The sequence below is a fragment of the Noviherbaspirillum sp. L7-7A genome, from assembly GCF_019052805.1.
Taxonomy (GTDB): Bacteria; Pseudomonadota; Gammaproteobacteria; order Burkholderiales; family Burkholderiaceae_D; genus Noviherbaspirillum_A.
Window position 1 is genome coordinate 111,142 of record NZ_JAHQRJ010000003.1, and the last position, 230,686, is coordinate 341,827.

At 61.0% G+C, this 230,686-nt stretch carries 188 protein-coding genes, 8 pseudogenes and 1 riboswitch (1 of these 197 cut by a window edge); of the genes and pseudogenes, 89 read left to right on the forward strand and 107 right to left on the reverse strand.

Features of this window, described 5'->3' with window-relative positions:
* Positions 1 to 1,055 carry the 3' portion of a formyl-CoA transferase gene (gene frc / locus KTQ42_RS22060; RefSeq protein WP_217347770.1) on the forward strand. The gene continues 214 nt to the left of window position 1, outside the view, so only the last 1,055 of its 1,269 coding nucleotides appear in the window; its start codon lies off the left edge, out of view; its stop codon occupies positions 1,053 to 1,055.
* Positions 1,056 to 1,144: 89 nt separating this feature from the next.
* The gene (locus KTQ42_RS22065; protein ID WP_217347771.1) at positions 1,145 to 1,582 is read left to right on the forward strand and encodes a PAS domain-containing protein; all 438 of its coding nucleotides are present in this window, start codon (positions 1,145 to 1,147) and stop codon (positions 1,580 to 1,582) included.
* 60 nt (positions 1,583 to 1,642) lie between these two features.
* Here the strand turns inward: KTQ42_RS22065 and KTQ42_RS22070 are convergent, their stop codons facing one another.
* From KTQ42_RS22070 to frc (KTQ42_RS22095), 6 genes are all read right to left on the reverse strand, one after another.
* Positions 1,643 to 2,845, reverse strand: a complete 1,203-nt coding sequence (locus KTQ42_RS22070; protein WP_217347772.1) for an HPP family protein — start codon at positions 2,843 to 2,845, stop codon at positions 1,643 to 1,645.
* Between the two features lie 757 nt (positions 2,846 to 3,602).
* Positions 3,603 to 4,538, reverse strand: a complete 936-nt coding sequence (locus KTQ42_RS22075; RefSeq protein ID WP_217347773.1) for a histone deacetylase family protein — start codon at positions 4,536 to 4,538, stop codon at positions 3,603 to 3,605.
* Positions 4,539 to 4,658: 120 nt separating this feature from the next.
* Positions 4,659 to 5,504: a formate dehydrogenase accessory sulfurtransferase FdhD gene (locus tag KTQ42_RS22080; protein WP_217347774.1), complete on the reverse strand. Its 846-nt coding sequence runs from the start codon at positions 5,502 to 5,504 to the stop codon at positions 4,659 to 4,661.
* The gene (gene fdhF, locus KTQ42_RS22085; RefSeq protein WP_217347775.1) at positions 5,501 to 8,395 is read right to left on the reverse strand and encodes a formate dehydrogenase subunit alpha; all 2,895 of its coding nucleotides are present in this window, start codon (positions 8,393 to 8,395) and stop codon (positions 5,501 to 5,503) included. Before fdhF ends, KTQ42_RS22080 begins: the two co-directional genes overlap by 4 nt.
* A gap of 2 nt (positions 8,396 to 8,397) precedes the next feature.
* Positions 8,398 to 10,104: an NAD(P)H-dependent oxidoreductase subunit E gene (locus KTQ42_RS22090; RefSeq protein ID WP_217347776.1), complete on the reverse strand. Its 1,707-nt coding sequence runs from the start codon at positions 10,102 to 10,104 to the stop codon at positions 8,398 to 8,400.
* 194 nt (positions 10,105 to 10,298) lie between these two features.
* Complete coding sequence (frc, locus tag KTQ42_RS22095; protein ID WP_217347777.1) at positions 10,299 to 11,549, reverse strand: formyl-CoA transferase; 1,251 nt, start codon at positions 11,547 to 11,549, stop codon at positions 10,299 to 10,301.
* 403 nt (positions 11,550 to 11,952) lie between these two features.
* Between frc (KTQ42_RS22095) and KTQ42_RS22100 the strand changes: the two genes are divergently transcribed.
* Positions 11,953 to 12,561 carry a Crp/Fnr family transcriptional regulator gene (locus KTQ42_RS22100; protein ID WP_217347778.1) on the forward strand — a complete coding sequence of 203 codons (609 nt, stop codon included), beginning with the start codon at positions 11,953 to 11,955 and terminating at the stop codon, positions 12,559 to 12,561.
* Positions 12,562 to 12,664: 103 nt separating this feature from the next.
* On the opposite strand, the gene KTQ42_RS22105 is transcribed toward KTQ42_RS22100, so the two are convergent.
* Positions 12,665 to 12,871: a hypothetical protein gene (locus KTQ42_RS22105; protein WP_217347779.1), complete on the reverse strand. Its 207-nt coding sequence runs from the start codon at positions 12,869 to 12,871 to the stop codon at positions 12,665 to 12,667.
* 106 nt (positions 12,872 to 12,977) lie between these two features.
* On the opposite strand from KTQ42_RS22105, the gene KTQ42_RS22110 reads away from it, so the two are divergent.
* Positions 12,978 to 13,982 (forward strand): DUF2272 domain-containing protein, encoded by a 1,005-nt coding sequence (locus tag KTQ42_RS22110; protein ID WP_217347780.1) that lies wholly within the window; start codon positions 12,978 to 12,980, stop codon positions 13,980 to 13,982.
* 259 nt (positions 13,983 to 14,241) lie between these two features.
* Here the strand turns inward: KTQ42_RS22110 and KTQ42_RS22115 are convergent, their stop codons facing one another.
* Both KTQ42_RS22115 and KTQ42_RS22120 read right to left on the reverse strand, forming a co-directional pair.
* Positions 14,242 to 15,174, reverse strand: coding sequence for a ParB/RepB/Spo0J family partition protein (locus KTQ42_RS22115; RefSeq protein ID WP_217347781.1), 933 nt, complete (start codon positions 15,172 to 15,174; stop codon positions 14,242 to 14,244).
* Positions 15,174 to 16,328 carry a ParA family protein gene (locus KTQ42_RS22120; protein ID WP_217347782.1) on the reverse strand — a complete coding sequence of 385 codons (1,155 nt, stop codon included), beginning with the start codon at positions 16,326 to 16,328 and terminating at the stop codon, positions 15,174 to 15,176. Before KTQ42_RS22120 ends, KTQ42_RS22115 begins: the two co-directional genes overlap by 1 nt.
* Before the next feature lie 1,647 nt (positions 16,329 to 17,975).
* On the opposite strand from KTQ42_RS22120, the gene KTQ42_RS22125 reads away from it, so the two are divergent.
* Positions 17,976 to 19,322, forward strand: a complete 1,347-nt coding sequence (locus KTQ42_RS22125) for a replication initiation protein (RefSeq protein WP_217347783.1) — start codon at positions 17,976 to 17,978, stop codon at positions 19,320 to 19,322.
* Between the two features lie 51 nt (positions 19,323 to 19,373).
* On the opposite strand, the gene KTQ42_RS22130 is transcribed toward KTQ42_RS22125, so the two are convergent.
* The 4 genes and pseudogenes from KTQ42_RS22130 to KTQ42_RS22145 all read right to left on the reverse strand — a co-directional run.
* A complete protein-coding gene (locus KTQ42_RS22130; protein ID WP_217347784.1) occupies positions 19,374 to 19,901 on the reverse strand; it encodes a hypothetical protein in 528 nt (175 codons plus the stop codon).
* Between the two features lie 300 nt (positions 19,902 to 20,201).
* The gene (locus tag KTQ42_RS22135; RefSeq protein ID WP_217347785.1) at positions 20,202 to 21,644 is read right to left on the reverse strand and encodes a UvrD-helicase domain-containing protein; all 1,443 of its coding nucleotides are present in this window, start codon (positions 21,642 to 21,644) and stop codon (positions 20,202 to 20,204) included.
* 40 nt (positions 21,645 to 21,684) lie between these two features.
* On the reverse strand, positions 21,685 to 22,923 hold the full coding sequence (locus KTQ42_RS22140) for an ArgE/DapE family deacylase (protein WP_217347786.1): 1,239 nt from the start codon (positions 22,921 to 22,923) through the stop codon (positions 21,685 to 21,687).
* 298 nt (positions 22,924 to 23,221) lie between these two features.
* Positions 23,222 to 23,647: pseudogene (locus tag KTQ42_RS22145) on the reverse strand (hypothetical protein); the annotation flags it as partial.
* A 64-nt stretch (positions 23,648 to 23,711) separates the two neighbouring features.
* Between KTQ42_RS22145 and KTQ42_RS22150 the strand changes: the two are divergent.
* The 3 genes from KTQ42_RS22150 to KTQ42_RS22160 all read left to right on the forward strand — a co-directional run bounded on the left by KTQ42_RS22150 (position 23,712) and on the right by KTQ42_RS22160 (position 25,938).
* Positions 23,712 to 23,891 carry a hypothetical protein gene (locus KTQ42_RS22150; protein ID WP_217347788.1) on the forward strand — a complete coding sequence of 60 codons (180 nt, stop codon included), beginning with the start codon at positions 23,712 to 23,714 and terminating at the stop codon, positions 23,889 to 23,891.
* 184 nt (positions 23,892 to 24,075) lie between these two features.
* Complete coding sequence (locus tag KTQ42_RS22155; protein WP_217347789.1) at positions 24,076 to 24,795, forward strand: PEP-CTERM sorting domain-containing protein; 720 nt, start codon at positions 24,076 to 24,078, stop codon at positions 24,793 to 24,795.
* 213 nt (positions 24,796 to 25,008) lie between these two features.
* Entirely contained in the window at positions 25,009 to 25,938 is a 930-nt protein-coding gene (locus KTQ42_RS22160; protein WP_217347790.1) for a DedA family protein/thiosulfate sulfurtransferase GlpE, read from the forward strand.
* Between the two features lie 78 nt (positions 25,939 to 26,016).
* On the opposite strand, the gene KTQ42_RS22165 is transcribed toward KTQ42_RS22160, so the two are convergent.
* The 3 genes from KTQ42_RS22165 to KTQ42_RS22175 all read right to left on the reverse strand — a co-directional run bounded on the left by KTQ42_RS22165 (position 26,017) and on the right by KTQ42_RS22175 (position 29,227).
* A complete protein-coding gene (locus KTQ42_RS22165; RefSeq protein ID WP_217347791.1) occupies positions 26,017 to 26,169 on the reverse strand; it encodes a CBS domain-containing protein in 153 nt (50 codons plus the stop codon).
* Positions 26,170 to 26,256: 87 nt separating this feature from the next.
* A complete protein-coding gene (locus KTQ42_RS22170; protein WP_349292184.1) occupies positions 26,257 to 27,705 on the reverse strand; it encodes a putative PEP-binding protein in 1,449 nt (482 codons plus the stop codon).
* A 109-nt stretch (positions 27,706 to 27,814) separates the two neighbouring features.
* Complete coding sequence (locus tag KTQ42_RS22175; RefSeq protein WP_217347792.1) at positions 27,815 to 29,227, reverse strand: M20/M25/M40 family metallo-hydrolase; 1,413 nt, start codon at positions 29,225 to 29,227, stop codon at positions 27,815 to 27,817.
* A gap of 287 nt (positions 29,228 to 29,514) precedes the next feature.
* Here KTQ42_RS22175 and KTQ42_RS22180 point away from each other — a divergent pair, with 287 nt between their 5' ends.
* On the forward strand, positions 29,515 to 30,714 hold the full coding sequence (locus KTQ42_RS22180; RefSeq protein WP_249223085.1) for an ABC transporter substrate-binding protein: 1,200 nt from the start codon (positions 29,515 to 29,517) through the stop codon (positions 30,712 to 30,714).
* 158 nt (positions 30,715 to 30,872) lie between these two features.
* Here KTQ42_RS22180 and KTQ42_RS22185 read toward each other — a convergent pair whose 3' ends face one another.
* From KTQ42_RS22185 to KTQ42_RS22195, 3 genes are read right to left on the reverse strand one after another with little or no spacing between them, the layout of a single operon-like run.
* A complete protein-coding gene (locus KTQ42_RS22185; RefSeq protein ID WP_217347794.1) occupies positions 30,873 to 32,315 on the reverse strand; it encodes an efflux transporter outer membrane subunit in 1,443 nt (480 codons plus the stop codon).
* On the reverse strand, positions 32,312 to 33,556 hold the full coding sequence (locus KTQ42_RS22190) for an efflux RND transporter periplasmic adaptor subunit (protein WP_217347795.1): 1,245 nt from the start codon (positions 33,554 to 33,556) through the stop codon (positions 32,312 to 32,314). The genes KTQ42_RS22185 and KTQ42_RS22190 overlap by 4 nt, the downstream gene beginning before the upstream one ends.
* Before the next feature lie 22 nt (positions 33,557 to 33,578).
* Positions 33,579 to 36,758, reverse strand: a complete 3,180-nt coding sequence (locus tag KTQ42_RS22195) for an efflux RND transporter permease subunit (protein ID WP_217347796.1) — start codon at positions 36,756 to 36,758, stop codon at positions 33,579 to 33,581.
* 261 nt (positions 36,759 to 37,019) lie between these two features.
* Here KTQ42_RS22195 and KTQ42_RS22200 point away from each other — a divergent pair, with 261 nt between their 5' ends.
* From KTQ42_RS22200 to KTQ42_RS22210, 3 genes are all read left to right on the forward strand, one after another.
* On the forward strand, positions 37,020 to 39,707 hold the full coding sequence (locus tag KTQ42_RS22200; RefSeq protein WP_217347797.1) for an EAL domain-containing protein: 2,688 nt from the start codon (positions 37,020 to 37,022) through the stop codon (positions 39,705 to 39,707).
* Between the two features lie 385 nt (positions 39,708 to 40,092).
* Positions 40,093 to 41,052, forward strand: coding sequence for a TAXI family TRAP transporter solute-binding subunit (locus tag KTQ42_RS22205; protein WP_217347798.1), 960 nt, complete (start codon positions 40,093 to 40,095; stop codon positions 41,050 to 41,052).
* An 88-nt stretch (positions 41,053 to 41,140) separates the two neighbouring features.
* Positions 41,141 to 43,186 carry a TRAP transporter fused permease subunit gene (locus KTQ42_RS22210; protein WP_217347799.1) on the forward strand — a complete coding sequence of 682 codons (2,046 nt, stop codon included), beginning with the start codon at positions 41,141 to 41,143 and terminating at the stop codon, positions 43,184 to 43,186.
* A gap of 314 nt (positions 43,187 to 43,500) precedes the next feature.
* Here the strand turns inward: KTQ42_RS22210 and KTQ42_RS22215 are convergent, their stop codons facing one another.
* Positions 43,501 to 45,048, reverse strand: coding sequence for an altronate dehydratase (locus KTQ42_RS22215; protein WP_217347800.1), 1,548 nt, complete (start codon positions 45,046 to 45,048; stop codon positions 43,501 to 43,503).
* Positions 45,049 to 45,190: 142 nt separating this feature from the next.
* Here KTQ42_RS22215 and KTQ42_RS22220 point away from each other — a divergent pair, with 142 nt between their 5' ends.
* Positions 45,191 to 46,063 (forward strand): LysR family transcriptional regulator, encoded by an 873-nt coding sequence (locus KTQ42_RS22220; protein ID WP_217347801.1) that lies wholly within the window; start codon positions 45,191 to 45,193, stop codon positions 46,061 to 46,063.
* 30 nt (positions 46,064 to 46,093) lie between these two features.
* Here the strand turns inward: KTQ42_RS22220 and KTQ42_RS22225 are convergent, their stop codons facing one another.
* The gene (locus KTQ42_RS22225) at positions 46,094 to 46,321 is read right to left on the reverse strand and encodes a hypothetical protein (protein WP_217347802.1); all 228 of its coding nucleotides are present in this window, start codon (positions 46,319 to 46,321) and stop codon (positions 46,094 to 46,096) included.
* Between the two features lie 224 nt (positions 46,322 to 46,545).
* Here KTQ42_RS22225 and KTQ42_RS22230 point away from each other — a divergent pair, with 224 nt between their 5' ends.
* The 3 genes from KTQ42_RS22230 to KTQ42_RS22240 all read left to right on the forward strand — a co-directional run bounded on the left by KTQ42_RS22230 (position 46,546) and on the right by KTQ42_RS22240 (position 47,617).
* Positions 46,546 to 46,824, forward strand: coding sequence for an SWIB/MDM2 domain-containing protein (locus KTQ42_RS22230; protein ID WP_194714736.1), 279 nt, complete (start codon positions 46,546 to 46,548; stop codon positions 46,822 to 46,824).
* A gap of 62 nt (positions 46,825 to 46,886) precedes the next feature.
* Positions 46,887 to 47,210 carry a hypothetical protein gene (locus tag KTQ42_RS24115; protein WP_249223060.1) on the forward strand — a complete coding sequence of 108 codons (324 nt, stop codon included), beginning with the start codon at positions 46,887 to 46,889 and terminating at the stop codon, positions 47,208 to 47,210.
* A gap of 5 nt (positions 47,211 to 47,215) precedes the next feature.
* Positions 47,216 to 47,617, forward strand: coding sequence for a DUF2784 domain-containing protein (locus tag KTQ42_RS22240; RefSeq protein ID WP_217347803.1), 402 nt, complete (start codon positions 47,216 to 47,218; stop codon positions 47,615 to 47,617).
* Here KTQ42_RS22240 and KTQ42_RS22245 read toward each other — a convergent pair.
* The 6 genes from KTQ42_RS22245 to putA form a co-directional block, all read right to left on the reverse strand.
* Positions 47,614 to 47,988, reverse strand: coding sequence for a response regulator (locus KTQ42_RS22245; protein ID WP_217347804.1), 375 nt, complete (start codon positions 47,986 to 47,988; stop codon positions 47,614 to 47,616). The two genes, KTQ42_RS22240 and KTQ42_RS22245, sit on opposite strands and share 4 nt — an antisense overlap.
* A gap of 13 nt (positions 47,989 to 48,001) precedes the next feature.
* Positions 48,002 to 50,485 (reverse strand): ATP-binding protein, encoded by a 2,484-nt coding sequence (locus tag KTQ42_RS22250; protein ID WP_217347805.1) that lies wholly within the window; start codon positions 50,483 to 50,485, stop codon positions 48,002 to 48,004.
* A gap of 220 nt (positions 50,486 to 50,705) precedes the next feature.
* A complete protein-coding gene (locus KTQ42_RS22255; RefSeq protein WP_217347806.1) occupies positions 50,706 to 52,931 on the reverse strand; it encodes a malate synthase G in 2,226 nt (741 codons plus the stop codon).
* A gap of 43 nt (positions 52,932 to 52,974) precedes the next feature.
* Positions 52,975 to 53,670, reverse strand: a complete 696-nt coding sequence (locus KTQ42_RS22260) for a haloacid dehalogenase type II (protein ID WP_217347807.1) — start codon at positions 53,668 to 53,670, stop codon at positions 52,975 to 52,977.
* A 189-nt stretch (positions 53,671 to 53,859) separates the two neighbouring features.
* Positions 53,860 to 54,282 carry a hypothetical protein gene (locus tag KTQ42_RS22265; RefSeq protein WP_217347808.1) on the reverse strand — a complete coding sequence of 141 codons (423 nt, stop codon included), beginning with the start codon at positions 54,280 to 54,282 and terminating at the stop codon, positions 53,860 to 53,862.
* Between the two features lie 151 nt (positions 54,283 to 54,433).
* A complete protein-coding gene (putA, locus tag KTQ42_RS22270) occupies positions 54,434 to 58,135 on the reverse strand; it encodes a bifunctional proline dehydrogenase/L-glutamate gamma-semialdehyde dehydrogenase PutA (RefSeq protein ID WP_217347809.1) in 3,702 nt (1,233 codons plus the stop codon).
* A 154-nt stretch (positions 58,136 to 58,289) separates the two neighbouring features.
* On the opposite strand from putA, the gene KTQ42_RS22275 reads away from it, so the two are divergent.
* Entirely contained in the window at positions 58,290 to 58,754 is a 465-nt protein-coding gene (locus KTQ42_RS22275) for an Lrp/AsnC ligand binding domain-containing protein (protein WP_217347810.1), read from the forward strand.
* Between the two features lie 314 nt (positions 58,755 to 59,068).
* On the opposite strand, the gene KTQ42_RS22280 is transcribed toward KTQ42_RS22275, so the two are convergent.
* A complete protein-coding gene (locus KTQ42_RS22280; RefSeq protein WP_217347811.1) occupies positions 59,069 to 59,260 on the reverse strand; it encodes a hypothetical protein in 192 nt (63 codons plus the stop codon).
* Here KTQ42_RS22280 and KTQ42_RS22285 point away from each other — a divergent pair.
* The 3 genes from KTQ42_RS22285 (at position 59,259) to KTQ42_RS22295 (ending at position 61,358) form a co-directional block, all read left to right on the forward strand.
* On the forward strand, positions 59,259 to 59,411 hold the full coding sequence (locus KTQ42_RS22285; RefSeq protein WP_217347812.1) for a hypothetical protein: 153 nt from the start codon (positions 59,259 to 59,261) through the stop codon (positions 59,409 to 59,411). The genes KTQ42_RS22280 and KTQ42_RS22285 overlap by 2 nt on opposite strands.
* Before the next feature lie 295 nt (positions 59,412 to 59,706).
* The gene (locus tag KTQ42_RS22290) at positions 59,707 to 60,042 is read left to right on the forward strand and encodes a hypothetical protein (RefSeq protein ID WP_217347813.1); all 336 of its coding nucleotides are present in this window, start codon (positions 59,707 to 59,709) and stop codon (positions 60,040 to 60,042) included.
* Positions 60,043 to 61,199: 1,157 nt separating this feature from the next.
* Entirely contained in the window at positions 61,200 to 61,358 is a 159-nt protein-coding gene (locus KTQ42_RS22295; protein WP_217347814.1) for a hypothetical protein, read from the forward strand.
* A 110-nt stretch (positions 61,359 to 61,468) separates the two neighbouring features.
* Here KTQ42_RS22295 and KTQ42_RS22300 read toward each other — a convergent pair whose 3' ends face one another.
* Positions 61,469 to 62,632 (reverse strand): acyl-CoA dehydrogenase family protein, encoded by a 1,164-nt coding sequence (locus KTQ42_RS22300; protein ID WP_217347815.1) that lies wholly within the window; start codon positions 62,630 to 62,632, stop codon positions 61,469 to 61,471.
* A gap of 98 nt (positions 62,633 to 62,730) precedes the next feature.
* Between KTQ42_RS22300 and KTQ42_RS22305 the strand changes: the two genes are divergently transcribed.
* Positions 62,731 to 63,624 carry a LysR family transcriptional regulator gene (locus KTQ42_RS22305; RefSeq protein ID WP_217347816.1) on the forward strand — a complete coding sequence of 298 codons (894 nt, stop codon included), beginning with the start codon at positions 62,731 to 62,733 and terminating at the stop codon, positions 63,622 to 63,624.
* Positions 63,625 to 63,637: 13 nt separating this feature from the next.
* Here KTQ42_RS22305 and KTQ42_RS22310 read toward each other — a convergent pair whose 3' ends face one another.
* Both KTQ42_RS22310 and KTQ42_RS22315 read right to left on the reverse strand, forming a co-directional pair.
* Positions 63,638 to 64,492 carry a DUF6544 family protein gene (locus KTQ42_RS22310; protein WP_217347817.1) on the reverse strand — a complete coding sequence of 285 codons (855 nt, stop codon included), beginning with the start codon at positions 64,490 to 64,492 and terminating at the stop codon, positions 63,638 to 63,640.
* A 28-nt stretch (positions 64,493 to 64,520) separates the two neighbouring features.
* Positions 64,521 to 65,498: a tripartite tricarboxylate transporter substrate binding protein gene (locus KTQ42_RS22315; RefSeq protein WP_217347818.1), complete on the reverse strand. Its 978-nt coding sequence runs from the start codon at positions 65,496 to 65,498 to the stop codon at positions 64,521 to 64,523.
* A 217-nt stretch (positions 65,499 to 65,715) separates the two neighbouring features.
* Between KTQ42_RS22315 and KTQ42_RS22320 the strand changes: the two genes are divergently transcribed.
* Entirely contained in the window at positions 65,716 to 67,272 is a 1,557-nt protein-coding gene (locus tag KTQ42_RS22320) for an AMP-binding protein (protein ID WP_217347819.1), read from the forward strand.
* A gap of 17 nt (positions 67,273 to 67,289) precedes the next feature.
* On the opposite strand, the gene KTQ42_RS22325 is transcribed toward KTQ42_RS22320, so the two are convergent.
* Positions 67,290 to 68,276: a MerR family transcriptional regulator gene (locus KTQ42_RS22325; RefSeq protein ID WP_249223061.1), complete on the reverse strand. Its 987-nt coding sequence runs from the start codon at positions 68,274 to 68,276 to the stop codon at positions 67,290 to 67,292.
* Positions 68,277 to 68,534: 258 nt separating this feature from the next.
* Here KTQ42_RS22325 and KTQ42_RS22330 point away from each other — a divergent pair, with 258 nt between their 5' ends.
* Complete coding sequence (locus KTQ42_RS22330; protein ID WP_217347820.1) at positions 68,535 to 68,990, forward strand: fasciclin domain-containing protein; 456 nt, start codon at positions 68,535 to 68,537, stop codon at positions 68,988 to 68,990.
* A 216-nt stretch (positions 68,991 to 69,206) separates the two neighbouring features.
* Here KTQ42_RS22330 and KTQ42_RS22335 read toward each other — a convergent pair whose 3' ends face one another.
* From KTQ42_RS22335 to KTQ42_RS22350, 4 genes are all read right to left on the reverse strand, one after another.
* Entirely contained in the window at positions 69,207 to 69,986 is a 780-nt protein-coding gene (locus tag KTQ42_RS22335; RefSeq protein ID WP_217347821.1) for a hypothetical protein, read from the reverse strand.
* A 39-nt stretch (positions 69,987 to 70,025) separates the two neighbouring features.
* The gene (locus tag KTQ42_RS22340; RefSeq protein ID WP_217347822.1) at positions 70,026 to 71,330 is read right to left on the reverse strand and encodes a TRAP transporter large permease subunit; all 1,305 of its coding nucleotides are present in this window, start codon (positions 71,328 to 71,330) and stop codon (positions 70,026 to 70,028) included.
* Positions 71,331 to 71,360: 30 nt separating this feature from the next.
* Positions 71,361 to 71,870, reverse strand: coding sequence for a TRAP transporter small permease subunit (locus KTQ42_RS22345; protein ID WP_217347823.1), 510 nt, complete (start codon positions 71,868 to 71,870; stop codon positions 71,361 to 71,363).
* 100 nt (positions 71,871 to 71,970) lie between these two features.
* On the reverse strand, positions 71,971 to 72,942 hold the full coding sequence (locus KTQ42_RS22350) for a TRAP transporter substrate-binding protein (protein ID WP_217347824.1): 972 nt from the start codon (positions 72,940 to 72,942) through the stop codon (positions 71,971 to 71,973).
* A gap of 206 nt (positions 72,943 to 73,148) precedes the next feature.
* Here KTQ42_RS22350 and KTQ42_RS22355 point away from each other — a divergent pair, with 206 nt between their 5' ends.
* Positions 73,149 to 76,751, forward strand: a complete 3,603-nt coding sequence (locus tag KTQ42_RS22355; protein WP_217347825.1) for a hydantoinase B/oxoprolinase family protein — start codon at positions 73,149 to 73,151, stop codon at positions 76,749 to 76,751.
* 37 nt (positions 76,752 to 76,788) lie between these two features.
* Here KTQ42_RS22355 and KTQ42_RS24120 read toward each other — a convergent pair whose 3' ends face one another.
* The 6 genes from KTQ42_RS24120 to KTQ42_RS22370 form a co-directional block, all read right to left on the reverse strand.
* The gene (locus tag KTQ42_RS24120) at positions 76,789 to 76,977 is read right to left on the reverse strand and encodes a cation:proton antiporter (protein ID WP_349292185.1); all 189 of its coding nucleotides are present in this window, start codon (positions 76,975 to 76,977) and stop codon (positions 76,789 to 76,791) included.
* Positions 76,971 to 77,213, reverse strand: coding sequence for a hypothetical protein (locus KTQ42_RS24125; RefSeq protein ID WP_249223062.1), 243 nt, complete (start codon positions 77,211 to 77,213; stop codon positions 76,971 to 76,973). Before KTQ42_RS24125 ends, KTQ42_RS24120 begins: the two co-directional genes overlap by 7 nt.
* Positions 77,161 to 77,703: a cation:proton antiporter gene (locus tag KTQ42_RS24130; RefSeq protein WP_349292186.1), complete on the reverse strand. Its 543-nt coding sequence runs from the start codon at positions 77,701 to 77,703 to the stop codon at positions 77,161 to 77,163. Before KTQ42_RS24130 ends, KTQ42_RS24125 begins: the two co-directional genes overlap by 53 nt.
* Before the next feature lie 54 nt (positions 77,704 to 77,757).
* On the reverse strand, positions 77,758 to 78,039 hold the full coding sequence (locus KTQ42_RS24135; protein WP_249223063.1) for a hypothetical protein: 282 nt from the start codon (positions 78,037 to 78,039) through the stop codon (positions 77,758 to 77,760).
* A 72-nt stretch (positions 78,040 to 78,111) separates the two neighbouring features.
* Positions 78,112 to 78,597: an HPP family protein gene (locus KTQ42_RS22365; protein ID WP_217347826.1), complete on the reverse strand. Its 486-nt coding sequence runs from the start codon at positions 78,595 to 78,597 to the stop codon at positions 78,112 to 78,114.
* Positions 78,594 to 79,043 (reverse strand): DUF1622 domain-containing protein, encoded by a 450-nt coding sequence (locus KTQ42_RS22370; RefSeq protein WP_249223064.1) that lies wholly within the window; start codon positions 79,041 to 79,043, stop codon positions 78,594 to 78,596. Before KTQ42_RS22370 ends, KTQ42_RS22365 begins: the two co-directional genes overlap by 4 nt.
* A gap of 285 nt (positions 79,044 to 79,328) precedes the next feature.
* On the opposite strand from KTQ42_RS22370, the gene KTQ42_RS22375 reads away from it, so the two are divergent.
* Positions 79,329 to 79,964, forward strand: coding sequence for a pyridoxamine 5'-phosphate oxidase family protein (locus KTQ42_RS22375; protein ID WP_217347827.1), 636 nt, complete (start codon positions 79,329 to 79,331; stop codon positions 79,962 to 79,964).
* 32 nt (positions 79,965 to 79,996) lie between these two features.
* On the opposite strand, the gene KTQ42_RS22380 is transcribed toward KTQ42_RS22375, so the two are convergent.
* The 5 genes from KTQ42_RS22380 to KTQ42_RS24140 form a co-directional block, all read right to left on the reverse strand.
* Positions 79,997 to 80,314 carry an NIPSNAP family protein gene (locus KTQ42_RS22380; protein ID WP_217347828.1) on the reverse strand — a complete coding sequence of 106 codons (318 nt, stop codon included), beginning with the start codon at positions 80,312 to 80,314 and terminating at the stop codon, positions 79,997 to 79,999.
* Positions 80,315 to 80,345: 31 nt separating this feature from the next.
* On the reverse strand, positions 80,346 to 81,341 hold the full coding sequence (locus tag KTQ42_RS22385) for a tripartite tricarboxylate transporter substrate binding protein (RefSeq protein WP_217347829.1): 996 nt from the start codon (positions 81,339 to 81,341) through the stop codon (positions 80,346 to 80,348).
* Between the two features lie 171 nt (positions 81,342 to 81,512).
* Positions 81,513 to 82,394, reverse strand: a complete 882-nt coding sequence (locus tag KTQ42_RS22390; protein ID WP_217347830.1) for a helix-turn-helix domain-containing protein — start codon at positions 82,392 to 82,394, stop codon at positions 81,513 to 81,515.
* 72 nt (positions 82,395 to 82,466) lie between these two features.
* Positions 82,467 to 83,267: a substrate-binding domain-containing protein gene (locus KTQ42_RS22395; RefSeq protein WP_217347831.1), complete on the reverse strand. Its 801-nt coding sequence runs from the start codon at positions 83,265 to 83,267 to the stop codon at positions 82,467 to 82,469.
* 334 nt (positions 83,268 to 83,601) lie between these two features.
* A complete protein-coding gene (locus KTQ42_RS24140; RefSeq protein WP_249223065.1) occupies positions 83,602 to 83,772 on the reverse strand; it encodes a hypothetical protein in 171 nt (56 codons plus the stop codon).
* Between the two features lie 23 nt (positions 83,773 to 83,795).
* Between KTQ42_RS24140 and KTQ42_RS24145 the strand changes: the two are divergent.
* Positions 83,796 to 85,151, forward strand: a pseudogene (locus tag KTQ42_RS24145) (HipA domain-containing protein).
* A gap of 256 nt (positions 85,152 to 85,407) precedes the next feature.
* On the opposite strand, the gene KTQ42_RS22415 reads toward KTQ42_RS24145, so the two are convergent.
* From KTQ42_RS22415 to KTQ42_RS22435, 5 genes are all read right to left on the reverse strand, one after another.
* Positions 85,408 to 86,070: a TetR/AcrR family transcriptional regulator gene (locus KTQ42_RS22415; RefSeq protein ID WP_217347835.1), complete on the reverse strand. Its 663-nt coding sequence runs from the start codon at positions 86,068 to 86,070 to the stop codon at positions 85,408 to 85,410.
* Between the two features lie 122 nt (positions 86,071 to 86,192).
* Positions 86,193 to 87,059 (reverse strand): sugar phosphate isomerase/epimerase family protein, encoded by an 867-nt coding sequence (locus KTQ42_RS22420; protein WP_217347836.1) that lies wholly within the window; start codon positions 87,057 to 87,059, stop codon positions 86,193 to 86,195.
* A gap of 1 nt (position 87,060) precedes the next feature.
* Positions 87,061 to 88,248 carry a dihydrodipicolinate synthase family protein gene (locus KTQ42_RS22425; protein WP_217347837.1) on the reverse strand — a complete coding sequence of 396 codons (1,188 nt, stop codon included), beginning with the start codon at positions 88,246 to 88,248 and terminating at the stop codon, positions 87,061 to 87,063.
* 8 nt (positions 88,249 to 88,256) lie between these two features.
* Positions 88,257 to 89,420, reverse strand: a complete 1,164-nt coding sequence (locus KTQ42_RS22430) for a Gfo/Idh/MocA family oxidoreductase (RefSeq protein WP_217347838.1) — start codon at positions 89,418 to 89,420, stop codon at positions 88,257 to 88,259.
* 62 nt (positions 89,421 to 89,482) lie between these two features.
* The gene (locus KTQ42_RS22435) at positions 89,483 to 90,454 is read right to left on the reverse strand and encodes a tripartite tricarboxylate transporter substrate binding protein (protein WP_217347839.1); all 972 of its coding nucleotides are present in this window, start codon (positions 90,452 to 90,454) and stop codon (positions 89,483 to 89,485) included.
* Between the two features lie 590 nt (positions 90,455 to 91,044).
* On the opposite strand from KTQ42_RS22435, the gene KTQ42_RS22440 reads away from it, so the two are divergent.
* Positions 91,045 to 92,280, forward strand: a complete 1,236-nt coding sequence (locus tag KTQ42_RS22440) for a methyl-accepting chemotaxis protein (protein WP_217347840.1) — start codon at positions 91,045 to 91,047, stop codon at positions 92,278 to 92,280.
* Positions 92,281 to 92,297: 17 nt separating this feature from the next.
* Here KTQ42_RS22440 and KTQ42_RS22445 read toward each other — a convergent pair whose 3' ends face one another.
* From KTQ42_RS22445 to KTQ42_RS22455, 3 genes are all read right to left on the reverse strand, one after another.
* A complete protein-coding gene (locus tag KTQ42_RS22445; protein ID WP_217347841.1) occupies positions 92,298 to 92,621 on the reverse strand; it encodes a hypothetical protein in 324 nt (107 codons plus the stop codon).
* An 81-nt stretch (positions 92,622 to 92,702) separates the two neighbouring features.
* A complete protein-coding gene (locus tag KTQ42_RS22450) occupies positions 92,703 to 93,206 on the reverse strand; it encodes a hypothetical protein (RefSeq protein ID WP_217347842.1) in 504 nt (167 codons plus the stop codon).
* Between the two features lie 159 nt (positions 93,207 to 93,365).
* Complete coding sequence (locus tag KTQ42_RS22455) at positions 93,366 to 94,292, reverse strand: LysR family transcriptional regulator (protein WP_249223066.1); 927 nt, start codon at positions 94,290 to 94,292, stop codon at positions 93,366 to 93,368.
* Between the two features lie 172 nt (positions 94,293 to 94,464).
* On the opposite strand from KTQ42_RS22455, the gene KTQ42_RS22460 reads away from it, so the two are divergent.
* Complete coding sequence (locus KTQ42_RS22460; protein WP_217347844.1) at positions 94,465 to 95,448, forward strand: tripartite tricarboxylate transporter substrate binding protein; 984 nt, start codon at positions 94,465 to 94,467, stop codon at positions 95,446 to 95,448.
* Between the two features lie 43 nt (positions 95,449 to 95,491).
* Here the strand turns inward: KTQ42_RS22460 and KTQ42_RS22465 are convergent, their stop codons facing one another.
* Complete coding sequence (locus KTQ42_RS22465; protein ID WP_217347845.1) at positions 95,492 to 96,352, reverse strand: alpha/beta hydrolase; 861 nt, start codon at positions 96,350 to 96,352, stop codon at positions 95,492 to 95,494.
* Positions 96,353 to 96,397: 45 nt separating this feature from the next.
* Here KTQ42_RS22465 and KTQ42_RS24305 point away from each other — a divergent pair, with 45 nt between their 5' ends.
* The 16 genes from KTQ42_RS24305 (at position 96,398) to KTQ42_RS22540 (ending at position 111,417) form a co-directional block, all read left to right on the forward strand.
* Entirely contained in the window at positions 96,398 to 96,520 is a 123-nt protein-coding gene (locus tag KTQ42_RS24305; protein ID WP_283093320.1) for a hypothetical protein, read from the forward strand.
* A gap of 13 nt (positions 96,521 to 96,533) precedes the next feature.
* Positions 96,534 to 97,184 carry a hypothetical protein gene (locus KTQ42_RS22470; RefSeq protein WP_217347846.1) on the forward strand — a complete coding sequence of 217 codons (651 nt, stop codon included), beginning with the start codon at positions 96,534 to 96,536 and terminating at the stop codon, positions 97,182 to 97,184.
* 52 nt (positions 97,185 to 97,236) lie between these two features.
* Positions 97,237 to 98,277 carry a nicotinate-nucleotide--dimethylbenzimidazole phosphoribosyltransferase gene (gene cobT, locus KTQ42_RS22475; protein ID WP_217347847.1) on the forward strand — a complete coding sequence of 347 codons (1,041 nt, stop codon included), beginning with the start codon at positions 97,237 to 97,239 and terminating at the stop codon, positions 98,275 to 98,277.
* Positions 98,274 to 99,074 (forward strand): adenosylcobinamide-GDP ribazoletransferase, encoded by an 801-nt coding sequence (locus tag KTQ42_RS22480; protein ID WP_217347848.1) that lies wholly within the window; start codon positions 98,274 to 98,276, stop codon positions 99,072 to 99,074. The genes cobT and KTQ42_RS22480 overlap by 4 nt, the downstream gene beginning before the upstream one ends.
* A 4-nt stretch (positions 99,075 to 99,078) precedes the next feature.
* A complete protein-coding gene (locus KTQ42_RS22485) occupies positions 99,079 to 99,639 on the forward strand; it encodes a histidine phosphatase family protein (protein ID WP_217347849.1) in 561 nt (186 codons plus the stop codon).
* 68 nt (positions 99,640 to 99,707) lie between these two features.
* Positions 99,708 to 99,948: riboswitch (cobalamin riboswitch) on the forward strand.
* 77 nt (positions 99,949 to 100,025) lie between these two features.
* Positions 100,026 to 101,960, forward strand: a complete 1,935-nt coding sequence (locus KTQ42_RS22490; RefSeq protein WP_217347850.1) for a TonB-dependent receptor — start codon at positions 100,026 to 100,028, stop codon at positions 101,958 to 101,960.
* Positions 101,961 to 101,981: 21 nt separating this feature from the next.
* Entirely contained in the window at positions 101,982 to 103,028 is a 1,047-nt protein-coding gene (locus tag KTQ42_RS22495; protein ID WP_217347851.1) for an iron ABC transporter permease, read from the forward strand.
* Complete coding sequence (locus KTQ42_RS22500; RefSeq protein ID WP_217347852.1) at positions 103,028 to 103,813, forward strand: ABC transporter ATP-binding protein; 786 nt, start codon at positions 103,028 to 103,030, stop codon at positions 103,811 to 103,813. Before KTQ42_RS22495 ends, KTQ42_RS22500 begins: the two co-directional genes overlap by 1 nt.
* Positions 103,806 to 104,426 carry a cob(I)yrinic acid a,c-diamide adenosyltransferase gene (cobO, locus tag KTQ42_RS22505; protein ID WP_217347853.1) on the forward strand — a complete coding sequence of 207 codons (621 nt, stop codon included), beginning with the start codon at positions 103,806 to 103,808 and terminating at the stop codon, positions 104,424 to 104,426. The genes KTQ42_RS22500 and cobO overlap by 8 nt, the downstream gene beginning before the upstream one ends.
* On the forward strand, positions 104,420 to 105,727 hold the full coding sequence (locus KTQ42_RS22510; RefSeq protein ID WP_217347854.1) for a cobyrinate a,c-diamide synthase: 1,308 nt from the start codon (positions 104,420 to 104,422) through the stop codon (positions 105,725 to 105,727). The genes cobO and KTQ42_RS22510 overlap by 7 nt, the downstream gene beginning before the upstream one ends.
* Complete coding sequence (cobU, locus tag KTQ42_RS22515) at positions 105,724 to 106,281, forward strand: bifunctional adenosylcobinamide kinase/adenosylcobinamide-phosphate guanylyltransferase (RefSeq protein WP_217347855.1); 558 nt, start codon at positions 105,724 to 105,726, stop codon at positions 106,279 to 106,281. The genes KTQ42_RS22510 and cobU overlap by 4 nt, the downstream gene beginning before the upstream one ends.
* A complete protein-coding gene (gene cbiB / locus KTQ42_RS22520) occupies positions 106,275 to 107,219 on the forward strand; it encodes an adenosylcobinamide-phosphate synthase CbiB (RefSeq protein WP_217347856.1) in 945 nt (314 codons plus the stop codon). The genes cobU and cbiB overlap by 7 nt, the downstream gene beginning before the upstream one ends.
* Positions 107,212 to 108,198 carry a threonine-phosphate decarboxylase CobD gene (cobD, locus tag KTQ42_RS22525; RefSeq protein ID WP_217347857.1) on the forward strand — a complete coding sequence of 329 codons (987 nt, stop codon included), beginning with the start codon at positions 107,212 to 107,214 and terminating at the stop codon, positions 108,196 to 108,198. Before cbiB ends, cobD begins: the two co-directional genes overlap by 8 nt.
* Entirely contained in the window at positions 108,195 to 109,091 is an 897-nt protein-coding gene (locus KTQ42_RS22530; RefSeq protein ID WP_349292187.1) for a cobalamin-binding protein, read from the forward strand. The genes cobD and KTQ42_RS22530 overlap by 4 nt, the downstream gene beginning before the upstream one ends.
* Complete coding sequence (locus KTQ42_RS22535; RefSeq protein ID WP_217347858.1) at positions 109,088 to 109,894, forward strand: ABC transporter substrate-binding protein; 807 nt, start codon at positions 109,088 to 109,090, stop codon at positions 109,892 to 109,894. The genes KTQ42_RS22530 and KTQ42_RS22535 overlap by 4 nt, the downstream gene beginning before the upstream one ends.
* Entirely contained in the window at positions 109,891 to 111,417 is a 1,527-nt protein-coding gene (locus KTQ42_RS22540) for a cobyric acid synthase (protein ID WP_217347859.1), read from the forward strand. Before KTQ42_RS22535 ends, KTQ42_RS22540 begins: the two co-directional genes overlap by 4 nt.
* On the opposite strand, the gene KTQ42_RS22545 is transcribed toward KTQ42_RS22540, so the two are convergent.
* The gene (locus KTQ42_RS22545; protein ID WP_249223067.1) at positions 111,362 to 112,009 is read right to left on the reverse strand and encodes an NAD(P)H-dependent oxidoreductase; all 648 of its coding nucleotides are present in this window, start codon (positions 112,007 to 112,009) and stop codon (positions 111,362 to 111,364) included. The genes KTQ42_RS22540 and KTQ42_RS22545 overlap by 56 nt on opposite strands.
* A 273-nt stretch (positions 112,010 to 112,282) precedes the next feature.
* Between KTQ42_RS22545 and opgC the strand changes: the two genes are divergently transcribed.
* Together opgC and KTQ42_RS22555 are read left to right on the forward strand one after the other, a co-directional pair.
* Entirely contained in the window at positions 112,283 to 113,539 is a 1,257-nt protein-coding gene (gene opgC / locus KTQ42_RS22550; RefSeq protein WP_217347861.1) for an OpgC domain-containing protein, read from the forward strand.
* A 181-nt stretch (positions 113,540 to 113,720) separates the two neighbouring features.
* Positions 113,721 to 114,446, forward strand: a complete 726-nt coding sequence (locus KTQ42_RS22555) for a family 16 glycosylhydrolase (protein WP_217347862.1) — start codon at positions 113,721 to 113,723, stop codon at positions 114,444 to 114,446.
* Between the two features lie 30 nt (positions 114,447 to 114,476).
* On the opposite strand, the gene KTQ42_RS22560 is transcribed toward KTQ42_RS22555, so the two are convergent.
* The 10 genes from KTQ42_RS22560 to KTQ42_RS22605 all read right to left on the reverse strand — a co-directional run bounded on the left by KTQ42_RS22560 (position 114,477) and on the right by KTQ42_RS22605 (position 125,530).
* Positions 114,477 to 114,818, reverse strand: a complete 342-nt coding sequence (locus KTQ42_RS22560) for an STAS domain-containing protein (RefSeq protein ID WP_217347863.1) — start codon at positions 114,816 to 114,818, stop codon at positions 114,477 to 114,479.
* A gap of 51 nt (positions 114,819 to 114,869) precedes the next feature.
* Positions 114,870 to 115,817 carry a hypothetical protein gene (locus KTQ42_RS22565; protein WP_217347864.1) on the reverse strand — a complete coding sequence of 316 codons (948 nt, stop codon included), beginning with the start codon at positions 115,815 to 115,817 and terminating at the stop codon, positions 114,870 to 114,872.
* A 37-nt stretch (positions 115,818 to 115,854) separates the two neighbouring features.
* A complete protein-coding gene (locus KTQ42_RS22570; RefSeq protein WP_217347865.1) occupies positions 115,855 to 117,300 on the reverse strand; it encodes a DUF3131 domain-containing protein in 1,446 nt (481 codons plus the stop codon).
* Complete coding sequence (locus KTQ42_RS22575) at positions 117,294 to 118,718, reverse strand: DUF3131 domain-containing protein (RefSeq protein WP_217347866.1); 1,425 nt, start codon at positions 118,716 to 118,718, stop codon at positions 117,294 to 117,296. Before KTQ42_RS22575 ends, KTQ42_RS22570 begins: the two co-directional genes overlap by 7 nt.
* On the reverse strand, positions 118,715 to 120,061 hold the full coding sequence (locus tag KTQ42_RS22580) for a DUF3131 domain-containing protein (protein WP_217347867.1): 1,347 nt from the start codon (positions 120,059 to 120,061) through the stop codon (positions 118,715 to 118,717). The genes KTQ42_RS22575 and KTQ42_RS22580 overlap by 4 nt, the downstream gene beginning before the upstream one ends.
* Positions 120,058 to 121,899, reverse strand: a complete 1,842-nt coding sequence (locus tag KTQ42_RS22585; RefSeq protein ID WP_217347868.1) for a glycosyltransferase — start codon at positions 121,897 to 121,899, stop codon at positions 120,058 to 120,060. Before KTQ42_RS22585 ends, KTQ42_RS22580 begins: the two co-directional genes overlap by 4 nt.
* A gap of 228 nt (positions 121,900 to 122,127) precedes the next feature.
* The gene (locus tag KTQ42_RS22590; RefSeq protein WP_217347869.1) at positions 122,128 to 122,622 is read right to left on the reverse strand and encodes an ATP-binding protein; all 495 of its coding nucleotides are present in this window, start codon (positions 122,620 to 122,622) and stop codon (positions 122,128 to 122,130) included.
* Between the two features lie 5 nt (positions 122,623 to 122,627).
* Positions 122,628 to 124,409, reverse strand: coding sequence for a GAF domain-containing SpoIIE family protein phosphatase (locus tag KTQ42_RS22595; RefSeq protein WP_217347870.1), 1,782 nt, complete (start codon positions 124,407 to 124,409; stop codon positions 122,628 to 122,630).
* Positions 124,410 to 124,677: 268 nt separating this feature from the next.
* Positions 124,678 to 125,160, reverse strand: a complete 483-nt coding sequence (locus KTQ42_RS22600; protein WP_217347871.1) for a VOC family protein — start codon at positions 125,158 to 125,160, stop codon at positions 124,678 to 124,680.
* A 142-nt stretch (positions 125,161 to 125,302) separates the two neighbouring features.
* Positions 125,303 to 125,530, reverse strand: a complete 228-nt coding sequence (locus KTQ42_RS22605) for a DUF1330 domain-containing protein (RefSeq protein ID WP_217347872.1) — start codon at positions 125,528 to 125,530, stop codon at positions 125,303 to 125,305.
* An 881-nt stretch (positions 125,531 to 126,411) separates the two neighbouring features.
* Between KTQ42_RS22605 and KTQ42_RS22610 the strand changes: the two genes are divergently transcribed.
* The 4 genes and pseudogenes from KTQ42_RS22610 to KTQ42_RS22625 form a co-directional block, all read left to right on the forward strand.
* Complete coding sequence (locus KTQ42_RS22610) at positions 126,412 to 127,350, forward strand: vWA domain-containing protein (protein ID WP_217347873.1); 939 nt, start codon at positions 126,412 to 126,414, stop codon at positions 127,348 to 127,350.
* 40 nt (positions 127,351 to 127,390) lie between these two features.
* Positions 127,391 to 128,752: a protein kinase gene (locus tag KTQ42_RS22615; protein ID WP_217347874.1), complete on the forward strand. Its 1,362-nt coding sequence runs from the start codon at positions 127,391 to 127,393 to the stop codon at positions 128,750 to 128,752.
* A gap of 20 nt (positions 128,753 to 128,772) precedes the next feature.
* Positions 128,773 to 130,065 carry a metallophosphoesterase gene (locus tag KTQ42_RS22620; protein WP_217347875.1) on the forward strand — a complete coding sequence of 431 codons (1,293 nt, stop codon included), beginning with the start codon at positions 128,773 to 128,775 and terminating at the stop codon, positions 130,063 to 130,065.
* A gap of 1,010 nt (positions 130,066 to 131,075) precedes the next feature.
* Positions 131,076 to 131,672, forward strand: a pseudogene (locus KTQ42_RS22625) (tyrosine-type recombinase/integrase); the annotation flags it as partial.
* 133 nt (positions 131,673 to 131,805) lie between these two features.
* Here KTQ42_RS22625 and KTQ42_RS22630 read toward each other — a convergent pair.
* Positions 131,806 to 132,834: an alpha/beta fold hydrolase gene (locus KTQ42_RS22630; protein ID WP_217347876.1), complete on the reverse strand. Its 1,029-nt coding sequence runs from the start codon at positions 132,832 to 132,834 to the stop codon at positions 131,806 to 131,808.
* Between the two features lie 463 nt (positions 132,835 to 133,297).
* On the opposite strand from KTQ42_RS22630, the gene KTQ42_RS22635 reads away from it, so the two are divergent.
* The 8 genes from KTQ42_RS22635 (at position 133,298) to KTQ42_RS22665 (ending at position 140,919) form a co-directional block, all read left to right on the forward strand.
* The gene (locus tag KTQ42_RS22635; protein ID WP_217347877.1) at positions 133,298 to 133,876 is read left to right on the forward strand and encodes a TetR/AcrR family transcriptional regulator; all 579 of its coding nucleotides are present in this window, start codon (positions 133,298 to 133,300) and stop codon (positions 133,874 to 133,876) included.
* A 112-nt stretch (positions 133,877 to 133,988) separates the two neighbouring features.
* Positions 133,989 to 134,258 (forward strand): hypothetical protein, encoded by a 270-nt coding sequence (locus KTQ42_RS22640; protein WP_217347878.1) that lies wholly within the window; start codon positions 133,989 to 133,991, stop codon positions 134,256 to 134,258.
* A 17-nt stretch (positions 134,259 to 134,275) separates the two neighbouring features.
* Positions 134,276 to 135,685 (forward strand): MFS transporter, encoded by a 1,410-nt coding sequence (locus KTQ42_RS22645; protein WP_217347879.1) that lies wholly within the window; start codon positions 134,276 to 134,278, stop codon positions 135,683 to 135,685.
* A 768-nt stretch (positions 135,686 to 136,453) separates the two neighbouring features.
* The gene (locus tag KTQ42_RS24310) at positions 136,454 to 137,248 is read left to right on the forward strand and encodes a HipA domain-containing protein (protein ID WP_283093321.1); all 795 of its coding nucleotides are present in this window, start codon (positions 136,454 to 136,456) and stop codon (positions 137,246 to 137,248) included.
* The gene (locus KTQ42_RS24315; protein ID WP_349292188.1) at positions 137,245 to 137,679 is read left to right on the forward strand and encodes a HipA domain-containing protein; all 435 of its coding nucleotides are present in this window, start codon (positions 137,245 to 137,247) and stop codon (positions 137,677 to 137,679) included. The genes KTQ42_RS24310 and KTQ42_RS24315 overlap by 4 nt, the downstream gene beginning before the upstream one ends.
* Positions 137,680 to 137,799: 120 nt before the next feature.
* Positions 137,800 to 138,831, forward strand: coding sequence for an HlyD family efflux transporter periplasmic adaptor subunit (locus KTQ42_RS22655; protein ID WP_217347880.1), 1,032 nt, complete (start codon positions 137,800 to 137,802; stop codon positions 138,829 to 138,831).
* A gap of 1 nt (position 138,832) precedes the next feature.
* Positions 138,833 to 139,777, forward strand: coding sequence for an ABC transporter ATP-binding protein (locus KTQ42_RS22660; RefSeq protein WP_217347881.1), 945 nt, complete (start codon positions 138,833 to 138,835; stop codon positions 139,775 to 139,777).
* The gene (locus KTQ42_RS22665; protein WP_217347882.1) at positions 139,777 to 140,919 is read left to right on the forward strand and encodes an ABC transporter permease; all 1,143 of its coding nucleotides are present in this window, start codon (positions 139,777 to 139,779) and stop codon (positions 140,917 to 140,919) included. The genes KTQ42_RS22660 and KTQ42_RS22665 overlap by 1 nt, the downstream gene beginning before the upstream one ends.
* 68 nt (positions 140,920 to 140,987) lie before the next feature.
* On the opposite strand, the gene KTQ42_RS24385 is transcribed toward KTQ42_RS22665, so the two are convergent.
* Positions 140,988 to 141,194: a PEP-CTERM sorting domain-containing protein gene (locus KTQ42_RS24385; RefSeq protein WP_349292189.1), complete on the reverse strand. Its 207-nt coding sequence runs from the start codon at positions 141,192 to 141,194 to the stop codon at positions 140,988 to 140,990.
* 508 nt (positions 141,195 to 141,702) lie between these two features.
* The gene (locus tag KTQ42_RS22675) at positions 141,703 to 142,950 is read right to left on the reverse strand and encodes a hypothetical protein (protein WP_217347883.1); all 1,248 of its coding nucleotides are present in this window, start codon (positions 142,948 to 142,950) and stop codon (positions 141,703 to 141,705) included.
* Between KTQ42_RS22675 and KTQ42_RS22680 the strand changes: the two genes are divergently transcribed.
* Positions 142,949 to 144,232: an FAD-dependent oxidoreductase gene (locus tag KTQ42_RS22680; RefSeq protein ID WP_217347884.1), complete on the forward strand. Its 1,284-nt coding sequence runs from the start codon at positions 142,949 to 142,951 to the stop codon at positions 144,230 to 144,232. The two genes, KTQ42_RS22675 and KTQ42_RS22680, sit on opposite strands and share 2 nt — an antisense overlap.
* Positions 144,233 to 144,242: 10 nt before the next feature.
* Here the strand turns inward: KTQ42_RS22680 and KTQ42_RS22685 are convergent.
* From KTQ42_RS22685 to pdhA, 3 genes and pseudogenes are all read right to left on the reverse strand, one after another.
* Positions 144,243 to 145,357, reverse strand: a pseudogene (locus KTQ42_RS22685) (dihydrolipoamide acetyltransferase family protein).
* Positions 145,354 to 146,334, reverse strand: coding sequence for an alpha-ketoacid dehydrogenase subunit beta (locus KTQ42_RS22690; protein ID WP_217347885.1), 981 nt, complete (start codon positions 146,332 to 146,334; stop codon positions 145,354 to 145,356). Before KTQ42_RS22690 ends, KTQ42_RS22685 begins: the two are co-directional and overlap by 4 nt.
* On the reverse strand, positions 146,327 to 147,421 hold the full coding sequence (pdhA, locus tag KTQ42_RS22695) for a pyruvate dehydrogenase (acetyl-transferring) E1 component subunit alpha (RefSeq protein ID WP_217347887.1): 1,095 nt from the start codon (positions 147,419 to 147,421) through the stop codon (positions 146,327 to 146,329). Before pdhA ends, KTQ42_RS22690 begins: the two co-directional genes overlap by 8 nt.
* Positions 147,422 to 147,635: 214 nt before the next feature.
* Between pdhA and KTQ42_RS22700 the strand changes: the two genes are divergently transcribed.
* The 3 genes from KTQ42_RS22700 (at position 147,636) to KTQ42_RS22710 (ending at position 152,562) form a co-directional block, all read left to right on the forward strand.
* Positions 147,636 to 148,019 (forward strand): DUF6394 family protein, encoded by a 384-nt coding sequence (locus tag KTQ42_RS22700; protein ID WP_217347888.1) that lies wholly within the window; start codon positions 147,636 to 147,638, stop codon positions 148,017 to 148,019.
* A gap of 73 nt (positions 148,020 to 148,092) precedes the next feature.
* Positions 148,093 to 149,772 carry an NAD-binding protein gene (locus KTQ42_RS22705; RefSeq protein WP_217347889.1) on the forward strand — a complete coding sequence of 560 codons (1,680 nt, stop codon included), beginning with the start codon at positions 148,093 to 148,095 and terminating at the stop codon, positions 149,770 to 149,772.
* A 204-nt stretch (positions 149,773 to 149,976) separates the two neighbouring features.
* Positions 149,977 to 152,562, forward strand: coding sequence for a bifunctional aconitate hydratase 2/2-methylisocitrate dehydratase (locus KTQ42_RS22710; protein WP_217347890.1), 2,586 nt, complete (start codon positions 149,977 to 149,979; stop codon positions 152,560 to 152,562).
* A gap of 277 nt (positions 152,563 to 152,839) precedes the next feature.
* Here KTQ42_RS22710 and rarD read toward each other — a convergent pair whose 3' ends face one another.
* Both rarD and KTQ42_RS22720 read right to left on the reverse strand, forming a co-directional pair.
* Entirely contained in the window at positions 152,840 to 153,733 is an 894-nt protein-coding gene (gene rarD / locus KTQ42_RS22715) for an EamA family transporter RarD (protein ID WP_349292190.1), read from the reverse strand.
* Between the two features lie 150 nt (positions 153,734 to 153,883).
* Positions 153,884 to 154,660 (reverse strand): SDR family oxidoreductase, encoded by a 777-nt coding sequence (locus KTQ42_RS22720; RefSeq protein WP_217347891.1) that lies wholly within the window; start codon positions 154,658 to 154,660, stop codon positions 153,884 to 153,886.
* 1,420 nt (positions 154,661 to 156,080) lie between these two features.
* Here KTQ42_RS22720 and KTQ42_RS22725 point away from each other — a divergent pair.
* Both KTQ42_RS22725 and KTQ42_RS22730 read left to right on the forward strand, forming a co-directional pair.
* A complete protein-coding gene (locus KTQ42_RS22725) occupies positions 156,081 to 156,359 on the forward strand; it encodes a hypothetical protein (RefSeq protein ID WP_217347892.1) in 279 nt (92 codons plus the stop codon).
* 41 nt (positions 156,360 to 156,400) lie between these two features.
* Positions 156,401 to 158,578 (forward strand): alpha/beta hydrolase domain-containing protein, encoded by a 2,178-nt coding sequence (locus KTQ42_RS22730; RefSeq protein ID WP_217347893.1) that lies wholly within the window; start codon positions 156,401 to 156,403, stop codon positions 158,576 to 158,578.
* A 465-nt stretch (positions 158,579 to 159,043) separates the two neighbouring features.
* Here KTQ42_RS22730 and KTQ42_RS22735 read toward each other — a convergent pair whose 3' ends face one another.
* On the reverse strand, positions 159,044 to 159,247 hold the full coding sequence (locus tag KTQ42_RS22735) for a hypothetical protein (RefSeq protein ID WP_217347894.1): 204 nt from the start codon (positions 159,245 to 159,247) through the stop codon (positions 159,044 to 159,046).
* Between the two features lie 928 nt (positions 159,248 to 160,175).
* Between KTQ42_RS22735 and KTQ42_RS22740 the strand changes: the two genes are divergently transcribed.
* From KTQ42_RS22740 to KTQ42_RS22755, 4 genes are read left to right on the forward strand one after another with little or no spacing between them, the layout of a single operon-like run.
* Entirely contained in the window at positions 160,176 to 164,039 is a 3,864-nt protein-coding gene (locus tag KTQ42_RS22740; protein WP_217347895.1) for an ATP-binding protein, read from the forward strand.
* Positions 164,011 to 164,640 carry a hypothetical protein gene (locus KTQ42_RS22745; RefSeq protein ID WP_217347896.1) on the forward strand — a complete coding sequence of 210 codons (630 nt, stop codon included), beginning with the start codon at positions 164,011 to 164,013 and terminating at the stop codon, positions 164,638 to 164,640. Before KTQ42_RS22740 ends, KTQ42_RS22745 begins: the two co-directional genes overlap by 29 nt.
* Before the next feature lie 3 nt (positions 164,641 to 164,643).
* A complete protein-coding gene (locus KTQ42_RS22750) occupies positions 164,644 to 165,903 on the forward strand; it encodes a hypothetical protein (protein ID WP_217347897.1) in 1,260 nt (419 codons plus the stop codon).
* Complete coding sequence (locus KTQ42_RS22755; protein WP_217347898.1) at positions 165,896 to 166,762, forward strand: hypothetical protein; 867 nt, start codon at positions 165,896 to 165,898, stop codon at positions 166,760 to 166,762. Before KTQ42_RS22750 ends, KTQ42_RS22755 begins: the two co-directional genes overlap by 8 nt.
* 125 nt (positions 166,763 to 166,887) lie before the next feature.
* Here the strand turns inward: KTQ42_RS22755 and KTQ42_RS22760 are convergent, their stop codons facing one another.
* Genes KTQ42_RS22760 through KTQ42_RS22770 form a run of 3 tightly spaced genes read right to left on the reverse strand, consistent with a single transcriptional unit; the run spans position 166,888 to position 174,738 of the window.
* Positions 166,888 to 170,085: an RNaseH domain-containing protein gene (locus KTQ42_RS22760; protein WP_217347899.1), complete on the reverse strand. Its 3,198-nt coding sequence runs from the start codon at positions 170,083 to 170,085 to the stop codon at positions 166,888 to 166,890.
* Positions 170,082 to 173,510, reverse strand: a complete 3,429-nt coding sequence (locus tag KTQ42_RS22765; protein WP_217347900.1) for a hypothetical protein — start codon at positions 173,508 to 173,510, stop codon at positions 170,082 to 170,084. Before KTQ42_RS22765 ends, KTQ42_RS22760 begins: the two co-directional genes overlap by 4 nt.
* Entirely contained in the window at positions 173,503 to 174,738 is a 1,236-nt protein-coding gene (locus tag KTQ42_RS22770) for a hypothetical protein (RefSeq protein ID WP_217347901.1), read from the reverse strand. The genes KTQ42_RS22765 and KTQ42_RS22770 overlap by 8 nt, the downstream gene beginning before the upstream one ends.
* A gap of 331 nt (positions 174,739 to 175,069) precedes the next feature.
* Here KTQ42_RS22770 and KTQ42_RS22775 point away from each other — a divergent pair.
* The 4 genes and pseudogenes from KTQ42_RS22775 to KTQ42_RS22790 form a co-directional block, all read left to right on the forward strand.
* Positions 175,070 to 175,486 (forward strand): annotated as a pseudogene (locus tag KTQ42_RS22775) (alpha/beta fold hydrolase); the annotation flags it as partial.
* Positions 175,487 to 175,564: 78 nt separating this feature from the next.
* A complete protein-coding gene (locus tag KTQ42_RS22780; RefSeq protein ID WP_217347903.1) occupies positions 175,565 to 175,744 on the forward strand; it encodes a hypothetical protein in 180 nt (59 codons plus the stop codon).
* 1,020 nt (positions 175,745 to 176,764) lie between these two features.
* Positions 176,765 to 177,154, forward strand: coding sequence for a hypothetical protein (locus KTQ42_RS22785; RefSeq protein ID WP_217347904.1), 390 nt, complete (start codon positions 176,765 to 176,767; stop codon positions 177,152 to 177,154).
* Positions 177,155 to 177,574: 420 nt separating this feature from the next.
* Positions 177,575 to 178,286, forward strand: a pseudogene (locus KTQ42_RS22790) (IS6 family transposase).
* A gap of 343 nt (positions 178,287 to 178,629) precedes the next feature.
* Here KTQ42_RS22790 and KTQ42_RS22795 read toward each other — a convergent pair.
* Positions 178,630 to 181,122, reverse strand: coding sequence for an EAL domain-containing protein (locus KTQ42_RS22795; RefSeq protein ID WP_217347905.1), 2,493 nt, complete (start codon positions 181,120 to 181,122; stop codon positions 178,630 to 178,632).
* A gap of 702 nt (positions 181,123 to 181,824) precedes the next feature.
* Between KTQ42_RS22795 and KTQ42_RS22800 the strand changes: the two genes are divergently transcribed.
* Both KTQ42_RS22800 and KTQ42_RS24155 read left to right on the forward strand, forming a co-directional pair.
* Positions 181,825 to 182,178 carry a transposase family protein gene (locus KTQ42_RS22800; protein WP_283093332.1) on the forward strand — a complete coding sequence of 118 codons (354 nt, stop codon included), beginning with the start codon at positions 181,825 to 181,827 and terminating at the stop codon, positions 182,176 to 182,178.
* Between the two features lie 62 nt (positions 182,179 to 182,240).
* Positions 182,241 to 182,516: pseudogene (locus KTQ42_RS24155) on the forward strand (IS30 family transposase); the annotation flags it as partial.
* A 63-nt stretch (positions 182,517 to 182,579) separates the two neighbouring features.
* Here the strand turns inward: KTQ42_RS24155 and KTQ42_RS22805 are convergent.
* Both KTQ42_RS22805 and KTQ42_RS22810 read right to left on the reverse strand, forming a co-directional pair.
* Positions 182,580 to 183,596: a LysR substrate-binding domain-containing protein gene (locus tag KTQ42_RS22805; protein ID WP_217347907.1), complete on the reverse strand. Its 1,017-nt coding sequence runs from the start codon at positions 183,594 to 183,596 to the stop codon at positions 182,580 to 182,582.
* Between the two features lie 347 nt (positions 183,597 to 183,943).
* On the reverse strand, positions 183,944 to 184,321 hold the full coding sequence (locus tag KTQ42_RS22810; protein WP_217347908.1) for a hypothetical protein: 378 nt from the start codon (positions 184,319 to 184,321) through the stop codon (positions 183,944 to 183,946).
* Here KTQ42_RS22810 and KTQ42_RS22815 point away from each other — a divergent pair.
* The 7 genes from KTQ42_RS22815 to KTQ42_RS22845 all read left to right on the forward strand — a co-directional run bounded on the left by KTQ42_RS22815 (position 184,320) and on the right by KTQ42_RS22845 (position 189,689).
* Complete coding sequence (locus KTQ42_RS22815) at positions 184,320 to 184,505, forward strand: hypothetical protein (protein ID WP_217347909.1); 186 nt, start codon at positions 184,320 to 184,322, stop codon at positions 184,503 to 184,505. The two genes, KTQ42_RS22810 and KTQ42_RS22815, sit on opposite strands and share 2 nt — an antisense overlap.
* Positions 184,506 to 184,769: 264 nt before the next feature.
* Complete coding sequence (locus KTQ42_RS22820; protein ID WP_217347910.1) at positions 184,770 to 185,150, forward strand: tautomerase family protein; 381 nt, start codon at positions 184,770 to 184,772, stop codon at positions 185,148 to 185,150.
* Positions 185,151 to 185,243: 93 nt separating this feature from the next.
* The gene (locus KTQ42_RS24160; RefSeq protein ID WP_249223068.1) at positions 185,244 to 185,636 is read left to right on the forward strand and encodes a hypothetical protein; all 393 of its coding nucleotides are present in this window, start codon (positions 185,244 to 185,246) and stop codon (positions 185,634 to 185,636) included.
* A gap of 276 nt (positions 185,637 to 185,912) precedes the next feature.
* Positions 185,913 to 186,752 (forward strand): FadR/GntR family transcriptional regulator, encoded by an 840-nt coding sequence (locus KTQ42_RS22830; protein ID WP_249223069.1) that lies wholly within the window; start codon positions 185,913 to 185,915, stop codon positions 186,750 to 186,752.
* A 70-nt stretch (positions 186,753 to 186,822) separates the two neighbouring features.
* Complete coding sequence (locus KTQ42_RS22835; RefSeq protein ID WP_349292195.1) at positions 186,823 to 187,797, forward strand: TRAP transporter substrate-binding protein; 975 nt, start codon at positions 186,823 to 186,825, stop codon at positions 187,795 to 187,797.
* Positions 187,798 to 187,862: 65 nt separating this feature from the next.
* Positions 187,863 to 188,375: a TRAP transporter small permease gene (locus KTQ42_RS22840; protein ID WP_217347912.1), complete on the forward strand. Its 513-nt coding sequence runs from the start codon at positions 187,863 to 187,865 to the stop codon at positions 188,373 to 188,375.
* A 27-nt stretch (positions 188,376 to 188,402) separates the two neighbouring features.
* Positions 188,403 to 189,689 carry a TRAP transporter large permease gene (locus KTQ42_RS22845; RefSeq protein WP_217347913.1) on the forward strand — a complete coding sequence of 429 codons (1,287 nt, stop codon included), beginning with the start codon at positions 188,403 to 188,405 and terminating at the stop codon, positions 189,687 to 189,689.
* 446 nt (positions 189,690 to 190,135) lie between these two features.
* On the opposite strand, the gene KTQ42_RS22850 is transcribed toward KTQ42_RS22845, so the two are convergent.
* From KTQ42_RS22850 to KTQ42_RS22875, 5 genes are all read right to left on the reverse strand, one after another.
* Positions 190,136 to 190,411: a hypothetical protein gene (locus KTQ42_RS22850; protein WP_217347914.1), complete on the reverse strand. Its 276-nt coding sequence runs from the start codon at positions 190,409 to 190,411 to the stop codon at positions 190,136 to 190,138.
* Positions 190,412 to 191,157: 746 nt separating this feature from the next.
* Positions 191,158 to 191,889 carry a GntR family transcriptional regulator gene (locus KTQ42_RS22860; protein ID WP_217347916.1) on the reverse strand — a complete coding sequence of 244 codons (732 nt, stop codon included), beginning with the start codon at positions 191,887 to 191,889 and terminating at the stop codon, positions 191,158 to 191,160.
* Positions 191,886 to 193,112 (reverse strand): amidase, encoded by a 1,227-nt coding sequence (locus KTQ42_RS22865; RefSeq protein ID WP_217347917.1) that lies wholly within the window; start codon positions 193,110 to 193,112, stop codon positions 191,886 to 191,888. The genes KTQ42_RS22860 and KTQ42_RS22865 overlap by 4 nt, the downstream gene beginning before the upstream one ends.
* The gene (locus tag KTQ42_RS22870) at positions 193,109 to 194,056 is read right to left on the reverse strand and encodes a polysaccharide deacetylase family protein (protein WP_217347918.1); all 948 of its coding nucleotides are present in this window, start codon (positions 194,054 to 194,056) and stop codon (positions 193,109 to 193,111) included. Before KTQ42_RS22870 ends, KTQ42_RS22865 begins: the two co-directional genes overlap by 4 nt.
* Positions 194,057 to 194,070: 14 nt before the next feature.
* Positions 194,071 to 194,511, reverse strand: a complete 441-nt coding sequence (locus KTQ42_RS22875; RefSeq protein ID WP_249223070.1) for a nuclear transport factor 2 family protein — start codon at positions 194,509 to 194,511, stop codon at positions 194,071 to 194,073.
* 194 nt (positions 194,512 to 194,705) lie between these two features.
* Here KTQ42_RS22875 and KTQ42_RS22880 point away from each other — a divergent pair, with 194 nt between their 5' ends.
* From KTQ42_RS22880 to KTQ42_RS22890, 3 genes are read left to right on the forward strand one after another with little or no spacing between them, the layout of a single operon-like run.
* Positions 194,706 to 195,890: an ABC transporter substrate-binding protein gene (locus KTQ42_RS22880; protein WP_217347919.1), complete on the forward strand. Its 1,185-nt coding sequence runs from the start codon at positions 194,706 to 194,708 to the stop codon at positions 195,888 to 195,890.
* Between the two features lie 50 nt (positions 195,891 to 195,940).
* A complete protein-coding gene (locus KTQ42_RS22885) occupies positions 195,941 to 196,816 on the forward strand; it encodes a branched-chain amino acid ABC transporter permease (RefSeq protein ID WP_217347920.1) in 876 nt (291 codons plus the stop codon).
* Positions 196,813 to 199,359, forward strand: a complete 2,547-nt coding sequence (locus tag KTQ42_RS22890) for a branched-chain amino acid ABC transporter ATP-binding protein/permease (RefSeq protein ID WP_217347921.1) — start codon at positions 196,813 to 196,815, stop codon at positions 199,357 to 199,359. Before KTQ42_RS22885 ends, KTQ42_RS22890 begins: the two co-directional genes overlap by 4 nt.
* Positions 199,360 to 199,496: 137 nt before the next feature.
* Here the strand turns inward: KTQ42_RS22890 and KTQ42_RS22895 are convergent.
* The 3 genes and pseudogenes from KTQ42_RS22895 to KTQ42_RS22905 form a co-directional block, all read right to left on the reverse strand.
* Positions 199,497 to 200,009 (reverse strand): annotated as a pseudogene (locus tag KTQ42_RS22895) (sulfurtransferase); the annotation flags it as partial.
* Between the two features lie 169 nt (positions 200,010 to 200,178).
* Positions 200,179 to 200,529 carry a hypothetical protein gene (locus KTQ42_RS22900; protein WP_217347923.1) on the reverse strand — a complete coding sequence of 117 codons (351 nt, stop codon included), beginning with the start codon at positions 200,527 to 200,529 and terminating at the stop codon, positions 200,179 to 200,181.
* Between the two features lie 376 nt (positions 200,530 to 200,905).
* The gene (locus tag KTQ42_RS22905) at positions 200,906 to 201,298 is read right to left on the reverse strand and encodes a hypothetical protein (protein WP_217347924.1); all 393 of its coding nucleotides are present in this window, start codon (positions 201,296 to 201,298) and stop codon (positions 200,906 to 200,908) included.
* A gap of 76 nt (positions 201,299 to 201,374) precedes the next feature.
* Here KTQ42_RS22905 and KTQ42_RS22910 point away from each other — a divergent pair, with 76 nt between their 5' ends.
* Entirely contained in the window at positions 201,375 to 201,671 is a 297-nt protein-coding gene (locus tag KTQ42_RS22910; protein ID WP_217347925.1) for a hypothetical protein, read from the forward strand.
* On the forward strand, positions 201,658 to 202,287 hold the full coding sequence (locus KTQ42_RS22915) for a YiiX/YebB-like N1pC/P60 family cysteine hydrolase (protein ID WP_217347926.1): 630 nt from the start codon (positions 201,658 to 201,660) through the stop codon (positions 202,285 to 202,287). The genes KTQ42_RS22910 and KTQ42_RS22915 overlap by 14 nt, the downstream gene beginning before the upstream one ends.
* An 895-nt stretch (positions 202,288 to 203,182) precedes the next feature.
* Here the strand turns inward: KTQ42_RS22915 and KTQ42_RS22920 are convergent.
* The 7 genes from KTQ42_RS22920 to KTQ42_RS22950 all read right to left on the reverse strand — a co-directional run bounded on the left by KTQ42_RS22920 (position 203,183) and on the right by KTQ42_RS22950 (position 214,513).
* Entirely contained in the window at positions 203,183 to 203,824 is a 642-nt protein-coding gene (locus KTQ42_RS22920) for a hypothetical protein (protein ID WP_217347927.1), read from the reverse strand.
* Between the two features lie 222 nt (positions 203,825 to 204,046).
* On the reverse strand, positions 204,047 to 206,524 hold the full coding sequence (locus KTQ42_RS22925) for an AAA family ATPase (protein ID WP_217347928.1): 2,478 nt from the start codon (positions 206,522 to 206,524) through the stop codon (positions 204,047 to 204,049).
* A 292-nt stretch (positions 206,525 to 206,816) separates the two neighbouring features.
* A complete protein-coding gene (locus KTQ42_RS22930) occupies positions 206,817 to 208,871 on the reverse strand; it encodes a hypothetical protein (protein WP_217347929.1) in 2,055 nt (684 codons plus the stop codon).
* Between the two features lie 1,237 nt (positions 208,872 to 210,108).
* The gene (locus tag KTQ42_RS22935; RefSeq protein WP_217347930.1) at positions 210,109 to 210,705 is read right to left on the reverse strand and encodes a hypothetical protein; all 597 of its coding nucleotides are present in this window, start codon (positions 210,703 to 210,705) and stop codon (positions 210,109 to 210,111) included.
* A gap of 162 nt (positions 210,706 to 210,867) precedes the next feature.
* Entirely contained in the window at positions 210,868 to 211,707 is an 840-nt protein-coding gene (locus KTQ42_RS22940) for a hypothetical protein (RefSeq protein WP_217347931.1), read from the reverse strand.
* A gap of 737 nt (positions 211,708 to 212,444) precedes the next feature.
* Entirely contained in the window at positions 212,445 to 213,110 is a 666-nt protein-coding gene (locus KTQ42_RS22945) for a hypothetical protein (RefSeq protein ID WP_217347932.1), read from the reverse strand.
* A gap of 47 nt (positions 213,111 to 213,157) precedes the next feature.
* Positions 213,158 to 214,513 (reverse strand): hypothetical protein, encoded by a 1,356-nt coding sequence (locus KTQ42_RS22950; RefSeq protein ID WP_217347933.1) that lies wholly within the window; start codon positions 214,511 to 214,513, stop codon positions 213,158 to 213,160.
* Positions 214,514 to 214,945: 432 nt separating this feature from the next.
* Here KTQ42_RS22950 and KTQ42_RS22955 point away from each other — a divergent pair, with 432 nt between their 5' ends.
* On the forward strand, positions 214,946 to 215,929 hold the full coding sequence (locus tag KTQ42_RS22955) for a DUF4157 domain-containing protein (protein ID WP_217347934.1): 984 nt from the start codon (positions 214,946 to 214,948) through the stop codon (positions 215,927 to 215,929).
* A gap of 622 nt (positions 215,930 to 216,551) precedes the next feature.
* On the opposite strand, the gene KTQ42_RS22960 is transcribed toward KTQ42_RS22955, so the two are convergent.
* The 9 genes from KTQ42_RS22960 to KTQ42_RS23000 form a co-directional block, all read right to left on the reverse strand.
* Positions 216,552 to 218,153, reverse strand: coding sequence for a rhodanese-like domain-containing protein (locus KTQ42_RS22960; RefSeq protein ID WP_217347935.1), 1,602 nt, complete (start codon positions 218,151 to 218,153; stop codon positions 216,552 to 216,554).
* Positions 218,150 to 220,384: a rhodanese-like domain-containing protein gene (locus tag KTQ42_RS22965; RefSeq protein ID WP_217347936.1), complete on the reverse strand. Its 2,235-nt coding sequence runs from the start codon at positions 220,382 to 220,384 to the stop codon at positions 218,150 to 218,152. Before KTQ42_RS22965 ends, KTQ42_RS22960 begins: the two co-directional genes overlap by 4 nt.
* 52 nt (positions 220,385 to 220,436) lie before the next feature.
* Entirely contained in the window at positions 220,437 to 221,618 is a 1,182-nt protein-coding gene (metC, locus tag KTQ42_RS22970) for a cystathionine beta-lyase (RefSeq protein ID WP_217347937.1), read from the reverse strand.
* Between the two features lie 12 nt (positions 221,619 to 221,630).
* Entirely contained in the window at positions 221,631 to 222,491 is an 861-nt protein-coding gene (locus tag KTQ42_RS22975) for an amino acid ABC transporter ATP-binding protein (protein ID WP_217347938.1), read from the reverse strand.
* Positions 222,478 to 223,266, reverse strand: a complete 789-nt coding sequence (locus KTQ42_RS22980) for an amino acid ABC transporter permease (RefSeq protein ID WP_217347939.1) — start codon at positions 223,264 to 223,266, stop codon at positions 222,478 to 222,480. The genes KTQ42_RS22975 and KTQ42_RS22980 overlap by 14 nt, the downstream gene beginning before the upstream one ends.
* A complete protein-coding gene (locus tag KTQ42_RS22985; RefSeq protein ID WP_217347940.1) occupies positions 223,256 to 223,999 on the reverse strand; it encodes an amino acid ABC transporter permease in 744 nt (247 codons plus the stop codon). The genes KTQ42_RS22980 and KTQ42_RS22985 overlap by 11 nt, the downstream gene beginning before the upstream one ends.
* On the reverse strand, positions 223,996 to 225,129 hold the full coding sequence (locus tag KTQ42_RS22990; RefSeq protein WP_249223071.1) for an aminotransferase class I/II-fold pyridoxal phosphate-dependent enzyme: 1,134 nt from the start codon (positions 225,127 to 225,129) through the stop codon (positions 223,996 to 223,998). Before KTQ42_RS22990 ends, KTQ42_RS22985 begins: the two co-directional genes overlap by 4 nt.
* Before the next feature lie 125 nt (positions 225,130 to 225,254).
* The gene (locus KTQ42_RS22995) at positions 225,255 to 226,667 is read right to left on the reverse strand and encodes an FAD-binding oxidoreductase (RefSeq protein WP_217347942.1); all 1,413 of its coding nucleotides are present in this window, start codon (positions 226,665 to 226,667) and stop codon (positions 225,255 to 225,257) included.
* Positions 226,664 to 227,491 carry a transporter substrate-binding domain-containing protein gene (locus tag KTQ42_RS23000; protein WP_217347943.1) on the reverse strand — a complete coding sequence of 276 codons (828 nt, stop codon included), beginning with the start codon at positions 227,489 to 227,491 and terminating at the stop codon, positions 226,664 to 226,666. Before KTQ42_RS23000 ends, KTQ42_RS22995 begins: the two co-directional genes overlap by 4 nt.
* 248 nt (positions 227,492 to 227,739) lie before the next feature.
* Here KTQ42_RS23000 and KTQ42_RS23005 point away from each other — a divergent pair, with 248 nt between their 5' ends.
* The gene (locus KTQ42_RS23005; RefSeq protein WP_217347944.1) at positions 227,740 to 228,405 is read left to right on the forward strand and encodes a glutathione binding-like protein; all 666 of its coding nucleotides are present in this window, start codon (positions 227,740 to 227,742) and stop codon (positions 228,403 to 228,405) included.
* Positions 228,406 to 228,455: 50 nt separating this feature from the next.
* Here the strand turns inward: KTQ42_RS23005 and KTQ42_RS23010 are convergent, their stop codons facing one another.
* Entirely contained in the window at positions 228,456 to 229,325 is an 870-nt protein-coding gene (locus tag KTQ42_RS23010) for a transporter substrate-binding domain-containing protein (protein WP_217347945.1), read from the reverse strand.
* 295 nt (positions 229,326 to 229,620) lie between these two features.
* Here KTQ42_RS23010 and KTQ42_RS23015 point away from each other — a divergent pair, with 295 nt between their 5' ends.
* Positions 229,621 to 230,619, forward strand: a complete 999-nt coding sequence (locus KTQ42_RS23015) for a tripartite tricarboxylate transporter substrate binding protein (RefSeq protein WP_217347946.1) — start codon at positions 229,621 to 229,623, stop codon at positions 230,617 to 230,619.
* Positions 230,620 to 230,686: the final 67 nt, after the last annotated feature.

The following is a 230,686-nucleotide window of genomic DNA, read 5'->3' on the forward strand; positions in this document are numbered from 1 at the left end:
TGGACACGAAGAAGCAAGAAGGCAAGGACGTGCTGGAGAAGCTGATCAAGGAGTCCGACGTGATGGTGGAGAACTTCGGTCCCGGCGCGCTGGACCGCATGGGCTTTACCTGGGAGCGCATCCAGGAACTGAACCCGAAGATGATCCTGGCTTCGGTCAAGGGCTTCTCCGAAGGCCATCACTATGAAGACCTGAAGGTCTACGAGAACGTGGCGCAGTGCGCCGGCGGCGCAGCCTCGACCACCGGCTGGTGGAAGGGCGAGAATTCCGAGCCGACGATTTCGTCGGCGGCGCTGGGCGACTCCAACACCGGCATGCACCTGGCCATCGGCATCCTGACGGCCTACATCGGCCGCCAGAAGACGGGCCGTGGCCAGAAAGTGGCGGTATCGATGCAGGACGCGGTGCTGAACCTGTGCCGGGTCAAGATGCGCGACCAGCAGCGGCTGGAGCGGGTGGGCTACCTGGAAGAGTATCCACAGTATCCGCACGAGATGGAAGCCTTTGCCGACAAGGTCACGCCGCGCGGCGGCAATGCCGGCGGCGGCGGCCAGCCGGGCTGGATCCTGAAGTGCAAGGGCTGGGAGACCGACCCGAACGCGTACATCTACTTCACGGTGCAGGGCCATGCCTGGGAGCCGATCTGCGACGCGCTGGGCAAGCCGGAATGGAAGACCGACCCGGCCTATACGACGCCGAAGGCTCGCCAGCCGCACATCAACGAGATCTTTGCCACGATCGAGGACTTCATCAAGGACAAGACCAAGTTTGAGGCGGTGAACGTGTTCCGCAAGTTCGACATCCCGTGCGCGCCGGTGCTGTCGATGAAGGAACTGCTGGTGGACGAGTCGCTGCGCAAGTCGGGCTCGATCGTGGAAGTGGAGCATCCGGTGCGCGGCTCGTACTTCACCATTGGCAGCCCGATCAAGTTCTCGGACCTGAAGCCGGAAGTGACGGCGTCACCGCTGCTGGGCCAGCACACCGACGAAGTGCTGGAAGAGCTGGGCTACAGCACGCAGCAGATCGCTGCGATGCATGAGGCCAAGGCGGTGTAAGCAGCACCCTGCCCTATCTCCAGAATCGCGTCCGGCTTCCAACCAGGGGCCGGACGTTTTTTTATGACTAAAACTACGGGAGGGACGCCATGGAAACATCCATCGACTTTGAGCAATTGCTCAAGGCCATAGGCGACGGCGTGGTCGTGGCTGACGCCAGGGGCAACATCATATTCTGGAATGCGGCGGCCGAGCGGATCTTCGGCTTCACCGAGCAGGAAGCCATCGGCAAATCGCTCGACCTGATCATCCCGGAACGGCAGCGACAGCGTCACTGGGATGGCTATCAAAAGACCATGGACACCGGGCAAACCCGCTATGGCCATGATTTGCTGCGGGTGCCTGCCCTGCACAAGGAAGGGCGGCCGCTATCGATTGCGTTCACGGTGGCGATGCTCTACACGCCGGATCATAAAGTGTCGGCCATCGTCGCTGTCGTGCGTGATGAGACTGCGCGCTGGACGGATGAGCGCGACATGCGCAAGCGCATCGCGGAGCTGGAAGCGAGTCAGAAGCAGGCCGTTTGAGGAAATTACCGTAATTAAAAAAGCCCGCAGCAAGCGGGCGTTTTTTCCGAAAGGCCAGGGTTAGACGCCTGAACCCGATACCGCAGCAAGCCTGGCGCTGCGCACCGGCCGGCCCAGGTTCTTCTCGTACAGGGTAGCAATCATGTCGGACTGGGTGACCATGCCCACCAGGCGGCGCTCCTCGTCCACAACAGGAATCGAATGCAGGCCGGCGTCGGACATCAGCGGCACCAGTTCAACCACAGGCTGTTTCTCATAGGCGGTGCGCACATCTGTGTGCATGATCTGTCCCACGACTTCAGGCTTGATCGAATGGGTATGGCGTATCGGCTGCAGCAGGCGCTGCAGGCCATGCCCGAGCCGCGCATATTTCCCGGCCTTGGCATGCGCGATGAAGTCCGCTTTGGTGATAATGCCTATGACGCGATTGCCACGGTCAACGACAGGCAATGCGGTCAGCCGGTGCTTGTGCAGCATGTCCCACGCCTCCTGCAACTCGCTGCCGAACATCACGCTGCGCACATCGCGCGACATCACATCGGCGCAGCGGGTAATGCCGAAGCGCCGCTGATAGGCCTGCATCTCGGTTTCGACCAGAATGGTCTGCAGATCTTCCCGGCTGATGTCGAGCACCTGGTTATAGCGCGCCAGCACGGCGTCCAGGTCTTCACTCGTGATGCCAAGGCGGGCGGTCGGGATCGGATCCCGGGTCTCATGCCGAGTGGCCGGGTCAGCTTGCACCCGATGGGGGTAGCGCCTGCCGGTGGCATTGTTGTAGAACAGTGCCGTACCCAGCAACAGCAGCGAATTCAGGGCAACCGGATAAAGGATGAACTGGTAGCCCATCGCATGGATCGCAGGGCCACCCAACACCGCGGTCAGCGCCACGGCGCCACTGGGAGGATGCAGGCAGCGCAGCATGAACATGGCGGCGATGGCAAGCGATGCGGCCAGCGCGGCGGCCAGCAGCGGCGTGCCGATCAGCTTGGCGCAGGTCACGCCGATCAAGGCGGCCACCAGATTGCCGCCGATGATGGACCATGGCTGCGCCAGCGGACTAGCTGGCACGGCGAACAGCAACACGGCGGATGCGCCCATCGGCGCTATCAGCAACATCGCATTGGCGGGATCGGGAAGGATGACATAGGTGCACAGGCCGGTAAGGATGAGGCCGAACAAGGCGCCCGCGCAGGCGCGCATCCGCTCGAAGCGGTCAGTGGTTCCGGGAGCGGGCAAGAGGCTGGACAGGAATTCGATTTTCATTCGTATTCTTTGAAAGACGTGGCTTCGAGGCTGGCGGACAGGCTGAAGATGTCATGCCGGCCGCCTGCAGCTTGTCGCCGAGGGAAACCCTGCACACGGCAAGCGGCGGAGCAGGTTTGTGGCCGTCGCAGCCCAGGACCTATGCGATTGCCATCCCTGACTGCAACGCCGGCGTCGGCCAGGGAGGCTGCGGCCGTTTCCTTCACTGGCGGAATTCATTGTATGAAATCAGGGCTGTTTGTCACATTGACCATGGTCAAGCATGAAAAAATTGGGCAGTGACCGCGGGCTTTCGGGCAGCGGCAAGTAAAAAGCCCACGCAGGCAAAGCGTGGGCTTGAACGTGCCCGGCGAGCGGGCACATGAATCTGTGGATCTTTTGCGGACAACGGGCTCGTCGGCCCACACCAGCAAACGCAACTGCAGAGGCTGCTGGTATAGGCCAAACGCCCGCTAGCAGTGAACCACGCCGGATCCGTCGCAACGGGAACAGGCTTCGGTGCCAACACCGTGGCAGGAAGGGCACCTGGCCGGCTCAGGGCTTTCGCCTGGCGCCATGTTAACGATCGCCTCGCTGTTTTCCTTTGCGACCTTTCCTGTTCCCTTGCATCTGTGACATTGAAGTATGCCGCTGCCATTGCACTTTGGACATGCCGCCATGATCGTCTCCTTAATCTAATGTTCGACTACCTACGTCTGATTGCATTCGATGCCGGCCCGTTCCCGGCCATCGCTCCCCATCCTGCATCCTGAACAGATCAGGCCGCAGCCATAAGCCGCCGCACATGCGCCGCCGTGCCATTGGCCAGGCCTTCCATGCTATATCCCCCTTCCAGTACTGACACGACGCGGCCCTTGCAAGTGGCATCGGCGATCCGCATCAGCTCATCGGTTATCCAGCGAAAATCATCGTCCTGCAATTCAAGCGACGCCAGCGGGTCCAGATGGTGGGCATCGAACCCGGCCGAAATGATGAGGAATTCAGGCGCGAAGTCGCGCAATGCCGGCAGGATCTCGGCCTCGCTCCTGGCCCTGAACTGGGCAGAGTCGCAGCCGCGCGCCAGCGGCAGGTTCACGATGTTATGGTCAACCCCGGTTTCATTGCGGCTTCCAGTGCCGGGATAGAAGGGCGACTGATGGCTCGACGCGTAGAACATGCCCGGCTTGTTGTAGAAGGCCGCCTGGGTGCCGTTTCCATGGTGAACATCGAAGTCCACCACGGCAACCCGCGTCAGGCCATGGCGCTCGGCCGCATAGGCCGCCGCAATCGCGGCCTGGTTGAAGACGCAAAAGCCCATTGCCCGGTCGGGCTCGGCATGGTGGCCGCATGGCCGGGTTGCGCAGAATACATTGTCGACTTCGCCGGCCATCACCGCGTCGACGCCGGCGCAGGCAGCGCCCACGCAGCGCATGACGGCTTCCAGCGAACCGGGCGACATCACGGTGTCGCCGCCGTCCAGCACCAGGTAACCCCGGCTCGGCGCGTTGTCCATGATTTGGTCGATGAAGTCGGCGTCGTGAATCAGCGCCACCTGGTCCCGCGTGCCCAGCGGCGCGTCCTGCCACTGCAGCGCTTCGAAGCCCGGCGCCTTCAGTGCCGCCAGCACGGCGCGCAGGCGCTCCGGCGACTCGGGATGCCCTGGCCCGGGCTTGTGTTCCATGCAGGCGGCATGGGTATAGATACGTGTGGTCATGGCGATGCATGCCGGCGCTTGCGCGACCGGCATTGCCTCCTTTCAGCTAACCGGTCCAGGGCATGGGGTGCCGGAGTGGCTAGTCCCATCGCTGGCCGGAGAAAACAGAAAATACGAAACTCAATGGGCATGCGCGGCCAGCTCTAGCAATTCGGGCTCGAACACCATTCTTTCCTTCCCGGTCAACAGCAGGAAGTGCTTGCCAGTGCAGCGGGTCAGCAGCGACATGCCCAGCTGCTGCGCCACCATGTGGCCCATCTGGGTCGTTCCCGAGCGCGACAGCAGGAAGGGAATTCCCATCTGCGCGCCCTTGATGACCATCTCGGAAGTCAGCCTGCCGGTGGTATAGAAGACCTTGTCATCGCCGTGCACGCCATCGAGCCACATCAGGCCCGAGATCGCATCGACCGCGTTATGGCGGCCCACGTCCTCGACGAAATAGATCAGTTCGCCTTTCGCCGAAAACAGCGCGCAGCCGTGCACCGAGCCAGCCTGCTTGTAGATCGATTGCTGCAAGCGGATGGTGTTGACGATGCTGTACAGCACAGACTGACGCAGCCGCGCATGGGGCGACAGCACGATGCGGTCGACCTCATCCATCAGCCCGCCGAACACCGAGCCTTGGCCGCAGCCGGTAGTGACCACCTTGCGGGCAGTGCGCTCCTCGATATCAGCGATGCCGTTGACCGTTGTGACGGCCACGGCATCGACGGACCAGTCGACCTGCACCGAGCGGATCTCTGAGATGTCCTTCACCAGGCGCTGGTTACGAAGGTAGCCCAGCACCAGCGCCTCGGGCGCGCCGCCCAGCGTCATCAGCGTGACCAGCTCGCGCTTGTCGACATACACCGTCAACGGCCGCTCGGCCGGTATTGCAATGGTGCTGGCCCTGCCCCGCTCGTCCAGCACGTCGATGTCGTGGGTCAGCGTGGCGGCGGCATTGGAAAGGAAGGGAAGATGCTTCATAGCAGCGAAAGCGGATCCGCTTCCCGGTTACGGACCAGTAGTCCTTCAAGAGGACGGCCTTGCCGGCTGGTTTCCACCGCTTCCAGGGCCTGGCCACCGCCATAACTGCTCTGGGCCGGCGCCTCGCCACCCGCCGTGATCCGGATCGCGCAGTACTTGAACTCCGGTATCTTGGCGAACGGGTCCAGCGCGGAATTGGTGAGCCGGTTGATTGCGGCCTCGTAATAGCAGAACGGCACGAACACGCCGCCGCGTGGCGAGCCTTCATCGGCACGGGCATACAAGGACACTTTGCCGCGGCGGGATTCGATCGTGATCAGGTCGCCGGGCAGGATATTCATCTGCGCCAGGTCCAGCGGATGCACCAGCGCCACCGGGTCCGGCTCGAGTGCGTCAAGCACCGTGGCGCGCCGGGTCATGCTGCCGGTATGCCAGTGCTCCAGCTGGCGGCCAGTGATCAGAACCATCGGGTAGTCATGGTCCGGCCGCTCGGCCGCCGGAATGATATCCGCCGGCACGAAGCGCGCCCTGCCCGATTCACGCGGGAAGCTGTCGACGAACACTACCGGGTCGCCCGCATCGCCTTCCTTGCGGCAGGGATAGGTCACCGCATTGTCGCGTTCCAGCCGCTCCCAGGTAATGCCGGCAATGCTGGGCATGGTGTGGCGCATCTCGTCGAAGACTTCCGACACATGGCCGTAATTCCAGTCGAGCCCGATGCGGCGCGCCAGTTCCTGGATAATCCACAGGTCGGGCTTGGCCTGGCCCGGCGGATCGATGGCCTGGCGTCCCATCTGCACAAGGCGGTCGGTGTTGGTGAAGGTGCCGGTCTTCTCCGAGAAGGCTGTGGCGGGCAGGATTACGTCAGCCAGGTAGGCAGTCTCGGTCAGAAAGATGTCCTGCACCACCAGGTGGTCGAGCGCGGCCAGCGCTTCGCGGGCATGGTTGGCATCGGGGTCGGACATTGCCGGGTTCTCGCCCATCACATACATGCCGCGGATATCGCCATGCTTGATCGCATGCATCACTTCCACCACAGTCAGGCCGGGCTTGCTGTCCAGCGTGCCCGCCGGCACCTTCCAGGCCTGCTCGAAACTGGACTGCACTGCTGGATCGGACACATGCTGGTAGTCCGGATACATCATCGGGATCAGGCCGGCATCGGACGCGCCCTGCACATTGTTCTGGCCGCGCAGCGGATGCAGGCCCGTGCCGGGACGGCCGATCTGGCCCGTCATCAAGGCCAGCGCAATCAGGCAGCGGGCATTATCGGTACCATGCACGTGCTGGGATACGCCCATGCCCCACAGGATCATCGACGACTTCGAGGTTGCATACAGCCGCGCCACGTAACGCAGCGTCTCGGCATCGATGCCGCAGATCGGCGCCATCTTCTCCGGGCTGTATTCCGCCACGTTGGCTTTCAGCTCCTCGTAGCCTATGGTGCGGCTTTCAATGAAAGCCTGGTCCACCAGGCCTTCTTCAACGATCACATGCATCATCGCGTTGAGCATGGCCACGTCAGTGTCGGCCTTGAACTGCATGTAGCGGTGAGCGAAGCGCGCCAGCTCCGAGCGGCGCGGGTCGCAGACGACGAGCTTGCTGCCATTGGCTACCGCATTCTTGATCCAGGTCGCCGCCACCGGATGGTTCACGGTCGGGTTGGCGCCGATGATTACGATGACCTCGGCCTTGGTCACATCCATCACCGGGTTCGATACCGCGCCCGAGCCGATGCCTTCGAGCAGCGCCACCACCGAGGAGGCATGGCACAGCCGGGTGCAGTGGTCGACGTTGTTGCTGCCAAAGCCGGTGCGCACCAGCTTCTGGAACAGGTAGGCTTCCTCGTTGCTGCCCTTGGCGGAACCGAAACCGGCCAGCGCGCCCTTGCCATGGGTATCGCGGATGTTGCGCAGGCGGCCGCCGGCGAAGTCCAGCGCTTCTTCCCAGGTCGCTTCGCGGAACACGTCCATCACCCGGTCCGGGTCCATGGTGAAGTCGCCGGTCTTGGGCACGCCTTCGCGCCGGATCAGCGGCATCGTCAGGCGATGCGGATGATGGGCATAGTCGAAACCATAGCGGCCCTTGACGCACAGCCGGCCATGGTTGGCCGGGCCGTCGCGGCCTTCGACATACAGGATCTTGTTGTCCTTGACGTTGTAGGTCAGCTGGCAACCCACGCCACAATACGGGCAGACCGAGTCGACCTGCTTGTCCGGCACCGACAGCGCGGCCTCGCGCGCGGGCATCAGTGCGCCGGTCGGGCAGGCCTGCACGCATTCGCCGCAGGCGACGCAGGTGGAGTTGCCCATCGGGTCGTCCATGTCGAAAACAATCTTTTCCGCCTGGCCGCGCAGCGCCAGGCCGATCACGTCATTCATCTGCTCGTCGCGGCAGGCGCGCACGCAGCGGGTGCACTGGATGCAGGCATCGAGATTGACGGAAATGGCCGGATGCGACAGGTCGGGCGCGACACGGGCCCGCGGCTCGAAGCGCGGCTTGCCGACCGCCAGTTCCTCGGCCCATTCATCGACTTCATTGTGCAGCGTGTAATCGGCTTCGGGCATGTCCGACTGCAGTAGCTCCAGCACCATGCGCTGGGAGTGTTGGGCGCGCTCGCTGTCGCTGCTGACCTGCATGCCCGGCGTTGGCCGGCGGCAGCAGGAAGGCGCCAGCGCCCGCTCGCCATTGATCTCCACCATGCAGGCGCGACAGTTGCCGGCCGGGTCCATGCCAGGCTTGTAGCACAGCCGCGGTATCGATACGCCTTCGCGGTCAGCCACTTCGATGATGGTGTCGGTTACGAAGGCAGTGACTGGCTGGCCATTCAGCGTGAACTCGACCACTGGCGCATCGAGCTGGGCAATTTCATTACGGGTAATGGCATTCATGTTCAGTTCCCGGTCAGTTCATGGGGAAAGTAGCGGACCACGCAGTCCACCGGATTCGGCGCGGCCTGGCCCAGGCCGCAGATCGAGGCGTCGCGCATGACCTGCGACAGCTCCGCCAGCAAGGGCACGTCCCATACCGGCTTCTCGATCAGGGTCAGCGCCTTGGCCGTGCCCACCCGGCACGGCGTGCACTGCCCGCACGACTCGTCCTTGAAGAAGCGCATCAGGTTGCGCGCCGCGCCCTTGGCGCTGTCGGCATCCGACAGCACCACCACCGCCGCCGAGCCGATGAAGCAGCCATGCGGCTGCAGCGTGTCGAAGTCCAGCGGGATGTCGTTCATCGTCGCCGGCAATATCCCGCCCGACGCGCCGCCCGGCAGGTAGGCATAGAAGGCATGGCCCTGCTGCATGCCGCCGCAGTATTCGTCGATCAGCTCCTGGATCGTGATGCCCGCCGGCGCCAGCTTCACGCCCGGGTTCTTCACCCGGCCCGACACCGAGTACGAGCGCAGCCCCTTCCTGCCATGCCGGCCATGCGAGGCAAACCAGTCCGCGCCCTTCTCCAGGATGTCGCGCACCCAGTACAGCGTCTCGAAGTTGTGCTCCAGCGTGGGCCGGCCGAACAGGCCGACCTGGGCCACATACGGCGGGCGCAGCCGCGGCATGCCGCGCTTGCCTTCGATGGACTCGATCATGGCCGACTCCTCGCCGCAGATATAGGCGCCGGCGCCGCGCCGCAGCACAATGCGCGGCATGCCGGGCATCGGCGCCTGGGCCTGCAGGGCCGCCAGCTCGCGCTGCAGCAGCGCGCGGCAGCCGTGGTACTCGTCGCGCAGGTAGATGTAGATGTCCTCGATGCCCACCGCCCAGGCGGCAATGAGCATGCCTTCGAGGAAGCGGTGCGGATCGGTTTCGAGGTAGACCCGGTCCTTGAAGGTGCCGGGCTCGCCCTCGTCGATGTTGACCGCCATCAGGCGCGGGCCGGCCTCGGCGCGCACGATGCGCCATTTGCGCCCGGCCGGAAAGCCGGCGCCGCCCAGGCCGCGCAGGCCGGACGATTCCATCGTGGCCAGCACGCTGTCGACATCGATCTCGCCCGAGATGCACTTTTGCAGCAGCTGGTAGCCGCCCTGCCCGACATAGCCGGCATGGTCGAGATAGCCGGGCGCGGGCACATCGGTGACCTCGCCTGCCTGGACGGCGGCCTGCACGGTCTCGCACTGCGCCTGGGCGATGGGCTTCTGGCCGACCACGGCCACCGGCGCCTGTTCGCAGCGGCCCACGCAGGGCGCGGCCAGCACGCGCACGTCGGCGCCGAGGATGGCGGGCAGGCGCTCGATCAGTTCAGCGGCGCCGGCCAGTTCGCAGGCGATGCCGTCGCAGACGCGCACGGTGAGCGCGGCCGGCGCATCCTCGCCTTCGCGCACGATATCGAAATGGTGATAGAAGCTGGCGACCTCGTAGACCTCGGTCTGGGCCATGCGCAGTTCCTGGGCCAGGGCGGCCAGATGCGGTGTCGACAGGCAGCGGTAGCGGTCCTGGATCAGGTGCAGGCACTCGATCAGCAGGTCGCGCCGGCGCGGCATGTCGCCCAAGAGCGCCTGCACTTCGGACAGGGCCTGCGGATCGACCCGCCGGCCCTTGGGTGCCTGGCGCTTGCGCTGTTTGCTTGCGCCTTGCACCGCGATCGGAATGATTATCTTGTTCATCGTTTTCCAGCCAGCTCAGGGTTTAATGAATTAAAGCCTTCTTCCATGCATTCAAAGGGCTGCAACGGGGGCACCCGCGGCATCAGGCGCAACAGGCATGCATTCAACGTTTGATCGATGAGGTGGTGGCGTCGAACCGGCCGGGAAGGGCCGACCGGCACCCGGTCCCTGCCCTACCCTATGCGCCTTCCGGTTCAGATCACGCGTTCTTCACGCAGGGCTGCGATCTGCTGTTCCGAATAACCCAGCTGCGTCAGCACTTCCTCGGTATGTTCCCCCAGCAGCGGCGAACGCGTCACTTCGGTTAGGCTGTCCGACAGCTTGATCGGATTGCCCACGGTCAGGTACTTGCCGCGCTTCGGGTGGTCCACCTCGACCACGGTGCCGGTCTTGCGCAGCGACGGCTCCTCGGCGATTTCCTTCATCGACAGGATGGGGCCGCAGGGAATGTCGTACTTGTTGAGTATGTCCATGGCCTCGAACTTGGTCATGGTCTTGGTCCACTCCTCGACCGTGGCGAAGATCGTCATCAGGCGCGGCAGGCGCGCGCGTGGCGTCGCATAGTCAGGGTCGGTAATCCATTCCTCGCGTCCGATGACCTGGCAAATCGATTTCCATACCGGCGCCTGAGCGATGAAATAGATATAGGCATTCGGATCGGTCTCCCAGCCCTTGCACTTCAGGATCCAGCCCGGCTGTCCGCCACCGGAAGCATTGCCGGCGCGGGGCACTGCGTCGCCGAATTTCCGACCGTCGGAGAACTGCGGATATTCCTCCATCACGCCGGCATGCTCAAGCCGCTGCTGGTCGCGCAGCTTGACGCGGCACAGGTTCAGCACCGCATCCTGCATGGCGGTCAGCACCTTTTGGCCACGTCCGGTGCTATTGCGCTGGTACAGCGCGGTGACGATGCCCAGCGCCAGGTGCAGGCCAGTGCCGCTGTCGCCGATCTGCGCGCCGGTGACCAGCGGCGGGCCGTCGTCGAAGCCGGTGGTGGACGCCGAGCCGCCCGCGCATTGCGCAACGTTCTCGTACACCTTGCAGTCTTCATACGGTCCTGGGCCAAAGCCCTTCACCGAGGCCACCACCATGCGGGGGTTGAGTTCCTGGATCCGTTCCCAAGTAAAGCCCATGCGGTCCAGCGCGCCAGGCGCGAAGTTTTCCACCAGCACGTCGCATTGCTTGATCAGGGTTTCCAGCACTTCCTTGCCGGCCTGCTTCTTGGTGTCCAGCGTGATCGAGCGCTTGTTATGGTTCAGCATCGTGAAGTAGAGGCTGTCGGCATCGGGTACGTCGCGCAACTGTCCACGGGTCGCGTCACCTTCACCGGCACGCTCGACCTTGATCACGTCTGCTCCGAACCATGCCAGCAACTGCGTACAGGTGGGCCCGGACTGGACATGAGTGAAGTCGAGAATGCGGACGCCGTCGAGGGCTTTACTCATTGAAGTCTCCTGATGATGTGTATATACCTGTCAGCATCGGCCGCCTCTGCGGGCTGGCTCGAAAGAATCTACTTGCTGCATCATGTTCCAGCCGGGCGGCATGTCGATGCCGCTTGCCTTGCTGGCTTACCGTCATTGAAGCACCCATGATGCTATTGCTTATTGACGGTATTTAATGCACTGCTACAGTAAATTCCACTGCTTAATCCTAATAAACTTTTCCGTTTAATGCGCTTGTAAAGTGATTTCATTTATCACATCATGCATGATAGCTTGCATGCGACTGGGCCCAAACACTGCGCGTCACGTTGAAGCCATCATAGCCAGCAGGCCTGCTTTTCCTCATTGACCGGGGTCAATTTTCGCCGCATAGTGCCCTACCGACCTGATAACGAAACAAGACATGTCATCTGTTGCAAGCCATCCAGAAAAAAACATTATTCGCGTCCAGCTCAAACAGAATAAAGTCCTGAAAAGCCTCAGGGAAAGCGAAATGGCTGCGCTTGAGCCCTACCTCACCGTGGTGGATTGCCAGAAGGGCGATGTGCTGCTGCATCAAGGCATCTACGAGATGGAGCAATATTTCATACTCGATGGCATTCTCAAACGGGCAGTGACCAACCAGAACGCCAAGGAAATGATCCTGCGCTTTGCTGCAGAGCGCGATATCGAAACAAGCTATGCCGCATGGCGGCTCAAGACGCCAACACCGTACAGTATCGTATCAGTGACCAAGGCGCGGGTTGCTAAGCTCTCTTTGCCGCAATGGGTGATGTTCATCGAAAGCCATTCGGAAGTGAAACAAACCTTCGAGTTCGAGGTGATGCAGCTGATGAGCGAAATCATGGCTCATACCATCACACTGCATCTGCTGAACGCGCCTGGACGAGTACACCGGTTCGTGCGCAAGCATGCCGACCTGTTTGAGCGCCTTCCGAAGAAGGAATTGGCTTCCTATCTGAATTTGTCACCGGAAACATTGAGCCGTCTGAAGAATCAGGGAAAGATTTAAGCCGCTTGATAGGCAACAGGAGATGGCGGGAGAACGCGCCAAACAAAATGCCGGCTCTGGAAGCCGGCATTTTGTTTTACAAACGCGTAGAACGTGTCAGGCGTCAGATACTGTTCGCCATCGCCCGCACTTTCGCCAGTTGACGTGGGCTGATGCGGCCGTTATCCGGAATGGCTTGCATCATGTTCATGCTTTGCTGCAGGAGACCAAGCAGGCGGCTGAATGGAAGCATCGGAGGGCGGCGGGTCGTCTTCACTGCTCTGGTAGCACGGGGCAGTGTTTCAGTGAAGTTCAGGGCGGAGGTAGTCATGAAAATTCCTTGAATTCAAAATTGCAAGATGGGTTTTCAAGAAATGTATTCTCTGGTGGAATCAATTTCCAATTTCGACTGGTGTTATCTGATATATGAAATTTGAATGAATGCCGTACGTGCTCTAGTGCTGGGTTGCGCCGGTCTATCCTTGCTTTTCAGTTCGATTGAAGCGGATGCGAACGAATGTGCTAAAACCCTCCCAGACAATGCAGTCGGCAGCCAAATAGTCAGGGCTGCAATAAAGGAATATGCAAGTTTCAACGGACATCGGATTGATACTGCTGGGCGTCTATGGAAATTTGGCTCGACTGAAACGGAGAATGAGTCATTGCTCAATGCCGTGACCGGCGAGCCCGACTCAAGCGATGCTCGCCATCTTGCATGGCGGCGGGTGTGGGAATACTGGCTTGTACTAGATCGGCATGTTCCCAGTGTTGCTCTGTCACGCAAGGTGATCGCACACCCGGGTGCGCTTGATGGCGATGCTGAGGACAGAACTGCAACTGAAAAGACGCTGCGTGAGCTTTTTGCGAGATTGGCCCTCGAGCCATCCGACGTGAATGAAAGCCTGCGCCAGGCTGCCCTACGCGCCGCGCTCAGCGATTCGCCGTGGTCGGCGGCATTTATCTCTTATGTGATGCATGAGGCAGGGCTTTCTGATGAACAGTTCCGGTACGCGGCCGCACACTGGCAATATGTGAAACAGGCGTTTGGTACTGACTCCCGCCGGATATATCGCGCTTGCGACCCTCGACATACTCCGCCGCGCGAAGGTGATTTACTTTGCTATTCGCGCGGGTCACGGGCGCCTGAAAACTTTGAGGAGTGGCTAATTGCGGTAACTCGCCCAGGGTTCACGGCAGCATCTCATTGCGAGATCGTGGTGCTCGTCGACCGGACGGCCAGCAAGATGGAGACCGTAGGCGGGAATGTCTTGCAGTCCATTGCGATGCGCCGATTGAAGTTGAACGGGAATGGCCTTCTTTCCGCGAGCCATTATACTGGAAACACGATCAGGCGTATGCCATCGGCTTGTGCTAAAGACAAAAGTTGCCGTGAGTGGGACTCCAACACGCAGCGATGGAGTGTCTTGCTAAAGCTGCGTTGAAGATTAAGCACCGTGATGTGCAGTGTTTGAGAGAAAAAGTGCATTATCAATATAGCGATTTAAGGACCGTTTGAGGCGGGAACAATCTCCACTTTCGTTCAATTTCCAATAAATTCTATTAAATTTCAATGACTTGGGATTGTTAACCGCTTGGGCAGTGGCAAGAGTTCTGTTTAGGTTGAAATTTTCACCGTGAAAAAATAGCCAAATTTTCACGGTGAAAATTTGGCCATGTACCGCACAGATTGTGCGCCACTATTTAGTCAGCTAGTTCCAAAAGTCGCGACAAAATTTCTTCCGGCGCATAACCATTTTTGCAGTTAATGATTAGCCGGCTTCCATCCACTACAACATCACCAAAATGTTGTCCTTTAATTTTCAAAGCGACAGCAGCTTGGGTGGTTTTGGATAAACGATTGACTTCACCCGTGGCCCAATTCACAGCACCTTGCTCAGATGCGCCATCGTGGCTTATCCGCCGGAGTGCCTGGATCACAATACGGCTGTGCCCCTTTTTCGCCAAAGTCACAAGACTTGCCGCATTTTTCGCGCCAATCAAATTCGGCTTTTCGTCAAGCATGGCGATCGCTTCCTGCGGCAAATCAAAGAACGCGAGACAGCGGCTAATAGTTGCGTCCGAAACGCCGATACGCCTAGCCAGTGTTCCCTGCGTCAATGGCTTTCCGGCTTCCGTCGACATTGTGAGGGTCCGTCTGTACGCCTTGCCGCGCTCATAGTCACATAAGGACCGCTTGGCTTCATTATCGGCAAGCGCACCTATTGCCGCATCTGTTACGGAAATGTTTTCCAGTACGAATGCCGGAATTTGTTGCTTGCCCAGAATCTGATGGGCACGCAAACGGCGTTCGCCGCCGATCAATTCGTAACGGCCATTCTCTTTGGTCTTGACGGTTATAGGCGACATCAAGCCAGATTCGCTGATCGAAGCGGCCAGTGCATCGATTGCTTCGGGATCGAAGATCAGTCGTGGTTGATGCGGACTTTTATCTATCAATGCGATAGGAATCTCTGCCGCTGACGCATGGCTATGGCCGGATAAAGAAGCTGGGTCAGGCATCGGTCGAGGTTCAGTTACAGCTTGCTCGTCCTGAAAAGACTTTGACACGGCTTCTGTCTGATCAAACGTTTTCAATGACGCCAAGGGCATCCGTGGTGCAAGTCGTTGCTTCATTATGCAGCCTCCATGTTCGTGCCTGCTGCCTGCTTCTTGGCCAGCTTCCCTGTTACCGACAGAACAAATTCTGTAAATAGACGATACTCCCCAACAGGTGCAGCCGTTGGTTGCTGCAGTGTGAGCGGCAGGTAGTTTTCTTGTGTTTTAGGGAAGAGTTCACTGGAAGAAATCACTGTCGGAGACAAATTGGTTTTATAAGCCTGGAGTTGCTGCTGCATCCGAGATACCCTAGTGATGTTAGTTGAGTAATGCGTCGGCAATATCATTAGTTGAGGACGCACTTCCGGCGAACGCTCGGCAAGCCCATTGATTTCCGAGACGAGTCTGGATAGGCCTTTTACTGCAAAGGAGTCCATGCGGATGGGCGCGATGACTAAGTCCGCAGCGGCTATTGCATTTGTGGAAGAGAAGGAAATCGACGGAGGACAATCGAATATGACGAAGTCAAATTCGGAAACATTAAGGCCCGGCACTTGTCCGGCAGCTGAGTCCTTGAAAAGATTGCGAAACACCAGCTCCCGATTACCTTTAGCGTAGGTAAAGGCCTGTTCAAGGTCCCCAAGGAAGGTATCCGATGCGACCAATGCAGGGCCATGTATTCCAAAGGGGCGCTTGATCAGACCGGCAACGTTCTCCATTCGTGTGCCACGACCGCTTTTGCTCTCCATATACTGAGTGCAGACAGTCGCAAATGTCCCAGTGACAATCCCATCTTCATTCAGGTCATGCTGTGCTGCCTCGTCCACTGTCAGGTCGCTTTCGTAACCCATCAGTTGCGTCAGGTTGGACTGGACATCGAGATCGATCATGAGGACCCGATACCCTAGTAAGGAGAGCTGGACGCCCAGCTCACCTGCTGTGGTTGACTTGCCAACCCCACCTTTAATGAGATCGACCGCAATCACAATAGGCGCGGAGGAAAGACGTTTTACCAGCTCCTGCTCCCGTCGCCACTGGGCCAGACGGAATATATCGGCAATGCTGAACAATCTGACTGCTGGCGATGCAGGATTTTTCTTGTTTGCCCTTTGTATTTCCAGACCGCTATCGCGCAAATGATTGCGTAGCGTGTTCTCCGAAATATTGAGCAATGCCGCCGCTGCTTTAAGTCGATAAACAACGTCATCCTGTAAGGCAAATGTCGATCTCATCCTTTCCCTCCCCTAGTTAACTACTAAAGCACGCATTGTCTGCACCACCTATGCGTGTGTCAACTCATTTGGTAGGTTTAACCTCGATTTGAGGAAAATAACCTACCAAAAGCACCAAAGCTTTTTTATGCAGGCAACATCAGAAAGCGGTGAGGAAACCGCAGAGCGCCGCAGCATTCTCAGACGTCCATACAAAGTCTAATAAGCCGCTAAAGGTGAGATCCAACGGGGACCTGTGTAGGTAGTCGGTCCTATAAGAGCCTCCCTGGTCGCCTTGGCGGGCTTCGGGCTACAAAACCCTTCAGGCTGTACAAACAAGATCAAACTCGCGCCTTTTTGGCCATATGGAACGGCTAGCTCGAGCCAATGGTGAGCTTCTACAGGTAAAGGCGGTTTGTCGCAGCTTCCTTTAATGAGTTATGGTGAGCTTTTGCAGGGATTGCTCCGTCCCAGTCGGATCACAGGGCTGGTTGACACGCGCTGGAGCGAATGCGAAAACTGGTAGTAGGAAACGCGAGGCAGGGAGGTTTGTAGAAATCCTGCTGGCCCACCACATGGTGCCGGTTGTTGCCTGCCGGCTTGGGCATAACGAACAGCGCCGCTCACTGAGCGATTGCAGTTTGACTTGCTTGAGCAAGACCGACGGGAACAATCCGGAATAAGACGCGGCGATGAGTTCTGGAGGGGATCGGGCGATTAGTCTTAACACGGTCGACGGGTCCACTGGGTGTTAACGACGGGGTGGGCATGCTGAAGCCGCTCTAAAGGTGAGACTCAGCAGGGATAACATTCGTGTCCAAAGGCAGTATGGTGAGGCTTTACAGGGACATGCCGCTTTGAATACCCGTAAAGCCTCACCATAAAGGTTGAAACAGGCTTTTTTGACGTCATGTTGAAGCAAGTTTTGCAAGCATTTTTTTATGGTGAGCCTTTACAGGGATCTCGGCTTAAGATCAGTCCCTGTTTATTATCACCATTGCGGCAGTTCAATCGTAGTTTGAGTAATAAGGTGAGTCTTTACAGGTAGCAGCCATGTCGAAATTATTTCAACAGCGCATCGCAAGCTGATCTTCCCAGTGAATGCGTGAAAAAGTCGGCGTTACAAAGGATATCCGCGAACTCATCCGTCGATTGGTAGCTTTTATGCCCGTCTATGGTGAGCTTTTACAGGCACCGGACCTTTCCTGCTGGGCGGTTTTGCGCGTATCAAACGTTTCGCGAGGAGCGAACGATCGTTGTTTTGTGGTTTGCGTGTTTGTGTATGAGTACGCCAGCCCGATGCCCTTGAGAGTTTGAATAAGTAAACACCTTAAAGCTTTGTAAACCTTAAAACCCGGGAAGGGCAATACCAGTAAGGCCAAGCGCGAATTGAGGTGAGGTTTTACAGGGATCTTGGTGAGGTCGGGCAGGGACCAAGGTGAGACTGCACAGGGTTTGAGCGGGATTTCGGTGAGCCACCACAGGGACCTCGGTGAGTGGAAACAGGGAAAGAATCCCTTAAAGGTGAGAGCCTACGGGGACCGTGATATCTAACTCCATCCTGGAGGGTGGAAATCATGCAACGACGGTGATTGCGTTCTTCTCACTTTTCGGGCACCATCCTCGCGGTGAGCCTGCCTGGTAGGCCGCTTCTCACCATATGACGCTATGACAGCAAAAAAGAAAGCAGGTAAAACCAGCAGCGGCGGAAGTACCGAGCTCAAGGAATTCCGCAAGACAAACGAGGCAATCGGCTTGCGGGTGTCGGAGGGAAGGTTGTCGTTGTTGTCGCGCAAAATATTCAATGTCATGGTGTACCACGCGCAGCGCATCCGCCACAAGGGCGAGAACGCGCCGATCGATACCGAGGCCGCCAAGAATTATTACTGGATTCCCCTGGCCGAACTCGCACGCGACGCCGCCTACGACAGTCGCGACACCGAGTTGTTTAAGGAACAGGTGCAGGAACTGCAGAACATCCGGATCTTTTCCGAGGACGCAATCCAGTGGACCAGCGAGCGCCTGGTGTCGTCGGTGAAGCTGGTCAATCCGCGCGGGCTGAAGAAGCAGGGCGGCATGCTCTGGTTTGGCTTTGCCTTTCCACCTGAGGTGGAGAGCATGGTGATGGCGCCGGGATCCTATACCAAGCTGTCGGTGTATTACCAGGCCCTGCTGCGCTCAGGCGCCAGCCTGGCGTTGTATGAAATCTGTAGGCGCTATGCCACCAATCCTTCCAAGCTCACCAATCGGGCCGAATGGTCATGGTGGTATGGCGCGCTCACGGGCAATCCGGTCAGCGACGCGATTCCGGAGTACAAGTACTTCAAGCGCGACGTGCTGAAATACGCCATTAGCGAAATCAACATGGTCACCGACATCAATGTCGAGCTCATCGAGCATAAGCAGGGCCGCAAGATCGTCAGCCTGCAGTTCAAGGTGGAGCCTGCCCAGCAGGAAGCGCTGGCCCTGTCGGCGCCGCCCATCATCGATGGCGACCTGGTGCAGCGCATGATGGCCCTGGGCCTGTCGCAGGAGGACGCCTGCAATACCCTGGCGACCACCGAAGACGGCAAGCTGCGCGCGACGCTGGAGCTTACCGAGAGCCGTGTCAGCAATCCCCGCGCCGGTGCAATCGGGTCGCCGGCAGGCTACTTCAAGCAGGCCTTGCGGGATGGTTATGCGTCGAATGTGGATATCGCGAGAAAGAATATCCAGAAGATGGAAAAGCCGCCCAGTGTGGAGGCGTCGATCAATGCGATCCGCGAGCGTTTTCTTGCCGACCGGGCCAGGGATGCGCTGGGCATGTACAACGAATTGCCTGCCAGCGATCAGAGCGACTGGCTGTTCCGTTTCAAGGAGAGTGCGGCCGCCAAGGGCTTGAACCTGTCGCGCGGCTTGTCCACGGCAAGCGCGCGCTCCGCATTCAGCATGTGGTTTGCCGAGACGCAGTGGGCCGAACCGACCGACACCGACCTTCTGGCCTTTGCCGCTGTCAGCAGCATGCAGAAGGGCTAAGCCGATAGCAGGGCGTTTTGCCAGCCGACAGAGGCTGGCAAAACGCCACCATCAGAAGTACTTTTTGACCACTTCCGCAAATGCTTCCTCGACCGGCTTGCCTTTCTTGAGCAACTGGTCGATCTCGCCGGAATATTCTGCGATGCGCGCCGGCAGCGTCGCCCGGTTGGTCTTGAAATAAGCATAGCGGGCGGCTGCAACCTGCTCGTCCAGTCGCGCGGCGGCCGTCTTGGTCGGACCGCTGGCGCTTTTCACGGCGCGGCCTGTGCGGCTGCCACCGCGGGCGCTGCCACCGTAACCTGATAGCGCCTTGTTGAGCTGCTCGGCATTCATCACCGGCGTTGCATTGGCGCCAGCGAACAGTTCCTCCTGACCCTGCAGCAGGTGGTGCTGACGGTCGAAGGCAATCGCCTTGCCCATGTCGTTAATGACCTGATAGCTGGGCTCGATGCCGCCGCTGGTCAGTGAAAATTGTACCCGGTCGCCATAGGCGGCCATTTTTTCAAGTACGCCCTTGGCGTAGTCGGCTGGCAGGGTGGCAATGTCGCCATTCCAGCGCTTGGTTCTGGTTGCACTCAATGTTCAGGTTCTCCGAGGGAATTAGCAGCAGGCTTAAAGGCTGGCATGATGCCAGCCGCCCGCCGTCGATCAATTTATGACACGGTCTTTGTCGCTTCGTTCTGATGCCGCTTCAAACCATTGAAGCAAGAAGGATTGCCGGCACACAGTTACGAGACTTGGCCAGGCTGCCTGCTTGTCGCATCAGAGATCCGGGCCACCGGCCCGGTATGGCAGATGGGATTGCCTTCATGGCAACCGTGTCAGGACGGTATTGTACCGCGTGACCCGGTCCGCCCCGAAAACAGCACCGGCATCCGATCAGGACGCCTGCAGCTTTCCAGTCTGCACCGCGTCCAGCACTGCCTGCAGCTGGGGGTTCAGTTCCACCGCATGCCGCGCACGCGTCAGGGCGACGTAGAGCAGGTTGACTTCCTGCTCGAACGCATGCGCATCCATTGCACCCCGATTGGGCTGGCCTTTCTTGTCGACCAGATCATGGAAGTCGTCGTCAAGCAGCACCTGGTCGAATTCTAGGCCCTTGGAGCGGTGCGCCGTCATCAGCAGCAGGCTGGCCTCGCCTGGCTGCGCGCAGGCGCTGGCGCTGACCTGGTCGATCAGGCGGGGCAGGGCGGCGCCGTACTCCTTGACCACGGAAACAACCGACAGGATGTCCTTGTCCGCGGTCTCGCGCCCATACAGGGCGAGTGCATCGAAATCCACGAAGGCACGGTAGAAACCGTCCTTGACGAGATCCGCGCGTCCGCTCCAGAGATGGTGCACATCGGTCAGCTTGCCCAGCAGGTAGTTTTGTACGCCACCGATGAAATGGATGCGGCTGCGGTCGATGGCCTGCACCGCCCGCGAGAACACCGAGGCATTGGTGCGGCAGATAATTGCATGGGGACGGGTGCGGTCGATACGGAAGGGCGATGCAGCCATTACGCCTCTGCCCTTGATCGACTGGCGTTCTCCCTTCAGCGCGTGCAGCAGCAGGCTTGCGACCCTAGCCACAGGCTCGCCGAAGCGCATCGAATGGGTCAGGTAATGCGCCTCGCCTTCGGGCAACCTGTCCATCGCATTGATGCTGCCCCGGAATCCGTAAATGGATTGATGGCGGTCGCCCACCAGCACTTTAGCGCAGCGCTGCGAAAAAACGATATCGGCGGTCACGGGATTGGTGTCCTGCGCTTCATCCAGCAGGACGATGTCATGCCGTCGCGTCAGCACCGGGCGCGACAGCTGGTAAAGCTTCAGATAACCGTCATGCGGCAGCGGGACGGCCTTGTCGGCATCCGTCATGTCGTTCCACAGCCGCCGGGCCGCCGCGGCAAACTGCTGGCGGTCCGACATGGCCAGCTCGAACGGCACATGCTCGATGCCGATTGCCACGTCGGCCGACACCATGAAGCTCTCCACGGTGCGCACCAGCAGATCGGCCATCGCGGCGGTGACGCCTTGGTAGAGCTGCATGATGTCGTTGGGACGCAGCGGCAACAGCTTGTGTCGGTAGCGGTGGCCCAGCGCTGTGTAGGCCAGCGAATGGATGGTGCGGCAGGTGGCGTTGGGCGGGAAGCTGAGCGCGGCTTCACTCGCGGTAGCCTTGTTGAATGCCAGATAAAGGATGCGCTGATCCGGGCGCGCCCGTGCGTATTCGCGCAGCGTGGTGGTCTTGCCGGTACCGGCATAGGCATTGACCACCAGGTTGGCGGCAGTGCTTTGCACCACCGCCGCCTGCTCTCCGGTCAGAACGATGTGATTCACGCTGCTTTGTACCTTCTCCTTTCTGCGTACCCTGCCGGCCTCAGGCGGTCAAGAAATCGAGCAGGGTCATGGCAACGACCTTGGTGGCGGCGCGCAAGTCTTCCAGCACCAGATGCTCATCGGCCTGCTTGGCGTTGGATTCGAGCACCGTACGCGGACCGGCGCCGTACAGCACGGCCGGTATGCCGTGCTCGCTGTAGAGCCGGGCATCCGTATAGAGTTGCGACCCGAGCACGGTGATCTCCTCGCCAAGCACTGCGCGCGCATTTCGGCGCAGGCTGCCGACCAGCTTTTCCTGGCCGGGCAAGGGTCGCAGCGCATGGGCCAGCAGCAGTCGCCGGATCTCGACCCGGATGCCCGGCACGCCCTGCACCGCTTCCTCGATCAGCCGTCGTACGCCGGCCTCGACCTGCGCCGGGTCTTCTTCGGGAATCATGCGCCGGTCCATCTTCAGAACCACCTTGCCGGGCACGACATTGGTATTGGTGCCGCCATCGATACGGCCGACAATCAGGGTAGGATGGCTGATGCCGGCAATCGCGGAACGGATGGACTTCAGCCGCGGCACTTCCGCATAGATCGCGTTCAGGACTTGGGTGGCGGCCTGCAATGCGTCATGCCCCGTTTCCGGAATCGAGCCATGGGTGGCCTTGCCATGCACCGTCACTTCGAACTGCAGGCAGGCATTGTGCGCATTGACCACGTTATAGCTGAACCCGGCGCCGATCAGGTAGTCGGGCCGGGTGAGGCCCTGCGCGAGCAGCCAGCCCGGGCCCAGATTGCCGCCGAACTCCTCGTCGTAGGTGAAATGCAGTTCCAGCGCGCCGCGCAGCGGCAGACCCAGCGCTTCGATCGCGCGCGCGGCAAAGAGGTAGGTCGCGAAATCGGACTTCGACACCGCAGTGGCGCGGCCAAACATCCGCCCGTCTTCGATTACGGCTCCATAGGGCGGCCTGGTCCAGCCTTCGCCCGGGGGCACCACGTCGCCATGCGCATTGAGCGCCAGCGTCGGTCCGCCGTCGGCATAGCGGCGGCGCACGATCAGGTTGGTGATGCTGGCCATGCCGTAATCATGCACCGCCTGCTGCGGCACCGGGTGCTGCTCGACCTGCCAGCCGAGCTGCCTGATCATGGCGGCCACCGCTTCGGCATGGGGCGCGTTGTTGCCGGGCGGGGTGTCGGTGGGAATGCGCACGATGTCAGCCAGAAAGCCGACTTCCTCATCGAAATGCGCATCGATCCAGGAAGCCAGTCTTGCATGGGGTGAGGATGAAGTCATGGGTCTTTCAGACATGCGATGGGCGGCAGTGCATGCCGGGAGTGAATGAAGGAGGGGCAAAGGCAACGGCCATTATATAAACTTTGCCGCGTACGGGTTGTGCAGAAGCGCTGGTGCGCTTTGTTAACGCAATGCAGTGCCTGGCGCTGGCCGGCGTTCGGAGCCTATCCTGTAAATACGCGGCTGCGAGGCAGTGCTTTGCCGGCAAGCATTGCTCGCCTTGCCGTGAAGACGCCTGCATTGTCATGCAGCCCGCCAGGGGCTACAGAAGCGGCCGCGCCGTGCGTGTGCGCGCATGTCCGAAGATTTCCTCGAAACGGTTGGCGGCGAGCTGGAACTGCCTGAGTGTCCCTTCGTAATCGGCATTGGCCACGCCATCCTGCCAGCGGGTATGGTCCCAGCAATGAATGCACGTCTCGGACCCTGCCGCTTCGGTCATGCGCATGGTGTCAGCAAGTGAGCGGCCGATATCCGGCCCCGGCAGCAGGGTGCCATACAGCAGCGTCTTCAGGCAATAGTGTTCCAGTACCGATGTGCGGGAAACCTTCTTCATGAAACCGGGGCGGAACACGCGCTTGAGCGCCCGGCCGGTATGGTCCGGGCCGAGGCTTAACAGGAAAGTCGCATTGACACCACGTGACTGAAAAAGCCGCAACAGTCGCGGGACGCCTTCCCTGGCGCCGCGGTAGGCAGCGACATCGACCTTCAAAACGATTGTTTTCATGTTGGATCAGGGAGTGGGAGCAGGGGACACAAGCCACTCCAGGCGGCCGGGTTTTGGCTACCTCATGCATAAGCACATCGAAGACGGAGCCGCGCATTCTAAAGCCGCCTGTGCATTTTTGTCATTTCCGTTGCGCAACCAGGAATTACCTGCACAGCGGGCTTCTGCCTTGCAGCTTGAGTATTTCTCCAGTGAGTATGCACAAGGAGTTAACATTCCTAAAAGAATTGTTAAAATTATATGACATTCGCGTCGGGATTTATTACACAATTCCTGATGGATACCGTTTCACACAGGATATAGCTTTTAAAAACAGTCACTTATAATCGTTGGCATGCTTCGTGCGATTGTCGGTCACATACAAGGGAGATTGTCATCAGAGGGGCTGCAGAACCCACTCGCTGACCCGTTATCTTATGAGGCTATTCATGACCAAACTGACTTTTCGCATGACGCGCACATTGGCTGCAATCGGGCTGGCAGTAGCCGCCTCGTCCAGCCATGCGCTTATCCTGGCAGGTCCAGGTGATTTTCAGGGCACTGGATTGGGAGCAGTCAACACCGTTCTTACCTTGACCAGCCCGGCCAATACCACAAGCGAGACCGGTAGCGTAACCTGGACCGGCACCACCGCTACGACCAGCGGTAATGCCCTTACTGGCGCATCGCAGTCGAATACGCCTACCCTGGGCAGCCTAGGTGTAACCAGCCCATCGTCGCTACGCATCGTGCTCAATGCAGCCGAGCCGGCCAATGCCACTTCCCTCACGGTAAGCAGTCTTGCGCTGAACATCTTCAGCCCGACCGGTACCAACGTGTTCACTTCTGACCCGTTCGCTGCGCGCACCCTGAATGCAGCCGACTTGGGCATCGGCAGTGCCGGCTTTGTATTTCAGTTGAGCGCTGCGGAAATCGCCCGTGCAAACGGCGCCTTCAGTGCGAACAACCGTATCGGCCTGTCCGCAACCATCAACGACGCGACCGGCGGACCGGAGACTTTCTTCGCGGTTAACTTCGCGGGCGCTGGCGGAGGCGGCACCGGAACCGGCGGTGGCGGCGGCAACGCCGTTCCGGAGCCGAGCACCGTGGCGATCTTTGGCCTCGGCCTGGCTGCGCTGGGCTTCATGCGGCGTCGTAACAAGGCTTAAGCTTAAGCCTGACAGCGCCTGACGGCGCTGGCTTTTCCTACCCGGACAGGGCTGGCGATTCAACGCCAGCCCTGTTTTTTTATCGCGTGCGCTTTTTCCGCTGCAGGAAAGCGCTGCGTAGGCATGACGCGCCGGGCGCGGATGGGCGCAAGCCGTTATGCTTGCGGTTTGGCGCGATCCGCGCCGCAACGCAGGCAATGCAAGGGAGGTGCCATGTCCTGGCTGCTGCAGATGATCGAGCAGTACGGTATCGTCGCTGTATTCGCCAATGTGCTGGTGGAACAGGCTGGCGCGCCGATACCGGCTTATCCGACGCTGGTGCTGACCGGCGCGCTTGCGGCTGACGGCAGATATGCTACGTCCACGCTGCTGCTGGTGGCAGTACTGGCTGCGCTGATTGCCGACACCGGCTGGTATCTCGCCGGCCGCCGTTATGGCCGCGGCATCTTGGCCCTGCTGTGCCGGCTTTCCCTGTCCGCCGATTCCTGCGTGCGCCAGACCGAAGGCGCATTCGTGCGCTGGGGCGCAGCCTCATTGATGGTTGCCAAATTCATTCCCGGCTTTGCATCGCTGGCCAGTGCGCTGGCTGGTGCTACCGGCACCGGCACGCTGGCTTTCCTGCTGTTCGACGCGATCGGCGCCACGATATGGGCTGGCTCGGCGCTTTACCTCGGCACGCTGTTCAGCTCGACCGTGGATGACCTGTTGCGGGTGCTGGAGCAACTCGGTCGTGGCGGCTTGGTGCTGCTGGCGCTGGGGCTGGCGGTGTTCGTTGCCGGCAAGTGGTGGCAGCGCTATCGCTTCATGCGCTCGCTGCGCATGGCAAGAATCTCTGTCGATGAGTTGTACGCGATGCTGCAGCAGGGCGAAAAGCCGCTGGTGGTGGACGTGCGCGCGCCCCAGTCGCAAGTGGAGGGACGCATTCCCGGCGCCATCACCGTCGGGCCCGACTTCAGCGAGTTCGTCGCGGGTGATATTCCGCTTGCTGACGAAGTCATCGTCTACTGCGCCTGTCCCAATGAGGCATCGGCGGCGCTGGTGGCCAGGGAGTTGCTCAAGCGCGGCTATACCCGAGTGCGTCCACTACAGGGCGGTATCGATGCCTGGCGGGAAGCGGGCTATGCCACTGATGGCACGCATTGATGGCATACAGGGAAAATTATTGTCCGTCGTCAAGTGCCTTGTCGACATTTTTTACAGGGCGCTCCGGCAACAGAATCTTTACGTAGGGTTTTGGGCGAGAAAGCGGTTGACGAAATCCAGCGCTGAAATCACGCCCAGCAGATCATGCTGGCGCATCACCACCACATGGTGTGCCTGCCGCTCCAGCATTTGTCGCGCCACTTCGGTGGCTGGCGTATCGGCATCGACCACGAGCGGCTTGTAGGCGCAGACCTGCCAGGCGTTCGGTATCCTGGCGCACCGCTTCCAGATGCAGGATGTCGGCCGCGCGCAGGACGCTCAGCGCCGTGCCGCCGGCTTTTCCGTCACCGGCATGAAGGACAGCCTGTGCTGATGCATCGTGGCAGCCACCGCGGCGACGGTCTGGTCGCCCTGCGCCGTGATCACCGGCGTGGTCATCAGGTCAGCGGCGTGAAGATTCATGGTGTTTCTCCTTGTGCATGCGAGCCCCGGTGGTCGCGGCTGGATGCCCAGCTGTTGCGCCACCTCCAGCAGTGTCCTGATCGTGGGGATCACCGAGTCCGGGTTCAGGCTGATGGAATCTTTGCCTTGCTTCACCAGAAAGGCTGACAGTATAGGATAGTCCGAAGGCGCCTGGCCGCAGATGCCGACATGGCGGCCGCAGCGCTTCTCGCCTTCAATGGCCAGCAGCAGCATTTCCAGCACGCCGGGATCGCGTTCGTCGAAGTCAAAGGAAACGATCTCCGAGTCGCGGTCCACGCCCAGTACCAGCTGGGTCAGGTCATTGGAGCCAATCGAAAAGCCGACGAACAGCGCGGCAAAGGCATCGATCTGGAGGACGTTGTTCGGTATCTCGCACATCGCATAGACTTCCAGCGCGTCCACGCCACGCGCCAGTCCCAGGCCCGCCATCGCGTCCAGCACCCGGCGCGCTTCGTTCACCCGTCGGCAGAACGCGATCATCAGCCGGACATTGTCCAGCCCCACGTCGGACCGTACCTTTTTCATTGCCCGGCATTCCAGCGCGAAACTATACGCATAGGCCGGGTGGATAGAACGCCCTGCGGCGCAAAAGCCTATTATCGGATTTGCTTCGACCGGCTCAAACCAGCGGCCGCCCGGCAGGCTGGCATATTCATTGGTCTTGAAGTCGAACATGCGCACAATCACTGCCTTGGGATCGAAAGCTGCGGCAATGGTACCCACGCCTTCCGACAGCCGGGTGACGAAATAGTCGGCCGGGCTGGGATAGGCGCTGGCCAGCCCGAGGATGCGCTTGCGTTCGGCCGGGTCGTCGACGCGCTCCGGATGCGCCAGCGCCATCGGATGCGCCCGGATATGCTCGGCGACGATGAATTCCACGCGCGCTAGGCCAACGCCGTCATTGGGCAAAAAGCTCAGCTGGAAGGCAAGGTCGGGATTGTCGACGTTGATCATCAGCCGCGTGCCGGGCATGGGCAGGTCGGAGAGGCCGGTGCTGGTCTTAAGGAAGGCAAGCGTGCCGCCTTCGGCGCAGAACACTGTGACTTCGTCGCCGCTGCGTATCTTCCCGGTGGCATCATCGCAGCCCAGTACGGCCGGAATGCCGAGTTCACGCGCGACGATGGCGGCATGGCAGGTGCGCCCGCCGTGATTGGTTAACACGGCCGCCGCTTGCTTCATCACGGTGCCCCAGTCGGGCATGGTGGTAGAGGGCACCAGTATCCCGCCGCGCTGGAAGCGGCCGAGTTCGGACATATCGGCAACCACATTGGCCCGACCGGACACGATGCCGTCGCCCACCGCGGCCGCTGGCGATGGCAGTGCCTCGTGCGGGCCAGCGGTGAATCAGGCAAGGGCCTGAACCCCGGCCGTGCCGGGCCCTTGTGCCGGGCCTTTATTGCGTTAGCGCCTTGACCATGCGGTACATGAACTCGCGGCCGTCGTACAGACGCGGTATCGCGACCCGCTCGTCCAGCCCGTGAGCGCGAGCATCGCTGGGCTCGCTGAAGATGCCGGAGACGCCGTACATTGGGATGTTGGCGTTGCGCATGAAGCGGCTGTCGGTGGCGCCGGTGCTCATTGCCGGTATCACCGGCACGCCGGGCCACATCTGCTCGGTCAGCTTCTCGATCACGCCGGTGATGTCAGGGCGCAGGGGTGATGCTGGGCTGCGCAGCGGCGGGTTGCTGGCGACCATGGTCAGGCGCTCGCCGCCCAGCACTTTCTTCAGGGTGGCATCCACCTCGGCCGGATCGTCATGCGGCAGGATGCGGCAGTTGACGACCGCCTTGGCCGATTGCGGCAATGCATTCTCGGCATGGCCGGCATTGACCTGGGTCACCACGCAGGTGGTGCGCAGCAACGCGTTGTACAGCGGCGTGGCGGACAGGCGGTCGATGGCGGCATCGCTGCCCTTGCCGGAGGCTACCTCGCGCATGTCGTCGGCGCGCTGGCCGGTCTCGAACTGCGCGCTGCGCTCGAAGTAGGTGCGGGTCACTTCCGACAGCTTGGCCGGGAAGCGGTAGGCGCCAAGCCGGTTCAGCGCGGCGCTCAGCTCGTACATCGGATTGGTGGCAGTGGGCAGCGAGCTGTGGCCGCCGACATCCCTGACCTCGATCTTGTAGGTGGTGTACATCTTCTCGGCCACCTGCACCCGGTGCAGGATGGGCTTGCCCTGGTTGAGCTGGCCGCCGCCGCCTTCATTGATGCCGAACTCCGCATGGATCGCGGAACGCTGGTTGTTGACCAGCCAGAAAGCGCCGTTGCTGGGCACATCGCCCAGTTCCTCGTCGGCCGTCAGCGCCAGAATGATGTCGCGTTCCGGCGTGAAGTTCTCGCGCTTCAACTGGGACAGGATGGAGACGAAGGAGGCCGCCATAGCCTTGTCGTCGGACGAGCCGCGGGCGGTGAAGTAGCCGTCGTCTTCCTTGAGCTTGAACGGGTCGGTCTTCCAATCCTCGCGCTTGGCCTCCACGACGTCGATATGGGCCAGCAACAGCACCGGCTTCTTGCTGCCGTTGCCGCGGTAGCGCACCACCAGATTGCCCTTGCGCGGGTACGGCTCGAACAGCTGGATATCTTCCGCCTTGAAGCCTGCCGCCAGCAGGTGCTTCTGCATGGCCTTTGCCGCTTCGGTATTGTCGCCAGTGGAGTTCGTGGTGTTAATCTCGACCAATTCCTTGTAGATGTCATGGAAACGCTGCTGTTCCGCGGTGAGGGGCGTGCCGTCGGGCAGGTTCTGGGCGCCGGCCCAGGCGCTGCCGGCCAGGGTGGCGGCAATGGCGGCGTTCATGATGGCTTTCTTCATTGATTCTTGTCTCCGTGCTGGATGGCTGATTACTGACAGGTATTGTCAGGGCGCGATATGCGCTTCGCGCCATACCTTAGCGGAAAGGCCAGTGCCGCGTCCAGAGCACGGACAAGAATGCATCAGGCGGCACGGCTCACATGGCCTGGCTTATCGCTGCATGACGCCCTTAGCGTTATCGGCAGGCGTGAGAGGCGTTTTGCCTGGCATGCCGCAGCGCTGTTTGTGTACCATAAAGCACCCATAACAACAGAGGAGACACCATGCGACGCAAGATGCTTGCGGCAATGATCGCGCTCGGCTTCGCGGCCGGCACACAGGCGCAGTCCCGGCCGGCTGACGCGATTTCCAACGACGTCGTCAGGATCGGCCTGCTGCTCGACATGAGCAGCCTCTATGCCGACATCACCGGCACCGGCAGCGTGGCCGCCGCGCAGATGGCGATCGAGGACTTTGGCGGCAAGGTGCTCGGCAAGCCGGTCGAGCTGGTCCATGCGGACCATCAGAACAAGGCCGACATCGCGGCTTCCAAGGCGCGCGAATGGTATGACCGCGACAAGGTCGATGCGATCCTGGATGTGGCCGCCTCTGGCCCGGCGCTGGCGGTGGTGCCGATCGCCAGGGAAAAGAACCGGATCGCCGTCTTCAGCGGCCCCGGCTCGGCGCGACTGACCAATGATGCCTGCACCGCCGTCACGGTCCACTATGCCTACGATACCTATGCGCTGGCCAATGCCACCGCGCGCGCCGTGGTCAAGAATGGTGGCGACACCTGGTTCTTCCTGACAGCCGACTATACCTTCGGCACCACGCTGGAAAAGGATGCCAGCGACGTGATCCGCGCCAATGGCGCCAGGGTGCTGGGCTCGGTGCGGCATCCGCTGAACGCGTCGGACTTTTCTTCCTTCCTGGTGCAGGCGCAGGGCTCGGGCGCGAAGGTGATCGGCCTGGCCAATGCGGGCGGCGACACTATCAGCGCAATCAAGGCGGCGCGGGAATTCGGACTCACCACCTCGGGCAAGCAGAGCCTGGCCGGCCTGCTGGTCTATATCAATGACGTGCATACGCTGGGCCTGGAAGCGGCGCAGGGCATGCTGCTGACGACCGGCTTCTACTGGGACCATGACGACGAGAGCCGCAAGTGGTCACGGCGCTTCTTCGAGAAGACGAAGAAGATGCCGAACATGAGCCAGGCGGGCCTCTATTCCTCTGTGATCCAATACCTGAAGGCGGTGAAGGCGGCCGGCACCGACGAGACCGGCGCGGTGATGCAGAAGATGCGGGAGATGCCGGTCAATGACATGTTCGCGAAGAATGGTCGCATTCGCGAGGATGGCCGCATGGTGCATGACATGTACCTGTACCAGGTCAAGAAACCGTCCGAGTCGAAGGCGCCCTGGGATTACTACAAGCTGGTGGCAACCATACCGGGAGAGCAGGCGTTTCAACCGCTGAGCGCGTCCGCCTGTCCGCTGGTGAAGAAGTAGCTGGCTAATACATCGGGGCGCTGCCTGCCGTTTCGATGCACCTGCTCGCTGGCGCCCATCAGGACGCGCCAGCGAGCAGGTGGTGTTGTCCAGCCTAGACCCGACGGCGACTATGCTTCCTCATTGCCGTGGGCACCGGCTAATCATCCTACTGTCATTCACCCGCCCTGTGCACCGCGCTGGAAGTCGCCGCCCAGGGCCTTGATCAAAAACACCGACGACAGCAGCCGCTGGCCGGCAAGCTGGGCCACCTGGCGCTGTGCAGTCAGCAGGTTCTGCTGCGCGCTAATCAGGTCGAGGTAACTGGCCACGCCGCCTTCGTAGCGCGCGGTGGCCAGGTCCAGCACCCGGGCCGCGCTGTCGTTGGCGCGCAGCGCCTGCGCATGCGCACGCTCCAGCGAGGCCATGCCGCTGATGCCATCCTCGACTTCCTGCATTGCTGTCAGCACCACGCGGCGATAGCCCGCCACTGTAGCTTCATAGCCGGCTTGGGCGCCGGCCTGGTTGGCGCGGATGCGGCCGGCATCGAACAGCGGCTGGGCCAGCGAGGCGCCGAGCGACCATAGCAGGCTGGGCGCATCGAACAGCATCGGCAGCGCGCGCGATTCCACGCCGCCGGCGGCGCTCAGTGAAATGCTCGGATAAAAGGCCGCATTCGCCACGCCGAGCTGGGCATTGGCCACTACCATCGCGCGTTCTGCCGCGGCGACGTCGGGTCGGCGCTCCAGTAAGTCTGACGGCAGTCCCAGCGGCACGGTAGGCACCAGCGGCGACTGCGCCGGCAGCACGCGTGCCGCCAGCGTGAAGCCGGGCGCGCCGGCGCCGGTGAGCGTGCCCAGCGCATGTTCGAACTGGGCTCGCTGGCGCTTGAGCAGGTCAACCTGGGTCAGTGTACTGTCGAGCAGCGCCTGCTGCTGCGCCACGTCCAGGCCCGATACCGCGCCGAGGTCATGGCGGTCGCTGGCAAGTTCCAGCGCGCGCCGCTGCAGCGCGACCGAGCGCGCCACCACGTCCAGTTCCGTGTCGACGGTGCGCAGGTTGAAGTAGGCGGTGGCCACGTCTGCGGTCAGCAGCAGCCGGGCATTCTCCAGATCGATCGCGGACTGCTCGGCCGACGCGGTGACGCCGGCGATATTGCTGGCGATGCGGCCGAACAGGTCGGCTTCATAGCTGACGCTGAGCTGGGCAACCGCGTCGTTCTGCACGGTGGAGAAGTTGGGCGATCTGTAATTGGTCAGAGGCCGGTTGGCCGAGATGCGCTGGCGCGCGCCGCGCAGGTTTAGGCCCAGTTGCGGATAGCGCGCAGCCAGCGCGGCATCGAGCGCAGCCTGGGCCTGGGCCAGGCGCGCTCCGGCCACGGCCAGCGTCGGGCTGTTGTCGAGCGCGCGCCGCTGCAGCACATCGAGCTCAACATCGCCAAAGCGCTGCCACCACGGGCCGCGCTCGGCGCCATCGTCGGGACGGGCTTCGCGCCATGGCGCTTCCAGGGTCCATGCGGCCGGCAGGTTGAGCACCGGCTTGCGCATCTCGGGTGGCGTGGCGCAGCCTGCCAGCAGGGCGGCGCCAGCCAGAAGGCCGGCCAGCCGGCGTGGCCGCCTCATGGCGCCGGCCGGGTCTGGCTGCCGTTGCCGGCCTTGGCGGCCGGCGCATCGGCCACCACCTCGACCAGGTCGTTCTCGGCCAGCGCATCGGGTGGATTCAACACCAGCCGGTCAGCCGCATCGACGCCTTCCAGCACTTCCACCGTCTGGCCGAAGTTGCGGCCGATGCGCACCGGCTTGATATGGACGCGCCCGGCCTGGTCCACCGCCGCCACCTTTGGCCCGGCGCTGCTGAAGATCAGCGCATTGGTCGACATCGTCAGCGCCGAACTCGTCACCGGCAGCGCCACCTGCACATAGGCGCCGGGCAGCAGCGCATTGTCGCGGTTGGGCAAGCCAATCTCGACCTGCATGGTGCGGGTCGCGCTGTCGATCGCGGCGGCAGTGCGTTCCACCTTGCCTTCGAAGTTGCGGCCGGCCAGTTCGGGCTGGCTGACCGTGACTTTCTGGCCAGCCTGCACAAGCTGCGAATAGGACTGCGGCACATTGACATAGATGCGCAGCGGATCGGTCTGGGTCAGCAGGAACAGCGCGCGGCTGGCGCCGCCGCCGGCATCGATCAGGTCGCCGACGTCGACGTTGCGGCGGGTGATCACGCCGGCGAAGGGCGCCGTTACCCGCTTGAAGGCTTCGAGCTGGCGCAGCCGCTCGATGTTGGCATCGACCGCGGCCAGGTTGGCGCGCGCCTGGGCATGGGCGCTGCGTTTCTCATCCAGGTCCTGCTGCGACACGGCGTCCTTCTTGCGCAGCGCTTCCCAGCGTTCCATCGTGCTTTGGGTCAGCATCAGGCTGGCCGCGGTCTGCGCCCGGGCGGCAACGGCCTGCGTCAGTTGCTGGTCGATTTCCGGAGTCTCGATCTCGGCCAGCAGTTCGCCCTTGGCGACACGGCTGCCGATATCCCTGGTCCAGCGTTTCAAGTAACCGCTGGCGCGTGCCGCCACCGGCGACTGGGTATAGCCCTGCAGCGTGCCCGGCAGCACCAGCGGCTGCCCGGCCGCGCCGGCCTTGGGCGAGGCCACCCGCACATGCAGCTTGCCGTTGCTGGCCGCCACCGCCTCCAGCGCATGCGCATTTGACATGCGGCTGACCATGGTGCGCGCCGCGCCCAAACCCAGCAGCACAAGCAGCACGGCCGCGCTGATCTTCGCGCGCCGCAGCAGCTGCCTGCGCTTGTGCATATCGGCGGCCTCATCCTCGTGCGGCAGATGCTGCGTCAGACCGGAATGGCGTTGCTCGGACATGGAATGCGTCTCCTCTTGCGTTTTAGTGAGCTGCCGGCTGCATGCCGGCGCGTGCCGCATGGCGCGCGGCCAGGCGCTGGTGAACGGCTGCGTAGACCACCGGCACGAAGAACAGCGTCGAGACCGTGGCGAACAGCAGGCCGCCGATCACGGCGCGTCCCAGTGGCGCATTCTGCTCGCCGCCTTCGCCAATGCCGAGCGCCATCGGGATCATGCCGATGATCATGGCCAGCGCCGTCATCAGCACCGGCCGGATGCGGGTTGCGCCGCCCTCCAGCGCAGCGGTGAGGATGGGTATGCCATCGGCGCGCCGCTGCCGCGCGAAGTCCACCAGCAAAATGCTGTTGGCGGTGGCCACGCCCACGGTCATGATGGCGCCGGTCAGCGCCGGCACGCTCAGCGTGGTGCCGGTGATGAACAGCATCCAGGCAATGCCGGCCAGCGCCGCCGGCAGCGCGGCAATGATGATGGCGGCGTCGATCCAGGACTGGAAATTCACCACAATCAGCAGGTACACCAGCACGATGGCCATGGCCAGGCCGGTGAGCAAGCCGGTGAACGACGACTGCATAGTTTCCACCTGGCCGCGCACTGCGATCTGGCTGCCGCGCGGCAGCTTGGGCCGTATCTTTTCCACCTCGGCACTGACCTGGCGCGCCACGCTGGCAAGGTCAGTGCCCTGCACGCTGACATACAAATCAATCACCGGCGTGATGTTGTAGCGCGAGACGATGGGCAGGCTCTGTCCCGGCCTAGCCTCGGCCAGGTTGCCCAGCAACTGCGGTGCCGCACCCGGTGCGCTGGCGCCGGCCGCCACCGGGATGTTGAGCAGCGCATCGAGCGAATCGACCCGGTACTGCGGCGCCTGCACCGCGACGTTGTAGACCACGCCGTTCTGCGGATTGAGCCAGAAGGCGGGCGCGGTCTGTGAGCTGCCCGACAGCGCGATCAGCAGGTTCTGGCCGACATTGGCCACGTTCAGCCCGAGCTGCTGCAGGCGCGCGCGGTCGACCTGCAGTTCCAGCGTCGGGTTGTCCAGCTTCTGGTGCACATGCACGTCGACTGCGCCCGGTATCTTGCGGATGGCCTTGGCCAGCTCGCCTGCCAGCGCGGCATTCTCGGCAATGTTATTGCCCGACAGTTGCACATCGATCGCGGCAGGCAGGCCGAAGTTCAGGATCTGGGTGATGATGTCGGCCGGCTGGAAGAAGAACTCCACGCCGGGAAAGCGGCGCGGCAGCTCGGTGCGCAGGCGGCTGATGTACTCCCCGGTCGGCCGGTGGCCTTCATGCAGCGACAGCAAGATCTCGCCATCCATCGCGCCGATGGTGCCGGCATTGCTGTAGGAGAGGTTGATGCCGCTGTTGGGCACGCCGAGGTTGTCGAGGATGGTGTCGAGCTGGTCGGCCGGAATCATCTCGCGTATCGCCACCTCGACCCGGTCGGCCAGCAGCGCGGTTTCTTCGATGCGGGTGCCGGTGGGCGCGCGCATGTGCAGCCGGATCTGCCCGGCATCCACGGTCGGGAAGAAGTCGCGGCCGAGGAAGGGAAAAAGCAGCGTGGAGAGCAGGCAGAAGCCCAAGAACAGCATCAGGAAACCGCGCCGGCGCGACAGCAGGGTCGAGAGGATCAGCATGTAGGCCCGCCGCACCTGTTCGAAGCGGCGGTCGAAGGCGCGGTACAGCCGCTGGAGCAGGCTGGGTTTGGCGCCATCATGTGCGCCATGGCCGCGCATGAACAGCATCACCAGCGTCGGCACCAGGGTGCGCGAGAGCAGATAGGAAGCCGCCATCGCGAACACCACCGCCTCTGCGAGCGGCACGAACAGGAAGCGCGCCACGCCGGAGAGGAAGAACATCGGCACGAACACGATGCAGATGCACAGCGTTGCCACCAGCACCGGGATGCCGATCTCGCCGGCGCCGGTCAGGATCGCGTCTTCCAGGCTGGCGCCGAGCTGCATGTGGCGCTCGATGTTCTCGATGGTGACGATGGCCTGGTCGACCAGAATGCCCACCGACAGCGCCAGCCCGCCCAGCGTCATCAAATTCAGGGTCTGACCCATCAGGTACAGCATCAGGATGGACGCCAGGATGGACAGTGGTATGGTGACGGCAATGATCAGCGTGCTGCGCCAGTTCCCGAGGAACAGCAGCACCATGGCCGCGGTCAGGCCGGCTGCGATCACCGCTTCTGCTACCACGCCCTTGATCGCGGCCTTGACGAACACCGACTGGTCAAACAGCGGCGTGACCTTGATCTCGGGCGACATCGTCTGCAGCGCCACTGGCAGCATCGCGCGCAGGTTGTCGACGATATCGAGCGTGGAAGCGCCGCCATTCTTCAGCACCGACAGCAGCACGCCGCGCTCGCCGTCGCGGCGCACTACATTGGTCTGGGGCGAGAAGCCGTCGCGCACCTGGGCCACGTCGCGCACGAAGGTGGTGGCGCCGGCGGCGGTACGCACCGGCATGTCGTTGAGCCCGGCAATGGCGTCAGGCGAGCTGTTCATGCGCACGTTGTATTCGGTTTCGCCAAACTTGGCGGTGCCGGATGGCAGGATCAGGTTCTGGGTATTGACGGCATTGACCACGTCGATCGGCGCCATGCCGCGCGACTGCAGCGCCTGCATGTCGAGGTCGACCGAGATCAGGCGGATCTTGCCGCCGTAGGGAAAGGGGATGGCCACGCCCGGTATTGTCACCAGCTGCGGCCGCAGCTGGTTGACGGCGGCATCGAATACGGTCTGCTCGGGCAGCGAGGTGGACGACAGCGCCAGCTGGATCACCGGGATGCTCGATGCCGAATACTTGATCACCAGCGGCGGCGTGATGCCCGGTGGTAGCTGCCGCACCTGGGTCTGCACCGAGGCCACCGTCTGCGCGATCGCGGTCTGGATGTTGGCGGTGGGCTGGAAGAAGATTTTGATGACGGTGACGCCCGACAGCGACTGCGACTCGATATGCTCGATGTCGCTGACGGTGGTAGTCAGCCCGCGCTCGGTCTGCGCCGCGACCCGCTGCCCCATCTCCTGCGCCGACAGGCCGTTGTAGTTCCAGATGATGCTGATGACCGGGATGTCGATCTCGGGGAAGATGTCGGTGGCCATCTTGCGCAGCACGAATGGCGTGGCAAGCAGGATCAGCAGCGCCATCACGATGAAGGTGTAGGGCCGGCGCAGTGCGAGTTGGACCATGGACATGATGACGGGGCGGGTTGAGCAAAAATGGCTTTGATTATACTGAGTAAGGGCTCTGTCCATCGTGGCCCCTTGTTTAAAGCCTGAAACGGCTGCGCCGGGCTCCCACTCGTTTTAACCAATGGTGGTAGGAGGTTATTAACTATGTGTGGGCAAAGACAGTTGAGCTCGCGCCGGCGACGCTCAACTGTCGTACAAAAAGTAAAACAAGTCCACTCGCAGCAGCTTACAATTGTCGCGCCCGTTTCCCATGCGCTGACGACATTGACTTCCACACAACCGCTGCCATTCAGTTCCGCCGAGAAGCTGCACTACCTCAGCAGCAACCTGCGCGCATTACTGGTCTGGCCAGTGGTGCTGGGCGCGCTGGCAACTGCCCTGTGGAGCGGCGCCTTCTGGATCATGGAAAACGAGAAGCGCGCCATCAGTCAGCGCGCCTTCGCCAATGCCTCGGCCCAGGCCAGGGCCTATGCCGAGCAGCTGGACCGCATCATCGGCCAGATCGACTACATCATGCTGAGCCTGAAATACCACTGGCAGAAAAGCGCTGGCGACGTACTGCTGGAAGAGCAGGTCAAGCAGGGCCTCGTGCCGGCCGCAGCCGGGCTGTCCATCACTATTGTCGATCGGCGAGGCATGCCGGTAACCAGCACCCTGGCGCTGGGCCGCAATGAGGCGTCTATTCGCGAGCGCGACTATTTCAAGTCGCATCGGGCAAAGGACCAGGGCCTGCTGTTTTCCAAGCCGATCGACGGCATGCGCACAAAACGTCCGGTGCTGATCCTCTCTCGCCGCCTCGATGATGCCCAGGGTGCCTTCGATGGCCTGATCGTGGTGGCCATCGAGCCGGCTTACCTGACCTCGATCGCTGATTACACCGGCCTGGGCAAGGGCGACTTCATGGGGGCGCGCCGCGCCGACGGCGTGTTTCTCGCCGCCCGGATGATAGGCGTCGAGCCCACTGCCGGCCCGGTGCTGATGGAGGATCCGGTCCTGCCGGCGCCGGCAGGCCTGGAAAAGATGGCCGGCAGCCGGTTCGTCGATGGCCGCACCCGCTATATCGGCTGGCATCATGCCCGCAACTATCCCATGGTCGGTCTGGTCGGCCTGGCGGAACAGAACCTGATGGCTGCCTATGAGGACCGGCAGCACGAGCTGCAGCTCATCGCGCTGGCCGGCAGCGTTCTGTTGCTGCTGGTGGCCGGCACAGGCATGGGCTATTCCGCGTTGCGTGTACTGCGCCGGGAATACGCCAGGGAGGTGGAAACGGCATACCGCCTTGCCACCGAAAGCGCGCGCGAAGGCTTTTACATGCTGCGCCCGCTGTACGACCGCCAGCGCCAGATCGTCGATTTGCTGATCGAAGACTGCAATGAGCGCGGCGCCTTCTACCGGGGCTTGCCGCGCGCCGAATTGTTGGGAAAGCGCCTGTCGGCCACCGCGCCCCTGCTGTTTCAGTCCCACATGTTACCCGCCTGCCGCGTGGCGATGGAAAAGGGATTTTATGAGGACGAGGTGCATGTGCCGTCGCATGAAAGCCGCCAGCCGCAATGGCTGCAGCGCCGCCTTGAGCGCTCGGGCATGGGCCTGGCCGTCACGCTGCGCGACATCACCGATGCCAAGCTGCAGCAGGAGGCCATGCATCGCCTGGCCAATGCCGACCCGGTGACCATGCTGCCCAACCGCCATTGGCTGATGAGCCATCTGCCGGCCACTCTGGAGCAGGCCCGTGGCGCCGGCACGCTGGTGGCAGTGCTGTTCGTCGATCTCGACGACTTCAAGAATGTCAACGACACGCTGGGCCATGCCGCAGGCGACGAGCTGCTGCGGGCGGCGGCGCTGCGCTTCAAGGCGCTGGTGCGTCCGGGCGACAGCATCGCCCGGCTGGGCGGCGACGAATTCACCATCGTCCTGGCTTCGGCCCACAGCGAGGAAGACGTACTGCATGTAGCCGGCCGCCTGATCGCCGCGCTGTGCGACCCCTTCACCATCGGCGGCGGCACCCGGCATACGGTGCAGGCATCGGTCGGCATCAGCCTGTTTCCGCGGGATGGCAATGACGGGCCAACCCTGTTGAAACATGCCGACATCGCGATGTATGCCGCCAAGACCGGCGGCAAGGGCAATTATTGCCTGTACCGTCGCAGCCTTTCCGACATCCTGCTGCAGCGGGTGACGCGGCAGGCCGAGTTGCGGCATGCGCTGGAAGCCGATCAGTTTGAACTCTACTACCAGCCGCGCGTCGATGTCGCCACGGGCGAAATGACGAGCATGGAAGCCCTGGTGCGTTGGCGCCATCCGCAGCGCGGCCTGATACCGCCGGACGATTTCATCAGTCTGGCCGAGGAGAACGGCCTGATCGTGCCGCTGGGCGAGCAGGTGATCGCCAAGGCCTGCGCCCAACTGGCGCTGTGGCGCGATGCGGGCCTGCCGGTGGTGCCGCTGTCGGTGAACGTGTCGGCGCGCCAGATCGACCGCGCCAGCGTCAGCGCCTGTCTTGGGGGCTGCATGGCGCGCCATGGCATTGACCCCAGCCAGATCGAGGTCGAGATCACCGAGTCGGCCACTGTGGCACAGGAAGGCACGGCAGGCGCCGAGCTTGCGGCCATCCGCGCACTCGGCGTGAAGCTGTATGTGGACGACTTCGGCACCGGCTATTCCTCGCTGTCGCAATTGAAGCGGTTGGACATGGATGGCCTGAAGGTGGATCAGTCCTTCACTGCGCAGATCGCCAATGGCCCTGAAGATCTGGCTTTCTTCACCGCCATCCTGGCGATGGCGCATGCGATCGGCATGCGGATAGTGGCCGAGGGCGTGGAAACAGCCGAGCAGTTGCACCTGCTGCAGCAACTGCAGTGCGACGAAGCCCAGGGCTACTATGTGTCCCCGCCGGTGCCAGCCGAGGAGCTCGCAGTCCTGCTGACCAGGCGCTTCCTGTTCCCTCGGACCTGATGGCCGTCGTGCCGGCATGGCGAGGTAAGCGCCGTGATGCCGCGCCGCGGTACGGATGAGCTTGTCCTTAACTGCAGTCTTGCCAAGGATGCGTAGCAGTTGACGGTTTGGTGGAAGCATGTTTCCATGTGACGACTTCGACAAGATCGGAGCACAAGCATCAAGGCTTGATGAGCACCGGGCCGACAGGACCCGGCGCCAATAAAAGGAGACAGCAATGCACCCCGATCACAGATGGCGTTGGCCCGCCGCAGGCATGGCCACGTCCTTGCGCGCCATTGCCACGGGCGCCAGAAACGTTTCGGCAAGGCACCGTGACGACGCCAGCCATTCCCGTCAAGAAGTACTCAAGTACTCGACAATGCATTTACCCAAGGAGACAAGCATGTTCAAGAAATTACTACGCCTTTGCGCGGCCACCCTGGTGATTGGTTTCGCAGGAGTGGCGGGCGCCCAGAATCTGTCCATCGCCACTGGCGGCACCGGGGGCGTGTATTACCCGCTCGGAGGCGGCTTGGCGGCAGTGCTGTCCAAGCATGTGCCCGGCCTTCAGGCCACGGCAGAAGTCACCGGCGGCTCGGTGGATAACCTGAAGCTGGTCGGCTCGGGCCAGCCCTATGTCGGCTTCACCATGTCCGACGCTGCCCAGGATGCCTACAAGGGCGAGGACAAGTTCAAGTCCAAGAAGGTGCCGGTGCGCACCATCGCCGTCCTCTATCCCAACCGCATGCACTTGGTAACGGTGGAAGGGCGCAACATCAGCAAGCTGGCAGATCTGAAGGGCAAGCATGTGTCGACCGGCTCACCGGGCAGCGCCACCGAGGTAATGGCCTTCCGCATTTTGGAGGCGGCTGGCCTGGACAAGGACAAGGATGTCAAGCGCGAGCGGCTGTCGGTGGCCGAGTCGGTGAATGCGATCAAAGACAACAAGATCGATGCTTTCTTCTGGGTTGGCGGCCTTCCGACCGCGGCCGTGACCGACCTGGCCAACACGCCTGGCACCAAGATCAAGATGATCGACCATGCCGAGACGGTGCCCATCATGAACAAGAAGTACGGCAACCTGTATGTGTCCGACACCATCCCGAAGTCCATGTACCACGGCATGACGGCAGACAACCAGCAGGCCACCGTGATGAACATCCTGGTGGCGAATGAGAACATGGACGACAAGACCGCTTATAACATCGCCAAGACCATCTTCGAAAAGCGCGACGAGCTGATCGCGGTGCACAAGGAAGCGGAGAACTTCAAGCTGGAAAACCAAAAGACCAGCGCCACGCCGGTGCCCTTCCACCCAGGCGCCGCCAAGTATTACGCTGAAAAAGGCATCAAGCTGAACTGAGTACTTTGATGCGAGCCTGATCCGGTCGCCCGCTGCTGCGCGCGGCCGGCGGACGGCAAGCCGCATGTTTAACAACACCGGACACCCTATGACTGAAAGTAGCAAGCCGGACCCGGCACTGGCCGCCGGCGTGGACGAAGAGGCGTTGAAAAAGGCGGAAGCCTATATTGAGGAAGAGGAAGGCGCGGCCAACCGCATGACTGGCTGGATTGCCGGCTTTTTGACCCTCACCGCCGTGGTGATGTCACTGTTCCACCTCTACAGCGCCTATGCGATCGTGCCTACGCAGGTGCTGCGTCCGGTGCACCTGGCCTTCGTACTGTTTCTGACCTTCCTGATGTTCCCGGTGGCGCGCCGCTTCCGCCATCGCATCATGTGGTGGGACTGGCTCGCGGCCCTTTTGTCGCTGGTGATTATTGCCTACGCCATCATGGGCGGCGACGACTTCAACGACCGCAACACCATGCCCGAAACCTGGGACATCGTGTTTGGCGCGCTGCTGATGATACTTGTGCTGGAAGCAATGCGCCGCACTGCCGGCTGGATCATGCCGGTGGTGACAATCGGCTTCGTACTCTACGCCCTGTACGGTAACTTCCTGCCGCAGCCCTGGACCCACAAGGGCTATACGCTGGGCCGGCTGGTAGGGCAGATGTACATGACGCTGGAAGGCATCTTCGGCGTGGCGCTGGATGTCTCTTCCTCGCTGATCATCCTGTTCACCATCTTCGGCGCCTTCCTGCAGTTCTCTAACGCAGGCAAGTTCTATATCGACTTTTCCTTCGCGGCCATGGGCGGCAAGCCAACCGGCGCCGGCCGCACTGTGGTGCTGGCGTCCTTCCTGCTGGGAGGCCCTTCCGGCTCGGGCGTGGCAACCACGGTCACGCTGGGTTCGGTGGCCTGGCCGATGCTGCAGAAGGTTGGCTATGAACGCAATGCCGCTGGCGGCCTCCTGGCCGCGGGCGGACTGGGCGCCATCATCTCGCCGCCGGTGCTGGGCGCGGCGGCTTTCCTGATCGCCGAGTTCCTGAAGATTTCCTATCTCGACGTGCTGCTGATGGCGGCCATTCCGACGGTGCTGTTCTACCTGGCGCTGTTCCTGATGGTGGAGATCGATGCGCGCAAATACGGCATGGGCAATACCGTGTTCGCCAAGGCCGACAGCTTGTGGAACCTGACGCGGCGTTACTGGTTCCATTTTGTGTCGCTGGTGTCGATCGTAGTGTTCATGCTGCTCGGCTATTCGCCGGTGCTGTCGGTGTTCTGGGCCACCATCGTCACCTTCTTCGTCAGCTTCCTCGACCGCGACTGCGCGCTGCTGTCCTATGACCTCTTCCGCGGTAAGGGCTCGGTATGGCGGCACATCGCCGACTCGCGGCTGGTCAAGGCATTGGAATCCGGCTCCGTCGGCATGCTCAACGTTGCCGCCACGTGCGCCGGCGCCGGCATCATCGTCGGCGTAGTGACGCTGACCGGCCTGGGCCTGAAGTTCAGTTCTATTGTGATTGCCTATGCCGGCGGCTCGCTGCTGCTGACCGCTGTCTACACGGCGCTGGTGGTATGGATCGTCGGGCTGGCAGTGCCGGTGACGGCGTCCTACATCATCTGCGCGGTGATTACCGCGCCGGCGCTGACCAAGCTGGGCGTGCCTGACTTCGCGGCTCACATGTTCATCTTCTATTACGCCGTGCTGTCGGAAGTCTCGCCGCCAACGGCCCTGTCGCCATTCGCCGCTTCGGCTATTACGGGTGGCGATCCGTACAAGACCACGATGCAGTGCTGGAAGTACACGGTGCCTGCCTTCCTGCTGCCTTTCATGTTCGTGCTCGACCCCAGCGGCCAGGGCCTGCTGCTAATGGGCTCGACCAAGGCGCTGGCCAGCGCGAACTGGTGGTCCATCGCCCAAGTCAGCCTGACCGCAGCGGCTGGCATTGCGGCACTGGCGGCGGGTTTCCAAGGCTGGATGTTCATCCGCACCAACTGGCTTGAGCGCACGCTGTTGCTTGTAGCAGGATTTGCGCTGGCTTATCCGGGGACGTTCTACGACTTGCTGGGATTTGGCTTGCTGATTGCTGCGGTGGTGATGCAGCAGTTGAGGGGAAGGGCCGTGGTGGCGGGATCGCGTGCCGGATAGGGGAGTGGACACGCAGCGGCAGCTGCCTTTGTAGGGTGCGATACCCAAGGACATTGCACCGCGTTCGCAAACCGGGATCGCATCGTCAGCGGACTTCCCCGATTAACCAATGCTGCAATGCCCCTGCAGGGTATTGCAGCCTACCGACGTCGCACCTTATCCGCTTCAGGCATGGGCGGCACGGCGCAATCAACAGGGGTCCACCGCAACTGCAACGATGTCGACTCAACCCACACCATGCCAGGCAAACCCAAGCTTGCACGGCAACGCGTGAAGGCAACGCCCCGCGTGGCGCCACGCCACACAAACCGACGTTAACTCATGATTCCGATCTGCCAGGGCACGAACTCATTGTCCCCCAATCCCAGCAGCTCGCTCTTGCTGGCCTCGCCAGAAGCCGTGCGCAGCATGAGTTCGAAAATGCGTTCCCCCATCGCATTGATCGACATCGAACCATCCAGGATCGCGCCGCAATTGATGTCCATGTCTTCCTCCAGCCGCTCAAACATCGGCGTATTGGTCGCCAGCTTGATCGACGGCACCGGCTTGGCGCCGAACATCGAGCCGCGACCGGTGGTGAAGGCAATCAGGTTGGCGCCGCCGGCGATCTGGCCTGTTGCCGATACCGGGTCATAGCCTGGCGTGTCCATGAAGACTAGGCCCTTGGCGGTCACCGGCTCTGCATAACGGTAGACCTCCATCAGCGGGCCGGTGCCGCCCTTCATCGACGATCCCAGCGACTTCTCGAAGATGTTGGCAAGCCCGCCGGCCTGGTTACCGGGGCTGACCTGGCCATTGATCTGCACGTCGCGTCCGACGGAATAGACATCCTTCCACCAACGGATGCGCTCAAGCAGCTTTTCGCCAACCTCGCGGCTGGCCGAACGCCGTGTCAGGGTGTGCTCCACGCCGTAGATCTCGGGCGTCTCGGACAGGATCGCGGTACCGCCGTGGCGGGCCAGTAGGTCCACCGCCGAACCCAGCGCCGGATTGGCAGTAATGGAGGAAAAGCCATCCGAGCCGCCGCACTGCAGGCCCACGCACAGATGGCTGGCTGAGACGGTCTGGCGTCGTACTTGGTTGGCCGCCGGCAACAGCTCCCGAACCGCCGCTACACCGGCTTCAATGGTCTTCCTGGTGCCGCCGGTTTCCTGCATCACGAAGGTGCGCAGCAGCGGGCCGGCTTCCAACTGCTCGTCATCCAACAAGCCCTTCAGCTGGTTACGCTCGCAGCCCAGGCCTACCACCAGCACCGCCGCCAGGTTGGCATGCCGCGCATAGCCGGCCATAGTCCGCCGCAGCAACGCCATCGGCTCACCCGTCATTTCCATGCCGCAACCTAGGGAATGGCTGAAGGCCACCACGCCATCGACATTCGGATACTCGGCCAGCCGCTCTGGCGTAAACCAGTCGGCAATGCGGCGCACTGCGGTGGCTGAGCAATTGACGGTAGACAGGATGCCGATGTAGTTGCGGGTGGCGACGCGGCCGTTAGTGCGCACGATGCCCTGGAAGGTCGCGCGCTGGCCTTCGGGAAGAAGGTCGATTGGCGCAAACTCGGAAGCATGCGCATAGTCGCGCTGGAATTCGCGGAACTCGGTATTGTGGCCATGAACCAGCGTGCCGGCCGGGATGTCGATGGCGGCAAAGCCCACCACCACGTTGTACTTGCGTATCGGCTCGTCCTTGCGGATCAGGCGCGATGCGATCTTGTAGCCGGCCGGTACCTGGCTGCGGCTGATGAAGCGCTCGGCCGGCACTTCGGTGCCTATGCCGATGTCGGTACGGGCAACCACAATGTTGTCGCCCGGATGCAGGCGAATCACCGGGCCGAGGAATTGTTTCTGGGAGGTTTCTATCATGAGTCTCTCTTGAAGGCATGGCTACGCGGATGCCCGCCGGCCGGTATGCCGATTATTTGCCAGCACGATCGAAAATAAAAATTGATAATTCTGATGAAACGATTCGAATCCCGAATCAATCTCTCCACTGGCCTGACAACGCATGGACATTTCAACCCGCCACCTGAAAGCCTTTCTGGCGCTTGCGGAAAAAAAGAACTTCACCCGCGCTGCCGAAGCAGCGCATCTATCGCAGCCCGCGTTCAGCATGCTGATCCGCAGCCTTGAACAAAGCCTAGGCGTCCGGCTGTTCGACCGTGGCACCCGGCGCGTCGAGCTGACAGTGGAGGGCGGCACGTTCGCCAGGTCCGCCGCCCGGCTGCTGACCGAGTTCGACAGCGCGCTGGCCGAGATGCGCGATTACACTGCATTGCGCACCGGCCGGGTGGCAATCGCAGCGCTGCCTTCGATTGCGGCCTGGCGGCTGCCGCCGGTGATTGCCCGCTTCAGGGCAAGATATCCGCAACTCGAACTCGTGCTGCGCGATGTCACTGCCGACGACTGCCTCGACCTCCTGCGGCGCGGCCAGGTCGACTTCGCGCTGACGGCTGCGTTGCCGTCTACTGAATTCGAGGCCGAGCCGGCATGGCCGGATTGCTTCTTCGTGGTGTGTCCGCCGGACCATCCGTTGGCGGGCAGGCAGGCGGTCCATAGCACTGACCTGCTCGAGTATCCCCTGGTGCAGCAGGACCGCTACAGCAGCATCCGGCAACAGGTGGACGCAGTGATGTTCCCGCAGCGGCTGAAAACCGCCATGGAAGTATCAACCATGGCAACCGCGGCCGGGCTGGTAGCCAGCGGCGTTGGCATTGCCATCGTGCCGGCAGTGGCGATGTTCCATTTCCAGCATGCGCAGGTGGTGAAGATTCCACTGTCCGACCCCGCATTCCAGCGCCACATCTGCATTATGCGCCAGCGCGGACGCCACGACTCGATCGCCGCCGCGGCCTTCCTCGCGATGCTCAACGACGACTGAATGACTGCGCCGGGAACGCCGTGAGCCGGTTCAGACCTCGGCGCTGGTGCGGATCACGGTAACCCGGCTGATCAGGAATTCCCCGTCCACCACCACCCGATGCGGTACGCCAACGACATTGAAGCCCGGGCCGCCATCATCCAGCCATTGCTGCGCCAGCGTGTCGAATTGCTGCGGCTGCATGCGCAGCATCTGGGCGCTTATAACGAAATGCGCACCCGGTTTCTGCTTTCTGACAAATGCATCGATGGATGTCATCGTTCTTTCCCTGTTCATGGATCCGGGCGCCAGTGTAACGGCCATCCCGCAACGTTGTTGATGTCCTTCAAGGAATGGCCAATCCGTGGCGGTTATGCAGCCCGGGGGAAGTAGGATAGAATTCGCGACGTTCCGGCTTTTCCGGCGCTTGAAGCGCAAAACCCCGCCTGATCCATTGCATGCGGGGTTTTGCGCTTTTATATGACTGAACTTTGGAGTAATTCATGGCAACAGCAGCAAAAAAAGAGAGCAAGCCAAACGCGGCGTTCATGAAGCCGGTGACGCCTTCGAAGGTGTTGGCTGAAGTAGTCGGCGCCGAGCCGATGCCACGCACCGAAGTCACCAAGAAAGTATGGGACTACATCAAGAAGCATGATCTGCAGGATGCTGCCAACCGTCGCATGATCAATGCCGACGCCAAGCTGGAAGCTGTCTTCGAAGGCAAGAAGCAGGTCTCCATGTTTGAAATGACCAAGCTGATCTCGGCACACCTGAAGGCCTGAGCCACTGCCGCCGCTGTGCCGCCCCTGGTGCGGCAGGCGGCCCGGCCTTCAAAAGAGGCTGCATGAAATATCCTGTCACGCCCGATGGGCGTTACTTCGTAGTGCGCGGCAGGCTCTGGCGCACCAGCAATCCGGCATTGCCGCCCGAGCACCGCAGCGCGCTCACCCGCGAGCTGATGCGCGCGCGCCGGGCCGTGGGTGTCGCGCTGCGCGCCGACGACACCGATGCATTGCAGGCGGCGAGAGCGGCCGTCGATGCGGCCAAAACGGCGCTCGGCGAGCGCGGCCCGGTCTGGTGGACCGATGGCGCGCCCGACTACAACCGCCACATGGCCAAGAATTCTCCCTACAAAGACTGGTACGACGGCCTCGCCGCGCCGGACTGATAGTCATGCCCCGTCTTGTCCTGGCCAACATCGTGCTCACGCTGCATGCGGCAGTGGTGCTGTTCATCGTCGGCGGGCTGGTGCTGATCTTCCTCGGCCACCGGGCAGGCTGGCGCTGGGTCAATGGCTGGTGGTTCCGCCTGGCGCATCTGGGGGCCATCGCCATCGTGGTGGCGCAAGCCTGGCTGGGCGTGGACTGTCCGTTGACCACGCTGGAAGTCTGGCTGCGCGGTCCTGGGGGAATGGGCGATGAGGCGAATGGCTTCATTGCCTACTGGCTCGGCCGGCTGCTTTACTATCGGCTGCCCGCCTGGGTTTTCGTGCCGGCCTACAGCCTCTTCGGCGGGCTGGTCATGCTGGCATGGTGGCGCTATCCGCCATTGCGGCGCGGCACCGACCGTGCTTAGCAGTTTTCGCAATGCGCATGCGCAAGGGCGAACAGGCGTTCCAGACTAACTGGCTTTTTCAGCACGCTGCAATTGTAGTCGCGCTCGACATCCGCGATGTCGGCCGCGGCGGAAACCACCGCCACCGGCGTCTGGGCCAGCGGCGCTGCCTTTTCCCGGCGCAGGGCTTCCAAAAATTCCCAGCCATTCATCACCGGCATCATCAGGTCCAGAAGGATGAGGCAGGGCTGGCCATTCTGCTCGATCTGGCGCAGGCCTTCCCTGCCATTGCTGGCGGTGACGACACTAAAACCTTCCATTTCGAGCAGATCCTTCAGCGTCTCGCGCAAGTCCGTGTCATCTTCAATTACAACGATGTGCTTGCATGGCATCCGTCTCTCCATTTCATGTCGGCTGCGTTAATGTTTCACAGGCACCGCGGCTGGGCAGGTGCACGCGGAAGCGGCTGCCTTGTCCCAGGCGCGAACTCACCGTGATCCTGCCTCCCAGCGCCCGCACGATCTGGTCCACCAGTGCCAGGCCCAGGCCAACGCCCGGCAGGCTCTTGTGCTGCACCGGCTCCAGCCGTTCGAACGGTTGAAAAATACGGGTGGTATCCGCTTCGTCAATTCCCTGCCCAGTATCAGCCACTTCAAATACGTGTGTGTCATGTTCCGTCATCAATCGGACTGTTACCGAGCCCTGGCTGGTGAATTTCAGGGCATTTGAAATCAGGTTGGCCAGGACGATGCGCAGCAGGCGGGCATCGCTGACAATGGGTGGCACGGCTGCCTGCTGTGGCTCAAGCGATAGCGTGACTGCGCTGGCGGCCTGGTCGGCATGTGCCGACAGCACTTCCTGCACAATCGCAGCAGCGTCCAGCGACTCCGGACGCGCCTCGATCCTGCCGCTTTCCAGGCGGGTATATTCCAGCAGGCTTTCCACCAGCCCGGCCAGTTGGCGCGTTGCGCGCGCCATGCGTTGCAGTCGGGCGGTGGCGGGAGTGGGCAGGCCGCCGCCGCGTTCCAGCAACTGCACATTCATATCCATGGTGGCAATCGGCGTGCGCAGCTCATGGGAGACCATGCCGAGGAACAGGCCCTTGACCCGGTTTGCGCGTTCAGCCTGCTCGCGCGCCACCTCGGCCGCATCGCGTGTGGTTTCGAGCTGCCGATGCCGCGTCACCAGTTCCGATGCCAGCCCCTCGATATCCAGCGATGCGCTGGCGAGTGCGCCGCGCAATTGGTCGCCGGCACGCTTGGCCGCAATCAGGTTGGCTGCGCGCGCCAGCAGTTCCTGCGGCAGGAAGGGCTTGGTCAGATAATCCTGCGCGCCTTCGCGCAGGAGTTTTACCCGCAGTGCATCATCGGCCTTGGCGCTGAGCAGCAGGATGGGCGTGGCCGCAGGTGCGTCGTTGCTGCTGCGTATGGCTTTGACCAGCTGCTCGCCACTCATCAGGGGCATCATGATGTCGCTCACGACCAGATCAGGCTGCAGCGCCTGGAAGCGTTGATAGCCTTCTTGGCCGTCGGCGGCGGTGACAACGTTATAGTACGGTGCCAAGGTCTCGGCCAGAAAGCGGCGCATGTCCTGGTTGTCTTCGACTACCAGCACCGACGGCCGCTGCGGCAGTGGCGCCTCAGGCTGCTCGGCCGCTGCAGCCGGGGCCAGTTCCTCCAGCATGGTCGACAGCGCCAGCCGGGTTGCGGGACTGGCTGCGGGTGCGGCGCTCTGTACCGCGGCGTCGACACCGGCGGTCAGCGGCAATTGCACCGTGAAGCGGGCACCGCCGGCAGCACTGGCATCCACTTTCACCGAGCCGCCATGCAGGCTGACCAGGTCTTTCACAATGGCCAGGCCAAGCCCGGTGCCGCCGTATTGACGGGTGATGCTGCCATCCGCCTGGCGGAAGCGTTCAAAGATCAGCTCCCGCGCCTCTTCTGCGATGCCGGGGCCGCTGTCGGCGACGGTGATGACCACATTGCCGTCGCCGCGCGCAAGCCGCAAGCGCACTTCGCCGCCCGCCGGCGTGAATTTGACTGCATTGGACAACAGGTTGATGACCACGCGCTCGATCATATCGGGATCGGCTTCGATCAGCATGGCTTCGTCGGCAGCCACATCGAAGCGCAGCCCGCGCTGACTGGCAACCTGTTCGAACTGCGCGGCGATGTCCGTGAGCCAGGGCTGCAGGTCGAACCGTGTCCGCTGCGGCTGCATGTCATGCGATTCCAGCTTGGCGATATCCAGCAGGTCGTTGACATGGCGCAGCAGGCTGCGGCCATTGCGGCTGATCAGGTCCAGTTCACGACGTTGCTGCTGGTTCAGGCTTGCATCTTCGCGCATGCGCTCGGCCGGGCCCAGCATCAGGGTCAGTGGCGTGCGCAGCTCATGCGAGACATTGGCGAAGAATTGCGTCTTGATTTCATCAAGCTCCTTGACCTTGCGGTACAGGGCTTCCAGTTCCGTGTGGGCGCGTTCCAGTTCCACACGGCGCTCTTCGGAAAGACGTGCCGCGGCCACCGTTTGCTCGATCTGCGGCCGGACGTACAGCAAGCCGATGGCGGTCGCGACCGATGCGGCCGCGGTGGCAACCTTGACCAGGCCATCCAGCAGATAGTCCGGATGCCATACCGTCCATATCTTCATGAAGTGGGTAAGGCCGCACAGGCCGATGAACAGGCCGAAGGCAATAAACACCGGACTGAAAGGCAACCTGATCCTGCGCACCAGCAGATAGAGGACCAGGGAGATGCCAAGGTAGGCCGTGCCGATCAGCGCGTCGGACACCACATGCATCCAGAGCAGGCTGGGGATCCAGAGGTAGCAGTGCCCATGCGGCATGAATGCGCTGCTTTTTTCGGAAATCTCGTTAAGCCAGTTTGCCATGCATTCTCCGCGGTGATTCGTGAGGGGCGTACAAGCTTTCGGGTTGGTACACGGTGCCGGGCATGATTATAAGGCTTGGTGCGACTCGGCAAGGTAGGGCAGAGGAATGACGTGGCGCCATTCCGGACATAAAAAACCCGCTTGCCGGCGAATCGCGCGGCAAGCGGGTTGGCGCTGCGGCGTGCCGGGGCACGCTGTGTCCGGCCCGGTCAGCGGCAGCTCAGCGACGCGCCGCCTTGACCTTCAGGCGCCATGCATGCAGCAGCGGCTCGGTGTAGCCGCTTGGCTGCGTCAGGCCCTGGAACACCAGGTCGCGCGCGGCGCGGTAGGCATAAGAAGCCTCGAAGTCCGGCGCCATTGGCGTGTAGAACGGGTCGTTCTCGTTCTGAGCATCCACCACGCGCGCCATGCGCTGCAAGGTTTCCGTGACCTGCGCCTCGTTGACCACGCCATGCAGCAGCCAGTTGGCGATGTGCTGGCTCGAAATGCGCAGCGTGGCGCGGTCTTCCATCAGGCCGACGTTGTGGATGTCGGGCACCTTGGAGCAGCCCACGCCCTGGTCGATCCAGCGCACCACATAGCCCAGGATGCCCTGTGCATTGTTGTCCAGTTCCTGCTGGATTTCCTCGGCCGGCCATTTCGCTTGCGCTACCACTGGAATCTGCAGCAGTTCATTGCGCAGGCGGTCGACCTCGCCGGCATTGGCGGTCTTTTCCAGCTGCTGCTGGATCTCGGCCACGTTCACCTGATGGTAATGCAGCGCATGCAGCGTGGCACCGGTCGGCGAGGGCACCCAGGCGGTGTTGGCGCCGGCCTTGGGATGGTTGATCTTCTGCTCCAGCATCGCTGCCATCATGTCCGGCATGGCCCACATGCCCTTACCGATCTGGGCGCGGCCGCGCAGGCCGCAGGACAGGCCGATTAGCACGTTGCTCTTCTCGTAGGCGGTGAGCCAGGTGCTGGTCTTCATGTCGCCCTTGCGCATCATTGGGCCGGCCTGCATGGCGGTGTGCATCTCGTCGCCGGTGCGGTCCAAAAAGCCGGTGTTGATAAAGGCCACGCGGCCGGTGGCTTCGCGGATGCAGGCCTTCAAGTTGACGCTGGTGCGGCGTTCCTCATCCATGATGCCCAGCTTGACGGTCTCGGCCGGCAGTCCCAGCAGTGCCTCGACGCGGCCGAACAGTTCGCTGGCGAAGGCCACTTCGGCCGGGCCATGCATCTTGGGCTTGACGATATAGACCGAGCCGGTGCGTGAGTTGCCGATCTTCTGTTCCGGCTTGCGCTTCAGGTCATGCAGGGCGATCGCCACGGTGACCACCGCATCCATGATGCCTTCCGGGATTTCCTTGCCGCCGTCATACAGGATGGCCGGGTTGGTCATCAGGTGGCCGACATTGCGCAGGAACAGCAGCGAGCGGCCATGCAGCGTGACCACGCCGTCCTTGACATCAGTGGCGCCGACGCCAGCGGTGTATTCGCGGTCCGGGTTCAGGCTGCGGGTAAAGGCATTGCCGCCCTTGGTGATGGTTTCCGACAGGCTAGCCTGCAGGATGCCCAGCCAGTTCGAGTAGGCCAGCACCTTGTCCTCGGCATCGACCGCGGCGACCGAGTCTTCCAAGTCGAGGATGGTCGACAGCGCGGCTTCGATCACCAGGTCGGCCACGCCGGCGGCGTCGCCCTTGCCGATCGGGGTGTTGCGGTCGATGATGATGTCGACATGCAGGCCATTGTTCTTCAGCAGCACCGAGGTCGGTGCGCCGGCGTCGCCGCGGTAGCCGACGAACTTCGCTGCATCGGCCAGTCCGGTGGCGGCGCCGTTCTTCAGCGCCACGGCGAGCTTGCCGCCCTCGACGGTGTAGCCGGCGGCGTCGTGATGGCTGCCCTGTGCCAGCGGCGCGATGCGGTCGAGGAAGTCACGGGCAAAGCCGATCACCTTGACGCCGCGCACGGGGTTGTAGCTTTCGCCGTTCGGGCCATTGCGGGTGGCGCCGTCGGTTTCGGCGATGGCGTCGGTGCCATACAGCGCGTCATACAGCGAGCCCCAGCGCGCATTGGCGGCGTTGAGCGCGTAGCGGGCGTTGAGGATGGGCACGACCAGCTGCGGGCCGGCCTGCACCGCCAGCTCGGCATCGACATTCGCGGTGGTGATGGTGAAGTCGTCCGGCTGCGGATTCATGTAGCCGATCTTTTCCAGGAAGGCGCGATAGGCCGCGGTGTCTCTCAGCGGGCCAAGATTGGCGCGGTGCCAGTTGTCCAGCTCGGTCTGCAGCCGGTCGCGTTCGGCTAGCAGCGCGATGTTCTTCGGCGCCAGGTCGCGCACGATGGCGTCGAAGCCTTGCCAGAAGGCGGCGCTGTCGACGCCGGTGCCAGGCAGCACGCGGTCTTCGATGAAGCGGTAGAGCGGGGTGGCGATCTGCAGTCCGTGGCAGGTAGTGCGGTCAGTCATGGTTAAGCCTCGTGTTGTCGTTATTTAAATCGGAAAGGAAAAATCATCGGGTAGCGCCGCGGCGTGCATCAGTGGCGATGAAGGCCGGCAGGTCCGACAGCAGCCGCGCCTGGCCGCTGGGCGTGACACCCAGCTCCTCCATCGGCGCATCAGCGCGGTTAACCCAGAATGTCTTGTAGCCAAACCAGCTGGCGCCGCAGATGTCCCAGCCATTGCTGGAGACGAACAGGATGTCGCGCGCTGCCATGCCCAGCATGTCGGTGCCGAGCTGGTAGGCTTCCGGCGCGGTCTTGAACTTGCGTACCGCATCGGCGGAGAGCACATGGCTGAACAGGCCCTCCATGCCGGCATTCTGCACGGCGGCCGCTAGCATTTCGGGATTGCCATTGGAAAGAATAGCCATCTTCATGCCGGCGTCCTTCAGCTGGCGCAGCGCGGTAAGATTTTCCGGGAAAGCCTGCAGCTTTGCGTACTGGCCCATCATGGTGTTCTGCGCTTCCAGGTCCAGTTCCAAGCCCAGCTTACGGCATGAAAATACCAGTGCGTCCTGCGTGATTTCCCAGAAGGGCTTGTAGGTGCTGCACAGGGTGCGCAGCTGGCTGTACTGGATCTGCTTGTCGCGCCACAGTTCGGCCAGCGATGCGCCCTTGCCGGGATAGAAGCGCTCGGCCAGTGCGCCGATGGAATAAACGTCGAACAGGGTTCCGTATGCGTCGAAAAGAATGGCCCGCACTGGCATGGCTGATGATCTGGTTGGCTAAGGTGCGGGGAGTATAGCCAATCTAAAAGTCAATAGCGCTAATGTTTTGTCGAATCACCTGTGCATTTTGGTTAAAGATCTCATCGGACTCGCTGCTGTTCTCGCAGCCAGAGACGATTTGAGGCAGGCTTGGTAACTGCCCGGAATCGCCGCCGGGACAGCAAACGCTCAGCTCGACGCCTGATCCTTGATCGAAGCCAGCAGCGCGTATTTCTCGCGATCTATTTCACCACGCGTACGCACGCCAAGGTAGCGCAGCACTGGCAGCGGCGGACACCAGCCGCGCAGACCATGCTGCAGTAGGAAAGGCAGCACGATGCCAGGCAGGATCAGCCATTTCTTGTTCACGGTCGCGCCCAGCACCAGGCCAGTCAGCGCCAGGGTTGATGCATTGACTTCCAGCATGCGCTCGACATCCCACTCATGCTCCAGTTCCTCGACGCGCTCGCGGATCACTTCCGGCGTGGCATTGAGGTAATGCATGATGTTTGCTTCGGTCTGGCGATCGATCTGGCGGTTCACATCGAGCGCGGTCGAGCGGCGCACACGGTCGCCTTCATCATCTTGGACGGTGGTTAAGGCATGGCTCATCGGTTTCCTCTTCTGGGTTGATTAATTGGCAAGCTTCGTTTGACGTTGCCTGTCGCAAAAAGTGCCCGAGTCCACGCAGCGCACGGAAGACATGGCGCTGGGGAATGCGGCTGCATGGCCAGTGCCATGCCTTCGGGAAGTACCTTATGGTTCAGGCCGGCGCCATCGTCATCAGGCTCGCATTGCCGCCGGCGGCGGTGGTGTTGACCGACACGGTGCGCTCCGTCACCAGACGCCACAGGGCAATCGGTTGGCTGCCATGGGTTTGCGCAACTGGCGTCAGCGCGCCTTCGCGTGCCGCCAGCATGGGCAACTGGGCTGCGCAGCAAGCCTGGTCGCACAGGGCCAGTGATATTGCTGGATGGCTGGCCACATCGGCCACGATGATGATTCTTGCGCTGACCGGCTGCGGCAGGCCCGCCGGCAGCATGGCGTAGGCAGCAGCGCTCATCAAAGCCTGGTTGCCGGTCGCCAGCACGGCCGCCAGCTGGTTGACCAGCGCGGCACGATCGGCCGCCGCGCACAGCACGGCGCCACGGGCGCCAAAGCGCAGGACGTTGCTTTCGCCGGTCGGGCCCGGCAGGCTTAGTGCGCGGCCAAGCAGGCTGTCCTGTGCATAGCGCTGGGTCAGCGCCATCAGCACCATGTCGCCACTGGCCCGCGCCCATTCCTGCAGCGCCTCCAATCCGGCATCCCTTGCCGGCGCTTGCATGGCTAGGTTGGATGCCAGCGGGCCGCTATCTAGAGCATGCTGCAACCGGCGCAGGTACAGCGGCCCTCCGGCCTTGGGACCGGTGCCCGACTTGCCTTCGCCGCCGAAAGGCTGCACGCCGACCACTGCGCCGACCATGTTGCGGTTCACATAGATATTGCCCACATGCGCCCTTGCCACGATGTTTCCCACCGTGTCATCGATGCGCGAATGAATGCCCAGCGTTAGCCCATAGCCGCTGGCATTTATCTGCGCCAGCAGCGCTGGGAGCTGCTCGCGACGGTAACGCAGCACATGCAGCACCGGCCCAAACACCTCATGCTGCAAGCGGGAAAAATCGTCGATCAGGATCACCGTGGGCGCAACGAAGCTGCCACGCCGGCAGCTGTGCGGCAGGGGCAGCTGAAACATCTCCAGCGCATGGCCGCCGGCGCGGTCAATGTAATCCGTAAGAGCGCGGCGTGCATCCTCGTCGATAACGGGGCCGACATCGGTGGCGAGCCGGTCCGGCACGCCCATGCGCAGTTCCTGCAGCGCGCCCTTGAGCATGCCAAGCACATGGTCGGCGATATCCTCCTGCAGACACAGCACCCGCAACGCCGAGCAGCGCTGGCCGGCGCTGTCGAAGGCTGACGCCAGCACATCCTGTACGACCTGTTCCGGCAGCGCCGAGGAGTCGACAATCATCGCATTCTGGCCGCCGGTTTCCGCGATCAGCGGTAGTGCGCAGTCTTGTGTCGCACCACGCTGGGCAAGCCGACGGTTGATCAGCGCAGCCACCTCGGTAGAGCCGGTGAAGAGCACGCCGCGGATGCGCGCATCGGCCACCAGCGCCGCGCCAACAGTGTCGCCCGAGCCGGGCAGCAATTGCAGCGCGGCGCGCGGTATGCCTGCCTGGTGCAGCAGCGTGGTGGCCAGATGCGCAATCAGCGGCGTCTGCTCCGCCGGCTTGGCCAGCACCACATTGCCCGCGGCCAGCGCGGCGCTCACCTGGCCGATGAAGATCGCCAGCGGGAAATTCCACGGGCTGATGCACAGCACCGGCCCCAGGGCCGGCGCGGCTGGCGCCTGGCTGGCCTGGGCGGCGTAATAGCGCAGGAAATCAACTGCTTCGCGCACCTCGGCCAGCGCATTTGGCAAGGACTTGCCGGCTTCGCGCACTGCCAGGGACACCAGGGGCAGCCGCTCCCGTTCCAGCAGGTCCGCCGCGCGCAGCAGCGTGGTGGCGCGGGCTGCCGGCGTCATTGCCTGCCAGTGCGGTGCTTCCTGCGCCGCCGCGGCCAGCGCCGCTTCCCTCTGCGTCACGGTGGTATCGCACACCAGGCCAACTTGGTCCGCGCGGTCGGCCGGGTTGGTGACGGGCATACCGATAGTACCCGAGGCCAGGTCGCCATGCGCCAGTAGCGGCGCGGCATGCCAGAAGCGCTGGCCGAGCGCCTGCAGCACCGGCGCGATCTTGAGCAGCACATTGCGGTCATTGAAGTCCATGCCGGACGAATTGCGCCGGCCGGGGCCGTACAGTGCCGCCGGCAGGGGAATGGCCGGATGCGGCGCGCCGTCAGACTGATGCGCCGCCTGCACCGGGTCGGCCAGCAGCCGCTCCAGCGGCATCTGCTCGTCGACGATCTGGTTGACGAAGGAGGTATTGGCGCCGTTTTCCAGCAGCCGCCGTACCAGGTAGGCCAGCAGGGTCTGGTGCGAGCCGACCGGGGCATAGATGCGGCAGGCTTGGCCCAGGCCGTCCTTGCCGACCACCTGGTCGTACAAAGTTTCACCCATGCCATGCAGGCACTGGAACTCATAATCCGTTACGCCCAGCCGTTGCGCATCGGCGTGCACCATGGCCAGCGTCAGCGCGTTGTGAGTGGCAAACTGGGGATAGATCACGTCGCTTGCGGCCAGCAGCCGCTGCGCGCAGACCAGGTAGCACAGGTCGGTATGCGCCTTGCGGGTGTAGACCGGATAGTCCGGCATGCCATCCACCTGGGCGCGCTTGATTTCCGCATCCCAGTAAGCGCCCTTGACCAGTCGCACCATCAGTCGGCGGCCAGCGCGCCGGGCCAGGTCGACGATGCAGGCAATCAGTGCCGGACAGCGCTTCTGGTAAGCCTGCACCACGAAGCCGATGCCGTCGAAGCCGGCGGTGTCGGCATCGAAAGCCAGCGCTTCGAGCAGGTCCAGCGAGAGTTCCAGCCGATCGGCTTCCTCGGCATCAATGTTGATGCCGATGTCGTAGCGCTTGGCCAGCAGCACCAGCGTCTTCAAACGCGGCAGCAGCTCCGTCATCACGCGCTCTCGCTGGGCCACGCTGTAGCGCGGATGCAGTGCCGACAGCTTGACCGAGATGCCCGGACCTTGGCGAATGCCGCGCCCGGCGCTGGCGCTGCCGATGGCATGGATGGCGTCTTCGTACAGGCGGTAATAGGCGTCGGCATCGGCCATGGTCAGGGCCGCCTCGCCCAGCATGTCGAAGGAATAGCGATAGCCGCGTTCCTCGTTGGCGCGGCCATGCGCCAGTGCTTCCCCGATAGTCTGGCCGGTGACGAACTGCCGTCCCAGCATGCGCATTGCAAGGTCTACGCCGCGCCGGATCAGCGGCTCGCCGCCGCGCGCGATCAGCCGGCCCAGCGCCGCACCCAGTCCCTGCTCGCTGGCGTCGTGCGGCGCGACCAGTTTGCCGGTCACGACCAGCGCCCAGGTGGCGGCATTGACGAACAGGGACGGCGAGCCGCCCAGGTGGCGTTGCCAGTCGCCGCGGCTGATCTTCTCGGCGATCAGGCGGTCCGCGGTGTCATGGTCGGGAATGCGTAGCAACGCCTCGGCCAGGCACATCAGCGCAATGCCTTCCTGCGAGGACAGGGAAAATTCATGCATCAGCGCATCCACGCCGGAGGCGCGGGCACGGCGGCTGCGCACGGTTTGCACCAGCCTTCTCGCCAATGCATGCGCATGGCCTGCAACGTGCGCATCCTGAGCCACCTCGGCAAGCAGTGCCTGCACCGCATCTCTCTCGTCGGGACGGCAGGCTGCGCGCAGGGCCTGGCGCAGCGGGTCCGGCTCGGGGCCGGCCTCGGCCACCAGCGCGGCAAAGGGCGGCAGGGAGCCAGCGGGCGTGAGCGGAACGGCATCGGGCTTGTTCATCGGCATAGTCCTCAGGCTGAAGGCGCAGGCCGGTGCGCCTGCATGTTTTTCCATTCTAGGAGAAATAAACCAATATTAATTCTAGGAATTTGCCGCATTTGCTTAAATAAATCTGGCTTAAAATTGATTAGCAAAATTAAATTTACTCAAGACCATGACGCTGCTTGACAAGATCAACAAGAAAATTCTGGCTGAACTCCAGCAGGACGGCCGTATCTCCAACCTCGAACTGGCATCGCGGGTGAACCTGTCGGCGGCTGCCTGCCTGGAGCGGGTGCGCAAGCTGCATGAAGCCGGTTATATCCTCGGCTATACGGCCAGGCTGAATCCGGATCTGCTGGATGTGGCGCTGCTGGTGTTCATCGAAGTCGTGCTGGACCGTACCACGCCGGATGTATTCGACGAATTCAGGCGCGCCGTCCACAAGGTGCCCGAGGTGCTGGAATGCCACATGGTGGCGGGCGGTTTTGATTACCTGATCAAGGTGAGGGTAAAGGACATGGCGGCTTACCGGACGTTTCTCGGCAAATCGCTGCTCCAGCTCAAGGGCGTGCGAGAAACCCACACCTATGCCGTTATCGAGGAAGTGAAAAACTCCAGCATCTTCCCGATCCGCTGATGAATGCCGAGCATGCAATTCCTGTATTGCGCGGCGCGACGGGCGCCAGGTGGTAGTTATTAAAAACCTGACATTGACCTGCGTCCACCTGAAAGCGGAAAGTACTAGCGCGACAATGCGGGATGAATAATCGTTGAATCTCCCCCTGTCGAATAAATAGAGGGTTTATTCAATTGCAAAATTTCTTCTCCGATAAGCGGATTATGGATTATTTATACCGCTGACTTGATGCGCAAAAAACAAAATGCCAGCACATTAGCTGGCATTTTGATTTCGGCTCGTCAATCCGCCGCGGCGGATTGACTGGCATGCAATTAGATGCTTGCAGCAACTGCGCGGAGGCGGTCAAGCTGCTTACTGCTGATGCGGCCGGTGGAGGGCACGGAAGAAGCCATCGCCAGTGCGCCTGCTGCAATGTTCAGCCAATCACGCAGCGACAGGCCAGGGCGCGAAGCACCTTGCTTGGCGAAAAAGGAAGGAATGGCGGCGCCGGAATAGGTCATCATGGAACTGGTCATTTTCTGCCTCGACTTTGCGATTTGTTTCGATGGTTCCAATATAAGTGTTCATGTCATGGCTTTCCAATTCCCAATTGTGTTACCCATTATCATCGCAATGAATATGATTGCTTTAGGATTAATGCCATTTCTGAAATGACGACATGAACGGCGGCACTTGTGCCGGAATTGCAATATCGCTGAAGCGGACATTTTTGCTGGTTGCGGTAGGCAGCTTGTTCTCCGCCTACAGCCCTAGTCGCGCTGTATGGCCCAGCCAGACAGTGCACTCTCCTGACATTTGACAACGTTGCAATACGAGGCCCGGTTTAATTGTAAAACCGTCGGGTTTCAACGCTTTTTGCTGCGTTTTGTCCCCAAGGCGGTGCTGGCACGCGGTATGCGATGACTGTTGTAAGCCCGGCTGCAACAACCTGGCTCAGATCCCGGCATCCATGCCTGTGCAGGCGTCACACGCGCCGCAGCAGCTTGAAACACAGACATGGCACCGGGAATCAAGCCTTGATTTTTTACCTTTGAAGACGATGATGACTGTCAACCACGTGATCGGCGCCGCCGCCCTGCGGGCCGCAGCCGCTTCCTCTTACGTCGGGCAGGCCGAGTTTGTCGCGCCTGATACCGGCTTGAGGCCGTCGATGACGCGGGCCAAGGTGGATATCTACTTCGGATCAATTGCTCGGCCGAAGCGAAACATAGCTCGACAGCGTCGGGCCATGTTGTTTTGGATCTGGCTTTCGCGTCGCGCTGCGACCCGCGAATGGCTTCAATGATTTCACTATCTCCGGCAACGCAGCCTGGACAGCGTGCTCGGACACAGACATTTATGCGATCCATTCGCAGGCAAGCGCTGCGTCTTCATACGGCGTCGCCTGTGCCGATCACGGCATCAGCGTGAAAACCGATGTTGGAAAGCATCGCGGGCGCTAGGCTAACCGCGATTAACCGAATGCCTCTAACTGCGACCGGGGCTCCCATTCTCTTCATGGCAACTGGCCTGATGCCAGCCCAGCTGCCTGCGGATTTCATGCGGGTCGGGCGGCGGTCTGTGCAAGGCAATTTCATGCCTGAGCCACTGGCGGACCTGCTCCCTGTCTGGCTTGCCTGACTGGTACATGGCGGACTCCTTGCGGATGCTGAACCTGCGTTCCAGTTCGTTCAATATGGGCTAGCGGAATGCAGAACCGTTTGCGCAATATCATTCCCGCAGGGAGCCTGCGCGATGTTGTCTTGCAAAAGCAACGGTCCTGCGGGCTGCTGCGTTCATGTCTCCCTAAACGGCAGATGAGCCTGGCGAGCAAGACCTCGCCTGGCCTTTGCGTGCCCGGTATGCCGAAGAAATACAGCTCCTGCGCCAATCCGTTTTCAGGCTGTCGATTGAAGAGGCACTTGCACTGTCAGCCTTGCATGCATTCAGCAGCACGGTACAGCGAGACGCGACCGCGACTGAAAAAGTGTCTGCCAGGACCATACTGGACGCAGGCTAATAAGATGCCTTTTCTCCAGCATCACGCCTTCTTTGATGTAGCCCATCATCGTTTTGCCCCGTCAGCAAGGCTTTTCCCGCGGTTTTGCGACCTGGCACGGGCTATGCCATAGGGAGTGCGAGCCCAACCAAAAGCTCACCAACCCAAACCCACCACCGTCAAGGAGCTTCATCATGCTGAACATCAAAGATCTGGCTGTCGCCACTTTCCTGCTGCTCAACAAATGACTGCCATCTCCGGCGGCTTCAATGCCAACCTGTCCCAGCTCGGCACGAATGGGGAGGAAATCTAAGCGCTGGCCGCGCCGTAACACACTGAAACAGTAAAGGCCTTTCCTTGCGACGGACAGGCACTATCTTATGGTCATGCACAACGACAAGCCGGCGTCCATGGCATCCCTGGACCGTCTTGCCTGCCTGGTGCTGCACCGATGGAGGTGGCAAATGGTCAATACTTCAAAACCAAGCAAGGAACAGGTGAGGGAGTACATGGAACGCCGGCAGGCGCAGCACCAGCCGCCGCCGAGCTGCCAGGAAATCCGCCGCCAGCTGGGCTGGGAACTGGTGGAGGCGGAACGGGAGGAAAGGTGCAGGCGGCGCTGATACGCCTTGCGGCCTGCGCCTTCAATCCGGCTCGGGCCCCATCGCGCGATTCGCCATTCAAACCTACAGGCCATGGCCGACATCTGCTTTGCCCGGGAAAAGGAAGAAGCCTAAGCCCGCAGGATTTCCTTCGCAATCGTATTGCGTTGTATCTCGCTGGTGCCGGTGACGATGCGGTACAGCCGCAGCCGGCGAAAAATGAATTCGACCGGATGGTTCTTCGTCACGCCCACATTGCCGTGGATCTGCATGGCCCGGTCGGCGATTTCGAAGCAGCGCTCGGAAACGAACAGCTTGCACATCGAGGCTTCCTTGCGGATGTCCTTGCCCTGGTCGGCCAGCGCGGCCGCGGCCATCACCATGCTGTCGCAGGCGAACAGCGCCGTGGCCATGTCGGCCAGCATGTGCTGGATCGCCTGAAAGCGGCTGATCGGGCCGCCGAACTGCTGGCGGTGTTGCGCATAGTCGACCGACATCCGGTATGCCTGTCGCGCCAGCCCGGTCATGGTGGGGCAGTGCAGCAGCCGGTTCACGCTGATGCGGTCCATTGCGATCTTGAAGCCGGCGCCTTCGCTGCCGATCAGGTTGGCGGCCGGCACCCGTACCTGCTGCATGTCAATGTCGGCGTCCACATGCTGGCCCGTCATCGGCAGGTAGTCATGGGACAGGGTCACGCCGGGCCGGTCGAGGTCGACCAGGATGGCCGATATGCCGTCGGCGCCCTTGTCCGCGTCTGTCACGCACATCACGATGGCGAAGTCGGCGAAGGCCGATGCGGTGATGTAGTGCTTGCGCCCGGTGATGATATAGTCGTCGCCGTCCCGCACCGCGCGGGTCTGAATGCTGGCCGCGTCCGAGCCGGAGCCGGCTTCGGTCATGGCGAAGCAGGCGCCCTTTTCGCCACGTATGCAGGGCAGGATATAGTTTTCCACCTGGTAGGGCGTGGCATGCCTGACCAGGTTGCCGATGCGGGCCGGCCCGCCCCAGTCGCCCAGCACATGCGGGAACAGCACCGCGCCGGACGCGGCAACATCATCCTTTAACAGACATAGTTGCGACACCGACAGGCCGGCTCCGCCCAGCGACTGCGGCAATTGCGGGCCATACAGGCCAAGTTCGCGCGAGCGCTGCCACAGGCCGCGCACGGTGTCCCTGGGCAGGCGGTCTTCATAGCCGATGCCATGCCGCTGTTCAAACGGCAGCAGTTCGTCCTGCAGATACGCATGGAGCCGCTGGCGGAGGGCGGCAAAGTCGGGCTGGACGGTATCGTTCATGGGAGGCTCGCATCAATGGTTGGGATGACCCATGTTGACACTGCCAAAGCCAGCGTGTGATTATGGCCAGCGGCATTTCGATAACGGGCGGGAATGAAGTGAGACTGGAAGACTTGGATTATTTTCTGGCCGTTGCCCATGCCGGCCATGTCGGCCGCGCCTCCGAAGCGGTGGGCGCCACCCAGCCGGCCCTGACCAAGGGTATCCAGCGACTGGAACGCGAACTGCAGATCCCCCTGTTCGAGCGCACCGCCAAGGGCATGGTGCTGACCGTCGCCGGACAGGCTTTCCATGACCGTGTCAGGGCAGCCCGTTCTGGGCTGGATGAAGCCGTCAAGGAAGCCAATGACCTGTACCTGGGAAAGGTGGGCCTGATCAGGGCCGGCATCTCGCCCAACTATGCCGAGCATTTCTTCGCCGACGCCTGCGCCGCATTGCTGCGCCAGCGCCCTGCGGCAAGAATGCAGGTAACGGTGGGGCTGAACGACAAGCTGTTCGCCGCATTGCGCCTGGGCGACCTCGATTTCTGCATCAGCGCGCTGAAGGCCGTAGAGGACAGTGATTTCGAGCAGCAGCCGCTGTTCACCGATGACCTGCGGGTGGTAGGGCGCGAGGGCCATCCGGTGTTCTCCGCACCGCAGTTGCGCTTCGACCACCTGGGCAGGCAATCCTGGATACTGGCAGGCCCCAATGTGATGGCGCGGCGCGCGGTGGAAGCCCGTTTCGCCGAGCACGGCCTGCCGCCGCCGAATGTGGTGATCGAGTCGAATTCATCGATCGCTTCGCTGATGAGCGTGGTCAGGGCAACCGATCTGTTGAGCGTGACCGGCGAATCGACCCTGAAGCAGCACTTTGGCCAGGGCCTGGCAAGCCTGTCGCTGAGCGAGGCGCGCTGGCCGCGCGTGGTGGGCATCACCACGCGGCGCGGCGCCTACCTGTCGCCGCTGACGGTGCGCTTCATTGAATTGCTGCGCCAGCATTGCGCGGCGTAGCTTTGCCGGCGCTTTATTTCGCGGCCTGGTATTCGATCGCAGTGATGGTGCCGCGCCAGTAGGGCAACGCGCCTTCGGCGGTGAGCCACGACACTTCGCCTTCCAGCGGTACCAGCATGCCGGAGCGGGTCTGGTAATTCCAGAACCGTCCCTGCCACGGCGTGGGAACGATGCGCTTGCCTACCGTGCGGCCGCGGACTTCGGCCTGCACGGTATCGATCAGCCCGTCGGCATTGAAGCGGAACTGCAGGGTGACGCTGACCGGGCCGTCTGCCAGCGTCGCCCGCGCCTGGTAGGCATCGACCGCTTCCCAGCGCACGCCTTGGCCGGGCAGCAGCGCGGTCGGATACCAGGCGGCCTCGGCCAGGAAGCGCATCAGTTCGCCCTGGGCGATGCCGGCGCCGCCGTGCATGTCGGCCAGCGGCACAAGGCCGAGCAGGGCGGCATGCAGCACGCCCTCGCCAGCGGCGTAGGCATCGTGAACATGGACGGGCAGGCCCGGCATCATCGCGATCCTTGCATCCCAGTCAAAACCGGGACGGCGGGTAACGACCAGCTGATCGGACTCGAACGGTTTCCAGCTGGCTTCCTGGCTGCCCATGTTGAACATGCCGCGATGCTGCATCCGCGCGCTGGCCAGCATGGGCATGCCCTGCCGCAGCACCGTGCGGAAATAGCGCTGCACCGGCGCGGGCAATCCGTCGAGCGCATCGAGATCGACGGTCCGGGGCATCACAGGCAGGCGCGCCGCCTCGATGCGCTCGCGCAGCGCTTTCGTGCCGGCTTCCCAGCGGCGCTTGCCCAGCGTTGTGGCCGCCAGGGATATCGTGGCGAGCATGCCTGCCGCAATCAAGAGCTTGCCCAGCATCGCCGCATCCTTTCAGGCCGGGGCGCCGCTACTGCGCCATGATCTTGTTCTCGCGCACGACCTTGCCATAGGCCTCCACTTCGCTACGCAGCTGCCGGTCAAATTCCGCCGGCGTAGAAGGTGAGAGCTTGAAAGCCATCTCTTCCAGCTTGCGGCTGCTGGCGGGATCGGTTAGGAAGGCATGCACGATGCCGTTCCAGCGCTGTACGATATCGGGCGGCAAGTTCTTCGGCCCGGCCAGGCCCATCCAGCTGCCGGCATCCAGCGCCGGGTAACCCAGCTCCGACAGCGACGGCACATCCGGCAAGGCCGGCGAACGGGCCTTGCTGGTGACGGCCAGCGGCCGTATGCGGCCGGTGCTGATGAATTCCTTCGCGGGCGCCAGCGCGACGATGCCGGTCTTGACCTGGCCTGCAGCAAGGTCGGCCAGCATGTTGGCGCCGCCCTTGTACGGCACATGCAGGATATCCAGCCCGTAGTTGGCCTTGATCATCTCGAAGGTCAGGTGCATGGAGGTGCCGATGCCCGGGCTGCCGTAGCTCAGCGTGCCCGGGCTGCGTTTGGCAAGGTTGACCAGTTCCGGGAAGGTGTTGACGGGCAGCGTGGCATTGACCAGCACCACATGCGGCGCCACGGTCACCATCGAGATCGGCGTGAAGTCCGTGTCGATGCGAAAGCCCGGCTTGGCATAAAGCGCCTGGGCAATGGTGTGGTTGCCGCCCAGCGTCAGCAGGGTATAGCCGTCGGCCGGCGCGGTCGCGACCTTGGCGGCGCCGATGTTACCGCCGCCGCCGGGTACGTTCTCGACAATGACTGCCTGCCCGAGCTCCTTCGAGGCGAACTGGGCCAGCATGCGGGCGGCAATGTCGAACTGGCCGCCGGCCGAAAAGGGCACGACCAGCTTTACGGGCCTGTCCGGATATTTTCCGGCGGCACTGGCCAGCGCGGCGCATGACAGCATGGCGCCGGCGGCGAGCATGCGGCTCTGTCGTTTCAATCCGATCATCTTCAGTCTCCTTGGAATCGTTATGCCGGGATCAGGCTGTATTGTCCGACAGCGATGGCCAGGCATCATTCCGTCATGCCGCCTGACGATGCCGCCGCGTTATCGAGCTGTGGCGACGCGCCATTCCGCAAGGTTATGAAAGCAGCGCAGCGCATTATCAGCCGGCCCGGACGGCGCTCCTATCATCACTTCCACCGTTGACCAACAGGAGACTTTCATGAACCAAGGGCGTTTCATCACACGCTGTGCGCAATACTGGCCCGACCGCCCCGCCATCATTTTCAATGATGCGATCACCACTTTCCAGCAGCTCGACGAGCGCTCCAGCCGGCTGGCCAATGCGCTGCTGGCACTGGGCGCAAGGAAGGGCGACCGCATTGCGGTGCAGTCCTGGAACCGGCCGGAACTGATCGAGCTGGAATGCGCGCTGTACAAGGCTGGCCTGGTGAAGGTGGCGCTTAATGCGCGGCTGTCGAAGGCCGAAGTGCTGGACACCGCCGGCAATGCCGAGCCGGTGCTGATGCTGTCCGAGCCGGCGCATGCCGCCGCCATTGCCGACCTGGCGCCGTCGCTGCCGAGCGTGCGCAGGTTCATCGCCTTCGGCGCAGCCTGCGAGGGCTTCCTGGACTACGAAGCGCTGCTGGCGCAGTCCAGCGCCGCCAGCCCGGATGTCGAGATGGCGCCGGAGGACCTGGCGGTGCTGCATTACACCTCGGGTTCGACCGGCAAGCTCAAGGCAGCCATGCAGACCGTGGGCAACCGCATGGCGTCGCTGCGCAAGGTGGTGATGAACCGGCTGCGCGCCGAACCGGGCGATGTGCTGGCCCTGGCCGGGCCGATCACCCATGCCAGCGGCATGTTCATCCAGCCCTACCTGTTCCAGGGCGGCGCCATCCTGCTGCATGAACGCTTCGAGCCCGAAGCCTTCCTGGCCTCGATCCAGCGCTACCGGGTCAGCGCCTGCTTCCTGGTGCCGACCATGATCAACATGCTGGTGGCGCATCCGCGCGTGAAGGACTACGACCTCGGTTCACTGAAGCAGGTGACCTATGGCTCGGCGCCGATGGCACCGTCGCGCATCCGCGAAGCCTGGCAGGTGTTCGGGCCGGTGCTGTCGCAAGGATATGGCGCCGGCGAGACCACCGGCGGGCTGGTGGCGTTGAGCACGCAGGACCACCGCATCGCGCTGGAGGAGGGACGCGAGGAATTGCTGTCTTCCTGCGGCCGCATCTTCAGCGAATCGGAACTGCAGCTGGTCGATGATGACGGCAAGCCGGTCGCGCAGGGAGAGATAGGCGAGATCGTGATACGCGGCCCGGATGTGTTTGCCGGCTATTGGCGTGAACCGGAACTGTCGGCCGCAGCCTTGAAGGACGGCTGGCTGCATACCGGCGACCTGGCGCGCATGGACCGGCACGGCTACCTGACTATCGTCGACCGCAAGAAGGAAATGATCATCTCCGGCGGCTTCAATGTGTATCCGTCAGAGATCGAGCAGGCGCTGTATCGCCATGCCGCCGTCTACGAAACCTGCGTCGTGGGCGTGCCCGACCCGGTATGGGGCGAGGCGGTGAAGGCGGTAGTGGTGCTGCGCCCCGGCCACACGGCGAGCCAGGCCGATCTGATGGCGCATTGCAAAGACCTGCTGGCCGACTTCAAGAAGCCGCGTTCAATCGATTTCGTCAGCGAGCTGCCAAAGAACGCGAATGGCAAGCTGTCGCGCAAGGAAGTCAGAGAGCGCTACTGGGTCGGGCAGGAAAGGCGCGTCGCGTAGCGTGGGGCCTTCCCTGCTCAGGCAGGCGTCAACGGCAGGCCTTCAGCCCGCGCCAGCCTTTCCATCGCGTCTTCCAGGATCGCCATCGCCTGGCCGGCCGCCAGCTGCAGCGCCTGATGCAGCTGCGCATCGGGCTCGTTGCGCGATGCGCACTGCGCGCTGTAGCGCTCGAAGCTGCCCACCGTCATCAGGATGTCAGCCAGATGGCGCGGACATTCGCAATCCACGCTGTTGGCGGCGCCAGCTAGGGCCAGCAGAGCCTCGTCGCTAAACCTGCGCGGCCGCGGCGGCGCAGGGACGGGACGGCGTTCGCGTAGCGGCGGCCGGGCATTCGCCAGCGCCGCCCGGCACAATAGCAGCAGCTCGCCCAGCTCGGGTGGCACCCGCGCTACCAGGCAACCCTGCGCGCGCAGATGACGTATCGTGGCGCTGGCGCAGAAGCGGTACAGCACCACCACTGCCACGGCGCTGCAGGCGCGCCGGGCGGCGACGATGCGCGGCACGGCGCTGTCATCGAGTTCCGAGAGCTCCACCAGCAGCAGGTCGGCATCCGCATCCTGCAGCACCGTTTCGGCCTGCGCCAGCTGGGTGCAGCTGGCGCGCACCACCAGTCCCAGGCTATCGCGGCCGCCAGCAGCGAGTCGCCGGATGATGCTCTCCCCCAGCAAGGCGACTCGCATCATCCGGCCCGTGTCTTCCTCGGGTAACGCCTGCGACACTGTCATTTCCTCCAGCTGCCGCATCGGCAGGCCGGCCAGCACGCCGATCGGATGGCCCTGATCCACCAGCTGCTTGAGCAGGCCAAGGCGGCGCACCTGTTCGGCCGAGTAAAGCCGCTGTCCATGGGCAGAGCGCTCGGTCTCGGACAGGGCGTAGCGCCGCTCCCAGACACGCAAAGTCTCCACCGGCAAGCCGGCCAGCCGCGCCGCGACACCGGTGCGGTGCATCGCCTTGTGTTCTGCCTGATCTTCGGCAACTTCATTGATCTGGATCGACTCTGACATATTTGAACCGTAATTGAACCGTTATCATCGTCATTATACCGAGACAAACACTGGACAGAGCAGTTTTTAAAGCCTAAGTTGCAGACCTAGCGGTTCAATGTGACCCGGGACGCCGAATCCAGCAGATCGGGGCGTGCCTGGCATGCATGGCTGTTGCGCTCGCCTGGCACGGCGGGTATGGCTTGGATCGCATGGTTCCGTTTGCAGCGCTCAGTTGCGCTGTTCTGTCGTTCTGATGTTCATACGAAGGAGTAGACAATGAAAAAAATCATCATCGCAGCTGCACTAACTGTCGCAACCGGCTTTGCCCAAGCGGCCGATATCGTTGACACTGCCAAGTCGGCGGGCTCGTTCAACACGCTGGTGACGGCGGTACAGGCGGCTGGCCTGGTCGACACGCTGAAGGGTCCGGGGCCATTCACCGTGTTTGCGCCGACCGACGCGGCATTCGCCAAGATCCCCAAGGACAAGCTTGATGCGCTGCTCAAGGACAAGACGTCGCTGACCAAGGTGCTGACTTACCACGTGGTGCCGGGCAAGGTGATGGCCAGCGATGTCAAGGCCGGCAAGGTCAAGACGGTGGAAGGCAGCCCGATCACCGTCAGCATGAACGGCGGCAAGGTGGGCATCGACAATGCCACCGTCGTCAAGGCAGATGTGGCCGCCGACAACGGCGTGATCCATGCAATCGATTCGGTGATCATGCCGCAATAAGCTTGCAGTAAGCCAGTGCGGGTGGGCATCCCGGCCTCGAGGCCTGCCCGCGCTGGTCCCTATCGGGCTGTTGGCCTGACTAGCCTGCCGATACCGGCCAGATTGACCCTGGCGCTGCGTTGCAGCGCTTCGCCGGAACCCCGCAACGACGATCGCCGCATCCTGTTTCAGGGCCAGTGTACCCCGGTCTCGTCCAGGCCAGTCAGGCCAGCAGCGCTAACGCCTGCGCCAGCTTGCTACAAGCTGGGGATGCCGGATGCAGAATGTCACTGCCTGCACCGACAGCGCGCAGACAAGCGCCAGCATGAAGCTGGCTGCGATGCCCAGCCGCGGCAATGCCATCCCCACTACAAAACAAAATGCACTGAAGGCATACAGCCCGCCCACCACGCCGCCAAGCAGGCGGATCGCATGCGTCGGCCCGGCATGCAGATGCGAAAACACCGCCAGCACCAGGCTCATGACCGGATACACCGTCAGGATGCCGCTGACATGCGGCCCCAGGCGCTGCGCCAGGAAGGTCACCATGGCAACCATGGCCGCGCCGGCCAGCATGCGCGCCGGCAGTTCGCCGCGGGCGGGCGTTGGCAGCGGGGTAGTAAGCTGCACGCGCGGAAAGGCGCGCGGCGCCAGGAACAGGCCGGCCAGCGTCAGCGCCAGCGCCGGCCACGGCGGCAGCGGATGCCAGGACAGCGCCAGCGCACCGGCGGCAAAGCCGATGCTGCCGGCCACCAGGCACAACCACCAGGGCAGGCATCGCGCAGCCCATGAATAGGCAATGCCGAAGCAGACATTGGCCAGCACCACCGACAGCGACCAGAGCGCCGCATGCGAGGCAAATGCCGGCCCCTGCTCAAGCGCGATCAGCAGGAGGATCGGGCCGGCGACGATGGGAAAGCCAGTCAGCCAGCCAGTCACTGCCGGGCCCCAACGGCGGTCGGCCAGCGTCAGCAGCACCACCAGCAGTGGCACCAGCAGCAGCCTCATCAGCAGCATGCGCCGGCTTTCAGTTCGGGGCCGCTGCGCGCGCCCGGCTCATCCGCCGGCCCGCATCGAGCGCGGCAGGCCTAGCACTAGGTCAGGGAAGAGGTACACCAGCACCAGGGCCGCGATCATCAGGAAGAACATCGGCAGTGTGACTCTGGCGATCCACGGAATCTGCTTGCTGGTCATGCCCTGCAGCACAAACAGATTGAAGCCCACCGGCGGCGTGATCTGCGCCATCTCCACCACCAGCACGATGAAGATGCCGAACCAGATCAAATCGATGCCGGCCTTTTCCACCGTGGGCAGAATCACGCCCATGGTCAGCACCACCATCGATATGCCATCGAGGAAGCAGCCGAGGACGATGAAGAACACGGTCAGCATCGCAATCAGCATGGCGGTGGACAGTCCCAGCGAGGCAATCCACTCTGCCAGGTGGCGCGGCAGGCCGAGATAGCCCATCGCCAGCGTGAGGAACTGCGCGCCGGACAAGATCAAGGCGATCATGCAGAACAGGCGGGTTGCGCCCAGCAAGCTGTCCATGAAGGTTTGCCGATTCAGCGATCCCTGCGCGGCCGACAGCGCCAGCGCGCCCAGCACGCCTACGGCAGCCGCTTCGGTTGGCGTGACCCAGGGCGAGTAGACCGCGCCCAGCACCAGCACGATCAGCAGGCCGACCTGCACCAGGTGGCGCGACGCATACAGCTTCTGCCGGAAGCTCAGTTTCTCGGCGGCTGGCGGTATCGCATCCGGGTGGCCCAGGGCCCATACCACGATATAGCCGGAAAACAGCGCCGCTAGCAGCAGCCCGGGCACGATGCCGGCGATGAACAGCTGCGCGATCGAGACATTGGCCGAGACGCCATAGACGATCATGATGATGGAAGGCGGTATCAGGAGGCCCAGCGTGCCGGCGCCAGCCAGCGTGCCGATAATCTTGTCTTCCGGGTAGCCGCGCCGGGTCAGCTCGGGAATGGTCATCTTGCCGATGGTGGCGCAGGTGGCGGCCGACGAGCCTGACACTGCGGCAAAGATGGCACAGCCAATCACATTGGTGTGCAGCAGCCGGCCCGGCACGTTTTCCAGCCATGGCGCCAGGCCCTTGAACATGTCTTCCGAGAGCCGGGTGCGAAACAGGATCTCGCCCATCCACACGAACAGCGGCAGGGCAGTCAGCGTCCAGGAAGAGGATGCGCCCCAGATGGTGACGGCCATGGCGTCGCCGGCGGGACGGGCGGAGAACAGCGCCATCGCGATCCAGGCCACGCCCGACAGGGCCAGCCCGATCCAGACGCCGGAAGCGAGTATTGCAAACAGCACCGCGATCAGCAGCGCGGTAATCAGGAGATCCATGGATGCCTTGCCCTTCTTGGTTGCCAGCGTTTATTCGTTGCGCAGTTGCTCGGCGCTTGCCCGCACTACCCGCTTGCCGCGCAGCTCCAGCACCAGGTCGTCGAGCAGGGCAACCAGCAGCACGACGGCGCCCACCGCCATGCTCACCTGCGGCATCCACAGCGGCGTGGCATCGTTGCCGGTGGAGACGTCATGGAATTCCCATGATTGCCAGGTCAGCTTGATGGCGTAGAAGCTAAAGGCCGCAGCCAGCAGGCTGGCCGCGAACAGCGACCAGATCTCCATGGCCCGCTGCATGCGTGGCGACGCCGCCTGCAGCAGCAGCGACACCCGGATGTGCTCGCCGCGCTTGAAGGTATGCGCCAGCGCCAGGAAGCCACAGGCTGCCATTGCATAGCCGGCATACATGTCGGTGCCGCGCCAGCCCAGTGCCAGCGCGCGGTCGGCGATGCCGGCAACCACCATCAGCAGCGTGGCCACCATGAAAAAGGCCGCGGCATAGCCGGCGGCCATATAGAGTCTGTCGAGTAGAGCGCGCATGGTGGTCCGTGAGGTGGTCCGTAATGAGGCCGATTTCAGGAAAATCAAAAGCCAGCAAGCGCCATGCCATGCACGGCGCCTGCTGGCCATCGGGCGCCAGTCAGTTCTTGCGGTAGGCGTCCATCACGGCCTGGCCTTCCGGCCCGGCCTTCTTCAGCCAGTCTGCCTGCATCACCTGGCCAACCTGCTTCATGTCGGCCTGCAGCTTGGCCGATGGCTTGTGGATCGTCATACCCTTTTCCTTTAGCGCATTGAGGTACCACTCGTTCTTTTCGGCCGACACCTTCCAGCCGCGTGCCTCGGCGGTCTCGGCGGCGTTCAGCAGGGCGTCGCGGGTCGGCTGGTCGAGCGCGTCGAATGCCTTCTTGTTGACGATGATCGCGTTCTTCGGCAGCCAGGCCTGGGTGTCGTAGAAGTTCTTCACCTGCTCATAGACCTTGGAGTCGTAGCCGGTTGAGCCAGAGGTCATGAAGGAATCGACCACGCCTGTGGCCAGCGCCTGCGACAGCTCGGATGCCTGCACCGTGACCGGCTGCGCGCCGACCAGCTCGGCGATCTTGCTGGTGGACGGGCTGTAGGCGCGCCATTTCAGGCCGCGCATGTCGGCCGCCGACTCAATCGGCTTTTTTGAATAGATGCCCTGCGGCGGCCAGGCCACCGCATACAGCATCATCATGCCCTGCTTGCCCAGCAGGTCGTTCTGCGCCTTCTTCGATGCCTTGTACAGCTTCATCGATTCCTCATACGAAGTGGCCAGGAAGGGAATGCCGTCGACGCCATAGAGCGGATTCTCGTTCTCGAAATTGGCTAGCAGGATCTCGCCGATCTGCGCCTGGCCGCCCTGCACCGCGCGCTTGATCTCCGGCGCCTTGAACAGCGAGGCATTGGCATGGACGGTGATCTTGAGCTTGCCGCCAGTGGCCTTGTCGACATCGGCGGCGAACTGCTGCACGTTCTCGGTATGGAAATTATTGGGGGGATAGGCGGTTGGCATGTCCCACTTGGTCTGGGACTGGGCCGCGGCGCTAAGGCCGATAAAGGAGAGGGCGACTGCAAGCTTGCTCAAACGCATGGGTAATCCCGTGGTGACTGGCATGTTAAGGAAAGAATCGCGCGGCAAGAGTAGCGCTAACGGCTGCTTTTCTCAAGGGCAAGCGTGGGCAAGGGGCTTGTGCCATCGCAAGCCACTTTCCTGTTCCGCGCGGCTGCCGCTATCATGGCCGGTGCCGGGCGAAAGATGATGGCTGCCCGCCAACCAAACTGAAAGGGTGGTTTCGCATGCAACGCTGGCAATTCTGGGTAGACCGGGGCGGCACCTTCACCGACATCGTTGCGAAGCGGCCGGATGGCAGCCTGACGACGCACAAGCTCTTGTCCGACAACCCTGAACAGTACCGGGACGCGGCGGTGGCCGGCATACGGCACCTGCTCGGTCTGGGTGCTGGCGACACGATTCCTTCCGACCTGGTGGAAGCGGTGAAGATGGGCACCACGGTGGCCACCAATGCACTGCTGGAGCGCAAGGGCGAGCGCACCGTTCTGGCCATCACCCGCGGCTATCGCGATGCGCTGCGCATCGCCTACCAGAACAGGCCGCGCCTGTTCGACCGCCATATCGTGCTGCCGGAACTGCTGTACAGCCGGGTCATCGAGATCGACGAGCGCGTCGGCGCCCATGGCGAGACAGTGCTGGCGCTGGACGAGGCGGGCGCTGCGGCCGCGCTTCGCCAGGCCTATGACGAAGGCTATCGGGCGCTGGCCATCGTTTTCATGCATGGCTACCGCTATACCGCGCATGAATCCGCGGTTGCACGGATGGCGCGCGAGATTGGGTATACCCAGGTATCGGCCTCGCACCAGACCAGCCCGATGATGAAACTGGTCTCGCGTGGCGACACCACCGTGGTCGATGCCTACCTGTCGCCCATCCTGCGGCGCTATGTCGACCAAGTGGCGCAGGAGATGCCGGGCGTGCGTCTGCAATTCATGCAGTCCAGCGGCGGCCTGACCAATGCCCATGCCTTTCAGGGCAAGGACTCGATCCTGTCGGGGCCGGCCGGTGGCATCGTCGGCATGGCGCGCACCAGCGAACTGGCGGGCTTTGACAAGGTGATCGGCTTCGACATGGGCGGCACCTCGACCGACGTTTCCCATTACGCCGGCGAGTTCGAGCGGGTGTTCGAGACCCAGGTTGCCGGCGTGCGCATGCGTGCGCCGATGATGAGCATCCATACGGTCGCCGCGGGCGGCGGCTCCATCCTGCATTTCGACGGGGTGCGCTACCGGGTCGGACCCGACAGCGCTGGCGCCAATCCCGGCCCGGCAAGCTACCGCCGCGGCGGGCCGCTGACCGTCACTGACTGCAATGTCCTGCTGGGCAAGATCCAGCCGGCGCATTTCCCGACGGTGTTCGGCCCCAACGGCGACCAGCCGCTAGACCTGGAGGCAGCGCGCACCGGCTTTGCCCGCATGGCCGCCGAGATCGGCCAGGCCACCGGCAGGACGCCCTTGCCCGAGCAGGTGGCCGAAGGCTGCCTCGCCATTGCGGTGGCCAGCATGGCCAATGCGATCAAACAGATCTCGGTGCAGCGCGGCCATGACGTGACCGAATACGTGCTTGCCACCTTCGGCGGCGCCGGCGGCCAGCATGCCTGCCTGGTGGCCGACGCCCTAGGCATGACGCGGGTGTTCTGCCATCCGCTGGGCGGCGTGCTCTCGGCTTATGGCATGGGCCTGGCCGACCAGACCGCGATGCGCGAGGCCGCGGTCGAGGCCAGGCTTTCCGACGAGGCGATGGTGGCGGTGAAAGAGAAGCTGTCGCAGCTGGCGGAGGCGGCCAGGCAGGACCTGTTGGCGCAGGGCGTGCCGGCACAGCGCATCATCGCGCTGCGCCGGGTTCACCTCCGCTATGAAGGCACCGATTCCGCGCTGGTGGTGCCGTTTGGCACGCTGGCGGAGATGCAGGCCGGCTTCGAGGCAGCCTATCGCAAGCGATTTTCCTTCCTGATGCAGGGCAAGGCGCTGATCGTGGAGGCCGTGTCGGTCGAGGCGGTGGGGCCATCCGACGCGCCGCGCGAGCAGCCGGCGTCGCGGCCGCTGCGCCATGGGCCCCTGCATGCGGCGCAGCCGCTGCACTTCTATTCCGGCGGCGCCTGGCAGGAGGCTAATATGTTCCGGCGCGATAACACCCGACCCGGGGACCTGATCCGCGGCCCGGCCATCATTGCCGAAGCCAATGCCACCACGGTGGTAGAGCCGGGCTGGCAAGCCGAAGTCACTACGCTGGACCACCTGGTGCTGACCCGCCTCGAGGCCCGGCCCGAGCGGCGCGCGCTGGGCACTAGTGCTGACCCGGTGATGCTGGAGATCTTCAACAACCTGTTCATGTCGATCGCGGAGCAGATGGGCCTGCGGCTGCAGAACACTGCCTACTCGGTCAACATCAAGGAAAGGCTGGACTTTTCCTGCGCCATATTCGATGCCGGCGGCCACCTGATCGCCAACGCGCCGCACATGCCGGTGCACCTGGGCTCGATGGGCGAGAGCATCAAGACCGTGATGCAGGAAAACCGCAGCGCGATGCGGCCGGGCGATGTCTTCATGCTCAACGATCCCTACCACGGCGGCACCCATCTGCCGGACGTCACCGTGATCAGCCCCGTATTCGACGAAGCCGGCGAAACCATCCTGTTCTACGTCGGTTCACGCGGCCACCATGCCGACATCGGCGGCACCACGCCGGGCTCGATGCCGCCCGATTCCACGGTGATCGAGGAAGAGGGCGTGCTGATCAATAACTTCAAGTTGGTGGAAGCCGGTCGCCTGCGCGAAGCCGAGACCCGCGCGCTGCTGGAAGGCGCGCGCCATCCGGCCCGCAATCCCGAACAGAACATGGGCGACCTGCGGGCCCAGATCGCCGCCAACCAGAAGGGCGTGGAAGAACTGGGCAAGATGGTGACCCACTTCGGCCTGGACGTGGTGCAGGCCTACATGGGCCATGTGCAGGACAATGCCGAGGAAGCGGTGCGGCGCGTGATCACGGCGCTGCATGATGGTAACTACACCTACGCGCTCGACAACGGCGCGGTGATCAGGGTCGCCATCAGGGTGGACCGGGCCACGCGCAGCGCCGACATCGATTTCACCGGCACCTCGGCGCAATTGCTGAACAATTTCAACGCGCCGTCGGCGGTCTGCATGGCGGCGGTACTGTATGTGTTCCGCACCCTGGTCCACGACGATATACCGCTTAATGCCGGCTGCCTGAAGCCGCTAAACGTGATCATCCCGGAAGGCTCCATGCTTAATCCGCGCTATCCGGCGTCCGTGGTGTCGGGCAATGTGGAAACGTCCACCTGCATCACCAATACGCTGTATGGCGCGCTGGGCGTGATGGCCGCGTCGCAAGGCACGATGAACAACTTCACCTTCGGCAATGCCCGCTACCAGTATTACGAAACCATTTCCGGCGGCTCCGGCGCGGGCAAAGGCTTCAACGGTACCGACGTGGTGCAGACCAATATGACCAACTCGCGCCTGACCGACCCGGAGATCCTGGAGTTCCGCTTCCCGGTCAGGCTGGAGAGCTACGAGATCAATCCCGGGACCGGCGGCCGCGGCAAATGGCATGGCGGCAACGGTGGCATCCGCAAGGTGCGCTTCCTTGAGCCGATGACGGCATCCATCCTGTCGAACAACCGGCTGCATGCGCCGTTCGGCATGGCCGGCGGCGAGCCGGGTGCGAAGGGCCGCAACTATGTGCTGCGGGCCGGTGGCGCCAGGGATGAGCTAAGGCATGTGGACAAGACCGAGATGCAGGCCGGCGATGTGTTCGTGATCGAAACGCCGGGCGGCGGGGGTTATGGCAAGGCGGAGGACTAGGGCGCATCCGGCCTAAGCGGATCGGGCCGGACGCGCTTCAGTGCGGCGACGAGGCGCAGTCTATGCGGCCGCGTACCACCTTGCCGATGGTCAGGCCCTGCACCAGGATCGAGAACACCACCACCATATAGGTCAGCGCGACGATGATATCGCGCTGCGGCCCGGCCGGCAGCGAGAGCGCGAGCGCCACTGAAATGCCGCCGCGCAGGCCGCCCCAGGTCAGCACCTTCCAGCGCCGGAGGGCAGGTGGAACAGGGCGCGCAGCATGCGGATGGGCAGGCCCACGGTCAGCAGGCGGGCCAGCAGGGTGATCCCGATCGCGATCAGGCCGGCCGGCAGCAGGCCGCGCGCATTGGTGATCACGATGATTTCGAGCCCGATCAGCACGAACAGCACCGCGTTCAGGATTTCATCGAGCAACCACCAGAACATGTCGACATGGCGCCGGGTCTGTTCCGACATGGCCAGCGCCCTGCCGTGGTTGCCGATGATCAGGCCGACCACCACCATCCATCGCCAGCGGTCCCGATACATGCCGTGTGCTGGCCAGCGCATAGCCACCGATCACCGCGGCCAGCGTGACCAGCACCTTTTCCTGGTAGCTGTCGATGCTCTTGAGCATGCGATAAGCGACATAGCGGATGACCAGTCCGAGCACGATGCCGCCGCCGGCCCCCTCCAGCAGCAGGAGCGCACCTTCAGCAAGGCTGGGTATCCGGCCGCCGTGGACCACCCACAGCGGCAGGGAGAAAAGCACCACGCCGACGCCGTCGTTGAACAGGGACTCGCCGGCAATCACCAGCTCCACGTTGGCTGGCGCACCGGCGGACTTTAGTATGCCCATCACCGCAATCGGGTCGGTGGGCGAGATCAGCGCGCCGAACAGCAGACAGTAGCTCAGCGGCATTGCAAGCGCCGTGTAGGACAGGCCCAGCCACAGCAGCAGGCCCACTACGACCGTGGAAGCCGTGGTGCCAATGATGGCCAGGAGGCCGATCTACCAGCGTTAGACCCGCAGTTCGCTCAGGTCCACCTGCAGGGCGCCGGCAAACAGCAGCAGCGACAGCATGCCTTCCATCAGCAGGCCGGAAAAGTCCACCTTGTGCAGCAGCGATTCCTCGAAGTCGCGCAATACGCCAAAGCCCAGCGCGTCCAGGCCGATGGTCATCAGCGACAGCGCCAGAGCGATGACCATGACGCCTATGGTGGGAGGGAGGCCGATGAAGCTGCGGTTCAGGTAGGCCAGGACGGCCGTGAATGTCAGAAAAATCGCGGCAATATCAGGCATCCGGCTCCCTCATTGTTTTTAGTGCGCCTGCCCGCCACGCCGGCTTGGCACTACGTCATCTCTTGCAAGGCATCAACCCTTGTTGGGGCGGGTGACACGCTCTAGGGTCCACAGTGCCATGCGCTGCATCACCACCAGCAACGCGGTAACGCCGGCCGCCATGCAGAACAGCAGCAGGTTGCTGGCGTCGCCCGAGCGCAGCCCAAAGCTCAGCGCGCTGGAGACGGCCGGCGGATGCATCGCATCGCTGATGATCATCAGGCCGATCGCCAGCACCATGGCCAGACCGCCAGACAGGTAGCCCGGCCCCAGCAACTGGTAACAGGCCAGGCCGATGGCAGCCGAACCGATCTGCGCCAGCAGCAGGGTCCTGACCTGGTTCACCGCATGCTCCGGGTCGAGATAGATGAGGAAAGCGCTGGAAGCCAGCGACGCAAAGAGCAACCGTTGATTGCTCAGCGCCTCGACCAGCGCCAGCACCAGCAGCACGGTCGCCATCGGCATGAAGGCCAGCAGCAGTTCGCCTTTCAGGCCGATGCGCTTGCGGCGCGCGCTCATGGCGGCATGCCCGTCCTGGTGTGCGCTGGTTTCGGTAGTCTCGTCTCCTGCTCCATTTCCCTGCTGAGAAAATAGTTTAGCGCGGTACGGATGATGGCGATCGCCGCCAGCTTGCCGATGCGCTCCCAGGTTGGCGCCACCGAGGTCGACAGGATATCGGCTGCCAGCTGCAGTTCCAGCGCCAGGGTCAGGTAGCGGGCAAAGGACAGCCGCACCGCGCCGAAGCCGCCGGATTGCGCATCGCGCATCTGGCGCAGCAGCCCGATGACGGCTACTACCACGCCGGCGGCAATGACCACGGCGCCCAGGGTTTCGACCAGCAGGCGCAGCCATTCGACGCTGGACTGTACGGTTTCCTCGACGCGGGTAAACAATGCTGACGCCTCCTCGATGAATGCCTGCTGGCTGGATGGCACGCCGTTCGCGGCAAGGCGCGCCTCAGCCAAGGTAATCCAGCGCCATGGACAAAACTTTGCGCGGAATCGTGCCGCTCCTGGGGGAAGTGCCGCAAAACAACGGTTCCGAACGGACGTGTTGAGTATGCGCAAGGCATGAAATCAACCTCAAACGGAGGCGTCGACTGGGAAAGAGACCAATCCCGCGGCGCTGCCTTTTGCAGCCCGCATGCTCAGGACGGCAAGGATTGCCGCGGGTCTGCTATTGTTTCCGCAGCGCGCCTTTCCGTCGCATGCAGTGGGTATGGCGCCAGACCGGATAGCTGAGAATGGAGCATGACCTTGAACGACCTGAACCCGGCGCATTGCATCGACAACCTGGAAACCCTCGAAGCGCTGTATGGCGCGCCCATCGCGGCCAGCATTGCGAAGGAGGCCGACCATATCCATCCGCTTTACCAACGCCTGATCGAGGCATCGCCATTTGCGGTGCTGGCTACCGCTGGGCCGCACGGACTCGATGCATCGCCACGCGGCGACCCGGCGGGATTCGTTCGCGTGCATGACCCGAAGACATTGCTGTTGCCCGACCGGCGCGGCAATAACCGCATCGACAGCCTGAAAAACATCCTGCATGACCCCAGGGTGGCGCTGCTGTTCCTGCTGCCAGGCATGGGCGAAGCCCTGCGGGTCAATGGCCGCGCCACCATCCACGCCGATCCCGGCTTGCTGGAAAGCTTTGCCATCAATGGCAAGGCGCCGCGCACGGTGCTGAAGATTGCCGTGGAAGCGGTGTTCTTCCAGTGCTCGCGCGCGATACTGCGCTCCCGCCTGTGGGACCCGGCGGCGCGCGTCGACCGGGCCAGCCTGCCCAGCGTCGGCGCGATACTGGCCGCGCTCTCCCGGGCCGAAATCGATGGTAACGAGTACGACGCCGGGCTGGCGGCGCGGCTCAGGGACAGCATGTACTGAGTGTTCTTACTGTATTGCGCGGCCGCGCCGGCTCACATCGGCGAGAACGATACCGACTTCAGGATCTTGTTTTCCTGATGCTGCACATTGCCGGCGGCGCCGCTTTTGGCGCGATAGGCCGCCCACTCCGGGTCGGCTTCCAGCGCCGCCCGACGCTTCTCGCGGTCGGCCAGGCTTTCATAGCCCCATAGGTGCACCACCTGGTTGTTGGTGCCGATTTCAGTGACGAAATAACCGACCGGGTCGCCCTGGTGCTTGCGCTGCACCGGTAGGCCTTCCCGTTCGTACAGATCCAGAAAGGCTTTCAGGCGGCCCGGCACCATGGTGTACGTGCGTAAATCGATGATCATGCTGATTGCTCCTGTTGTGATGTTTATGTGATTAATCTGCGCTTGCGCCAGATTTCTGTACCAAGAGGCGCCAGCGTTCGATGTCGGCATGGACAAAGGCCTGGAATTCCTGGTGCTGGTTGCCAATCGGATCGGCGCCCAGATCGCGCAGGCGTGACTGCACCGCCGGATCGGCCACTGCCGCGGCGATGTCGCGGCTGATCCTGTCCACCAGCAGCTGCGGCGTGGCGCGCGGCGCGAACAGGCCGAACCAGGACTGCAGATCGATCTCCCTAAAACCCGACTCGGCGAAGGTCGGCACCTCGGGCTGCTGGCGGCTGCGTTGCCGGCCGGTGATGGCAAGCGCATGCAGCCGGCCCGACTTCAGTTGCGGCTGGGCCTCAGGCAGGTTGGCGAACATGACCTGGATCTGGCCGCCCAGCAGGTCGTTCATGGCCAGCGTGCCACCCTTGTAGGCCACATGCACCATGCCGGCCCCTGAGGCGGTATTGAAGAGTTCGCCGGCCAGATGGGCCGCGGTGCCGACGCCGCCGGAGCCGAAATTGAGCTTGCCCGGCTGGCCGGCGGCATAGGTGGCCAGCTGTTTCGCCGAGCTGGCAGGCACATCCGGATGCGCAACCAAGATCAGCGGCACCGAGGCCAGGTTGGACAGCGCGACGAAATCTTTGCTGAGGCTGTAGTCCAGCTTGCGGTACAGCGAGGAATTGATCGCATGGCTGGAGGTGGCCATCAGCAGCGTGTAGCCGTCGGCCGGCGACCTGGCCGCCTGCACCGCGCCGATATTGCCGTTGGCGCCGGCACGGTTGTCGACGATGACCGACTGACCCCATTTTTCCGACAGTTTCTGCGCCACGGTGCGGGCGATCACATCGGTCGCGCCGCCCGGTGCGAAGGGCACGATCAGGCGCACCGGGCGGTTGGGAAAGTCGTCGGCTTTCTGGTCAGGCTTCTGCTGCGCATGGGCCAAGGGCATCGCGCAAAGCGCAACGGCTAATGCTAGCGCCCTACGGCGGTTCGGATGTTTCATCGCGTCTCCTCGGCAAAAGATGTCGGTGGCTTGGGCCGCCGCGTGCGTCAGGCATACGGCCGGCATCGGCTCTTGTGCAGGGAGCGTAAGGGATGGGCGTAGCCGAACGTTAGGACGCAAGCGTGTTTTGCTTGGACTTTTTTGCGCGGCGCGCTGGCGACGTCTCAGCCGTCAGAAAACCGGTCCGGCATAGCGCTTCTTGAATTCGAGCGGGCTGCAGGCGGTGTGCTTTCTGAAGAAGCGGGAGAAGTAGGCCGGGTCGTCGAAGTTGAGCTGGTAGCACACTTCAGAGACGCCAAGTTCGGACTGGGTCAGCAGCCGCTTGGCTTCCAGCAGTATCCGTTCCTGTATCAGCGCCGACGCCGTCTTGCCCGTGGCCTGCCTGATGGCTTCGTTCAGGCGGCGCTCGGTGACCCGCAGGGCCGCGGCGAAATCGCGCACCGGCATCGCTTCCAGGTAGTGCTGCTCGACCAGCAGCTTGAAACGCCTGGCCAGGCCGTAATGCCTGGGTGAGGCTTCCGCGTCGGCCGCGCCGCGTTCCGGCTGCAGGCGGCGCAGGCGCGTCATCAGCAGCATGGTCAGGGCGCGGATGGCATCGTTGCGCCATGCCGCGCTGCCGTCAAATTCTTGCTCGATCGACTGCACCAGCGGCAGCAGCTCCCCATGCTGCCGCGCCGACAGGTAAAGCGCGGGATGGGCATGGCCGACATCGAAGAAGGGAATGTCTTCCGGGCGCGGATAGATCTGCAGGAAGAATTCGGCGCTGAAGTTGAGCACGTAGCCGGTGGGTGCGACGTCGGAGTTCCAGGCATGCATCTGGCCGGGCGCGATGAAGAACACCGAATGCGGCGTCACTGCCAGGGTGTCGAAATCCAGCAGGTGCTGGCCGCGCGCATCGGAAATCCACAGCAGGTGGTAGTAGCCATGGCGGTGCAGGAAGGGCCGTGGCACGTCGTCGCGGCCATCGAGCCGGACCAGGTCGAACAGGAAGGTATCGGCCTCGGCACTGAAGCTCGACACCGGGAAGTTGGGCAAGGGATCGATGTTGCGCATGGTCGCGGATCATGCCCGAATTCGGCGCGCCACGCACGAACGGCGCCGGCCGAAGTCGGCGGCAGACACCCCTTACTCGGGCGGGCGCAGGCCATGCGAACGCAGACGCTCGCGTTCGGCGGCGCTGGTGACCAGCGTGGCGAATGCCGTGGCTTCGGGCGCGGCATCCTTGTTCAGCCACAGCGCATAGGTGGTGGCCAGGTCGAACCGGCCCGGAAACGGGCCGAGCAATGCCCGTGCATCGGCCTGGACGATTTCGCTGATCTGCGTCACGCCGAGGTCGGCCTTTCCTTCCAAAACCAGATGCATGGTCTCGACGCCATCCCTGGCCAGCGTGGCCTTGCCCAGCACCTGCTCGCGGATGCCGAGTTCCTCGATCACCTGCAGGAAATGCTTGCCCACGGTGGCGCCGCGCGCCGGGTCGGAAAAGGCGATGCGTGGCGCGGCAAGCAGCGCGGCGCGCAATTGCTCGGGCGTGGCGATGGCAGGCCGCTCGCCGTCCGGCGGGGCGGCGAGGCCGCCCACGGTGGCGCCGATCAGGCTGGTCATGCCGTTGCCCAGCCGCCCGTCCTTCTCGGCCGCGCGCAGCCTGGCCTCGGTGGTCACCAGAAAGGTTGCCGCCGGGTCGGCGATGAAACGCTGCTCCGCAGCGCCCGCGGTATCGAACAGCAGCATGACGCGGTGTCCAGTCGCCGCTTCGAAGTCGCGTGCAATCTGCTCCAGCGGCGCCTTCACGCCGGCCGCTGCATAGAGGCGCATTTCCGCCGCGCTTGCCGGCGACAGCCAAGCGGCCAGGGTCGTGGCCAGCAGGAGGCCCGCAACGATGACGCGACGGGTCCGGGGGCGCTGCTTGTTCAGGAATCGGGATGGCACGATGTTCGTCCTTTGATGAGCGAGTATCAGGATGTAGCGTAGCACGTACCCCAGCACCAGCCCCGGTCTTGTGCAACGGCAACAATTCACAATTAATTCTATTAAAGTAGAACTTTAAAAGTTTCGATGGCATCACTTTTCTAAAATTCTGCGACCGCAGAATTTAAACTGCGTGCTGTAGTGGCGTCAGTTAATAATCTGCTATTACAGAATATTTGGTGTTTCCATGAGAACGGTTTAACCTGTTTCCTTCCCTACCGACCCATTCGTAAGCTCGGTCGATGTGCTTGCAAGGGCCGTACGGGACGCGCGCGCACAGGCCCGCGTGACCGTGTCAGACGCGGCATTGGTCGCCAACGTGTCCATACAAACTCTTGTCGACGTCGAAGCCGGCCGCCCGGGCGTCAGCATCGGGAAGATCCTCCAGATTGCTGATGCACTCGGCGTCAGCCTGTTCGTTGCACTGGCCGTCCAGCGTGAGGCACTGCGCAGTCACATCAGGCATACCGCTTCCAGCGAGAACGAAAAATGAATCTCGTCGTGTGGGCTCGACGACAGCGTGTCGGGTTGCTGTCGTATGACGGCGCCATGAGCCAATTCGCGTGCAAGTACGAACCGGACTGGCTAGACCAACGCGGCGCCTTTGCGCTTGGGCCGTCACTGCCCCTTACGCCCGACCCGAAACAGAGCGCCGACCAGCATAGTGCGGTCGTACGGCAGTTTTTCCAGAACCTCCTGCCAGAGGGGCAAGCGCTGGAAGACGCGGCCGGCGTCAATAATGTTTCCAGGACCAGCGTGATGGGGTTGTTGCATGTGCTGGGTCGGGAGACTGCCGGCGCGTTGATGTTTACGCTGCCCGACGAAGACCTCGGCCAGCTGGGACAGCCGTCACGCCTGCTGACCGATGCGGAGCTCTACCAACGGATCCGGGAACGGCCGCAGATGCTATTTTCCGTCTGGGATGGCAAGGTTCGCCTGTCCATTGCCGGCTACCAGGACAAACTGGTGGTCTACCAGGAAGATGGTCAATGGTTCCTGGTCGAAGACCCGCGCCTGGCGTCCACCTTGATCGCCAAACCCGAGCCCGTCGCCAGCTTCATGGCCGGCATGATCACGAATGAATTCATCTGCATGCGCCTTGCTGCTGCGCTCAAGCTGCCGGTTGCGAATGTCCACCTTAGGCATGTGCCCGAGGCGATGCTGGTCATCGAGCGCTTCGACCGTGTCGTTATGCCGGCGACAAACGGTAAGACGTTCGTCTAGCGGATTCATTGCATCGATGGCTGCCAGGCCCTGGGCTTGCCGGTCGACTTTAAATATGAACGCCCGTATGGCAATGCTCCCGATGTGCGGAACGTGCGCGACGGCGCGTCGCTCAACCGGTTCCTGACCCTGCTTGACGACAAGACGATCACGCCTGCGCCCGTTGTGTCGAAGCTGCAGTTCCTGCGCTGGGCAATTTTTGAGGTGCTAATCGGCAATACCGATGCGCACGCCAAGAACATGAGCTTTTTTTGCGAGAACGGCGGGCTGGCTGTCGCGCTAGCCTATGACCTGGTTTGTGCCTTGGTCTATGCCGGCGGCAACGTCCAAGACACGCTGGCCATGGCAGTCGGCGACAACTTTGATCCACTCAGGATCAGCGCCCACGACTGGGCCCAGATGGCTCACGAAAACAAGCTAGCACCGCGACTAGTGGCCAGCGAGTTGCGTCGGATGGCAAAAGCCTGTTTGGATGTGCTCACCCGGCTCGTAAAGAAGCTTGAGAACGAGGGCGCGCAACAGGCCATGCTTTTGCGCGTTCAAGACGTCGTGGTGCGCCAGGCAGCGGAAGCGATGCGGGTAGCCCCGCTGATCTCGAAAGTGGACAAGAACCTGTTTTGAAGCGGACCTGCGCAGCTTCAGGCAATCATGGCGACCGTTGCCCGTCTCCCCTGAAATCCCCGGCGGTTGCTGGTCCTGAAGTGCACTTGTTGCGCTGATGCGCGACAGGGGACTTGCGGCCGCGAGCAGGCGCAGAGCGATGCCGGCTTGTTCGACGCGGCAGCATTTGCCGGCGTGTGGAAGCTGCTGCATAACACGCCAATTTTTTCCGGCTGTGCAAACCCTGGCTACCGAGAAAACGCCTTCCAGCGCCGGTTCAGCGCAGCACGTAACCCAGCACCAGCTCGGTCATGTGCGACAGCCGCTCCGCCTCCGCCTTGGGGCTTTGCAGGTCACGCCCGAACACCACTGACAGCGTATGCCGGTTCGACAGGTAGAAGAAGGACAGCGCCGCAATCGAGATATACAGCTGCAGCGGATCCACGCCGCCGCGGAACAGGCCGGCGGCGCGGCCGCGTTCCAGCACCTTGTCCAGGGTCTGGATCAGGGGCGAATTCATCGTCTGTATCTGGGCCGAATTCTTCAGGTGTGCGGCCTGGTGCAGGTTCTCGCTGTTGAGCAGCGTGAGGAATTCCGGATGCCCGATGTAGTAATGCCAGGTGAAGGAGACGAGACGGCGTATCGCCTCGACCGGGTCGATCTCGTCGAGCTGCAGTTCGCGCTCGGCGCTGCGGATGTTTTCGTAGGCGCGCTCTAGTACTGCCTGGAACAGCGCCTCCTTGTTGCCGAAGTAGTAATAGAGCAGGCGCTTGTTCAGGCCGGCGCGCGCCGCGATGGCGTCGATGCGGGCACCGCCCAGTCCGAGCGCGGCGAATTCATCGGTGGCCGCTTCGATGATGGCCTGGCGGGTGCGCGCCGCATTGCGGCCGATGAGGCCGGCGGGTGCCTCGGCCGTGTCGTCATGGATGGGATTGCTCATTGGCCTTGTGTGCCTGCTCGAAACGATGGTCAGAGCGGCAAGGATAACCGCTGGCGGGCATGCATGCTCGTTCTTTCCGGGGAAGCTGGCCGCCAGCGTCAAGGCGATGGCGGCCAGCCGGCTCAGACCGCGCTGCGATGGCGCTGCATGCAGGTGTCCAGCACCTCGCCGCCATCGCGCTTCCACCAGTTTTCCGCGGAAAAGATCTCGACCTCGCTGTAGCCCGCGAAGCCGGCCTGCTCCACCCAGCCGCGGATGCGGGGAATGTCGATGACGCCGTCGCCCATCATGCCGCGGTCGTTCAACAGGTCGCGGGTGGGCAGCAGCCAGTCGCAGACGTGAAAGGCCAGCAGCCGCTCGCTCCCGGCGCGCCGGATCTGTGCTTCCAGTTCCGGGTCCCACCAGACATGGTAGACATCAAGCGCCACGCCGAGCGCGCCGCTGCGGCCGGGGTCGAGCAGGTCGCACAGGTCCAGCGCCTGCGCCATGGTGTTGACGCAGGCGCGGTCGGCCGCATACATCGGATGCAGCGGCTCGATGGCCAGCGGCATGCCCACGCTCCTGGCGTATTCCAGGGTGGCGGCGATGCCGTCGCGCACATCGTTGCGGGCGGCAGCGATGTCCTTGTGCTCGGGCTTGCCCTGCAGGCCGCCCGGCAGGCCGCCCACCACCAGCACCAGGCAGGCGGCATCGAGCGCGCGGGCTTCATCGACCGCGCGGCGGTTGTCGTCGAGCGCATCCTGCCGGCCTTCGCGGGTCGTGGCGGGGAACATGCCGCCGCGGCAGTAGCCGGAGAGCGACATGCCGGTATCGCGCAGCAGCCGCGTCACTGTGTCCAGCCCGGCTTCGGCAACCTGGTCGCGCCAGGGGGAGATGGCGCGGATCTCGCGCCGGGCGCATTCCTCGATGATGCGGTCGAGCTTCCATTGGGCGCGCACGGTAGCGGTGTTAATCGACAGCCAGCGATGGGATTCGGAAAAGTCGCGCATCTCAGTCTCCAACGCCATGCAATCCCAGCAGATGCCGCATCCTGCGCACCGCCAGTTCCGGCTGCTCGATCAGGCCGGCGGCGTCGGCCAGCCGGAACAGTTCGGCAAAATGCACCAGCGAGCGGGTACTCTGCTGGCCGCCGACCATGGTGAAGTGCTTCTGGTGGCCATTGAGCCAGGCCATGAACACCACGCCGGTCTTGTAGTAGCGGGTAGGGGCGCGGAAGATGTGGCGCGACAGCGGCACCGTGGGCGCCAGGATCGCGTGGAAAGCCGCTTCATTGCCGGCAGCCAGTTCCGACAGCGCGGCGCTCGCGGCCGGCGCGATGGCATCGAAGATGCCCAGCAGCGCATCGCTGCTGTGGTGGTTCGGCAGCGCACCTTCGCCGTCGCCGGCAATCAGCTCGGCGTAGTTGAAGTCGTCGCCGGTGTACATGCGCACGCCTTCGGGCAGGCGGCGTCGCATCGCGATCTCGCGGTCCTTGTCGAGAAGCGATATCTTGATGCCATCGACCTTGCCGGCATTGGCGCGGATGATGCCAAGCGCCGTCTCCATGGCCTGATCGATGTCGGTGCTGCCCCAGTAGCCGGCCAGCGCCGGGTCGAACATGTCGCCCAGCCAGTGCAGCACGACCGGCTGCCTGGCCTGCTGCAGCAGGCGGTTGTAGACCCGCTCATAGTCCGACGGGCCGTCGGCCACCCGCGCCAGCGCGCGGCTAGCCATCAGGATCAGCTTGCCGCCCAAGCCTTCGATGGCTTCCATCTGTTCCTCGTAGGCGCGGATCACGTCGTCGACATCGCGCGCCGACTCGGGCGGCAGCTGGTCGGTGCCGCAGCCGGATGCAACCAGCGCGCCCGGATAGTCGCGGGCCGCGTCGAGCGAGCGGCGTATCAGCTCAAGCGAGGTGTTCCAGTCCAGGCCCATGCCGCGCTGCGCGGTATCCATCGCCTCGGCCACGCCCAGGCCCATCGACCACAGCCGCTGGCGGTAGGCGATGGTGGCATCCCAGTCGACGGCTGCCTGCATCCAGGGATCGATGGCGGCCAGCGGGTTGGCCACCACGTGCGCGGCCGAATAGGCGATGCGGCTGAAGGCCGGCCGGTCGGGCGCGACGATCGGCGTTCTCATACTGGGCGTATAGCCGTGCAGCGCGCCGTCCGCGCCCGGCAGTTGCAGTGAAAGCGTCATTGTCGGCCTCACAGCGGCAGCGGTTGCACGTCGACCCAGCGCCGCTCTTTCCAGCTCAGCAGCGCATCCTCCACCAGCTGCACACCCTTGGCGCCTTCCGGCAGCGTGTAGCGGTAGGGCGCGTCCTCCACCACGTGACGGATGAACTGCTCCCACTGGATCTTGAAGCCGTTGTCATATTCCTGGGTGTCCGGCACCTCGGCCCACTGGTCGACGAAATCCATGGTTTGTTTCTGGTCCGGGTTCCACACCGGTCGCGGCGTGTTGACCCGCGACTGCGAGCGGCATTCGGTGAGCGTGGCAACTGCCGAGCCTTCGGTGCCGTCGACATGGAAGGTCACCAGGTCATCGCGCTTGACGCGGGTTGCCCAGGAGCTGTTGACCTGGGCGACGATGCGCTCGCCGTTGTGGCCTTTCAACTCCAGCGTGGCATAGGCAGCGTCGTCGGCGGTGGCTTCATAGGGCTTGCCGGACTCGTCCCAGCGCTGCGAGATATGGGTGGCGCCCAGGCAGGAGATTGATTGCACTTCGCCGAACAGGTTGTCCAGCACATAGCGCCAGTGGCACATCATGTCGAGGATCATGCCGCCGCCGTCTTCCTTGCGGTAGTTCCAGGAAGGCCGCTGTATCGGCTGCAGGTCGCCTTCGAATACCCAGTAGCCGAACTCGATGCGCACCGCCAGCATCTTGCCGAAGAAGCCGGCCCGGCGCAGCATGTCGAGCTTGCGCAGGCCGGGCAGGAACAGCTTGTCCTGCACCGCGCCATGCTTCAGGCCCGAGCGCTCGGCCAGCCTGGCAATCTCCACCGCTTCATTGAGGTTGGTGGCGATCGGCTTTTCGCAATACACATGCTTGCCGGCGCGGATGGCCTGCGCCAGGAGCGTCGGGCGCATCTGGGTGGTGCCGGCATCGAAGAAGACGGTGTCGTCGGGATTGGCCAGCGCTTCCTCCAGGTTGCTGCCCCAGCGTTCTATGCCATGGGCCCTGGCCAGCGCCGCAATCTTCTCGGCATTGCGGCCGATCAGGATCGGGTCGGGCATCACCCGGTCGCCATTGGACAGCGTCACGCCGCCCTGCTTGCGGATGGCGACGATGGAGCGGATCAGGTGCTGGTTCATGCCCATGCGGCCGGTGACGCCATGCATGATCAGGCCGAGTCGTTGTGTGGTCATGGTTTCTCCTTCGGTGGTTCGGTGCGGTGTGGTTGCGGCGTTATTGCAGCGTGGCTGCGGTGTTATTGCGGGGCGATGCCGGCATCCTTGACCAGCTTCGAGTTGGCGTTGACCTCTTCCTGGATGTACCGGTCGAACTGCTCGGGCGGCAGGGTCCAGACTTCGGCGCCGAGCTTGGCGAAGCGCTCCTTCACATCGTCGGAAGCGAGCGCCTTCTGCACTTCGGCATGCAACCTGGCCACGATCTCGCGCGGCGTTTTCGCCGGCGCCATCATGCCGATCCAGAAATTGAACTCGGAATTGGGCACGCCGGCTTCGGCCGTGGTGGGAATATCCGGCAGGGCGCTGGAGCGCTGGGGCGACCCGACCGCAAGGGCCAGCAGCCGGCCTTCCCTGATCTGCGGCAGCACCGGCGCAATCGGCGAAAAATAGTATTCGACCCGCCCGGCCAGCACTTCATTGACTGCCTCTGGCGATCCCTTGAACGGGATGTGGGTGGTATTGATGCCAGCCTGCACCTTGAACTTCTCCGCATTCAGGTGGGTGGCGCTCCCTTGGCCAGCGGAGGCGAAGTTTAGGGTGCCGGGCTTGGCCTTGGCGGCGTCGACCAGTTCCTTCACCGAGCGCAGGTTTTTGGTTGGTGATACCACCAGCACATTGGGCAGGGTGGCGATGGGGGTCACGCCAGCGAAGTCCCTCAGGGTGTCATAGGGCAGCTTGGCAAAGGTGGACGGGCTGACCGTATGAGACGAGGAATGGATTAACAGGGTGTAGCCGTCGGGCGCCGCATGCGCCACCGCTGCCGCGCCGATGGTGCCGCCGGCGCCGCCGCGATTGTCCACGACCACCTGCTGGCCCAGGCTGGCGCTGAGCTTGTCGGTGATGGCGCGGGCAATGATGTCGGTGGTGCTGCCGGCGGTGAACGGCACGACCACGCGGATCGGTTTGGTCGGATAGGCTGGCGCCTGCGCGGCAGCCGAAACATGCATCAGTCCTGCAATGCAGGCTAGGCCTGCGTAATGAACAGCTTTCATGATGTCTCCTCGTCTCTGTCTGGCGGCCGCGCGGACGGCATGTGTCGGCCTGGAATCGTTTTAATTAACCGATTGGTTAATAAACGTATGATAGAACCGGGTTGGCACGATGGTCAAGAGATAATAACGCAGGCGTTTTTTCGCATATGAGCGCCCCGAAGTTGCAGTGGGATAAAGTCTCAATACACTAATTCACCATATAGGTAATAAAATGCCAGCGCGGCATGCAAATGCTTTGTCAATAATCCTGTGCGATCGACCGTGTCGCTGTCGTTCGCTTCGCGCTGCACGGGAAACGGCGGCCCGCACCGCCATCGATGTCATCCATGCCTTCCGCCCAGCGTTGCCGCTGCTCCGAAACGCCCCAGGGGCCAACCTCGCCGGCACAATCCAGCGCCGGTCCGGGCACCCGCACGGGCGCATGACCGCGCCCAATTCCTGCTGCTGTCCCAGCATTTTTTCTAGCGAAGGAATGGGCGATGGACAAATTTGTGAAATAATGTATTTCCGCTAGACAACTTATTTCAAAAAGTTGATCTGGCATGCAACACGGCAACCCGCAACGGACATCATTCAATACAGGAGACACAATGGCATTCGACGATCTGAAGATCGGCACGCGTATTGGCATTAGCTTTACCGCAGTTCTGGCTTTGAGCCTGTGCGGCATGGCCGCCGGCGCCCTTCAATTGGGCGAACTGGGCGATCCATCGAAGCTGGAAGCCATCGTCGCCGCCAACAAGACCGCGGCGCTGGCAGCCGACGTGGCGTCGGCGCGCATGCTGATGCTGGCAGCCGGCTTGCTGGCGGTGGCCGCCGGCGTCGGTGGTGCGCTGTGGCTGAAGTGGAGCACCGCGCAGCCGCTGGAACAGGCCGTGCTGATCGCCGACACCGTGACCTCGGGCGACCTCAGCCAGGAATTCGAGAGCGACCGGGGCGGCGACTTCGGCCGGCTGCTGCGCGGCCTGGGCGCGATGGAGGACAAGCTGACCGACGTGGTCACCGAGATCCGCTCGACCAGCGACGCCATCATGGTGGCATCGGACCAGATCGCCTCGGGCAACCTAGAGCTGTCTTCACGCACCGAGGAGCAGGCCAGCTCGCTGCAGCAGACCGCGGCCAGCATGCAGGAACTGACCTCGCGGGTAAAGCGCAATGCCGATGGCGCCCATGAGGCGCATGCGCTGGCGACTTCCACCTCGGGCCTGGCCGCCAAGGGCGGCAGCGCCGTGGCTGAACTGGCAGGCACTATGGAAGCCATCAGTGCATCGTCGAAGAAGATCGTCGACATCATCGGCGTCATCGACGGCATCGCTTTCCAGACCAATATTCTGGCATTGAACGCTGCGGTGGAAGCCGCCCGCGCTGGCGAGAACGGCCGCGGCTTCGCGGTGGTGGCCAGTGAAGTGCGCAGCCTTGCGCAGCGCTCGGCCAGCGCCGCCAAGGAAATCAAGGTGCTGATCGAAGCCTCGGTCGGCCAGGTGAAGGAGGGCGGCAACCGGGTGCAGCATGCGGGCCAGACCATTAACGAGATCGTCACCAGCACCCGTACCGTCAGCGAAATCCTGGCTGACATCAGCGCTGCCAGCAGCGAGCAGACTGCCGAGATCGAGCAGGTCAATGCGGCGATTGCGCAGATGGACCAGGTAACGCAGCAGAACGCCGCGCTGGTGGAGCGGGCCAACACTTCCGCGGCGGCGCTGCAGCAGCAGGCGGCCGTGCTGGCCAGCGTGGTCGGCGCCTTCAAGCTAGAGGCAGAAGAGCCGGCCGTAGCCGGCATGCAGGCACTGCCGACGGATCGGGCGCCGCAACTGCTGGCAGCCTGAAGCCAAAAGCCAGAGGCTTACTTCGGCGCTTCATCCCTTTCAAACGAGAGCGAGCGGCCGGAATACATCCCCGGAGTCACGGCTTCGACCTGCACGCCGGCAGGTGTCACCGCTTCCACGGCCTGGCCCGAACTCTCCTGCCGCGACATCACGCTGGCGCCGCTAGCCTCCAGCGGGGATCGCGGCGCTGTTGGCGATGCCATGCCACCGCGCGCCAGCACTGGCGCGGAACGCGACTCCACGACCGGGGCCACCGGCCTGATCTCTACGGTGCGGGTAATGCATCCGGAAAGCAGCGCGATGGCTGCGATGCAGAACAACGGGCGTGCATTGTGTCGCATGCTTGTCCTCCGATCGGCTCCTGCCTGCTGCGGGCTTGCACGAAGTCCGCCCGCAGCAGGCAGGTCATTACTGCCTGCCAGTTACCAATTGCCGGAAGTGGATGGTGCCGCCGGCGTGGCCGGCGTTTCGCCTGAAGCTGCGGAAGTGGCGCCCTGAGGGCTGCCACCCGCCGCCTCTTCCTGTTGCCGCTTCTCCGCCTCCAGCCTTGCGGCTTCCTGTCTTGCAGCCTCCTGTCGCGCCGCTTCCTGCTCGGCCGCGGCCTGAGCATGGCTGGAGCCGAGCACCGAGCCCAGACCCAGGCCCAGCAATGCGCCGCCGAACATGCCGCCCAGCGGGCTGCCCGGACGTCGCTGCACCTGCGCTGGCGCCCCTCCGACATAGGGTGGCCGCACCGGGCGCGGCTGCGCGACCGGGGGCGCTGGACGCGGCCTGACGACCGATGGCGGCGGCGCGGCACGCTGCCTGGTGACCTGCGCCTGCCGTCCTACCGATCGGCCGCCGCCCAGGCGCTTCGCATAGGATTCCGGCACCACCAGGGTGCATGCAACCAGGGTCAAGAACAGTTTTGCGGTCAGTTTTTGCATGGTGTGTTTCATCGGGAAAGATGTCATCGAATATGGCGCCATTCAGTAAAATTTCGAGTCCATGCAACAGCGCAAGGTTCTGCACTTGTGCAGGCCAGGCATGCGTGAAATCACGTCATGGGGCTGGCGCGGCCGCTACTCTTGTCGACAGTCAATGTTTCAGCCTGCCGGCAGCAGTTGCATGTTTCCGGCTTTAGCCTGTTCGGCCAGGCAGATGAGCGCGAAATCCCTGACCGCATCCAGCGCCGGATTGCGATGCGCCAGCGGCCAGGCCATGTAGAGCTCAGCCACCACATCCTTGCGCCACAGCGGCCGGTAGACGATGTTTTCCAGTCGCAGCGACTGGGCAGACGCCGGCACGATGGCCATGCCGATGCCGGCGCGCACTAGGCCGAGTATCGTGTGGGTCTGCGCGATCTGCTGCACATAGCGCGGCGCAATGCCCGAGGCGGCGAACAGGCTGGCGATCTTCTGGTGGAAGTAGCTGCCTTCCACCGGGTCGTACATGATGAAGTCCTGTCCCGCCAGGTCCTTCAGCGCCGGACGCAGCTTGGCGGCCAGCACATGGCTGGCCGGGATTGCCAGCAGCAGCGGCTCCTTCGACGCCAGCGCATAGCCAAAGGCCTCGCCGGAAACCAGCGGCCGCAGGAAGGCAAGGTCGATGCCGTGCGAGGACAGCGCCTGCTGCTGGTCGGACGAAACCATTTCCCGCAGCACAATGTCGACCGCCGGAAAGCGTTTTTGCAGCGCCGCCACCAGTTCCGGTATCAGCGCATAACCGGCCACCGCGGTATAGCCCAGCACCACCCGGCCGGCCTCGCCGCTTGCGATGCGGCGCGCGGTGTCGGCCGCCTGGCTGGTTAGGGCCAGCACAGCGGTGCTGTCGCGGTAGAAAGCCTGGCCGGCGGGCGTGAGCCGCACGCTACGGCTGGAGCGCTCCAGTAACTGCACGCCCAGCGCCTGCTCCAGCATCTGTATCTGCCGGCTCAGCGGCGGCTGGGTCATGAAGAGTCGGGCGGCAGCGCGGCCAAAATGCAGCTCCTCGGCGACTGCGGCAAAGCACCTGATCTGGAACAGTTCAATCATCAATTCAATTCCCGCATGGATGGATCCATTTTATAGCTTAGACGAATATGAATCCGCTGCCTATAATCAGGCCACAGGCGCTGCGCAGACAGCCCGGAAAATTACCGTTTTGCACCGGGCCCTTCCGGTGCAAGCCCGCAGCAGACAAATGATCAGACCCCTGGAGACGAAGATGATGAAAACCGTAGCGTTGCTGGCCGCCGCCTGTGCAGGCCTGTTGGCCACCACGGCCGCGACCGCGCAGGATGCAGCCGCCGGCTATCCGAAAAAGCCAATCCGCATCGTGGTGCCGTTCCCGGCCGGCGGCACTTCCGATGTGCTGGCACGCATGGTGGGCCAGAAGCTGACCGATGCCTGGGGCCAGCCGGTGGTGGTGGAAAACCGCGCCGGCGCCAACGGCAACATCGGCGCCGACCTGGTCGCCAAGTCCGAGCCCGACGGCTACACCCTGCTGCTGATGGATGTGGGCAACCTGGCAATCAGCCCCACGCTCTATCCCAAGCTGCCCTTCAGCCCGACCACCAACCTCGCGCCGGTCACGCTGCTGGCTTATTCGCCGCATCTGCTGGTGACCTATCCCGGCATGCCGGTGCAGTCGGTTAAGGAGCTGGTTAGCTATTCGAAAGCGCAAAAGGGCAAGGTCAATTTCGCGGCAGCCGCCGGCACCGGCAGCGCGGCCCACCTGGCCGGTGTGCTGTTTGCGCAGAAGACCGGCGCCGAATGGGGCTACATCCCGTACAAGGGCGGCGCCCAGGCCATCACCGACCTGGTCGGCGGCCAGATCGACGTCACCATGAACGGCATGGTGGCCACTTATCCGCATGTGAAGGACGGCAAGCTGCGCCTGCTGGCGGTGTCCAGCGCCAAGCGGCTGCCGCAGCTGCCCAATGTGCCCACCATTGCCGAGACCGTGCCCGGCTTCGTGTCCGGCAGCTGGCAGGGCGTAATGGCGCCGGCCGGCACGCCCAGGCCCATCATCAACAAGCTCAATGCCGAGATGGCCCGCATCGTGAAGCTGCCGGACGTGCGCGAGAAGATGGCCGGGCAGGGCGCCGAGCCGCAGACCAACACGCCGGACGAGTTCGGCGCCTGGTTCAAGGCCGAGATCGCGCAATGGGGCAAGGTCATTTCCGACGCCCAGATCAAGATCGACTAAGCCTCCGCCTCGCCGGCTGGCCGCTGATTACGGGCAGTCGGGATTACTCCCTTAGAAACCTCAGCAGCGCCTGGTTCACCTCGGCCGGCGCTTCAGTCTGCACCCAGTGGCTGGCCTTGCCGATGCGCTTGATGCGCACATTGGGCGCATAACGCGGCAAGCCTTCGAGCAGGAACACGCCCAGCGCCGGGTCGTGGTCGCCCCAGATCACCAGCGTGCTGGCATCGGTATGCACTGAGGCGGCCAGCGCCATGCCATCGCTGCGCATGTTCTCGCGGTAGTAGTCGAGCGCCGCCTTCAACGCGCCGGGTTGCGACAGGCAATCCACGTAATGCTGAATATCTTGCGGCCCGAAGGCGGTCTTCTGCAGCGGCATGCGGACGAACATCTCGCGCATCATGCGGTAGTCCGCGGCCGAGATCGCCGCTTCTGGCAAGCGGGGCAACTGGAAGAACACCGCATACAAGCTGCGCAGCAACTGGCTGCTGCGCCAGACCTTGCCGGAATAGATCGCCATGTGCGGCGCATTCAGGATCACCAGCTTGTCCAGCAGCGCCGGGTACAGGCCGGCGAAGGTCCAGGCGATGATGCCGCCCCAGTCATGGCCCACCACATGGGCACGCGCATCGCCGGTGGCACGCACGATCGCCGCCACGTCCGCGGCCAGCCGGCGCAGATGGTAGTCGCCCTGCCGGGGAGACACCGCTGATGGCGGATAGCCGCGCAGGTTGGGCACCCAGGCGGCATAGCCGGCGTCGGCCAGCGGCCCGACCTGGTGGCGCCAGGAGTGGCCGCTTTCCGGGAAACCATGCAGCAGGATCACCGGACTGCCCTCGCCGGTGACTTCGACATGCAGTTCCAGCCCGTCGCCAGGCAGGCGCAGGATGCGGGTGGCGTGTGGCATTGGTCTCTCCGTCGCTGTCATTCCTGGCCCATTACAGAGCCTGTCATGCAGAGCATGAAACCAGATATGGAGCAGGGCGGTTTGATTGCCGTCCTGCCCGGTGCATTTCAATGCCGGACACAGGAACGCGCCGCTGCGCCGCCGGTCGAATCCGGCATTGCGCCATGATGCCCGGAGACCGATGAAGAGCACTACGAAGATGGCGCTGGCCACTACGGCATTTGCGCTGGTGCACAGCGCGCTGGCGAGCCGTGCGGCCAAGCGGCATGCGGCGCGGCTCCTGGGCCAGCGCCGCGCGGATGCCTTTTACCGCCTCTTCTTCGTTGGTCAGTCCGTGCTTGGCTTTGCCGGCCTGATTGCCTATGGCGCCCGGTTGCCGCGGCGCACTCTCTACCAGGTGAGCGGCCCGGCCGTGGTGTTGCTGCGTGCCGGGCAGGCCGGCGGCCTGGCCTACCTGTATGCGGCGGCGCGCCAGCCCGGCGTGGCGTATCTTGCCGGCATCCACAATCTGCAGGCATGGCGGTATGGCCTGGCGATGCCGGCGGGGCCGTATGCGCAGGGACCGGAGCGCGGGCCGGATGGACGCCTCACGGTGGCGGGACCCTATCGGTGGAGCCGGCATCCGCTGAACTTCTGCGGGATACCGATCTTCTGGCTCACGCCCCACATGACCACGCGCCGCCTTGCCTTCAATCTGGTCAGCACGGCTTACTTCATGCTGGGCTCGCTGCATGAGGAGGCACGGCTGGCAGCGGCCTACGGCGCGCCTTACCGGCGTTATCAGCGCAGCGGCGTACCCTTCTTCTGGCCGTCGCCCGCGCGCCTGATTTGACGCTGCCTTCCTGCGCTTCTACACTCCCCGCTTTCTTCCGATCCCTTCCTTCATGTCCATCCCGACAGTCCATGCCATTGCCGACGCCGCCCTGGCCAGCCGGCTCGCCGCCGCCATCGATGCTAAGACCAAGCCGCCCGGCAGCCTGGGCATGCTGGAAGACCTGGCGCTGCAGCTGGGCTTGATCCTGCGCACTGTGCAGCCGCGCATCGAGAAGCCGGCACTGCTGGTGTTTGCGGCCGACCATGGCATCGTCGCGGAAAACGTCTCGCCCTATCCGCAGAGCGTAACGGCGCAGATGGTGGCTAACTTCCTGGCCGGCGGCGCGGCCATTAATGTGTTCGCGCGCCAGAACGGCTGCGCGCTGCAGGTAGTGGATGCGGGCGTGAACCACGACTTTGGCGACCTTCCCGGCCTGACGCATTGCAAGGTCGCGTTTGGTACCCGCAGCTTCGCGCGCGAGCCGGCAATGAGCGCTGCCCAGTGCGAGGCGGCACTGGCGCATGGCTACGCGCTGGCCGATGGGCTGCCGGGCAATCTGCTGGGCCTCGGTGAAATGGGGATCGGCAATACCACCTCGGCCGCGGCCCTGATGCACAAGCTGACCGGCCTGCCGCTGGCCGACTGCGTCGGCGCCGGCACCGGCCTGGATGCCAACGGCGTGCGTCGCAAGCAGGCCGTGATCGACGCCGCGGTGGCGTTGCACCGGGACGTCGTGGCGCCGCTGGACGTGCTGGCCACCTTCGGCGGACTGGAAATCGCGATGATGGCCGGCGCGATGCTGAGGGCGGCAGAGCGGCGCATGGTGCTCCTGATCGACGGCTTCATCGTCAGCAGCGCGCTGCTGGTGGCGGCACGGCTGCAGCCCGCCGTGCTGGACTACTGCGTGTTTGCCCACTGCTCAGGCGAGCACGGCCACCGGCAGTTGCTGCAGCAGCTAGGCGGCCGGCCATTGCTGCAACTGGGCATGCGGCTGGGCGAAGGCACCGGCGCCGCGCTGGCCCTGTCGCTAGTGCAGGCGGCAGCCGGCTTCCTCTGCGGGATGGCGACCTTCGAGTCAGCATCGGTGAGCAACCGGGCAGCCGGGGCATGAGTAGGCCGGCTGGCCTGGTACCGGCACTGAAGCACCAGGCGCGGCTGTTCTTCGTGGCCCTGCAGTTCTTCACCCGCATACCGATACCGCAGCGGGTGGGCTTCGATCCCGAATGGCTGCATCATGCGGCGCGCTTTTTTCCCGCGGTGGGCCTGGTGGTGGGCCTTGCCACCGCTGCCGTTCATGCTGCATCAGCGCAGCTGTGGCCGCCTGCCGTGGCGGCACTGCTGTCGACCATACTGGGCATCCTGCTCACCGGCGCCTTTCACGAGGATGGCTTTGCCGATGTCTGCGACGGTATGGGCGGCGGCTACACCGCCGAACGCACCCTGGAAATCATGAAGGACTCGCGCGTCGGCGCCTTCGGCGCGATCGGCATCATGCTGATGCTGGCGCTGAAGATCGCGGCGCTGGCCAGCCTGCCGACATGGACTGCCGCTGCCGGCCTGCTGGCCGCGCATCCGCTGTCGCGCCTTCTGTCGGGTTCACTGATCCGGCTGATGGCCTATGCCCGGCATGAAGGCAAGGCCAAGCCGCTCGCCACCCGCATGAGCAATGGCGAATTCATGATTGCCCTCTGTACCGGCATCGCGCCGCTTCTCTCCCTGTGCGCGGTCGGCCTGCTGGCCTGGCAGGGCGCGCTGCTTGCCTGCCTGCTGGCGCTGGGCGGCACTGTCTGGATGGCAAGGATGTTCCTGCGCCGGCTGGGCGGCTATACCGGCGACTGCCTGGGCGCGGTGCAGCAGGTAGCCGAAGTGCTGTTCTACCTGGGCCTGCTGGCTCTGGCCGGGCGCTGAGGCAATGCGACTCTACCTGATCCGCCATCCGCAGCCTGAGGTCGCTGCCGGCATCTGCTATGGCCGCAGCGATCTTGCCGTGCCCATCGAACGCGCGCTGGAAGCGGCCGGCGCGCTGGCGCCGCGGCTGCCGCGCGACGCCCTGCTGTGGTCGAGCCCGGCTGACCGCTGCGCGGCGCTGGCCGAGCCTCTCGCCAGCGCGCTGGGCGCCACGGTGCGCTACGACGCCAGGCTGCTGGAGATGGACTTTGGCGCCTGGGAAATGCAGGCTTGGGACCGCATTCCGCGCAGCGAGGTGGATGCCTGGGCCGCTGACACGGTGGCCTATCGCCCCGGCGGCGGCGAGCGGGTGTTGGACGTGGCCGAACGCGTGAAGTCCTTTCATGACGGGCTGAAAATCGAGGGACGGGATGCGGTGCTGGTCTGCCATGCCGGCGTGATCCGGCTGCTGCTGGCGGCACTAGCGCATCACGGCATTGCCGACATCGCCAGCGCGGCGGCGCGGGCGCCGCACCGGATCGCCTATGGCGAACTGGTGATTGCCGACTACGCGGCCGGGCCCTGATTGCCTTTTTGAAACTGGGCCATGCCAATTTGTCTGGTCAATTGCTTGGTCAATTGTCAAGCGCGCCCTTACAATAGCGCCGTTCTGGTGCCCGCGGCCATGTCCATGTCCGCAGTTAAACGGGAAACACGCCGTCCTCAATGAGAGATGGATTGATATAACGTGTGCTGCCCCCGCAACGGTAAGCAAGCGTCGCATGCTCAATTCTGCATGCGGCGGCCGTCCTGAAAGCCACTGTGCGTCCAGCATGGGAAGGCAGGCCGGTCTGACTTGTGAGCCCGGATACCGGCCAGAACAGGTGGAAGGCCACCGCCGTCACAGGCGTGGCCCTCCTGGTAATCCGGCTTGCGGGGAGGCAGGCTGGAGAATTCGCCATTGATCATTTCATGCTTGCTTTCACAACCCGTCCGGTTTATGCCGGCGCCAGGCCGTTCGCCCTTCTATTTTCCTTTGCCGCCGGCTTGCCGCTGGCCGTCTCGGCCCAGGTGCCGCAACAGCGCATGGACGACATCATCGTCACATCGACCCGCGCGCCGCAGGCCCGCGCCGACCTGCTGGCCGATGCCACGGTCATCAGCGCCGAGCAGATCGCCCAGTCTGGCGCCAACTCGATGACGACCCTTCTGCAGGCACAGCGCGGCGTGGAAATCGTGCAGAACGGCGGGCCGGGCAGCAGCGCCACGGTGTACCTGCGCGGCGCCGAAGGCAAGCAGAGCGTGGTGCTGATCGATGGCATCCGCATCGGCTCGTCCACCAGCGGCGAGCCGAGCTGGCAAACTATCCCCTTGTCACTGATTGACCGCATCGAAATCGTGTACGGCCCGCTGGCCACGCTGTATGGCGCCAATGCGGTCGGCGGCGTGCTGCAGATCTTCACCAGGAAGGGCGACGGCCCGCCACGGCTGGCCGCATCAGCCGGGGTCGGCAGCTATGGCAGCCGCAGCGTCGATGCCAGCCTGATTGGTGCCACCGGTGGCGAGCACAATTTCCGCTATGCCTTCGGTGTGGCGCGGCAGAGCGCGGACGGCTTTTCGGCGAAGAAGCCGGGCCTTGCCAGCCAGGACGCGGACAAGGATGGCTATCAGCGCGAAAGCGCCAGCGCCAGTCTCTCCTACGACCTGGCGCCGGGCCACCAGCTGGGCCTGATCCTGCTGCAGAGCCGGCTCGACGCCCAGTTCGACAGCTCGGTGGCGGCGGCCCGCGGCGCGCGCCGCTATTACGATGACCGCAACCTGAGCCGGCTTGGCGCCTATGCGCTCACCAGCCGCAACCGCTTTACGGCCGACTGGACCAGCCAGCTGCAGGTCTCGCAGTCGCGCGACGAGCTGCGCTCCACCGCCGGCACCGGCGCCGGCAGCGCCTACCGCATCGCCACCGACCGCTTCGACACCACGCAGAACGCCATCAGCTGGCAGAACGACATCGCCTTCGGCCCCGACCTGCTGCAGGCGCTGCTGGAACGGCGCGAGGAAAGCGTCGACGCCAGCAGCGCGGCGCTGCAGCGCAAGCGCACCACCGACTCGGCGGCGCTGTCCTACCAGCTGCGGCGCGGCATGCATCTGGCCAGCGGCAGCGTGCGCAATGACGACAGCAGCCAGTTCGGCGCGAAGACCAGCGGCAGCATCGCCTACGGCTACCGCTTCGCGCCGGCCTGGCGCGCCAATGCCAGCCTGGCGTCGAGCTTCCGGCAGCCGACCTTCAACGAGCTGTATGCCACGAGCGGCGGCCGGCCCTATGGCATACCGGACAACCGGCCCGAGACCGGCAGGAATGCGGAACTCGGCCTGTATTACGATGACGGCATGAGCCAGTTCAGCGCCGCCCTGTACCGCAGCCCGATCAGCAGTCTGCTGGTCAATGCCAACCCCTGCCCGATCAGGCCCGCGGTGTATGCCAACGGCTGCGCCTACAACGTCAGCGAGGCGTTGCTGCGCGGCCTGACGGTGGGCGCCGGCACCCGGCTGGGCAGGCTGCAGCTGAGGGCGTCGCTGGACCTGCAGGACCCGCATGATGAAAGCAATGACAGGCTGCTGCAGCGCCGGGCCCGGCGTCATGCGGCGCTTGCCGCCGATTACGTGCAGGGCGCATGGCGCGCCGGCGTCGAAGCGGTGTTGTCGTCCGAGCGCTTCGAGTATGCGGGCGGCACCACGCGGCTGCCGGGCTATGGCCTGGTGAACCTGCATGCCAGCCTTGCGCTGAACCGGGACTGGTCCGTGTTCGGCCGCATCGGCAATCTTTTCGACAAGGACTATGAATTGGCGAAGAACTATGCCACCGAGCGCCGCACATTATTTGTCGGCGTGCGCTATGGCTTCCCTTAAACGTGGCACGGACGGCATGCAATGAGCGCGCTGCCCCTGCCATCGCGGGCCGTCACAGCCCATGCCGGCCGCCGGCGCGCGCTGCTGGTGCTGGGCCTGCTGGCGGCCTGCGCCGTGGCCAGCATCCTGCTCGCCTGCGCGGTCGGTTCCTTCTCGCTGTCGACGTCCGAGCTGCTGGACGCGATGCGCAAGCTGGCCGGCGGCGACCGCACCAGCCTGGCGGCCAGCCTGCTGGAACTGCGGCTCTCGCGTGCGCTGTCGGGCTTTGTTACCGGCGCGATGCTGGCGCTGGCCGGCGTGATGATGCAGGCGCTGCTGCGCAATCCGCTGGCCGACCCCTATGTGCTGGGCATCTCCGGCGGCGCCTCGGTCGGCGCGCTGGCGGCGATGCTGCTGCTGCCGGCGGCGTGGATGGTGGACCTGGCGGCCTTTGGCGGCGCGGTGACGGTGGCGCTGCTGCTGTACGGCCTGGCGCGGCGCGACTTCCGGCATGGCGCATCCGATGGCAATGGCCCCTTCCTGCTGCTGACCGGCGTGATCGTGTCCGCCGGTTGCGGCGCGCTGGTCACGCTAATGTTGTCGGTCGCGCCCGAGAGCCGGCTGCGCGGCATGGTGTTCTGGTTGATCGGCGACCTGTCGGCGACATCGCCGCGGCTGCTGCCCTGGGCGGTGCTGCTACTGGCGCTGCTGCTGGCCACAAGGCTGGCCGGGTCCATCAACATCCTGGCGATGCATGCCCAGGCCGCCGCCACGCTGGGCGTGAAGGTCGGCATGCTGCGCCGCGCACTGTTCTTCTGCGCTGCGCTGCTCACGGCCAGCGCGGTGGGCACGGCCGGCAGCATCGGTTTCGTCGGCCTGATCGTGCCGCATGCCTGCCGCTTCGCGCTTGGCCCGGACCACCGGCTGCTGCTGCCGGCGGCGGCGCTGGTGGGCGGCACCTTCCTGACTGTGGCCGACATGCTGGCGCGCACCGTAGTGGCGCCGCAGCAGCTGCCGGTGGGCGTGATCACCGCGCTGATCGGCGTGCCGGCCTTCCTTCTGCAACTGCACCAGATGAGGAAGCGCTGATGGAGCTGCATGAACTGACGCTGCGCATTGGCGAGCGCGTGCTGGTGGAGCGCCTCAGCCTGTCGGCCCGGCCCGGCGAATGCTGGTGCGTGATCGGCCGCAATGGCGCCGGCAAGAGCACGCTGCTGCGCGCGCTGGCCGGCCTGCATCCCATCGCCGCCGGCACGGCCAGCCTGGATGGGCGGCCGTTGCATGCCTGGCCGCCGCAGCAGCTGGCGACGCGGCGCGCCTACTTGCCGCAGGGCCGCGACGACGCCTTCGGCTACCGCGCCATCGACGTGGTGCTGGCCTCGCGCCATCCGTGGCAAGGCAGCACCTACTGGGAGTCGGAACAGGACCTGGAGATCGCCTGCCGGGCGCTGGCCGAGATGGATGTGGGTGGCCTGGCGCAGCGCGACGTGCGCAGCCTGTCGGGCGGCGAGCGGCAGCGGGTAGCGATGGCGGCCGCGCTGGCGCAGGATGCGCCGCTGCTGCTGCTGGACGAGCCGACCAGCGCGCTCGACCTGTCGCACCAGGTCGACATGATGGCGCTGCTGGCGCGGCTGTGCGGCCAAGCCGGCAAGACGGTGGTCATGGTCAGCCATGACCTGAATCTCGCGCATGGCGTTGCCAGCCATGCGCTATTGCTGATGGGCGACGGCGCATGGCGCGCCGGCCCGGCCGGCGAAATGATGCAGGCGGCGCTGCTGTCCCAGTGCCTGCGCGCGGCGATCGACGTGATCGAGCATGGCGGCCGCCGCATCTTCCTTCCGGCATTACACCAGGAGCAAGCACAGCATGGATGACAACGTTGAAAACGCGGCACGCAATGCGCGCCATGCCGAGCGCATGCGGCGCAAGAAGCAAGTAGTGGACGAAAAGATTGCCGCCGCCGGCATCCACACCGGCGTGCTGGTGGTCAATACCGGCAATGGCAAGGGCAAGAGTTCCAGCGGCTTCGGCATGGTGATGCGCACGCTGGGCCATGGCGGCCGTGTGGGCGTGGTGCAGTTCATCAAGGGCGCGATGTCCACCGGCGAGGAGCGTTTCCTGCGCCGCTTCCCGGACGAGGTGCACTTCCATGCCATGGGCGAAGGCTATACCTGGGAAACCCAGGACCGCGAGCGCGACATCGCCACAGCCGGCCGGGCCTGGGAACAAGCGCGTGCCTTCCTGAACGATCCCGGCATCGCGCTGGTGCTGCTGGATGAACTCAACATCGCGCTGAAGTACCGCTATCTCGATCTGGACACGGTGATCGCCGACCTGCTGGGCCGGCCCGAAATGCAGCATGTGGCGGTTACCGGCCGCGGCGCGCCGCCGGAACTGATTGCCGCGGCCGATACCGTCACCGAGATGAACGTGGTCAAGCATGCCTTCAAGGCCGGCATCGCGGCCCAGCCGGGGGTGGAATGGTAGCGCCGCATCCCGCTGGCGCAGTGGCGGTGCTGGTGTCGGCCACCGCGTCCGGCCAGGGCAAGACCACGGTCACGGCTGCGCTGGCGCGCCTGCTGGCGCGGCGCGACCTGGCAGTGCGGGTATTCAAGGCCGGCCCGGACTTCATCGACCCGGTCATGCTGGAACGCGCCGCCGGCTCGGCGGTGTACAACCTTGACCTGTGGATGGTGGGTGCCGACGCGTCGCGCGCGATGCTGGCGCGGGCCGCGTCCGAGGCCGATGTGATCCTAATCGAGGGCGTGATGGGCCTGTATGACGGCACGCCCTCGTCGGCCGACTTGGCGCGCGCCTTCGATGTGCCAGTGCTAGCGGTGCTGGATGCGTCGGCCATGGCGCAGACCGCCGGCGCGGTGGCGCTGGGCCTGCGCGATTATGGCCCGGTGGCGATGGCCGGCGTGATCGCCAACCGGGTCGCCGGCAGCGGCCATGCCGCGATGGTGGCTTCAGCCCTGCGCGACATGCCGCTGCTGGCCTGCCTGCCGCGCCAGACCGCCTCATTGCCGGAGCGCCATCTCGGGCTGGTGCTGCCGGACGAGGTCGATGCGCTGGATGCGCTGCTCGACAGCCTGGCCGATGGCCTGCAGCTCGACGATGCGGCCTGGCAGGCGCTGCCGGCCGTGTCCTTCCCAATGCCGACGCCGCAAACCATGCCGCCGCTGCTTCAGGGCAAGCAGATCGCCGTAGCCCGGGACGCCGCCTTTGCCTTCTTGTACCGCGCCAACCTCGACTGCCTGCGCGGGATGGGCGCAGCCATCCGCTACTTCTCGCCGCTGGCCGACGAGCCGGCGCCGGAGGATGCCGACGCAATCTGGCTGCCGGGCGGCTACCCGGAACTGCATGGCGCGGCGCTGTCCGCCGGCGCCGCATGGCGGACGTCGCTGCGCCGGGCGCATGCGGCTGGCAAGCCTGTCCTGGCCGAATGCGGCGGCCTGATGGCAATCTGCGACAGCCTGGTCGACAAGGACGGCAATGACTGGCCCATGGCCGGGCTGCTGCCGGCGCGCACCCGTATGCAGCCCCGCCTGGCCGCGCTGGGCCTGCAGGGCTGGGAGAGTGCTCACGGCCAGTTGCGCGGCCATGCCTTCCATTATTCCCGCCTGGAAGGCGACATCGTCGCCGCGGGACACGCCGGCAAGCATCCGTCCGGCGACAGCGGCGAGGCGGTCTATCGCGCCGGCTCCCTGACCGCTTCCTATTTCCATGCCTACTTTCCTTCCTGCCCGGAAGCTGCGGCGGCCCTGTTGCTAGGAGAGCCGACATGAGCCGCACCCTGGTGTTCGGCGGCGCGCGCAGCGGCAAGAGCGCCCACGCGGAAAGCCTGGCCGCGGCCAGCGGCAGGGAAGTCATCTATATCGCCACCGCCGATGCCGGCGACGCCGAGATGCAGGCCCGCATTGCCCGCCATCGGGAAGGGCGCAATCCGCACTGGACCACGGTGGAAGCGCGGCTGGCGCTGGGGCATGCACTGCTGGAATGGAGCGCGCCGCATCGGCTGGTGCTGGTGGACTGCCTGACCATGTGGCTGTCCAACCTGCTGTTCTGCCAGCCGTGTAGCTACCCTGAAGTTGGCCGCATTGAGCCACCGCCGGCCTTTGCCAGCGAGCGCGCCGGCCTGCTCGACGCCCTCGACCATGCCGCCGGCGACATCGTGCTGGTATCCAACGAGGTCGGCATGGGCATCGTGCCGCAGGGCGCGATCTCGCGTTGGTTCGTCGACGAGGCCGGCCGCCTGAACCAGGCAGTGGCGGCGCGCTGCGAGCGCGTGACCTGGGTGGCGGCCGGCCTGCCGCTGATGTTGAAGGGCGGCCCATGCTGAGCGGCCTGGCGCCCGCCATGCTGGCCGCGCTCCTGCTGGCCGGCGTGGCGCTCGACCTGCTGCTGGGCGAGGCGCGCCGCTGGCATCCGCTGGCCGGATTCGGCCGGCTGGCGCAGGCGCTGGAATTGCGCTTGAATCGTGGCCCAGGCGGACGCGGTGCTGGCTGCGCTGCGTGGCTGCTGGCGGTGGCGCCCTTTGTGCTGGCGGCCTGGCTGTTGAGCGCGGCCGGCACATGGCTGGCTGTCGCCTCCCATCTGCTGCTGCTGTACTTCGCGCTTGGCCTGCGCAGCCTGCGCGACCATGCGCTGCCGATTGCGCAGGCGCTGGAAGCCGGCAACATTGCCGCAGCGCGCCGGCGCACCGCGATGATCGTCAGCCGCGATACCAGTGACGCCAGCCCGACTGATCTCGCCAGGGCGGGCGTCGAGTCGGTGCTGGAAAACGGCAATGACGCGGTGTTTGGTACCCTGTTCTGGTTCGCCGTGGCGGGCGGGCCGGGCGCATTGCTGTACCGGCTGGCAAACACCCTCGATGCCATGTGGGGTTACCGCACCGAGCGGCTGCTGCATTTCGGCTGGGCAGCGGCCCGCATCGATGACCTGCTCAACCTGGCCCCGGCGCGGCTGACGGCCTGCAGCTATGCGCTGCTGGGCAACAGCCGGCTCGCCTGGCGCTGCTGGCGGGCGCAGGCGCCGCTCTGGTCCAGCCCGAATGCCGGGCCGGTGATGGCGGCCGGCGCCGGCGCGCTTGGCCTTGCGCTGGGCGGTGCGGCGCGCTACCACGGTGAACTCGAACAGCGTCCGGCCCTGGGCGAAGGCAGGACGCCAGGCGCCGGCGACATCCGCCGCGCCTGGCGCCTGGTGGCCGGCAGCGCCGCGCTGTGGCTGGCGATGCTGTGCGCCCTGGCGCTGCTTGCGCAAGGGATGGGCGATGCTTGAACACGGCGGCAACCTGCATGAGGCGGTGCGCCTGTTCGGCCGGCCGCGCGAGGACTGGCTGGACCTGTCCACCGGCATCAATCCGCGGCCCTATCCGGCGCCGGCGCTGGAAGCCAGCATCTGGCACCGCCTGCCCGAGCCGGATGCGGAACTGGCAGCCGCGGCCCGGCAGTTCTACGGCGCGCCAATGGTATTGCCGGTGGCCGGCAGCCAGGCGGCGATCCAGGTCCTGCCCATGCTGCGGCCGCCGTCGGAGATCGTGGTGGCCGCACCCGCCTATGCCGAGCATGCGCGGCACTGGTCGCGCCACGGCCATGCGATGCGCGAGGTCGCTTATGGCGACCTGCACGGCGCGGTAGCACAGTGTGGCGTGATGGTGGTCTGCAATCCCAACAACCCGACCGGCGACCGCATCCCGGCCGCCACTTTGCTTGACTGGGCGGCGCAACTGGCGCGGCGCGGCGGCTGGCTGGTGGTGGACGAGGCCTTCGCCGACATCGACGGGCAGGACAGCGTGGCGGCGCAGTCGCAGCAGCCGGGCCTGATCGTGCTGCGCTCGGTCGGCAAGTTCTTCGGGCTGGCCGGGCTGCGGCTGGGCTTTGTCGCGGCCGACCCAGCGCTGCTGGCCCGCTTGGCCGATGCGCTCGGACCGTGGACCGTCAGCAGCGCGGCCCAGCGCATCGGTTGTGCGGCGCTGGAAGACGTCGCCTGGCAACTGGCCATGCGTGAGCAACTGCAGCGCGACGGGCAGCGGCTGCAGGCCATGCTACGGGCGGCGGGCATCGCCTCGGCCGGCACCGCGCTGTACCAATGGTGGCCCGAAGCACGGGCCGAACTTTTCTGGCGTACGATGGCCGGACACGGCATCTGGGTGCGCCTGTTCACCCGCGGCGCGGGCGGCATACGCTGCGGCCTGCCGCCGGATGAGGCCGGATGGCGGCGGCTGGAAACGGCGCTGCAGGCATGGAAGGAAACATGATGAGGAAGTTAACCCGGCTGGCGCTGGCCACGCTGTGCCTGCACGGCCTGCAGGCGGCAGCCGCCGTCACGGTGCAGGATGACGAAGGCAACAAGGTCACGCTGGACAAGCCGGCGCAGCGGGTCATCTCGCTGGCGCCGCATGTGACCGAGCTGCTGTTCGCGGCGGGCGGCGGCAGGAAGGTGGTGGGCGTGGTCGACTACAGCGACTATCCGCCTGAAGCCAAGGCCTTGCCGCGGGTGGGCAGCCACCGCCAGATCGATCTTGAACGGCTGATTGCCTTGAAGCCCGACCTGCTGGTGGTATGGCTGCATGGCGGCGCGGCGCGGCAGCTGGAGCCGCTGCGCAGGCTGGGCATACCGGTGTATGTCAGCGAGCCGCACCGCATCGCCGAGATCGGCCCGACCCTGCGGCGCCTGGGCCAGCTGCTCGGCACCGAGGCCGAGGCCGGGCGCGGCGCCGACGCCTTCGAGCGCCGCCTCGCCACGATCGAGACCAGCTATGCGAGCCGGCCGCCGGTCAAGGTGTTCTACCAGGTATGGGACCGGCCGCTCTATACCCTGAACGGCAGCCATACCGCCAGCGACGCGATCCGCCTCTGCGGCGGCCAGAACATTTTCGCGGCGCTGCCGGTGACTGCGCCCACGGTGACGGTGGAGGCGGTGCTGAAGGAAAACCCGGAAGTGATCGTCTCGGGCAACCGGCCTGACAAGGACAGCGCCGGCCTGGAAGCGTGGAAGCAGTATCCCTCGCTGCTGGCGGCGCGGCGCGATAACCTCGTCACCATCGATGCCGACCAGCTGGTGCGCCCGGGGCCGCGCATCCTGGACGGCACCGCCGCACTGTGCGAGCGCCTCGACGAGGCGCGCGGCAAGCGGAGCAGGCAGCCATGAGCCACTATCGCCGCATCGCCTGCCTGTCCACCGAGGCGGTGGAAACCCTGTACGCGATCGGCGCGCAGGACCTGGTGGCGGGCATTTCCGGCTACAGCGTCTATCCGCCGCAGGCGCGCCGCGAGAAGCCGAAGATCAGCGGCTTTTCCAGCGCCCGCATCGACCGCATCCTGGCCGTGCAGCCGGACCTCGTGGTGGCCTATTCCAGCCTGCAGGCAGAGATGTGCCATGCGCTTGCCGCCGCCGGCGTCGAGGTCCACCTGTTTTCGCAGCGCAGCGTCGAAGGCATCCTGCAGATGGTGCGCACGCTGGCGGCGCTGGTGGACCGGCGCATGCAGGGCGAGCAGCTGGCCGGCGCGCTGCAACTCGAGATTGGACTGGTGGCGGCGCGTGCCAAACGCCATCCGACCCGGCCGCTGGTGTACTTCGAGGAATGGGACGAGCCGCTGATCAGCGGCATCGGCTGGGTATCGGAACTGATAGCGATTGCAGGCGGGGCCGATGCCTTCGCCGACCTGGCATTGCACCGCGAAGCCCGGCAGCGCATCATCGCTGACCCGGCCGAGGTGGCGCGGCGTGCGCCCGACATCATCATCGGCTCCTGGTGCGGCAAGAAGTTCCGGCCCGAGACGCTGGCTGCGCGGCCGGGCTGGGAGACGATCCCGGCCATCCGCAACGGCATGGTGTTCGAGATCAAGTCGCCCGACATCCTCTCGCCCGGACCGGCGGCGATCCGCCGCGGCCTGCCGCAGATTGCGCGGCTGGTGGAACAGTGGCATGCGGCCGCGCCGGGCCGGCCATGAGCTTTCCCTTCCACACGCTGATGGTGCAGGGCACGACCTCGGACGCCGGAAAGAGCACCGTGGTGGCCGCGCTGTGCCGGCTGCTGGCGCGGCGCGGCATTGCAGTGGCGCCATTCAAACCGCAGAACATGGCCTTAAACAGCGGCGTCACCGCCGATGGCGGCGAGATCGGCCGGGCCCAGGCGCTGCAGGCGCTGGCCGCGGGCATTGCGCCGCATACCGACATGAACCCGGTGCTGTTGAAGCCTTGCAGCGACACCGGCGCCCAGGTCATCATCCACGGCCAGCCGCGCGCGGACATGCATGCCCGCGACTACCATCGCTACAAGCCGCTGGCAATGGAAGCGGTGCTAACTTCCTACCACCGGCTGCGCCGGCAATACGGCGCCATCATCGTCGAAGGCGCCGGCAGCCCGGCCGAGATCAACCTGCGCGACCGCGACATCGCCAACATGGGCTTTGCCGAGGCGGTGGACTGCCCGGTGATCCTGGTGGCCGACATCGACCGCGGCGGCGTGTTCGCGCACCTGGTCGGCACGCTGGACTGCCTGTCGGCCAGCGAGCGTGAGCGCATCGTCGGCTTCGTGATCAACCGCTTTCGCGGCGACATCGGCCTGCTGGAGCCGGGATTGGACTGGCTAGAAGAGCGGACCGGCAAGCCGGTGCTGGCGGTTCTGCCCTATCTGCACGGCCTGTTCCTGGACGCGGAAGACGCAGTGCAGCCCGAGCAGCGGGCCGGCGGCAGCTTCCGGGTGGCGGTGCCGGCGCTGCCGCGCATATCCAACCATACCGACTTCGACGCGCTGCGCGCCCATCCCGGCGTGGACCTGCGCTTCGTCGGGCCGGGCCAGCCGCTGCCGACCTGCGACCTAGTGATCCTGCCCGGCAGCAAGAATACCCGCGCCGACCTGGCCTGGCTGCAGGCGCAGGGCTGGCAGCCGGCGCTGCTACGCCACCTGCGCTATGGCGGCAGGCTGATCGGCATCTGCGGCGGCTTCCAGATGCTGGGCATGGCGGTGCATGATCCGGAGAGCGTGGAAGGCGCGGCCGGCAGCAGCGCGGGCCTGGGCCTGCTGGCCCTGGACACCACGTTGACCCGGAGCAAGCGGCTGGCGCAGGTGCACGGCCGTTGCGCCTTTGCCGAGGCGGCGGTGGCCGGCTATGAAATCCACATGGGGCGGTCAAGCGGACCGGCGCTGGCGCGACCGGCCTTCTTCATCGAAGGCAAGGCCGAGGGCGCGGTTTCGGAAGATGGCCAGGTCCTCGGTACCTATTTGCATGGCCTGTTCGACCTGCCCGGGGCCTGCGATGCATTGCTGCGCTGGGCCGGCATCGGTGAAGGTGGTGGCGCTGCGGCCGATCTGGCCGGCCTGCGCGAGCAAAGCCTGGACCGCATCGCCGACGCCGCCAGCCCCTTGCTGGCCGCGCTCGACGGCTTGCCGGTGCAGCGTCCGCAGCCTGAAGGGGTTAAGGTAGGCGGCCCGGATCATGCCGGCGCTCCGCCGGCTCCTCGTACAAGTTGATGCCGTGCAGCCTGGCCAGCGTGGTGGCCAGCGTGCGGCCGAGGGTCTCTACCGATTCCTGCATCTTCGGATTCTGCATGCTGCCGTCCAGGCTGAAGGCCTCGTGCGCCTTGCCCACCGCCAGCTGCTCCGGCAGCACGATCACGCCGATGTTGCCGAGGATGGCCCTGACATGCACCAGGCCGCGCAGCCCGCCATAGCTGCCGGGCGAGGCGCTCATCAGTACCGCTACCTTGTTGCGGTAGGGCGCTAGGCCGTCTTGGCCGTCCACGGCGCGCGACGTCCAGTCGATCAGGTTCTTCAGCAGCGCGGGAATCGAGCCGTTGTATTCCGGGCTGGCGATCAGGAAACCCTGATGTTCCACCAGCAGTTGCCGCAGTTCGCGCGCCTTCGGCGGCAGGCCCTGCTCGGCTTCCAGGTCTCCGTCATAAATGGGCACCGGAAAGTCACGCAGGTCGATTTCGGTCACGTCGGCTCCGGCGCGCCGCGCGCCTTCGGCCGCGACCCTCACCAGCCGCTTGTTCAGGGAAGCCTTGCGGGCACTGCCCGCAAAAGCCAGTATTTTGGGCACCGTGGTTCTCATGCTGGTCATCCTTCCTCTGCAATGGTGGGCCGGGCGGCTCGCTCGTCCTGTGCGTCGCAGCATACTGCAGATGCCTCATGCGCATGGACGCGCTGCCGCAATCCCCGCGCATTCTCCGCCGCTGCAGGCGGCTGCGCGGCATGCGCGCGGCTTGCCATGGATTAAGCCCGCCCTGCCGGCGAGGCCGAAAGACGCAACATGCTGCCGCGTCGCATCGTCTAGTCTGGCCACTGCCGCTCAGCGTGCAAGGCTCTGACTTCGAACCTAACCCAACGTGCCCGAATGACCTCAGCCCACCTTCCCGCCCCTGGCCAGGCGATGCCCAGCGCAGCGCCGGCAGCCCGATCCGCTTACTGGCGTTATGACGGCCGGGGCTGGACACGCGACTTGCGCATCGACTTCCTGCGCGGCCTGGTGTTCGTGCTGCTGTTCACATCGCACTTCAACTTCTTTTCATGGATGTCCTTGGTAGGCTGGGAACGCGTGGGCGTGGTCTCGTCGGCCGAGATGTTCATCCTGCTGTCGGGCGTTGTCACCGGCGCAGTCTATGGCAAGAAGCTGCGCGGCGACGGCCTCGGCGCTTGCACCATCAAGCTCTTCTCAAGGGCATGGACGCTGTACAAGACCGCTGTCATCGCGGCTGGCCTGGTGGCATTGCTGCGGCTAGTGCCGTGGCTGGACATGACGTCGCTGACCACGTTTACCGACCCAGTCAGCGGCACGCTGTACCCTCTCTATCCCAGCCTTTCGGAAGGTTTGCTGTCCAACCTGTTCCATGTGCTGGTGCTGGCAGCCAGCCCGCACCAGTTCCAGATCGTCGGACTGTACGTGGTGCTGTTCCTGCTCACACCTATCATCTTCTGGGCCCTGGACAGGCGGCTGACCGGCTGGCTGCTGCTGGCGAGCTGGGTGGCCTACCTGGTTAATTACCTGGCGCCGGAAACCGAGCCCGGCACCGCCGAGATCCAGCTGACCGTGGCCCAGTTCGAATATGCCTTTCCGGTGCTGGCCTGGCAGCTGCTGTTCGTGCATGGCGTGGTGGCCGGCTTTCACCGCCAGCTGGTGATGGACTTTTTCGCCACCGCCGCGGGCCGCGTGCTGATTGCGCTGTGCATGCTGCTGTCGCTGATGCTGGCGCTGTTTTCCCTGAACCACCCGCTGGACCAGCTGCCGGCGTGGACCCGGCTGCATTTCATTGCGCCGGAGATGTTCAATGCCGCCTACCAGTCCTTCTTCCTGAAATACAAGCTGGGACCGGGCCGCATCCTCAACATCACCTGCCTACTGATTGCCGCCATGGCTGTGCTGACCGTGGCCTGGAAGCCGATCCATCGCGGCCTCGGCTGGCTGTTCATCCCGCTGGGACAGGAATCGATGTATGTGTTCTTCATGCACCTGTTCGTCGTACTGCTGGTGTTTAATTCGCCGCTGCCGGCGCTGGACAATGTCTGGATCAACACTGCAATCCACGTGCTGTCGCTGCTGGCCTGCTGGTTAATGGTGCGGAAAAAATTCCTATTTAACTTGGTGCCGCACTGAGGCGCAGCCGCGCAATGGGCGTACACGACGACGCCGGACCGGCCGTCGGCATCGGGTCTGTCCGACAACAGATCACATTAAAATGTTTCTCATAGTCAACTAAAACCGGCTAGAATATTCCTATACAGCAACTAATTGGCAAAAGCCTATCGGTTGCCGGAATATCCAGACACGGTTGACCATGAAGATCCTTGCAAGAAAATTGATCGGCGGCTGCCTGCTTGCGCTTGCCAGCCTTTCCAACAGCGTGAACGCAGAGACGACCCAGGTATTTTTCGACGATTTCGATGGCCGCGCCCTGAGCAGCGCGTGGCAGATCGCGACCTGGGTCAACGGTCCGCCGTTCGGCTGCACCTTTTCCAACCAGGATGTCCATCTAGGCAAGAGCCTGCTGAATCTGGGCTTCAGCGGCAATTCCGGCAAATGCGCCGAGATCAGAACCAAAAATTTCTGGCAACACGGCGCCTTCGTGGTGGATATGAAGCCGTCGGCCGTGCCGGGCACGGTCAGTTCCTTCTTTCTGTATGACGGCGTGGCTTCCACTGCCTCCCATTACGAGATTGACATCGAGTTCGTCGGCGGCAGCGGCCTGCTGCATACCAATTACTGGATCGCCGGGCAGCAGCATCCGCAGGACATCGACTTGCGGGCCATGGGCATCGATCCCTACAAGGCCAGCCGCCGCTACAGCGTGAGCTGGCAGCCCGATGTGATCGTCTGGCATGTGATGAATGATGCCGGCCAGTGGGTGGAAGTGCGGCGCGCCGCGGCTGCCATCAGCGCACCTATGAAGCTGATGATGAATGCCTGGTACGGGGACAATATCGGCTCGGCGCTGCTCTTTCCGGGTTATTACGGCGGACAGCAGGGGACGGCCCAGTACAACTCGGTCTGGATAGGGAAATAGGGCGCTGCCGGCTATTGGCTGTCGGCTACTTCAGGCGGCAGCCTTCTGCACGGCTTCGGCCAGATTGCCGCTGATGGCGAATACCTTGTCCATGCGTGTCAGCTTGAACAGGCTCTGCACCCCGCCCTTCACATTGCACACGCCCAGCGCACCGCTGCCGCCCAAACCCTTGAGCACCGACACCAGCGCACCCAGGCCGCTGGAATCCATGAAGTCGACGCCTTCCAGGTCCAGCACGAGGCGCTTGTCGCCTTCCTGCACCAGCTTCAGCACGGCTTCCTTGAACGCCGGCGCCACCGCGCTGTCGAGCCGCTTTGTCGCGGGTCGGATGATGGCCACGTTCTGCTCGCGGCTGACATTGATGATGTCCATATTGGTCCTCTTTGTAGTGTGTGGTTTGTCTGTCTGCGACCCGGCGCCGCTCTACCATGCATGCGACCAGGAGATCGAGATGCTGCCGTTGCGCGGCGCGCCCTGGCCTGGCGAACGGCTGTGCCACGGGTAGCGGTTGCCGGAATAATTGTTGTACTGGATGGATATCGTGCCAGGATGCCAGTCGAAGTAGCCAAAGCCGTAGGACAAGTCGGGGTCCCACGGCTGCTGCTGGCTGCGGTCCGGGTAGTAGAACAGCGTGACGTTGGCATACCAGTTCGACGGCGTGGAATAGCGGCACCCGAGCGAGGCCGAACGCTTGCCTGACTGCACGGAACGCGATTTCAGGTCGGTGTAGCGTGGCGTCAGGTTGGCATTGATGCTGCAGCCGAGCTGATGCCTGTCATCGATCAGCAGCAGGGGGCGCAGCACTTCCGGCAGCGCGAACTTGTAGCCGACCGACCACTGACCCTGGCTGAAGCGGGTGTGCTGCTCGGGCAGCTGGCCGCGCGGCACGGTACGGTCGGGGAACAGCCGGTTGCCGCCGTAATTGCTGTAGGTGAAGCTGAAGGTGTCGGGGTGCCAGTCGTCATAGCCGAAGGTATAGGTGAAGTCCGGATTCCACGGCCGCTGCCGGTCGCCCATCAGATACCGGTAGAAGGTCACGCCGCCAAACCAGTAGCTGTGCGGGTTGTAGCGCAGCTCGGCCTGCAGGGTGGGCGAGACAGCGGGCGAGCCTTGGAAGCCCGATCCCTTAAAGCCGCCCTCGGTGGTACGCAGCGGCACATCCATCGCCAGCCGCAGGCGCAGGCGCTTGACCTCTTCCGCCGCCGGTTCCAGCGGCGCCGGCGGCGCGCGGTCGGCCGGCGTGCCGCGCGATGTTTCCCACGAAGGGATCGGCGACGGGAAGGCGCCGGCGCGGTTGACCTCCTCGGCCATGCCGGCCAGCGGCGCCAGAGCGCATGCCAGGGCGCCCATCAGCAGGATCCGGGATCGCATCTGCACGGCCGCTGCCTCATCGCTCCCATGCCGGCACTCATCGGGCCACGGCCGCCGGGCGCAGCGCTGCCGGCAGCGACCTCGCACCCGGGTCGGCACAGGCCAGCCGCTCGCCGGGGAAGCAGCGATTGGGCCGGTCGAACGGGTTGCCGGTCTGCCGGCGCAGATAGCGTCCGTTGCTTGCCGCCGGCAGCAGTTGGCCCTTGACCTTGAACAGCAGCGTCTCCAGCACCTGGGCATTGGTGGTAAGCGAAATGCCTTCCTGCGGCGCGCCGCTCTTCTCCATGCGGCCGTCGTACCAGCCGCGCTCCGGGCTGTAGAGCGTCTGCACTGACGTCATCAGCAGGTCGGTGTAAGCCGTCGGCCACAGTCCCCACAAGCCAAATGCGGCGCGGGTCGAGACCATGGCCAGCTTTTCATATTCCTTGCCGTCCGGGCCAACCGTGTTCCACGGATAGCCGGCGGCAAACACCGCATCGTAGACCAGGTAAGGCGGCTCCTTGATCTGGTACTCGGTGCGCGCGGTCAGCACGCCTTCCCTGGCATGGCGCATCTCCTGCACCTTGTAGACCGCATCGGCCATCTTCCTGAAGTCGGCATCCTCGCTGCTGGCGCCTGCGGCCTGGCCCGGATAGCGCCAGCCGAACTCCATGCCCATCAGCACATAAGGCATAGTCAGCACCGGCGTCTGCACGCCGCTCAGGCGTGATTCCCGGCCGTCATAACGCACCGGCACGCCATAGATGTTCACGGTTTCCAGTTCCGGCCCGCGCCAGCTGCGCCGCGCCTCGAATCCCCACGCGGCAAAGCCGCCGGCGGCCAGCTGCTCATAGCCCAACCGGCCTTCCTGGTAGCGGTTGCGCTTGCCATTCTCCAGCGCCAGGCCATGCAGGATGCCGCAGTCATCGATGACCTGGCAGAAGTTCATCCGGAACACGACTTTGTCGAGGTATTCCTCGTACTGCGGATAGCGCAGGGCAACGATCTTCATCCAGGTCAGTAGGCGGCCGGTCTCAACCGCCGACCAGCCGATGTCGGCCGGCTGATTGGCATAGTTGACCATCTTGCCCGACAGCGTGTTGTAGACCTTGGCCGGAATGCTGGCCTCGGACATGTCCATGCCCTGCAGGAAGGCCAGAACCTTCGACAGGCGCTCGTCGAATTCCCGCTCGTTGACCAGGCCCAGTTCGCGCGCCGCCGTCAGCGCCGCCAGGTAGTCGCCCATGTGCGCCATCGAAAAGCTGGGCGTGCGGTCGCTGCCATTGACCAGGCCATTCTGAGGATTGGTGTTGTTCTCGAAGTAGCGCCAGGCCACTTTGGCCCACTGCAGCTCCTTCTCGCTCAGGCTGCCATAGCGGCCGACGCCGCCGGCATGCTCGGCGTAATCGCCGGCTTTCGTGATCTGGCGCGACACCAGGCCGCAGCCGGCAAGCAGCGCCGCCGCTAGCAGCGCGCCGCCCAGCAGCAGACGCCGTATCAGCATGGCACGCCCTTGCCGCAGGCGCCGCTGTCGGCTGCCACCGGCTGTGGCGGACCGCCGAAGCGGGTCCTGACATCGGCGCCATAGACTTTCGCCGCATGCTGCTCCCACAGGCCGCGTCGCTGTTTGCCTGGCGCAAGCAAGGTGCCTTTGACCTTGTACAGCAGGGCTTCGAGCATGATGCCGTTGTTGTTGGCGGTGAAGGCCTTGATCGGGCCCTTGCCGCTTTCCAGCATGGCTTCGTAATAGCCCTTGTCCTTTTCATGCTTGTCCGCGATATAGGCAAACAGCCGGTCAGTATAGTCCGACTTCCACAGCACCCACATGCCCAGCGCGGCCTTCAATGACACCGCGGCGAACTGCGGCACATACTTGCCGGGCTCGGTAATGGTGTTCCAGGGGTAGCCATCGGTATAGACGGTGTCATAGACGAAATAGGGTTCCTGGTCGAGCTGGTGTTCGCTGCGCGCGGTCAGGATGCCGGTGGCCTGGTAACGGTTTTCCTGCGCCTGGTAGACGCGGTTGGCGAAATCGCGCCGCCAGTGGGCGCCGCGCATGCCGGCGCTGGCCGCCTCTGGCCCGGTGGCCCAGCCGAACTCGATGCCATCCAGCACATAGCTTTCCGACACCACGTAGTTGTGTTGGGAATACTTGCGTGGGTCACGGCTGTCGTAGGGAATCTCGATGCAGTAGATCGGTATGGTTTCATAAGGCTCCGGCGCCGACGCTTGCGCCGTGCCGAAGCCCCACAGGTCGAAGCCTCGGGCCGCATACTCCTCATACCCCAGGCGGCCCTCCTGCACATACTGCACTTTCTGTTCCGGCGACAGCGAGGCGCCATACAGCATGCCGTTGCGGTCCACCACGTTGTCGAACTTCCAGCGCATCACGAAGCGGTCGATGCCCTCGGCATGCTGCGGATACCGGTCCTTGATGATCTGCAGCCATATCAGGAGCCGGCCGAGGTCGATTGCGGAAAAGCCGATCTCGCCCGGCTTGTTGGCATAGTCGGCCTTTTCCATGGTCTTGGCGTTATAGACCTTGTTGGGCAGCTCGTCACGGAAGAACCCCATGGCGTTGAAGGTCCTGATGATGGCGCCCAGGCGTTCATCCAGCACTTGCCGGTTCACCAGCCCCAGTTCATGCGCTGCCACCAGCGCGCCGAGGTAGGAAGCGGTGTCCCACATCGTTGTAGAAGGATAGCTGTCGACCGCATTGACCAGGCCCGTCTGCGGCTGGTAATTGTTCTCGAAATATTTCCAGGCGATGCGGGCCATGTTGTGTTCCTGCTCGGTCAGCGCGCCGGCCCGTTGCGCATAGCGTTCCGCCGGCATCGTGCCATGGCCGCACTGCGCTGCCGAGGCCAGCAGCGGGCTGCACAGTGCCGCTGCCAGCAGGAGCCGCGCGAAGCCTGCCTTCAATTCGCGCCCCCTTCCTGCAGGTTCAGCAGCTTGCCGCCCGCGATGAACGCCAGGCTTTCCAGCACCACCGCATTGGTATTGGCGGTGATGGCCTTGTTCGGCGCGCCGCCTTCCTCATAGAGGCCGGCATAGAAGCCCTTGTCCTTGTCATGCAGCGGCGCAGCCGCTTCCACCAGCTGCGTGGTGTACGCGGACCGGTACAGCGCATGCCAGCCAAAGGCGGCCTTGACGCTCATGGTGCGCAGCTCCGGCATGCTGGCGCCTTTTTCAGTGACCGGGTTCCAGGCCTTGCCGCCGCTGTAGACGGCGTTGTAGAGGAAGTAGGGCGCGCGGTCCAGGTGGTCTTCGGTGACCGCGGTCAGCTTGCCGGTCTTCCTGTGGCGCTGTTCCTGGGCCCGGTAGACCCGCCATGCCAGCTCGCGCGAGGTGCTGTCCCAGCCGAATTCCAGGCCGTCCAGCATATAGGGTTCGCTTACCACAAAGTTGCCGGCGCCGTATTTCTTCGGATCGCGCCGGTCATAGGGCACGCCGATGTCGTAAATGTCGACCAAGGCGAGCTGGGGCAGGTAGTCCTGCGCGGCATGCACATCCAGTCCCAGCAGGGAGAAGGTCTTGGCCGCGTATTGCTCATATCCCAGGCGGCCCTCCTGCAACAGCTGGGCGCTGCCATCGGGCGCCAGCGAGATGCCGTACAGATGGCCTTTCTGCGCCAGCCGGCCGGTGTCCCAGCGGCTAATCACCTGCCGAGCCAGCCCCGTATGCTGCGGATAGCGCCACGCAATGATATTGAGCGGCACCATTAGCCGGCCGATGTCGATGGCCGACCAGCCTATGCCCTTCGGCGTTTCTTTGCCGGCATAGTCCACCATGGCCAGCGTCTTGACGTCATAGGACTTGTTGGGCAGCGCATTGTCGTACAGCGGCATCTTCGCGAGAGAACGCAGCGCCTGCGTCATGCGCCGGTCGAATTCTTCTTGGGGCAGCAGTGCCAGCCTCGAGGCCGACACCAACGCCAGCAGGTAGGACGCGGTATCCCACATGGTGGCGGCCGGATAGTCCTGCACCGAATTGACCAGGCCAGTTGTAGCATTGGTATTGTTCTCGAAGTATTTCCACGCAAGCCGGGCCATGTCCCGCTCCTGCGGCGTCAGCGGCTGCGCCTTGGGCAGGGCCGGCAGGTCGCTGCTGGCGGTAATGGCCGGCTTGGCAGAATACGCGGCGGGGTTTTCCTCGCCGGCATGGCGCGCGCTTTCGCGCTCGATCCAGACGGCCAGCATGGTGGCCACCAGCAGGGCAATGATAAAAACGATGGTGCTGCGCGCCTTGACCAGGTTTTCTGTCATACGGGATGGGCCTGTTGTTGTTCGTTATTGGACGGCTCGGCCGCTTCTTCCGGCGGCTGCCACTGGGCGGCGCGGATGATGGGGATCATCACGAAGATGTTATTAGCGCTCCAGACCAGGTTCACCAGCAGCGCCGGCAGCTCATTGTGCAGGCCCATGCCGAATACCCGGTAGCCGGCATACACCGCGCCGGCCGCCGTCAGCGCCGCCACCACGATCTGCGGTATCACCAGTGGCAGGAAATTACCTTCCTGCCTTTCCTTGGGCGTGACCGGAAACTTGATCTTCTCGCCCTTCAGCACGGTCCACAGCGCACGTGCATTGATCGGGAAGAAGGACAGGTAGGACGCCTTGCCTTCCCACTGCCATACGCCCCACATGCCGAACATGAAGGCCAGTTCGGTGGCGACGATGAAGGGCACCGCGTGCCAGTAGAAGCTGGTGGAATAACTGGACAGCGGCGCGATGCCGGTGAAGAAATAGATGATGGGCGCGGCTAGGAAGACGATGTTCCATACGCAGCCGAAATAGGACCAGAAGGTCGACAGGTACATCAGCCGCTGCGGCCAGCTCATGCGGCCGCGGAACAGCGGATTGTCGCGGAAGAAGATGTCCAGCGTGCCGCCGGCATACTTGAAGCGCTGGATCATCCATGACAGCAGGTCCTGCGGCGACAGCATCTTCGATTCCACTTCCGGATGCATCACCGACTTCCAGCGCCGGTCGATATCGTTGTGCAGCACGATGGAGGTATAAATGTCTTCCGATACATGAAACTTGTAGGGCGTGAACTCGGTTTCCAGCACGACCTGGGTACGCATCGCGTCGCTGAAGTCGGCCCGGATGGCCGCATCGGGAATCTGGTTGGCATACTTGCTGACCTCCTTGTCCACGCTGAGCGCAAACGCCCGAAGCGCAGCCTGCATCACTGCCTCGCGCCTGTGCAGCGAGCCGGCGCCGCAGCAGAAGGCGGCATTGGCCCAGTTGCGGCGCCGCAGTAGGATGTCATAGAACATCTTGGGGTCGTTGACAAAGGGGTCGCGTCCGACCGGCACCCGGCCGAATACCCTTTCGACGGCGCGGCCCAGCCAGCGGCCGGGGCGGCCCAGCGACTGCTGCAGGTAGTCCGGCAGCGGCGTGCCTTCTGGGATGTCGAAGAACCATTGCGGCGTCTGCACCCAGGCCACGTCCGGGTCGCGAAAGTAGCCCATCGTATGTTCCAGTATGGTCGGGAACAGCCGAGTGTCGGCGTCGCAGATAATAATGAAGTCGCCGCCGGTGTTTTCCAGCGCATTGCGCAGGTTGCCGGCCTTGAAGCCGATATTGCTGGCGCGGGTGATGTAGTTCACGCCTTCCTCGGCGGCGACCTGCCGCATCAGCGCGCGCTTGCCATCGTCGAGCACATGGATCTTCAGGTCCAGCGGATGCGGGTAACGTATTGCCTTAGCATCGCGTATCGAGATGCGCACCAGCTCCTCGTCTTCGCTATAGGTGGTGATGAAGACATCCACCGCGATCGGCCGCTCTTCGCCGGACGCATTGCCGGTGCACTCCGCTATCGTGGCCGGCGGCGCGCTGCGCGGCGTGTCCTGTACCTTCCAGAGATTGATGGTGAACAGCACCAGGCCGATGTAGGCCAGGGTTTCGGCCAGTGCCAGCGGGATGGCGAACCAGAGGGCATCGACATTGAGAGATTCCATCCAGCGCCAGCGGATGTAGTTTGCGCCCAGCACCACGGCGATGACGGCCAGGAACTGCCAGACCAGTTCGATGGCGGGTGAATGCGGCAGTGGAGGAGGCGGCCTGCGACCTTCAAATTTCTCAAAATAGAATGCCAATTAGGTTCCCCGTAGCGTTCAGGCGGGCAGGCCGTTGCAGGTCGTCCTCCCATAGGGGGGCACTTGGCCTGCGAGCGGCCTTGACTGGCGGATGCCGGAGAAGACATCAGGTCCACATTACTGTCTCAGAAATCCACACGGGTCTGGTGCAAAACCTGCACGACGCTTGACGGGATCGAAATTTTCCCTGCTTCCCGGATGGAATACGCGCCTGGTTATGCCGAGGCCCTATTCGTTGCCAGGCAGCGCCTGCACGTGTTTCACCATGCGCAGCAGATTGCTGCCATTGGCGGACTCGTAATCGATCTGGTCGAACGTATTTCTCATCAGCGACATGCCCATGCCGCTTTCGGGCAGGCTGTCGATGTCCTGCGGATTGAAGTCGAACACGGCATCATCGCCGCCGAACAGCATTTCGCTGGAGATGGGCTTGCCCTGGTCGCGCAGTTCGATGGTGATCACGCCTGCCGACAAGCTGTAACTCACCTCGATCACTCCATGCTCGCTACTGCCGTAGCCATGCTTGACGATGTTGGTCATGGCCTCGACTACGCCTATTTCCATTTCCGACTTGGCCTCTTCCGGCACTTCCGGCGGAATGAAAAAACGAAGCGCCTGGGCCACGCGCGAGACGTCTTCCAACGTTGCCTCGAACATGAAGCTGGCGCGCCTCACCGGTTTGTCGGCGGACTGGGTCATCGATGGCGTAATGGGGTCGGTCATGGCAGTCAGGCTCGCTGAACAGGGGGTTGATCTCGATGGGCGGCGCTGTATTGCAGCGCCAGGAAGGTCATGTCGTCCTTGGTGGCGGCGGGGTCCGGATTCCATTCCAGCAGCGCCGACTCCAGCGTGGACTTGACCTGTTGCAGCGGCGCGCCAGCCTCGCGGCGCAGCAGCTGTGCCAGCCTTTCCGTGCCGAATTCGACACCATAACTGTTTTCGGACTCGGTGATGCCATCCGAATACAGATACAGCCGCGAACCCGGGTCGAGGCGCAGCCGCAGCACCTCGAAGCCGGCCTTTTTCAATATGCCGATCGGCAGGCCGCCATTGCCGATCACCTGCAGGCTGGCGTTGTTCTGGTGCCAGACCATGGGATGCGGATGGCCCGCCTGCACCAGTGCCACCTCGCCGGTCTGCCCGTCGATCAGGCCATAGACCATGGTCAAGTACATGCTGGTCGGATTGGCGCGATAGAACAGGCGGTTGAATTCCTGGACCACCCGTGGCGCGGCCGCGCCCAGGTTGTAGTCTAGCCTGCGCAGCACCTTGAGCGCTTCGGAGCGATAGGAAAACAGCTGGCGCTGCACATCCAGCGCCAGCAGGGCCGCTGCCACGCCATGGCCCGACACATCGATGATGTGGAAGCAGGCATAGCGTTCGTTAAGATTGAAGTAATCGAAGATGTCGCCGCTTAGGTAATGCGACGCCCTGAACAGCCAGTCGAAGCGGGTGTTGCCTATCCAGCGTGGTGGCGGCAGGAAGTGGAGCTGGGTTTCCCGCGCTAGCTTCAGCTCGTCATCAAGCTGGTTGTAAGCGCGTGACAGCTGGCGGTTGCGGCTTTCGAGTTCCGCCTGTAGGCCCTGCCTGACCTGCTCAGCATGCTTGCGCTCCGAAATATCATGGCCGACCGAGATGATGGTATCGAACTTGTCGAAGCGCAGCCGCTGTAGGCGCATTTCGAGCTGCTCGGCCTGCGTGGCGCCATCCGGCTCGCGCGGCCGTTCCAGCTCGACCACTGCCCGGGCAATCCGGCCGGACCGCACTTCATCGAGCAGCCGCTCTGCCGTAGATCCCGGCGCCGCAGCCACCACCTCGGCAAGGGTGCCTTCCCTGACGTTCGTGCCCAGGCTAGCAGCGGTGCGTTCCATGGCGGCGTTGGCATAGACGCAGCGCAGGCTGTGAGCGTCTGCGAGCATGATCTCGTCGGGAATCTGGTCCAGCACCTTCGCCATGAACTGCATGCGGGCGTCGCGCTTCCTTGTCTTGATCAGCGAGGCCACCACGTGCGACAGCTGGCGCAGCGACTCCAGCTGCCAGTCCGACAGCGTCGCAGGCTGGTCCGACAGCACGCATACCGTGCCCAGCCGGTAGCCTTCCTCGCTGACCAGCGGCACGCCCGCATAGACCCGGATGGCCAGATCGCCTGTCACCAGCGGATTGTCGGCAAAGCGGCTGTCGGCACTGGCATCCGGCACGTGGAACACATCCCCCTGCAGGATGGCGTGGCTGCAGAAGCTGATTTCGCGCGAGGTCTCCCGCCCGTGTTTCCATCCATACGATGCCTTGAACCACTGCCGGTCCGCGTCCACCAGGGTAATCAGCGCATAGGGCACGCCGCAGATCTTGCCGGCCAGTGATGCAATGTCGTCGAAGACCGGGTCGAGCGGCGTGTCGAGCAGGTCGTAGCTGTAGAGATTATCCAGGCGTTCGGCTTCATTTTCCGGTAGTGGCGCAATTTCCATAAAGGGCGTGAAGTGGGTGAAATTCCGTTCCTGGTCGTCTTGCACGAAGGAGGCAGACTGGTAATACCGCCAGGTGCCGAAGCGTTACTCCGCGGCTGCTCTCGTTCGGCAGACCGTCAGCTTGCTTTTGCCGTGATGCGTGATGCTCCGGTGTGGCATGTGTGTGTGCCCGACTTGCGCTTGGCATCGGCGGGAACGCCGACTAGACTCATGGGCGCAATTATCAGCTGCTTTTATTCCTCACGAAGCCGCTTCGGGCATGGTTCATGTGTTTGAACAAGCCTTCCGAACCCGGCAGGCCAGCGGCAGGATTCTACCGTCCCGCCCGTGCCGCCTCGATTGCGGCGATGTCGATCTTCTTCATGGTCATCATCGCCTCGAATGCCCGCCTTGCCGCTGCGCGGTCGGGATCGGTAACCGCTGCCAGCAGGGCACGCGGCGTGATTTGCCATGAAATGCCCCATTGATCCTTGCACCAGCCGCAGGCGCTTTCTTGGCCGCCATTGCCCACAAGTGCATTCCACAGCCGGTCGGTCTCGGCCTGGTCGTCGGTTGCGATCTGGAAGGAGAAAGCCTCGCTGTGCCTGAAATGCGAGCCGCCATTGAGGCCGATGCAGGGTATGCCGGCGACGGTGAACTCGACGGTAAGCACATCGCCCTGCTTGCCATCGGGATAATCGCCCGGCGCATGGTGGATGGCGCCGACGGCGCTGTCGGGAAAGGTCGCCGCGTAGAAGCGCGCAGCGTCAAGGGCGCCGCCTTCGTACCAAAGACAGATGGTGTTCTTGCTGCTCATTTAGACTCTCCTGTGATGTGTGGGCATGCCTGCGGCGCCTTGCAGCGGTCGTCTTGTTCACCTCATGCCAGGCTTCAAGGGCTGCTCGCGCTTCAAGTCCTGCTGGATGAAGCGTCACGCGTCAGCAGGCTCCACGTTGCTACTAAAGTCCTTCGACCGATACAAGGCGAGTGGAGCTGCATGCATTCCGAACTGCCTTGAGACCGTGATAGACAGGGCCGGTGTAGAACGCTTCCCATGCGCTCACGGACGGAAATTCCAGCACGACGATTCTTCGGGGCTGCCAGTCGTCTTCGTAGACCTTGTGGGCGCCGCCTCGTGCCAGATAGCGCGCGCCTGCTGCTTCAAGCGCAGGCTTGACCCCTTTCATGAATTCCTGCTATTTCGGCACATCACGGATTTCAACATCGAAGATCACATAGGCACTCATTTGAATCCCCTTTGATTTCCGACCAGTTGCCTTTCCAGCATGGAGCGCCTGGAGCTCGGCTGCTAACCGGGCGTGGATATTGGAGCAGATGTGGCGTGTAGCGCCGAGTTAAACAGCATGCGCCACGGACTGCGAAGCGGCAAGCTCCTTCGTGGATATTCGAGTCGGCCGCTCAATCAGAGAGACGCAGCCTGTTCGTCGCCAAGGGTCTTTTACGGCATTGAGCGCAGGTGCCTCCTGCGTACTGCATGGTAACGCCCGCCAACAGGAAAAAGCTGCTTCGGATTGCCGCAGCTGGCCGGTTCTCCTTACCCCGCGATCAGGTCGGCTTCCGGCCAATAACAGTCGATTGAATCAAATCGTTCAACGTCCGCTGTAAAACGCATTCGTGACGACCGGCGGTAATCTCCACTTTAACGCCGAACTTGAACCGGTTCGTACTTGAGGATAGATCGCTTGAACGAGTTGATATATGGCAAGCACATTAATATTGGTATGGCAGTTGGCTGCCAATGTCAAAGTAGATCGGCAGCCATTGACAGAAGTAGGCAATTGGCTGTACCCAGGGCTGACTGCGTGTCTAAGCGCCAGTTATCTGATTTGCCGTTGACCGTACGCATAGAAATCCTGGCGACATTCATGGGATTATCTAAAAATAAATTATCGGTACATTGTGCTACATCGGCTTGGATCTGTTGCCTATAAGCTGCAATTAAGGCCTACGCCGAACTTTCTCTACAAGATGCAACCAGGCAAAAAATTGTTGCTCCATCCATCGAATTTTTCGATTATCCCTATGCTTTACTGTTTTAAAGGTAAATATGAGCACTCCTGAGCGTCCTGGTATTACCCCAGTTTCTTCCATTCCATCTTCTTCCGAGCCTGGCGCTACGCCGGCGGGAATTCTGCCTGGCGCAGATACTGCGACCAGCACGACCGAAGTCCCAACCGAAGTGCTCATCAACGAATCTGCTCCTAGCGCGGAGACATCGGCTGGCGTTGCTGAACCTGCGGTAGCCGCACCCGTGCCGCAGACGCGCGCCAAGACCAAGGGTGTCGCCGACCTGGTGTTCGTTGTCGATGTAAGCGGCAGCATGGCGCCCTGTATCGATGCGCTTCGCGGAAACATCGAGATCTTCATCGATTCCTTGAATCGGGGGGACGCAAACAACGCTGCGCCGGTCAGGGATTGGCGCGGCAAGGTCGTGGGCTACCGCGACATCGAAGCAGCCGAGTCCGATGGATTGCCCTGGATTATCGACAATGAATTTGTTCGTGATGCCGGCGCGCTCAAGGCGCAACTGTCGAGGCTGCAGGCTGCAGGTGGCGGCGACGAACCCGAATCGCTTCTCGATGCGCTCTATAAGGTCGCGTCGATGGAGGCAGTGCCCAAAGGTTCGCAGACCGAGGACCCGAACAAGTGGCGCTACCGCAGCGATGCGGCACGCGTCGTTATCGTCTTTACCGACGCCTCGTTCAAGGAGACCATGAGCATCAACGAGGCCAAGGGCGGCTCGCTGCAGGACGTCGCCAACGTGATCATGGCCAACCGCGTGATCCTCAGCCTGTTCGCCCCCAATTTCGAAGGCTATGACCGCTTGAGCCAGATCGACAAGTCCGAATGGGAAGTTGTCGAATTCGAGGGCCTGAATCCCCAGGAAGCGCTTCAGAAATTCACTTCGGACCCGGTCAATTTTCGGACCACGCTCAAGCAACTGGCCGCCAGCGTGTCGCGTTCGGCCGAAACAGTTGCGCTGTAGGCAAGCGCTGGGTTCTTCCTGCTGAAAGTTAACATCGGTTATGGCCAAAAAGCTAAAAGTCGGCGACGTCCTGCACGGTTATCGCATTAACAAGGTGTTCGGACCGGGCATGATGGCGATTTCCTATGGCGCGCAGATACGTACCGGCCAGAAGGTATTTTTCAAGCAGTACAAGTCGCCGGCGCCTACTGTCGTTTGGTACGAAGCCTTCGTGGCGTATCAAAAAGAACTTTCGGCTCGTGTGCGCAACGGCAAGGCTGGAGATTTCGCGGTTCGCCAGCTCGATGCCTTTGAGGATGTCTGGGGTGGGCGATGCTATTTCCAGACCTATGAGTTTGTGGAAAACGGCGCCGATCTGCAGCAAGTGCTCGATGCCGAGCGTGAGCAGCACCGGCTAACGAAATCCGCGCCTGCACGCGACCCGGCGGTTTGGGCTCGTCACGTGACCTGGGCCAAGGTCTTGATAACGGCCGTCGACGCCTTACATGCATCCAAAGTCGTCCATGCAGACTTGAAACCGGCAAACGCCTATCTGATCAGCGATCCGACAATCAGCTCGGGCTACCAGCTCAAGCTGATTGACATGGATTTTTCGCTGCTTGCAGATCGGCGAGCGCCCTGGCACGGCCACCAGGGCTATGTCGGCACTGACAATTACCGTTCGCCCGAGCACATGACGCGCGGGGGAGTGCCGGGACTGCCATCGGACGTCTTCACCTGCGGACTGATGCTTTACGAATTGCTGACGGGCGAACATCCCTATTGGCGCGACGACCCGGGCGAATATGCCAAGCTCGTCATGGCGTACGCCGCTAAGCCGCCTGCGCTGCTGGGCCTGATGCAGGCGCCGGCGAGCAATGCCGAGGTGAGCGCCGCCCTGCATCGCTGTCTGTCGCCCGACCCTGCCGCCAGACCGACTGCCGCCGAGTTGCGTGCTATTTTGAGCGGACGTGGCGCAAAGGCCGAGCCGCCCAAGCCGGCAGCGCCCGCGCCCGCTGCACGTTCCCCGGCTCCAGGAGCCCCGGCGGGAAGCGCCACCAGGGCCATGCCCACTGCAAGCGATGACGCCCGCGCCGCCGCTGTGCCTATCGTGTCCGATGGGCTTGAACTGACGGCCCCTGACGGCCGCTCAGTGCGGATCGGCATACGAACCGAGCTTGGCAAGGTGCTGGTGCGCCAGTTCGGACCCGACGGCGAATTCTGGGACAACCGCCAATGCGTACTCGAGCGCAATTCAGGGCGGCAATGGTTCGTGTCGCCGGTTGCGGGAACTATCAACGAAACCTTAGTCAATGGCAAAACGATTACCGCACCGACACTGCTCAGGCAAGGCGATCTGATTGCAGTTGGCCGTCAGGCGAAAGGCGTCGTCAAGATGCCGCTCACGGTGCGTGCGCGCTGAACTGGGCAATGGCCACTCTCATGCAAACTCCTGAAGACAATGTTGCTCGTCCGGACACTGCGCCAGTCGTGAATGTTGACGACCACACTGTTGCAGAGGCGCCGGTCGACACGGTGCCTGCCCCGGTATTTGATGCGCCTGGCCATGACGAAGATGCTGGCTCCAGATCTGAAGTAGCCGAAACGGGCAAAACATCCGAATTGTTGGTCGCATCGCCGGTCATAGAGGTGCGCGATCTTGATTGGCAGGCGGTTCGCAGTGCCGCCAATCCTGCGGCGATCCGTGCCCGGATGCACACTGCCATCGAACAGATGGAAAAGTTGCTCGATAAATCCGGCGGCCCCGGCATGCTGTTCGACACCGACCGGGAAGGCGATGCAGACCGGGCGATCCGGGTTTCCATGCCGGCGAGCGGAGGTCCACTGTGGATAATCGGGGATCTGCATGGCGATCTACCGGCGCTTGAGGCGGCGCTGGCGCAGATCCGCAATCAGGCAGCAATCGAAGGCAACGCTGCGCCACGCATTATCTTTCTCGGCGATTTTTTTGACGACGAGGGTTACGGTCTCGAAGTCTTGCTGCGTGTTTTCGAATTGATCGTCTCAGCGCCCGAACTGGTCTGCGTTATCGCAGGCAATCACGACGAAGCGTTGTCCTATGACGGCGTCCGGTTCGCGTCGAGCGTATCGCCATCGGATTTCACTGACTTTCTAAACGCCAACCTTGCGCACGAATGGATCGAGCGCGCTGGCAAGCTTGTGGTGAGGCTGACGGCGCGCTCGCCGCGCGCGCTGTTTTTCCCGGATGGACTGCTCGTTGCGCATGGCGGCTTCCCGCTGACGGACCTGCATCCACGTTTGGACGAAACCGGGGATTGGAACGATCCGGCATGTCTGTCGGATTTTGTTTGGAGCCGTGCGCATCCGAAGGCACGCAGAAAGATGCCAAACCGGTTCTCGCGCGGCAGCCAGTTCGGCTACCTCGATTTCGCTGACTTCTGCGCGTTGAGCGCCCGGCTAGGCAGGCGGGTCACGCACATGGTGCGGGGCCATGATCATGTGCAGGAGCGATACGCAGTCTACCCTGCCTATGAAGCGCATCCGCTGCTGACAACGGTGGCGCTGTCGCGCCGCTTGAATCGCGAGCAGTTCGGTCCCTACGAGCGTGTGCCGTCCCTGGTGCGGGTGGTCGAAGGGGCCTTGCCGCAAATATTCCAATTGCATATTCCAGGCGACATGATCAACGAATTCTTTCCACAACCCGAAAATGGTGCCCCTCCCGGCACCCTCGACTCCGGAGATCCCCAGCAATGAGCGGCGTAGTGCTGCGTTGCCCGAGCTGCGGCACAACGAAGGCCACCTCCGGCGAATGCGAAGCTTGTCACGAGGCCCAAGTTCGCTATTACTGCAGTAACCACACTCCCGGGCGCTGGCTAGATACCCCATCGTGCCCGCAATGCGGAGCGCGCTTCGGCGAGCCAGAAGACGCTCCCGTTCGCACGACGCCTGGCGCGCCGCCCCATCGCCCCGGACAATCCGCGCCATCGACGACGGAAGGCGTGCCAGGGTCCTCGCCCGGGTCAACGCCGCGTCCCGTGCCGCCATCGGCGACACGGCCCACGGCCGGTGACGGTTCAAGCGGCGGTCCAAAACACTCGGCACCGAGCGGCGATGAAGAGATCGATCTGCGCGGCAGGTACGCCCCGCCCGGCCTTAGCTTGAGGGACTTACTCGAGGCGGCAAGCAGAGCCCGCCACGCCCGCCCGGACGGGGTGTTCGATGGTGAGACTGCAGGCCCGCGCCGACCACGGCGCGGCGGCTGCCTGGGGCGTCTCATATTGATCGTGATATTTCTGTTTCTTGCATTTATGGGCGGGGTGAGTCTGCTCGGGGGCTCAGTGTTCCGCTTGTTTTTGCCCTATTGATTGCCTTGGGTGGTGCGCAAATTCCGCACCGGTATTAATCGGGCGCCATGTTCCTGGAGGCCTCGGGGAATGGGAGGAAAGCGGCAACCCCGACGGTCTGCAGGTGATCTATCTGCACGGCGGGACGGGCAGCGGCGCGTCGGCGCAGTAGCGGCAGTGGTTCAATCCGGCCCATTACCGCGTTGTGCTGGTCGACCAGCGCGGCGCCTTCCGCTCGACGCCGCTGGGAGGGTGCCGCGCCAATGCCACCCAGCTATTGGTGCAGGATTTGAATAAGCAGCCTTTCAAAAAGCTTATTCAGCGGTCTGTTTTGGACCGTTGAGCGCCCGTTTGCCTGACCACAATGGGAGTCCTTTTATTGAAAGAGACTCTTATGAACTCCCATACTGAAAATTCCGGGTGTCGGTTCCCTGGAACAAGGGCAGGCTCGTTGGCCAAAAGGCGTCATTGAAACTCAAAGGGATTTGGGCTATCCGGATAAGGCTCCAGCATGCCGAAAAAGCCCGTGATTTGGCGCGCTTCAACCTCGCCATTAATAGCAAGTTGCGTGGCTGTGATTTGGTAAGCCTGCGCGTCTTGGATGTCGCCCAAGGCAAGGCCGAATTGCCGCGCGCCATGGTCATGCAGCACAAGACGCACCGTCCAGTGCAGTTCGAGATCACCGAGCAGACTCGGCAATCGGTCGCAGCCTGGGTCGAGAAGGCGCACTTGGCTTCAGGACAATATCTTTTTCCGAGCAGGGTAGCCAAATCACCCCATTTGTCCACCCGGCAGTACGCGCGCATCGTGGCCCGCTAGGTGGAATCAATTGATTTGGATGCATCCTCGTATGGCACCCACACTATGCGACGGACAAAAGCAACACTGATCTGCTGGCGGACAAAAAACCTGCGGGCCGTCCAACTTCTTCTGGAGCATACGAAGCTGCAGAGCACGATGCGCTACCTTGGCATGGAGGTTGACGATGCGCTTAAAATAGCCGGGCAAACGGCGGTGTCGCACTTGGTCGGTAAGCGGGGCAGAGCAGCAGGACGCTTACCGGCCAGGATTCGATCTCCGCCAGGGATCGCAGCCGCTGCCTGCATTGGAATGGCGCGCATGAATCCCTTATGCCTGAAACGGTTGACCGCTACTGAAGAGCGCTGTCAAAAAACCGGTTCAGCTCGGTCGCCAACTGTTTCTGGAAGGCGGACCGGTCAAGGCCCTCCGGGTTGGCGCGAAGGTCACCATCCGGCGACGGGATCGGCATGCTGGGCGTGTCCATGAAAGCGTAATGCCCGGCATTGGGAACCGCGTGGTACGCCACCTTGGCGACGTTCTGCCTTACCCACTCGGCATGGTAACGGGGAACCAGAAAGGTGTCCTTGTCGCCGGCATAGACAGTCGCGGGAATCCCGATCGTTGCAAGCGATTGGGCGCTGAACATCACACTCGCCGGCGCCAGCGCGGCCACTGCCCGCACCCGCGCATCCTGCAAACCTTCGAAGGATATTTTCGCGGTTGCGGCATTCGTCCCTCGTCGCCCCATCGAACAGAAGATGGGGTCATTGCTGTCCGTTTTGCAATGGCTTGCAATGCGCGCCAGATCCGGGACGCCGCCAGCCAGCGCCAGTACCGTGTAGCCGCCGGCCGAGTGACCCACGGCGCCGACGCGCGGGCCATGGGCGTCGACCTTGATGCGCGCTGTCCATTCCGGGTCAAGCAAGATCGCATCGATCACCCGTGAAGCCTGACGGGGCCGCTCGCTGAAGTAGTAGCCACCCGGTACGCCAAGCAGCGACTGGTCTTGCCAGTTGTCGCCAGGGTGGCGCATCGCGGCGACTAGGTAGCCGTTCCTTGCCAGCGCCTGCGCAAGACTGTGGTGCCCGAGCTCGGTGCCGCCGGTGCCATGGGTCAGCAGCAACAAGCCCTTGACGCTGGCATCCGGCTTGCCGTTGATGGCAACGGTCGGCGTGAAGGGACCCATCGCAATGGCCCTGGCGCTGTCTTGCGTCGGATAGAAAAGTGCGACATGAATCGCTTCCTGGATCCTGCCTTGGGCGGAGGCGTCGAATTGCCTGAAGCCGGCTTCAGTTGCCCACACCGGGCTGGTGGCCATCAGCAGGCTTGCGGCTGCCAGGGCGGAGCGGAAGCCACATTGGACGGGTTTGGTTCGCATTGAAATTCCTTCGCGGTTGGACTGCAGGCACATCATGCTGAACCGAAGCCGGTTTGACACCCGTTTTGCGACGGGACAAGCGATTTGGCTTGTCAGTGGTCGTTATGCCCGACGAGATGGCATTAACAGGCATGCAAGGTGGGTGGACTTTATCGTGCAGGCGCGTGGGCGTCTCTGGCGCTTTGTGCGTTGAGGACTGACCGCTGCCGCTCGCTAAATCAGGGTTGCCGTTCCCGTTCCAGGTTTATCGATTACTGGAAGCGGCCTTTCGTCGTTGCCTTGTCGTCGCCAGATGGGCGGATTGCAAGGCATGGCTTTCACATCCGCAAGGAGCCTGGGGGCAATAAGGTTTTGCTGCACCAGACAAGACGCTGACTCGCAACAAGAACAGCCCGAAAAGGCGTTTGACAAAGCAGCTTGAGATAAATAATATGATGACTATCATATTCAGGAGCATGTTGACATGCAGACCGGCAAGCCATGCAAACGCGAGATGACTCACGAACGCATCCTCGATGCCGCCGCAGGCGCGATCCGTCGTGCCGGTCACGGCGGCGCCAGCGTGGCGGAGGTGATGAAGGAGGCGGGCCTCACGCATGGCGGTTTCTATGCGCATTTCCAGTCGCGCGAGGAAATGGTGGCGAGCGCCATCGGCCATGCAGGCAAGCAGAGTTCGGAAAGTCTGCAGCGCAGCATGGATGCGCGGCGGAAAAAGGGTGCTTCGCCGTTGCGCGCCCTGGTCGAGACCTACCTGTCAGTAGCGCATATGAATGGCACCGAGTCCGGTTGCGTGGTCGCAGCCCTGGGGTCCGAGATGGCGCGCCAGTCAGAACTGATTCGTCAATCCGCGCGCGAACGGGTGCGGGCGCTGATCCACCTGGTTGAATCGTTGCTGCCGGCTGGAAGCGATTACGCTACCGCATCTTTCATTGCCAGCACGCTGGTAGGCGCCTTGCAGATGGCGCGTGTGCTGGGCGGCGAGGAGGGGCGGGCGGTGCTTGAAGCAAATCGGCAACTGCTGCTTGAGCGTTATGCATTATAAATTGCAGGCGTTGAAGCGACGTTTCGGGCCTGCCGTTTCTGAACGTTTTTTTTGGTGAAAAATATGATATTCATCATATTTTAAAAGCGGTCATCCAGGAAAGGATCACGCAATGAAGATGCAGGAAGCAATGATCCCGGTCGCTAGTGCCAACCGTGGCCTCGGCCCGGCTTTTGCCCGGGCAGCGACCGAACGCAGCGCGCGTAAGCGTTATGCATTTGCGCGCAGGCCGGCACTGCTCACGCTGCCAGAGGGCATGCCAGTGTGGCTGGGTTTGCTCGAAGCAGGCGCCGGCGAAGTCATGGCCAATGAAACCAGCCGGACAACCAAGGCCAGGCTGTCCGCCGAGGCGGCGTCTTATCGCGCGCCAACCACCGTCTGAACCACCAGGAAAAGAAAATGACCACCCAAGCCTCTCTCGCCAATGCGACAAAAGCCGACGCGCCCGCATCGCCCTGGCCCACGTTCTGGATCGCCAGCATCGCGGTGCTGCTGGTATCAATCGACACAACGGTGCTGTATGCAGGTTTCGGCGCGCTGCGACAAGGTTTTCCCGGCAGCTCGGCAGCCGACCTGTCGTGGGTGCTGAACGCCTACACCGTGACTTATGCGGCAATGCTGATCCCCGCCGGCGGACTGGCCGACGTGCATGGCCGCAAGCGCATCTTCCTCACCGGCGCCGCCATCTTCATCATCGGCTCGGGTGCCTGCGGCGCAGCCGGCTCGGTCGGCTTCCTGATCGCGGCGCGTGTGATGCAGGCGGTAGGGGCGGCACTGCTGACGCCAGCATCGCTGTCGCTGATCCTGGACGCCTTCCCGCAAAACAAGCGAACGGTGGCGGTCAGCCTCTGGGGCGCAGTGGGCGGCCTGGCAGCGGCCATCGGGCCGAGCCTGGGTTCCTTTGTCATCGACCGCATGGGCTGGCCGTGGGCCTTTTACATCAACCTGCCGATTGGCGCCGTGTCGCTGGCCTTCGGCGCGGTGGTGCTGCGTGAATCACGCATTCCGGGAAAGGTGCAGCGTATTGACCTTGTCGGCATGCTGCTGCTGGTGACCAGCGTCGCCGCTGCTGCATTGGCCCTGACCCAGTATGAATCGGCAAGCTGGTCGCGTGAGGGTATTGCGGCACTTGCGATTGTGGCCGGCGTGGCTCTCGTTGCGTTTATTGCCTGGGCCAGCAAGGCCAGCCATCCCCTGGTGGACCTGAAGCTGTTTCACGACCGTACCTACAGCGCGGTCAACCTGGCCACGCTCTCGTTTGCCATGGCATTCGCCATGATGTTCTTCGCCTTCTTTTCCTACATGACGTCGATCTGGCACTACAGCCTGCCCCTGGCAGGTATCGCCATCACGCCCGGCCCGCTCCTGGTGGTGCCGACCGCCATCATCAGCGGCCGTTACGCCGCCCGTCACGGCCATCGTCCGGGCCTCGTGCTCGGCTCGCTGGTGTATGCGGCCAGCGGCCTCTGGCTGGCGCTGGTGCCGGGCGTGACGCCCGCCTACTGGGCGCACTGGTTTCCGGCGCTGATCCTTAGCGGCATCGGCGTAGGCATGGTATTGCCATCCCTGTCCGGCGCTGCGACCGCGCGGCTGCCGCAGAACCAGTATGGCGTGGGCAGCGCGGTCAACCAGGCGATCAGGCAGATCGGCTCGGTACTGGGCGTCGCAGTGACCGTCGTGCTGATCGGGCATGCCAGCCTGACCCGGGCTGACTTCAGCCAGCTTTATGGCATGCATGTGGCGCTGGCCCTGATTACGGGCGCATTGTGCCTTGCCGTCAATACGAGGCCGAAGACGCAAGCGGCATAGGCATATGGCCGCACTTGCCCAGGAGGGTGGCCGCATTTGCCGTTCATTGCGCGATTCCTGGAAAACCAGGTGGGTCGTATCTGTGAAAGGATGTCAGGCTGCCGCGCCCACCAAATCCACCCTAGGCGCGGCCTGCTTCAGCGCGAGGGCGTTGCCTTGCTCAGCCATTCTCTTTCATTCCGGGATGGCGAAGCAGCCTTCGCAAGGCCCGTCAGGGTCGCCATGGTGCTTCGCGCCATCGCTTCATATGGTTAGCGCTCCGAGGCATTCGGGTCAGTGGTCGCATTCAGGATCAGCGGCGTAAACGGGTCCGCGGGCTTTGACTTAATAGCCATAAAGTAGTCTTTTAACCCATATAAATTGGGGTTTAAGGATCAAATAAAGGCTTTTAAATCCCTAAAGTGGCCTGCTGCTACACTGTCCTCCCCATGTCCAATCACACCTCCATGCTCGACCTCGGCTTCGCAAGCGAACAGGAAATCCGGCTCGAACTTAGCCGGCGTTTGCGCGGTTAGCGCCTGGCGCAAGGCCTGTCGCAGCTGCAGCTGGCGCAGTAGGCTGGCATCGGCGTCAATACCCTGAAGCTTCTCGAAGGCAAGGGCAAATGCACCTTCGAGAATTTCATACGCACCGTCTTCGCCCTGGGCCTGGCGGATGAAGTGCAGTCACTGCTCATGCTGAAGATGGATTCGATTGCCCGGATGGGCAGGCGGAGAAGGCCCGGCGGATACGCGCGCCGCGTGCAAGTCGCCGTCCCAAAGACGGCAAATGAAAAAGCTGACTGTCTTCTTTTGCGGCTGGGGACAGCGCTGGCCGGTGGCGACGCTTGCGGAAAGTGGCCGGCACCTGCTGTTCAAGTATTCGCCGGAAGCATTAAGCCGGGGCATAAAGCTGTCGCCGCGGCATCTGAAACTCAGGGCAGGCGCTTATGGTGGCTTTCCTGAATACCAGCTAAGGCTGCCGGGCCTGGTTGCCGATGCCCTGCCTGACGGCTGGGGCCTGCTGCTGATGGATCGCTTCTTCAGCAAGCACTTTGGGCGCCAGCCGCATCAGGTGTCACCGCTGGACCGGCTTGCCTTCCTGGGCGAGCGCGCAATGGGCGCGCTGGCGTTTGAACCGGCAACGGACACCACCCTGGAAACGCCGGACCTGGAATTGCTGGCGCTGGCCAGGGAAGTGCAGGCTGTGGTGGCCGACCGCGACACTGCCGCGCTGAAGCAGTTGCTGATGCTGGGCGGCAGCCCGCACGGCGCCGGCCCCAAGGCGCTGGTCCAGTACGATACTGAAGCCGAATTGGTCAGCACGCGCAGCGATGCGCCAGGCACGCCGTGGCTGGTGAAGTTTCCCGGCAGGCACGAGAATAAAGAAGTCTGCGCCATTGAATCCTGCTATGCCCGGCTGGCGCGGGCGTGCGGCCTGGACTTGCCCCGCACCCGCTATTTCGACCTAGGCGCGCGCCATGTGGCCTTCGGTATCGAACGCTTCGACCGCGTGGATGGCATGCGTGTGCCCATGCATACCCTGGCCGGCGTCCTGCATGCCAACTTCCGCCTGCCGGCGTGAGCTACCAGACCCTGCTGCGCGCCACCCGCCTTTTCACGCACAGCGAACGCGAGGAGGACAAGGCCTTCGAGCGTTGCGTGTCCAACGTGGTCTTCCATAACCGCGACGATCATGCGAAGAACTTTTCCTTTCGGATGGACCATGCCTGCAGGTGGAAGCTCGCGCCCTGCTACGACCTCAGCTATTGCGAGGGGCTAGGCGGCGAGCATCAGATGGATGTCGAAGGCGAAGGGCGCGAACCAGGCCGGGCACACGTGATGCGCCTGGCCGCTTCCAACAGCCTGGATCCCGCCCGGGCCGCCACCGCGATCGACCGTGTCGCAGCTATGGCCGGCGCATTCGGCGCAATCTGCAAGGACTACCTGATCCGTCCGGCCACGCGCCAGCGGATGGCTCGGGTGGTCGAGGCCAACCGCGGGCGCGTGGCATGAATGTTTTAAAGGATTTGAAGCGTTTCCGACGTTGAATGCTGCGCCTGATCAGCTTGTTGCCGCAACATCGGGTTTTAAATCCCTGTCAGGAGCAATCAAGCGCCAGCGCACACGCCGCCTATGGTCGCCAGACAACACCTGCCGGAAGCACAGCCCGGCGCCATCGGCCGGCGCGGCGAAAACCTGCCCCCGCCACGCTGTCTGAACTGCCTGCTGCCGGCATTGACCCTCTTCCTGTGTGGCTGTACCGACGGCGCACCGTCGTCCTACCAGGGGTATATAGAGGGTGAGTTCCTTTATCTTTCGGCGCCACAGGCCGGCTACCTGAAGTCGCTGGACGCGCTGCGCGGCAGCCGGGTGGCGCCTGGCCAAGCGGTATTTGCACTTGCTGGCGACCCGGATGCTGAATCGCTGGACGAAGCGCAGGCCCGGGCTGACGCGGCCAGGGAGCGGCTGGCCAATTTGGCCGCGCCGCGCCGCCAGCCTGAAATCGCGGCGCTGGAAGCGAATCTTCGCGCAGCACAGGCTAGCCTGTCTCTTGCGCAGAACCGCCTGGGCCGGCAGCAGTCGCTGGCGGAACGTCATTTCGTCTCCCCTGCAAGCCTGGATGAAGCGCGCAGCCAGCGCGACCAATTGCAGGGGCAAGTGGAAGCGGCGCAGCAGCAGCTCGCTACCTACCGCGCCGCGCTGGGCCGTAGCGCCGAGGTCCGTGCGGCCGAAGCAGACCTACTGGCGGCCCGTGCCCAGGCAGCGCAGATGCGCTGGCGGCTTGACAGCAAGACGGTCAGGGCGCCGGCCGCCGGTGAAATTAGCGAAACCTATTACCGCGTGGGCGAATGGGTGGCGGCGGGTGTGCCGGTAGCCAGCCTGCTGCCGGACCAGCGTCGCCGCCTGCGCTTCTACGTTCCTGAAACCGCACTTGCCCGTCTGCAGCCCGGCATGGCAATCGAGGCCGGCTGCGACGGCTGTGTGCAGCCGATCCGCGGCACCATCGATTTTATCGCGCCGCAGGCTGAATACACGCCGCCGGTGATCTACAGCCGCGGCAGCCGGGAAAAGCTGGTGTTCCGGGTGGAAGCGGTGCCGCTGCCCGAGCAGGCTGCCCGCCTGCGGCCGGGCTTGCCCATCGACGTGCGCATTGCGGGCCGCTGACATGGCGTCGCCGCTGGTGATCGATGTCGTTGGCCTGAACAAGCATTTCGGCGATCGGCATGTGGTGAAGGACTTGGCGCTGCAGGTGCACGAGGGAGAGATCTTCGGCTTCCTGGGGCCGAACGGCAGCGGCAAGACCACATCGATCCGCATGCTGTGCGGCCTGCTCGCACCCGACAGCGGCAGCGGCACCTGCCTGGGTTTGAATGTGATGACCGACAGCGCACTGATCAAGCGCCAGGTCGGCTACATGACCCAGCGCTTTTCCTTGTGGGAAGACCTGACCGTCGCCGAGAACCTGGATTTCATCGCGCGCATGTTCGGCATGCCTGGCCGCCGTGCAGCCGTCGATGCGATGCTTGCCCGGCTTGGCCTGGCGGACCGGCGCAACCAGCTGGCCGGCGCATTGTCGGGCGGTTGGAAACAGCGTCTGGCATTGGCTGCATGCCTGCTGCACCAGCCGCGCTTGCTGCTGCTGGACGAACCCACCGCCGGCGTTGACCCGCGTGCCAGGCGTGACTTTTGGGAGCAGATCCATGGCTTGTCGGCCAGTGGCGTCAGCGTGCTGGTCTCCACCCATTACATGGACGAAGCCGAACGCTGCCACCGGTTGGCCTATATTGCCAACGGCCGGCTGCTGGCCGCGGGCACCGCGCAAGAGGTGGTGAAGAGCCGGCGCCTGCATACCTGGGAAGTCAGCGGCGACATGCCGGCGGGCCTGGCGCAGTCGCTGCGCAACCTGCCCGGCGTGGAACTGGCAAGCAGCTTTGGCACTACGCTGCATGTCAGCGGTCGGGATGCGGCCTGCCTGCAGGCTAGCCTGCAACAGGCCTTGCGTGGCACGGCGCTGGCAATGCGGAAGATTCCGGCCTCGCTGGAAGACGTGTTCATCGACCTGATGCAGGACAGCGGCAGCGTTACTGCCGGTGCTAAGGGGGCTGCCTGATGAAGCGCCATGCCATGGCCTTTTCCCTGTTGCGCTGGCTGGGCATCGTGGTCAAGGAATTCATCCAGCTCAAACGCGACCGGCTGACCTTTGGCATGATCGTCGGCATTCCATTGATCCAGTTGCTGCTGTTCGGCTTCGCAATCAATGCCGATCCCAGGAACCTGCCCACCGCGGTGGTAATGGCTGACCCCGGCCCGTTTGCTCGCTCCTATGTCGCGGCGATGGCGGCCAGCGGCTATTTCCGGATCGTGGGCAGCGTCGAAGACAGGCAGGCGGCGCGGCTGCTCGACCAGGGCCAGGTACAGTTCGTCGTGACCTTTCCGCCCGGCCTCCACCGCGACCTGGTGCGTGGCAAGCCCGCGGTAGTGCTGGTGGAGGCCGATGCGACCGATCCGATGGCAACCAGCGGCGCGATCGCGGTATTGAACCAGCTCGGCCCCGGCCTGTTCGCCCCCGACCTGCCGGGCCGGCAGGTGCAGCCGGCCCAACCGGGCCGCACGCTGGAACTACGAGTGCACCGTCGCTATAACCCGGAAGCTATCACTGCCTACAACGTGGTGCCGGGCCTGCTTGGGGTAATCCTGACCATGACCATGGTATTAATGACCGGGCTCGCCATGACACGCGAACGGGAACGCGGCACCTTCGAAAACCTGCTGGCAACCCCGGCCACGCCGCTGGAAGTCATCACCGGCAAGATCATCCCCTATGTGCTGATCGGTCTAGTGCAGGTCAGCCTGATCCTGCTGGCCGCCCGCTGGATATTCAATGTCCCTATGCATGGCAGCCTGCTTCTGCTGTATGCCGTGGTGCTGCTCTTCATCTGCGCCAACCTGACGCTGGGCATTACCTTCAGCTCGATTGCCCGCAACCAGCTGCAGGCCATGCAGATGACCTTCTTTTTCTTTCTGCCCTCCATGCTGCTGTCGGGCTTCATGTTCCCGTTTCGCGGCATGCCCGAATGGGCACAGGCGGTGGGCAGCCTGCTGCCATTGACCCATTTCCTGGTGCTGGTGCGCGGCATCCTGTTGAAAGGCAATGGCCTGGCGCTGCTCTGGCCACAGGTCTGGCCCCTGTTGCTGTTCACTGCGGCAGTGCTGGCGCTCGGGCTGAAAACCTACAGGCGCACGATGGACTGAAATGAAGAACATAAAAAAACCCGCTCAGCGGGCGGGTTTTCAACAGCATGAACTTGCTTAGGGCTTGCTTATGCCTTGCGTGCCTTGCGACGCGACGCCCAGAAGCCCAGCAGGCCCAGGCCGAACAGGGCAACGGTTGTCGGCTCCGGCACCTCACCGCTGGCGCCGCCGCCGCCCACAAAGCCTTCGAACAGGGTGTAGTGGCTCAGACGGCCGAGGTTCTTGAAGAAGTAGGTGTCATTGCCGCCGAGGTTACCGGTGCCGAACTTGAGCACGAAATAGCCTGGCTCCTGGCTGCCAACATCGATAACCTATTGTCCGCTGACGGTATCGGCAGTGTTGCGAGCACCGGGGTCGACCTTGCTAGTCAGGGTCAGCGTTGTGCCGGCTGCGGTTTAGATTGCATTAAGTTCCGTTTAATCGCCGGAGTTGCCCAGCGACGCCGCGCCAAGAAAGGCGTCAAGAGTAAGAGCAGAAGCCGACGACATGGCGGCAAAAAATACTGCGGCGGTCAGAGCCAGGTTGCGGCTGAATTTAAAAACAGAAGAAAAAATTATTAATGATTCCTGAAAACAATTTGCGAGGGCGTGACACAAATTCCCTACGGAATTTCCTGAAGAAAACGATGTTCGCCGCAGAACCTACTGAATGAATTTAGATAAATAAAGAGTTTCTCATTGTAATTTTCTATGGATCAGGTAGCTGCAGCAGCGAAATATGAAAGAACACCAACATGTTGAGTTCTTACTTATCTTATCTACAACGAAAAAGTAAAGGAAGAAACTATTGCACCATGCCAAGCTTTCCGCTGTGGCTGCCCATGTACCAGAGCCTGCCCTGAGCATCCACAATCATCTTGCGGATGCCCTCATTATTAGTCGGCAGTGAAAAAACCTGAAATTTTCCGGTAGCCGGATCAAGCAGAGAAACGGTATCGACCGAAATTTCATTCGCCCAGACCTTGCCGGCACCGTCGACAGTCACTGCATAAGGATTGCCACGCGGCCCAGCAGGCATTTCATAGCTCTTCAAGACGGATTGCTTGGCTGCATCGATATGCGTCAGCTTGCCATCGCCATAGCGCACGACCCAGAGCGTATTGTCGGGCGCTGCCGCGATGCGGCGTGGTAGCGAGCCGGCCCCCAGGTCTATTTCAGTGATCTTGCTGGAGCGGGCATCGATGCGACCGACCCGCTGCCCACTGGCCTGGCAGAACCAGACATTGCCGTCACGGTCGAGTGCCAGGCCGTAGGGGCCATCGTGGGTGCTGAATTCCTCCATCTTGCCGCTGCTGCGCTGGTAGCGGGTTACCTTGTTGGCCGACTGGTTGGTAAACCAGAGGCTATCGCGCCCGTCGAACACGATCGTGTGCGGACTGCCGCCGGACGGCGCGGGATGTGGCTTCATTGCCTGCGGCTGACCATTGCTAAATGGTATTTCCAGCAATGTGCCGTTGCCATTGCCTGTCATCCATACCGTGCCGCGTTCATCGACCACTAGGCCGTGCGGCCGGGTTCCGGCAGGCAATTCCCATTCCTCGAAGCGTTCGGTGGCTGGGTCGAAGCGCGCTAGCCGATTGCCCGCCATGACAGCAATATAGATGCGCCCATCCAAGCCAGGCGCCGGGTCGCGCGCAAATTTCGGCGTTGGCACATTCCATTCGCTAATCTTTCCGGCTGGCCGCGACACGCCTGGCGCCACGGTGTAGTTGGAGCCGCCCGCCACGGCCAGTGCCGGCAGCAGTGCCCATAGTGCGAAAACCTTTAGCATGGCCTGATTTCCTTCCGATTCTCTGAATGCGCCGGCATGGTCACCAGCAACGTTGACGTCAGATTGAAGCGCTGGCAATGCCTGCCCGCCCGCCGGCATTTCCGTTTGCCTGCATGCGATAAGACCACATTTAAAGCAAACCCGTTCTGGCTGCAGGCGCCAGGTTCTGTAGAATTGACCTGCATGTCGGGCAAGAGAGAGCGCTGCGACATGTACTGTCCAGTCTGAGCATCCACCTTTTGCACTTTCCCGGACCCGCATGAATTCAGAGCAAGCCCTTGACGCGATCATCGTTGGCAGCGGCCCGGCCGGCGCCATCGTCGCGCGCGACCTGGCGCGCCGGAACTGGCGCGTGCTGCTGCTGGAACAGGGCGGCGCCGCGCCGCTGCAAGGCACCTTGCGTCAGATGGCTGCCATGGCGGCGGTGCCGGGCAAGGGCGCCTTCCTGAACGCGGATGGATCGCTGCTGGTGCGCGGCGTGACTTCCGGCGGCAGTTCGGCGATCAACTTCGCCACCGCCATGGCGCCGCCGATGCCGATGTTCGCGAAGTACGGCATCGATCTGGAGCCGGCTCTGCAGGCGCTGCGGCAGGAAATACCGATGGCGCCGCTGCCCGACCCGCTGGTGGGTCCAATGGCTGCACGCATTGCGGCAGCGGCGCAAGCGCTAGGCCATGACTGGCGCAAGCTCGACAAGATGATCCTGCCGGACAAATGCCGCGCCGGCTGCTGGCGCTGTGCCTATGGCTGTCCGTTCGGCGCGAAATGGACAGCGCGCAACATGGTCGAGGAAGCCGTCGCAGCCGGCGCGGAACTGCTCCCGGATGCTAGGGCGCAGCGGGTGATTACCCAAGGCGTGCGGGCGGTCGGGGTGGAATTCGTGCGGCACGGGCAATTGCAGCAACGCTTCGCCGGCGTCATCGTGCTGGCCGGCGGCGGCATCGGCAGTCCGCGCCTGCTGCATGCCTCTGGGCTTGGCCCGGCTCGGGCGGCGCATTTCAGCGACCCGGTGATTGCCGTGATGGGCACGGTGGAGAATGTCGACGGCGGCGCCGAAGTGCCCATGGCGTCCGGCATGCACTTCCCGGAAGAAGGCATCACGCTGGCCGACATGACATTGCCCCGGCCGATGTACCAGGGATTCGCTGCCCAGGCCGGCCGCATCGACCGGCTGCTGGCGCACCGCCGCACATTGACCGTGATGGTCAAGATCCGCGACGAGATAGGCGGCGCGATCGGGCCGCGCTGGATCAGCAAGTCGCTGCAGCCGGCAGACCGCCGCAAGCTGCGCGATGGCGTCGGCCTGGCACGGCGCATCCTGGCGCAAGCGGGCGCCCGGCATATCTTCAACAGCGTGCATTTCGCGGCCCATCCGGGCGGCAGCGTCAGGATAGGCGAGGGCGTGAACGAGCAACTGCAGACATCGACGGCGGGCTTGTTCGTTTGCGATGCGTCCGTGATCCCGCAAGCATGGGGCCTGCCGCCGACGGTCACGCTGCTGTGCCTGGGCCGGCGGCTGGCGGAACACCTGGACGGTGTTTAGACCGCCCGCTTCAGTGGGGTATGAACAGGTCTGCCATCACCGCGGCGAGAAAACGTGCTGCTTCGCCACCGGTCACCACTCGATGATCAAAGCTTAGACTTAACGGCAGCAGGCGATGCACAGCAGGCACGCCGTTGACAGCAACCACCTGGTCGCGTGCGCGACCCGCACCCAGTATCGCAACCGTGGGAGGCACCACGATGGGCGTCGCATAGCGTCCGCCCATCATGCCGAAATTGGACAGCGTGATGGAATGGTGACGCAGTTCGTCGGGCGACAACGTGCGGGCGGCGGCCCTGGCCCGCAAATTGTCCAGCGCTTGCCGCAAGGCATCGGTGTCATGCCCCGCCGCATCATGCAGCACCGCGACCAGCAATCCGTCCGGCAGGTCCACCGCCAGCCCCACATCGACGCTCGCCATCAGTTGCCGGGTCATGCTGCGGCTGTCGTACCAGGCATTCAGCGCGCCTTCGGCCCTGCATCCGGCCACCAATGCCCGGATCAGGCGAATCGTGATATCGGCATGCGGCGGCCACGCTTGGATATCGGCATCGTCGACAATGGTTGCCGTGGCGATCTCCTGCCGGGACAGGGTCATGGCCTGTGCCATGCTGCGTCGCAACCCGCTCAACGCCTGTGGCGCCGCGGCGGCGCCGGATGCCGCATGCTGCACATCGGCTAGTGTGACGATGCCATCGGGTCCGGTAGGCGCAACGCCAGCCAGGTCCACGCCGAGGCTGCGCGCCAGCCGCCGCACGGCAGGCAGCGCCCTGACGGTATAGGCCGTACGGGCTGAAATGGCAGCGGGCCCGCCTGACTGCGCATGGTCAGGACCCGCATCGGCGCCAGTGGCGACGCTTCCTACCAGGGTTCCCGCGTCCTCGTCGGGCTGTCCGGTGTCGATCGACAGCAGGGGCGCGCCGGTTGGCACGGTTTCGCCGGCCGCGCCAAACAGGCGCACGACGCGGCCGGAATAGGGAGCAGGGATCTCGACCACGGCCTTGGCAGTTTCGACAGACAGCAGCGGCTGGTCGGCCTGCAGAGGTCGCCGGGCTGCACATGCCACTGCACCAGCTGCGCTTCCTGCAAGCCTTCTCCAAGGTCGGGCAAGGTGAAGGTCTTCACGTGTCCTCCAGCGTCCGCTTGGCCGCAGCCAGGATGCGCTGGCTGTCGGGCAGATACTGCTTCTCCAGCCGGCCAAGCGGCATCACCACATCATAACCCGTCACCCGCAGCACCGGCGCACGCAGCGAATAAATCCCTTCCTCGGCAATATGCGCAGCGATCTCCGCGCCCAGTCCCGCCGAGCGTGCGGCTTCATGAACAACGATGCAGCGGCCAGTGCGGGCCACTGAAGCGAGTATTGTTCCCATGTCCAGCGGTTTCAGTGTTGCCACATCGATTACTTCTGCCATCACGCCCTGGTGCGCCAGCTCATCGGCCGCCATCAGGGTTTCGGTCACCATTGCGCCCCAGCTCACCAGCGTCAGGTCGGCGCCGTCGCGCAGGGTAAAGCAGGTATCCAGCGGCAGCGCTGCGCCGACATCTTCCACTTCCTCCCGGTAAAGGCGATACAGGCGGGTCGGCTCCAGGAAGATCACCGGGTCGGGGTCGCGCATGGCTGCCAGCAGCAAGCCATAGGCCCGCCGCGGCGAAGATGGCATCACCACCCGCAGGCCCGGCACATGGGCAAACATGGCTTCCGGACTTTCCGAATGGTGTTCGGGCGCATGGATACCGCCGCCGCACGGCGAACGCAGGACAAGGGGACACGACATGCGGCCGCGAGTACGATGCCGCATCCGGCTGGCGTGGTTGACGATCTGGTCCATGGCAGGGTAGATAAAGCCAGTGAACTGAATCTCCGCCACCGGCTTCAGGCCCATCGCAGCCATACCGACCGCTACGCCGGCAATGGCAGCCTCTGCCAACGGTGTGTCGATTACCCGTTCTGCGCCGAATCGCTGCTGCAGGCCAATCGTGGCCCGGAACACACCGCCGTTGACGCCGATATCTTCGCCCAGCAGCACGATGGCGGGGTCGGCCGCGAGTTCATGCGCCAGCGCATGGTTGACCGCTTCAACGAGATTCCATTCAGCCATGGCCTGTCCCATGCGCCGCAGGCGCGGGCTGACGCCTGGCCATGTCGCGCTGGTGTTCCAGCGACCTGGGCAGCGCTGCATAGAGATGGTCGAACATGGCGTCGACACCGGGCGGCGGCGTCTGCAGGAAATCCGCCACAGCCTGTTCGACCCGGTCTGCGCATTCCTGATGCAGGCAAATTTCCTTGTCCTTGTCCCAGGCGCCAAGCCGTGCCAGGTAATTGCGCAGCCGCGTGATCGGTTCGCGCAGCCACTGATGCTGTACTTCGGCCGCATCCCGGTAGCGGCTAGCATCGTCGGCTGTCGTATGGTCGCTCAGCCGGTAGGTAATGGCTTCGATCAGCGACGGGCCGCCGCCGCTGCGCGCCTTGTCCAGTGCCTGCTGCGCCGCGTAACGCACGGCAACCACATCGTTGCCATCCACCTGCAAGCCGTCGATGCCGGCGGCGATGGCTTTCTGCGCCAACGTGGCGGCGGCGGTCTGTGCACGCCGCGGCAGCGATATTGCCCACTGGTTGTTGGAAATGACCATCACCAGAGGCGCTTGCCAGACGCCCGCCAGATTCATTCCTTCATAAAAATCACCTTTCGATGTGGCGCCGTCGCCTGTCATGCACACCGTCACCCGCGGTTCGCGGCGCAGCTTGCAGGCATAGGCGGCGCCGGCGGCATGGCATACCTGGGAAGCAATCGGCACGCAATTGGGGAAATCGTGACGCGGCACGGCGAAGTTGCTGCCGCGCTCGTCGCCAGCCCAGTACAGCAGGATCTCCGTCATCGAGACGCCGCGGACCATCTGCGCGGCATGGTCGCGGTAGGAAGGCAGCAGTACATCTTCTGGCCGCATGGCGCTGGCCAGGCCAACGCCGATCGCTTCGGCGCCGATGGCCGACGGAAATGTGCCAAGCTGTCCGGTCCGTTGCAGCGCAACCGCCTTTTTGTCGAACAGCCGCGTCAATACCATGTCGCGGTACATGTCGACCAGTACTGCGCTGTCGCAGGCAAACGACGGCAGCGGTCCGCTGGCTTGCCCCTGCGCATCGATGAAGCCGGTATGGCCTATGCTGAAGTTGGCAACGATGACCATGGGAAAGTTCCTCCTGTCGTTCGCACCCCGACTATACGGCCACGCGGCTGCGGCGCATGGCCCGGTGCGGTGCACTATGCTGAAGCAGGTCAAATTCCGTGCTGCCCGCCCTGGCCTCATGAGGTGCCTCAGACATGTCCGGCCTTATATCCAGGACAATTTTTGGGCAAGCAAACCAGTTTAGGCTAAAGCTTGTTATCCAGGAAAAGCTGCCATGAACCTCGAAAAAGTGATCTTTGCCTTCTTCATCGTCTTTGCGGCGACCCTGAACTTCGGTTTCTTCATCGGCGACATCGACCGTCCAGAACTGCACAATATCTATGAGCTGTTCGCGGCGATCGTGGTCAACATGATTGCCACCGTCCTCAAATTTGGCGACCGCACCCAGATCGGCGCAGTGCTGCTGTCTACCAGCCTGGTGGCGGATATCCAGCTGATCGCAGCCGCGGTGATCTGGGGAGTGGCAGTGCATGCCACCGGGACCGGCATGACCGCATCGACTACGGCCAGCGTGGTTTCCCTGTCCGGAGGCGCGCTGCTGGCCAATATCGTTTCGCTGATCATGCTGATCGTCGAGACGGTAATGATGCGGCGCTGAGCATGCCTGCGCAAGCCGGCATCGAAGAAAGGGCGGACGTAAACCCCAGTAGCCGAACAACAGGAGACCGCCGGTGAACAGCGTTTTCTTCCTGGTCCTGCGACGCATGCGCGCGCCCATCATCGTGCTGATCTCCTTCTATGCGATCGCGGTGCTGGGCCTGACCCTGGTGCCGGGCATGAATGACGACGGCTCGCCCGCGCCTGCGCTAAGCTTCTTTCACGCGTTCTATTTCGTCAGCTATACCGCCACCACGATCGGCTTTGGCGAGTTGCCCAGGGCATTCTCCGATGGCCAGCGCATGTGGGTCACCGCCTGCATCTACATGACTGTCATCTCCTGGTCCTACTCGATACTGACCGTGCTGGCGCTGCTGCAGGACAAGGCTTTCCTGCACACCTTGGTGACCTCGCGTTTTGCCCGGCGCGTCAGGAGAATGCGCACCGGTTTCTACATCGTCTGCGGCTGCGGCGAAAGCGGCAGCCTGATCTGCCGCGCGCTGGACATAATGGGGCATGACTTCGTCATCCTGGAGAGGGACACGCTGCGGGTCGACGAACTGGACCTCGAAGAATTCATCACAAACGACCCGGTGCTCGCGGCCGACGCCAGCCTCACCGCCAATCTGCTGATGGCAGGCCTGCTTCACGCGAAATGCCGGGGCGTGCTGGCGGTGACGAACGACGAGAAAGCCAATCTTGCCATCGCCATCAGCGTGCGCCTGCTCAATCCCGCCATTGCCGTGCTGGCGCGGGTGCGCAGCCCTCAGGTGGCCGCCAATATGGCGTCCTTCGGCACCAGCCACATCATCAACGCCTATGCCCGCTTCGCCCAGTATCTGGCGCTGGCCGCGGTGTCTCCCGAGCGCTTCCACTTGATCGAAATACTGACCGGCCTGCCGGGCACACGCTTGCCGACGCTCAGGCGGCCTCCGAAAGGCCGGTGGATCGTCTGTGGCTACGGCGAGTTTGGCCAGTCGCTCGCCCACCATCTCGGCCTGCCCGGCATCGAACTGACCGTGATCGACCCGGAAGGCAACGGGCCGCCGCACAGCAGGATGGTGCTTGGCATAGGCAATGAAGCCGACGTGCTGACGAAAGCCGGAATCACGCATGCCAGCGGCATCGTGGCCGGCAGCGACAACGACATGAACAATCTCTCCATTGCCATGATGGCGAAAAAGCTCAACCCCGGCATTTTCGTCGTGGTGCGCCAGAACCAGGCTGCCAATGACGTGCTGTTCGATGCCTTCCCGGCCGATTTCAGGATGGTCCATACCCGCGTGGTCGCGCAGGAATGCATTTCCATTCTGACCACGCCGCTGCTGGCCCGTTTTCTGGAGGCGGTGCGGCAAGCCGACGAGAGCTGGAGCAGCAAGGTCACGGGCAAGTTGGAAGCGTTGTGCGCGGAATTGATCCCGGAAGTCTGGGGCGTCGGGATCGAGCCGCATGCGGCACCGGCTTTGCACCGGGCGCTGGAACGGGGGCAGATGATCAGCATCGGCGATTTGCTGAGCGATAGCGCGGACCGCGAAGTCAGCCTGGCAGCCACCGTGCTGATGATCGTGCGTGGAGAAGAGGCGCTTCTCTGCCCGGACGATGCTTTCATGCTGCGAACCGGCGATGCGCTGCTGCTCGCAGGCCGCCATGCGGCGCGCAGCGTGTTGCACCTGTCGCTGCAAAATGCCAATGCGCTGCAGTATGTCGTCGCCGGCGTCGGCAGGCGCAACAGCGTGCCGGGCGTGCCGCGCTGATCTAATGGCCTGACTTCGGGTTTTTCCAGTCTCTATTGCGTGCGCCAGTGCCGCCGGTTGCGGCAAAGCCGCACCTGCGGCCAAATTCCGACTATTCTTGCTGGTCTTATGTCTTATATAAGAGTTGTTGATGTACAATAGCGGGGAATTTGGAATCGCTGGCGATTTCCTTGTCCTTTAATCCTTTCTCTAGAGAGCACTCTCATGCTAGCTGCGTACCGCTCCCACGTCGCCGAACGCGCGTCCCTGGGCATTCCTCCGCTCCCGCTTTCGGCCGCACAGACCACCGACCTGGTTGAACTCCTGAAGAATCCGCCTGCTGGCGAAGAAGCTTTCCTGGTTGACCTGATCACCCACCGCGTTCCGGCTGGCGTGGACGATGCCGCCAAGGTCAAGAGCGCTTTCCTGGAAAAGGTCGCCAAGGGTACCGAGACCAGTCCGCTGATCTCGCGCGAACTGGCTACCCGCCTGCTGGGCACCATGCTGGGCGGCTTCAACATTAAGCCCATGATCGATTTGCTCGATGACGCTGTCGTTGGCAGCGTGGCCGCTGAAGGCCTGAAGAAAACCCTGCTGATGTTCGACTATTTCCACGACGTCAAGGAACTGGCCGACAAGGGCAGCGCCAATGCCAAGGCCGTGATGCAGTCCTGGGCCGACGCCGAATGGTTCACCTCGCGTCCGGAAGTGCCCCAAAGCCTGACCTTGACCGTCTTCAAGGTCACCGGCGAAACCAACACCGACGACCTGTCGCCGGCGCCGGACGCCACCACCCGTCCCGACATCCCGATGCACGCGCTGGCCATGCTGAAGAATGCCCGCACCGGCATTCATCCGGACGAGCCGGGCAAGGTCGGCCCGATCCGCCAGATCGAAGAACTGAAAGCCAAGGGCAACCTGGTTGCCTACGTGGGCGACGTGGTCGGTACCGGTTCCTCCCGCAAATCCGCGACCAACTCGGTGCTGTGGTTCACCGGCGAAGACATCCCCTTCATCCCGAACAAGCGCTTTGGCGGCGTTTGCCTGGGCAACAAAATCGCTCCGATCTTCTACAACACGATGGAAGACGCCGGCGCGTTGCCAATCGAGCTCGACGTGTCGAAGATGGACATGGGCGATGTGATCGAACTGCGTCCGTATGAAGGCATGGCCCTGAAGAACGGCGAAGTCATCGCCGAATTCCAGGTCAAGTCCGACGTACTGTTCGACGAAGTGCGCGCCGGTGGCCGCATTCCACTGATCGTCGGCCGCGGCCTGACTGCCAAGGCGCGTGAAGCGCTGGGCCTGGCACCGTCCACCCTGTTCCGCCTGCCGCAGAACCCGGTCGCATCGACCAAGGGTTTCTCGCTGGCGCAAAAGATGGTTGGGCGCGCCTGCGGTTTGCCGGAAGGCCAGGGCGTACGTCCCGGTACTTATTGCGAGCCGAAGATGACCACCGTCGGTTCCCAGGACACCACCGGCCCGATGACCCGCGACGAACTGAAAGACCTGGCCTGCCTGGGTTTCTCGGCTGACCTCGTGATGCAATCCTTCTGCCACACCGCCGCGTATCCAAAGATCGTCGACGTGAAGATGCACAAGGAATTGCCCAACTTCATTTCCAACCGTGGCGGCGTGGCGCTGCGCCCGGGCGATGGCGTGATCCACTCCTGGCTCAACCGCCTGCTGCTGCCGGACACCGTTGGCACCGGCGGCGACTCGCATACCCGTTTCCCGATCGGCATTTCCTTCCCGGCCGGTTCCGGCCTGGTTGCATTTGCCGCCGCCACCGGCGTGATGCCGCTGGACATGCCGGAATCAGTGCTGGTGCGCTTCAAGGGTGAAATGCAGCCGGGCGTGACACTGCGTGACCTGGTCAACGCCATCCCGCTGTACGCCATCCGCCAGGGCCTGCTGACGGTAGAGAAAAAGGGCAAGAAAAACATTTTCTCCGGCCGTATCCTGGAAATCGAAGGCTTGCCGCAGTTGAAGGTGGAGCAGGCATTCGAACTGTCCGACGCATCGGCCGAGCGTTCCGCCGCCGGTTGCACGGTGCATCTGGACAAGGCGCCGATCATGGAGTACATGACCTCGAACATCACGCTGATGAAGTGGATGATCGCCAACGGCTACCAAGACAAGCGTACGCTGGAGCGCCGCATTCGTTCGATGGAAGCCTGGCTGGCCAAGCCGGAACTGCTGGCGCCGGATGCCGATGCCGAATACGCAGCCGTAATCGAGATCGACCTGGCCGACATTCATGAGCCCATCGTCGCCTGCCCGAACGATCCGGACGATGTGAAAACCTTGGCTGAAGTTGCCGGCGCAAAGATCGACGAAGTTTTCGTTGGTTCCTGCATGACCAACATCGGCCACTTCCGCGCAGCCTCCAAGCTGTTGGAAGGCAAGACCGATATCCCGGTCAAGCTGTGGATTGCGCCGCCGACCAAGATGGACCAGCAGGTGCTGACCGCCGAAGGCCACTACGGCACGTTGGGCCGCACTGGCGCCCGCATGGAAATGCCAGGCTGCTCGCTGTGCATGGGCAACCAGGCACAGGTGCGCAAGGGTTCCACCGTGATGTCGACCTCGACCCGTAACTTCCCGAACCGCCTCGGCATGGATACCCAGGTCTACCTGGGCTCGGCTGAACTGGCTGCGGTTTGCTCGACGCTGGGCCGCATTCCGACCCGCGAAGAGTACCTAGAGCACACCGGCGTGATCGACAAGAATGCAGCGGACATTTATCGCTACATGAACTTCGACAAGCTGGAAGAGTTCAGCACGGTGGCCGATACCGTCAAGGTTTAAGCCAGGAATGGCACGATGAAGGCTCGTTTTCATCCTGCTCATTGCTGGTAGCAAACCGGGTGCTATGGGCACCCAGCAAAGGCTTCCTCGCGGAAGCCTTTTTCAATGGGACCGACGCCACAGTGCTTTCGACCTGACGAACTCGTCGATGCCAACCGAACCGGCTCCGGCACTGTGTTGTGGCCCTTCGCCGAAGCCCCGCTACGACGCATCGCCGCGCCTTCTTCCTGAGCCTATTCGCCTCGTTCCCGGCTGAGCGAGTCAGGCCGAAAGTACTTTAGCGTCGTGGGGCCAGCGCATGGCGCAGGCCGCCTGCTGCCAGCATCACAACCGCCACCCAGATGAAAATATAAGTAGGCCACTGTTGTGGCGCGATACTCTCCCCGAGGACTAGCGCGACAGCCACCAGCAAGACCGGCTCGACATAGCCAAGCAACCCGAACAACGTCATTGTCAGATAGCGGCTCGACATGATGTAGCAGGCCAGCGCCGATGCGCTAATCAGCCCGAGCACGGGGATCATCAAAAGTAGCGTAGGGCGGTGTTCGAAGGTAGCCAGGACATCCGGTCGCTGCAGCACGAACCACGCGGCCACCGGCAACATGCAACCCATCTCGAACCAAAGGCCAGTTAAATGCGCCATGCCATGGTGCCTGCGCAGCAGAAAATACGCTGGATAGCCGAGCGCGACTAGCATCGTTTCCCAGGAAAGGCTACCGACGTAGTACAGCTCGTTGCTCACGCCAGCCGCAGCAAACAGGATCGCCGCTTTCTCCAGACCCGATGGCCGTTCACCATAGAAGAGCCAGCCCGACAACACCATCGTCAGCGGCAACAGGAAATAACCTAGCGAAACTTGTAAGGCCCGCCCATGCAGCGGTGCCCACATGAACAACCAGATCTGTATCGCCAGCAGCGATGAGGTGGCAAAGACGACAAGCAGCATGCGTGGTGCTGTCAGCATTTTTCGAAGCAAGCCTGCCGCAAGTGGCCAATCGCCGAATCGCCACATCAGCAGGGTGGCGAACGGAAAGGTCAGCAACATCCGCCATCCGAAGATTTCCTCGCCCGTCAGCGGTGTCAAACGAGTCGTGTAGAAATACAGAACGGCAAACAACACCGAGGCGGTTATCGACAGCAAGACGCCTATATGCAATGCAATCCCTTTCACGCTACGTGCAGGCCGCAAGCGGCTACCTGCGTTGCAGCGATGTGGTATGACAGCCGGACGGTGTCGGGCCATGCGATGTGCCACGCCATCCGTCGTTTGGATCTTTCAAAAAAGGTCCGTCCGCTGCAGTTCTGCGCCCGGACGCCAACCTTATCCGCGCGGAAGTTTTGAAAAGCGGGCAAATCCGCTGTCGACCAGCATGAATTCTCCAGTGGTCTTCAAAGCGCCGGCACACAGCCAATAAGCCGCCTCGGCGACATCCTCCGGTTGAATCGTGGCTGCCAGCGGCGTTGCCGACATATAGGCCTTTTGTCTCGCTTCAAATTGCTCCTGCCCCAGTCCGTTTTGCAGCCAAGGCGTTTCAACCATGCCGGGGCCAATTGCATTCACACGGATCTCCGGCCCCAGGGAGCGGGCCAACCCAAATGTCATCGCATTGAGCGCACCTTTGGATGCCATGTAGGCGAGGCTGGAGCCAACGCCCATCACGGATGCAACTGAGGAAATATTGACGATGCCGGCGCCAGGCGTCTTTTTCATTAACGGTGCCAGCGCGCGGATCATTTGGTAAGCACCGATCACATTGACGGCGTAGATATCGTGGAAGTCTTGCGCCGACAACCCCTCAAGATCGTTTGCCGATACAAATTTGGTAGTTCCTGCATTGTTGACAAGCGCATCTGCGCGTCCCCATTTTTCGTCAACCGCATGGGCTAATGCTCTGCACTGGCTATCGTCGGCGACATTGGCTTGAACAATCAACGTGTCTGCGCCGAGTCCACGGCAGTCACTGGCGACCGCGTCTGCGGCAGTAGCGTCGCGCGAAAAATTAATGACAACGTTATAGCCATGGCGAGCAAAAAGACGAGCCGTCGCCGCGCCGATGCCTGACGACGATCCAGTAACTACTGCAACTTTCTTTTGCATATTCTTCCTCCGTGTCGTTGCACAAAATTGGACAATTTGGTTTGGTATGGAACCGCCATACGACCCCGGCCGCTATTATGCGCGTGTAGGCCGGGTTTTATCACAAGGGGGCTACAGTTCGGAAACGGTATGGGCGCCAGTGATCCTGCAGCGGCAGTGCTGCGATGCGCTTTAAGAAAAGGTTGCGGTACCAGGTTGGTGCAGAAGACGAAGGTCATTGGCAGCCTAACGTACGGATAGCAGGCCTAACATGGTCGCTTCGTATTTGATGGCCCGGTTGACGCATTTTTTTCCATCTGATTTCCCCGCGCATTCGCATCAGCCGGGATGCTAGGAGAGCTATCCGACACAGTCCCGGCTGCGTCAGTAAAAATGCCTTAATGGTCGAAACGGCCAGAAGTTAACCCTCAGTTAAAATAGGGAAATGGTGTCCAAATCTCTTATTTTTCCTGGCCCGCGTACGGCGCGCGGCGCTGTACTTGCGGTCTTGCTTTCCAGTACGGATCAAACCCATGCTGAACCGCTGCGCGGGCGGACAACACTGGCCGCGATCGTCAGAACCTTAAAGCGCAAGTATCACTGGCCGATAGAAACAACTAGTTTCCCATCCAATGCCCCCGACGGTCGAGCCACTTGGGCTACGGTCTATAGCTTGCCACCTGAAGTCATCGCTGCGGCAATGGCTGCAGGCGCTGATGACTGGTTGAAGAGTACGTTACAGTACCGAGTCCATAACTAATACTGCCAGCCAGATAGTGCTGCCTGCTTACTACTGCAGATCGAAGGAACGCCAGTTTGTGGCATAAATCAAGTAGCCGACAAAAAAGGAGTGAAGAGGCGAGGACGCTAGAAGTGTGAAACCGGCGCCTTGGTCGTCCCGAACCGCCCGTTCGAAGACAGACGAAGCGACGTCAACGGCGCGCGGCGCGCTGCTGATCTGGCTTGACCCAGCCAGGACTGGGCAGTGTTAGGTAATTGGCGAACACGGGCACAGCACGACCAGCAAAGAGGAAGCCAGGCAGTTTTGCCTGTGCATCAAATGCTTGTTCAACCCGGCGCTACAACAGGCGATGGGCCCGCCGCACAGCCAGTTGCACGTGGCAGGCTTTGCCTAGTCTGCCCCCAAGTCATCCTCACAGGCCAGCCGTCTAGCATCGCCATAAAATGTTGAACGCACTCTGGTGGAAGACACAAAAGCACGGTGCCTATCACCAACGCAATGGTGCACCGTCAACTTCGCGGGTAGGCCACACCACGCCGGAATTACGACATGGAAGTGAAGAATGACAACACCGGCAATGCACCCATGCCGCTTGGCCTATAGCGTCAAATTCCCGAGAAAAGGAATACTGCCAGCATCACTGGTCGCAGCCTAAACGATCCGGGGGCAGCCAGGAAGCCATTGCATTACGTGGCAAGCATGCGATTAACTCATTACGTAAAGGGCAAACGGAACGTCGATGTTGTCCCTGCAGGAAAGCCTGCAATTGGTCGTTCAGCCATTTTGGCTTGCTTCCCCATGGATAAAGCTGTTGCAGTGCAGCAGCGTTGTCACAGAAAAATCTTTCGCACAAAACCTTGTTTATGGTTAAAAAAACAAACAATTGCACATTGGGACGCGTTAGCTGATGAGGGCAAACGGGCTATGATTTTGTCGTTTTGCTACTCAAAACAAAGTTTTCAGGAGCAAAACAGTTGATGTCAAAAAGCATGCTACTTCATAAAAAAGAGGAGACAACAATGAAAACCCAACATTTCCAGCCTCGCCCCTCACGCATGATTGTGGTAACCCTATCGATTGCGCTTGGCATTTCTGGGTGCGGTGGGAGCGACGACGATCAGCAGGCAGCAGCGCCGCCGGGGCCTTCGCAGTCGATCGTGCCGGTCAAGACTGCGGGCATTACCCGTATTGAGATTAATCCGGCTGCCAGTGAAGCCGTTACTTTTGGCGGCAAAGCTTTTGGCACCGTGGGCGCCTATCAGAAAATACGTGGCACGGCCAGCGGACAACTGGACCCGAACGACCCGAAAAACAAGGTTATCACCGACATCGCGCTGGCGCCCAGGAATGCCGATGGCATGGTGGATTATTCCATGGATTTCTACATCCTCAAGCCAGTGGATGGATCCAAAGGCAATGGCAAACTATTCTTTGAAGTCAACAATCGGGGCGCCAAACAGTTTGGCAGTTTCAACCAGTCATCCGGCGGCAACAATCCGACGACGGCGACCGACGCCGGCACCGGCTTTCTAATGAATCAGGGCTATACGTTGGCATGGGCAGGCTGGGACGGCGAAGTGGCCGACGACACCAATCCCGACGTGCTGAAAATCAAACTTCCGATCGCGAAGAATGCCGATGGCTCGTCCATTACTGGCCCCAGTTATGAGTACATCGTTTTCGACAACGCCACCAGTACCTCCTTCACCACGTACTATAAGACTGCCACCACTGACACCACCAAGGCCACCTTGACGAGGCGCCAGTACCTGACTGACACGCCGGTGCCGGTGCCTGCCACGGAGTGGTCGTGGATTGCGGCGAACCGAATCGCCTTGGCCGGCAACGCGCCCTTCCAACAGGGGTGGATATATGAGTTGCGCTTCACCGCGATCGATCCCTACGTCGCCGGTATTGGCTTCGCCGCCCAGCGCGACTTCGTATCCTTCCTGCGCAATGCTCAGACCGACACCCAGGGGAGGGCTAACCCACTGGCCGGGCGTATCACGCGTGTGCTGTCCTGGTCCCTGTCGCAGCCGGCGCGTTTCATGAACGACTTTATCTGGTTGGGCTTTAACCAAGACGTGGCGGGCAAGAAGGTATTCGACGGGGTGTTCAACTGGATAGGTGGCGGTAACGGGTTGGGTCTGAACTATCGGTTCGCGCAGGCCGGTCGAACGGAGCGCAATCGCCAAAACCATTACAACGCTGAAGGCGTCTTTCCATTTTCTTATACCACCACCAAGGATCCCCTGACTGGCAAGACCGACGGCAGAAACGTGCGCTGCACCGCCACCGGCTCCTGCCCGGCTGTAATGAACGTTATTTCCGGAAACGAGTACTGGGTCAAGTCCGGCTCGCTGTTGACATCCGATCCAGCCACCGGCATGGATGTGCCTGAGCCGGCCAATGTGCGTAACTACTACATCGCCGGCGCGCAACACGGCGGTGCATCGGCAACCACCGCCGCGCCAACCGTCTGCCGCCAGTTCGGTAGCGGCGTCGATCCCAATCCTGCGCTGCGCGCACTGTTTGTGGCGCTGGACCAATGGATAGACGGCACCGCGCCGCCGCCCAGCGCTGTGCCCAGCACAGTCGCTGGCACGGCGATCTTTGCCAGTCCCGGCCAGTACCCGGGTCTGGGCATCGGCACAGTGCCGCAGGCGGCACTCGGCTGGCCGACCATACCCAATGTGCTGTATTCGGGATTGGTGACAGTGCGCAACCTGTTCGACTTCGGAACACAGTTCGACACCGGCATCTTGGGCATTTATCCGCCTGCGCCCACCGGCAAGCTTTATCCCAACTTCGTTTCCAAGGTCGATGCAGACGGCAATGACCTGGCAGGCATTCGGCTGCCCGAAGTCGTCGCGCCGATTGCCACCAACACTGGGTGGAACCTGCGTTCGGCGGCCTATGGCGGGAAGGCGGATGGTACTGATGGCTGCGAAGCCACGGGCTCGTCCATCGTATTTGCGCCTACCGCAACTCAGCGCAATGGGGTGGGCGACCCGCGGCCCTCCTTGGCAGAGCGTTACGGCGACCATGCCGGGCTAGTTGCCGCCCGTACCGCCGCCGCAAATGCATTGAAGGCGCAGCGCTTGTTGCTGCAGGCAGATGTCGACGCCGCAATTGCTCGTGCTGCACAGCCTATTTCAGTAGTAGGCAGCCCGACCTACGGCACGTATCAGTGGTAAAAACCGTACTGCGCCGCCTGCAAATGCAGGCGGCGCGTGAGCTAAAGCAGCGGCCGCAAGTGGCTTAGGCGCTCCTTGTCGAGGGAGGCGCTGTCTTCTCGCGCAGTCCTCGTATGACGTGCAGGACGTCGTATAGGGCGGCTAACGGACTGCGTGTCGGCCACCGGCGAGGGAAAGCTAAGCGTCGATGATGTCTTGTACACCCTGCTGATGGTGCCGGAAGTTGTACCAGGAGAGTCATCGTAACAATGTACTGCTGGAGGCTAGCAAGCGCCGGTCTATGGATTCGCGCCTAACAAGAGAGCGATCGCGCTGCCCAGGTCCGGATCCCTGGGACGCGATTTGCAAGCTTTGCCTGCATTAGTCGTGAAAGCTCAACGACCCCGAAAAACAAAACGCCAGCGAACAATCGTGCCGGCGTTTCATTCTCGTACGACATGCGCCCGTCAGCGCCGCACTGTCGGTTTAGATGGATTCAGCCATCAAGCGGACACGATCCATTTGCCTCGCGCTAACCTGGCCAGTTGCAGAAACAGCACTGGCCATTGCCAGGGCGCTGCTCAGCGCGCCCAGCCATTCGCGCAGAGTCAGACCTGGCTTGGCCGCTGCTTTTGTAGCGGTGAACGAAGGAACGGCGACGTTGGAGAAAGTCATTACTGCGGTGGTCATGTTTTTCCCTTTAGGCCAAAACGTTTCGATGAGGCCAATATAGGCTTGCCCAACGCACCTTTCCAATTGCCGTTGATGTTATCCGGTATCACGAAAACGAATAGGAATGACGCACGTCCGCGATGCCGGGAAAGCACATCCTTATCCCCACTCAGTGCGCATCATGTGCCCTTGGCCAAGGTCACCGGATCCGACACCCTCGATTGGGGAAACACACTAACCCCTCTCCGGAAGCCCCTTTAGCCTGCCGCCTACGCATGATTAATGCTGATCTAAAAAGCTGCGACTGCGCTAAGGCAATGCCTTGCCGGCTCGGCTCGACGATCGGCGTTCACGAGAGCTGCTAGCCACAATCGTGGAAGAGCGGCGTGCGTGCCGTGATTGCGCGGATACCGAATCGTTTCAGCAGCGCCGCGCAATTTAGAAAACAGGCCTAACCGTCGTCGGTGTTCAGCCAGTCGCGATGAGACACGCATTGCTGTCAGTTATCGCACGAGGCCAGGCAGCCCGCAGAGCATGTGCGATGCAATTTTATTTTGTGAGATTTCAGCTTTGGAGCAACTATAACGATAAGAAAAGTTATCGTAATAGTCGCGCTCTCCAAGCTTTGCAAGTAGCGGCGGAGCAGAAAGAGACTGTAGAATTAAAGGACCAGCTGTCGAAACTTGGGCCGGGCAGAACGAATAGTATGCGATCGAAGGACAAGTAGCCCACAGAACAATGAACGCAGACGAAAATGGCCAAGGCGCGAGTGCAATGTGGCCAATGAGACAGTCCTGTTGCTGCCACCTCGCTCGCTCCATCTACCAGAAGGTCACCTTTTTACTAGTTATGATACTGGAAACGATTTCAAACCCGGACCGACCAGGACGGGAGCGTACAATCGGCGCGGTTCTTGGTGTGTCGTTAATTATTTCAGGAAATGCCAATGTATAAAGATCCGCACGACGGTCTTGGAGGAAAGGTCGTACAGAGGAAAGCGAGAAATGTGACAACCGCAGAGACAGTCGGCGGCGCAGACGGCCTCGCTCCGGAGATCACATACGATATTAGCGCGCTGCTCGTCGCCGACAGCGCGGCTGCGACGTCCGCGCCCGCGGCAGATCCGAGCACTCCGGAAGCGCCCACCGTGCTTGCGGAGGTTGGCGCCGAGCCGCGCTACGGACTGGAACGCATCTTCGTTGTCAACTCCTACACGAAGCAGAAAATTCGTGTGGTCGATGTCAAGGATTTCGCGCACATCGGCGGCAGCAACGGGCAAGGCAAGACGTCGCTGTTGCGGCTGCTGCCGCTGTTCTACGGGGAAGCGCCGTCGAAGATGGTGCGGCCCAACGGCAACGTGCTCAAGCCGCTGCGGGAATATATTTTTGACACGAGCAGTTCGTACTTGGTCTTCGAATACGTCAATCAAGACGGTCCAAAGCTAGCCATCCTTTACTACAACCAGGCAGGAGCCGCCTGCTATACGCTTTGTGACGGACGGTTCGACAAAAGCCTGTTCGTGGTCAATGGCGAGTTTATCGACAGTCGCCACCTGAACGGACACCTGCGGACCCAAGGCCGCCTTCCGACGCCTGCCCTGGGCAACGCGGATTACCAGAAGGTGTTGCAACGAAATTTTGGGATGGTTCGCGGCACCGATCTGCGACGTCACATGGAGCGGTTCGCGCTTCCCAGCAGGGGCTCACTAACCGGGGTTGAAAAAATTGTCAGCGGCATGTTCTTCAAAGGGGCGTCGTTCGCGAATCTTAAACGCATGGCCTATTCGGTGCTGTCGGAAAACGATGCTGACAACATCTCTGCGGGTATCAATATGAAATCGCTGAAGCTCTTTTTCAGCAACTTCAGCGCGTACCGCTCGCTGGTCCGCTATCAGCAGCAGTTCTTCGACGCCCGAGAAGCGCATGTAGAGATGATTCGCAGCGCGACCGCGCGCAACCAGACCGGCATCAAGATCAATATCTATCATGCGTACCTGCTTGACCGGGTGGCCGCACTCAAGAAGGCGATCCAGGACACGAATAACGCGCTCGAACGGGAGCGCGCGATCCATAAAGAGAGCATGCACGCGGCAGGCCTGAAGATCGCCGAGCTCGATTCGGGACTGACAGTGCAAAACAGGCTGGTCGACGAGATCACGGACGAGGAACGTGCGTACGAGCGCGACGACATCCATGGCAAGCGCGCCAAGGTCGCCGAGATCCCACAACTGGAAGCAACGGTCAATAATCTGGCTGGGGCGTTGCAACGCTTGCGCGACAGCCAGTCGAGCATTGAGGAAAAGTACCTGCGCGAACGCGAGCAGGTCGGCAAGCAATACGAAGAGGCGCGGGTGCCGCTGCTGGAACAGAAAGAAGATATCCAGGCGCGGGCAAGGCAAGTGCGCATGATCATCAATGCTGAGTACGCGTGCGAGGAAGAAGTCCTCAATACCTCGATGGACGACGCACGCGCAGCGCTGTCGGTGAAAGAAACGCAGGCCTACGATCACCGGCAGAAGCTGAGTGAGGAACTCGGCGAGATCGACACCACGTACGTGTTCCGGTCAAAGCGCAACGCGGTCGAGCAGCGCATGGAACGCCTCGGACGGAATCTCGAAGAGTTGCAGGACGCGCATCAGCGCGCCGCCGCGGAGCACGAGAAGGCAATAAGCGATTTCCGGCATATCGAACACCTGCTGCAGCAAGAGCAGGCCACGCTGGATCGGCTGCGGGCCGAACAGGATCAGAAGATGACGCTGCATGCGCCGGACCCGCAGTCCGCGCTGCACTTTCTGCGCAAGCATAAGCCTGACTGGCATATGACCATTGGCAAGCTGGTCAAGGAAGACGTGCTGCTTGCCACGGACCTGAACCCGCAGATTGTCAATGACAATGCGTACCATTGCTACGGCGTCGCGCTTGACCTGACCGGTCTCAAATCAAGCATCGCCAGCCAAGAGCAGAAGTTGCTGGCTGACCTTCAGGAGCTGGACGTGCAGATCACCCAGACCGAAGCCACGATGGAAAAACACCGGTGCGATTTGGCTGCGGCAGACGAATTACGGAAGGCGGCCAAGCAACGCCGCGACGGTACCGAAGTACAGATCGCCGCCAAACGGGACGCAGTGGCAGAAGCGGTGAAGGAGATCGACGCGATTACGGTCGCGGCGAATGCGGACGTCCACCAGCGCAAGGCGGACAAACGGGTAGAGATCGACCGGGCGAAAGACGCGATCGACTTGCTCAAGGCAGAAGCAGTGGCACTGAACAAACGGGCGGCCCAGATGCGCGCCGCGCTTAAGACACAATACCAGCAAAAGGAAAAGCAGTCGGACTTGCTGGCGTCGAACGAACTGAAGATCGTCGATGACCTGCTTGCTGCGGCCAAGACGACCCGGGATGACACCATGGCGTCGCTGAAAACTGCGCAGGACGAGGAACTGCGGGCAAGGGGCATGGATGTCGATGCGCTTGCGACACTGAAAGGATCATTGGAGGCGGCGAAAGCTGCGCATGACACTGCGATCAACCACCGGCGCAAAGTCGAGGAATACGCGCGCTGGCTCGACAGCCGCCCGGCGCAGCGAGAGAAGGCGCAACAAAAAATCACCAATCTGACGAATGCACTGGAAGAGCAGACTGCCGCGCGTGACAAGGCCGATCGCGAGTTCAAGGCCTATGCCGAATCGGTCGCGCGTACCCGCAACCAGGATCAGATGTCGCTCAACAGCCATAGCGACAAACTGGCGGAAACAGAGAAGCTGCAATCGATGGTGCATGTCAGGGACTTGGGAACCTCCCTGGCGGCCTCTTTCGAGCCGGCCGGCGCCACCCATCAAAGCCTGCGCAGCGACTTCAGGCGTCACGCCGATAAGTTCCGGGAACATCATCAGAAGCGCAATAGCGCGATTTCGTCGATCCACCGCGCATTCTTCGCGGCGGCGGATGGTACGCATGTGCGGCAGTTCGCCAACAACATGCCCTCTAATATTATCGAAACGCCGACCGAGGACAACATCGACGAAATCATCGCCGTCATGAGTGACTGGTTCACCGCAGGCCATGAACAGTCGCGCGACTCGATTAATTTCGAGTGCAAGTCGGTGTGCGGGCATTTCGTGCACTTTCACGATGAGCTGCTCGGCTTCCGTGAAAACATCAACAATCTGTCCCGCCGGCTGCAAAACAATCTCGACAGCGGCATGGTGTTCCGCAAGATCCGCAGCGTCAAGGTGCGGATGGTAAGCCGCGTCGAGCATCTCAGCTATTGGGACGAACTCGACCAAGTGGTGCGGGAGTACCGCTTCTGGCAAGACAACAACGACTGCGAGGGCATCCCGCCCGATCCGCTGCTGCACCAGCTCGAAGCGCTCAGCGTCAAGGTCGCTGACGGCAAATTGAGTGAAACGCCCGATTCGCTGATCGACCTACAGCTGCTGGTTGATGACGGCACGGTCAAGATTGTCAATAACGAAAGCGAACTGGCGAACGTCTCGAGCACCGGCCTAACCCAAATGGCGATGATCATCATTTTCATCGCGTTCATCAACAGCGTTCGTACCGACCCGAACGTATGGCTGACCTGGGCCATGGACGAGATCGGCACCATCGACGACGGTAATACGGTCGCGCTGAGCGACCTGCTGCTGCGGCACCGGATCATTTTGGTGTCGGCGGCGCCGGGCGGCAAGCCTGAAGTCCTGTCCTTGTTCAAAACGCATTACGAGGTGCTCGATTCGTTCGAGCTGAGCCGCACGCAACCGGAAATCATGAGGGATCACCATGTCAAGCGCAGTCATCAAGCAAATTAACGCATTCCTGATGGCAGGCGGGTTCGTGTCGCAGGACGTGCACCCACAATGGTTCGAGATCCTGAGCGATGCGGAAACACTTGAGTCGACGAACCACATCTTTTCCCACTTCAACCGGAAGGTTACGCGGACCTCGAATGGGCGAACCTACTACACGGTGTTCGTCCGAATGGACGAGGACGCGCGCAAGGAAATGGCGGCGGTCGCAACCCGCCACAAAAAGGAGTACCGCCACGTGATCTCGTTCCTACGGCTTACGCTCAATTCGATTTCGGGCGGATCGGTGCCGTGCGGCGGCGCTAAGCTGCGCGAGTCGACGCTGGTCGAAGTTATCGCCAACAACACCAATTTGGCCGACAGCCTGAAATTGTTGTGCGCAATGGTCGCGCCGCAAAGCCGCAGCGACCAGATTCCGTCGATGGTGAAATCGGTCTTGCGTTGGGCGGAGAAATCGGGGCTGATCGACAACATGAACAATGCGTTCGGCGACTGGCGCTTTAACGGCAAAGTCGACTGGGTCAACGACATGAATGCGGCGTTCCGCGACTATATCGAGATCCCGACCGAGGCGGATCGCTCCGAAAACCTTTCTCTCCTCTAAACGATGTCGGATTCCATTGCCTCGATCCTCGCCGTGCTGGAAAACTGCGGTTCTCTCCTAGGCCGGCTGTACGACACCCCCAAGGGGATTTTTCCGCAAGACGGCGACGATGTGCACTTGGCCAAGCTGCGGCGCATCAGCGCGGTTCGCCAAGCACACGACGAATCGTTCCGGCTTGACTCTGGGTTACGCCGCTGGTTCGACAAGGCGCTGAACCGGCGCCGCCAGTTCGGCCCCTCGGTGCACTACGACGATATCCTGACCAACCTGAAAACGGCGGTCGATGATTACCATGACGCGTTGGTGCAGATGAACAGCGCGTTGATTTCGGACCGGCTTAATACGATCTTCGAGCTGTGCGACGACTTCGCGACCGCGATGACGGAAGACCTGGAACAGTTCCGCTTGGTGATCCAGACCAGCGCCGGTTTCAGTGGCAGCACCATCGCCGAGCGCATTCGCTACAACAGCAACCGCCTCAAGCGCGCTCACGAGCTGCAGCGCAACTTGGAAAAGGCGCGCGATGAAGACCTCGTCGAACGCGCCGGTGCCGGCGACGATCTCGCGCATCTGCTGCGCAAGGAATTTTTTAACCGGCACCAGGACCTGCACACGCGCTTGCGCGAAGTCGCAGACGGGCTGTCGCGCAACCTGTTCGAGTTGCGGCGCCTGGACGAGGCCGCGCTGGACCTAATGCGGCTCGACAATTTCCTGTCGCGCAATCCAGATTTCGTGCTGCCGGATCTCGTGCATGTCAGCGAGACGCCCGAATGCTTCCTGCGCGCCGAGGGCATGGAAATGCAGGCGTTTCCCGACCCTTACAATGAATATTACACGGAAGACCTCGCGGCGGATTACCAGCGTATCCGCGACGACCCGCCGCCGGAGGTCAAGGAAGTGCGCAGCAACGCGGTCGAGGACACCGGCCCGCCGCCGGATCGCAAGGTGCCGACCTCATTGTTCTATGTCGCGTTCTTCGACTTCATCGAGCACGTGCTGGAAGAGGGTAGCGCAAGTGCGACCGAATGGATCCGTATGCATCCTGAAAAATTCGGTTTTGGCGAAGCGGTTTGGCTGCACTCAATTGCGCCGCACCATGAAAACGGTACGCTGGGACGCCTGTTGCGCATGCCGGACGATGTCAGTGTGGTCGCCCACCGGCGCGAAAACGGCTTCGAGCTGATCCTGTCCGACTTCGAGTTTTACCTGCCCGAAGCCACCGGCCGCGCTATCGACACGGTCACCGGAGACGTCCATGTCTGACTTGTCGAAGATAGAATTCATGATATTGGTGCGTGCCTACCTGTCCGGCTGTACTGAGCACCCACGCACCGCCACCGCCACCCGGCTGTCGGCGTTGCTGGGCTTTGGACGCATCCGCGGACGCAAATGGATCGTCGAGCAAAGCGACCGCCGGCGCATCCACGATTACCTAGTGAGTTTCGGATTGCGCGATCTGCAAAACCCGGCGATCACGTTCCGCGACATGACCCGCATCGAGACCGCATACCAGATCCCCGAAGAGAAATTCGCTGGTCGCAAACCGCGCGAGGGCAGGGTGCTGGTGCGCTCGGTCGACCGTCATGTCAAACTCAACGGCGCCACCTCCTATCTGTTCGACGACGCGGCAATCGATCTGCCGGCCGCCAACATTCGCTCGATCGATCACGATTGTGTGCTGGGCATCGAGAACTTCGAGGCATTCAATGGCTTCGAAACGCTGGACATTCGCGATTTCCCGTTCCGCGATCCATTGCTGGTATATCGCGGGGACGCCATCAATTTCCCGGATGCGTCAAAGCGCTTGTTCGAAAACGCCATGGTGCCAGTCGTCGCGTTCACCGACATGGATCCGCACGGGCTCAATATCGCCGCCAGCATCCCGAATGTGATTGGCGCGATCTTCCCGGCAGACCTGAAGGGATTAAACCGGGCTAACCTGTTTGCCGACCAGCGCGCCTTCCTAGGGCCGCGCGACAAGTACCCGGTGCCGTGGCATGTGCTGATCGAACACATGGAAGCGGCGCGCAAGTGCATGACGCAGGAACACATGTTTGCGCACCGCATCCCGTTCCAGTTCCTGCCCGTGCAAGAGGATTCCGTCTGCCTGCCAGTGGCCTAATGCACACCGCGTCAACCGGGCAACCCGCAGGAAAAAGCCCCGGCACATTGCTGTCGCCGCGGCTTTTTGCGACATGCCGTCCGGATCGATGTCATGGCCGGGGCCGACGGAGGAGCAACGTCACGCTATTCGCTATCGGCGTCGGCGTCGGCGTCCGACTCTGCAGCGGCGAGCGCAAACCTAGCGATGTACTGGCGGGCGACATTCTCGAAGTACAGTGGCACCGGCAGCGCGGTGCTTTCCAGATAATGCAACGCCATTTCCCGTAGCTCGTGACAAAACAGCGCGATATTGTCTGGCACGTCACCGTTTTGCATCAGGCCAACCACGAACTCGACCGCGTTAGGGCTGGGCCACTGACCAACGAACGCCGGCTTGCTCTTGACAACCTTGTAACCCGGCTGCTTGCTCGCGCGCTGCTCGTTCGTATTGACGGTCTCCCGGTAGCATGACGAGCCGGTCTTAAGCTTGGCCTTGATGCCATGCTGCGACCAGTACGCGATCGGGGCGCTGGAAGGCGCGGCATCCCCGACGCGGAACACGCCCTGCGTTTTCGAAGGCGTCGGCACCACCTGCATCACGTCACCGTCCGGAGCATTACGGAACGTCTTATAGCGGTTTTCGATAATCAGCGGCGCCAGACCCTGCCGCACCCGCACGATGCGGATGCCTTGCCAGACCTCTTCGATGTGCGTCGCATTGGCGATATCAATGCCTTCCCCGGAGATGTTCTGGTCCGTCAGCCAGGACCAGAGACCGGCCGCGTTGGTTGAGTCGATCATCACCAGTGCGTTGTTGTCTTGCGCGTTGCTTTCCTCGATCACGTCGCGTACGAACGCCTGGTACCTCTCGCGATTGACCTTCGCGCGCATATTAGCGTTCGTTTCGTTGGAGAGCCAGCACGGCGTCGCTTTGGCGAGTGTCGCCAAGCCCAGCTGCATGTCCATCCACGGCAGGGAATTTTCGAACTTACCATCGCGGTCATACGCAAACCGCATCTGGCAGTGGCCGGTTTCCAGTGACTGCTTGAATGCCGCGAGCACGAAGCTCGGGTCGGACGCGTTGACCCGTCCCGATTGGCTGCGAATGACGGTAAAGCCGATGATCTCTTTCGGTGGTGTGGTCGCACCAAAATACTTGGTGGCGATGCCGCGGTACGGCAGGACCGCGCCATTGTGCGACAGCAGCAGATCCTTGAGCGCCGACTGCACCCGCTGACTGAAGTCGCCGATCCGGGCCACTCCGTCCTTGAATTGCAGCGGCAGCAGGTATTGCGAACACGCGTGGGCCTGCGTAATGAGCGCATTGCGTGCCGCCGCCTTGTTGACCGGATCATCATGCAATGGCGGCGGCACCTTGTCTTTGTCCCTGCCTTTGCCATTGGCCGGTGCGGCGGCAGTGGCTTTCGGCGGATACCATTCATCCGCCATCACCAGGCAATACACCTGTTTCCCGGACGCCACATATTCGCGCAAGTCCGCGGTCAGGGATTTCCACGAGTCGACGCGTAGTGCGAACCGGTCTTCGTTGCTTTTTAGGTCGTTGCCGGGCAGCCACGATTTGTGACCATGGACGTTCTCCGGCAAGTGAGCGCGGGCGATCTCGAGTGAGGTGCCAAACAGCGTCCGGGCGATGTCTTCCACCAGGTTCACTTCCCCTTTCGTACGTCGCGCCGCATCATAGATCAGCACCAGGACGATGCCGTTTTGCGCGTTGAGGCCGGCGATCGCCTGCGAGTTCACGCGGCACACATCCTCCAGCCGTTGCAGGCCCAGCGCGCGCTCGGTGTGCGGGTCCTTCGCAGGGGGTGTTAGCGACGACTGCTTGGCGGATGGTTTTCCGGTCTGGGGTGTCGGCTTGATAAAGCCGTACCGCGCTTCGAATGCCGGCGGCGTGTCGGCGAATTGTTCAGCCAGCACATCGATCAGTATCGACGCATCCACAGTGCGCCGCTCATCGGCCTCGTCCTCCGGTTTTGCGGCGTCCGCGTCCACATCGGCGATAACCTCGGCGGAAGGCGCTTCCACCTTGTTGGCCTTGGCCGCCTTTATGCTCATCGCCTTGGCTTTGACAAAGCCCTTGAACGGCACCAGTCCAATGTCTTGCAGGATCGTGCTGGCATTCGTCATCGCTTCGACCCAGTCGCGCTCGGGCACGCCGACATCAAGCACATGCTTCTTTTCCGTGATGCCGTTCGAGTACACCAGACGTACAATGGATTTGCCGTCGACGTCATAGTCGCCCGATGCGATCTTGCGCGCGTCGTTCAACCCCAGCGGCAGGTGGTGTGCGGCAGTGATGTAGTCGAACGCGGCATCGGTCTCGACTTTGTATATCCCTTCCTCCTGTGTCTTGCGGTCGGCCTGGAACGTCATCACTCGGTCGGGCATTAGGTCGGAAAATACATGCCCCTTGATTGTGCGGGCGCCAAACTTGCGCTTCAACGCTCCGCCGATCCAGCGGCGGCGGGACACGTCAAACACGATCAACGGTTGCGGCACCGATGGCACCGTTTCGACGTGCAGCGTGATGCAGAAACTGAATTCGCCGCCCTCGACGACGATCGGTGGCGTCAGCAGTGTGGAGCGGTTGCGCACCGGGTCGGTGTCCAATACCCGTCGCAGCGCGCCGGTGCCCGGCAACAGCTCCTTGCCCACCAGCGCGATCGCTGCTTCCTCGACCAGACCGGCATACGAGAACTTCGAATTGTCGCCAACACGCCGACTCGCCGCGGTGTTGGCCTTGTTCGGCTGCCACGGCAGTGTATGCACGGCCAGATCGCGTAAATCATGCGCCTGGCCCGTTTTCACCGTGGCCATGAGCGAGTTTAGCGTGGCCAGCGCCGCGGCATCGCCCTCCGCGAAGTGAAACAGGCGGTCCGCCCACTGCACCAGGCATGACTTAATCAGCTTGTCAAACGATTCGCGCGACCCCATCCGTTCGGAGAGCAGCGCAAAGGGTGCCTGGTCGACCTGCGGGTTCAGGTACGACAAGCCCATTCGCGTGTCGAGACGCAATAGGGCAGGGAGGCGGCAGTGAAATGCGCCACGCAATTCGCCGTACGGGAGTTCAATCTTCTTAATGCGACGTGCGGAGGCGACCTGGGTGCGATATTCCAGCAGCAGCGCCGCGAACGGCTTGGTCCACGCCAGCGACCGGGCATGCAGCACGCGTGTGGGTGCGTCCGGCGCGGGAGCGAACGCCATCGACACCTTACCGAGGTCGGTCGGCTGATCGACCCACATCTGCCTTTCGTCGTCCGGCTTTTCCGGCGCTTCCTCCACCCGGTCGAAGTAATTTTCCACGGCGAATTCCATGCTCATTCGTTCCCCACATCCTGGTCAAAATCAAAATAGTCGGATTCGTCGAAGTCATCGTCTTCGGCGCGCTCCTTCGTTTGCAGGCGCTTGATCGCGCGCATCGGTGTCAGGTAGTCGTGGTACAGCGCCTGGTAAATTTCGCGATGCAGCGAGTTGCCGTGCCGCACGTACTCTTCCAAGATCTCGCGCATCATCACCAGCATGCTGCTTTTTGCATCATCGTCGTCCCCCAGCGCGGAACGCGGCGCCCACGCGGCATCGACAAAATACACCCAAACCTTGCAGCCGCCGCGGGTTCCGCGACCGATGGTCTGGAACAGCGGAACGATCTGATTGGCAACGAATTGGCGGTACATTTTCATCGTCATCCGGCTCGCCATCACCGGGTCGCGCAGCACTTGCCAGACGTCCTTGAACTGCTGGCGACGCGCATCCTCGTAGGCGTCGCTGATATCGTCGATCGACTTGCTGCGGCCAAACTCGATGGTCGAGAACTGCTGCGCCTGCTGGCCGATCAAGCCGAGCAGGAATTGCATGTCGTCGCTCGACGGGTGTGGGCGGGTCAAAAAATACAGGTGCCCGAGCGCAGCTTCGCCGCTGCGGGGGCCATGCGTATGAACGACGTTGACACCGCGTTGCAGCGCGCCGATCGGGAAGATCAGGATGTCGCACTCATCGTCATCGCCGATCGACTCCACCGCGGCGGTGGAAACGTACCGTCCCGAATTGATTTCTTCCTTGGACGCGGCGCTGACGACCGCCTTGGTCCTTTGCCGCAAGTCCGGGAAGTTTTCGTCGATCACTTCCTTCACGAACCGCGCCTGGTCATAACTGTTCACGATCAGCGCCGCCTTGCGCCCAATCCCGCCAACGACGTCGTGCCGGCGCATGTCACGGTAAATCTGGCTGGTGGCCATTTCGCCCTTGAGTAACTTCAGCACCATTTGCTTTAGATTGTCCATGCGGCGATCGCCGGCGCCGGAGAAATTCAGGTATTTCACCCCGAGTACGCCCGGGCGGTCGTCTAGCTGCGGCAAGAACTGCCACTCCGACATCGGCTTGGGTGCGGCTGACTTCTTGCGTTGCAGCACATAATGCGGACCGCAATGGATGTGGAACGACGGGCTGTCTTGGATGAACGAGGTTGCCGACACCAGCAGTACTGCCGGGCCGACACGCTGGCCTTCCGCTTTGAACAGACGATGGAAATTGTGCAGATACAGCCGCGGCGATCCCTTGATGGTTACGTGCTCCATCTGGATCTTGAAATGACTGTCGCGGCCATCGTCGCTCTGATGCATCTGGTATTTCAGTCCGCTTAGGGCGCCGACCAGCGATTCCGGGATATAGCGTTGCAATTCCGGCGACACCATGTTGTCCTTTAGGTCAATCAGGTCCGGGTCCAGCGGCAGGTTCTTGATCGCCGTGACTAGGCGGCGATAGCCGATGATCATCAGTGTAATTGGCGTCAGCAGCATCAGTCCCGCTTCAACCCGCGGCTCGACGAAACTGTCATCGAAACATAGGCGTTTCATAATGCGGGTGATGGCGTCGAGTTCGTCCTGCGTCTTGATCGGCGACGCCGACTGGAAGCGCACCAAGTGCCGACGCAGCTGTGCGGTGATCTTGAGGGTCTCGGCTTCGGTTTTGCCCATCACGCCGGCGATATAGGCCGCACGGCTCCACACGCCGTCGGTCGTTTCGACCCGGTCGGTGAACGCTTCGTAGGTGACTTCGTCCCACAATTCGATGATGGCGTTGCTGCGAAGTACCCGCTCGATCTTTTTCTCGCGCGATTCCACGTCATCCCGGTCGCCTTCGGCGACCGACTTGGTGCGCATCCCGCCAAGAATATCAATGATCATCTTGGCCGAGGTCAGCAACTGGCGATCGAAATACTTGGCAGCCTGGATTTGGTCCGAATTGCGGTTCATGTCGTTGAGGGTGCCGCCGACGATATACGTCAGCTGGCTGACCGCATTGGCGGTTCGGCCGAACGACTGGACATGGCTGTTACCCAGCGTGTGGCTGTCGTGCCCGGTAACCCGATGCTGGATCTTGCTGACCTTCTCCGGCACAAGGCCCGAATTGGTGCCCATGATTTCGAGCTTGTACGCGGCCTGGCTGTCGAGGTCGGCCTGGATTGCATCCGCTTCGTCGAAAATCACGACGTCGAAGGATTTGGCGATGTACTCGAAGTATCGCATGCGCATTTCGCTGGTATAGGCGGGCACACGCGTGTCCATCGACGCAATATGTCCGACCCAGACCAACGCGGTAACACGGTCCCGGGTGGCCTTGCGACGGCCGCACCCGGCAAACAGTGGGCATAGGATCGGTTGCGGATCGCCTTTTTCGCGGACAACCTTGATTTCTTCACAGGGCGCGTGGCCGTATTGCCAGTCGCTGAAGGGACTGCGGCTAAATGCCTGCAGTACGCAGTTTGCCGCAAAGTCTTCGCCGGTCGGCAGCGATCCGCCAAAGCCGCCGTGCCCGTACTGGCTCGCGATGGTTTCCCCATTGCGCTTATAGTGGCGGTAACGGGTGTTGTTGCTTTCGCCCGACAGCAATGCGACCTCGACGTCCTGGACCCGCAGCGATTCCATGTACTGGCTGCTCACCTCGATGGTCGGGAACACCATCATCGTGCGATAGCCATGCCGCGACAACCAAACTGCCAGCACCATCAGCAGCGATGTCTTGCCGACGCCGGGCAACCCCAGCAAGTGGCGGCATTCGCACAGCGTCAGATGATCCGTTTCCTGCAGCGTGTCCACCGCGCATTGCTGGACAACAACCGCGGAAAGGCGGTCGTGCCAGCTGCCGGCTCGCGCCACGTCGCGCTCCTTTTCACGCGCATCCATCTCTTCAGCGATCGTGAGCAGTTCAATGATCGGCACGTCGATCGGGCCGCGAGGATGACGGTCCTGTGCGTGCATGCCCGGCGGCGGCAGCCCAACGTCGATCTGGTGTAGCGGAATCGTGCGCTTGTCGGCGGAGATCGCAATCAGTTCATCATCCGCCGTTGCGGTTGGGATATCATAGACTTCATATGCGGCGGTCGTGCCCAGCACTTCTTCCAGGCGGTTTAGGCGTGGCGTACTAATCAGCGGCCGGCGCTGGAAGGTTTGCGCGTTCGGATCAATCTCGTATTCGCCTTCGGTACGCGCGGAGTGATGATGATTTAGGTAATCGTCGATCGCCGACTTTACGCCGGTCGGCGTGTCGATGCCGAGTTTCATCAGCCGCAGGTTGAACAGCGCCTGCGCCGCCTTACGAATCGCCGGCGCGGTCATCACGCTAGGCATACCGGAATGCAGCATGCGCACATGCGCGAAGCTATTGGTGCCGAGAAAGCGCTCGAGAGCCACGCACAACCAGAGAATGCGCTCGGCATTGGGAATCAGCTTTTTCTCAAAATCACGCATTTTTCATCTCCGGCAGTTTCCGGACTAGGTCCGATACGCTCATGAAGTCGAGCGCGTTGGCGACATGAGTACTGTCTTCCCTGAGCCGCTGCCGCAGGCGGGCGATATAGCCGCCCTTGACGTTGTCCACACAGTGGTCGCTGATCGCGACAATCCGTTTCCGGTAATTGATCAGCCCGCCGATCCCGTTAGTCAGGAAGTGACGCGCCAGCATCTCGGGCGACGCATAGCTCTTGACGTCGATACCGATATCTTCGTCGTTGCCGAAGCTGATGTCAGCAGCATCCGAGAGCGGGTAAAGCACTACGTTCTTGATGCCGAGGCCGACTCCTTCATCGAAAATGCGGATCTCGTCAATGGCCGGTGCCGCCCAGTATTTGAGGATCTGCGGCTTGGCCACTAACAGCCGGGATTCTTTGGGATCGATGATGCGCGGCGCTTGCGCCGGATTGAGGGTCGCGCACTGCACGATCGGGCATTTCGATGCCGGCACCTCCTTTCCGGTCGGTTTCATGAGCGCGCCGCAGTGCGGACACTGGTGCACTTTGCCCTCGATACGCCAGGTCAGCGGAACCGGCTCATAGAAATCGTCGCGGATGGTGTGGATTAGCCGCTGCAGATTGTGTTCGCTCAGGTAGGCACTGATCTCTTCTTCGTTGCCCATCTTGTGCCGGGACGGGAGTTCCCGTAGCGCGGTATACACTTCGTGCTTGCGCAACCCGAACTCAGCTGAGATTGTGCGCAGTCTCTCGAAGAGGATGTGTTGCACGATCTGGTCATTGCCAAACCCGCCGTGGACTTTGGCGATGTCCTGGCATTCCTGCGTGGGGACGTCGAACTCGGCGTCCACCAGCACGCTGTCGGCGTAGTCGAACCGGCCCGCATGGAACGCCTGGACACCCCAGTCGGGATGCGAAAACGGCTTCTTGCAAAGCGCGATGATATTGTGCAGATTCGCGACGGGGCCTTCCTGCTTGCCTTCGATCATGCGAAACAAGCCGATCAATGACTGCGCGGTTTGCATCGCGGCCGGGACCGTGTGGTCCTGGACCACGATGCCGCGGCCGGAACTGACGTTGCGGTAGATGAGCTGGATGCCTTGGGCAAGCAGACAGATCGCGCGATCGCGTTCCGCCGGGTCGACAACGGCAGTGGTGGTGTGGTTGGCTGGGGTAGATGCGGCAGACGAGCGTGTGGCCGCTTTTCTACCCGGTGAGCGTGGGGGCATGGACAACTCCTGTCTGAGGTATCTCAGGCGGTGCGAGGCACGCACATGAGACGGAAATTTGCTGTCAGTCAGCAAACGAGAGGCGATCTTAACACAGCGTTTTGAGTTCGTGAGCGCCGCATCGACCATGGAATGTGACAGCGAAAACCGGAAGCGCGAGCGCAGGGGTCATGCGCTGCGGCCATCAATAATGGCTTGGATAACCTTCAGCCGATCAATGTCGCGCATGCTCATGGTAATGCTCGCGAACCGTGCCGTAATGCACCTCCACACATGAGGAAGTGCCTAGAATGAGCCGTTCAACCTAAACAAGCAGGTAGCCCTTGGCCGTGACTACCGCGTGATTGCTTTCGACAACCGTGGCGCCGGCGCCAGCACGCAGGTCGACGAGCCGGTCAGCACCGCCGACCTGGCCGACGACACCCTGCGCCTGATGGACATTCTCGGCATTCCGGCCGCGCATGTCGTCGGTCGTTCGATGGGCGGGGCGGTGGCGCAGCACATGGCATTAAGGGCGCCGCAGCGCGTGCTGTCACTGGCCTTATGCGCGTCGTTTGCACGGCTGGACCCGCTGGGACGGCGCGTGTTGTCAAATATGCGCGAAGCGCTGGAATGGCGCATGTCATGGGCAGACCATGCGCGTCATTCGGTGCAGAACTTCGTCTCGGCTGGTTTCTTCAACCGCTGCCCGGAACGCGTTGCAAAGATTGAACAGCTAATCGGCGGCGAGACCCGCCTGCCGGCCTGATATATCCGGCAGAACGAGGCATGCCAGTCGCACGACACGTTGCTCGAGTTGGGCCGGATCACACAGCCAGTGCTGGTCATGGCTGGCGACAGCGACCCGATCTGCTCGCTAACCGCTACAGAGATGCTCTCGCAAGGATTGCCGGATGTGAGGACGGAAATTTTCAAGGATGCGAGTCAATTCTTTTTGATGGAGCAGCCGGAAAAATTCATGGACTTGTTGAAAGGATGGTTGCCGAAGCAGGGTGGCGAGAAGTAGCGCCGGCGGTCTAAGTAGTCTGGTCAATCTCTATAGAGCGATTGATTTTTCAATGAACCTGTTACATTTCTGGTTTGCACCTATTAGGTTGCGCTGCTGGCGGTCTGCGGTGTTTTAAGCAGCCACCTTAATGCCTGCGAGCTGCAGGGCAGCCTTTATCGACCGTAACGGCGAAGGATAGGGTCAACAGGACTCCCCCCAGATACCAATGCCTTTGCTTGCGCAGCCTTTTCCAATGTCTGATATTCAACAGGTGCGCTTGGCAGTGCCACCGCCCAGCCGCTCAGCAGCATCCATGCCCTCAGATCTTCGCCGTTTGAGCTGCCACCGGCAATAAGACTGCCATCAGGATTCGTGGCTCGCGGCGTGCAGCAAACAAAATTGCCAGATATTTTGAAGTCCAATGCTATCGCAGTCCTTGGCTCGCAACGTACCGGACGGACGAATGTAAAGCAGCTTTCCGCGGTGGGAGGAGCGTAGGTGCCGTGGAGCTAGATAACGTTGCCGGCGATTCTCAGTTAGCGAAAGCAGTTAAAACTGAAGGCAACCATTCAGCAAGGTTTGGCGCTACATTTATCGTCACGCGACCAATCAGTGGTGACAAATATGTTGCCTGGTAGTGCCTCGGGTTTTAACCGCGCTCGCACCAAATCGATAAACCGCTGGATTGATAATACCGGTTATCAATCGCCTATTTGGTGTGTGCGGTGCAGCATTTACTGAAAAGACGGCGCCTTCTAGGGCAATAAAGCTGCTGCGCGAGCCGTTGCGCGTTCTGCAGACTTTACTGATTTCAAAAACCCTGTGGAGGATAAGCAGTCCACAGGTTGGTGTATTGCAGGCTGTGCTTGGTCTGCTGTGATCGTGGGAGTTTCCATCTGTTGTGGATAGGCGGCGGGGCAGGCCAAACCTAGCGCCCCTTTGTATTTGCGGATGGAATTTAAAGCTTAGACCGGGCTGCTTGCCCGGCGCCGCAGGCCCTGGTACTTTTGCCGCGATCTCGGCAGGCGGCGCGAAGGCATGATTGGGGCACAGCGGTATGCATGGCATCACGACGAAATCATCGCCAGCGCGCCGGCACTCGGCGTCACTTGGATTAAGCTACCCAGCAGATACCATGCGATAGATCTTCACGGCACTGCCACCACCCACTCGCATCTCTTTAGGAGCAAAAAAATTTTATGGTTGATCGTACAGGGGATGGTCCGCATGCCAAGGTTCGCAGCCTTAGTTTTTCTGCTGGCACTGGCAGCTCTATCCAGTTGCATCAGCTATGCCGGCTACCTCGTGCTTGGCGTCATCGCCGACTTCCTAGGCACTGGCCGATTCACGGCCGGCCTGCTTTTCGGAGCACTGTTTGCCAGATTGCCTTGGATAAGTCAGGGCAAATTGGGAACCGTCGGCCTGTAGCCACGGCGTGCGCGGCGGCCTGTAATGCTCGTCCTTCTCATCTGGTGCATAGCGAGTCTGCTTTACCGTAGCGAAATCGGGTCTGCAGTGTTCCCCGGGTTTGCCGCTGCCTTTCTGCTTGCATATCCATGGCTGCGACAACAGGCGCTCGATCACATTCGGTCATTCCTACAAGGCTCCATGCGAGGCCCCGCCAGGCGGGGCGCAAGCGATCCAGGAATCATTGATGTTGAGGTGCACGAAAAGAAGGAATGAAGCCCGACGCGTAGGTCCAATAGACGCGCACACAGTCCATGTTTTCTCCTGCTCGCCTTCTGGCTATGGCGAAAGTCGGCCAAGAACGGTCCTGATACCGGTTCTGGTGCAAACAGCGGTTGCCGATCCAGTAAGCTTAGGTCCTGGGCAAATTGGAGAATCAGAATGGATCGGCGCAACAGCATGGACGAGTTGTTCATAGGTCGCCACTTTGATCGCGAGGTCATCATTCTGTGCGTGCGATGGTACCTGCGCTTCAAGCTCAGCTTACGCGACCTGGTAGAGATGATGTCAGAACGGGGCTTGTCGCTAGCTCATACGACGATTTTGCGCTGGGTACAGCGCTATGCCCGTGAATTCGTCAAGCGCTGGAATCGCTTTGACCTCCTGCGCGTCAATCCTGGCGAGTCGACGAGACTTACGTGAAAATTCGAGGCTAGTGGCACTACCTTTACCGTACCTTCGACCGGGCAGGAAAAACCGTCGATTTCCGACCCAGTGCCCGGCAAGACGTGACGGCAGCCAAGGCCTTCTTGATGCAAGCTGTCAAAAGCCAGGATAGGGTGCCGCGGACGACTACCTTGGACGGTAATGCCGCCTTCCATCGCCCAGTGCGTGACATGAAGCGCGTGGCCTGCTGCCTGGCGACACGAAGCTTCGATCCTCGAAGTACCTAAACAACCTGATCGAGCAGGACTATCGGAACATCAAGTCGCGGATCAACGTCATGCTTGGGTTGAAACGGTTCAGGAATGCCACCGTCATTATTGCCGGCATTGAGCTGATGCATCGCATTCGTAAATGTCAGTTCGATATACGCGGCAACCTCAAAGAGACCGCTGCGCGGGCAGTATGGAATGCCGTGCTCTCCCCTTGATGAGCGAACTGAGAAACAATGCGTTTTTTGCTTCTCCCATCAATTTGCACCACAGCCCGTTGGACGCATAACGGGCACACCTTCTTGTGCAGGTTCGGGTAGCGGTCCTCAACGGCGAGCTGAAAAGGCGCGACATGCCTGATCGACGACGACCACTCACAGAAGAAAAAATGACGATCACTGCCATTGTGTGGCCTAGCGGGACCTCCGGTTTTGACTGCTCTCTTGTAGAAGGGGCACCTCTGCACGACTGTTCAAGAAACTTTATTCAACGCTGCCGCGCGGCTGATAGGAGGGCGCAGCAAGAGCAAGTATGCAGTGCTACGCAAATCAAAATGCGCGATCAATGCGAGAAATTAAGTGATCCGGATATGAAGTCTTCGAATTCAACAAATGCCATTGGCTTTGCAAAGAGGTATCCCTGACCGTAGTCACATCCCGCTTCGGTGAGCATTCTTTGCTGCTCTTTTGTCTCGATGCCTTCTGCAATCACTTTCATACCAAGCTTATGCGCCATAACGATCATCGTTTCGCACAGTGCCAGACTTGTCTGACTGCTCTCCAGATTGCGGACGAATACCTGATCGATTTTTAAGAAATCAAATTTTAGTTTGGTGATATAGGAAAGAGACGAGTAGCCAGTCCCAAAATCGTCCAGAGCCAGCTGCACGCCCCGATGCTTAAGCATGGCAAATTTCTGCACCATCCGTTCATCAAGATTGAGAAGCGTCCCCTCTGTGAGTTCCAGGACGATGCAGGTCGAGGACACATCAATTTTATCCATCAACTCAAATAAGGCATAAAAAGCATCTTTGCCGCCGCGGAATTGGATTGGCGAAAAATTGATGCTTACTTGGAAGCTCGAATTGATCGCGCGGCACCGGTGGGCAAATGCCTTCAGTGTTTCACTGCACACCCACTCGCCGATCTGGTCAATGATTCCGATTTCTTCAGCAATCGGAATGAAGATATCCGGCCGGATATTGCCTTCGTCGGGATGGGCCCATCGCAGTAAGGCTTCTGCTTTCGCCACTGAACCGTCTTTGAGGTCGACGATAGGCTGGTAATGGACTTCCATCTGCTGTTCCGAGATCGCCCGATGCAAATTGTTGACTAACCGGCGCCGTGCAAGCGCCTTTTCCTGCATTGAAGCCAGGAAGTAGCCATGGCGATTCCCACCTTCGCGCTTCACGGTATACATCGCCTGGTCAGCGTGCTTGATCAGGTTTTCAATATGCGTGGCATCCCTTGGGTAATAGGCAATGCCGATGCTGGCGCTGACATAAGCAACATGTCCGTCCAGATCAAAGGGAAGGGCCAACACAGTAGTCACGAGTTCTGCAGTCCGTTCGACTTCCTTGTCGTCCAGGTCGATCAGCACGATGGCGAACTCATCGCCGCCGAGACGGGCGATGGTGTCAGCTTTTCCTACAGCGTGTTCCAGTCGTTTTGCGACCTGTATCAGCAGGTTATCGCCAACGCTATGACCGAGCCCGTCGTTGACTTCCTTGAATCGGTCCAGATCAATGAACAGCAGCGCAACAGACGTCTTATTCCTGCGGGCCAGATCGAGGGCGTGCCTGAGACGATCGGCAAACATGAATCGGTTTGGCAGGGAAGTGAGGGAGTCATAGTTGGCTTGACGCCAGATTACTTCCTCAGCGAGTTTTCGGTCTGAAATATCAAGAAACAAAAGGATGTGCTTGGACACTGAGCCGTCGGCCGCATAGACGGTGTCGACCGTACACAACTCGGTAACCTTGGTCCCGTCCTTCTTGCGGCGCCAGACCTCGCCTTTCCAATGACCGGTTTCTAACAGATGGCGCTGCATTTTTGCGTACGATTCGGAGCCCTCGATGTTCTTGAAAAAAGACAGTAGAGGCATGCCGACCAGCTGATCCTCGGTCACTTCATGTTGTTTTGCGAAGGCTTGGTTTGTTGCGACAATCATACCCGCCGCATCCGTGACAATGATTGCTTCACTGGTGTTTTTGTAGACCAGGGCAGCCAGCTGTGTTGTAGCGTCAGCCTCTATTCGCGCGGTAATATCAACGACGGTCCCGATCATCCTTTCCGGCTTTCCCGCCCCGTCGTAACTGATCATTCCATGAGACTGGCACCATAGCCAGTTCCCGTTTTTGTGCCGGAGGCGGTGTTCGGTGAGAACGGAAGGCCTGTGGTTTTCCAGCGCCCCTTGTATCACGGCCATAACGGTAGACTTGTCTTCAGGGTGGAGACGGCTTTCCCATTCCGCTACATCGTTGGAAATTTCTTCGTCCCGATATCCAAGAAGCCTTTTCCAGTGCGCAGAGTAATTAGCCTCATTGGTTCCTACCTTCCAATCCCATACACCGGCGCCCGACCCTTCAAGCGCTAGACGCCATCGTTCTTCGGTGCGCTCCAAAAGTTCGTTCATGTGCCGGTATTCTGTCACATCGTGCACTGTTCCGATCAGTTGGCGACATTCGTTATCGACATCGATTACTGGCGCTACCGTGACCTGACCAACCTTCTCGCCGGTCGGATAAACCGATATCTCCTCCCACGAAACTGCTTTCCTAGTGCTGATGGCTTCACGGTATTTACGTAGAACGAGCGCATGCGCAGGCGGGGGAATCACCTCCTCGATGTATTTGCCAACAACGTCGCTTTTCGATAAGCCAGTTGCTTCAGTGAATTTCTTATTGATCGAACTGAATTTGAACCGCCCGTCGTCGGTAACATCCAAAGCAAATAGGACATCGCTCACGTTGTCATAAATCAACGATAACTGCTCTTGGCCGATCCGTATTAGATCTTTGGCAGTTCGATTTGCTCGGTCATCACGCTTGGGCACAGAAGTCTCCTGTAATTTGTGATCTGGGCCCAAGCCAAAACCACATGTCTATTATGTTCAGCATCCAATTCCGCTGAGATTCGCTTCTTTGTAGCTGGCGTTGTAGAGTCTTGTGCCCATCGTAGCTTGTGCCTCCAATCTCGACAGCACCAGCAATCCTCTCAGAGACTCGCTGCCGGCAACATACGCCTATCAAGCTCCGACTTTGGAGACATTATTAGCACAGCGACATGGCTTTTCGCTATCTCGCGTTGGCCCGATAATAATGTGTGTATATAACTATAGGGCCAACGTGCCAACCATAAAACCGAGCTACCTGCCGACCGGACCGACTACCTGAGCGAGAATTGTACTGCTGACATTCGGATATGCCTGCCCGAAGCGCTGGAGTGAACTCAAGCCCTCCCTGACCGCCGCAGCGCGCCACTGTAACCATTGCGACCACAACGTCTACTGTGTAATACCGACGCCGATATCAAGCTCTACACGCATGGAAGCTATGGCATCGCCATTGCCAAGAGTCAATGCCGCTCGTAATTTGGCTCTTCCGCATTTTGTGTGACGGTTTATAGTCGATGAGAAATAGCCCGGACGCCTGCTTTAAGTAAGTTTGTACTGGAGAAGGGCAAGTCCAAGCCTTTTTCTCACTGCGTCATTATGCCTCTTGATCTGCAGGTACAGTCCTGCGAACTGCGCAATCAGATGCTGACCGTTTCTCTGCGATGTCAGTGCCACGGCGCGGCCTGCACTGGCTGTGGAATGTCCAGTTCGCGCATTCACGGCATTGACGAGCGCCAGATTCATGACTTGGCATGCCACGGCTTTCGCGTATGCCTGCATGCTAATGTGCGGCGCTTCCGCTGCGCCAACCTTGCCTTTGATCGACAAACCTTTGCCGCGCCATTGTCGCTGGCCATGCCGTACCAACGCCGCAGTCAACGTCTACAGAAAGTGCACGCGCAAGTTGGCCTCGCGCTCAGCGGCTTGCCCTCTGCACGCCTGTTACGCCATCAGAATTGTGTTTGCAAGAAGGCCGGATATAAAACTGCAGCCTAGCTCTGTCAGACTCACACAAGAAAAACCTTGGCAAACAGGGGTACCCATATAAAGGAAATGACCGCTATGTCAAGCTGACTGCCAACACCGGCGCACGCGTTTCCTTCTGCGACCCGCATAGTCCCTAGCTGCGCAGCACTTACTAAAACACCAACGGCCTGTTGCGTCAGTATTTTACCAATGGCACGTACCTGGCGGTCTATGGCCGAGAACAGTTCGATGCGATTGCTGACAGCTTGAATACGCAACCACGCGCAACGCACAACTGGCTCACGACATTACAAGTCTATGCTGCCGCTCTGGCGAGTGCCCATCAAACTGATACGTTAGTTCATTAAACAGCCGTTGCACTTCTGACTAGAAACCGCCCACTTTTGCCTTTTACCATGACTGCGGGTAGCCTATCCCGACGCATTACTGGTACCCCCTGCCAATGCACTCGTGTCTTTGCTTCGATCCACGTTTAAATCCGCTCCGCTCGGTTCGGAAAAAACCAGCGTGGCCAATTGCCCGGTTGTCTGTTTGACCTCCGCGATGAGCCACTCACGAAAGACAGCGACTTCTGGGCGAGTATTCGGAGAGGCCTCGATCAGCCAGTATGCATAGTCGCTGTCCTTAGGTGATACGCTATGCATGGCAATCAGCCGTCCATCGAGGAGCATGGGAAGAACAAGCGCAAGGCGCCCCAGCGCCACTCCCTGGCCGTTGACAGCCAACTGGACCAGTTCGCTATAGTGGTTGCATTGCAGATAGCTTTTTGGTTCTGCATAACTGATTCCGGCATGCGCGAGCCAATCTGGCCAGCGCAGCCAAGGCAGCGAGCCGCGCTCGTCATATTCAAGCAATACCTCGTTCAACAATAACCTGGGATCGTGGAATGCCCGTGCGGCAATAGCTGCGTTTGCAATAGGAATGATGCGCTCGTTAAAAAGCTTCACGGCGCCGACCGGCACGTCAGCGTCGCGAGCATAGCGAATTGCCAGGTCGATCCCCTCCTGCCGCAGGTCCAGGATGCGGTTGTTGGCCGCAACCCTGATATCAATGTTCGGATTGGCTTCCTGAAACGTCGCCAGCTTCGGCAGGATCCACAAGGCGGTCACGCCGATCGAAGCGGTGATCGTCACCGGGGGTGAGCGACCATTCCTCCGGGCCGATTCTGCGAACTCGGCAAGTTGGTCCATCCACGGCGAGGCCAGCATCATCAAGCGCTTTCCAGCTTCGGTCAATGCAATGGACCGGTGCTGGCGCACCAGCAGCGAGGTGCCCAGATATTCTTCCAACAGCCGGATCTGTCTGCTCACCGCCGATTGCGTCAGGCAGAGATCATTGGCCGCCTCGGTAATACTCATGCGCCGTGCGGTAGCGACAAAGCCACGCAGCGCGTCCAGAGGCGGCAGGTGCAGCAAGGAACTGTTCATAGGCGGTGTTTGCCTGGGTCGGGATTGATGTCATAGGAATTCCGATACCTTACGGCAAGCAGAGGCCGTTGGAAAGAGGCGTTGCAGTTACAGCAGCATAGACCATGCAGATAGGAGGATCGGGTTCTAGGCCGGGATCGTCGCCTGTCCGGCTCCTTCAATCGGACGAGCGATGAAGGCATAGGCACGGCGAGAATTGACCGCCCCAGGAATTAGTCGAAGCAATCCAGTGCACTGCTGACCGATTGCGGCCATCCTTAGCAGAGTTAACAGGAAAGCAATGCGCCAACCGCTGGGATCCAGTCAGCTTCCTGGACTGCTTCGGACTGGCTTGCTTAACTAGGCTTTCATTGCGCAGCGATGGATCGCCTGCTCTTCAGATTCTGGAGCATGTCCTTGCGGGTCGGTTTTATCGTTTCGTTGGGTGCGCAACGAAGCTCGGAGCGGCCAAGCAGGAAGTCCAGGCTTATCCGGCTCTGCTGCGCGGAGAAGACGAATAACTGCAGGGTGGCAGCTTCGACGGCGATGATGATCGATGCTTTCGCGTTCTGTATAAGCCGTCGATCGCCAGGCTTGGCCTCGATGTCGATCGGGTTATCCAACTGGGTAATCCAGAGCGCTCCCGATTCACACAGCACTTCGATTTCCAAGTCATCAGGAAGTGTGACAAGCGAACCTTCAGCCAATCCTATCCGGATTGGCGAAACAAATTTGGAACGTGACATGTCAATCCTCCTTGGTTTGAGAGCACTGGCAGGCAAGCGCTCCATGCACCGATTAAATGAAACAAACGCTTTGCCCTCAAGCGACTTTTTCGAATGGAATGCATGCCTGGAAAACATGGCAGACGTGTATGCCAGAACTTGGCATGCGCCACTGATTGAATGCACCCGCCATATTGGCGGCTAGCACCGGCCCGGACCATGACGAAGATGCCGGCTCGCATGCAAATTCGTCATGGGGTCCATCAATAAATGTCGGTTGAGCGAGGAGGGCTTCAACGATTCAATAGCAAGCTGCTGAAACAGAAATGCACCAATTCGGCCAGAGGCGGGGACGGCTGCTACTTAGCGCATGCAAATGCGCGTCCCTGGCAATCACTGGCAAAAGCAAAGCAGGAACAGACCGGCGATCAAATATGAACCCTAGTCCACACCAAAAAAAGGAGGAGCCATGCCCTTGATTACATTGACTGTTCAAAAGCCGAAGACATCGCAGTTCAAGGATCAGGTCTTTTCAGCCGTACACGAGGCGCTGGTCGCCGCCGGTGTGCCGGCAACCGATCGGTTTCACCGGGTCCTTGAACTTGAAGCGGAGAACTTTTGCTTCGACCTGAACTATCCCGATTTAATCCGCCCAAGAACCGAGGATTTTGTTTTGATCGAGATTTTGCTTTCGCTGGGCCGGAGCGTCAAAGTCAAGAAGCGCATTGTGGAAGACGTCATCGCCGCATTAACAGGGCAGGGGTTCGACCCGGAAAATATCATGATTACTTTTGTGGAAACCACCTGGGAAAACTGGTCATTCGGTGGCGGGCGATTCTTTTACATGTAGTCTTTCACATTGTTGAACCACACGCAACGCTGCTTCCTCCCGTTGCCGGCATGGTCGCGCCCCGTTCATTGCTCGGACGGCACGATTTCGCTGATGGCCTGCATCACTTTTCCAGCCGGCGCCAGCCTTGCTGGCGGAGTCGAATGCGAGGCGCAGGTGAGTGCGCTGCACTCCATTGATCGCGTGCTCCAGGCGTCTGCCTTCGGCCGTAAGCGACACCAGCTGCACCGTCCTGTTATGGCTAGACGGGCTGGAATCGATCAAGCCTTCCTCGCGCAATTGCCGCATCGGCCGATGCAGGGCCTGCTGGGATATTTCGAGGCGATCGGCGATGTCGCCAACTGCAATGTCGCCAGCCTGCGCAATGACGAACAGGATCCAGTTGTGAATGCGGCTATGCCTGGCGAGTTCCGCGTCGTGCAGGTTGGTCAGCGCCCAAAATGCGATATGAAAGAGCCAGAAGTCGGCATTGAGGTCGTCAGGTAAGTCATGCGCCAGGCTGCTGCGCCGCCCGTCTTTCGGTTGATCAGGTTAGGCCTATACGATCGGCAATGAGAAGCATCTGGCCGGCTTCTGGGCGAGGCAGGTACATTGCAAATGGCTCCTGTTCGTCGGTGACAATAAGCCGTTTTTGTTGGCACCCATTGGGTCCGATGAGTATGGCGTGTAAGCCGTACCAGCTGCCGAGCTTGCGGCCGCTCGGGTCTGGATTGAGAACGTTGGCATCCACTTTTCTCAGCCGGCCTTAGTCCAAAGGCCAAATTGAAAAACGGCAAAAAAAGTTATATGATAAGCAGATATCATATATTAAGTTTCGTGATGGCTGACCTCGAACTAACGGAAATCCGCCCACTAGTGCGCGTAAAAATGCCTGACTGGGTGACGCAATCGTTGTCGGAATTGATACGAGGCGGGTCTTATCTTCCAGGAGCGCGCCTTCCGTCCGAAGCACAAATGTCGCGCGATTTTGGCGTTAGCCGCACCGTCATTCGCGAAGCCGTTTCCCGCCTCAAATCTGAGGGCCTAGTCGAATCCCGGCAGGGGAGCGGCGTGTTCGTTCGAGAGGCGGGAGCCGACATGGCATTTCGCATCGCACCGAGCAAGGTTGGTTCGATTGAGCACTTGCTGCATGTCGCCGAATTAAGGAGGTCCGTAGAGGCGGAAATTGCTGCGCTGGCAGCTGAACGCGCGACAGCAAAACAGATTGATGAAATTGGCATACGGCTTCAGGCAATCGATGCCGATGTAGCAAAAGGCGGGAATGGGGTTGCGGCCGATATCGAATTCCACCGCAGCATCGCGCGTGCAACAGGTAATCCGCACTTCCTCGCATTGTGGGATTTTCTAAGTCATTTCTTAAGTGGAACGATCAAAATTACACGTGCGATCGAAGCTCAAAAAAAAGAAACCGTTGACCAAGTCGTCGCGGAGCACCGGGCCATTCACGAGGCAATTTTCAACAGGGATGTGGAAGCAACGCGTGCAGCTGCACGAAAGCATATCGACATGTCTTCGACTCGCATTCGCAATATACCCCCTGATTTTTTACTACCTGCGGAAAACACCCTAGGCGGGGCACCGTTGTCAACTCCACCAACTTGAACCAAACTCATCTTCAATCCTTCATCAGTCCTTTTAACATCAGAAAACCAGGAGACCTTGCATGAAATGTATTCGATTCAGCACCCTTGCGCTCGCCATTTCCGCTTTGAGCGCGAGCTTCGTTCAAACCGCGTCCGCGCAAACGACGATGCGCATCAGCGTCTCTACTGCACAAAATTCCCATCAGGGTGTGGCAATCGACACACTGGCAAAGGAAGTGGAAAAGCGTACGAACGGGCGCTACAAGATCCAAACTTTTTATTCTGGCTCGCTGGGAGCAGAACGTGAGGCGACGGAGGCGGTGCAGTTAGGAACACAGGATTTAACTTGGACATCTACCGGCCCAATTCCTAATTTCGTGCCAGAAACGAAGATTTTCGATGTGCCCTTTCTCTTTCGTGACTATGCACATGCCCGCGCTGTACTGGATGGTCCGATCGGACAGGACATGCTGAAAAAATTCGAGCCCAAGGGCTTTAAAGCCCTGGCATGGGGTGAAAACGGTTTTCGGCACATGACGAACAACAAGCGCCCAGTGGTCAATCCGGAAGATCTGCGTGGCCTGAAGCTGCGCACCATGGAAAACCCGGTTCATATTCAGGCCTACAAGGGCTTCGGAATCATTCCGACACCGATGGCATTTACCGAAGTGTTTACGGCCATGCAACAAGGCACTGTGGACGGTCAGGAAAATCCTCTGTCTGTTATCGTTGCCAACAAGTTTGAACAAGTGCAAAAACACCTGAGCCTGACCGGGCATGTCTATTCGCCCGGCGTCTTCTTGATGAACAAGGGCGTGTTCGATAAGCTTGCTCCCGCTGATCAGCAAGCGTTCCTGGAAGCGGCCAAAGTGGCTGCCAAAGCCAATCGCGACCGCGTGGACGCTGATGAAAAAGTTGCGGTGGCTGACTTGCGTGGGAAGGGAATGCAAGTCGTCGACAAGATCGACAAGTCCAAGTATCAGACGACACTGACGCCGGTATTTGCCGAATTTGAAAAACAGTTTGGTAAGGCCAACCTCGACAAGATTCGAGACTTTAAGTAAGCGTCAAGACCGAGCCCCTCCTTAGCCCCGCTTGTTGCGGGGCTTCCACCTTTCTTGGAGCCAGCATGAGCAAGTTCGAGCAAGCGTTCCTTGCCGTTAATCGTTGGATACTTATTTTTTTGTTAGCGGCGATGTCGGTCATCGTGTTTTTGAATGTGGTCATGCGTTATGTGACGGAAGCATCCATTCCCTGGTCGGAAGAGGTCTCGCGTCACATGATGATCTGGCTTACTTTTCTGGGTAGCGGACTGGTACTGCGCAGTGGCGGGCATATCGCTATCGACAATTTGCAAGATGCGCTTTCCACCAGAAACGCCCGCATACTGCGCGTCATCGTCTTTCTGCTGATGGTGTTTTTCTTCGGCATCCTGTTTTACTACGGCTGCATTTATGTCAGCCGCACCATGATGCAAACGACGGCTGCTACTGAAATTCCTTTTGGCTATGTCTATCTCGCAATGCCAGTCGGCCTAGCGCTGATGCTGGTTCATTTGTTCCTGATCGCCCGAAACTGGATCTTGCATCGTGAATTCGTCGCGGATGAAGATTTTGATGCAACCGCAAGCGCTTCACTATAAAAGTAAAAGAAAGCGATCAATATGAGCATGAGTCTGATTCTCGTTATTTCGGCGTGCCTGCTTTTGGCCATTGGCATGCCTGTGGCATTTGCGCTTGGGTTGGGAACCTGTCTTGCAGTGCTAATCACGGGCAAGTTTTCGATGATCGTGGTCCTAAAGGAAACCTTCACTGGCATTGATAGCTTCCCATTGATGGCCGTGCCCTTTTTCATCCTTGCTGCCGAATTGATGAGCGGAGGATCATTGACGCTGGTGCTGTTGCGTTTCGCCTCGCAATTCGTCGGGCATAAACGCGGCGGCTTAGGTTATACGAATATCGCGTCGCTGACTTTTTTCTCCGGTATTTCAGGCTCAGCCTTGGCCGACGCTGCGGGCCCGGGATCGATGATGATCAAAATGATGGACAAGGCCGGTTATGACCGCGCGTATGCCGGCGCCCTGACGGCATCGACTGCGATTGTCGGTCCCATCATTCCGCCATCGATTATCATGATCATCTATGGATTGCAGGATGAGCGCGTATCCATTGCCGCACTGTTTGCAGCAGGATTTGTACCGGGGATATTGATTGCCTTGGCCATGTCGGTCGTCAACTGGCGCGTGTCCAAAGCACGAAACTATCGCGGGGATGGCTATTTCCCTCCTTGGAATGAAGTCCTCAGTAACACCCTTAAGGCAATACCGGCACTTCTGCTCCCCGTCCTGATACTCGGCGGCATGCGTGCCGGATGGTTTACGCCGACCGAAGCGTCGGTCGTGGCAGTCTACTATGCATTGATTTGCGGCAAATGGATTTACCGCACGCTAGAATGGAAAGCCGTTCCCCATATCTTAATTCGGTCGGCGCTACTGACCGCTTCGGTACTGATCATCATCGGGTTTTCTGCGGCCTTCGCCTGGATATTAACCGTCGAACGCGTGCCGCATGAAATGGCGACCTGGATTACCCAGTTCAATCTCTCCCCGTGGATGCTGCTCATTGCAATCAATATCCTGCTGCTGGTTTTCGGAATATTCATCGAGCCGCTTCCTGGAGTAATGGTACTAGTTCCGATTCTTGCGCCCGTCACAGCAGCAGCTGGCATCGACCCCATCCATTTTGCAATGGTTGTCATTGTCAATCTGACGCTGGGAATGATTACACCGCCAGTCGGGGGGCTATTATTTGTAACCTCCAATGTGGCCAAGATTCCGCTGCCGGATTTAACGCGGGAACTCAAGCCATTTCTAGTCGCTCACGGTATTGTATTAATTATGCTTACCTTTATCCCATCGCTGTCAACCGGGTTGCCACATTTGCTTGGTTTTAAATAGATCAAAAAGAGCCCCGGTCGGGGCTCTTTTTGCACAGCCTTGCGTCTTGAACGGCGTGCGCAGGTCAGTGGCTGCAGCAGCGGTGCCAGCGCTTCAAGAATGTCTCGGGTTTCGACTCAGAGTCCCGGGAGGCTGTTGCTGCCGTACAGATAATTGGGTAACCACAAGGTCAGCCCTGGCCACACATACATCAAGTCCATGCAGACGATCACGATCAGCATATAGGGCATCATGCCAGCGGATATCTGATGGAGCAGCCGGAGAAATTCATGGACTTGTTGGAAGGACGGTCGGCGAAGCAAGGTGGCGAGAAGTAGCGCCGGCGGTTTCAGTAGTCTGGTCAATCTCTATAGAGCGATTGATTTTCCAATAAACCTGTTAGCCATTTCTGGTTTGCGCCTGTTAGGTTGCGCAGTTGGCGGTCTGCGGTGTTTTAAGCAGCCACCTTAATGTCCGTGAGCGGCAGGGCAGCCTTTATCGACCGTAACGGCGAAGGATAGGGTCAACAGGAATCCCCCAGATACCAATGCCTTTGCTTGCGCAGCCTTTTCCAATGTCTGATATTCAACAGGTGCGCTTGGCAGCGCCACCGCCCAGCCGCTCAGCAGCATCCATGCACTCAGATCTCCGCCGTTTGAGCTGCAACAGAGAATAAGACTGCCATCAAGGTTCGTGGCTCGCGGCGTGCAGCAAACAAAATTGCCAAATATCTTGAAGTCCAATGCTATCGCAGCCCTTGGCTCGCAACGTACCGGGCGGACGAATGTAAAGCAGCTTTCCGCGGTGGGAGGAACGTAGATGCCATAGAGCTAAATAGCACTACTCTGCCAAGTAAAAGAGGAGGATTTCTGGAAGGATCTCCATGAATTCCGTAATTCCAGCCGGAACCGACTGGCATGCAGATCTCCGAGAATGGCTACAAGCATTTCCGGCAATGCTTAAACGTTCCGAGCAGCGCTGCCGGGCGCCAGTCTATCTGCAAGGACTTTTAGGCGTCGGCGCCCGCAATAGTGTCGAGCCAATGGCCGAGCGGAGCTGCGTTGCTCATATGGGCAGAGAAGGGAAGGGTGCACCATAGAGAAATCCGTGAAACCCTGCCTCGGATAGTAGAGATCTCCTTAGACACCGCTTACAAGTTCATGGCTACATATCACCGCGAAGACGAGTGTGCGCGCATTTTTGTCAAGGGGGTACCTGATGTGCTCCTTTCCCGCGGCAGCGACATTCTAGGGGGAGTAGGCTTTGCAGCCGCTTGATGGCGAGGCATGCCACGGGATCAAATCCGACTATGCGATGCTTGCGCAGAACGGCCTACGTGGATTGATAATTGCCTCCCGAGCTATTCCTGCTTCCGCGTTTGAAAAAAAGGCCGACCTATGTGACTGGACGCGCGAGTTTGCGCCTGCAACCCAAAACAGACGCCGTATCGGAACGCACTCGTGACATGCAAGCCCAATTCACACCATCCTCATTCCACCCCCAGCATGCGCGCCAGGCTATTGCCCGGTTTCTGTACCACCAGCCGGATGCGCTGCTCCAGTTCCTGCAGATGCCCGTCCATCGCCTGCACGGCGCCGGCCTCGTCGCCACTGGCGATGCAGTCGACGATGCGTGCATGTTCGTCGTGCTCGCAACTGGCGTGGCCGCCTGGCTCATGCAGGGCGACGATCAGTGAGCAGCGCGACAGCAACTCTGACAGGTACCGATGCAGGATGGGGTTGCACGCCAATTCCGCCACCCGCAGATGAAAGCTGCTGGCCAGCCCTGCCCATTCCGTCTGCTTCCAAGTGTGCATCACCGCATGTTCCTGTTTGAGGTGCCGGCGCAGCGCGGCGACGTCTTTCTTCGTCGCTCGCCTGACTGCCAGCACAAGCATTGATGCTTCCAGCGTGCGGCGCGCCTCGAAGATCTCGTGCATCTCTTGCGGCGTGGGCATGGCGACGATCGCGCCACGGTTGGGTCGCAGTTCAACGATGTGGTCATGGGCCAGCTTCTGCAGCGCCTTTTGCACCGTGGTGCGGCCGACATTGAACAGCTGGCACAGGGCCGCTTCCGGCAGTTTGGTGCCGGGCGCAAGCTGCTGGTTCATCACGCGCTCGAACACGGTCTGGTAGATATGGCGCACCATCGCGTCGGATCCGCTGGCCAGGTCGTCCGGGCGCGGAAGGGGAGACGGTATGTCGGGTGGTGATTTGCTCATGATTGCCTGCTATCCTCCTGCAGCTGCTGCCATATCGATGTTGCCAGCTCCACCAGGGCCAGGTCGCTACCGGCCGGTCCCAGTAGCGATATCCCGACCGGCAGGCCGGTGGTGGAAAAGAAGGGCAAGCTTACCTGCGGCAGTCCGGCCAGTCCAGCCACGCAGGTGATGCGGAAGGTGCGCGCGCGTACTGCGTCGACTTCGGCGTCGGAAGCGTCCAGTCGCGGCGCGACACTGGCCGCGGAGGGCAGCACTGCAACGCCGTCCTCCCCCAGCAAGGCGCGCACCGCGGCGCGGATCTGGGCCTGCTGCGCCAATGCCTGCGCGCCGGTATTCGCTGCGATGTCCCTGGCAGCGGCAAAACGCGCTGCCACGGCGGGGCTGAAATACGGTTCATGGGTGGCGATCCAGTCGCCATGGGTCTGCCAGGCTTCCAGCGCGGATACCGTGATATAGGCCTGGCGCCAGTTATCCAGCTGGTCCACGCCACCGCTGGCGGCCAGGGTGCGCTGCGCGGCACGGCCGGGCGCTAGCGCCTCGAACACCCGCAGCGCTGGCACATGGAAGACGTCGTCCGCCTCGGCCAGCGCGTCCTCCAGCAGCAGCGCGCGCCTGAAGCTGAATGGCGTGGCTGGCAGCAGGGCCCGCGCTACCTTCAGGAAGGTGGCGGCGTCGTGCGCCAGCCAGGTCGGCGTATCGAAGCCGGGGGCCAGCGGCACCAGTCCGTCCCGCGACAACAAGCCATGGCTGGTGCGTAAGCCCCAGACACCGCAATAGCTAGCGGGCACCCTGGTGGAGCCGCCGGTGTCGGTGCCGAGCGCGAAGTCGCACAGGCGCGCCGCCACCGCCGCCGCCGAGCCGGACGACGAGCCGCCCGGTACCCGCCGCGGCGCTGCGCTGTTGATGGGCGTGCCATAGTGCACGTTGTCGCCATTGATGCTGTAAGCCAGTTCGTCGGTCAGCGTCTTGCCGACCAGCGTGGCGCCGGCTGCCAGCAACTGCTCGACCAGCGGACTATTGTGGTTGGGGATGGCATGGCTTGCCAGCCAAGCCGGGTTGCCGGCGCCGGTTGGATAGCCGGCCACATCGAACAGATCCTTTACCGCGAACGAAAGCCCTGCCAGCGGCCCGGATGGCGCGCCGTCGACGAGGAAGTGGCCATGTGGCACCCAGGCGCCAACATGGTCTTCTATCGGAAACATGCTGTTCTGTTGCGCGTTCATGCAGGCCTTTCGCTGTCAGTGATGTGGAATGGGGCCGCGTGCGGCAAGTCAAGCTGATCGACGTAGCCGCAGATCGCGCCTGGCGTTGCAAACCAGATGCGTCCCTGGTCGCGCGCCTGGGCGATGTGCTCCAGCGCGCGCCGCAGGTGACGCAGGCGATACGGCTGGCCGACCAGGTAGGGATGCAGCGCGATGCCCATCACCAGCGGCTCCCTGCGCGACTGCTCCAGCATCTCATCGAAGTTGTCGACGATGAGCTGGGCAAAGTCCTTGGCGTCCATCTGACGCGCCACCAGCATTGGGATGTCGTTGACCTCCTGCGGATAGGGTATGGACCACAGTGGCTTGCCGCTGCGGGTTGTCATGCGGACCGGCTGGTCGTCATGGCACCAGTTCAACGTATAGCGGTAACCGCTTTCGGCCAGCAGGTCGGGGGTGACCCGGCTTTCGGATATCCAGGGCGAGAGCCAGCCTGCCGGCGCCCGGCCACTGCTGTGCTGCATGCGCTCGCGGCAATGCATCAGCAGCGCTAGTTCGTCAGCCTCGGCCAGTGTGCCCTGCTGACGAGCATTGGTGTGGCCGTGACCGATCAGCTCGTCGCCGCGCGCGGCCACGGCCGCTACCAGCTCCGGGCAATGGTCGTACAGCGCGGTATTGATCAGCGCGCCGGTCGGCATGCCCAACGTGTCGAACAGGTCCAGGCAGCGCCAGGCGCCGACCCGGTTGCCGTATTCGCGCCAGGCGTAGTTGAGCACGTCGGGCTCGGGGCAGACCGGCCCCAGCCGCGCGCCCAGCCCTTCGCCAAAGGCGAAGTGCTCGATGTTGAAGCCTAGGTAGACCGCCAGCCCGGCGCCGTTGGGCCAGCGGTAGCGCGGCCGGTCGCGGATGCCGGAATAGGGAAAGCGGCCGTGGCAGGGCAGGGCGGGGAAGTTGCTTGCGTTCATCGCGTCGTCCTCATTCACGACTGCGCCAGGCCGGCACGTTCCAGCAGCCATTCCGCGCTGTCGTTCCAGACATCCATCCGGGTGATCAGGCCGTGGGTCACCACGTACCGGTCGACATAGCGGTTGCCCTCGAACGGCGTGCCATCCGGCCATGCGCCATACAAGGTGCCGCGACTGTAGACCACCGCATGATCATTGCTGGCGCCGCTGACGACTTCGGTCGCCTCGATGCGCTTTTTCACCCAGGCATAGCGGACCGCATTGAACGCGGCGCATTGCGCCGGATCGCGCATTTCGCGCCCGCCGGTGAAGCGGATCAGAAGTTCGGGCGAGACCAGTTCGCGCGCCGCGTCGGGGTCGGGGATCATCAGCCGGCGCAGGTATTCATCTACCACCGCCGCCGCAGAGAGCAGCGCCTGGTTCCCGTCCATGTCCACTGTTGGTGCATGCTGCATTGTTTTCTCCATGTCCTGCACTTTCATTGTGCTTGCCCTTCCTGTTTTCACTCTTTCCATCAGGGCTAAAAAAGAATTGCCGCTGATGGAAGGCCTGGATTGTCGGCAAAATGCCGGCAATTTTGCTGCGATGGCATAGCCCTTGCATAAGTCATGCCGACATCGTTTCCTTCACTTTCATAAAGGGTGGCACCATGATTTCATTCAAGCGTCGGACCATCATCGCCGCATGCATCGCGGTATTAAGCGGCGTCTCCATGACAAGCGCACAGGCTGCCGACACCATCAAGATCGGCCTGGTCACTGCGTTATCGGGCCAATCGGCGCAGGCCGGTGAAGCCATTACCCGCGGCCTGTCGGTGGCGATCGACGAGATCAATGCCAAGGGCGGCCTGCTAGGCGGGCGCAAGGTGGAGCTGGTCAGCCGCGACGATGAAGGCAATCCGGCCAAGGGCGTGGTGGCCGCGCGCGAACTGATCTTCAAGGAAAAGGTGGCGGTGCTGTTCGGTGGGCTGGATACGCCGGTGTCGATGGCCATCGTGCCGATCGCCAACCAGGAAAAAGTGCCATTCATGGGACCGTGGGCGGCGGGCACCGGCATTACCAAGAATGGCGCGAATCCAAATTTCGCCTTCCGCGTCTCGGCTGTCGACGAGATCGTGGACAAGGGCATGCTGGCCTATGCCCAGAAGACCTTCAAGTCGGCCAAGCCGGGGATGATCCTGGTCAACAATGCCTGGGGCGAGTCGAACGAGAAAGGACTGGTTGCGGCGCTGAATGAAAAAGGCATGAAGCCGGCCGGCATCGAGAAATTCGAGGGCAGCGACGTCGACGTGGTGCCACAGCTGAGCCGCCTCAAGGCAGCCGGGGCCGACGCACTCTTCATGGTGGGCAATGTCGGGCCTTCCTCGCAGGTCGTGAAATCGCTCGACCGCATGGGCTGGCGGGTGCCGGCGGTGTCGCACTGGGGGCCGGCGGGCGGCCGCTTCACCGAGCTGGCCGGTCCGAACGCAAAGCATGTGCATTTCGTGCAAACCTACAGTTTCTTCGGCAAGCAGTCGCCGGTGGGCGAGAAGGTGATCGCTGCGCTGAAGGCCAAGTATCCGGCCATCAAGGGGCCGGACGACATCACGCCGGCGGTCGGCGTGGCCAATGCCTACGACGGCATGCACCTGGCGGCGCTGGCCATCGCCAAGGCCGGCTCGACCAACGGCCCGGCGGTGCGCGAAGGCTTTTACAAAATCGACCGCTATGAAGGCCTGATCAAGACCTACGTCCAGCCATTCAGCCCGACGGTGCATGACGCGCTCAGCGAGAACGATTATGTCTGGGCGCAGTTCATCGACAACCGCATCCTGCCGGTAGGCGTTTCCAACTAGGTCGGTCGGCCGCATGCCGGCCGCCGCATCGTTATTGAAAGGAGCTGACCATGCTGGGATCGGCGCTGATCAGCGGCATCGGGCTGGGTAGCATGTACGGCCTGATGGCGCTGGGTTTCTACATCACCTACGCGGTGTCGGCCACGGTCAATTTCGCGCAGGGCAGTTCGATGATGCTGGGCGCGGTGCTGTGCTTCGCCTTTGCCCAGACGCTGGGCCTGCCGATGGCGCTGGCTGTTGCGCTGGCGCTGCTGCTGTGCGCGGCCTATGGCCTACTGGTGGAGCGCATCGCGGTGCGGCCGTTCGCCAGCCGCGGCTCCAACGCCTGGCTGATGTCGACCGTTGCACTGGGCATCGTGCTCGATAACCTGGTGATGCACACCTTCGGCAAGGAGCCGCGCAGCCTGCCTTCACCGCTGGCGGTGACGCCGGTGGAAATCGGCGGCGCCAGCCTGGGCATCTATCCGCTGCACCTGCTGATCCCGTTGCTGGGCCTGGCATTGGCGGCGCTGCTGCACACGGTATCGCGCCGCACCCGCTGGGGCACGGCCATGTTGGCGGTGGTGCAGAACCGCGGCGCCGCGCAGCTGATGGGCATACCGATCAGGCGGGTCGTGGCGGCCGCGTTCGGCCTGTCGGCGCTGCTGGCGGGCATTGCCGGCGTGCTGATCGCGCCCTTGTTCAATGTGAATGCCGACATGGGAACGCTGTTCGGCATCAAGGCTTTCGCGGTGGCCATCCTGGGTGGCATTACCAGCGCCTGGGGCGTGATTCTGGCCGGGCTGCTGTTCGGCGTCGCCGAGGCGCTGATCACGGCCACCGTGGGCTCGGGCTATACACAGATCATCACGTTCGCGCTGGTCATCGCGGTTCTGTCGCTGCGGCCCAATGGGCTGTTCGGACGGGCGGAGGTAAGGAAAGTATGAAGAACCCCTCGATTGCGGTCGCTGCCGCCAGGCCGGCCGCGCTACTGGCGTTTGGCCTGGCTCGTCCATGGCAGCTGGCATGCGCAGTGCTGGCGCTAGCGCTGGCCTTCGGCCTCGCGCTCAACCTCAACAGCTATTACGTCTTCGTCATCGCCAGCATCGCGCTGACTGCCATCGTCGGCGTCGGTCTCAATGTGCTGCTGGGGCTGACGGGGCAGGTGTCGTTCGGCCATGTCGGCTTCTATGCGATCGGCGCCTATGCGGTCGCGATACTCACCACCAGGCTGGGCTGGAACTTCTGGCTGGCCTGGCCGGCGGCCGCGCTGATCGCCGGCGCCTTCGGCGTGCTGCTGGCCTTGCCGGCGTTGCGCGTGAAGGGTCCGTATCTCGCAATGATCACGATCGCCTTCTCCTTCATCGTGCAGCATGTAATCGTCGAGATGCGCGGCGTCACAGGTGGCCAAAACGGCATCATGGGCGTGGCCGCGCCGTCGCTGGGCCTTGGCTTGGGCAGCGAGCAGACCGTTGCCCTGCTGGCGCTCGCCACCGCCGCGCTGCTGCTTGCCGGCTATGCCTGGCTGGCGCGTGGTACCTGGGGAGCGGCGATGCGCGCAGTCAAGGACAGCGAGACCGCGTCCGAATCGATCGGCATCAATCCGCTGGTGCTCAAGACGGTGGCCTTTGCGCTGTCGGCGCTGCTGGCCGGCTTGGCCGGCGGCCTGTTTGCGCCGCTGTCGGGCTTCGTCACACCGGACAGCTTCGGCTTCATGCAGTCCATTCTGTTCATGCTGGTGGTGGTGGTCGGCGGCGCCGGCTCGGTGGCCGGGCCGCTGGTGGGCGCGCTGGTGGTCGGCCTGCTGCCGGAAATGCTGTCGGCCCTGGCGGAATACCGGCTGCTGTTCTTCGGCGGGCTGCTGCTGCTGGTGCTGTGGCTGGCGCCGGACGGTATGGTCGGCGCGCTGCGCGACCTGCTGCGGCGCCTGCGGCCGGCAACGGCGGCGCCAGCCTATGCGCCGGTGAGCGCGGACCTGGCCTTGCCGGCGCGCCAGCGGCGGACGCTGGCGGCGCGCGACCTGGGCATGGTATTCGGCGGCGTGCGCGCGGTGTCAGGCCTGAGCTTCGATGTGCCGCCGGCGGCGGTGACGAGCCTGATCGGGCCCAACGGCGCCGGCAAGACCACCGCGCTCAACATGCTCAGCGGCTTCTACCGGCCGAGCGCCGGCGGCTTCACGCTTGGCGGCCGCGCGCTGGAAGGCCAGGCCTCGTTCCGGGTGGCGCGCAGCGGCATTGCCCGCACCTACCAGACCTCGCAATTGTTCGGCAGCCTGAGCGTGGAAGACAATGTGGCGCTGGCGGTGTGCCGCGGCCGCCTGGGTTCGCTGCTGGGAGCGAAGCGCTACGCCGCGCCGCAGGTGCGCGCCTTCACGCGCCAGCTGCTGGCCTATTGCGGCTATCTCGGCGCGCTCGACCTGCCGGCCTGCGGCCTAGCGCATGTCGACCGGCGCTTGGTCGAGATCGCCCGAGCGCTGGCGGCCGACCCGGACGTGCTGCTGCTGGACGAACCAGCCGCCGGCCTCTCTGGCGACGACAAGCACAAGCTGGGGCGGCTGTTGCGCCGCATCGCCGATGCCGGCATCAGCGTGGTGCTGGTCGAACACGACATGGCGCTGGTGATGGCCATCTCCGACCGGCTGGTGGTGCTAGACGCGGGCCAGCGGCTGGCGGTCGGCACGCCGGCCGAGATCCAGAACAATGCCGCGGTGCGCCAGGCCTATCTGGGCGAGGCGGCAATGCTCGACGGAGACGCGGCGCGGGTGCGCAGCGCGGCGAACGCGCCGGAAGTGCTGGGCGTGGGCCAGCTGGTGACGGGCTACGGCGCCGAGCCGGTGCTGCACGGCATCGACCTGCAGGTTAGGCGCGGCGAAATGGTGGCGCTGCTGGGCGCCAACGGCGCCGGCAAGTCCACGCTGATGCGCGCGCTGGCCGGCCTGCAGCGCCCGGTGCAAGGCGGCATTCACTTCGAAGGGGCTGACCTGACGCGGCTGCCGGCCGAGGCCATCGTTGCGCGCGGGCTGGTGCTGGTGCCGGAAGGCCGCCAGGTATTCGGCGAGCTGTCGGTGCTGGACAATATTCGGCTTGGCGCCTTTCTCGATCCACGCGACATGGAGGCTAGGGTTGAACAGATGCTGCAACGCTTTCCGCGCCTGCGCGAGCGGCTGCATCAGCGCGCGGGCCTGTTGTCCGGCGGTGAACAGCAGATGCTGGCGGTGGCGCGCGGCCTGATGTCGCGGCCGCGCATCCTGTTACTGGACGAGCCCTCGCTAGGCCTGGCGCCCAAGGTCATTGCCGAGCTGTTCGATGCGCTGGACCGCCTGCGGCAGGAAGACATGACGATCCTGCTGGTGGACCAGATGGCGGCGCTGGCCCTTTCGCTGGCGGACCGCGCCTATGTGATCGAAGGCGGGCGCGTCGTGGCGCAGGGTAGTGCGGCCGAGATTGCGGCGGACGAGGCGTTGGCGCAAGCCTATCTTGGCGGGCACTGAAAGGGATGTTAGTGATGCAGTGAAGCGGGGCGGCGCGTACCAATGCCGCCTCGGAAGCCGCTTCACGAAGCCAGGCTGCCCACCTCAGCGGTTTCGGCCTTGCCTTCCGCCCTGGTGCGATTCGGGCAGGACGCGCCCTACACATACAGCAGCGGCATCTGCTCGCGCGGCCCGATCACGGCGCGACTGGCATAGCACTGCAGGGTAGGCGTGGCTTCCAGCTTCGGGTTCAAGGCGGTGCGGCGGTTAAAGACGACGCGGTCTCTGGTGTAGTGGTCAACGCAGACTTCCTTGAAGTACATAAGGATGCCGCCTTCCAGCTGGTAGACATGGTCGTAGCCGATGTTTTGCATATGAATCGCGGCCTTCTCGCAGCGTACGCAGCGGGTGCAAAAGGTGACTACGATCTTGCCGGCCAGTTCCTCGCGATGCCGCGCCACCACGTCCGGGAAGTTGCTGAATTTCTCAATGCGGTAATCCAGGGTGTCGTTGAAGGTGCCGACATTGACTTCGAAGGCATTGCGGGTGTCCATCATCATCACTGGCCGGCCTTCGTCATGCCACAGGTCCAGCCAGCGCTTCAGGTCAGGGGCCGTCACCGTCGGCGCCCGACCCAGCTCGGGCTTATACGGTACTCCAAGAAAGACAAGGTAATAGGAAGTGCGACGAAAGTCTATTGCAACTGAAGAAGGCCGAATATGAGCAAACTTGTTTTAGTAGAACAGAGTAATTGCTATATGGAAAAACGCTGGTAATCTGGTTTATGTAAAATTAAGTACTAGCTAATATTTTACCTAAATTTACTTCACTCCCCGTTGGTCACGCATCAAGGTCATATATTACTTTGCCCGCCTGGAAAGTTTCTGTTTGTACAAACCAGCGACGCTCAGGCAGTTGTAAAAGTTTTGAAGTGTGCCTGGACCGCTGCCTTAGCATGTGCACGCGTTTCATAATGCTGCCGATGCCAATGTAGGCTGGAACTGTCTGCTTACTAAGATCGGTTACAAGCTCAAGCGCGAAGGCTGTCATCTCGTCAAGATTGATCAATGGAGCTCTAACATTAAAGAAACGCAGATGGCTTTGCGCGTCTTGCCTACCATGCATGATCGAGACACGCACGCTGCTCAACACATTGTGCAGTAAGAAATTTTTTGAAATTGACAGCGGCATGACAGTCGGTCTTTTCCGTAGACGATGTGCAAGCCCAGAGCTCGTCGCTCTGGCTACGAACTGAGAAGTAGGAAGCTCTCGCCTTCAGGCGGGAGAGCAGTCACAGAGCGGTTAATCGCTGCACGAAGCCGATGCGCCTCCCTTTGTTGTATTTTAGTCAAATGTTCTTCAGTAAAGTCATTAGTGTACCAAGTGCCATTTGAATTTCCGCATTGAAAGTTGTAACGTGGAGTTGTTGGTATAAAGACATTATTTTTGGGAGCGGAATGGCCCCGCTTTTTCGTCAAAGCAAACAGCACTGCATAATAGGATAATGAATAGCGCGAATTCAGCCATGCACGCACGACATGGGAAGCCGGCTGTCGAGAAACCCACTTCAGCGCCGCTTCGTCCCCTGCAATTCATCTTCCAGCTGGTGACCTATACCCTTGCCGCCTTCGCCCTGGCCACCATTACCCTTGTTGGCGTCAAGGCCTGCCTCGAACAAGTAAAGCCTGGCACGCCCCGCGCTGCGCCGACGCAGGAGCATGCCGGGCTGCCTGACTTTGCTGATAAACTTGTTCATGCCTGCTGGCAGAGACCGCAGATCACACTGCTTGTCATACCGGCTGCCCGGTGTATTGCTCTTGCCGGCATGGTAGTACAGCATCTCGCAGGCACTGCCGGTGCCGGCGCACTGATGAAGCAGCTTGGAATAGTTGTGGCGAACGCCACCGTAAATTGCCTGCAAACAGTCGTACGGCTTGGCGCGCCGGTCTGGCTTGTCCATACACGCGGCGTCAGGATGTTTTCGCTGTCTTGACACCGCCTGACGGACTCGTAAAACCGGTGTAGGATTATCCATTATGCAATCTACGACTTATGCAATGCCTCCCTCTGACCACCGCCCCGACGAGCGTGCGGTGGAGAAGGCAATGCGCAAGAACAATAATGAGGTGTACACCACTGAAGCCAGGGTCACCAGTGTTACCTGCGAACTCGATCTGCTTATTGCCCAAACTAGCGACAACCTCGAATTCCACCTGTCGCCGCCATATCTACCTTCTGCCGTGGAAAATTTCTCAGAAGGGCAATTGCTCAAGATCCAATACAGGGGGCAGCTTGCGCCCAAAGTTTTGAAGGTTGAAATTGCTGGCAGTTGAGTTGCCTTCATTTAATAACGCCCTATTTCCGGGCAACGCACCACCCGAAACGAACGTGCCGTCCGACTGGCCGGTATGGATGTGCCCGAATTTCACTGACTGGCTGCCGGGTGACATCGTGCTAATACGCTCCCGGGGTAAGTTAAAAGACGCGGCGATCGTTGTTGCCCAATCATGCAGTTTAAGTTCTGCCACCCGCGCCGGCCGCCACTTTGTCCATGCGGCTATGTATGTGGGCAATGGCGAAATTGTCGACATCACAGCAGCCGGCGCAGCACAACGTTCGATCTGGACATACTGCGAGCATCATGCGATCACCTTGCGCCGCTTCCCTGGCCTAGATGCCGCGGAGCGCAGCCGAATCGTTCTGTTCGCGCTGAACCTAGCCACGCAGGGCCAATCGTATTCATGGTCGCAGCTGGTCACATCCAAGCTGGTGCCGGGCACCGAGCCACAAACAGATGCGCTGTATTGCAGCACTCTGGTTGGCCTGGCGTACCAAAAAGCAGCTGGCGTTCAACTCCATGCACAGCGTTTCTATAAGCCCCTGTATCCAGGCACTTTGGCCGAACACAATGGACTCGATATGGTGCCTCTGGAATGGCGGCCGGTCTGATCGGATAGCGGCCCCGTGTCACTGCCGGAGTAATACTCCCCACCTTGTGACTCGGGATTGGTATTAGAGAAAACTCGCTTCACGACCGGTCTCGGTGCCCTTGGTCACGCTCACATTAATCATGTGATCGGCACTTCGAGACTAGTGCAGGCGTGGCGTTATCTCGCTGTAGACTTTTGTTTTAAGCTTCTTTCATTCCCTTGCACTTTTAGTTGAGCGAGCGGGCGCGGCACCAATGGAAGTAGAAGTGCTTGAAACCAACGAAAGCAGTCGAGCCGATTATATACACACATAATTGCGAAGAGTGGAATGCTGCTTTTCAGCTACCTCATCTCATAGCAACGCACATGAGAACTGCGTTTTTCTTGAGACCGTGCGATGAATTGTCTTTAGTTGTTGCGGAAGTTTCCTATGTCTGCAGCATTACAAGCAATTTAGCCATAAAGTGATATGAAAATTCAAGGCATCGGCGCAAGGACGCCACTTATCCTTGGTAGCACTTCAGTAGTGTAGCTCGACTTTGAATCGCGCTGAACTGAGTTAAAAGGTCCGCAATACGGCGGTAGCAGACATCTCGATTCACTGCGTACTTTTTGACCAAAATCGAATGATTGTTAAATGAAAAAAAGGAGGTTATATAAATAAAAACAGCAACGACTTCAAATAAATTTATGCCTTATCCTAAGCATAAAAAATTTTTCCAAAAAGCTTTCTAGCTGTGACAAGCTATATCCATCAGAGATATTTTAATAAATAAAGATAAGCACAAATCGCATTACAGCCAATAAATAATGCTTAAATTGCTTTTAGCAAAGCCCTGTTTTGACAAAAAGTTTTAAAATAAATATTGGCTGAGTTTACGTAGTAATAGAAATATATGAAAAACTACGTCTCATCAATAAACTCCTACCTCGTCAGGCAACGGCCATGTTTTTTTTATCCGCTTAAGTTGTGAGTTTGGAATCAACGAAGATAAAGCATCATAGTTAAAAGCCATATAGACATTTGCGGGATTAAGAAGCTCACTTGCTCTTTCATATGCCGCCATAAGCGCCTTTCTTTCTTTTGACCCAAAAAAAACTTTTTGGAAATCTTTTACCCTAGGCTCTATCACGTATTTAAAATGATCGTCTCGCATATCTAAATGTTGTTGATAATTTAAGCCATAGGTATCTATTGAAAAGTTGCCGATCTGACTTTGATTGCGAGGTCGAGCCCACCACTGACTTTTACTTCCGGGTGGTCCCACAGTTTCTAACTGAAACACAATATGGCTAACCGGGTTAATGCTGGACCCTGGATCTAATAGCAAAGCCATTTCTTGTCCCGGAACGGGTTTCTCAGCTGTAAGTGATTTAGAGCCTACGGCAAGTGGAAATTTGTCATTTTTTGAGGAGCGATTGCAGTTAGGACACGCATATAGAAGATTTTCCCAAGTAAATGCTAGCCACCAATAGCCATGGGTTAGGCTGCAACCTGGAAGGCGACTAGCTGAGGTTTTCGGGCGGTAGTGCTCAACATCATTATAGTCTTTCATAACCTTCTGTTCGCAATAGCAACATTTATAGAATTGAGCTTTCCACAACTGTTCGGCGACGGCCCGGTACCCTTCTATTTCATGCGACGTAGGCGCGCGTCCTAACCTACGAATAGCTGCGAGCTTAGAAGTACGAATTTCTTTAAAAAAATCTGGTTCGGCACCTCGTTTAACTAATATCAAAAATTCCTCCATTGTTTTGGATATTATTTTTCCCCAAGATTATCCCTTAATTTCTTTCCGCGGCACTACATCCCACCCGGGCTCAATATTCGCATTTGTTAGTTTCGTTTTCAGCGACACCAATTCTTCTTCTTCACTATCATTCCTCAGCGCATAGCCGGATAGAAAACTATACCGTTGTAGAGCTCTACCCAGCCCATCTGGATAAATGTCTTGAATATCAAAGTAACTTCGATATATCTGTCCACCAGTCAATAGCATCGGTGACTCGACTCCGCAAGTCGCTTTAACCTGTCCGCTTTCCATCGATAACATCCAAATTTCTTCTGCCTTTGCACCAACTAACGTAACAGGATTGTGAGTAGTCACAATGAATGACATTCGTGGAAGTAATTTCCTGGTGCGAGTAATGATTTCTATTTGCCAACGAGGGTGCAGATGCAAGTCAATCTCATCTATCAATACCAAACCTCGCATTTGTTCTAAAAAATTAGCTTTAATAGGTTCATTATACTGCTCTGCTAATGCTAACCACCTAGCCATAAGATCAAGAAACCAACCGGCGCTCGTGAGGTATCCATCACTCATTGAGCTTAAGGGAAGCTTTGGTCGACCTTTTTCAGTTACCCAAACCTGTCTGTCTTCTATACACACTGCTTCAACATCAAGCAATATTTTCAGGGCAGTTATTACCGCTTTAAAAGTAATTTTGCTTTTACTTGTCTTAGCTGCATCTCCATCCAGCTGAAGCAGCCATGTTTCAGCATGTATTAAGCTGGCTCCTTCATCAAACAAGGTTGCGATTTCAGGCCCTCCATCATCCATTAGATCCACTTGACGTGAAGCACCTCCAAGCGCTGAACCCCTTCGACATCCGTAAGCAAATAATGGAAAAAGGCGCGGACGATTTTTTTCCGGAATTTGGTGGAAACTTGTAGACCCGTTAGAGCGGATCAAAGTCCGGTGTTGTATGTCATCGCGTAGCGATACCACAATCTGAGTGTCTACAGGGAGTTCTTCAGCTACACTTCTTTGCCTCTGCCAAGAATTAGCGAAAGCGCCTTTAGGCCAAATAACCGGATCCTTTGTATTGCGTAATGCAAGAATCAAACTACCAAGAATAGTCGTTTTACCTATTCCATTAGGGCCGAGAATCACAATCCATTGACCCTTGCCATTATCAGACGGAAGAGAAAAGTCTAGTTTAAGGTGATGAATACCACGAAGGTCATGCAGTTCAATTCCAGTAATCGCCACGGGTAGCTTCGGGATAGCGGGCTCAAAATGTGTTTGTGGCGCCGACTGAGGAGATGGCATCGGCAGTGCTAATCTTGTCCAAGTCCAATGATCATCCAATTCAGAGCTTCGCGCCTGGATTGTGTCTCGCAGCTGCCTGATAAAAGAACTAGATAAGTGATGATGCAAGCCCACCTTTTCTATTGCTTTCGAAAGTAGCACACTTACCTGGCTGGCCTTAAGGCGCCCAGTCTGTAAAATAGATAGCAATATGCCCCAGTTGTAACAATTTGGGTATTCATTTATCAAAACTGCAAAGTCATTGAGAAAATCATCAATATTGGCGGGGAAGTGTCCAGAAAATATTTTGAGTATCGTCAGTTCCGTTTTTGTGGTTAGCTGCATGTTTGGAATTTCAACGCCATTAGTCATCTCTTGTAACTTCTCGAGATTCGAAATGTATCCGGAATGGATGTCTAACATTAATACGATCGATCTCAATACAATTGGATGAAAATTTGATTCGCTCAAAGCATCTATCAGCGCATCAGCTGACGAGTAGGCATTCAGCTCCACTGGCAAAGGTGCCGTATCTAATAATTTTATCCATTCAAGACGGTTTAACCATTTTGGTCGTGGAATAAAAAAAGCGATGTTTTCAGGGGCTGTACTAAGAAATCCGCTTAGTGCCGTAATGTCCTTAGCTGATTTCGCGCCTAACTGTCTTATTAGCGCTAACCCTACTTCTGCAAGGACATTACGTATATTTGGCGAAGACACCTTAAAATATGATTTCTCGATTTTCTTGGCAGAATTTAACCTAGCACCCTGAGATTTGTTTAGCCGAGGAGATTCTGCATAAGCCCAATATGGCAAAGCCATAAATGGTGGAACTTTTTTTATGGTATCTTTGGTCCAAGGTTGACCCTCGTCAATTAAATTTAATGAAAGATCTAAATCAACATGTATTTGCCATGATTCTTGCGCGCTTGACCAATCACTAATATCGCCTAACTGCCCCGTAGCCGCTAAATCAGCATAGTGCATTAAATCTTTTGAGGTTGTAGCAAGACGCAAACATACTGCTATAGGCCAACTGGATCGCCACTGCAATGGACGCCAACTTTGAATCGGAAGCCAACTGGCAACAGCCTTTAATGCTTTTGACAAGTTAATTGCAGTTGGCTCTACTTCGAATTTGGCGGCAGCAATCCATGCTTTCCATACGGCTGGTACCTTAGTTAGGCCGCTTGGCTCGCCCGTTAAAGTTTCCTGTAACATGACTACGTCATAAAGAATGCCACTTTGCCGGCGCCTCTCCCATCTCCGTTCACTGTTGTAGACGGAATTGAGCCACACAACAAAATTATCATTTTGTCCATGCTCCCCATGGTGACTTCGAAAATCAATAAAACTTTCCGGTGATATGTACTTACAAATCTTTTGTATTTTTTTCGAGAGCCAAATGCTAAGTGAAATGCCGACTACTCTGCATGCATATAGTAAATTTTCGTAATCGGTTAATTTTTCCCAATATTGATCAGCAATATCAATCGCCCAATTCTCCTGTCGGTTACATGCATCTATTAAGCAAATCCATGCTGATGTGAGGAGGAATTTTGAATCTTTTTTTCCGTGCGAAAGCGTTTTTTTCGATAGATTCTCTCAAAATACCTAAAGTATCGCTATTAACGACCCGTACAAGTCTCAGGTGCTCCGATCCAGGTGGTAAAGAGAGAAGATTCACTGCTCGTTCCATCAATGCCCGCGCTCGGCGAGGTTGCGAGAGCACGGCGCCTTCCTCAAGTGTATCCAGAGCAAGAAGGCTCCCAGCACGACTTAAATGGGCTGCGTAGTCATTAGGGTCATCATCGAGTGCGCCGCATATACGATCTGCCAGTATGTCGCGTAAAGGTGATCCTTCGCTGAAAAGGCGGCTCGCCATAAAAAGAGTGACGTTACGGAACATGGGCGCTATCGCTACCTGTTGAAGCCGGCCTTCTATCTCGTTATCTCTTCCAGATGTAAGTGCCCAGGCCGCCATAAACTCTTGTAGTGAACGAATTTCAAAACCAAAACTGCCGGGTTCAGGCTCGACAAGAAACACTAGGCGCTGTTCCGCCGCGATTGAGATACTTTTCACTAGTTCCGCACGTTCGTCCTCAGCAACCTCATCTTCTGATAACACTGCTTCGATCACGCTTTCTAAGCGCGATCGTGGCATTCTAGCCGCTGCGCCACCGTCTCGTTCAGCTTCGACTTGTAATAGCAAAGCTACCCGAGCATGAATCTGTTCAATATGGGACCGATGATCTGCTAAGAGTCTGGATGCGTACGTTTCCCGTTCAATTTCACGGTCATAAGTGTATGAAAAATATCTGAAAAAAAGATTCCAGCGCTCTCGCGGAGCTCGACCTAGTTGTTGTACTAATGCAGTAAGAATGGTGACTTGTAAAGGGGTAGTTAAAAGCCGTTCTGTGGATGGCTCTGCAGCAGCCTCCTGAATTCTCTCAAACGCTTTGCTCTTAAGATCAGCCCCTGGAATTTTCGCCTCTATTAACTTTTGAGCATAAGCTAAGGCTTCATTTTTAAGCAGGGGAACGAGATAGCGAGGAGTAAGTGGTAAACCGATTTGTGCAAGTTCACCTGCATAGCCTTGCGGCCGAGTTGTTGCAATAACTTGCGCTAACGCATTTTTCTCGCTTAATGCTGTGAGGAGCTCGCGTGATGCATCAACAATCGCATGTCGATCGTGTATGGCACCGACTTCGTCAAAACCATCCAATACGATCAAAAAGGGTATGTTTGGGGCCAATGAAATTAATGTTTCTGCCGTTAAGCCGCAGTTTCTTGCACTTTTTAAATCAGTAATGAAACGCAAGAAAACGGGATAAGGTAAATTTTTCGAATCCACCTTATCTTTTGCAAACCACGCGATGAAATCAGGAAGCGATATTTGCAGAGGCAACAAAGGAGATTTCGGCAAACTCAGCGGTTGTTTAACAGATTTGTTTTTAGTATGCACTTCAAAAGATCTTACAAGATCGCGCTGAGTCGTTGTCAAGTCTTGTTCTAATGGTTTTAGAAGTGCTGCGCGATGAAGTTGACAAGCCAGTTGCCCGAGAGTTGACTTTCCTTGGCCTGGGCCTCCTATCAAAAGCGTAGCGCTGAAACCAAATTCAGCATTACTGTTTTCTCCAATGTCGAAATCTTGATCATCGTCATTTGGAATATCAGTCTTGTTTAGACTGGGAGTACCGCGCGCTTTAGAAGCAGTTCGCAATCTAATAGTATCTGACGACAGAAGCCTTTCAACAAATGGTACACGTTCAACATTTCCACCTTCATTATTGATGCTTTTTGAAACTGGTAGGTCAACGAACACCGTTCGCAGTGGAACCTGGTTTTGGGTGTGGCCACCCTGCCCTAGCTTAGCATGCTCATGTGCAATTAATTGCTCTACAAGCCAGTTGCGTATTGCATTGGACTGAGAAACCGAAATTCCACTTTTTGAGATGGCACTTAATAAGGTACTATGTTTTGCTGAAGAGCGTGTTAGCGTTATTTTCATAATAATTGGTTCGTGGTTTGGAAACATTTTCCGCAAATTTTTATTGGTTTTATCCAAAAACCAATTGTAGGTACTGGTAATGCTTGCATAGCTAACAGTTAGAATTCAGTAATTAGTATTTATCGGCTCCGTTCTATGTCTGCATATAAGAACGTACCCGCGAATCTATGAAACTCTGCGCTTAATTTCTCACTGTTGAAAGGCGGCTGTATTTTTAATTTTATTTAATGCATAAAGGACCTAACATTCCTAACTTTTAATTGAGTGCGCGATAGTTATCATTTGCCAAAATTTTTACACTTAAATAATAAACAATTCATCTTGTTAGCTGCCGTTAGGCTGAGCAGGGGGTCATACGCTAATGCGAAAAATTCCGTTTTTCACATGGCTTACTAAATGCTGGCGGACGGCGCATGCAGAAAATAGTATAGGCCAACTGGTGTCGATTCCCATAATCACGTAGATTTCGTCTCTCATAGATTTACAGGTACATTTGTAAGTAAAAAAGATTTCATACGTGAAAGTTGTGTAGTTCTTTGACGAGGCCTGGCTTTTATTTGGGAATTTACTTCAGACTATTATACTAACAGATGACTGAGCAAAGGACTCCATACTTCGGCTACTTACGTGTCTAACCCATATCGTGATGACGTTAAAACTCATAGAAAGCTGACGGTAGGCGAGTTTGTGATACTAACGGTCAAGTCTTGGGTTGGGCCAAATGGCTCCGCGTAATCAGACTTTGAATAGATGAGCCACTATCGCAATGGTTATACCGCTGCCTAGACCGTTTATTAACTCGTGTACTGAGTTGTGGCCTAAGGATCACTGAGGTATTCATCTTGTTGAGGAATAGACTGGCTAAGCTTCTAATGGAAACAATAAATACCTAGCGGGCTGTTGAAATACCGATTAGCGCTTTCGAAATCACATCAAAGGAAACTTGTTCCCCCTTACCGGCAAAAAACGCTTGTAGTCTGTTCTAAACGGCCGTGATTCCTCGCCGACGAGGTATTGATAGGTATGTCAGCAGGTTGCTAGAGCCCGAAACTCCCATTACACTTCAAGGCCAGAACCGCGATGCAGTAATGGAACGCTTAGTTTTCGCGCTACAATACTGGATGCCGAACAGCTCACTAAAATTTCTACTGCCAAGTATGTGAAGTGAAAACTACGGTCAGATTAACTGAGGGCGCTGGTAAGCGATGTATCGAAAATTTATCACGCTGTTTGGCTGGATAAAACTAGTATTTTTAACTGTAGAAAAAGGCTATGTCTAGGTCCGCTTTCAGTCTTATGCTGCATTTCTTATTGCGCCCCCTCGATCATGGCACAGTCTATCCAATGCGTTATCGATCGCTTCAAGGGTTTTAATATGTGGATGAAGTTTGCGCTCATAGTCAACGAGTCTCAATGCTTTTTCTCTGTCACCTAGACAAGCCGAAACAAGTTCGCTCATTAGCTCATTTTGCATGACGATACGATCATTCGGCGACAGTATTGGCGCCAGTTCGTTAGCACACAATGGGCTAAACCATTTATTCGCTTCTCCATAAAAAAGCTGACTTATAAAATGTGAGAAAAATACGATATCCAAGTACAGGTGGTACTCGTAAAATTTGATCTCATAGCCGCTTTTTCCAAACAGTTTAAAAAACAGAATCGCTGCCCCAATTCCAGCTAGCACATTTCTTGCCAATTTTCTTTTTTGCAAAAGTCCGCCGTATAGCACGGAAATCACAACACCGACGAAAAGTCCGATTAGTAATTTAGCACTGTCGTGTGCATTTACACCGGTTCCAGCGTTCAACATTAAGAGGATAAGCTGCGCGTACAAAAATAGAACAACCCACTTTATGGATGTTGGCAACCGATTTTTTGGCATTTTCAAATGTAAGCCTCATAAAAGGAGCGAGATGCGACCGATAGAGTTTGAGCAGACGAGACGGCGCTCATCTTGCAAGCAAGGGAGAAGCGACAACATACCCTACTTACTTGAAAGAGAAACTACGGCTTGGTTCAGATCGGGACCGGGCAAACCTTACGGGCTCCGCTACTTCCTTGCTGTGACACGTTCCACCACCTTGACTGCAATGCCGCCTCCAGGAACGATTACACCGGCAATTTCTGCACTGGCTTCGAAGAGCATTTCTCGCGTCAGGACACTGTCCATCTTCTCTTTAAACCATTGTCCGTCTTCTATAACTTCGCCTGTAAGGCCATCCACTTCAATAACACCGACTTTATTCTCCGTCGTCCATGAGAATTCGAAGGCGTAGACCGGGCGATAATACAGATGCGCTTTTTCGATTGAAATGAAATCTTGCTGAATTTCGTGCGCATTGATTGCTTCAGATGACAATGTTTGGTTGATTCTTTGGAGAAGGGTGGCAACTGAAACCTTGAGTGGGATGACGTTCGGCAATTCAATGCTTTCACGCTCTTGCACCTTGTACTTCTTCAGATAGCTTTCGAGCACCCCTTTTTTACTTTCTCGTTCCAGGGCATCGATATAGTCCTGAAAATCGATTTTCCGGTGACATTTTTCAATAGCAGAAAGCGTCAATGTCCTTTTTCCACTTTGTGCCGCGATTGGGTATTCTTGTCCGTTGATTACGACACAGTTTGCAAAGCTGTTACCGATATCTACGGGATAGTTGATCTGGCGAGAAAAGTCAACTTCACGATTGGTAACTACATGCCAGAAGGGCTCGTAACGCTTTACATCTTTTGCCAGGAGCACCGTTTCGTCTTTAGGGCGTTTGAATGGATTCAGTTTGGCGGCTAGCCCAAACGCATTCAGCTTTTTTTTGTTGGCTTGTTCCGCAGCAGCGGATAAAGGATACACGTCATCAAAAACGAAAATCTTGTAGGCATCCTTCGGTAACGTCATTGTTCCCTGCATAATGTCCTTCGCATAAAAAATATGTAATGCGTCTACTGTGCATTAAATTTTTAACCAAAATTTGGTTCTCAGAATGTTGAGTATAAGGTAGCCGGTGCTGGTGTAACAACAGGTTTTCAGCGTTATTAGGCAAGGCCGGTTTATTAATTTACCTTAGTAGCCGCATACCTTCGAGTGGATACCATATTTTGGGAATGGTACAGTTCCGATCAGCGCGCAAAAAGACCATATATGTCATGAGACACCATGCCGCACAGAGGTGGCTCCTAAAATTCGGACAGTTGGATAAGTGGAGGCCTTGCTTCACATCCCCGGTCGCATGACTGAATACATGAGCAAGGGCAGGACGAAGAAAATAGGACGGAATTCCTCACGCAGCTTCAAACCTAGTAGAGGAGAAAAAGGAATCCCATTCTGCGCCTGACTCGCGAAAATAAACTTCGAGACGACCGATGCCCTCTGAACATTATTATCTATTCCCTCGGTCACACCTAACGCGTTAGCCGGCCGATGACGCAACCTAGCCGCTTCCCGCCGTGAGAGCCGCCCAATACTGGAATCTAAGAAACTGGGCTAACGATCTACTTCCGATTCGTAAGCAGACTGTGACGGTAGCTTGGCGAAAGGGAAAAATCGACCCAAAGCGGCCCTTATTGGCTCCCGAAAACAGCCACTCAAAACGCTACGTTGGCCGGCGCATTTGTGCGCCCGTGTTGAACGACCTATTAGGCAGGCGTATGTGCTGAGCCTCCCGAAGAGAAGGGAGCAAAATCGGCGATCTTCTGTGCCGTCGCCACTATCTCAAGCAGCCAACTCGCGAGTTCAGTGAATCTGATCTCGCGTTCACCTATCACAAGGCGATCGATCGTCTTAATTGTCTGGTTTGACTCGGAGGGGTGTGCGACTTCTGGCCCGTCAGGATGAAGGGCAAAAGGCTGCCCTGGCTGAAGATTCCCGTTGATAACCAGCTCCTCCATGTGATGGATGTCGTTCCGCACCTGGCGGAAGCGGTCTCCAATTGCGTCTGTGGCGAACCCTGGCCGCTCGGTACTTAAATACACGCACAATGGATCACGTGAAGAGTGTCGCCGAAGTCTCCGAAAACTGTTAGCGGCCCGATACATGCTGGACAAGCAACTCTCGAAGTGAGACACGGATCGATGCATCGCGCTCAGGTTTATCGAACTGTGAGTATCCCAAAACTCCCGAAGTTTCACGTGTGCCAAGTTGTATTCCGAAACCGCGGCTTCAACAAGGCGCACAAATGTGGACGCCAACGAATTGACTTGATAGTCAGTTGAGATCTTCCCGATGAAAATGGTCTTAGTCCAGTAGGAGAGGAGGCTTTTCTCGTATTCTCTCAAATCTGGGATATCGAATTCCACGTACATAGTTTTTGCCTAACGTTGGAGTCAAGCCGCGCCGTCTGGCGTCGGCTTTAACGAATTGTTAACTTTTTTGTTATTTCTCGAACGAACCCATTAAATAGATATGGCTTTTTAAAGAGATATTCCAAAATAGTATTAAGTACCAAAACATCTCCTTCAGCAATTATAGGGATTTCCGAGTTGTCTATTTTGAATGTTTTGATTCTTTTTCTGGCGCTTCCCTTTTGTGAGAAATCCTTAAGTCTTTTATCGAACTCATCATATGAGTAAAAAATATATTCATGATCAATGTGCGCTAAGAGCATTTGGTCACTGCGAATAAAATATTCAATATGAATCAATTGAGTTACAACACAGTCATCAAACACCTCAGGATCGCTTGAAATTTCTTCAAAGTAGATATTGCGGCTGTCTATAAAATACCATGCGCTATCATTGTTTGTATCGTAGAAACGCCCTGCCAACACATGCGGCGGGAAAATATTCGGGGTATCTGCTTTTTTAACGACCTCTCTTATTGCTTGACCGTCTCGGACGTCGTTAAGAAAGTCCACGAGGAACACAGGGCACTTTGGTTTTTCATTCCCAAGAAGAATGAAATATTGCATTGAAGTCTGAAACACTACTTCACACTCCACAAGAAAGGAGATGTTTTTTATTGCTTCAGATTTCAGAAGAAAGGCGAATATATCCAGAATAGCCTCGGGAATATCAATCAAGAACTGAGAGTTGTTTTTATTATCGAAAATCCGATTCGGCAAGCCGGAAATTATCTGTTCCGAGCTAGATATGGAAAGTAAGTCATATTTTGCAAACTGTCTGTCAGTTTCTTTTAAGTCAACATCTAGCGATTTGTAATATCTAAAAAGTTTGCTTTCTGTTTTTTGGGCAGGGCTGTACTTTTCTGCCTTTATTACATCGGATTTAAATTTTTTATAAAGAATTGCTAAATAGTAAGTGCAAACGTAATTTGCTTTTGTTTGGTTGCTAGATTTTTTATTTGCTTGCAGTACGCTCGATACCACTTCATCAAATATGGAGTGCGCTTCCTCCTTTAGTAAGGACATGGATAACTCTAATATCCTATTTTCATCGTTTTGTATCTGTATTTCATAGAATGAGCCGGGCGTGTTCTCTAGGTCTTTGTACAGACAATCTAGCCTAGTTGTTATTTTTTCTTTCTGTGCTTCTAGGATGGAAGCTTTAATTTCCTCCGTCTCTAGAGTGGTTATAAATTCAGGGATTATCTCTCCCAATAACGTTTCATTATTTTCTAAGTATTTTTCTGCCAAAATGGTGAATTTTCCTACGTCGGAGAAATCGCCCTCGAAGGTTTTTTTAAGGGAGATATTTTCTTCTGCGTTCAAAGATCTAAAAAATTCTACTAAATACGGAGGGAGAGTCATTTGTCTGTAAAGTCTGATTATGGCCTACAAGGCTAACGAATGGAGCTGAATGGGAGCGCGCTTGCACGATGTCCGCTTCTGAAAGGGGACAGCCATGCTGAGCAGATGCGCAGCAACATTAGCCGGTCGCAGCCATGTAATAGGATGCAAATACTAGCCGCTATGGAGCAAAAAGAACATTCACAGTCCGGCATTAATGCCCGAGACTTAGTTAGCTCCTCCTGACAACCTTCGCCGCGACCTGTCCATACATCCGCATTGCCGGATCGCCACGGCAATTTATGCCAATTTTAAAGCATTCCATCTGACATAGTTGCTATTTTGCATATTGTATATGTGACATGATTGCGTTCTAGCTTTTGACATTTCACAACAGGTTATGTCTAGTTCCACGCATGATGAAGTAACCATTTCAAGCTAAGGATGACCATTATGTCTGGCGCTAAACTTCTACACAGGATAGCTTCCCTTCTCTTACTCGCAGCAAGCAGTGCTCTCGCATGCCCTGACGGTCAATATGAAGTCTGTGCGATTGTTTGCGTCTGTGTCCCTAATAGTGGAGAGGTAATTAAGACGCCGGGCAAAGTAGGAGGCGAAGTAGTTGAAAAAATCAAAGAAGATCCGGTCAAATTTGTTGTGAACCCCGGCGGTTATATTAACCAGTCGGGTATTCCTACGCCGGGTGATTTTGTAGAGTTTATAGTCAAAAACCCAGATAAACTGATTGAGCTTGTCAACAATCCCGGCCAGTGGCCGTATATTCCAGTAGCACAAGGAATCATTTCCGCTCGCAATGCCGTTATCAACGGAGGCGGCGCTCCAATCCCTGTGCACATTAAGTCATTTCTGCAACGCTGGTATCCACTCGACCTTATAAACAGTGTGCGCTGGACGAGCAACTGGGGGCCGCTGAACAACTCGTTGCAGGCAGCGCAGATGAACTTCAATTCCAGTACCCAAGCCATTGCATTAATAAATGCTGTTGTATTCAGAAACGCAGCCAACTCTCAAGACCCCGCACTATGGGCTCATGAGATGTATCACATTAACCAGTATAGGCAATGGGGCGTATTTGGATTTGCCCAGCGGTGGGTGGATAACTCATCCGTGAACGGTCCGGTTGAATCTCCGGCCTATGCCCGCGAAAAAGAAGCTAGAGCGGTACTTTCCCAAACAGCAGGCGGTGGAACATTTCCGGGTGGAGTCATCGGGAGCGGAACGGCCGATGGTGGCGTTGGAAACCCGCCAATGAAATTGCCGTCAGGATATCCGTTATCAATGTGCGGGTGCTTTGGCCCATTACCGCCAAATGCAAACCGCCCAGCACCCGCATGTGCTAGTGGCATTGACGTTCCGCGTATGTGTCCCGGCATGTGCCCTGGCGGTGGCTTTCCCTACCAAAGCTCATGCATGTAAGCGGGGAATGGTGCAATTTAAGAAGGCAGTTGGTACACCCCGTTTTGCTTCCGATGAGCCAAGAAACCTAACAAATTTAGCGGACGGCTGCATGGGCCTAAATAAACGTCCTGGCAGCGGTTCCAAGGTATAGCATCTTAGATGTACCACCTCAATTCTTGAGCGAAGATGACCGACGTCCGCTTACAGTCTAATTTGACTATGGAGCACATTAATTGACTAGCACTGTTCAACCCGCCTGATAGAAAAATTCTCTACCTCTCGGTTAGCGGATCGGCTCATTTTCCATTGGTGCGCTTGACGCCATTCGGAGATGAGCCGGATATTCCATTAGCCTGAGCTAAATGCTGCATTTTGTCCTGCGTAACCTTTCAGTTTCGCTATGCAAATTATTCTGCTGCAACCGAAAACAAAAGGCGGCGAGTACCACCAGGAAGGCGCTGAGTTCCGTTAGCACATTGATCAGGTTCATTATTCCGCCAGCATGCAGGGCAAGCCACCGGAGAGCCCGGAAGCGTCATGCGCGAATACCTACCAGCCGGATCCCGCATTAGCTTCACTTGGTCATTGCAGGCACGGCCGCCAGCATTTGAGACGACTGTTCTTGAATGTAGACAGGCAGCTAACCCGCAGCTGCCTGAAAGGAAGCAGGCAATCGGAATCGAGCTAGCTCGCCATCCCGGCACTGCGCAATCAGCCCGGTTTCCCACGCGAGGTAGCGGCGTGCCGCTTCCCGGTTGCCGTCATGGCGGTCGTGCACGAAAAACAGGAAATCGATGCGCTCGTGGTCGGGCGGCTCCGCCGGCGTCGATATCATCGGAATGCCGGCAGCTGCAATGGTCGCCAAGCCATCCGAGACGGCATGGATTTGCCTGACGCCTGCTTCGCGCAGATCGAGCGCGACGAGCGACGCCTCCCCTTTCCGGTCGCCAATCAGGACGACCGGTGCGCCGGCCTGGCCGGCCGCCTCTAGACGGGCTACGACATTCAGCCGCGTCGCCCAAATTGCCCCTTGCGGATGTTGTTCGCGGTAGGCCGCACTGGAGCGGAGATCCAGCAGCGTAAAAGACTGGCCCGCTTCGCTCCACTGACGCAACTGCTGCGCTGTGACTGTTGCCACGGCCTGAACCGGCGCAGCGGGCGCTGCAGTGAGTTGCAGCCGGGCCCGGATGCCCTCCTCCACCACCGCGACCTCGAAGCCGAGCTGGTGCATCCAGCTCGCCACCAGTGGCGCCCGCACTGCCTCCTCGTCCAGTAGGATGAGGCGGCTGTTGCGCACGCCTACGTACTGGTCGGTGGCCTGGATCAGCTGCCCACCCGGCGCATGACGCGCACCTGGCAGCGTGCCAGCCGCGAATTCTTCTGCAGTGCGGACATCCAGTACATAGGTCGTGCGCGCCGGATCGTCGATCCAATGTTGCGCCTGCGATGCCGTAAGCGTGGGAATGCCAAAGCGCGCCAGCAGCCTGCCGGCAGCGGCGCGCTCGGTACCCAGCTCTGGCGCCACCTCGGTGGGGTAACGGCGCTGGCTGCGGTACTCGAGCGCCAGGTCGTTCAAATACCAGCCCTGGGTGCCGTTCTCCAGCGCATACACCGGGTTCGGGATGCCCAGATTGCGCAGCGTCTGCGCTCCTATGATGCTGCGGGTGCGTCCGGCGCAGTTCACCACGATGGTGGTGTCGTCATCTGGCACGATTGCGCGCAGCCGATAGGCCAGCTCGCCGTTCGGGCAACTGGTAGCATCCGGAATCGTCATCTTGTGATGCTCTTCAACTGTGCGGCCGTCGAGGATGGCAATCTTCCTGCCGCTTTTTCTCAGCGCATCCAGTTGAAGCGCCGAAACATGCGGCGTTGCATAGGTCTGTTCGGCGAGTTCACCAAAGGTCTTCGACGGCACGTTGACGCCCTTGAACAGCACATGCCCAGCCTGCTCCCAGGCCGGCGTGCCGCCATCCAGTACCGCGACGCGAAAATAGCCGAGATCGGCCAGGCGTCGCGCCGCCCGCGACGCCAGCCCGTCGCCGCCATCGATGAGCACGATCCGCGCCGACCGCCGTGGTGCCAGCCAGCCTGCATCCAACTCGAGCCGGCTGTATGGCAGCGGCACCGCAAAGAACAGATGTCCCTCGCCGAACAAGCCGGCTTCGCGGACATCGAACAACGCCAGCTCGTCGCCATCGTCTAGCCAGGCACGCAGCGTGGCCGGAGAAATTGCCTGTGTCATGCCTGCTCCTTTCCGTCAGCGCCCATCGGGATCGGATTGATGAAGTGGTCGTCACGCTCCAGCTGCGCTACCAGTCCCAGTTCCCAAGACAGGTAAGCCCGCATCTGCGCTTCGCGTTCGGCCTTGTCTTCGTAGGCATACGGGCTGTACCAGGCGTCATCATCGCCGGTCAGGATCGCTTCGCGGCCCGGCACCAGCGGCTGCCCGGCCTGGCGCCATGCCTGGGTGCCGCCGAGCAGGGCAGCCACCTGCCGCCCGGTCCTGCGTCCCAGTTCGGCGGCGACCACGCGCGCCAGCACGCCATCGCTGGACGTGATGACGATCGGCTGGTCCGGCGACAGCGCCCCGACGAATTCCGGCAAGCGGTCCGGCGCACAGAAGCGCGCGCCGGGGATGTGCGCCCTGGCGAATGCCAGGCTGGATTCGACATCGAACACGATAGGCGCAGCCGAAGAAGCGCGCGTCGCCTCGGCAAGCGCGCCCATGCCGATCCAGTCGGCCGTGGCATCGGACGACGCCAGAATCCGGCGAGGCTCCGGACCCACTTCCAGTGGCGTGCCCGGTGCTGGCGCATGCACGTAGACCTGGTATCCGCCGAGCTGCACCAGCCAGGCCGCCGTCGTCAGGGCCCGCACGCCGTCCCAGTCGGCAATCACCACGCGCGCATGACGCGTGCCGATGTATTCATCGGTCGCCTGCACCAGTTGGCCGCCGGGTGCCCAGCGCCATCCCGGTAAGTGGCCGGACTGATATTCGGCGCTGGTCCTGATATCGAACTTGTACAGCGTGACCGCATCGGCTTCGGACTCGAAGCGCGCCAGCAGATCGACATCGATGCGCTGTACAGCGGTCCGCGCGGCGACTGCCTCGGCCTGCCGGCGCGCCACCGCCAGGGAGTGCGCCGACGGCTCCGGGTTCAGGGCGGCGCGGCCATGGGCCAGCTCCCGGCCGCCGAGCAGCCATGCCATCGTACCGTCCTTCAGCGATGCCACCGGGTTCGGGATGCCGGCGTTGATGAGCGTCTGTGCACCGATGATGCTGCGTGTGCGGCCGGCACAGTTCACAACGACCCGGGTGGACGGATCGGGCGCGAGCTCCCGGATGCGGTACACCAGCTCTCCGCCCGGAACGCTATGGGCGCCGGGCACGCTGAAAGCCTGGAATTCCTCGGGCGTGCGGCTATCCACCACGACCAGATCCTGTCCCTCGGCCAAGCCACGCTGCAATTCAGCCGCGTCGATGGTCGGCGTATGCAGGGTTGTCTCGATCACTTCACCCAGCGCCTTGCTCGGTACGTTAGTGCCGCTATAAACCTCGTAGCCCGCGGCTTCCCAGGCCAGCGTGCCGCCCGCAAGCACCGACACGTCGCGATAGCCAAGGCGCGCCAGCTTGCCGGCGGCCTGGTGTCCCAAATGCTCGTCAAGATCGGTGACCACGATCGGCGTAGCGCGCCGCGGCACCAGTGCGTCGATGACGACTTCCAGGCGCCACAGCGGTGCATTACTTGCCAGCAGCAAGTGTTTTTTCGCGAACACGCCTTCCTCGCGCACGTCCAGCAGTGCCAGTTCCCGGCCCGATACCAGCGCCTGCCTGAGCGCCTGCGGGGCTATCACCGGGTGGCGGATCAGCGCGGGCGGCGAGAAGTGCCGGAAAGTGCCGCCTTCGCTGCTCTCGAACACCACCCGTCTCGTCAGGCGCTCCAGCGACAGTCCATAGAAATGCAGGTGCAAGCCATTTTCGCCGCCGACCAATTCAATGGTATGTACGTCGTCCGACGCCAAAATCACATGTCGGCCTGCGGTGACGTCCACTGTGCGCGTGTGCTTCAGACGGTCGCGCAGTGGATCGTCCGTGGCGCGGCGGCGGTAAACCACGTTACGCTCGTTGCCGCGGATGCCAGCGATCATGGCCCAGGTGGTGTGGTCATGCGGCGGCTGGTACTTGCCAGCCAACCCGGCAGACACGAACAGCGCAAAGCGGCCATCGGGATCTTCCGCGAGACGGTACACCGCGTTCGGACGCTCTTTACTGACAGGGAAATGATGCTCCGGGAACAGCTCACGCCGCTGGCCCAGCTGCGTAAGTCGTTCAGCGATTGTGCCAAGGACAGCGCTCTCGCCGGCGCGGGCGAGCGCCCTGGTGCTGGCGATAAACTCGGCGACCGCGCGGGCGCGTTCGGCGCAAACCCTGGCATCGTGAATCGGGGCGGGTGAGGTGGTTTCTGTTGTCATGGTGTTTTAAGGTTGATCAGTCAGGTTCAAAGGTGGGAGCTGGCCGCGGCTTCTAATTCTCGCAGGCATGGCGAAATGCCTGCTGCAGATCCTGGACCAGATCGGCTGCCGACTCCAGCCCGATATGCAAGCGTACTACCGGTCTGCTGCCACGCCAGGCATGCTGGGCGGTAATGCGCTCCGGCGGCGCGAGCAATGCCAGGCTTTCATAGCCGCCCCAGGAAGCGCCAATGCCGAACAGGCGCAGCGCATTGACGAAGGCGTGTGCCCGCGCCAAGTCGAAACGGTGGAATTCGAATGAAAGCAAGCCGTTGGCGCCGGAAAAATCCCGCTGCCACAGCGCATGGCCAGGGTCGCTTGCCAGCGCGGGATAGAACACCTGCGCTACCTCCGCATGGCCCTGGAGAAATTCCGCCACGCTCAGCGCATTGCGCTGGTGTTGTGCCAGGCGCACGGCCAGAGTGCGCATTCCCCGCAGCGTCAGGTAGGCATCGTCGGCGCCCACCGCGGTGCCGAGTGCGTCGCTCGCCTGGACGATGCGTTCCGCGACCGCTTCATTGCCTGCCACGACCGCGCCCTGCATCACGTCGGAGTGGCCGCACAAGTACTTCGTTGAAGCCAGCACCGATACATCGGCGCCAAGCGCGAGCGGTTGTTGCAGGTAACCCGAGGCCCAGGTGTTGTCGGCGGCCAGCAATAGCCCGTGGCTGCGTGCGATCGCCGCCAGCCGTGGCAGGTCGAGTACCTCGAACAGCAGCGAGCCGGGCGATTCCACATACAGCAGCCGAGTGTTGGGCCGGATCATGGCTTCGATGTCGTCGCGCTGCGCAGCGAAATAGCTGACGTCGATGCCGAGGCGGTCCAGCATCTGCCGGTGCAGCTTACGCACCGGCGCATAAACGCTATCGCTCACCACCACATGGTCGCCGGGCGACAGCAGCGCCAGGAAGGTCAGCGAGATGGCGGCCAGGCCTGAAGGCGCCAGCACGCAGCGCCGACCGCCTTCGAGCGTCAGGATCGCCTGTTCCAGTGCACGGTGCGTATCCAGGCCATGACGGCCATAGGTAGCGACATTCTCGCCCGCCAGCCGGCGCGCATGCGCCGCTTCGTAAGCCTCGACGTCAGCGAAACGAACGGTGCTGGTACGCACCACGGGCACGTTGACGGGCGCTTCGGCCCGGTAAAATTCGGCAGCGCCGGCGTGCGCCAGGCGCGTATCGATATGGTCAGTCATGGCGTGCCCCTGTCAAAACCCGGGCTGCGCATGCAGCACGCGCCCCGATGCCGGCGTTCGCAGCGGCCGCGCCGGCCCAGCGCTCTGGAGCGCGCCCGGCCCGCCGCCCAGGCCGCGTGCGAGAAATGCGCGGGTACGTGGATTCGATGGCGCAGTGAAAATCCGTTCGCTCGGCCCATGCTCAACGATCGCGCCGGCTTCGGTGAAATACACGTGATCACTGATTTCCTCGGCAAAGCGCATTTCATGCGTCACCAGCACGCATGTCATGCCATCTTGCACCAGGTCGCGGATTACACCCAGTACCTCGCCGACCGTCTCGGGATCGAGCGCCGACGTCACCTCGTCAAACAGCAGCAGTTCCGGGCGCATTGCCAGCGCGCGCGCAATCGCCACCCGTTGCTGCTGGCCGCCCGACAGCTGGCCGGGATAGGCGTCGGCCTTGTGTGCCAGGTCCACCCGTTCGAGCAGGGTCAGGGCGTCGGCGCGGCTGGCGTCCCGGTCACGGCCGAGGATGCGCACCGGCGCGATAACTAGATTCTCCAGCACCGTCAGGTGCGGAAAGAGGTTGTATTGCTGGAAGACGAAGCCGACGCGCTTGCGCAGCGCAATCAGCTGCGCCTCCGTTGTCAGCGACCGTACCGACGTGCCGCCGACCAGCACTTCACCGCGCTGCGGCACAAGCAGGCCGTTAATGCAGCGCAGGATGGTGGACTTGCCGGAGCCGGACGGCCCAATGATCGATACCGCCTGTCCGCGTTGCACCTCGAGATCAATGCCGTTGAGCACCGGCGTTGGGCCGAATGCAAGATGTACGTCGCGCAGAGCCACTAACGGCGCATGAAGCGTGGCGGGAAGTTCATTCAAAGGCATATTTGCGCTCCAGTCGTTGCGTGAGCCGGGAAATCGGATAGCAGTAAATGAAAAACAGCGCCAGTGTGGTGAGATAGATCGTCACCGTGAAGTCGACGCGGTTGACCGTGGTGCTGGCAATCTGCGCTGTATCTAGCAGATCGTGCACGCCCACCAGCGACGCCAGCGATGTGGCCATGGTGATCGACGCATACAGGTTCATCCATGGCGGCAGCATGCGCTTGGCGCATTGCGGCAGCACCACCCAGCGAAAGATCTGGGCGCGGCGAAAGGCCAGCGAGGTCGCGGCTTCCCACTGCGCAGCCGGGATCGAGCCGATCGCGCCGCGAAAGATCTCGGCCACGTTCGCGCTGGCGGGCAACGCCAGGCCAATGGTGACCTTGATCCAGTCGGGAAAGGCAACATAATGGCCGCCAAGCTTCAACTCGAAGGGAAACACATAACTGGCAAAGTAGATCAGCACCAGCATGGGTGCATTGCGGAACACCACCACATAGCAGCGACTCACGATGCGAAGCGGCACCAGCGGCGAGAGCTGCAAGGCGCCGATGACCAGACCGACAACCGAGCCCAGGCCAATGGCGGCGATGCTGATGCGGATATTGGCGAGCAGACCGGCGCCGAGCGCCGGCGCCCATTCCGCCAGATGGCCAGGCACCGTGGGCGCGCTCCACAGCCACCAGGCGACGAGCGCCGCCAGCGCGGCCAGCAGCAACGTTCCGGCGGCCGGAAACGCAGGCGCCGGAGCGATGCCGATAGAGCGGCTATTGTCCATATCCGGGGATCCTCCATCGGGTTTCAAGCCAGCGTCCAGCCAGGGTCACGGCATAGGTAAGCACGGCAAAGTAAAGCAGGATCAGCAGCATCAGCTCCAGCACGTTGTCGCGCTGGGTCCAGATCATGATGGACTGGTAAGTCACATCGCCCACGGCGATAGCGGATGCAACCGCGGTCATCTTCACCAAGTCCACCAGGTTGTTGACAATGGCCGGCAGGGCAAAGCGCAGCGCCAACGGGAACTGCACCAGCCAAAGGCGCTTTCTGCGGCCAAAACCAAGCGAGGCAGCCGCCTCCAGCGTCGTTAGCGGAATCGCTTCCAGCCCGGCGCGCAGCGCTTCCGCATGGAACACCGCCTTGTGCAGCGAAATCACGAGCACGACCCAGATGAACGGCGTCAGCGGATTGGTGCCATATGGCTGCAGCGCCTGGCTGATCAGCATGTTAAGCACCAGGAAGCCGCAATACAGCTGCACCAGCGTGGGCGTATTCCGGGTCAATTCGACGAATGCGCGGGTCGCACTGGCGAGCGGTTTGCTGGGCGACACCAGCATGGCGGCCAGCGCGATCCCCGCCACCAGGCTGCACGCGATGGTATTCGCCGCCAGCTCGAGGGTCACCAGCAAGCCTTGCAGGAAGGCGGAGCGTTCCGCGGCATCCAGCAGGAAGCTGTAGTTCAGATCCACCCGCCGCGCCAGCGCCACGGCCGATTCCAGCCAGGAAGCGTTCATGCGGCCGCCTCGGTGCGCGGCAGCAGCGCGGCGCAGGCGCGCCGGATGCGCTCGCAGGCGTCGTCGATGGTCGCCGTCGACACGGCCAGCGAAAAGCGCACATAGGGCGACAGCCCGAACGAGGCGCCGTCGACGGTGGCCACCCCTGCCGACGTGAGCAGGTAGTCGACCGCGTCCGTATCGCTTCGCAGCGCCTTTCCGGCAGGCGTGGTCCGGCCCAGCAAGCCTGCGCAGCCGGCGTACACGAAGAAGGCGCCTTCCGGCGCGGCAACGTCGATGCCGTCGATTGCCGCGAGCCCGGACACCAGCGCGTCGCGGCGCTTCGCATAGGCAGCCGCGGCATCGGCGACGAAAGACTGGTCGCCCGCCAACGCCTCCAGCGCCGCCGCCTGGCTGATCGAACCGGCGCCGGATGACGACTGGCTTTGCACCGCCGTCATCGCCTGTACCAGTGGCAGCGGCCCGGCGCCGTAGCCAAGGCGCCAGCCGGTCATCGCATACGTCTTGGACACGCCGTTGACCACCAGCACCCGGTCAGCCAGGTCGGGCGCCACGGCAAGGAAATGCACACGCGGCCGCTGGTCGAAGCGAACATGCTCGTAGAGCTCGTCGAGCAGCAGCAACACCTGCGGATGCCGACGCAGGACCTGCGCCAGCGCCGCGAACTCGGCTTCGCCGTAAACGGCGCCGGCCGGGTTGCTGGGCGAGTTCAGCACCAACCACCGGGTATGCGGTGTGATTGCCCGTTCCACCGCTGGCGCGTCGGGCTTGAAGTCGCTCTCCGGCACTGTGGGGACAAACACCGGCCGCCCGCCATTGATGCGGACCATGTCGGGGAACGACGGCCAGTAGGGCGCCGGAATGACGACTTCCATGCCCTCGTCGAGGGTCGCGGCAAAGGCATTGAAGATGATTTGCTTGGCGCCGTTGGCGACCATGATCTGCTCGATCGGATAGTTCAAGCTGTTTTCGCGCTGCAGCTTGTCACGGATCGCCGCGCGCAGCGCGGCTGTGCCAGCCACCGGCGTGTACTTCGTGTCGCCGCGCCGGATCGCCGCGATGCCTGCCTCCTTGATGGCGTCGGGCGTGTCGAAGTCGGGTTCACCAACGGTCAAATTCAGTATCGGCATGCCCTTGGCCGCCAATTCCTGGGCACGCTGGTTCGCGACGGCGTTCGGCGAGACTGTAATCTGCCTGACCCGCTGTGACAGGTAAAACGCTGGCATGGTGTTTTTGCTCCTAGGGCTGGGGTCTGTCATCCGAGGACTTTCCCGGGGTTGAGCAGACCCTGTGGGTCGAGCGCGCGCTTGACGCGACGCATCAAGTCGAGTTCCGCCTCGCTTTTGTAATGCAGCAGCAGGTCGCGCTTGCGCTGGCCAATGCCATGCTCGGCGCTGATGGAGCCGCCATGCGCGGCAACGCAGTCATGCACCACGCGCTCGATATCGCTGGCGCGAGCCAGATGATCCGCGACCGGCTGTCCAGCGGCGCGCTCGACGTTGTAGTGCAGGTTGCCGTCTCCCAGGTGGCCAAAAGTGATGTTGCGCACGCCGGGAAAATGCCGTTGCAGCGCCGCGTCGGCGGCCTGCACGAAAGGGACGATGCGCGAGATCGGCACCGCGATATCGTGCTTCACGTTCATGCCGTCGGCGCCCTGGGCCGCATGCAGCGCATGTTCGCGCAGATGCCACAGCTGCTGGCGATGCGTTTCACTCGCGGCGATGACGGCGTGGCTGACCTGCCCACCTGCCATCGCGTAGTGTGCAGCCGATTCGAAGCGTTCCTGCAGCAACGCATGATCGGCATCGGCCAGCTCGACCAACGCATACCAGGGCGCCTGGCGCTCCTCGCCGTTGATCGGCAGCCGGTAATCCGGCTGGTAGTGCGCCACCAGGTCGAGGCAGCTCAGTGAAAAAAGCTCGAATGCGACCAGCCCTGCACCGAAGGCTGAGCGTGCATCGCTTAGGAAAGCGATTGCGTCCTGCAGCGAGCGAAAACCGACGAAGGCGGCAAGACGGGCGGACGGCAACGGGTACAGCCGCAGTGTCGCCGCAGTGATGATGCCAAGCGTACCTTCGCTGCCGATGTACAAGTCACGCAGGCTGTAGCCAGTATTGTCCTTGCGCAGCCCACGCAAGCCATCCCAGATCCTGCCTTCGGCGGTGACCACTTCCACGCCCAGCGCCAGCTCCCGCGCATTGCCGTACCGCAGTACTTGGGTGCCGCCCGCGTTGGTGCTGAGGTTGCCGCCGATGGTGCAACTGCCTTCCGATGCCAGGCTCAGCGGGAACAAGCGCCCCGCCGCCTCGGCCGCCTGCTGGACCTGCTGCAGCACGCAGCCGGCTTCCGCCGTGATCGTGTCATTCTCGCTATCGACTTCGCGGATGCGGTTCAGTCGGGTAAGAAACAGCACCACGCTGGGCACGCCGGCCGTTGGCGCTGCGCCACCCATCAGTCCGGTATTGCCGCCCTGTGGCACGATCGCGACCCGGTGCCGGGAGCAAAGCCTTACGACTGCCGCCACCTGGGCCGCGTCTGCGGGGCGCACTACTGCCAGCGCAGCGTGATCGTAGCGGCCGTGCCAATCGCGGGTAAAAGGCGCCGCATCGCCGCCGGTGAGTACATGGGCCTTGCCCAGTAGCGCGCGCAGGTCGTCCAGCGGCGTCATGCGCCTTCCTTCCTGAACTTGTCGTGCCAGTCGAGCAGTGCCCGCGATGGCGGCATGCCATGCTTGTTGCCCTGGCTGATCAGAAAGCCGGTGCGATGCCAGTTCTGCACCACGCGGTCGATCGCCGCTACCGTGTCGGTCTCACCCTTGCGCACCCAAATGACGGAAGGAGAGGGAATCAGCTGGGCCGGCATGGGCGACTCATAGTCGCCCCATTGCGCCGCGTCCTTTAGCAAACGCGCCTGGATGCCGGGCGTTACGTGTACCGACGCCACGCAGTTGCCACCGCGAAGCGCCAGCAGCGCTTCCGGCATGCCGCGGAAACCCTTGATCTCGGCGCCGTATTCCTCTACCAGCGGCTTGGTGAAATTACTGCCCTGGGAGACGCATACCGGCTTGCCGCGCAAGTCGCTCCAGTCGCGGATATGGCTGGACTTTTTCACCATCGCTGACCCGCCGATTTCCTCAAACGGCGTCGGCACATAGCTCAGGATTTCCGCCCGCTCCCTGGTGTACTGCATGCTCGCGATCAGCGCATCGACCTTCCCTTGCTGCAGGAACTGCACCCGGTTCGGCGGCTCGACCACGATTACGTCGAGATCCACGCCGAGCTGCTGCGCCAAGCTTTCCGCCAGTTCGACGTTGTAGCCTTTGGGCTTGCGGGTGGCGGGGTCGATGGTTCCGTAAGTGCCGTCCAGAACCACGCCGACGGCAATGCGGCCGCGTTGCCTGATCTTGTCCAGGGTAGCGTCGGCATGGGCAATACCTGCCGCGGTAGTGCTACTTATTGCAAGCGAAAGTGCGAGGAAATGTCGTGTGAGCATGAGAACCTTTAATGGAATTAGCGGTATGCGGCAAAGCGTTCTGCATCATGCTGCAAAGCGGTCTGCGCCTTAATGTGCGGTCATTGTATTTTTGCAACGCCATTTCAACTACGAATGAATATGGCTATCGATATAGTCAATCCGGATAAGGAATTTGCTGCATATTCATATGCGAAATGATTCCGTCCCGTTTTTCGGCGCCCTTTTAAAATCGATCGCTCCGGCAAAACAACCTGAGGTTTGAAACCTTGATTCACCTTTATTACTGGCCCACCGCCAATGGCATTAAAATCCCGATCTTGTTGAACGAACTCGGCGTTGAATACCAGACGCATCTCGTCAATATCCGCCATGGCGATAATGCCCTTCCCGACTTTCTCGCCTTGAACCCGAACGGCAAAATCCCGCTCGTAATCGACGACGCCATTGATGGCGCGCCCCTGGTCATCCATGAATCTGCCGCCATCCTGATCCACCTGGCCGACGCCGCTAAGCGCTTCCTGCCGACCGGGCTGCAGGCCCGGACCGCGACCATGCAATGGCTGTTCTGGCAGGTCGGCCATGTGGCTGCAAGCTTTGGCCTGTATCAGACTTTTCGGGAAAAGATCAGGTCAACCATTCCTTCCGACGTCGATGCATTCGCAGTCGGAGAGGTCGAACGACTCTATCAGGTGCTGGAACAGCGATTGGCAGGTAGCGCCTACCTGGCAGGCGACTATACGATCGCCGATATTGCGCTATTTCCCTGGATACAGCCTGAACGGCAAGGAAGAGACCTTGCCCACTATCCCAATATCGCCCGCTGGCGCGCGCATATCACGCAGCGTCCAGCGGTCAGACAAGCTTATGCCGACGGACTGGCCGTAGCGCCAAACGAAAAGTCACTGCATATCAGCAAAGACTGGCTGCGTTGACCCGACCCGGAGGCAGCCAGCGCATGCGGCGCGGGCTGCCTTCTGCTGTATCAAGCGCCGCCGTTCTTATACTTCTCATGCAGTTCGCGCAGTGCCGGCGACGCAGGCGTGATATTAAGCCGCTTTTCCGTCGTAATCAGCCAGCCACTGCGGTGCCAATCCTGTACGACTTTATCGATTGCGGCCGCCGCATCGTCTTCACCTTTGCGCACCCAGACCACCGAATCGCCAGGAATGAGTTCCGGCGCGAGCGTCCGATAATCCTTCCACTCCGGATTGCTGGTCGCCAGCGGATTGAGCAAGGTCCCGTCATGCACCGCCGCGGCGCAATTCCCGCCGCGCAGCGCGAGCAGGGACTCGGACGAGCTCTTGAAGCCCTTGACGGTTGCGCCGATCTCCGATGTCAGCGGCTTGGCGTAGTTGCTGCCTTGGGACAGGCATACGACCTTGCCCTTAAGATCATTCCAGCTTCGTATATCGCTTGCGGCAGGAAAGATGGCGGTGCCGCCCACCTTATAGAAAGGCGTGGGCGCATAGCCAAGAATGCTTGCGCGCTCGGACGTGACCTCCATGCCCGCGATCAGAATGTCCACCTTCCCCTGCTGCAGCAACTGCACCCGGTTCGATGGCTGTACCTGGACCGTCTCAAGCTCGACGTTCAATTGCCGCGCAATATCGCGCGCGAGTTCCACATTCCAGCCGACCGGTTTTTGTGTCGCCGGGTCGATCGATCCAAATGGGCCGCCGGAAAGCAGTATGCCAGCCACGATCTTGTTGCGTTGCTTGATCTTGTCAAGCGTCGCATCGGCATGTGCGGCGGTACTGGCGAGCGTCAACAACAGCCCGGCAAACCCGGCCGCAACTGCATACCGTGTACCACCGCTCTCGACAGCAGGATCCGAAGATTGATATGAACGCATATTTTTTATTTGATCCGTTGGTTATGAATGGCTTGTTTAAGCAGGGCCATTTTATGGATTGGCTATTGCGAGTCCAAGGAATCAATGCGGATATCGATATGCCATTTTTGAGCGGCGTTATTAGGCTTTTTTGATATATCGATATCCATTTCTATTCGTTGTAACAAGCTGGTGCGCTTGCTTAATATCGCTTTCATTGACAACCGCCGTTGTCACCAATTCCCTGGCGCCTGAATGCCGCTTTATAAAGCGCGCTGCCGGCAACGATCACTCATTTAGCCCACGAAGAAACAACATGAATTTATCCGCATTTGCGCGTTACGCGCGCGTGTCCGTGGTCATCGCCATTTCATCTGTACTTTATCCTTTGCACGCAAGCGCTTCCGGCATTGCGGACAACTATCCCAATAAACCCGTGCGCATTGTCGTTCCAGTTGCAGCGGGCGGCAGCGCCGACAAGCTCACCCGGATCATCGCTGAACGATTGAGCGCACGCTGGGGACAATCAGTCACGGTAGAGAATGTCGCTGGGGCGAGCGGGATCATCGGTGCCGAGAAGGTCGCGAAATCCAAGCCCGATGGTTACGTCATCCTGCAGGCTGGTGAAGGCCTGGTGTTGAACGGCATTCTGTTTGGCGATTTGCCCTACGACGCAAAAAAGGCGTTCGCGCCGGTCATTAAGGCAGTCGTTAATCCACAGGTGCTGGTAGTGAATCCAAAGTCGGGCATCAAGAATTTTCAGGACTATGTCGCCTACAATAAAAATCACCCTGAGAAACTAAGCCTTGCGCTCCCCGGTCTAGGAGGTATTGCGCATGTTGGGCATGAACTGCTGAACCGCGAGACCGGAGGGCGAGTCAATTACATTCCGTATCGCGGTGGCGGTCCGGCAGCGGTAGATGTTATTGCCGGCCATGTCGATGCGACGCTGATCACGCTGGCAGCCGTCACGGAATATGTGAAAGCCGGCAAGTTGACCGCACTTGCGGTAACGACGCCCTACCGCTCCAAGGCGCTACCGAATGTGCCGACGATGGCGGAGACAGGGGTGCCGAATTTCAAGGTGGAAAGCTGGCAAGGCTATGTCGTACCCACCGGCACACCGCCTGAAATTATTTCAAAGCTGCACCACGATATAGCCAAGGTGCTTGGCGAGCCGGAAGTGCGCAGCAGACTAGAAGACATGGGTTTTGGTGTGACAGGCGCCTCGCCGGCTGAACTGGAGACAACGCTGAAGGCAGAAGAGGCAACTTATGGAAAGGTCATTCGGACCGCGGGAATTAGCGTGCAATAGACTTTAGTTTAGCCATCCAACTCTTAAGGGTTTAATTTGACTTTCCGCCGAAACCGGACAATGAAGA

Excerpts from the sequence above, each read along its gene's own strand:
- KTQ42_RS22110 (WP_217347780.1), top strand. The coding sequence starts at position 12,978 with ATGAATGCCGTACGTGCTCTAGTGCTGGGTTGCGCCGGTCTATCCTTG.
- cobU (WP_217347855.1), top strand. The coding sequence starts at position 105,724 with ATGAGCCGCACCCTGGTGTTCGGCGGCGCGCGCAGCGGCAAGAGCGCC.
- KTQ42_RS22985 (WP_217347940.1), bottom strand. The coding sequence starts at position 223,999 with ATGAACGCTTCCTGGCTGGAATCGGCCGTGGCGCTGGCGCGGCGGGTG.
- KTQ42_RS23000 (WP_217347943.1), bottom strand. The coding sequence starts at position 227,491 with ATGCTCACACGACATTTCCTCGCACTTTCGCTTGCAATAAGTAGCACT.
- KTQ42_RS22390 (WP_217347830.1), bottom strand. The coding sequence starts at position 82,394 with ATGCGCAACATCGATCCCTTGCCCAACTTCCCGGTGTCGAGCTTCAGT.
- KTQ42_RS22195 (WP_217347796.1), bottom strand. The coding sequence starts at position 36,758 with ATGTCCATGGTCCAACTCGCACTGCGCCGGCCCTACACCTTCATCGTG.
- cobD (WP_217347857.1), top strand. The coding sequence starts at position 107,212 with ATGCTTGAACACGGCGGCAACCTGCATGAGGCGGTGCGCCTGTTCGGC.
- KTQ42_RS22620 (WP_217347875.1), top strand. The coding sequence starts at position 128,773 with ATGCAAACTCCTGAAGACAATGTTGCTCGTCCGGACACTGCGCCAGTC.
- KTQ42_RS22570 (WP_217347865.1), bottom strand. The coding sequence starts at position 117,300 with ATGCTGATACGGCGTCTGCTGCTGGGCGGCGCGCTGCTAGCGGCGGCG.
- cobO (WP_217347853.1), top strand. The coding sequence starts at position 103,806 with ATGGATGACAACGTTGAAAACGCGGCACGCAATGCGCGCCATGCCGAG.
- KTQ42_RS22320 (WP_217347819.1), top strand. The coding sequence starts at position 65,716 with ATGAACCAAGGGCGTTTCATCACACGCTGTGCGCAATACTGGCCCGAC.
- KTQ42_RS22905 (WP_217347924.1), bottom strand. The coding sequence starts at position 201,298 with ATGGACAAGCCAGACCGGCGCGCCAAGCCGTACGACTGTTTGCAGGCA.
- KTQ42_RS22660 (WP_217347881.1), top strand. The coding sequence starts at position 138,833 with ATGGCGTCGCCGCTGGTGATCGATGTCGTTGGCCTGAACAAGCATTTC.
- KTQ42_RS22420 (WP_217347836.1), bottom strand. The coding sequence starts at position 87,059 with ATGCGCGACTTTTCCGAATCCCATCGCTGGCTGTCGATTAACACCGCT.
- KTQ42_RS22115 (WP_217347781.1), bottom strand. The coding sequence starts at position 15,174 with ATGAAGCAACGACTTGCACCACGGATGCCCTTGGCGTCATTGAAAACG.
- KTQ42_RS22810 (WP_217347908.1), bottom strand. The coding sequence starts at position 184,321 with ATGTCACGTTCCAAATTTGTTTCGCCAATCCGGATAGGATTGGCTGAA.
- KTQ42_RS22375 (WP_217347827.1), top strand. The coding sequence starts at position 79,329 with ATGACCTTGAACGACCTGAACCCGGCGCATTGCATCGACAACCTGGAA.
- KTQ42_RS22890 (WP_217347921.1), top strand. The coding sequence starts at position 196,813 with ATGAAGAACCCCTCGATTGCGGTCGCTGCCGCCAGGCCGGCCGCGCTA.
- KTQ42_RS22630 (WP_217347876.1), bottom strand. The coding sequence starts at position 132,834 with ATGCGAACCAAACCCGTCCAATGTGGCTTCCGCTCCGCCCTGGCAGCC.
- KTQ42_RS22075 (WP_217347773.1), bottom strand. The coding sequence starts at position 4,538 with ATGACCACACGTATCTATACCCATGCCGCCTGCATGGAACACAAGCCC.
- KTQ42_RS22565 (WP_217347864.1), bottom strand. The coding sequence starts at position 115,817 with ATGCGATCCCGGATCCTGCTGATGGGCGCCCTGGCATGCGCTCTGGCG.
- KTQ42_RS22240 (WP_217347803.1), top strand. The coding sequence starts at position 47,216 with ATGCCCCGTCTTGTCCTGGCCAACATCGTGCTCACGCTGCATGCGGCA.
- KTQ42_RS22760 (WP_217347899.1), bottom strand. The coding sequence starts at position 170,085 with ATGAGCATGGAATTCGCCGTGGAAAATTACTTCGACCGGGTGGAGGAA.
- KTQ42_RS22310 (WP_217347817.1), bottom strand. The coding sequence starts at position 64,492 with ATGCTGGGCAAGCTCTTGATTGCGGCAGGCATGCTCGCCACGATATCC.
- KTQ42_RS22750 (WP_217347897.1), top strand. The coding sequence starts at position 164,644 with ATGTCGGATTCCATTGCCTCGATCCTCGCCGTGCTGGAAAACTGCGGT.
- KTQ42_RS24160 (WP_249223068.1), top strand. The coding sequence starts at position 185,244 with ATGGCCTGCATCACTTTTCCAGCCGGCGCCAGCCTTGCTGGCGGAGTC.
- KTQ42_RS22265 (WP_217347808.1), bottom strand. The coding sequence starts at position 54,282 with ATGAGCCATGCCTTAACCACCGTCCAAGATGATGAAGGCGACCGTGTG.
- KTQ42_RS22530 (WP_349292187.1), top strand. The coding sequence starts at position 108,195 with ATGATGAGGAAGTTAACCCGGCTGGCGCTGGCCACGCTGTGCCTGCAC.
- fdhF (WP_217347775.1), bottom strand. The coding sequence starts at position 8,395 with ATGAATGCCATTACCCGTAATGAAATTGCCCAGCTCGATGCGCCAGTG.
- KTQ42_RS22645 (WP_217347879.1), top strand. The coding sequence starts at position 134,276 with ATGACCACCCAAGCCTCTCTCGCCAATGCGACAAAAGCCGACGCGCCC.
- KTQ42_RS22180 (WP_249223085.1), top strand. The coding sequence starts at position 29,515 with ATGATCGCGCTCGGCTTCGCGGCCGGCACACAGGCGCAGTCCCGGCCG.
- KTQ42_RS24125 (WP_249223062.1), bottom strand. The coding sequence starts at position 77,213 with ATGTCGGAACAGACCCGGCGCCATGTCGACATGTTCTGGTGGTTGCTC.
- KTQ42_RS22655 (WP_217347880.1), top strand. The coding sequence starts at position 137,800 with ATGGTCGCCAGACAACACCTGCCGGAAGCACAGCCCGGCGCCATCGGC.
- KTQ42_RS22250 (WP_217347805.1), bottom strand. The coding sequence starts at position 50,485 with ATGGCAAACTGGCTTAACGAGATTTCCGAAAAAAGCAGCGCATTCATG.
- KTQ42_RS22465 (WP_217347845.1), bottom strand. The coding sequence starts at position 96,352 with ATGCCACACGCCACCCGCATCCTGCGCCTGCCTGGCGACGGGCTGGAA.
- KTQ42_RS22340 (WP_217347822.1), bottom strand. The coding sequence starts at position 71,330 with ATGGATCTCCTGATTACCGCGCTGCTGATCGCGGTGCTGTTTGCAATA.
- KTQ42_RS22140 (WP_217347786.1), bottom strand. The coding sequence starts at position 22,923 with ATGACTTCATCCTCACCCCATGCAAGACTGGCTTCCTGGATCGATGCG.
- KTQ42_RS22260 (WP_217347807.1), bottom strand. The coding sequence starts at position 53,670 with ATGCCAGTGCGGGCCATTCTTTTCGACGCATACGGAACCCTGTTCGAC.
- KTQ42_RS22380 (WP_217347828.1), bottom strand. The coding sequence starts at position 80,314 with ATGATCATCGATTTACGCACGTACACCATGGTGCCGGGCCGCCTGAAA.
- KTQ42_RS24305 (WP_283093320.1), top strand. The coding sequence starts at position 96,398 with ATGCAGAGCATGAAACCAGATATGGAGCAGGGCGGTTTGATTGCCGTC.
- KTQ42_RS22160 (WP_217347790.1), top strand. The coding sequence starts at position 25,009 with ATGTCCTGGCTGCTGCAGATGATCGAGCAGTACGGTATCGTCGCTGTA.
- KTQ42_RS22325 (WP_249223061.1), bottom strand. The coding sequence starts at position 68,276 with ATGTCAGAGTCGATCCAGATCAATGAAGTTGCCGAAGATCAGGCAGAA.
- KTQ42_RS22980 (WP_217347939.1), bottom strand. The coding sequence starts at position 223,266 with ATGGACAATAGCCGCTCTATCGGCATCGCTCCGGCGCCTGCGTTTCCG.
- KTQ42_RS22880 (WP_217347919.1), top strand. The coding sequence starts at position 194,706 with ATGATTTCATTCAAGCGTCGGACCATCATCGCCGCATGCATCGCGGTA.
- KTQ42_RS22255 (WP_217347806.1), bottom strand. The coding sequence starts at position 52,931 with ATGACTGACCGCACTACCTGCCACGGACTGCAGATCGCCACCCCGCTC.
- KTQ42_RS22800 (WP_283093332.1), top strand. The coding sequence starts at position 181,825 with ATGCTGACCGTTTCTCTGCGATGTCAGTGCCACGGCGCGGCCTGCACT.
- KTQ42_RS22730 (WP_217347893.1), top strand. The coding sequence starts at position 156,401 with ATGAAAACCCAACATTTCCAGCCTCGCCCCTCACGCATGATTGTGGTA.
- KTQ42_RS22720 (WP_217347891.1), bottom strand. The coding sequence starts at position 154,660 with ATGCAAAAGAAAGTTGCAGTAGTTACTGGATCGTCGTCAGGCATCGGC.
- KTQ42_RS22665 (WP_217347882.1), top strand. The coding sequence starts at position 139,777 with ATGAAGCGCCATGCCATGGCCTTTTCCCTGTTGCGCTGGCTGGGCATC.
- KTQ42_RS22975 (WP_217347938.1), bottom strand. The coding sequence starts at position 222,491 with ATGCCTTTGAATGAACTTCCCGCCACGCTTCATGCGCCGTTAGTGGCT.
- KTQ42_RS22100 (WP_217347778.1), top strand. The coding sequence starts at position 11,953 with ATGTCATCTGTTGCAAGCCATCCAGAAAAAAACATTATTCGCGTCCAG.
- KTQ42_RS22870 (WP_217347918.1), bottom strand. The coding sequence starts at position 194,056 with ATGAACGCAAGCAACTTCCCCGCCCTGCCCTGCCACGGCCGCTTTCCC.
- KTQ42_RS22470 (WP_217347846.1), top strand. The coding sequence starts at position 96,534 with ATGAAGAGCACTACGAAGATGGCGCTGGCCACTACGGCATTTGCGCTG.
- KTQ42_RS22185 (WP_217347794.1), bottom strand. The coding sequence starts at position 32,315 with ATGAGGCGGCCACGCCGGCTGGCCGGCCTTCTGGCTGGCGCCGCCCTG.
- KTQ42_RS22940 (WP_217347931.1), bottom strand. The coding sequence starts at position 211,707 with ATGACGTTACCGAAGGATGCCTACAAGATTTTCGTTTTTGATGACGTG.
- KTQ42_RS22845 (WP_217347913.1), top strand. The coding sequence starts at position 188,403 with ATGAGTCTGATTCTCGTTATTTCGGCGTGCCTGCTTTTGGCCATTGGC.
- pdhA (WP_217347887.1), bottom strand. The coding sequence starts at position 147,421 with ATGGTCATCGTTGCCAACTTCAGCATAGGCCATACCGGCTTCATCGAT.
- KTQ42_RS22540 (WP_217347859.1), top strand. The coding sequence starts at position 109,891 with ATGAGCTTTCCCTTCCACACGCTGATGGTGCAGGGCACGACCTCGGAC.
- KTQ42_RS22210 (WP_217347799.1), top strand. The coding sequence starts at position 41,141 with ATGACTGAAAGTAGCAAGCCGGACCCGGCACTGGCCGCCGGCGTGGAC.
- KTQ42_RS22175 (WP_217347792.1), bottom strand. The coding sequence starts at position 29,227 with ATGAAGAAAGCCATCATGAACGCCGCCATTGCCGCCACCCTGGCCGGC.
- KTQ42_RS22480 (WP_217347848.1), top strand. The coding sequence starts at position 98,274 with ATGAGTAGGCCGGCTGGCCTGGTACCGGCACTGAAGCACCAGGCGCGG.
- putA (WP_217347809.1), bottom strand. The coding sequence starts at position 58,135 with ATGAACAAGCCCGATGCCGTTCCGCTCACGCCCGCTGGCTCCCTGCCG.
- KTQ42_RS22690 (WP_217347885.1), bottom strand. The coding sequence starts at position 146,334 with ATGGCTGAATGGAATCTCGTTGAAGCGGTCAACCATGCGCTGGCGCAT.
- KTQ42_RS22070 (WP_217347772.1), bottom strand. The coding sequence starts at position 2,845 with ATGAAAATCGAATTCCTGTCCAGCCTCTTGCCCGCTCCCGGAACCACT.
- KTQ42_RS22610 (WP_217347873.1), top strand. The coding sequence starts at position 126,412 with ATGAGCACTCCTGAGCGTCCTGGTATTACCCCAGTTTCTTCCATTCCA.
- metC (WP_217347937.1), bottom strand. The coding sequence starts at position 221,618 with ATGACTGACCATATCGATACGCGCCTGGCGCACGCCGGCGCTGCCGAA.
- KTQ42_RS22290 (WP_217347813.1), top strand. The coding sequence starts at position 59,707 with ATGCCTGTGCAGGCGTCACACGCGCCGCAGCAGCTTGAAACACAGACA.
- KTQ42_RS22560 (WP_217347863.1), bottom strand. The coding sequence starts at position 114,818 with ATGGACATCATCAATGTCAGCCGCGAGCAGAACGTGGCCATCATCCGA.
- KTQ42_RS22275 (WP_217347810.1), top strand. The coding sequence starts at position 58,290 with ATGACGCTGCTTGACAAGATCAACAAGAAAATTCTGGCTGAACTCCAG.
- KTQ42_RS22780 (WP_217347903.1), top strand. The coding sequence starts at position 175,565 with ATGGCTGGCGACAGCGACCCGATCTGCTCGCTAACCGCTACAGAGATG.
- KTQ42_RS22190 (WP_217347795.1), bottom strand. The coding sequence starts at position 33,556 with ATGTCCGAGCAACGCCATTCCGGTCTGACGCAGCATCTGCCGCACGAG.
- KTQ42_RS22900 (WP_217347923.1), bottom strand. The coding sequence starts at position 200,529 with ATGCCGCTGTCAATTTCAAAAAATTTCTTACTGCACAATGTGTTGAGC.
- KTQ42_RS22355 (WP_217347825.1), top strand. The coding sequence starts at position 73,149 with ATGCAACGCTGGCAATTCTGGGTAGACCGGGGCGGCACCTTCACCGAC.
- KTQ42_RS22350 (WP_217347824.1), bottom strand. The coding sequence starts at position 72,942 with ATGCGTTTGAGCAAGCTTGCAGTCGCCCTCTCCTTTATCGGCCTTAGC.
- KTQ42_RS22365 (WP_217347826.1), bottom strand. The coding sequence starts at position 78,597 with ATGAGCGCGCGCCGCAAGCGCATCGGCCTGAAAGGCGAACTGCTGCTG.
- KTQ42_RS22345 (WP_217347823.1), bottom strand. The coding sequence starts at position 71,870 with ATGCGCGCTCTACTCGACAGACTCTATATGGCCGCCGGCTATGCCGCG.
- KTQ42_RS22990 (WP_249223071.1), bottom strand. The coding sequence starts at position 225,129 with ATGCCGATACTGAATTTGACCGTTGGTGAACCCGACTTCGACACGCCC.
- KTQ42_RS22805 (WP_217347907.1), bottom strand. The coding sequence starts at position 183,596 with ATGAACAGTTCCTTGCTGCACCTGCCGCCTCTGGACGCGCTGCGTGGC.
- KTQ42_RS22080 (WP_217347774.1), bottom strand. The coding sequence starts at position 5,504 with ATGAAGCATCTTCCCTTCCTTTCCAATGCCGCCGCCACGCTGACCCAC.
- KTQ42_RS22440 (WP_217347840.1), top strand. The coding sequence starts at position 91,045 with ATGGCATTCGACGATCTGAAGATCGGCACGCGTATTGGCATTAGCTTT.
- KTQ42_RS22820 (WP_217347910.1), top strand. The coding sequence starts at position 184,770 with ATGCCCTTGATTACATTGACTGTTCAAAAGCCGAAGACATCGCAGTTC.
- KTQ42_RS22675 (WP_217347883.1), bottom strand. The coding sequence starts at position 142,950 with ATGCGGGTCCGGGAAAGTGCAAAAGGTGGATGCTCAGACTGGACAGTA.
- KTQ42_RS22455 (WP_249223066.1), bottom strand. The coding sequence starts at position 94,292 with ATGATTGAACTGTTCCAGATCAGGTGCTTTGCCGCAGTCGCCGAGGAG.
- KTQ42_RS23010 (WP_217347945.1), bottom strand. The coding sequence starts at position 229,325 with ATGCGTTCATATCAATCTTCGGATCCTGCTGTCGAGAGCGGTGGTACA.
- KTQ42_RS22700 (WP_217347888.1), top strand. The coding sequence starts at position 147,636 with ATGAACCTCGAAAAAGTGATCTTTGCCTTCTTCATCGTCTTTGCGGCG.
- KTQ42_RS24135 (WP_249223063.1), bottom strand. The coding sequence starts at position 78,039 with ATGCCTGATATTGCCGCGATTTTTCTGACATTCACGGCCGTCCTGGCC.
- KTQ42_RS22300 (WP_217347815.1), bottom strand. The coding sequence starts at position 62,632 with ATGAACGATACCGTCCAGCCCGACTTTGCCGCCCTCCGCCAGCGGCTC.
- KTQ42_RS22430 (WP_217347838.1), bottom strand. The coding sequence starts at position 89,420 with ATGACCACACAACGACTCGGCCTGATCATGCATGGCGTCACCGGCCGC.
- KTQ42_RS22920 (WP_217347927.1), bottom strand. The coding sequence starts at position 203,824 with ATGAAAGACTATAATGATGTTGAGCACTACCGCCCGAAAACCTCAGCT.
- KTQ42_RS22335 (WP_217347821.1), bottom strand. The coding sequence starts at position 69,986 with ATGCTGCTGATGAGGCTGCTGCTGGTGCCACTGCTGGTGGTGCTGCTG.
- opgC (WP_217347861.1), top strand. The coding sequence starts at position 112,283 with ATGACCTCAGCCCACCTTCCCGCCCCTGGCCAGGCGATGCCCAGCGCA.
- KTQ42_RS22960 (WP_217347935.1), bottom strand. The coding sequence starts at position 218,153 with ATGACACAGGCAATTTCTCCGGCCACGCTGCGTGCCTGGCTAGACGAT.
- KTQ42_RS22245 (WP_217347804.1), bottom strand. The coding sequence starts at position 47,988 with ATGCCATGCAAGCACATCGTTGTAATTGAAGATGACACGGACTTGCGC.
- KTQ42_RS22545 (WP_249223067.1), bottom strand. The coding sequence starts at position 112,009 with ATGACCAGCATGAGAACCACGGTGCCCAAAATACTGGCTTTTGCGGGC.
- KTQ42_RS22815 (WP_217347909.1), top strand. The coding sequence starts at position 184,320 with ATGTCAATCCTCCTTGGTTTGAGAGCACTGGCAGGCAAGCGCTCCATG.
- KTQ42_RS22580 (WP_217347867.1), bottom strand. The coding sequence starts at position 120,061 with ATGACAGAAAACCTGGTCAAGGCGCGCAGCACCATCGTTTTTATCATT.
- KTQ42_RS24140 (WP_249223065.1), bottom strand. The coding sequence starts at position 83,772 with ATGCCTGATGTGACTGCGCAGTGCCTCACGCTGGACGGCCAGTGCAAC.
- KTQ42_RS22875 (WP_249223070.1), bottom strand. The coding sequence starts at position 194,511 with ATGCAGCATGCACCAACAGTGGACATGGACGGGAACCAGGCGCTGCTC.
- KTQ42_RS22510 (WP_217347854.1), top strand. The coding sequence starts at position 104,420 with ATGGTAGCGCCGCATCCCGCTGGCGCAGTGGCGGTGCTGGTGTCGGCC.
- KTQ42_RS22725 (WP_217347892.1), top strand. The coding sequence starts at position 156,081 with ATGCGATTAACTCATTACGTAAAGGGCAAACGGAACGTCGATGTTGTC.
- KTQ42_RS22860 (WP_217347916.1), bottom strand. The coding sequence starts at position 191,889 with ATGAGCAAATCACCACCCGACATACCGTCTCCCCTTCCGCGCCCGGAC.
- KTQ42_RS22450 (WP_217347842.1), bottom strand. The coding sequence starts at position 93,206 with ATGCAAAAACTGACCGCAAAACTGTTCTTGACCCTGGTTGCATGCACC.
- KTQ42_RS22435 (WP_217347839.1), bottom strand. The coding sequence starts at position 90,454 with ATGAAAGCTGTTCATTACGCAGGCCTAGCCTGCATTGCAGGACTGATG.
- KTQ42_RS22840 (WP_217347912.1), top strand. The coding sequence starts at position 187,863 with ATGAGCAAGTTCGAGCAAGCGTTCCTTGCCGTTAATCGTTGGATACTT.
- KTQ42_RS22425 (WP_217347837.1), bottom strand. The coding sequence starts at position 88,248 with ATGACGCTTTCACTGCAACTGCCGGGCGCGGACGGCGCGCTGCACGGC.
- KTQ42_RS22785 (WP_217347904.1), top strand. The coding sequence starts at position 176,765 with ATGATTGGGGCACAGCGGTATGCATGGCATCACGACGAAATCATCGCC.
- KTQ42_RS22955 (WP_217347934.1), top strand. The coding sequence starts at position 214,946 with ATGTCTGGCGCTAAACTTCTACACAGGATAGCTTCCCTTCTCTTACTC.
- KTQ42_RS22415 (WP_217347835.1), bottom strand. The coding sequence starts at position 86,070 with ATGAGCAATCCCATCCATGACGACACGGCCGAGGCACCCGCCGGCCTC.
- KTQ42_RS22385 (WP_217347829.1), bottom strand. The coding sequence starts at position 81,341 with ATGAAACATCCGAACCGCCGTAGGGCGCTAGCATTAGCCGTTGCGCTT.
- KTQ42_RS22330 (WP_217347820.1), top strand. The coding sequence starts at position 68,535 with ATGAAAAAAATCATCATCGCAGCTGCACTAACTGTCGCAACCGGCTTT.
- KTQ42_RS22090 (WP_217347776.1), bottom strand. The coding sequence starts at position 10,104 with ATGAACAAGATAATCATTCCGATCGCGGTGCAAGGCGCAAGCAAACAG.
- KTQ42_RS22635 (WP_217347877.1), top strand. The coding sequence starts at position 133,298 with ATGCAGACCGGCAAGCCATGCAAACGCGAGATGACTCACGAACGCATC.
- KTQ42_RS22495 (WP_217347851.1), top strand. The coding sequence starts at position 101,982 with ATGAGCGCGCTGCCCCTGCCATCGCGGGCCGTCACAGCCCATGCCGGC.
- KTQ42_RS22500 (WP_217347852.1), top strand. The coding sequence starts at position 103,028 with ATGGAGCTGCATGAACTGACGCTGCGCATTGGCGAGCGCGTGCTGGTG.
- KTQ42_RS22285 (WP_217347812.1), top strand. The coding sequence starts at position 59,259 with ATGGAACTGGTCATTTTCTGCCTCGACTTTGCGATTTGTTTCGATGGT.
- KTQ42_RS22640 (WP_217347878.1), top strand. The coding sequence starts at position 133,989 with ATGAAGATGCAGGAAGCAATGATCCCGGTCGCTAGTGCCAACCGTGGC.
- KTQ42_RS22315 (WP_217347818.1), bottom strand. The coding sequence starts at position 65,498 with ATGATCGGATTGAAACGACAGAGCCGCATGCTCGCCGCCGGCGCCATG.
- KTQ42_RS22710 (WP_217347890.1), top strand. The coding sequence starts at position 149,977 with ATGCTAGCTGCGTACCGCTCCCACGTCGCCGAACGCGCGTCCCTGGGC.
- KTQ42_RS22755 (WP_217347898.1), top strand. The coding sequence starts at position 165,896 with ATGTCTGACTTGTCGAAGATAGAATTCATGATATTGGTGCGTGCCTAC.
- KTQ42_RS22490 (WP_217347850.1), top strand. The coding sequence starts at position 100,026 with ATGCTTGCTTTCACAACCCGTCCGGTTTATGCCGGCGCCAGGCCGTTC.
- KTQ42_RS22735 (WP_217347894.1), bottom strand. The coding sequence starts at position 159,247 with ATGACCACCGCAGTAATGACTTTCTCCAACGTCGCCGTTCCTTCGTTC.
- KTQ42_RS22995 (WP_217347942.1), bottom strand. The coding sequence starts at position 226,667 with ATGACGCCGCTGGACGACCTGCGCGCGCTACTGGGCAAGGCCCATGTA.
- KTQ42_RS22745 (WP_217347896.1), top strand. The coding sequence starts at position 164,011 with ATGTCAAGCGCAGTCATCAAGCAAATTAACGCATTCCTGATGGCAGGC.
- KTQ42_RS22770 (WP_217347901.1), bottom strand. The coding sequence starts at position 174,738 with ATGCCCCCACGCTCACCGGGTAGAAAAGCGGCCACACGCTCGTCTGCC.
- KTQ42_RS22215 (WP_217347800.1), bottom strand. The coding sequence starts at position 45,048 with ATGATAGAAACCTCCCAGAAACAATTCCTCGGCCCGGTGATTCGCCTG.
- KTQ42_RS22125 (WP_217347783.1), top strand. The coding sequence starts at position 17,976 with ATGACAGCAAAAAAGAAAGCAGGTAAAACCAGCAGCGGCGGAAGTACC.
- KTQ42_RS22225 (WP_217347802.1), bottom strand. The coding sequence starts at position 46,321 with ATGACATCCATCGATGCATTTGTCAGAAAGCAGAAACCGGGTGCGCAT.
- cbiB (WP_217347856.1), top strand. The coding sequence starts at position 106,275 with ATGCTGAGCGGCCTGGCGCCCGCCATGCTGGCCGCGCTCCTGCTGGCC.
- KTQ42_RS22910 (WP_217347925.1), top strand. The coding sequence starts at position 201,375 with ATGCAATCTACGACTTATGCAATGCCTCCCTCTGACCACCGCCCCGAC.
- KTQ42_RS22885 (WP_217347920.1), top strand. The coding sequence starts at position 195,941 with ATGCTGGGATCGGCGCTGATCAGCGGCATCGGGCTGGGTAGCATGTAC.
- KTQ42_RS22740 (WP_217347895.1), top strand. The coding sequence starts at position 160,176 with ATGTATAAAGATCCGCACGACGGTCTTGGAGGAAAGGTCGTACAGAGG.
- KTQ42_RS22680 (WP_217347884.1), top strand. The coding sequence starts at position 142,949 with ATGAATTCAGAGCAAGCCCTTGACGCGATCATCGTTGGCAGCGGCCCG.
- KTQ42_RS22765 (WP_217347900.1), bottom strand. The coding sequence starts at position 173,510 with ATGCGTGATTTTGAGAAAAAGCTGATTCCCAATGCCGAGCGCATTCTC.
- KTQ42_RS22155 (WP_217347789.1), top strand. The coding sequence starts at position 24,076 with ATGACCAAACTGACTTTTCGCATGACGCGCACATTGGCTGCAATCGGG.
- KTQ42_RS22535 (WP_217347858.1), top strand. The coding sequence starts at position 109,088 with ATGAGCCACTATCGCCGCATCGCCTGCCTGTCCACCGAGGCGGTGGAA.
- KTQ42_RS22945 (WP_217347932.1), bottom strand. The coding sequence starts at position 213,110 with ATGTACGTGGAATTCGATATCCCAGATTTGAGAGAATACGAGAAAAGC.
- KTQ42_RS24310 (WP_283093321.1), top strand. The coding sequence starts at position 136,454 with ATGAAAAAGCTGACTGTCTTCTTTTGCGGCTGGGGACAGCGCTGGCCG.
- KTQ42_RS22615 (WP_217347874.1), top strand. The coding sequence starts at position 127,391 with ATGGCCAAAAAGCTAAAAGTCGGCGACGTCCTGCACGGTTATCGCATT.
- KTQ42_RS22460 (WP_217347844.1), top strand. The coding sequence starts at position 94,465 with ATGATGAAAACCGTAGCGTTGCTGGCCGCCGCCTGTGCAGGCCTGTTG.
- KTQ42_RS22230 (WP_194714736.1), top strand. The coding sequence starts at position 46,546 with ATGGCAACAGCAGCAAAAAAAGAGAGCAAGCCAAACGCGGCGTTCATG.
- KTQ42_RS22865 (WP_217347917.1), bottom strand. The coding sequence starts at position 193,112 with ATGAACGCGCAACAGAACAGCATGTTTCCGATAGAAGACCATGTTGGC.
- KTQ42_RS22965 (WP_217347936.1), bottom strand. The coding sequence starts at position 220,384 with ATGACAACAGAAACCACCTCACCCGCCCCGATTCACGATGCCAGGGTT.
- KTQ42_RS22105 (WP_217347779.1), bottom strand. The coding sequence starts at position 12,871 with ATGACTACCTCCGCCCTGAACTTCACTGAAACACTGCCCCGTGCTACC.
- KTQ42_RS22280 (WP_217347811.1), bottom strand. The coding sequence starts at position 59,260 with ATGATGACCTATTCCGGCGCCGCCATTCCTTCCTTTTTCGCCAAGCAA.
- frc (WP_217347777.1), bottom strand. The coding sequence starts at position 11,549 with ATGAGTAAAGCCCTCGACGGCGTCCGCATTCTCGACTTCACTCATGTC.
- KTQ42_RS22605 (WP_217347872.1), bottom strand. The coding sequence starts at position 125,530 with ATGAAAGGGGTCAAGCCTGCGCTTGAAGCAGCAGGCGCGCGCTATCTG.
- KTQ42_RS23015 (WP_217347946.1), top strand. The coding sequence starts at position 229,621 with ATGAATTTATCCGCATTTGCGCGTTACGCGCGCGTGTCCGTGGTCATC.
- KTQ42_RS22065 (WP_217347771.1), top strand. The coding sequence starts at position 1,145 with ATGGAAACATCCATCGACTTTGAGCAATTGCTCAAGGCCATAGGCGAC.
- KTQ42_RS22485 (WP_217347849.1), top strand. The coding sequence starts at position 99,079 with ATGCGACTCTACCTGATCCGCCATCCGCAGCCTGAGGTCGCTGCCGGC.
- KTQ42_RS22950 (WP_217347933.1), bottom strand. The coding sequence starts at position 214,513 with ATGACTCTCCCTCCGTATTTAGTAGAATTTTTTAGATCTTTGAACGCA.
- KTQ42_RS22295 (WP_217347814.1), top strand. The coding sequence starts at position 61,200 with ATGGTCAATACTTCAAAACCAAGCAAGGAACAGGTGAGGGAGTACATG.
- KTQ42_RS22600 (WP_217347871.1), bottom strand. The coding sequence starts at position 125,160 with ATGAGCAGCAAGAACACCATCTGTCTTTGGTACGAAGGCGGCGCCCTT.
- KTQ42_RS22555 (WP_217347862.1), top strand. The coding sequence starts at position 113,721 with ATGAAGATCCTTGCAAGAAAATTGATCGGCGGCTGCCTGCTTGCGCTT.
- KTQ42_RS22150 (WP_217347788.1), top strand. The coding sequence starts at position 23,712 with ATGCATAAGCACATCGAAGACGGAGCCGCGCATTCTAAAGCCGCCTGT.
- KTQ42_RS22205 (WP_217347798.1), top strand. The coding sequence starts at position 40,093 with ATGTTCAAGAAATTACTACGCCTTTGCGCGGCCACCCTGGTGATTGGT.
- KTQ42_RS24115 (WP_249223060.1), top strand. The coding sequence starts at position 46,887 with ATGAAATATCCTGTCACGCCCGATGGGCGTTACTTCGTAGTGCGCGGC.
- KTQ42_RS22120 (WP_217347782.1), bottom strand. The coding sequence starts at position 16,328 with ATGAGATCGACATTTGCCTTACAGGATGACGTTGTTTATCGACTTAAA.
- KTQ42_RS22925 (WP_217347928.1), bottom strand. The coding sequence starts at position 206,524 with ATGTTACAGGAAACTTTAACGGGCGAGCCAAGCGGCCTAACTAAGGTA.
- KTQ42_RS22590 (WP_217347869.1), bottom strand. The coding sequence starts at position 122,622 with ATGACCGACCCCATTACGCCATCGATGACCCAGTCCGCCGACAAACCG.
- cobT (WP_217347847.1), top strand. The coding sequence starts at position 97,237 with ATGTCCATCCCGACAGTCCATGCCATTGCCGACGCCGCCCTGGCCAGC.
- KTQ42_RS22445 (WP_217347841.1), bottom strand. The coding sequence starts at position 92,621 with ATGCGACACAATGCACGCCCGTTGTTCTGCATCGCAGCCATCGCGCTG.
- KTQ42_RS22220 (WP_217347801.1), top strand. The coding sequence starts at position 45,191 with ATGGACATTTCAACCCGCCACCTGAAAGCCTTTCTGGCGCTTGCGGAA.